The organism is Kineococcus sp. NBC_00420 (assembly GCF_036021035.1).
Classification (GTDB): Bacteria; Actinomycetota; Actinomycetes; order Actinomycetales; family Kineococcaceae; genus Kineococcus.
This window is the reverse complement of sequence record NZ_CP107930.1, coordinates 3,094,646-3,325,331: the sequence shown is the minus strand read 5'-3', so window position 1 is coordinate 3,325,331 and position 230,686 is coordinate 3,094,646. Positions and strand designations below refer to the sequence as shown.

Genomic DNA, 230,686 nt, shown 5'->3' with positions numbered 1-230,686 from the left:
GTCGCGACGCACGTCGACGGAGGGCTCTACGGGTGCTCGTTCGTCGAGCAAGCCGTGCGGGCTCGGGTACTGGAGGTAGATCAGCCGGGAGGCCTCGTCCGAAGCGTGCCGGACGGCCTCGAGGATGACGCCGACCGCGGTGACGACGACGGCGATCATCATGAGCGCCGATGCGAGGATGGCCGTCGGGAACTTGGGGACGAGCCCGATCCGGAAGAACTCGACGACGACGGGGATGCCGAGGATCAGCGCGACGACGGCGATGAGACCGCCGAGCGTGGAGTGCACGAGCGTCGGCCGTTCGTAGCGGGCGAGGCGGACGATCCAACGGAGGATGGCCCACCCGTCGCGGTAGGTGCGGAGCTTGCTCGCCGACCCCTCGGCCCGGTCCTTGAACCCGACGGGCACCTCGGCCTGCGGGACACGCAGGTTCACCGCGTGCACCGTCAGCTCCGTCTCGACCTCGAACCCGCGCGAGATCGCCGGGAAGGACTTCACGAAGCGGCGCGACATCACCCGGTACCCGCTGAGCATGTCCGTGACCGGCTCCCCGAAGACCGTGGACACGACGCGGTTCAGGGCCCGGTTGCCGGCCGCGTGACCCCGGCGGTACGCGGTGAGGCTGCTGGCTCGCCGCGTCCCGACGACGTGGTCCAGGCCTTCGGTGATGAGCTTCTCGACGAGCTCCCCCGCCACCGCCGCGTCGTAGGTGTCGTCCCCGTCGAGCATCACGTACACGTCGGCCTCGACGTCGGCGAAGGCCCGACGGATGACGTTGCCCTTCCCCGGCCGCGGTTCGTGGCGGACCTGGGCGCCGTGGGCGCGCGCCACGGCCGCGGTGTCGTCGGTGCTGCGGTTGTCGTAGACGTAGACCGTGGCCTCGGGCAGCGCCGCCCGGACCTCGTCGATGACGTGGCCGACCGAGGCCGCCTCATTCAGGCACGGGAGGATCACCGCGACGTGCGGGTAGCTATTGCAGGGCGGTTGCACAGCGTCGAGAGTAGGCGGCAGACCGGCGGTGGCTGCGGGTGACAGGCCCGAGGAGCGGCCCGAAGTGGGGAAGCGTTGGCGTTGCCAACTAGCCCGCGGGAGCTTGGGGGTTGGGGTTGCCAAGATCCTTCTCGTCAACCTGGCCAAAAAGGCTGATTGCCCCTCCGACTGAAGCACGATCTGGTGCTGCTACCAGCTGTAGGAGTGCGGCACCTTGGGTCATTCGACGGCGACCGTGGCCGCCATGCGCGAGGAGAGCGAACAATCCCAGCTTGACCGAGGTGGATTCTTGGGTCCAGGCAACGACTAAAGCAGAAAGCCCCGAGCCAGGATGGCTCGGGGCTTTCTGCTCAGCGACCTACGCGGGTACTCCTAAGAGTAAACCCACCAATCAGTAGCTGAAGGTGCCAGTCAGACGCCCATTCGGTCCAACGGCAGAGGGAGCAGCAGCCGCCGCCACCGTCACGGTGTACGGGATGTCCGTCGTGGCGTCATCGAGCGTCGCATTGTTATCGAGCTCGTACGTGACGGTCTTCTTGTCAGCCGAGACCGCAGAAGCCGTCGCCGTCAGGCTGAAACCAGACTGGTTCGTCGGCGCAACGGAGATGCCACCCAAGTCAGTCAGGCTGGTGTACTGCAGCGCCTTCGCGTACGTGACCAGGACGGTCGTCGTGCTGCCGACACCATTATTGATGTCACCAGGGCTGACCGCCGTCAGTGTCTGACTAGCGTCCACCGACTGCGTGGTCGTGGTGGGCGCGGCCGCGCTCTGCGCAGATTCCTCGCCGCCAACGGTCTGGGTGACGAAGAACGTGTAGGCAGTCTGTGCGGTAAGTCCAGTCACATTGACCTGGAAACCGGACGTTGCCGAGTCGGCATCGACCGAAGCGCTCGTCACCTTGGTGGCGTTCGCGAACGTACCCGCCAGAGACCCCGCCACGCGGTACACGTTGATGGTGGCGCCATCAACGATGGAAGCAGGGTCGACCGTGAGAACCGCAGAGGTGTCAGCCGGGCTCGGAGTGGTGTTCAGGGTAGGCGCACCCGGGCTGAGGTTCTGAAGAACAAACGTCGAGGTGAAGGCCGGGTTCGTGGTGTACGAAGTTCCGACTGCCCCGGACGCAGCGGGCTTGAGAAGCTTGTCGCCAGCGCTGAGGACGGCCTCAAACTGAGCCAGAGTCACCTGGTTGCTCGCAGCGACCCCACCGACGTAGAAAACGTCATTCGAGTCGTAGTTGTAGGTCGCGGTCCCCGTGACGATCTGCTTCGCGGTCTTGTCCACGGACGTGATCGGGGCGTCAGCAGCAAGGACGCCAGCCGAGGCTTCGCTGGGGTTCCAAGTGATAGCCCCACCAACACCAAAGGCTTCCGAAGGAACCTGCGGGGATGCACTAGTGGGCGCAGTCGTGAAGTCGAGCAGGCCATTGCTGTTCGCGTCGACAAAGACAACCGGGACAACCGAGGTGGCAGTCACAGAGTCCACGGACACCGCGATCTGACCGTTCTGCGGGGTCACGTTGGCCGCGGTGGTGCTACCAGCCCCAGTGGCGGCAACAACGTTCGCGACACCGTTGACCGTTTCGATCGACGTGCCCAGCGAGCCCGCCAACGCGCTGCCCGACTTGAAGGACACGGCACCAGTGGAGCCCACGACGACATTCGCGGTCGGAACGAGCGCCACCGAGTACGTCTTGGCGTTGTCCAGGCCAGTCGCCGTGTAGGTGCGAGCTCCACGGTTGGTGTTCGCCGCGTCCGTCGTGGAAACGAGGTTCGTCACTGCTGCGGCAGGGCCAACCACCAGAGACTGGTTGCTGACCACGTCGCCGCCACCAGCAGTCTTCGCGGCCGCGCTCAGAGAGACGGGAACAGAGTTGGTGTCACCGAAAGCAACACCCGTCGTCAGCGTCGAAGCGTTGGCCGTCAGGTAGTTGGTGGTACCAGTCCCGAGGGAGTTGGTGCCCAGCGTCAGCAGGATCGGCGCCATGTTCTTGGCAGCCCAGGGGCCGGCCGCGAGGGCGTCGATCTTGTCACCGTTGGCGATGGTCGCCGTGGTCTTCATGTACTTGCCCTGCGCGATGCCGTAGTCCGCGATCTTCTGCGCGGTCAGCGAGCGGTCGTCACCGGCGATGGTGGTGACGGTCGCGCCGAGGGCGGTGACGGCGGTCTTCACGGCGTCGGTGATCGCGTTGCCGAGGACGACGACGTTCTTCACGCCACCGTTCTTGATGGCGTCAGCGGTCGCCTGCGGCAGCGAGGCCGCGTTCGTCAGCAGCACCGGGGTGCCGTCGTAGGACAGCGGGCTGGCGGCCAGCGCGTCCGGGGAGACCTGGCCGGCGAGGAGGTCCGCACGGGCCAAGAAGACCGTGGAGGACTTCGTGGTGCCGAGGTTGTAGATGTCGGCCGCGGTCTCGAAGCGGTCGGCACCGGCAACGACGGTGACAGTGAGGCCGGCGGCGGTCATCTGCGCGAGGGCAGTGGCGTCGACGGAGTTCGAGTCACCGAGCACGATCGCCTTGGTGGCGCCGAGCTTCTTGATGGCGTCCACGGTGTAGGTCGGGACGTTGCTCTTCTGCGTCAGCAGGATCGGCGCGTTGTTCAGACCGGCGACGTAGGCGCCGGCCTGAGCGTCGATGGCGCGGTCGCCGTTGGCGACGACGACGGTGGTGGCCGTCGTGAACGCCTTGGTGGCGATCTGCGCGGCGGTGTCGAAGCGGTCAACGCCAGAAACCTGGGTAGCGGCGGGGTTGAAACCAGCTGCGGCCTGAGCGGGCATGGCGGCGAAGCCAAGGCCGGACAGTCCAACGAGAGCCGCGACGCCGGCCCCGATACCACGCCGGCGCAACCGGGAGGTTGCTGCGGTCACGATTGCCTCCAAGGCATGTGAAAGTGAGTTCCCCCCCGTGAGGGGCCGGCCCAGTTCGGGCCTCGCCACCCCGCCCTCCCCGCTACTCAGCGGAGTGACTCGGTGACAGAACCGAACGTACACGAGAGTCACACCAGCAACACGAGGAGTAATGAAAGATCCAGAGCTGGCACGGCGTGTCGCGACCCGTGCACTGCCTGTGACCTGCGGGTTTGTGTCCGGCAAGTAAAAGTTACAGTTTGGTAACGGGCAGCATCACCCGTACCACTGGTCCCAGCAACCCATCTGGAGTAGTCACATCGGGTGGAGTCACCAGCCACGCACGGATGATCACACGCAGTGGCTCAAGTGGGTGACCCCTTCTGGGCCATCCCCTCCTGGTTCATCTGGACCGTCGTCGCAGAGTGTGACGAGAAGGATCACGCTGCGGATCCCTCCTGCAGGGGACGCACCGAAGAACTCACGAAGCGCGGTGACTGAGGGTCGCCATCCGACGGACATCTCCGGGCACGACGGGCCTACTCCAGGCCCGGTCTAGGCTCGACGTCACGCACTCGGCCCATCCAGCCGTCGCCTCGCCGTACCGAACCCCATGCATGACGTTCCTACGGCTCGCCTGGCGGGCGGCGCTCTCGACCGCCGTCCTGGCCGTCTTCGTGCCGTTGGCCTACGTCGGCGAGCGCCGGTGGGACGAGGCGGTGCAGCTCAAGCTCCTGCTGGGGCTCGCCTGCCTGGCCGTCTGCGTCGCCCTCCCCCTCGTCGTCCGGGGGGGCACACGGTCGAGCACCTCCCGGTGGGTGCTCGCGGCGTCGGTGTTCTCGGTGGGGACGATCGTCGCGGCGGCCTACCCGGCGCTGCTGATCGGCCCGTTCCCCGCGCCGCACCTGCTGCACGCGGTGTCGCTGCTGGGGATGCTGGCCCTCACCGTCCAGCAGTTGCGGGTCGCCCGGGTCGTGCGGGACGACGAGTCGCTGCTCGTGGAGGCCCTGCTGTTCGGGGCCATCACCGCGTCCGTCTCCTGGGACGTGTTCGCCCGGTGCGGGTACCGGGGCGACGGGTGGTGGAACGCGAGCGCCGCGCTCGTCATCGCGGTCGGCGCGTTCGTCGCGGCGGCGACCGCGGTCCTCGCGGTCGAGCACCCGCGGTTGCGCCTGGCCCACCTGGGCATCGCCATCGGTGCGGCCGGCACCGTCCTCACCGCGATCACCTCCACGCGCGACCCCGCGGCCGGCAACGTGGGCGCGGTCATGGGGGTCGTCGCCGCGGCCATGCTCGTCGCGTTCCAGCCGCGCGGCGGGATGGTCCGCCACGGGGGGACCGCCGCGACGCAGGCCGTGCGCCGGCTGCGACTCGCGAGCCTGCCCCTGGTGGCTCTGCTGCTGGCCGACACCGTCGCCTTCGCGGTCTCCCCCCGCGCTGACGGGGTCCAGTTCGTCTTCATCGCCGTCGTCATCGTGACGGCCGCCGTCCGTCAGGCCGCGAGCGCCCGCGCCATCGACCGCACCCACGCGCGGCTGTCGTTCCAGGCGCTGCACGACTCCCTCACCGGCCTCGGCAACCGCGCCGCCCTGGCGGAGGCGCTCACGGCCCCCGACTCCGCGCAGTCGCTGGTGATCCTCGAACTCGGCGGACTCGACGACGTCACCGACGTCCTCGGGGTGGCCGTGGGCGAAGAGGTCCTGACCGCCGCGGGGGCGAACCTGCGCGAGCACGTCACCGCCCACGGCGGCACCACGTTCCGCGTCCGCCACGACGAGTTCGCCGTGCTGCTGCCGGGCCGCCCCGAGGAGGTCCTCGCCCACCTGCCCGCCGCGCTCGCCGCGATCAGCGCCGCGCCGCTGCAGGTCACCGGCGCGGGCCGCTTCCCCGTCGAGGCCGTCGCCGGGGTCGCGTGCGTCGAAGCCGGCACGGGCGGCCAGGAGGCCGCCGCGATGGTCCCCCTCGTCCACGCCGACCTGGCCCTGCGCGCCGCGCGCGCCGAGGGTGCCCCCGGGTGGTCGGTCTACTCCGGTGAGGTCGCCAGCGCCCACGCTCGTCGCCTGCTGCTGCGCGAACGCCTCGCGCTGGCCGTCGCCGAGGGCGGGGTCGACGTCCACTACCAGCCGATCGTGAGCTTCACGACGGGTCGCGTCGAGAAGTTCGAGGCCCTCGCCCGCTGGGACGACGTGCAGCTCGGACGCATCTCACCCGTCGAGTTCATCGCCGTCGCGGAGGAGTCCAACCTCGTCGTGGCCCTCGGCGAGCACGTCCTGCGCCGGGCCGTCGCCTGCGCGCACGCCGCGGGGGTCTTCGCCTCCGGTGCGCGGCTGGCGGTCAACGTGTCCGTCGTGCAGCTGCAGGCGCCGGGCTTCGCGGACGTCGTGCGCGAGATCCTCGGGCAGTACCGGATCCCGCCGCACCTGCTGACCCTGGAGCTCACCGAGTCCGTGTTCCTGGACTCCGACTCCCCCGCCGAACGCGTCGTCACCGAACTCGCGGCGCTCGGCTGCCAGATCGCCATCGACGACTTCGGCACCGGCTACTCCGCGTTCGGCTACCTCGACCGGCTGCCCGTCCACGTCCTGAAGGTCGACCGGTCGCTGACGCAGTCGATGACCGGCGCCGGCAACGGCCTGTCCGTCGTGACCGCCGTCGTCGACCTCGCCAACCGCCTCGGGCTGACCGTCGTCGTCGAAGGCGTCGAGACCGACGAGGAGGCCGCGATCTGCCGGCAGATCTCCGCCGGGCTCGGGCAGGGCTGGCTGTACTCGGCGGCGGTCACCGCGGACAGGATCTCCGCGGAGCTGGGGCGGGAGTACCCCGTGTCGGCGGAGCCGGTGCGCTGAGGTCGTCGAGTGGAGCGTTCGGCGGCTCGGCGAGCGCCTGGAGACGCGGAACGCTCCACTCGACCCACACCGCCGAGGAGTGGAACGTTCAGCGGCCCACCGGGGCTCGGAACGACGCGGAACGTTCCACTCTCGAGCCCCCCGGGGACGGGGCTGCGGCACCGGCCGCAGCACCCTCCCGACGCCGGACGGTCAGCGACCCTCGGAGACGAACCCGCGGTCGATGCCGTAGTCGGTCAGCACGTCGCGCAGCGCGACGATCTGACGGCCCTCGAGGTCGTCGACGGCGCTGAGCAGGATCTCGGTGATCTCGCGGCGGTACTGGTCCATCGGCAGCACCCCGCCACTGCGGGGGGCGGAGGTCCGGGGCCGCTCCGAGGAGGCGGCCGGGGCGCGACCGGTGCTGGCACCGGCGGTGCGCGACGGGGACTGCAGGCGCACCTGGGTCGCCTTCAGGCCGCGGTCGCCCTCGGTGAGGGTGAAGTCCACCCAGACGCCCTCGGACAGGTCCTCGTTCTCGGCGCCCGCGACGTCCTTGATGTGGAAGAACACGTCGTCGGGAGCGTCCGAGCTCTTGATGAAGCCGAACCCCCGCTCGTCGTCGAACGACCGGATCTTGCCCTTGGCCACGCCACCCACCACTTCCACTGCTGCCTCGACTCACCCGCCGCTGCGCGACGGGCCGGCCCCCATGGTCTCGCACTCCGGGACGTCGGACCGACCTTCTAGAACCCCGTACCGTCAAGTCCGAAGATCAACAGTCCGAGACCACGAGCATGGCCGCACCTCTCGCTCCGACGCGCCCCACCGCGGGCCGCGTCGTCGGTGGCCTCGCGTTGCTGGCGCTGGCCGCGGTCCTCGCCCACCTGACGACCGTGGTCCCCGGGACGCCGCGCACAGCGGTCGTCGTCGTCGGGGTCGCGTCCATCGCCGCGACGGCGGTCTCGTTGATCGTGCTGCACCGCGGGCGCAACTCCGCCAAGTACCTCGCGGCCGGGGTCCTGTGGGGTCTGGGTGCGGTCGTCGCCGGGCTCCTCCCGGACCTCGACCTAGGCCCGTTCCCGTTGTCCCACGTCGTGTTCGCCCTCGGTGAGCTCGGTGCGCTGGCCGTCCTCCTGCAGCTCCTCGTCCGGGCCCGCGCGGGCAGCGACGACCCGCCCCTCGTCGTCGACGCGCTGATGCTCGGCAGCGCCCTGATCACCCTCGGCTGGGACGCGTTCGCCCGCACCGGGCACAGCGGGACGGGCGGCGAGAACGCCGCGACGCTGCTCGTCGTCGTCGCGGCCTCCCTCGTCGCGGGTTCCGCCGTCGCGCTCGGCGTCGAACAGCCCCGCCTGCGGGTCTCGGCCACCGGCCTCACCGTCAACGGGGTCGCCACCGCGGTGGTCGCCGTCTGCCTCCCGCACGAGCCCGTGGTCGCCGGCGTCGCCGCCGCCCTCGCGATGGCCGGCGGGATCGTCGGGCTGCTGACGCTGCCGCGCGACGGGGTCGTCCGCCACGGCGGGGCCGACGCCGAACGCGCCGCCCGCCGCCTCGAAGTCGCCTCGCTGATCCCCGGCCCGATCCTGCTCGTCGACATCCTGCTGCTCGTCGTGTTCCCGCGCGCCGACCCCGTGCTGTTCGCGACGTTCATCACCGTGCTCGTCACGTTCACCATCCGGCACGCCGCGACGGCGCGCTCGATCGACCGCACCACCGCGCACCTGAAGTTCCTGGCCCTGCACGACGCCCTCACCGGCCTCAGCAACCGCACCCTGCTGGAGCGCGCCCTCACCGGACCCGACCACGACCAGTCGCTCGTGCTGCTGGAACTCCTCGGGCTCGACGACGTCAACGACGTCCTCGGCGTCAGCGCCGGCGACGCCCTCATCCGGGCCGCCGCCGAGGAGGTCCTGCTCGTCGTCGGAGGCCTCGAGGGCAGCGCCTACCGCACCGGCGGTGACCAGATCGCCGTCGTCCTGCGCGGAGACCCCGCGCACTGCCTGCGCCACGCCGAGAGCCTCATCGCCGCGATCACCACCGCACCGGCGAAGGTCGCCGGGGCCGGACGCTTCCCGCTGACCGCGGTCGCCGGCATCGCCGGCCGCGCGCCCGACGGCACCGACCCCGACGCGGTCGGCGACGTGATGGCGTCCTTCGTCCAGGCCGACATCGCCCTGCGCGACGCCAAGCACCTCGGCGGCGGCGCCGTGTCGGTGTACTCCGGGACGGTCGCGGTCGAGCACGCCCGCCGCAGCCTCATGCGCGAACGCCTCGCCCTGGCCGTCGCCGAGGGCGGCGTCGACGTCCACTACCAACCGGTGGTGTCGTTCACGACCGGGCGCGTCGACAAGTTCGAGGCGCTCGCCCGCTGGGAGGACCCGGTGCTGGGCCGGATCTCCCCCGTGGAGTTCATCGCGATCGCCGAGGAGTCCAACCTCGTCGTCGCGCTCGGCGAGCACGTCCTGCGCCACGCCGTGCAGTGGGCCTACGAGGCCGGGGTGTTCTCCGTCGGCGTCGGCCTGGCCGTCAACGTCTCCGTCGTGCAGCTGCAGTCCCCGGGTTTCGCCGACATCGTCCGCGAGATCCTCGACCAGTACCGGATCGCCCCGCACCTGCTGACCCTGGAACTCACCGAGTCGGTGTTCCTGGACGAGGACTCCCCCGCCGAACGCGTCGTCACCGAACTCGCGGGCCTGGGCTGCCAGATCGCGATCGACGACTTCGGCACCGGGTACTCCGCCTTCGGCTACCTCGGCCGGCTGCCCGTCCACGTGCTCAAGATCGACCGCTCGCTGACGCAGTCCCTCACCGACGACGTCAACGGCCAGTCCGTCGTGACGTGCGTCGTCGACCTCGCGAACCGCCTCGGGCTGAGCGTCGTCGTCGAGGGTGTCGAGACCCAGCAGCAGGCCGACATCTGCCGCTTCATCTCCGCGCCGCTCGGGCAGGGGTGGTTGTACTCCCCCGCCGTGCCGCGGGAACTGCTCGGGGAACAGCTCGCCCACGTCTACCCCGTGCCCGGCGTGCTGGGTCTCGAGGACGAGACCCGCGTCTGAGCGACGCCCCCCGGGGCTCGCGGAGTTCTCACCCGGTCGGAGTCTGCGGATGCGTCCCGAAACCGCCGAAGAAACCCTCATGACGGTCCTCCCCGATCCGCGGACGCACGCGGGCACGACCGTCGTCGACCCCCCGGTACCAGCGGTCGACGACGTGCGCTGGGACGCCGAACTCCGCCGGGTCCTGGCGCGGCCGGAACTCCTGACCCTGCACCCGCAGCCGATCGCCGAACTGAGCACCGGGCAGATCGCCGGGTTCGAGGTCCTGTCCCGCTTCGACGCATCACGGATCGTCGCCCCGCCGGACGTCTGGTTCGCCGCCGCCGACCACTTCGGCCACAACGCCGAACTGCAGTCCCGGGTCCTCGCGACGGCCGTCGACATGCGGGACGTACTGCCGCCCAACACCTTCCTCACCGTGAACATCGAACCCCACCTGCTGCTGGACGACCGGGTCAACGGGACGCTCTTCGAGCACGCCGACCTCTCCCGCCTCGTCGTGGAACTCACCGAGCACACCCGTGCCGGGGATCCGCGCGCCCTGAGGCGCGTGCTGGACCGACTCCGCGAACGCGGCGGCCTCGTCGCCATGGACGACGCCGGAACGGGGTACGCGGGCCTCAGCCAGCTGCTGCACCTGACCCCGGACATCGTCAAGATCGACCGGGAACTCGTCCACGGCATCGACACCGACCCCGTGAAGCGTTCGCTCATGGAGGTCCTCGGTGACCTCGTGGGCCGGATGGACGGCTGGCTCCTCGCGGAGGGCATCGAGACCCCCGAGGAGCTCGACACCGTGGTCGGCCTCGGGGTGGCCCTGGGGCAGGGTTTCGCCCTCGCCCGGCCTGCGGTCGGCCTCCTGCCCCAGCTCACCGACGACGTCGTCCAGCGCATCCGCACCGTGGCCGGCCGGACGCAGTTCGACGAGCACGTGCTGAGCATCGTGCGCAGCGCGCGGGTCGGGACCGACCCCGCCACGTGCGACGTCCTGCTCGACGCCGACGCCCGGATCCGCGCGGTCCGGACGGGCGGCACGACGGACGACCTCCCCCTCCGGTGGGTCCGCCCGCTGCTCGTCGCCCCGTCGGCGAGCCTCGCGGAGGTCGCCCGGCGGGCCGCGAACCGCCATCCGGCGGACCTGGGAGCTCCCCTGGTCTGCACGGACGGCCAGGGTCGGGTGGTGGGCATCGTCCTGCACTCCGACCTGCTCCTGGCGCTCGCGCGCTGAGTCACCCCGGTGCGGACCCGCACCGGTTCCTCGAGGAACAAGGAGTTCCTGGTGAAGAAGTTCCGCTGCGGTGACGTCGTCCCCGGTTGCACCCACGCGTTCGAGGGCTCCCTCGACGAGATCCTCGTCGCCGTGTCCGCCCACGCCCGCACCGACCACGGCCTCGTCGACGTTCCCGTCGAACTCGTCGCCCAGGTCCGTCGAGCCGTCGTGGACGCCTGAACGGGTGCATCTAGAATACGCCCGGCCGCTCCAGGTGCCGATGCCTGGACGGTGACCCTCCGGCCCCTCCCGCGGGTCGACGTGCCCGCGTCGGCCCGGAGCGTCTGCTTCGCCGCCCTGTTCCTCGGCGCCGTCTACCTCGGGCGGCTCACCGTCATGGACGGGACCAGCCTGAGCGTCGTGTGGCCCGCCGCCGGCGTCGCCGCCGCGTGGCTGAGCGTTCAGCACGGAGCCGGGACGCGCTGGCTCGACCTCGGCCTCCTCACCGCGGTCACCGTCGCCGTGAACGCGGCGACCGGCGCCGGGCCCGTCCTCCTCGCGGGTTTCGTCGTGACCAACGTGGTGCAGGCGGAACTGTTCGCGGTGCTGCGTCGACGCTTCTTCTCCCCCGCCGCGACCTCCTTCGGCAGCCGCCAGCTCGCGGTGCTGCTCGCCGTGGCCACCGCCGCCTGCGCCGTGGGGACCCTCGGCGGGATCGTGACGATGCTGCTGAACGGGTCACCCGTGACCTGGATCCGGATCGCCGTCTGGTTCACCCGGAACTGGGCCGGGATCCTCCTGGTCACCCCGGTGCTGCTGCGCGCGATCCACCGCGTCCCGCTCCACCGCCCGCGCGGCGCCGGTGGCGGCGCGGAACTCGTCGGCGCCCTGGGCCTGTCCCTGCTGGCCTACGTCGGGGTGTTCTGGGGCGTCGCGGGACTGCCCCTGTCGTTCCTGCCGCTGGCCACGACGATCTGGCTGGCCCTGCGCTTCGACACCACGATCGTCGTCGTCACCGACCTGGTGATGGCGGCGATCACCATCGTCGGGACCCTCACCGGCCACGGCCCGTTCGCCGCCATCGACGACGCCCTCACCCAGGTCCTGGTCGTCCAGGTCCACGTCGCCTTCCTGTCCGTGCTGGGCCTCGCCCTGGCGATCGGACGCGACGAACGCACCTCGCTGATGGGCCGGCTCTCCGCCGCGACCACCGAAGCCGTCGAGGCCCGCGCCGCGGCCGAGCGCCACGGCCGCTTCACCGACGCCGTCCTGGCCGGCGCCGGCTCCGGCATCGTCGTCTCCGACCGGGACGGGCGGCTGCTGCTCTTCAACGACACCGCGCGCGCCTGGCACGGTCTCGACGCCGACGACAGCCTCGACCCCGCCGAGCACGCCGAGCGCTACCACCTCTACGGCCCCGACGGCTCGACCCCGCTGGCCCCCGCCGACGTCCCGTTGCTGCGGACGCTCGCGGAGGGCACGGTGAGCAACGCCGAGATCGTCATCGCCCGCCCGGACGGCCCCCCGGTCCCCGTGGTCTGCAGCGGGCGCACCGTCGTCGGCGTCGACGGCGAGGTCCTCGGAGCCGTCGTCGCCATGCACGACCTCAGCGACCTCCGGGCCCGCGAGACCGCCCTCGCGGAGGCGAACGCCCGGCTGGCGACGCACGCCACCAAGGTCGAGCAGCTGGCCGCGGCGTCCCGGACGGTGCTGAGGGCCGAGGACCCGCGCCAGGCCGTCTGCGCCGCCGCCGCCGAGATCGCCGGTGCCGACGCCGCCTACCTCATGCAGCCCGACGGGCAGGGGCGGCTGGTGACGACGTCGACCGTCGGCCTGCCCGAGGACCTGGTGCTGAGCGTCGACGTCCGCCACGACGTCAGCCTGGTCCTGACCAGCTACCTGTTCTGCGAACCGGTGTTCGTGGCCGACGTCGAGACCCACCCGCACGCCAGCCCGGCCCTCACGGAGGCCTGCGGCACGGTGTCGGGCGCCTGGCAGCCCGTCGTCGACGCCGACGGACGTGTCGTGGGGGTCCTCGGGATCATCTGGCGCCACCGGGTCGCGGTGCTGGACCCGACGACCACCGCCGTCCTCGAAGGCCTGGCCGCGGAGGCCGCGCACGCCTTCGCCCGCGCCGACCTGCACACCCAGCTCGCCCGCGCCGCCCAGCACGACGCCCTCACCGGCCTGGTCAACCGCCGCCGCTGGGACGACGTGGCCCGCCAGGAGATCGCCCGCGCGACCCGGCAGCGCGCACCGCTGACGTTCGCGCTGCTCGACCTCGACCACTTCAAGCGCTACAACGACACCCGTGGCCACCTCGCGGGCGACGAGCTGCTGCGGGCCTTCGCCGCGGCGGCGGGCGAGCAGCTGCGCGAGCTGGACACGCTCTCGCGCTGGGGCGGGGAGGAGTTCGCCGTGCTGCTGCCCGGCTGCGCCGCCGCCGACGCCGTCGACGTGCTGGACCGCATCCGCGCCGCCGTGCCCGACGGCCAGACCTGCACGGTCGGGGTCTGCGAGTGGCTGCCGGGGATGGACGCCGAGGAGGTCATGGCCGGCGCGGACCGGGCGCTGTACCGGGGCAAGGACACCCGCAACGTCACCGTCGTCGGGTCCTGCGCCGACGTCACCACCAGGAGCCCGGCGAGGTGAACGCGGCGGCAGCACCGCCGAGGTCTCGCCAGGGAGTGGAACGTTCGGCGGCCGTTCTCGCCTGAGGAGCCGCCGAAGGTTCCACTCCTCCGCCCGGTCGGACGATTCGACCGTCGGAGAGTCGCGCGAACCACCCGGCGCCGGCGAGCCCGAGCCGCTGAGCCTCGTGGAGGCGGTGGACGGTGCGGGGTCGGCGGATGGTGACGTCGGGCTCGAAGAAGCGCAACACCCGTAGCCCGACGATCTCGAGACGCGCCTCCCGCAGGTGGTCCTCGCGGGCCCGCCGCTCGTGCCACGTCCGACCGTCGTACTCGGCGACGAGACCAGTCACGGGGTCGAGCAGGTCGACCACACCCAGCCGGTGCCCGTCGGCGGTGAACACCTCGACGTTGGCCAGGGGGCGGAGAAGACCCGCGTCGCACTGCCACACCAGTCGCAGCCGGGTCTCCCCCGGGGACCACGAGTGCTCGCTCAGCAGCTCGAGGAGCTTGCGCAGTGACGGCAGCCCCCGCATCCCCGGGTGAGCCGTCGCGAAGGCCCGGACGTCCGCGACGGAGACCAGCGGCGTCGCCAGCAGGCACTCCGCGGCCGCGATCCCCTCCCTCGGGTCCTGCGCCCACCGGATGAGGTCGACGACCGTCTGCTCGGGGCTGGTCACGGGCAGATCGGCGCCGTCACGGACGTCCTCGACGCCCGAGCGCAGGTAGCGGATGCCCGGCCTCGGGCGCAGCTTCGACGTCCTGGGCAGGTGGATGAGGACGTCCTGGGGCCCGTCGGGGCCGGTGCCGTCGAGGTGTCGCGCGCCGAGGAGCCTGGCCGCGGCCCAGCCACCCAGCACGTCGCCGGGGCGCATCAACCGGGAGGCGGCCTGGATGCGCAGGTCCGGGGAGTCGGGAACGTCCGCGGCGACGTGGATCCCACGGTGCACCCGACGGAACCGGCGCCCGGCGAGGACGTCCTTGCTGATCCCTGCCGCGGTGAGGTCGGCGGTGCGCTCGGGGAGGTCCATCCACCGAGGGTGGACATCCGGTCGAGCCCACGGTCCGGACCGTCCACAGGCACCGGTCCAGAGCACCCCTGTGCACGGCGGGACGCGACGGGAGGGGGACGTTCGGCGGCTTCCGCCGTCCGGGAAGCCGCCGAACGTTCCTCATCTCGTCAGGCGCTCAGCGGGACCGCGCTCCAGGTGCTGGTGAAGGCGAGGCCGCTGCGCTGGAAGAGCTGGGTGACGGGGCAGCGGCGCTCGGTCTCGGCCTGCAGCCGCGCGAACTGCTCGGGGGTCGCGTCGGTCTCGAGGGTCACCTCGACGGTGACGGCGTCGAAGTTGGCGTTGCCCTCGGCGCCGGTGGAGATGACCGACGGGTCGAGGTCGCCCTGGGCCCGCAACTGCCAGCGGCCGAGGGTGAGCCCGAGGCTCTTGGCGACGAGGCTGCCGGTGACCTGGTGGCAGGAGGTCAGGGCCCCGAGGGCGTAGCTGAGCGGGCTGGGTTCGGCGTCGGCGCCGCCGAAGGCGGGCAGGGTGTCGGCCCGGAACTGGTGCGGGTCGTCACCGAGGGCGGTGAGGGTCTGGGCGACCCCGGTCCCCTCGGCCTCGACGACGAACGGGACGGTCTGCTTGGCCACGGGTTCCTCCTGCGCTGCGCCCGGCGGTCGGGAACGCACGACGAAACCTACGGTCGCCGGGGGGAAGCGCCAACGGAGATCAGCCGGGACGGCTCGGGCGCGCGGCTCATCAGCCGCTCCCGCAGGAAGGTCTGGAGGTTCGCGCCGAGCGGGTCGCCGGGTTGGGCCTTCTCGGGATCGTCCAGGCCCCGTTCGCGGCGGGAGACCCGAGGGCCGGTGGCGCGCAGCGACAGGAGGAGGCGACGGGAGTACGTCCCCGCGAGCAGACAGTGCCCGGCCTCGGCGCGGAGAGTCAGGTCGAGCCCGTCCAACCAGTCGTCGAAGGAGGCGATCACGCGGTCAGTGTGCACCCCGGTCGTCCACCTCCGGATCACCCGACAGGACCCACCTCGGACGGTCACCACACGATCTCCCTACGTCACCAGGGTGGGGTCACGCGCCACGAGACGGGCCGTCCCGCACACCGGTTCCGGCCTGCAGCTCATCCATTCGACCGATCTATCTGGTCATCACCCGCGTCGATGACCAGGATGGCGGACGGGAGGGGCCACGAGCACCGAGGGGGCAGTCATGGGAGACACGGTCGCCACCGCGGTCGCGCTCGTCCGCACGACGGTCATCGCCGCCTCGTTCGCGGCCCTGACCTTCCGGGTGCGCCGCCCCGCCGGCGAGGGGTCGGTGTGGCGCTCCTACCAGTTCGGCATCGGGACGCTGCTCCTCGGCTCCGCGCTCGACACCGTCGTCCGGGCCGGCGGGATCCGGTCCCCCGTCACGGGCGTCGCGTTCGTCGCCTGCGCGCAGACGACGTGCTTCTTCCTCTACCGCGCCCTGCTGCACTGGAACCGCCAGCGCACCTCGACGTCGGGCACCGGCCGGGCGGACTGGCTGCTCGGCGTCGGGAGCACGGCCGCGTTCACCGGGATCCTGCTGACGGCGGTCGCGTCCACCGGCCACCGGGCGGGCACCTTCGTGACGCAGCTGCACGCCTTCCACCTCGGCGCCCTGCTGGTGCTCCTGGCCTCCTACCTCGTCGTGATGATCTCGGCCCAGGCCGTGCGCAACGCCCGCTGCTGGGTGGTCGTGGTGAGCGTCGCCGTGGTGCTGGTGGGACAGGCGCACCTCGCGGTGCACCCCTCGGAGACGGCTCAGGTCCTGGCCTCGCTGTCCTGGGCCGGGCTCGCCGCCACCCTCGGCGGGTGCGCGCTGCTGCGCCCCTCGCGCGGGGCCCCCTCGGTGCCGTCACCGCTCTCGCTGGCGCTCAGCGCGTTCGGGGCGCTCGGGCTGGGTCTGGTGACGGCGTTCGCCGCCCTCAGCGTCCCCGGGGCCCGCGCCGCGCTGGTCTGGGCGGGGCTCGCGATGCTGCTGGCCTGCGTGCGGTTGTTCCGCTTCGTCGGCGAGATCACCGCGCAGGACCGCGACCGCCGCGACGCCCGCACCGACGAGCTGACCGGGCTGGGCAACCGCCGGGCCTTCACCGCGGCCGTCGAGGAGGCCTGCGCGGGAGAGACTCCGGTCGCCGTCGCCCTGCTCGACCTGGACCGCTTCAAGGAGGTCAACGACCACCACGGTCACAGCGTCGGGGACCGGCTGCTGCAGGTCGCGGCCGTCCGGCTGCAGGAACTCACCCCGCCGCGGGGACGGCTGACGCGGCTCGGCGGCGACGAGTTCGCCGTCGTCCTCACCGGCGCCGACGCGGCCGCCGCACTGCGCACCGCGCGGACCTTCGCCGCGGCGATCGGCGGCGGCCTGATCGTCGAGGGCCGCTCCTTCGACGTCGGCGCCAGCGTCGGCGTCGCCACCTCCACCGGTCTCGACGACCTCGACGGGCTGGAGCTGCTGCGCCGGGCGGACGCCGCGATGTACGTGGCGAAGGGCGGCGGGGGCGGCGTCACGCTGCACGACGACGAGATCGACCGGCTCTGGCGGGGGCGCGCCGACCTGACCGAGGACCTGCACGCCGCCTTCGAGTGCCCGCAGGCCCTGCCGTTCGAGGTGCACTACCAACCCCAGCTCTGCCTGCGCAGCGGCGAGGTCGTCGGCGTCGAGGCCCTGGTGCGCTGGCAGCACCCCCGGCACGGGCTGCTCGCCCCCGCCGCGTTCCTCTCGATCGTCGAGGAGCGCGGGCTGATGCCGGCCCTCACCTCCCACGTCGCCCGGACCGCGGGCGCCGACCTGGCCCGGTGGCGCGCGGCGGGGCTCGACCTGCGGTTGTCGATCAACACCTCCACGACGTACCTGTCGGACCCGCAGCTGCTGGAAGTCCTCGACGAGGTCGTCCGCAGCGGCACGGCCCCCTCCCGCCTGGTCGTCGAGGTCACCGAGACCACCCTGATGCGGGACCCGGAGCGGGCGCTGGCGATGTGCCACGAGATCACCGCGCGCGGTTGCGCGCTGAGCATCGACGACTTCGGGACGGGGTACTCCTCGTTGGCCTACCTGGCGAACCTGCCGGCCACGGAGCTGAAGATCGACCGCTCGTTCACGATGCGTGCGCTGAGCGACGAGCGGATCGCGGCGATCGTCGCGGGGACGGTGGAGCTGGCCCACCACCTGGGTCTGCGGACCGTGGCGGAGGGGGTCGAGGACGAGGCGACGCTGGAGCTGCTGCGGCGCACGGGGTGCGACGAGTCGCAGGGGTACCTGCACTCGCGTCCCGTCCCGGCGGCGGAGCTGCTGCACTGGGTCCTGGAGCGGCGTCGCGCCGCGGCGGTCGCCGTGGTGTGAGGGGACGGTCACCGGGCCCCACGCGCCAGGCTCGCGCCACCCCGGAGTGGGGCTTAACCTCATTCCGATGGACGGGACGAACTCGACGGCGTTCGCCGGGACCGCCGCGCAGTTGCCTCAGGTCCTGCACGGCCAGCCCGGTGCGGTGCTGCTGGTGCGGGTGGCCGACGGCGTGGTCCTGTTCGCCAACCCCCTCGCCGACCAGCTCGCCCCCGGGGTGTCGCTGCCCTGCGCGGTGGACGACTGGTCGCGGGCGGCGGGTCTGCAGGCTGCCGACGGCATCGACATCTCGGACCCGGCGACGGGTTCGTCGCCGTTGTCGCGCATCGCCCGTGGTGAGCCCGTGCACGGCGAACGCGTCACCGCGGCCCGTTCCTCGGACATGTCGGGCGCCCGTGAGGCGTTGTGGGTCATCGGCCTTCCGCTGTCGGACGCGCCCGTCGACGAGCTCAGCGGGCTGGCCCTGGTGGCGTTGCTGCCGCTGCGCGAGGAAGAGCTGGTCCGCGACGCGAAGGAGTCCGCGGAGCGCCTGCACAGCCGCGCGGTCCTGGCCAGCGACCTGTCGTTCACGATCTCCGACCCGACGCAGCCGGACAACCCGCTGGTGTGGGTGAACCCCGCCTTCGAGCGGGTGACCGGGTACGGCCGGGAGGTGCTGGGGACGAACTGCCGGTTCCTGCAGGGACCGGAGACCGACCACGACGCGGTCCAACGGATCCGGAGCGCCCTGGCGACGGGCGAGACGATCACGGAACTGCTGCTGAACTACCGCAAGGACGGCACGGCGTTCTGGAACGAGGTGGTGATCTCACCCGTCCGCAACGCCGAGGGTCGGGTCACCCACTTCGTCGGCGTGCAGTCCGACGTGACGTTGCGGGTGCAGGCCGAACGCGAACGCGACGCGGCACTGGCCTACGCCCGCGACGCCCGGCACCGGCTGGAGTTCCTCTCCGCGGTGACCGAGCAGTTGTCGGAGGTCCTGGATCCCGATGCCGCGCAGGACCTCCTGCCCTCGCTGGTCGTCCCGGAGTTCGCCGAGTGGGCGTTCGCGACCCTCCTCGACGGCAGCGGCCGGACGCGCCACGTGCGCGCGTCGCACGCGAACCCGGTGATGACCGCCGAGACCGACCGGTTCCAGGAGCTGCACGACGGTCTGGGCGACGGCTCGATCTCGATGCGGGTGCTGCACGGGGAGCTCGGGCCGACGCTGGTGACCGTCACCGACGACCTCGTCGACGCCGTCGCGACGACCGAGACCGCGCAGGTCCTGCGCCGCCTCGGGCTGGGCAGCGCGATCGTCGTCCCGTTGCGCGCACGGGGTCTGGTGACGGGGTCGCTGACGCTGCTCTCCGGTCCCGACCGGGCCGCCTTCACCGAGGACGACCTGGCGACGGCGAGCGACCTGGGGGCCCGGGCCGGGGTGGCGCTGGAGAACGCCCGGCTCTACGCCCAGCAGCGGACGTCATCGGAGACGTTGCAGCGCAGCATGTTGAGCCCGCCGACCCAGTCGGCCGGGCTGTGCATCGCCACCCGTTACCACCCGGCGGCGGAGGCGGCGCAGGTCGGTGGGGACTGGTACGACGCGTTCACCCAGCCCGACGGACGGACCGTCGTCGTCATCGGTGACGTCATGGGTCACGACGTGTCGGCGGCGGCCGCGATGGGCCAGCTGCGGACCCTGGTGCGGGCGCTGGCCTACGACCGCTGCGCGCAGCCCGACGAGGTGCTGCGGCGTCTGGACGAGGTGCTCGCCGGCCTCGGCCTGACGACGCTGGCCACGGCCGTCGTCCTGCAGCTCGACCCCGAGTCCGCCGACGGCAGTCGGGTGATCCGCTGGTGCACGGCCGGTCACCTGCCCCCGGTGGTCGCCGACCCGGACGGGTCGGTGCGCTTCCTGGCCGGGGAGGGGATCGTCCTGGGCCTCGGCGCCGGTCAGCAGCGCGTGCAGCAGGAGGCTCGCCTCGAGCGGGGGTCGACGCTGCTGCTCTACACCGACGGTCTGGTGGAACGGCGCGACCGTCCGATGGACGTCCGTCTGGGTGAACTGCGCGACGTCGTGCACGCCGTGGCCGGGGTGGAGGGGGCGGACGTGGAGACGCTCTGCGACCAGCTGCTGCTGCGGATGCTGCCCGACGGCAGCGACGACGACGTGGCGATCGTCGCGGTCCGCGTCACCGGAACCTGACCCACACATCTTCTAGACTCTTCTAGACGCTCGGGCCCACAAGATCGGCCACTCTGCGTCATGATGTGTGACGGGGAGCATTCGACGCCGCCCCTTCGAGGGGAGACGACGGGTGACGGAACAGACCGGCGAGGACGCCCGCATCGCCGCGACCGAGCGCCTGCTGGGTGCCGCCCCGCTCGGCGCCCTCGACATCGTGACGTCGTTGGCGGCGCAGATGCTGCACACCACCTCCGCCGAGGTCTCGCTGGTCACCGACGTGCGCCACACCGTCACCGCGGCCGGCGAGACGGCGCAGAACGCCGGCTCGAGCACCTCCCGCATCGACTCCTTCTGCGCCATCGTCGTGGAGGAGGGGCAGGCCCTCGTCGTCGCCGACGCCGTCCACGACGTCCGGGTGCGCGACCGCCGGCCCGTGGTGACGGGGTTCCTCGGGTCCTACCTCGGGGTCCCGATGGTCGCCGACGACGGCCACGTCGTGGGGTCGCTCTGCGTGCACCAGCACGAACCCCGCGGCTGGACGGCCCACGACCAGGAGATCCTCACCGAGCTCGCGAACGCCGCCACCGGGCACCTCGAGATCTCCGCCCTCACCGACGACTACCGGGGGCGGCAGCGGGCCGCGGAACTCGGAACGGCCGCCACGGCGGCGGGGATCGGCACCTGGGAGTGGAACTTCGCCGACGATTCCCTCGTCTGGGACGACGTCCTGCTGGAGTTGTTCGGGCTCACCCCGGAGACGTTCGGCGGTCGCATCGACAGCTTCAACGCCGCCGTCCACCCCGACGACCTCCCCGAGGTCACCCGCGCGCTGACCGAGGCCATCGCCTCCAGCGGGATCTACGAGGCGCAGTTCCGGATCCTGCGCCCCGACGGCGGACTGCGCTGGATCGCCGCCCGCGGGAAACCCGCCCCCGGCCCGGACGGCCGGATAGACCGGTTCGTGGGTGCGGTGACCGACCTGACGGCGTTGCGCCGGGGGGAGGCGCGCCTCGGGACCGTCCTCGACACCATGGCCGTCGGGTACGTCGCCCTCGACCGGGACGGACGCTTCTCCTACGCCAACACCGAGGCCGAACGGGTCCTCGCCACCCCCCGGGCGGAGTTCCTCGGCAGCACGGCCCACGAGGCGTTCCCGGGGATCGAGGACTCGCCGGTGCTCCAGGAGTACCGCCGCGTCGCGGACGGCGGCGCGAACGTCTCCTTCGACGCCTACTACCCACCTCCTCTCGACGCGTGGTTCGAGGTCCGGGTCGTACCCGTCGACGACGGGGTCGGGATCTACTTCCTGGACATCAGCGGACGACGTGCGGCGCAACAGGAAGCGGAACGCAACGCGGAACGGGCCGCCGCCCTGGCCGAGGTCGCCGGCGCCTTCGCCGAGACCCTCGACGCCGAACAGGCCCTGCTGGACGCCGTCCGTGCGCTGGTGCCGCGGTTCGCCGACTGGACCATCGTGTCCACCCTCGACGGGGGCACGGCGCCCTGGAGGAAACGCCTCCGCGACGTGGGGGCCTGGCACCACGACCCCCTGCTGCGGGGGGTCCTCGAGGAGTACCGCGGACTGCGGGTCGAGGCGTTCGCCGACGACTCCCCGGTCCGCGACGCGCTGACCCACGGGACCCTCGTCCTGGAGAACTCGGCGGCCCTGCCCCCCGGTCACCTCCTGGAGCCCGGGCGCGCGCACGAACTCCTGCTCGACCTGGCTCCCGCCACCACCGTCGTCCTGCCGTTGCGCGGGCGGGGCCGGACCCGGGGACTGCTGACCGTGGCCCGTACCGGGGACCGCGAACCGTTCTCCGCCGAGGACACCGCCACGCTGGAGGAGGTCAGCCGTCAGATCGGACTCGGCCTGGACAACGCGCAACTCTCCGCCGCGCAGCGCGGTCTGGCCGAGGAACTGCAGTTGAGCCTCCTCACGGAACTCCCCCGCTTCGACGACCTGCAACTCGTCGCGCGCTACGTCGCCGCCGCCGACGGCGCCCAGATCGGTGGTGACTGGTACGACGGCTTCACCGTCGCCGACGGCAGCACCTTCCTGGTGATCGGCGACGTCACCGGCCACGACCGGGGTGCGGCCGTCGCGATGGCGCAGGTGCGCAACGTCCTGCGCGGGGTGGCCCACGCCCTCCGCGACTCCCCCGCCCGCATCCTCGAGGCCCTGGAACGGGCGATGCGCGACCTCGCCGTCGACACCCTCGGGACGGCCGTCCTGGCCCGGGTCGAACAGGGCCCCACCGACGCCACGCGCGTGCTGCGCTGGTCCAGCGCGGGCCACCTCCCCCCGTTGGTGGTGCACGCCGACGGGGGGGCAGAACTCCTGGACCGCCCGCACGACCTGCTGCTGGGTCTCGACTCCGGCCTGCCACGGCACGACCACACCGTCGCCCTGCTCGAGGGCGATACGCTGCTGCTCTACACCGACGGGCTGGTGGAACGCCGCGATGAGGACCTCGACGAGGGGCTCGACCGGTTGCGGCGCAACGCCGTCGAGCTCGCCGGACTGCCCGCGGACCGGTTCTGCGACACGCTGCTGGAGCGGATGTCACCGGGCAGTGAGGACGACATCGCGCTCCTTCTGCTCCGCGTGCACCCCACGCCCTGACCCGGCGGGGTCAGGCGGAGAGGTCGCACCAGACGGTCTTGCCGCCCACCTCGGGGCGCACACCCCAGGCGGAGCTCAGGACGGCGACGAGCCCGACCCCGCGTCCGGACTCGGCGTCGGCGCCGGGGGTGGACAGCTGCGGCGTGGCCTCGCTGCCGTCGCTGACCTCGAGGTGCAGGACCCCCGAGCGGCAGTCCACGCAGGCGCGGACGGGGGGCTGACCGTGCTCGACGGCGTTGACGATCAGCTCGGAGATGACCAGCAGAGCCCGGTCCAGGACGTCGCCTGCGTGGTCCGGGCACATGCGCGAGCGCACGAACACTCGGGCCCGACGGGCCGCGGACAGGTCCGCCGGCAGGTCGAGCTCGGCTTCGGGCATCGCCTCGCACACAGGACCATGGTGCTGCCGGTACGGGTGGGCCGCGTCTGGTAGAAGGTGCAACTACCTGAGCTGCGCCTCCGCCGGTGTCGGGATACCGTCGGCCACGGCGCAACGACGCGTGTCCGAACCCCCCGGCAACAAGCACTGGAGAAGTCGTGCCCACCACAGTCAAGGCGTACGCCGCCACGTCCGCGACCGAGCCCCTGACGCCGTTCGAGGTCGAACGCCGCGACGTCGGCCCCAAGGACGTCGCGATCGACATCAAGTTCGCCGGCATCTGCCACTCCGACATCCACACCGCCCGCAGCGAGTGGGGCCCCGCGAACTACCCGGTCGTCGTCGGCCACGAGATCGCCGGGATCGTCACCGAGGTCGGCTCCGAGGTCACCAAGTTCTCCGTCGGCGACCGCGTCGGCGTCGGCTGCATGGTCGACTCCTGCGGGGAGTGCAAGAACTGCACCGCCGGCAACGAGCAGTTCTGCCTCAAGGGCAACATCGGCACCTACAACAGCGTCGGCAAGGACGGCCAGCCCACCCAGGGCGGCTACTCCCAGGCCATCGTCGTGACCGAGGCCTTCGTCCTGAACATCCCCGACGGCATCGAGCTCGACGAGGCCGCGCCGCTGCTGTGCGCGGGGATCACCACCTACTCCCCGCTGCGCCACTGGGGCGCCGGCCCCGGCAAGAAGGTCGCCGTCGTCGGCCTCGGTGGGCTCGGGCACATGGCCGTCAAGATCGCCGCCGCCATGGGCGCGGAGGTCACCGTCCTGTCGCAGTCGCTGAAGAAGCAGGAGGACGGGCTGCGCCTGGGCGCCGCGCACTACTACGCGACCTCCGACGAGTCGACCTTCGAGGACCTCAAGGGCTCCTTCGACATCATCGTCAACACCGTCAGCGCGCAGCTGGACTTCGACAAGTTCCTCTCGCTGCTCGAGGTCAACGGCGCGATGGTCAACGTCGGCCTGCCCGAGAAGCCGATCTCGCTGCACATGTTCTCCGTCGTCATGGGCAACCGCAGCTTCGCCGGCTCCAACATCGGCGGGATCCGCGAGACCCAGGAGATGCTCGACTTCTGCGCCGAGCACCACCTCGGGTCCGAGATCGAGACGATCCCGGCCGAGAAGATCAACGAGGCCTACGAACGCGTGCTCGCCTCCGACGTGCGCTACCGCTTCGTGATCGACACCGCCACCCTCTGACCCGCTGCGTCCCGGCGCGCGACCTCGCGCGCCGGGACGTCCCCGGCCCTCGACCCCCGGGGGAGCGCACCGGCGGGGGGCGACCTACGGTGCGGACATGGACATCGGCATCATCGGCGCCGGCAACATCGGCGGAAACCTCGCACGCTCCTTCACCGGTCTCGGTCACCGGGTCCGGATCGCCAACTCCCGCGGACCGGAGACGCTCGCGGACCTCGCGGAAGAGACCGGCGCGGTCGCCGTGCCGGCGGGCGAGGCGGCGCAGGGCGCTGACCTCGTGGTCGTGACCGTGCCGCAGAAGAAGGTGCCGGACCTGCCCGCGGGCCTGCTCGACGCCCTCCCCGACGGCACCGTCGTGATCGACACCGGCAACTACTACCCCCGTGAACGTGACGGCCTGATCGCCGAGATCGAGGCCGGCACCCCGGAGACCGTGTGGGCCGCGCAGCACCTCGACCCGGCCGGGCGGCTGCGGTGGGTGAAGGCGTTCAACGGCATCCAGGCCGAGCACCTGCTGAGCGCGACCCGTCCCGTGGGCGACATGGAACGCCGGGCCCTGCCCGTCGCCGCCGACGACGAGGAGGCCAAGGCCACCGTCATCGCCCTGCTGGACGAGATGGGCTTCGACGGCGTCGACGGCGGATCGCTGGCCGACTCCTGGCGCCAACAGCCCGGCACCCCCGTCTACGGGGCCGAGGGCAGCGCCGAGACGATCACGGCGGCCCTCGCCGCCGCGCCGCGCGAGCGGCCCACGGACTTCCGCGCCTGACCTTCCCGGAGGTCGAGGAGGCCCACCCCCGCTGTCGTGGGGGTGGGCCTCTCCTACGTCCCGGGGCCATCCGGGTGGTTGAACGTCAAACCACCCTTCCGGCACCCGTTCAGCGCCGAAGGTGGCGTTGTGAAGACGATTCCTCGACGCAGGGTGACCGGGCTGGCGCTGCTGTGTGCCCTCGGCGCAGCCGGGCTCGCGTCGCCGTCGGCCAGGGCCGGCTACGTCGTGCTCCTCGTCCTGCTGCTCCTGGCCCTCGTCGTCCGTCCCCTCGTCCGGGCGGAGAGCCGGTGGGTCTGGGCCGGTTTCGCGGCCGGTGCCGCGCTGCTCGCCGTGACCCACCTGGTCCTCCTGCTGTCCTCGCACGGCGCGAGCGACGTCACCGCGGCGGCCCTGACCGAGCACCAGGTCCTCGCCTCGCTCGCACTGCTGGCCTACCCCGTCTTCTACAGCGCCCAGATGGGCCTGCTGCGCCGGCGCGTGCAGGACCTCCTCCCGAGCGCCTGGCTGGACGGCGCGCTCACCATGATCGCCCTCGCGGCGTTCGCCTCGGCGGTGCTCGTCGAGCCCGTCGCCGAGGCGACCGGGGTCGGTCACCTCGCGGCCCTCGCCCTCGTCGGCCGACCCGCGTTCGACCTGCTGCTGTTCTCCGTGGCCCTGGCGACCTGCGCCATCCTGCGCCGACGGACCGAGCGCGGAACGGTGCTGCTGGTCGTGGCGTTCGGGGTGCTCACGCTGTCCGACGTCGCCGGCGTGTTCCGCCTGTGCGGCACGTTCGCCGGGCCCGCCCTGAGCCCGGCGGTCGACGCCGGCCGTCTCGTGGCGCTCGCCCTGGTCTGCCTGGCCTCCTGGGCGCGCGGCACCGAGCACGTGGCGGAGCGGGTCGTCGCCGGGTGGTCGACCATGCTCACCCCGCTCGTCGTGCTGGTCATCAGCTGCTCGCTGCTGGCCGTCGACCACGTCGACCGGCTGCCCGCCCCCACCGCCCAGCTCGCCCTGCTGGGCCTGGTCGGAGTGGGGTTCAAGGGTGCGGTCGTCTTCCGCGAGGTGCTCCGCCTCGCCGACAGCCGACGACTCGCCCTCACCGACGACCTCACCGGTCTGCCCAACCGCCGAGCCCTGGCGGCGGCGCTGCGGCGGACCCAGGAGGACGACACCCCCGTCGCTCTGCTGCTGCTCGACCTCGACGGGTTCAAGGAGGTCAACGACACCCACGGGCACGCCCAGGGAGACCTCCTGCTGCAGCTGACGGCCCAGCGGGTCCGCGGCGTCGTCCCCGTCGGCGGCCTGCTGACCCGGGTCGGCGGTGACGAGTTCGCCGTCCTGCTGCCCGGACGCGGCGCGGCGGAGGCGAGCGCGGTCGCCGTCCGGATCGGGGAGGTCCTCGGTGACCCCGTCCTCGTGGGCTCGCGCTGGACCTCCCTCGCCTCGAGCACCGGCATCGCGTCGTGGCCCCTGAGCGGTCACGGACCCGTCGCCGACCCCGCGGGGGAACTGCTGCGCCGCGCGGACGCGTCGATGTACGTCGCCAAACGCGCCGGCGGAGGGTTCGCGGTCTACGACGACGAGGCCGACCGGGCCGCGCGGGCGCAACGGTTCCTGGCCGAGGAACTCGCGCACGGGATGACGGCCGGCCAGCTCGTGCCGTACTACCAGCCCCAGGTGGACGTGCGGACCGGCCGGACCGTGGGCATGGAGGCCCTCGTCCGCTGGCAGCACCCGCGGTTGGGGACCCTCGCCCCGGCCGCCTTCCTGGACCTCGCCGAGAGCCACGGGCTGATGGCCGAGATCACGGCGACCGTCCTGCGTCAGGCCGCGGCCGACGCCACCACCTGGGCCCGGCACGGCCGTCCGTTGCGCATCTCGGTGAACCTGGCGACGAGCTGCCTGCTGAACCCCGCGCTGCCCGACCTGGTCGCGACGGTGCTCCAGGAGTCCGGCCTCGACCCCGCCGCGCTGGTCCTCGAGATCACCGAGACGACGTTGATGGACGACCCCGAGCGCAGCCGGGAGACGATCGAGGACCTCCTGCTGCTCGGCACCTCGGTGAGCATCGACGACTACGGGACGGGGTACTCCTCCCTCGCCTACCTGCAGGACCTGCCCGCCGCCGAGCTCAAGCTGGACCGCGCCTTCACCGTGCGCCTGACGGGAGATCCCCGCACGGCGGCGATCATCGCGAGCACCGCCGACCTCGCGCACAGCCTCGGGCTGCGGATGCTCGTCGAAGGGGTCGAGGACGCGGAGACCCTGCGCCGCCTGGCCGAACTCGGCGTCGACGAGACGCAGGGCTACCTCCACGCACGACCGATGCCCGGCTCCGCCGTCCTCGGCTGGCTGGCCGGGCACTCCCCCGTCCCCGCCGCCGGAGGGCAGGACCGGATCGCCAGGATGGTCCGGTGACCACCACCCACGCCCTCCTCGTCGTCCCGGCCGGTTCGTCCCCGGACCTCACGCCGCTGCGGGAGCTCACCACCGTCCGCCTCGTGCGGCCGGAGGATCCCCTACTGGCCCAGGCCCTCTCGGACGCCGACGGGCTCGTCGTCTGGGACGGGTTCGACGCGCGGATCGCGCAGGCCTGGGAAGCCGCTGCACCGCAGCGGCTCCGCTGGGTGCACACGAGCAGCGCGGGTCCGGACCGGCTGCTGTTCCCCGCGTTGCGCCGGCACCCCTCGACGCTGACCTGCAGCCGCGGCGTCCTGGACACCGATATCGCGGAGTACGTGCTGGCCTGCGTCCTGGGCTTCCTCAAGGACCTCCCCGCGACGGTGCGGCTCCAGGGCGAGCACCGCTGGCAGCACCGCGAGACCCGTAGCCTCGCCGGGCGCCGCGCGCTGGTCGTCGGGGCGGGGTCGATCGGCACCGAGGTTGCCCGGTTGTTCTCCGCGCTCGGGGTCCGCGTCGACGGGATCGTGCGCAGCGCCCGGCCGGCCGTTGCTCCGTTCGGGTCGTTCTCCGGCCCGGAGACCCTGGCCGACGTGGTCGGTGATCACGATCTCGTCCTCGTCACGGCCCCCCTCTCCGAGAGCACCCGCGGTCTCCTCGGGCGGGAGGTCGTGCGGCGGATGCGGCCGGGGACGATCGTCGTCAACGTCGGCCGGGGGCCGGTCGTGGACGAAGACGCGCTGTTGGAAGCGTTGCAGGAGCGCCGGATCGGCGGTGTCGCCCTCGACGTCTGGACCCGCGAACCGCTGGCCGCCGACAGTCCCTGGTGGGACGTCCCCGGCGCCCTCGTCTCCCCGCACCTGGCCGGCGACACGGTGGGGTTCACCGCGCGGCTCGAACTGCTGCTGCGGGACCAGGTCGCCCGCTTCGTCGCCGGTGAACCGCTGCGCCACGTCGTCGACAAGGAGCACGGGTACGTCACAGCCCCTACGGTGGCGTCGTGAGTGAACCACTGCGTCGTGTCGTCGTCGTCCTGAACCCGAACAGCACCGGTGACGGCCCCGACAACGCCCGTGGCCTGCGCGACGAACTCGCCGCGACGGCGCCGGAGCTGCCCGTTGAACTCGTCGAGACGGAGCGCGCCGGCCACGCGGAGGAACTCGCCCGGGACGCGGTCCGGGCCGAGGCGGGAACCCTCGTCGTGTCCGCCAGCGGGGACGGTGGCTACCACGAGGTCGTCAACGGTGTGATCACCGCGGGCCGGGGCGCCGCCGCCGTGCTGCCGTCCGGCAACGCCAACGACCACGCCACCGCGACCCAGGAACGGCCTCTCGCCGAAGCGATCCGGGACGCCGCCACCGCCGGGGTGAACACGAGGATCGACCTGCTCGAGGTCTCCGGTTCCGGGCGGACCCGGGTGGCGCACTCCTACGTCGGCGTCGGGATCACCCCGGTCGCGGCCGCGGCGCTCAACGAGCACGACCTCGACGCCGTCAAGGAGTCGCTCCTGGTGGCCAAGGCCTTCTGGCGCTACCGGCCCCTGACGATCACCCACGACGGCACCGACATCGACATCGACAGCCTGGTGTTCGCCAACATCGACCGGATGGGCAAGTACGCCCAGCTCTCCGAGGGCTCCGCCCCCGACGACGGCAAGTTCGAGACCCTGCTCATCCCGCACCGCGGCAAGCTCCGCCTCATCGCCGAGTTCGCCCGCGTCCTGAGCGGGCGGCACGAGTACCGGTCGCGCTCGACGCCCTACGAGTTCCGCACGCACACCCCGATGCCGTTGCAGCTCGACGGCGAGGTGTTCCACGTCGACGCCGGGTCGAGCGTCACCGTGCGGTGCCTGCCCCTGGCCCTGCAGACCGTCGTCTGACCACGGCGACCGTCTCCTGCAGGAGTTCCCGGGCGGTATCGACGCGGCAGGCGAGTTCCCCGCCGTCGGAGAACACCGACTGGGCCCGCGCGGCGAATCCCCCGGGCGCGCGCGGCAACCGGCCGGTGGCCGCGAGTGCCCCCTTCTCGTTGAGGACGTAGCGCCCCGCGTCGGCGTGCAGGGCGTGCGCGCACAGCAGCAGAACCCGGAAGAGGATCGCCGCGACGTAGGCGGCGTCCCCGCGGGGAACCGCCTTCGCGACGCCGCCCAGCAGGAACTCCGCCTCGTCGAGGCGCTGCGCGACCGCCGTCCGCAACGCCGGCGGGAAGGCGGCGACGGTCTCCTTCAACGCTGCCAGTTCCCCGGTCGGGTCGGCCAGGAGCACCCCGTGGGCGAGTTCCCCGGCGTACGTCGTGCCCGGGAACCCCAACGGGTGCCCGACCTGGAAGTGCCAGTCGTAGCGTCCCGCCACCGCATCGCGGCAACTCCGCGCGACCCGGTCGACGTCGCGGTAGATCCAGTCGACGGCCGTGCCATCGACCCGCAACCACGCCCCGCCGTCCACCCAGACACCCCAGCCACCAGGTTCCGTCACCCCCGTGGGCGTCTGCGAGAACTCGTCCGCGAGGCGCTGGAGCGCGGCGACGTCCAGGGGCGGTCGGTAGTGGACGCCGAGGTCGACGTCGGAGTCCGGGGTGTGCTCACCGCGGGCCCGCGACCCGCCCAGGGTGACGCCCACGACCCCGGTGATCCCGACGAGCCGGGCGGCGACGGGTTCCGGTTCCACGGGGTGAGCATCTCGCACCGTCCCCCCGCGGCGTCCAGTGGTTTCCCGGCGTCAGGGCGGGGTGAGGAAGGCGAGGGTGGCGGGGGTGGCGAGGGCCCGGAACTCCTCCAGGTAACCGTGCCGGGCCCCCGGGAACACCGTGAGCCGGGCGCCGGGAACGGCCCGGGCGAGGAGTTCCGCGTTGGCGACGGGCGTCATCGCGTCGTCGGCGCCGTGCAGGACCAGCGTCGGTGCGGAGATCGCCGGCAGGAGTTCGCCGCCGCCGTGGGTGGTGCTGGCCGCGTGGTGCGCGCGACGGATACGCGGGGTCCCGCGCGGGGTGAACCGCTGCGCGACGCCGGGGTTCGCGTCGATCCAGCCGGGGGTGAAGAACAGTTCCTGCAACCCCCGCAAACCCTCCGGGGTGGCCGTGTGCCGCATCGAGCGGGTGACCTCCGGGTCGCGCGGGACCTCCTGCGCACCACCGGGTCCGCTCGCCCCCAGCACGAGGCGGTCGACGCGATCGGGATGGCGCGCGGCGAGGACCGCCGCGACCCGGCCCCCCATCGAGAACCCGTACACGTGGGCATGGTCGAGGCCCAGGTGGTCGAGCACGGCGACGGCGTCGTCGGCGAAGGTCGACGTGCTCCACTCCCCCGGGGCGACCCGTCCCGCCCCCGTCCCGCGGGTGTGCACGACGACGACCCGGAGACCGGCCGCGGCGAGGTCGGAGCGCAACCCCAGGAACACCTCCGGCCCCAGCGACTGCCCGGCGAGCAGCAGGACCGGCGTCGAACCGCCGCCCACGTCGAACCCGAGGGTCCCACCGTCGACCGGGATCGTCCGCTCCTCGAACTCCACGCCGAGCAGGCTAGCTCTCGACGCGCACCGACCCCCGGCGGGCCTTCTTGACCCGGTACATCTGGGCGTCGGCGGCCGCCAGCAACGTCTCGACGAGCCCGCCGACCTCGTCGGTGCACGAGGCGGGCAGCGCGGCGGCCAACCGGAACGGGTCCTCGCGGACGGCCCCGATGCTCGCGGTCGCGGTGAGCGGGCGTCCCGCGAGGAGGAAGGGTTCCAGCAGCGCCCGGCGCAGCCGTTCGCTCACGTCGCCCGCCTCCAGACCCGGCTCGGTCACCAGGACGGCGAACTCGTCACCACCCCAGCGCGCCGCGCAGTCGCCCTCACGGACGCAACCGCGCAGGCGTTCGGCCACCCCGCGCAGCAACTCGTCCCCCGCGGCGTGGCCGAAGGTGTCGTTGACGGCCTTGAACCCGTCGAGGTCCACGAAGGCCACGACGACGGGAACCCCGGTCACCAGGGACTCCCGGACCGCCTCGCCGATCCGGTCGGAGAACCGGCGACGGTTCTCCAGTCCCGTCAGGGGGTCGACGTGGGCCATCAGGTCGAGCTGGCGGCGTTGTCGTTCGGCGGTGGCGAGCAGGACCCGGTGGTCCTGCAGGGCCAGGAACTGCCGGACCACGACGAGGACGGCGATGGTCAGCAGGAGGGCGAGGACGAACCGGTCGGTGGAACTCCACAACCTGATCGCCGCGAAGGCCGTCGCCGGGACGAGGGCGAAGTACGGGACGAGCCACCCCCAGGACCCCGCGGACGGCGGACGCCCCGGGTCCCGGGTGGTGCGCCGGTAGCGGGCGGCCAGGGTGAACAACCCGAACCCGACGATCCAGCCGACGTCGGCCGGCCCGCCCGTCTCGAAACCACCCCGCAGCAGCCCGTAGAAGTACGTCGCGTCGGCGAACGCGAAGACCCCTCCCCCCACCAGCAGGAGGACCCCGGGGAGCGTCAGACCCGCGCGGAGGATCGAGATCAGGGTCACGGTGACGAACACGACGTCGAACACCGGGTAGGCCAGGGGGACGGCGAGTTCGTGCAGGGACTGACCCGACCCGCGGACGGCCGACCCCAGCCACAGCACCCAGAGCACGGTGAGCAGCGAGAGGCCGACGAGGCTCCCGTCGATCGCCGCCCGGATCCCCGCGCGCGAACGGACGCGACCGCGCAGGTGCACCAGGGCCGAGCCCACCGAGAGCGCGGAGAAGGCCAGGAAGGGCACGTCGGCCCAGTTGGTGGTGCCGACCCGCAGGTGCAGCACGTCCTGCACCGCGAAGATCCCCTGCCCGGAGCCCCAGCAGAGGCAGGCCGCGGAGAACAGCAGACGCGGACGCCGCGTCCACCCCGCGGTCACGTTCCGGGAGACCCAGGCGTAGGTGACGCCGGCGACCAGGGCGGCGAGCGCCTCGACGAGGCCGAAGACGAGCAGGGTTCCCGTGCTCCCGCGGCCGAGCACCTGCTGGAGGACCGCCAGCGTCACCAGGAGGGCGGCGAGGACGACGGAGTCCACGCCGAGGCGGCCCGAGGCGCCCAGCGCGTCCCGTCCCCTGCTCGAGCGGTCCCGCACCTGGGGTCGATCGGTCCGGACGGGCGGCGACTGGACGCCCGTTCACCCGTCAGCCGGGTGGGGTCACCCGTCCGGCAGCACCCTGCGAACTGCGGGCGCTACTCCCCGTCGGCCGGGCGCATCAGCCGCAGCACGGGCGCCGTCGTCAGCCGCTGCCGGGTGAGGGCGGCACCGACGAGCACGACGACCAGGCCCAGGAACGCCGGCGGCCAGAAGTTCAGCGCGACCGCCAGCGCCAGCAGCACCAGCGCGACCACGAGGGGGACCGCGACGGGCATGCGGTTGTACCAGCGGGGCTGCAGCACGGCCGCGGCGTACCACCAGGCCACGGCGGCGACGCGTTCGTCGGGGTGGCGGCGGCCCTGACGGGCCAGGGCCAGGACGTCCTTGCGGTCCTCGACCGGGAGGGCCTCGAAGGCCCGGACGGCGTTGACCCGCCGCTGCGGGGGCAGTTCGGGCCCCACGACCGCGCTCATCGTCCTACCTCGTGCACGGCCCCATCGTAGGCGCGTGGCGCCGGGTCCCCGCGACGGGTGGCGCCGGTCGTGCTGGTGCGGAGGGCATGGGATTCGAACCCATGAGGAAGGGGTGGTTACCTCCCCAGCGGTTTTCAAGACCGCCGCATTCGGCCGCTCTGCCAGCCCTCCCCCGGCGCACCGTTGGCACGGTCCGCCGGACGGGGACCATCGTAGGGGCGTCGGCCTGCGGGACGGAGCCTCAGCCCCCGCCGGCGGCGCGTGGTCGGCCCAGGTGGAAACCCTGCCCGTGCAGGACCCCGAGGCCGAGGACGCAGTCGAGTTCCGCCTGGGTCTCGATCCCCTCGGCGATGAGCGTCGCCCCGGTGCGCTGGGCGAAGGTGGCCAGCGACGCGGTCAGCGCCTGCCGGGTCCCGTCACGGTCGATGCCCTGGACGAGGCTCATGTCGAGCTTCACGAACTCCGGGTCCAGGGCCAGGACGTGGCGCATGCTGGCGAAGCCGGCACCGGCGTCGTCGACGGCGATGCGGACCCCGTCGCGCCGCAGCGGGTCGAGGTGGCGCAGCAGCGTGGCGTAGTCCTCCACCTGCTCGTGCTCGGTGATCTCCAGGACGATCGCGTCGAGACGTCGTCCCTGCAGCAGCCGCGCGAGGGCCGGCGACGACGCCACCTCGGGACTCACGTTGAGGGCGAGGAAACCCGCCTCCGGCGCCTCGCGCAGCGCGGCCGTCAGCGCCGCCAGTTCCAGCTGCACACCGGCACCGACGTCGGCCGCCTGCCCGAACCAGGCCGCGGGTTCCCCCTCGGGGAACCGGCTCAGCGCCTCGACCCCGACGGGGCGCAGGGTCCGCAGGTCGACGACGGGCTGGAACACGGGTCGCGGGCCGCCGTCGCGGTGCAGCTGGTCAAGGCGGGCCAGCACCCGGCGACGTCGCCCGTTGCGCGCCTCCTCCTGGGTGAGCAGGTCGCTCATGGCTTCCGCGAGCACCTCGAGGACCCCGGCGTCGCGCTGACGCAGGTCGGGTTGGGGCCGGCTCGAGATCGCGCAGAGGGTTCCGTACAGCGACCCGTCCCGGAGGTGGACCGGGGCCGCCAGGTAGGCCCCGATGTCCAGGGCCTCGGTCAGCCCCAGCGACGCGGTCGCGGGATGGGCCCGGGCGTCGGGGATCACGGAGTCCAGGTGCCCGTCCAGCAGCCGCTGGCAGTAGGACTCCTCGCGGGGGCAGGCGAAACCTCGCGGGTCGCGCACTCCCGGTCCGGTGGCGGTGTACTGCAGCCGCCAGGCGTCGCCCTCGAGGTGGACGAGCACCGCCGCGTCCATCCCCAGCTGCCGGCGGACGGCGTCCAGCAGGTGCTCGATGCGTTCGGGCACGGTCGGGGCGTGCGGCCCGGTCGCCGCGCCGCCCACCACGCGTCCCGGCCCGGGGGAGGTCAGGTCGAGGGCGGCGGACCCCGTCGCCAGTTCAGCCGTCCCGGCCCGGGCGGCCTTGTCCGCGTACATGGCGGAATCGGCTGCGTGCCAGGCGGTGTGCAGACCCTCGGCCGCTCGACGGGTCGCCACCCCCAGGGAGGCCCGGACCTGGTCGACGCGCAGACCGGCCCGCAGCCGGGCGACCAGGTCGGCCACGGCCCCCGCGTCGACGTCGGGGAGCAGGGCCGCGAACTCGTCCCCGCCCAGGCGCACCACCAGGTCCTCCGGACGCAGCAGGTCACGCAGCGCCCGCGCGGTGCGCACCAGCAGTTCGTCACCGGCCTCGTGACCCTGGGTGTCGTTGGTCTCCTTGAGCGCGTCGAGGTCGAGGACCAGGACGGAGGCGGTGGTGCCGAGCCGCCGGGCCCGGGCCTCCTCGAGGGCCAGCGCCGCGTCCCAGGCCCGGCGGTTGCCGAGGCCGGTCAGGGCGTCGTGGTCCGCGGTGGCCTCGGCGTGCTCCGCGCGCCGGGCCTCGGCCTGCAGCCGCACCTCGTAGGCCAGCAGGGTGCCCAGCAGGCTCGCGGCGAGCTCCACCTCGCCCAGCAGCAGCCCCGGGTCGGGCTGGGTCTCGCGGGCCCCGGCGCAGAGGCTGCCGAGCACCCTGCCGTCGGGGGCGCGGAGCGGGACGGAGAGGTAGCTGATCCAGGGGAAACCGGTCGCCTCGCGGGCGTGGGCCCAGGCCGCGACCTCGTCGACCCGGTTGCTGAACCGGGGCGCGTCGCCGGCCACGCTGGAGGCGCAGAAGGTGTCGGCCCAGGCCAGGACGCTGCCGTCGGCCAGACCGACCTCGCCCCCGTCCAGCGCGGAGAGGACCACGTAGTCGTCCCCGTCGCGACGGGCGATCGCCCAGGTGTCCATCCCGACGTGGCGGTGCAGGTGCTCGAGGGTCGCGGTGGCGGCCGAGGTGAAGTCGACGACAGGCGGCCCGGACACCGTCGCGACGGGCGCGTCGGCGGGACTCTCGCGTCGCGCTCCGTTGGCCACTCACGGATCCTCCTCGCACTCCGCGTCCGGCGCAGCACGGGGAGTCACAGGTGGGTGAGCGGCCGGTGCGCGGGGCGGACTGGGGTAGCGTCGGGCGCCCGTCCGTCCCCGATCACGAGTGAGTCCACGTTGGCCGAAGCCCTGCGCTGCGTCGTCGTCCTGCCCACCTACGACGAGGCCGACAACATCACCGGGATGATCGAGCGAGTGCTCGCCTGCCCGATCGCCCCGGACGTCCTGGTCGTCGACGACTCCTCCCCCGACGGCACCGGCGCGCTCGTGGAACGGATCGCGGCCCGGCACCCGGAGGGCAGGGTGCGGTTGCTGACCCGCACCACGAAGGACGGCCTCGGTGCCGCCTACCGCGCCGGGTTCGCGCACGCCCTCGCCACCGGCGACCACGACGTCGTCGTGCAGATGGACGCCGACGGCTCCCACCCCGTCGACACCCTGCCCCGGATGCTCGCCGAGATCGCCGGCGGGGCCGACCTCGTCCTGGGCGCGCGCTACGTCCCCGGCGGTGCGCTGGACGACGCGTGGCCCTGGTACCGGAAGGCGTTGTCGCGCGGGGCGAACGTCTACGCGCGGGTGCTGCTGAGCGCACCCGTCGCCGACCTCACCGGCGGCTTCAAGGCCTGGCGCGCCGACTTCCTGCGCGGGCTGGACCTCTCGCAGCTCACCGCGGCGGGCTACGCCTTCCAGATCCAGACGACCCTCGCCGCGCTCCAGCAGGGCGCGACGGTGCGCGAGGTGCCGATCCTCTTCACCGAGCGCACCCACGGGACGTCGAAGATGTCGAAGGAGATCATCGGCGAGGCGATGCTCGCCGTCGTCCGGATGCGCCGCTTCGGTCCCACCGGCCGCCGCTGACCCTCTCCGCTCCGTGATCTCGCGGGGATTCCCGCAAGATCACGGGTCAGTCGGTGGGGAGGGTGATGTTGACGAGCCAGTTGATCCCGAACCGGTCGGTGAAGGAGCCGTACTCGTCGCCCCACACCTGCTCCTCCAGCGGGGTCGTGACGGTCCCGCCCTCGGCGAGGCCGGCGAAGAAGCCGCGCAGCTCCTCGACGTCGTCACCGAACAGGCTGATCGTGACGTTGTTCCCCACCTCGACGGGCCTCCCCGGGGGCGCGTCGGACGCCATCAGCGCGAACCCGGCGGGGCCGTCGACCATGCCGTGCATGACGCCCTCGGGGTCGACGCCCTCACCGCCGCCGAACTCGCCGAACGTCGTGGTGGTCAGCTCGCCGCCGAGCACGGAGCGGTAGAACGTCAGCGCCTCGCGGGCCGTGCCGGGGAAGGTGACGTACGGGGTCAGACGGGATGCCACGGGAACCTCCAGGGAGTGGACCGGTTCCCCGAAGCTACCGCGCCGGGTGCGTCCGCGGACCCCCTCCGACCTGCGGTTCGCCGGCGCGGCAGCACCGGGCGAACCCCGGGTGGTGACCGGGGCCGACCCGTGATTGCCTCGACCCCGCTCATCTGGGAGGGTCGAGGAGTCGGCAGTGTCACGGTGAGGCCGTACCGTCCCCGCGCGGTGCGTCCCCGACGGGACCGCGGTGCCGACTGCCCACACGCACGTCCGCGGGAGGTCGACAGGTGCAGGGGCACGTGCGGGACGACGACGCCGACGCCGTCGCCCAACTCCTGGAACTCGCCCGGGACATCTTCGGGACGCCCGCGGCCGCGCTGACCCGGGTCACCGACACCGAGCGGAACCACGTCGAGCAGACGGCGTCCACCCTGGACCCGCACGCCACGGTCCGCCTGCTCGCCGACACCGACCTCGACAGCTGCGTCCTCGCCGTCGACGTCGTGCGGCCCGACGGCGAACCCGACGGGCGCATCGTCGGGGTCGACCACGAGCCCGTGCAGGCGCTGGGCTCGCGCCAGCTCGAGGCCCTGCACGTGGTGGCCGCGCTCGTCGCCGGCGTGCTGCACCACCGCGAGCGACGCCGGGTCGCGCACGACGACCGGATGGCCTCCCTCGACGCCCTGCTGGCCGGCCAGGGCCGCCAGACCGTCGTCCAGCCGATCGTCGACCTGCGTACCGGGACGGTCGTGGGCGCCGAGGCCCTGAGCCGGTTCACCAGTTCCGAGGGGGCGGCCCGCCGACCCGAGCAGGTCTTCACGGACGCGCGCTCGTCGGGCATCGGGGTGCGGCTGGAACAGGCCGCGATCGCCTCGGCGCTGCCGCTGCTGCACGCGATGCCGTGGGGCACCTACCTCAGCGTCAACGCCTCCGCGGAGGCGCTGCTGGACGAGCGGACCCACGACCTGCTGCTCTCCGACCGGCCCGATCGTCTCGTCGTCGAGATCACCGAGCACGACCCCGTCGCCGACTACGACGCCCTCAACGACGCGACGACGTCCTTGCGCTCGCACGGGGTCCGCATCGCCGTCGACGACGCCGGGTCGGGGTTCGCGAGCCTGCAGCACGTCCTGCACCTGACCCCCGACATCGTGAAGCTCGACATCGCCTTCGTCCGCGGCATCGACGCCGATCCCGCGCGCCGCGCCGTCGCCCGCGCGCTCGTGGGTTTCGCCTCGGAGCTGGGTTCGACGATGGTCGCCGAGGGCGTCGAACGCGCCGGCGAACTCGCCGCGCTGCGCGACCTCGGGGTCGACTGCGGCCAGGGGTACCTGCTGGGACGGCCCACCCCGAACCCCACCTGGGACGTCGGGCCGGACGACACCACGGGCATCGTCCTCCTCTGACCCCCGCACAACGACTTCTGGGGATCTTCCCACCCTTCCCGAGGTCGGGAAGGGTGGAAAGACCCCCAGAAGTTGGTGCGGCGAAGCTCAGAACGTGACGATGCTGAGCCCGCCCTTGCCGTAGCGCGCCACCTCGACCACGAGGTCGAGGCGGCTGCCGGTCCGCGTGGCCCAGTCGGCCACGTCGGGGCGCAGGACCTCGCCGGGCACGTAGGACGCGTACAGCTTCAGGTGCGCGGCACCTTCGACGTTGAACAGCGACGCCATGATGTTGAGCACCTCGCGGGAGTTCACCGCGAGGTTGTCCGGCAGTTCCTTGTCCTCGATCGCAGCCTCGCTGGCCCCGGGGGGCAGCAGACCGATCGACGCCCCGGCGTGCGCGGCGAGGGCGAAGTCGAACACGACGACGGCCTTGGACTTCAGGTGGTCGTCGACGTACAGACCGACGAGCGAGCCGGGCTTCCCGCCGACCGGCAGGGGCCGGCCGTCGGAGAGCTCGACGTCACGGTTGAGCAGGTCCGAGAGCAGGTTGCGGATCGCGAGGTTCGAGGGCAACGGGTTGACCTCGAACTTCACCTCACCCTGCACGATCGAGGCCTCGGCGGCGGAACCACCGTCGCCCCCCAGCACGGGCGCCAGGGCGGCCGCGAAGGCTTCCGGGGTGAAGGGTTTGGCGATGAGGAACAGGGCACCGGCGGCGGCCGCCTTCTCCCGCATCTCCTCCGAACCCTCCGAGGTCACGAAGCCGAACGGCACGTCGATCCCGGAACCACGCAGGTTCTGCAGCATCTCGTAACCGGACGCCTCGGGCATGTTCCAGTCCGAGAGGACGATGTCGGGGTTCTCCTTGCGAACCTGGTCGAACCCCTCCTTGCCGTTCTCGGCCTGGACGACCTCGACCCAGTCGTAGCCCGCCTGCCGCAGCGTGCGGATGACGATCTGTCGCATGACGCGACTGTCGTCGACAACCAGGGCCTTCACGGGATCACCCTTCCTGAGACTGGGACTGTTCGCCGGGGCCGGCGAGCCACACCTCGAACGTCAGCCAGTGACCCTGCCAGTTCCCGTCCAGGCGCGCCGCGAGGCGACCGGAGGAACCGTGCAGGGGCTTGGCCGTCGACACGACGGGCAGACCCAGCGGACCGGCGTCGGGGACGAGCGCCTTGATGTTGCCGCCGACGATGTTCGCCAGCTCGCCGAGGGAGTCGTAGACGTCCTCGTCGGCCAGTTCGTCGTCCTCCTGCAGCAGCGCGGCCGACAACGGCACCGCGCCCGCCTTCTCCACGCTGACCGTGACGATGCCCGGACGCCCGCCGGAGATCGTCACCGAGGCGCAGAAGATGTCACCCTCGATGTCGTGCTGGTCGAACGAGGGCAGCAGGTAGTCGGTGTGGGCGAAGTACGACGCCCACATCTGGTCGACGATCTGCTCCAGGGCTTCGTCCTCGACGTAGTCCATGGACTCTTCGTTGACGTTCTCGATGGTTTCGGTCACGCCTGGCTCACCTCCGGCAGCAGCCCGAGCAGGGCCAGCTTCTCCTCCAGCGCGTCGACGGTGAAGGGTTTGATGAGGTACTCGTGCGCACCGGCGGCGAGGGCGCGGACGATCTGCCCGTGCTCGGCCTCGGTGGTCACCATCATCAACGTCAACGAGCGGTAGTCGCGGTTCGCGCGGACCTGGGTGACGAACGTGAGACCGTCCATCACCGGCATGTTCCAGTCGACCGTCGCGAGGTCGGGCAGCGGGCCGCCCTCGAGGACCTTCAGCGCCTCGGCGCCGTCGGCCGCTTCGACCGTTTCGTACCCCAGCTTGCGCAGGGCACCTCCGATGATCTTCCGCATGGCGCGGGAGTCATCCACCACAAGAGCCTTCATGCCTGACCTCCGTTCTTGGGACGGTGGACCGAGACCCGTCCGATGAGTTCCCGGTCCCAGTTGTCGTCGACGCCGAGCGTCGTCTCTGCGCCACCGAGGAACATGTATCCCCCGGGTTTGAGCGACTTGCGGACCCTGGAGAGGATGTCCCGCTTGGTCGCGAGGTCGAAGTAGATGAGCACGTTCCGCAGGAAGACCACGTCGAACTGACCGAGGGCGGCGTAGGAACTCGTCAGGTTCAGCTGCTGGAACCGGACCATCTTCTTCAGGTTGTCGTTCACCTGCCACTGGGTCCCGACCCGCGTGAAGTGACGCACCAGCAGGGGCGCCGGCAGTCCGCGGTTCATCTCCAGCTGCGAGTACCGACCCGCCTTGGCCTTCTCCAGCACCTCGCTGGAGAGGTCGGTACCGATGATCTCCGCGCGCCAGCCCTCGGCGACCAGGCTGTCCTGCAACCCCATCGCCAGGCTGTAGGCCTCCTGGCCGGTGGAGGAGGCCGCCGACCAGATGCGCAGCGAACGCGTCGCCGCGCGGGCCTGCTTGAGGGCCGGGACCACCGAGGTCGAGAACGCCTGGAACGGCGCACCGTCGCGGAACCACGACGTCTCGTTCGTGGTCAGAGCCTCGACGATGGCGGTCTGCGCGCGGCGGTCGGGGCGCAACCGGATGCCGTCGACGTAGGCCGAGACGTCGGCCGCACCCGCGGCACGTGCCAGAGGCACGAGCCGGGACTCGACGAGGTACTCCTTGCCTGCTTCGAGGACGATCGCACTTTCCTTGCGCACGAGCGTGCAGACCCAGTCGAAGGCTGTGGTCGTGAGGGCCATGTCACCACCTGCCTTGAGAGGGACGGGCCGCGGGGGCGGCGGGTCGGGACACCGGCGGTCGGGCCGGTGCGGTGCTGCTGGGGGTGAAGCGGGAGGTGCTGGTGGAACCGGCACCGGCCGCGGGGCGTGCGGGCGGGGCCGGTGGTGCTGCGGTCGTGCGGGCGGCGGAACCGAGTCGACGCTGGATCGCGTCGGCGATCCCGGACAGGGGGAGCACCTCGTCCGCGATGCCCTCCCGGGCCACGGCTCCGGGCATCCCCCAGACCACCGAGGTGGCCTCGTCCTGCGCCAGCACCTGGCCGCCGGCCGCCGCCACGTCCTTGCAGCCGAGCTTCCCGTCGGAGCCCATGCCGGTGAGGATCACGGCGAGGAGTTCCCCACCGAACGCGGCGACCGCCGAGCGGACCATGACGTCCACCGCGGGTCTGCAGAAGTTCTCGGCAGGTCCCTGGTGCAACTTGATCACCATCTGCGGACCGCGTCGGGCGACCTCCATGTGGAAGTCCCCGGGGGCCACGTAGACCGTTCCGGCCACGACGGGCTCGCCGTCGGTGGCCTCGACGACGCGCAGCGCGCTGGCCTTGTCCAGTCGCTGCGCGTAGAGGCGGGTGAACACGGGGGGCATGTGCTGGGTCACCAGCACGGGCACGCCGAGGTTCGCGGGGAGCTTGGCCAGGACGGCCGAGAGCGCCTCCGGGCCGCCGGTGGAGGACCCGATGACGAGCGCGCGGGGAGCCTTGGTGGCTCCGCTGCGGGCCCGGGTCGTGACGGGCGTCGAGGGGCTCGCGTGGCCCGCCGGGGCGGACGTCGCCGTCCGGGCCGCCGGGGCGGGCGCGGCGGTCAGACCGAGGTGCGGGACGAGCGCCTTGATCTTGGGGATGAGCTGCTGACGGACCGACTCCATCGACTCGCTGACCGAGCCGACGTTCGCGGGTTTCGTCACGTAGTCGGACGCCCCGGAGGAGAGGGCCTCCAGCGTGGCGGTGGCCCCGCGTTCGGTGAGGGTGGAGAACATGATGACCGGGAGTCTCCGGTCGATCTTGCGGATCTCCTTGATCGTCTCGAGGCCGTCCATGACGGGCATCTCGATGTCCAGGGTGACCACGTCGGGCTTCAGCTGGGCGATCTTCTCGAGCGCGATCTTGCCGTTCGCGGCGGTTCCCACGACCTCGATGGCCGGGTCGGACGCGAGCACGTCGGTGACCAGTCGGCGGACGACGACCGAGTCGTCCACGGTGAGCACCTTGATGCGTTGGCTCACGTCGCACCTTGCCTTCCTGCCGTCGGTGCGGAGGACCGCACCGTGAACACCGTCCGGGGGCGGACGACTACCTGTCCATCGGCGCTCGGCGGCCAACCCTGAACGGCGAAGCGCACGTGTCGTCACTCCGTGTACACAGCTACTGTGCGTCCCCATTCGTCACGCGTCGAGTGGTGCCGCGTCGCTCGACGGGGTAGCGGAGGTCGCCGAGACCGTTCCCGTCGTCGCGGTCGGCGAGCGCGAGCTGCGGTTCCAGGGAGTGCAGGGTCGGACGACGCTCGACCCACAGGTCGCCGACGGGCACCGGGTCGCGCCGCGGACCGCGGGTGGTGGACCGGCTCGGTCGCACCACCCGCGATCACGGGTGGAGCGCTCAGGTCCCGTCCCTCCCGGGACGGGCCGGGCTCAGGACCGCTGGCGACGCAGCAGGACGATCACGAGCGCGGCGAGGCCGAGGACGAGTCCGCCCCCCGCGAGGCCACGGGCCAGCGGGTCCGACCCGCCGGTGGTCGACGTCGTCGCACCGTTGCCCGCCGCCTCGTGCGCGGTGCTCGCGCCGCCGTGCTCGTCGTCGGTGGCCGCGGTGGTGGTGAACCCGGGCGCGGGGTTCTCGGGTTCGGCCGCGCCCGCGGCGGCCACCTCGGTCCAGTTCGACACCTCACCGTCGGCGTAGGTCTGGACGGTGGGCAGCACGACCTGCGTGCCGGCGTCGGGCAGCGGGCCGACGTTCGCCTCGAACTCCTCGAACTGCCCGACGGCGATCCCGGGCGATCCGGCCGCGGCGGTCCAGGTGATCTTCAGGGCGGCCTTGGTCACGGTCGTCCCGTCGTGCTCGACGGGGGCGGGCAGGGCGCCCTCGGTGACGACGGCGGTCCACCCCGGCAGGGGCCGCACGGCCACGTAGCTGAAGGGGTGGTCGGTCGGCAGGGACACCGCGACCGACGTCGTGGCGGCGGTGTCGGACTCGTTCGGAACCCGGAACGTCACGACGCTGTAGCCGTCGGCGGCGGTCGTGTCGGGGGTCGCGTGCACGTGGGCAGAGGCGCTGGAGGCGCCCAGGAGCACTGCGGCGCAGGCGGTCACGGAGACGGCGAGGGCGCGGGTGGGCAGGGTGGAGCTCTTCACGGTGGATCCTCGGGGTTTCGTCAGGACGATGGGGTGGCGAGAGCGGTCGCTCCCGGTGGCCCACGTCGACGAACCCGACGGGCGAGCACCGAACGCGGTCGCGGCACCGTCGTCCTCGGGAACCGCGGCAGGACTCCCACGGCCGGGCCCAGCAGGGCGAGCAGCACCCGGACCAGCGGGCGCAACCACGCCCACAACGACCACACCAGCGCCTCGCCGTGCAGCAGCAGGACCGTCGCGACGACCGTGGCCACGACGTGGGCGAGCGTCATCGCAGGGGATCCCGCGGCGGTCGCGGCGCCCGCTCCGAGCGCCGGGGCGAGGGTCTGGTGGTGTCCGTGGCCCACGACCGTGGCGGCCGGCCCGGAGCACTGCTCGAAGACCTCGTGCAGGACGACCTGCCCGGTGCCCAGCAGAGCGGTGAGGACCGGCCACGTGAAGCGGCGACCGGCCAGCAGCAGGGTCACCGCGGCGAGGACGACGACGACCGCGAGCAGCAGCGCCGGGCCGGGGAGCTCTCCCCCACCGGCGAGGTGGGCGCCCGCGGCGAGCCCCACGACGCTCGCGGCGACGGCCCCGGCGCGCAGCACCCGCAGCGACCCCCGCGACGGCCCGGCGGGGCCGGACGTCAGCGGGCTGGGCACGTCAGCACCGTACCGCCGCGCGCCGGACGCGAGAGCGCCCGGTCACCGACCGGGCCGGTGACCGGGCGCTCCCGGGTGGTCCTGGTGGCTCAGGCGCCGAAGGCCGCCTCCCACGGACGCATCAGGACCGCACGGGCGTCGGAGGACAGCAGGTCGGCGACGACCTCGGCGTGCACGACCCCGCTGACGACGTTCCACAGACCGTTCGCGCCGTCGGCGGCGTCGAGCCCACCGGCCCGGAAGGCGCGGACCGCGAGCAGCTGGGCCACCGCGGCGGTGCGGACGCGGTCGGAGAGGTGCACGGCCCAGGAGGCGTCGTGGACGGCGCCGGCCCACTCGCCCGCGCTCGGGCGGCTGGTCTCCCCCACCGCCCGCAGGCAGGCGCGGTCGGTGCCGTCGAGGCGACGCAGGGTGTCGAGGACGCGGGTCACCCCGGCCTGCGCCTCCCCGAGACCGGTCGGGTGCTCGGGCAGCGGGGCGAGGTCGCGAGCGGCCTGCAGGTAGGGGTGCGCGAGGACCCGTCGCGCGTGGTCGGGCAGCCGGTCGCCGAGGTAGGCGGAGACGGCGGCGTCGGCGAGCACGTCGGCGGCGCGACCCGCGTCCTCGGTGCGCAGCCGGGGCCCGCCCTCCAGCGGAGCCGACCAGGTCCAGTCGAAGACGTCGTGGTGGACCAGGCGGACGAGGGCGTCGGCGTCGGCGATGGTGCTGGTCTGCAGGACCCGGACGATGCCGGCCTCGACCCGGGCGCCGGACACCTCGTCGGCGAAGTCCTCGTGAGCGAGGCCGTTGGCGACCTGGTGCAGCACGTCGCCGAGCTGCGGGACGGCGTCGGTGGCGGTGCGGACCGCGTCCCAGGCCGAGGCCCGGGTCGCCGGGTCGTGACGCTCGGCCAGGACCTCGATCTCGCGGGGGCCGGAGTCGAGAGCACGCAGCAGGACCTCCGCCGCGGAGTCGCCCGCGGGCAGTCGCACGAGGTCGAAGCCCAGGACGGGAGAACTCACCAGGGAGTAGTGCACGGTCGTCGCCTCCGGTGCGTGGTGTCTCACCGCCGGGTCCGGCGGAGTGGTCCCACCCTGACACCGGGTGAACGAGGGGGCCACACGTCGTCAGCCGTCCGGCGGCACGCCGGAGGTCCGCACCCCCCGTGCGGCGCACCCACCGCGACGGCGTTGCGCCGTCCGGGGGACGTGGGAGCACGACCGCCGTAACGTCAGGTCGTGGACCACCAGCACAGCGAGCACCCGGGGACCCACCCGCTCGCCGACGAGGGACCCGACGAGTTCGACGGGGAGTCCGGCGGGGAGGCCGAGCGGGGCGGAGAGCGGGAGTCGGCTCCCGGCCGGTGGGCGTCCTGGCTGGTCGTCGCCGTCTCCGCGGTCCCACCGCTCGCGCTGGCCGTCCTCGGCCGCCGGTTCCTGGGGGGTGGGGCGGACGCCGCCTACGTCGGGACCCGCGCCGCCCCCGGCGACGGCGACGGGATCGACCTCGGCTGGTCCAACCGGTTCGGTCTGCTCTGGATGACGGTCCCCGTCCCGCAGGTGCTGCTCGCGGCCCTGTGCGGCGTGCTCGTCGTGGCCGCTCTCGTCGTGGCGGGCCGGCCGGACTGGCTGGTCCCGCGGCGCTGGGCGGCCCGGGTGGGCGCGGGGGCCGCGGCCCTCACGGCGCTCGAGAGCCTGGTCAGCCTGGTCAGCCTGGTCACGCGCGCCGGGGAACCCGAACGGGAGTCCTTCGGCGGTTCCCAGATCAGCTACTACATCCCCTCGACGGGGGAGTTCCCGGAACTCCTCGGTGTCCTCGCGCTGCTGGTCGTGACGACGGCCCTGCCGGCGCTCGCCGCCCTCGTGCTGTGGCGGGCCGTGGACCCGGCGGTGGGGCCGGTTCCCGCCGCCCCCGCGGAACCCGCCGCCCCCGCCGTGGTCGAACCCGAACCCGAACCCGAACCGGCACCCGAACCCGGGCCCGCGCCGCAGGCCGGGGTGGCCGACGTCCCGAAACCCTCCGCCGACGACCTCGACGCCTACCGCCGGCCGGTCTCCGGGGAGGGCGCGTGACGCACGAGCGGGACGGGGAGCACGAGGGGCCGGTGGGGGACGAGGAGGACGAGGCGGGGCGGCTGCCCCTGGGCTGGGTCTCCTGGCTGCTCGTCCTCGTCGCGGTCCTCCCGCCGGTGGTCCTGGCCGAGGTGTCCCGGCGGTTCCTGACGGGGAGCGCCGACGCGAGCTACTTCGGGGCCTACGTCTCGGAGGCCGACGTCCGCGCGCGCCTCGACTTCACGTTCACCGTCCGGTTCCGGTTGCTGTGGGCGAGCGTCCCGGTGCCGGACGTCCTGATCGCGGCCCTGCCGGTGGTGCTGGGGCTGGCCGCCGTCGTCGTGGCCGGGCGGCCGGAGTGGCTCGTCCCGCCGCGGTGGGGTGCCCGCGTCGTCGCGGGCGCCGCCGGGCTGAGCGCGCTCGAGAGCCTGGTGTGCCTGGTGATGCTCGTCGAACTCGCCGACGAACCCCGCAGCAGCGCCTACGGCAACCTGCAGCTGAGCTACCTGCTGCCCTCGACCGGGGACTTCCCCGAGATCGCGCCGGTCATGGCGTTGCTGGTGGTGATGACGGTCGTGCCGGCCGTGGCGGCCCTCGTGCTGTGGCAGGCCCCGGGCGCCGCCCGAGTCGCCGCGGAACCCGCCGCCGAACCCGCCGCGGAACCCGCCCCTGAACCGGTCGCGGAGCCACCTGCGGAACCCCGCCCCGAACCACCGGTCGAGGAACGACCGTCCGAGGTCCCCCGGCTCTCGGGCGCGGAACTCGACGCCTACCGCCGCCCCCGCTGAACCCGCTCGCGGGGTCCGGGAACGCAGAACGGGGTGGGACCCGGAAGGTCCCACCCCGTTCACCGTCGGGTCAGGCCGCGACGACCGCGCCGATGCCCTCGATCTCGAGGGCCTTGTCCACGTCGAGGACGAGCAGCAGCGCGTCGTCGAGCTTGTAGGCACCGCGGATGAGTTCGCGGATCGGGCCGGACAGCGTGTCCGGCGGCGGCTCGAAGGTCGAGTCGGTGACCTCGATGACGCCGCCGATGGAGTCGACCAGCAGGCTCCAGACCTCGTCGCCGGCGCGGACGACGACGTTCATCGCGACGCGCCCCTCCTCGCGGTCGGGCATGTTGAGCCGGCGGCGCAGGTCGAGCGCGGTGACGACCTGACCGCGCAGGTTGATGAGACCCGCGACGGCCCGCGGAGCCAGCGGCGCGGGTGTGCGCGGCTGCTCGGTGAGCACTTCCTGCACTCGCCGGACCTCGACACCGAAGAGGTGTCCGGCCAGGTGGAACGTGGCGTACTGCGTGGACACGTCAGACCCCCAGTCGCGTGGATGCTGCGGCGAGCTCGTTCTGAGCCTGCTCGGAGAAGAAGTTCGGGTCGGCCGCGAGGATCGCGGACCGCACGTCGAGGAGTTCGGTCACGCGGTCGCGGATGACCGCGGAACCGACCAGACCGGCGTCGTCGATGTCGCTGTGCGCGTCCTGGCCGGAGACGATGTCGACGATCTCGTCGACGACGATCGCGACCGAGCGACCGCGGGCCGAGTAGACGACACCCGGGACCGAGGCGGCCTCGCCCCCCGAGTACGACGAGCGTGAGCCGCCGCCGAGGTGGTTCGCCAGGCGGACCAGCGGCAGGATCTCGCCGCGGTAGCGGACGACCTCGCGGCGCCCGACCCGTTCGATGGAGTCGGTCTTGAACTCCTCGAGGCGGGTGACGACGTCCAGCGGGATCGCGACGCGGCGGTTCCCGCCGAGACCGACGACCAGCAGGCGCTGCCCGTCGCTGCTCGCGGCCTGTTCCGCGGCGGCCTGGTCGTTGGCGTGGTCGATGCCGTCGGAACGCATCGTGCGGCGCGCCAGCGACTGCACGTCGAGGATCAGCGAGACGCGACCGTCACCGAGGATGGTGGCGCCGGCGTAGGCGCCGATGGCCTTCAACGCCCCGGAGAGCGGCTTGACGACGATCTCCTCGGTGTCCAGGACCCGGTCGACGAGCAGGCCGAAGCGGCGCCCGTCGCACTCGAGGACGGCGATGACGAGGTTCGTCGGGAGTTCCACGTCGGTGGGGCGCTTGAGTTCCAGCGCCTCCTCGAGGCGGATCAGCGGCAGCAGCGCACCGCGCAGGCGGTACACCTTCGCGCCACCGACGTCCTCGATCGCCTTGCCCATCTTCTCGGTGTCCAGGCTCACGAGTTCGAGCAGGTTCACCTGCGGCATGGCGTAGCGCTGACCGGCGCACTCGACGGTCAGGGCCGGGACGATCGCCAGCGTCAACGGGATCCGCAGACGCCAGACGGTACCCTGCCCGGTGACGGACTCGACGTCGACGGAACCGCCGATGCGCTCGATGTTCGTCTTCACGACGTCCATCCCGACCCCACGGCCGGAGACGTTCGTGACCTTCGCCGCGGTGGAGAACCCGGGCAGGAAGAGGAACTGCAGGATGTCGTTGGGGGTCAGCGTCTCGAGCTTGGCCGCGGACACCAGGCCCTTCTCGACGGCCTTGTTCCCGATGATGACCGGGTCGATGCCCTTGCCGTCGTCGCGGATCTCGACGACGACCTGGCCGCCCTCGTGGGCGGCGCGCAGCTTGAGAGTTCCGACCTCGTTCTTGCCGGCGGCGAGGCGGACGTCCGGGGACTCGATGCCGTGGTCGACCGCGTTGCGGACGATGTGGGTCAAGGGGTCCTTGACGGCCTCGAGGAGGGTGCGGTCGAGTTCGGTGTCGCCGCCCTCCATCTCCAGCTTGATCTTGCGGTTGAGCATGTTCCCGAGGTCGCGGACGACGCGGGGAAGCTTCGACCACAGGTGGTCGATGGCCTGCATGCGGGTGCGCATGACCGATTCCTGCATCTCGCTCGCGACGAGGTTCAGGCGGTGGCAGGCGCGGGTGAGGTCCTCGTCGCGCAGGGCTCCAGCCCGCTGCAGGATCTGGTTGCGGGCGAGGACGAGCTCACCGGCCTGGCGGACGAGGGACTCGAGGAGTTCCACGTCGACGCGGATGGTCGACTCGGCCGCGGAGGCCTTCTCGGGGGGAGCACCGCCCCCACCGGCCGGGGCCGCGGCGGGGGCCGCGGCGGCGGGGGCGGGAGCGGGGACCTCGGCGACGGGTTCCGGGGTGGGTTCCGGGGTGGGTTCGGGTTCCGGCGCGACCTCGACGGGGGTCTCGGCGACGGGCGCCTCGACGACGGGCTCGGGTTCGGGAGCGGGCGCGGCGACCGGTGCGGCAACCGGTGCGGCAACCGGTGCGGAGACGACCTCGACCCCGGCGCCGTCGGCGGCCGGCAGGACGGGTTCCTCACCGTCGAGCACCGCGCGGATGGCGGCGACGACGGCGGCGACCTCGACACCGTCCTCGGTGTGGTTCGCCTCGATCTTCGAGAGCAGTTCACGGATGGTGTCGACCATCCGCAGCAGGACGTCGGTGGTGACCGGCGTCATGACGATCTGGCCGTCACGCAGACGGGCCAGCAGGTTCTCACCGACGTGGGCCACGGCCTCCAGGCGAGAGAACGCCAGGAACCCGGAGGTGCCCTTGATCGTGTGGATGGTGCGGAAGACGCTCGCGAGCAGCTCGCGGGAGCCTGGCTGCTGCTCCAGCGCCACGAGGTCGGAGTCCAGCTGGTCCAGGTTCTCGTAGCTCTCGACGAGGAACTCCTGGACGATCTCGTCCATGTCGTCCACGTGGACTCCCACTTCTCGCGGCGGTGTGATCCCGGGCGGGACCACGGTGTGTCACTTGCTCGTTCACGTGCTCTGTCTGCTCATCGGCATTCGAGTGCCGGAGCTGAAACCCCGCGGCGACGGGGTCGCCGTGGGCGTCCGGACGTCACAGCCGGAAGCCCGCCACGGCGTCCTGGAGGTCGCTCGCGACCCGGGAGACCTCGTCGGCGGAGTCCCGGGTGCTCTCGGCGGCGTCGCGGGTGCGCGAGGACGCCGCGGCGATCCCCTGCATGTTCGTGGAGATCTCCTGCGACCCCGTCGAGACCTCGGTGACGTTGCGGACCATCTCCGCGGTCGTGGCGGACTGCTCCTCGACGGCCGCGGCGATGGTCGTCTGCAGGCTGTCGATGTTGCCGATGACCAGGCCGATCTGGGCGATGGCCGCCGACGCGGCGGCCGCGTCGCCCTGGGTGGCGAGGACGCGCTGGGTGATCTGCTCGGTGGCGCGGGCCGTCTGCTGCGCGAGCTCCTTGACCTCGCCCGCGACGACGGCGAAACCCTTGCCCATCTCCCCCGCCCGGGCGGCCTCGATGGTCGCGTTGAGGGCCAGCAGGTTCGTCTGCTCGGCGATGGAGGTGATGAGCTTGACGACGTCGCCGATCTCCTGGCTGGAGGAGGACAGCCGCTCGATGGTCTCGCTGGCCTCGCCGGCCGAACGGACGGCGTCGGCGGCCACGGTGGAGGCGTCGGCGGTGGAGGAGGCGATCTCGCGGATGGCCGCGGTCATCTCCTCGCTGGCGCCGGCGACGGTCCCGATGCTGGCGGAGATGTCGGCGGCGGCGAGCGAGACGACGTCGGCCTGGCTCGCGGAGTCGTGCGCGCCGGCCGTCAGCTGCCGGGACACCTCACCGAGGCGCCCGGAGGAGTTCTGCAACCCGTCGACCCCGCCCCGGATGCGACGCACCGTGACCGCGAGGGTGTCGAGGGCCGAGTCGAGGGCCTGCGCGGTCGCGCCGACCTCGTCGCGGCTGTAGGTCCCGACGCGGACGTCGAGCCGTCCCTCGCTGAGCGCGGTGGCGACCTCACGGGTGCGCTTCAGCGGCACCGAGATGCTGCGGGTGGTGACGACGGTGAGGGCGACGGCGGCCGCGATCGCGGCGAGCGCCGTGCCGAGCAGCGCCCACCGGGCGTGACCGTAGGCGACGGTGCCCTCGCGGGTGCTCACGACGGCGTTCTCGGTGATGGTCGCCTGGACGACCTTCAGGGCGTCGTTGGTCTTGCCGTGGCCGATGCCGCCGGCGGCGACCGCGATGCTGTCGTCGCCGCGGGTCGCGACGAAGGCGGCCTGGTCACCCGTCAGGGCGATGCCCAGCAGGACGCGAGCGCCGGAGAGGTAGTCCGCCAGCGCGGAGTCGACGGCGCTGAGCTGGTCGGCGGGGACGCCGGGGCCGGCGGCCTTGAACGCGTCCCAGGCGTCGCTCACGTCGGTCTGGTCGGTGACGACGGCCGACTGGGTGTCCTCGGAGGGGGTCAGCGCGACGGCCAGGAGGTCCTTCGACATCCGGTTGTAGATGGTGCGGACCTCGGCGAGCTTCTGCTGCGCGGCGACGTTCTGCCCGCTCATGACCTCGAGCCGGTGCTGGGCGGCGGAGAGCTGGGCCAGGCCGACGGCGGCGAGGACCGCGAGCAGGACGGTCATCACGGCGAAGCCCGCGGCGATGCGCGGCCCGACGCCGAGGTTGCGGATGGTGCGGGTCACGGACGACTCCTCAGCTGGGGCGGGGTCCTCGGTGGCGGGGACCCCTCGTTCCCGCCATCGGCAGCCGGGCCGGGGTTCCTTGAGCGGGGCCGGGTCCGGGGCCGGGGACCCGGGAACGCAGAACGCCGGCCCCCCGAGGGGGACCGGCGTCGCGGGCGGGTGGGTCAGGCCCCGGCGTTGAGGCGCGCGAGCGCCGTCTGCACGAGCGTGATGAGGCTGTGCTTGGTCGCGGCCTTGGAGCGGGCGTCGGTGTAGACGAGCGGGACGTGCTCGGGGACGCCGAGCGCTTCCCGGACCGAGTCGAGGTCGTGCTGGGCGACACCGTCGAAGCAGTTGACGGCGACGACGAACGGGATCCCGCGGGACTCGAAGTAGTCGACGGCCGGGAAGCACTGGTCGAGACGGTCGGTGTCGACGAGCACGACGGCGCCGATGGCGCCCTTGACCAGGTCGTCCCACATGAAGAGGAAGCGGTCCTGGCCCGGGGTGCCGAACAGGTAGAGCCAGAGGTTTCCCGGCAGCGCGATGCGGCCGAAGTCCATGGCGACGGTGGTGGAGGTCTTGCGGTCGGAGTTGAGACCCGCGTCGTCGATGCCGACCGAGTGCTCGGTCATGGCGGCTTCGGTGCGCAGCGGCTCGATGTCGGAGATCGAGCCGATGAAGGTCGTCTTGCCGACGGCGAACCCGCCGGCCACGACGATCTTGACGACGGTGGGCGGGGCCTGAGGTGCGGTTCCCGCGGGCGCTCCGGCTCCGGCGGGGCTCACGTCAGAGCGAGGAAATGCCATTGAGAACACTCTCCAGGACGCTGATGGTTGTCGCGGGTTGGGGGGCGGAGGTCATCGTGAGGCCGTGGATGCGGACCTTCCCGGCTTGGGACAGGTCGCTCACCACGACACGGACGACTCCGACCGGCAGGTGGACGTGTGCGGACAGTTCCGCGATCGACAGGTAGGACTTCTTGGTGAGTTCGAGGATCTTGCGCCGTTCCGGCGTCATCCCGACCTCCGGTTCGGCGAGGGCCTCCACGAGCGCCTCGACCGGGAGGTCGGCGTTGCTCGGTCGGGTCCGGCCACCGGTGACGGTGTACGGGCGGACGGTGAACTCCTCGAGGTCCTGGTCGTCGTCGTCGGACCAGAGGTCCGCGCTACCAGGTGCTGTCACGTCGCGTCACCACCGGGAGGCGACCGGCGCGGAGGTGGGCAGGTTCGCCCGCATCTCCGACACCAGCTGCGGGGTCAGGACGGTCTCGGCGCGCTGGACCAGCATGGCCATCTCGTAGCCGATGAGCCCGACGTCGCAGCCGGCCTCCGCGGAGACGGCCAGGACGGAACCGTCGGAGATGTTGACCAGGAAGAAGAACGAGTCGTCCATCTCGATGATGGCCTGACGGACCTCCCCGGACTGCAGCTGGTGGGCGGCGCCGCGAGCCAGGCTCGAGACGCCCGAGACGATCGCGGCGAGGGTGTCGCCGGACTCGCGGTCGAGCTTGTCCGACATCGCCATCAGCAGGCCGTCGGCGGAGACGACGACGGTGTGGGCGACACCGGGGACGCTCTTGACGAAGTTGTCGAGGAGCCAGCTGAAGTCGGCGGCCTCGGAGCTGAGCACGGTCACAGTGGGATTCCTCTTCTTTCGCAGTTCTGTCGGGTCGACTGCTGGTCGTGGTGGAGCGGGAGGTGTTCTCCGCGGGACCGTGGGGTCCGGGAGCGTGGGGCCCGGGAGGTCCGGGGGGGCGGGTCAGGCGTCACCATCGCCACCGCTCTCGGTGGTGGGGGTGTCGCCCTCGGTGCGGCCGCGGGACACGCCGGCCTGGAAGCCGGAGAGCATCGAGCGGACGTCGGCGGGGGCACGGCGCTGGCGGTTGGCCGCGGAGGTGCGGGCCGGGACCGGCTTGGCCGCGGCCGCGGTGGCCCCGGCCTGACGGCGGACCAGCGGGGCGGAACCGCTGCCCCGGGAGGGGGTGAAGTTCTGCCCGTCGGTGAGGGCGGTGAGGGCGTCGGCGGCCAGCGCGCTGCGCTGGCGGAGGGCCTCCCCGACCGTGCGGGTCTGCGCGGGGATCGCGACCGGGGCCGCGGCCACGGGGGCCACGGGGGTCTCGACGACGGGCGCCTCGACGACCGCAGCGACGGGAGCCTCGACCACCGGGGTCTCGACCACCGGGGCCTCGACGACCACCGGGGTCTCGACCACCGGGGCCTCGACCACCGGGGACTCGACCACCGGGGACTCGACGACCACCGGGGTCTCGAGCACGGGGGCCTCGACGACCACCGGGGTCTCGACCACGGCAGCGACGGGGGTCTCGACGACCGGCGCCTCGACGACCGCAGCGACGGGGGCCTCGACGTGCGGGGCCTCCTCGGCCTGCTGCGCGGCGCGGTCGGCCTCGAGGGCGTCCAGTGCGGACGCCTCGGCGGTCGTCGCCTCGCTGCGCTTGCGGGAGGTCCAGAACGCCTCGGCGGCGGTCTTCGGCGGGGCCACGGTCTCGCGGACCTTGCGGGCCTTCTTGCCTGCGGTGGGCAGGATGTCCTGCGCCGCAGCCAGAGCCGTGGGGGCCTCGGCCTTGCGTTCACGCTTCGGCATCGCCGAGGTGGTGGGGGCCGACGCGGTGACCGGCTTCCAGTCCTCCTCCGGCGCCACCACCGGGACGGTGGGGGCGACGGGGGTGGTGGGAGCGACGGGGGCGGGTGACGCCTCTACCTTGGCCTGCGCCTGAGCGGTGCGGCGGCGGGTCGGCAGCTGCCGGCCCTCGACCTTCGACGTGGGCGCGGAGGCGTTGACCTCGGAGCTCGAGGCCGCCTCGGCCGCGGACTTCTGCAGCGTCGCGGACAGCGCGTCGCCCAGGCCCTCGGCCGCCAGCGGGTTGCTGACGATCGTGTTCGGGCCACCGGTGGGTGCGGCCGGGGTGCGGGTGGGCAGACCACCCGGTCCCGCGGGGAGCGCGGACGGGGCCTCCGGCAGGGCCGAGGCACCGCCGTCGGGCAGGGCCGAGACGCCACCCTCGAGCGAGGGGAGGCCGCTGTCGAGGGCCGCGAGCTCCGGCTCCCCGGCCTTGACCGAGCCCGGGGTGAAGAGCGCCGCGGGCAGGACGAGGGTGACGGTGGTGCCGTTGCCCTCGGAGGTCACGAACTCGACCTCGACGTCCAGGCGGCCGGCGAGGCGACCGACGACGTAGAACCCGAGGCGCTGGGCCCCGACGAACTCCGAGGCGCGACCACCGGAGATGCGCTGGTGGGCGGTCTCGACCTCCTCGGCGTTCATGCCGAGGCCGCTGTCCTTGATCGTGATCTCGACGCCGCGGTCGGTCTCGGCGGTGCCGACGACGACGCGGGTGCCGGGGTCGGAGAAGTTCGTCGCGTTCTCGAGCAGCTCGGCGATCATGTGCGAGGCCGACAGCGCGAGGTGACCGACGACCGGCGGGTCGACCTGCAGGGCGAGGTCCACGCGGTCGTAGTGCTCGATCTCGCCGGCCGCGGTGCGGACGACGTCCGACAGCGGCAGCGGACGGCGCAGGCGACGCCCGGTGTTGATGCCGGCGAGGACGAGCAGGGACTCGGCGTTGCGCCGCATCCGGGTCGCGAGGTGGTCGAGGGTGAAGAGGTCCTCGAGGGTGTCGGGGTTCTCCTCGGTGCGCTCCAGCTGGTCCAGGAAGGCCAGCTGGCGGGCGAGCAGCGTCTGGTCGCGACGGGCGACGTTGACGAACATCTCGGCGATCGAGGCGCGCAGCGCGGCCTGCTCCCCGGCGATGCGGAAGGTGGTCTCGTTGAGGTCGTTGATGACGTGGGCGACGTCACCGATCTCGTCGGTGCTCGTGACCTCCAGCGGGGTGAACTCCACGCCGGGACCCTCGCCCGGGGTCTGCATGCGCTCGACCATGCGGGGCAGTTCGTCGCGGACCGTGATGGCCGCGTCGGACAGGGCGCGCAGGCGGCGGCCGATGTCGCGGGCGACGCGCAGGCCGAAGAGGGCGACGGCGGCGAAGACGAGCAGGGCGCCGATCAGCAGGACCACCGTGCCGGTGAGGGCGCGGGTCGACGCGGCGTCGGCGCGGTCGGCGACGGTGGTCGCGATCTCGTTGGTGGCGGCGCGGTAGGCGGTGATGACCTCGCTGGAGGTCTCCTCCCAGCCCTTCTCGGGCAGGGAGGGGGTGCCGGTAGCAGCGGCGAAGATGTTGCGGTCCTGGTTCAGGAACGCCAGCGACTGGGTGACCTGGCTGCTGTTCAGGGTGGCGTCGAGGGCCGCCGCACCGTCGGCGTGCAGTCGGTAGCGGGCCTGCGCCTCGAAGTAGTTGCCCTGTTCGATGGCGTTGCCGCGCAGGACGTCCAGCGCGACGTTGGTGTCGCCCTGGACGATGAGGTCACCGGCGGACTGCTCGACCGACAGCGCGTCGACGCGCTTGAGGAGGTACCCGAACGCGGCGATGTCGTCGGCCAGGTCGCGGTCCTGGGCCTGCTCGGCGACGGTGACGGTGAGGTCGGTGGCGGCGGAGGCGACGGCGCTGTAGCTGTTCAGCGCGGCGAGCGGGGTGGTGGTGCCGTTGTCGACGGCGGCGCGGGTCTGCGGGAGGGTCTCCGCGAGGGCCTTCTGCACGCTGGCGTAGACCACGGCGCTGGACCCGGCGGTCAGGTCCAGGCCGCTGTCCTGGATGGCCCGGGACACCCCGGCGGTGGCGGCGTCGGTGGCGGCGCGGTCGGTGGCGACCTGCGCCTTGAGGTCGTCGGCCGGCGCGGCCAGGTACTCCAGCGTGCTCCGTCGCTCCGTCTGCAGGGCGGTGAAGAAGCCGTTGATCGTCTGCGCCGACTTCGCGTAGGCGGCCAGGTGGCGGCGTTCCGTCGTGGACGTCACGTTCTGGGCTGCCGTCGCGACGACGGCGACGAGCAGCAACACGAGAGGTACCACCAGGAGGACCGCGAGCTTGGCTCGGATGCTCAGGTTCCGCAGCATGTCAACCTTCCGTACGCGATGGTGGGCGGGCGAAACTGCCCACCGTTGGCCGAGCAGACTCAGTGGTGATCGGGACGTGGACCCACGAGGTGAACTCCACGGGCCCGACAACCCTCGTTCGGCTCATCGGCAGCTCGGCGTGGTTGCTTGACCCTTCCGCTCGAACGTGCCACCAGGAGGTCCGGTGCAGGGTGTCGTCGTCGTGGTCGTGGCGGGCGGTGGGAGCACCCGCTGGGCCGCCCGCACGGGACCGGGGGCGGACAAGCTCGCCGCACCCCTGGGTCCCGGGACGGTCCTGCAGCACCTGCTGCGCGAGTTGGCCGGTCACGACGTGGTCATCGTCGGACCGGGCGGGGTTCTGGAGCGCCCGACCGGGGGAGGTCCGCTCGCCGGGTTCGCCGCGGGCCTCGCCGCGAGCACCGCGCCCGTGCTGGTGCTGCTGGGCGGGGACCAGCCCTTCGCCGCGAGCGCCGTGCCCCGTCTCCTCGCCGCCCTCGCCGCGGACCCGGACCTGGACGCCGTCGTCGGGGTCGACGAGGACGGCCGGCGTCAGCCGCTGCTCTCCGCGCACCGGCGCACCGGCGCCCAGCGGGTCCTCGACGGGTTGCCGGCGATCGCGGGCCAGCCGTTGCGGGAACTGTTCCGCGGCCGGGTCGGGGAGGTCGCGGTCAGCGGGCGGGAGGCGCTGGACGTCGACGTGCCGCAGGACCTCGACCGGGCCCGGAGCCTGCTGGCGGACGGGAACGGGGACGGGGATCCGGAGGCGGGTGAGCCGGGCCCGACGTAGTGTCGCGACGTGCGAGCCGTGATCGTCGAACGTCCCGGGGGACCCGAGGTCCTCGTCCCCACCGAGCTGCCGGACCCGGTGGCGGGACCGGGCGAGGTCGTGGTCCGCGTCGCCGCCGCGGGGGTCAACCGGGCCGACGTCGCGCAACGCCTCGGCCACTACCCCTCGCCCCCCGGTGCACCCGAGAACCCGGGCCTGGAGGTCTCCGGCTGGATCGAGTCGACCGGGCCCGACGTCGGGTGGTCGGTGGGTGAACCCGTCTGCGCGCTGCTGGGTGGCGGTGGCTACGCCGAACGCGTCCTCGTCCCCGTCGGGCAGTTGCTGCCCGTCCCCCAGGGCGTCGGCGTGGTCGAGGCCGCGGCGCTGCCCGAGGTCACCTGCACGGTCTGGTCGAACGTCTTCACCCTCGCCGGGCTGCGTCCCGGCGAGCTCCTGCTCGTCCACGGCGGGTCCAGCGGGATCGGGACGATGGCCATCCAGCTGGCCCGTCAGGTCGGGGCCCGGGTGGCCGTCACCGCGGGGTCGGCGGAGAAGCTGCAGCAGTGCGCCGAACTCGGCGCGCAGGTGCTGGTGAACTACCACGACGACGACTTCGTCGAGGCGGTCCGCGCGTTCGAACCGGCCGGCGCCGACGTCGTGCTCGACCTCGTCGGCGCGCCGTACCTGGCCCGCAACCTCGACGTGCTGGCGACCAGCGGTCGCCTCGTGGTGATCGCCACCCAGGGCGGGACCCACGCCGAACTCGACCTGGGGCTCCTCATGCGCAAGCGGATCTCCCTGCACGCCACCGGACTGCGCTACCGCGACGCCGACGACAAGGCGACGATCGTGGCCAGCGTCCGCGACCACGTGTGGCCGCTGATCGCCGACGGCGGGGTGCGTCCCGTTGTGCACGAGACGTTCCCGCTGGCCGAGGCCGCGCGCGCCCACGAGGTCATGGAGGGTTCCTCCCACGTCGGGAAGCTCCTGCTCACGACGGGGGCGCAGGCGCCCCGGTGACGCCCGACGAGTTCACGAAGCAGTTCCCGCCGCACGTCCTGCGCGACTACGCCGTCGTCGCCGACGGCGCCCGCGGCGCGGTCGTCGGCCCACGGGGTGACGTCGTGTGGATGTGCGCCCCGAACTGGCACGACGACGCCGTCTTCGCCGCCCTGCTCGGTGGCCGGGGCGCGTTCTCCGTCACCCCGTCGCACCCCTTCGTCTGGGGCGGTCACTACGAACCGGCGACGCTGGTGTTCCGCCACCACTGGACCTCGCGCGGCGACGGCACGATCGACTGCCGCGACGCCATGTCGATGCCCAGCGACCCCCACTGCGCGGTCCTGCTGCGCGAGGTGGTCGCCGTCGAGGGTGACGGCGAGGTCGACGTCCTCTTCGACCTGCGGGCCGAGTTCGGGTCCAAGGCGCTGCGCAACCTGCGCCGCGACGACTCCGGCCGCTGGAGCGCCCGGTCCGGCGACCTGCACGTGCGGCTGAGCGGGCTGGGTTCCGCCGACGTCGAGGACGGGATGCTGCGGGCGCACCTGCGCGTCCCGGCCGGCACCTCCCACCACCTCGTGCTGGAGGTCGGGACCCGCCTGCGCGAGGAACCCCCGGACCCGGTGCACTCCTGGACCTCCACCGAGCACACCTGGAGGTCGGCGGTGCCCGACATCCCGCACTCGGTCGCACCCGAGGAGGCCCGGCACTCCTTCGCGCTGATCCGTGGGCTGACCTCGGACTCGGGCGGGATGGTCGCCGCCGCGACGATGTCGCTGCCCGAGCACGCCGACAAGGGCCGCAGCTACGACTACCGCTACGCCTGGATCCGCGACCAGTGCTACGCGGGGCTCGCCCTCGCCGAGTGCGGGGAACCGAGCGAGCTGTACCGGACGCTCGTGGACTTCGTGGTCCGACGGGTCCTGGCCGACGGGCCGGACCTGGTGCCCGCCTACACCGTGCTGGGGGCTCCCGTCCCCGACGAACGGCACACCGGTGTCCCCGGCTACCCCGGTGGGTGGGACATCGCGGGCAACCACGTCCGCGGGCAGTTCCAGCTCGACGCGTTCGGCGAGGTGCTGCAACTGCTGGCCTCCGCCGCGCGCTTCGACGTCCTGGACACCGACGGCCGGCGCGCCGTGGGCGTCGCGGTCTCCGCGATCGAGAAGCGCTGGGAGGAACCCGACGCCGGGATCTGGGAGATCGAGGACGACTGGTGGACGCACTCCCGGCTGGAGTGCGTCGCCGGGTTGAAGTGCATCGCGGCGGTGTCCTCGCCCGGCGAGGCGGCGCGCTACGCGGCGCTCGCGGACACGATCCTCGCGCGGACCTCGCGGGACTGCCTGCACCCCGACGAGGGCCGGTGGCAGCGCAGCCCGACCCAGCCCGGGGTCGACGCGGCGTTGCTGCGTCCCGTCCTGCACGGCGCCCTGGCGGTGGAGGACCCGCGGTCGCGGGCGACGCTCGCGGCGGTGCGGCGCGACCTCGTCGAGGACCACCACGTCTACCGCTACTCCCCCGACTCGATGCCGCTGGGCACCACCGAGGGGGCGTTCCTGCTCTGCGGCTTCGTCGTCGCCGAGGCCCTGCACGCCGACGGCCAGGAGGTCGACGCGTTCCGCTTCTTCGAGCGCAACCGGGCCGCGTGCGGTCCGGCGGCGTTGCTGAGCGAGGAGTGGGACGTGCGCGAACGCCAGCTGCGCGGGAACTTCCCCCAGGCGTTCGTGCACGCCGCACTGCTCTCGAGTTCCCTCCGACTGGCGCGCTGACGGTGGTGGTCGTCAGCGCGCGTCGGCTCAGACGGTGGTGATCTCGATCCGGGTCGGCTGCGCGGTGGTGTGCGCCCCGGCGACGCGGACGGTCAGGACACCCGCGTCGTAGCTCGCGCTGATCGACTCCGCGGTGACGGAGGCCGGCAGCGTGAAGCTGCGGCGGAAGGTGCCGTAGCGGATCTCGGTGCGGCGGCGCGCGGATTCCTCGCGGGGGTCCTTGCGTTCACCGCGGACGACGAGCTCGCCCTTCTCGACCTCGACGGTGACGTCCTCCAGGAGGTTCTCCTCGGCGATGCCGGGGAGTTCCAGCTTCACGACGGCGTCGTCCCCGTCGCGGCCGACCTCGACGGCCGGGACGAACCCGGTGGGGGTCCCGAAGCTGTTGCGGACCAGCGCGTCGAACTGGGCCTGGGTCTCGAAGGGGCTGCGGCGCCACACGGACAGCGTGTTCATGAGTGTCCTCCTCGGACGTTCCCGACGCTCGGGGTGAGCGCCTTCGAGGGACACAACCTGAGTCCCCTCGACTCACTTCCCCCGTTCGCCGACGGTGGAAGGGCCCCGACCACCCCACCCCGAACCCCCGACCCGTGATCTCGCGGGAAACCCAGCGGGATCACGGATCGGGGGTGCCGGATCAGCTCGTGGCGATCGCCCCCGCCTTCTGCAGCGCGTCCTGGTACTCGGTGCGCATCTTGTCCCCCACCGAGTTCTTCCACGTCGAGACCAGGGTCTTGAGGTCGGCGAACGGACGACGCTCCTGGACGACGTCGTTGACGCCGTCGGTGAAGGTCTTGTCGGCCGTGGCGTTGTCGGTCGAGGCGGCGTTGGAGTACAGCCCGATCACCGGGTTGGCGATGCCGGTGGGGATCTCCAGCGACTGGTACTCGTGCTGGGTGTCGGCGTCCTGGGGACGACCGGGGACGTAGATGTTGTACGGGCTGTCGGCCAGGTAGCGGATGGGCAGGACCGTGTCCTTGGTCCCGGTCGGGGTGAGCACCGGGTTTCCCCCCGGGTCCAGCGTGTGGTCGACGCCCTCCTGGCCGAAGAGGCGGTACTTGTACTCCTCCGTGCCGAACGGTGCGGCCAGCCAGTTCAGCACCCGCAGGACCGTCTTGATCTTCTCCGGGTCGTCCTGCTGCTTGAGCATGGTCATCGAGAAGTACCCGTTGCCGTAGGCCCAGTGCGCCAGTCCACTCCCGTCACGCAGGTGGACGGGCATCAACCCGAGCTTGAAGTTCGGGTTCGAGGCGTTGTCGAGCTGGTACTGGATCCACCCCGGGTAGCCGTCGGCGGCGTTGATGGCGCAAGTCCCGGCGTTGAACAACTGCTTGAACGGCTGGGCCGTGTCGAAGGAGTCCGGGTGCATCACGCCCGACTTCCACATGGCGATCAGGTCGGTGACGGTCTGGGCGTACTGGTCGGTCTCGTAGACGTGGGTGAGCTTGCCCCCCTCCTCCGCCCAGACGTTCGGCTCGCCGTTCATCCGCCCGAGCAGCTGGCGGGGCTGGTTGAAGAGGCTGAAGGCCCACCGCCGCTGCTTGGGGTCGGTCAGCGCCTTGGTCGTCTCGACGAGTTCGTCGTAGCTCTTCGGCTCGGGCGAGACCCCGGCGGCCTCGAACAGGTCCTGACGGATGAAGTGGTAGTTGCCGATGGCCCCGCGGGCGATGGGGATGCCGTAGATCCCGTTGTTGTAGACCGTCGCCTTCCAGGTGCGGGTGGGGATGTTGGCGAGGTTGGGGTACTCCTTGACCGCGTCACCGGAGAGGTGCTCACTCAGGTCGGTGAAGCGCTTCTCGAGCAGCTGCGGCAGGTTGGGCACCGGGAAGGTGCTGCCGGTGACGGGGCCGGGGATCTGGAGCATGTCCGGGAGCTCGTTGCCGGCGATGACGGTGGGGAACTTCTGCAGGTAGTCGGCGTTGCTGACCATCTGCAGCTGGAGGTCGACGCCGAGCCGGTCGTTCAGGCCCTGCCAGTAGGTGTTGTCCCCGACGCCCGGCGGGACGGCGAAGTAGATGTTGGCCATCCCGGTCACCGTCTCCCCGTGACCGGGGACCTCCTCGACCGAGGTGGGGTTCTCGGCGGGGAAGTTCCGGAAGGCGGGGTCCACGCCCTGCTCGGTGCCCGGGAGGTCCGGGGTCACCCCGGTGTAGGGCACGTAGGTCGGCAGGACGGCGGTGTTCTTCCCGCTGTCTCCCCCCGAACCACCGCTGTCGTTCCCGCTGGAGCAGGCGGACAGGCCGCCCGTCGCGAGCAGACCCGCACCACCTCCTGCCCCTGCGAGCAGACTGCGTCGACTGAAAGCGCTCTCTGACATGGATCCTCCTCGACCCGGTGGGTTGATCGTGAGTCGTGCGGCGGGCGGTTCAGCCCTTGACTGCGCCGATCAGGACGCCCTTGGCGAAGTGCCTCTGGATGAAGGGGTAGACCAGCAGGATCGGCACGATGGCCATCACCAGGATGGCCATCTGCAGCGGCAGCTGCGGGGGCAGGGCCTCGCCTGCGGCGTCGCCGCCGATCGTCGTCTGGTTGACCACGTAGGTCCGCAGCACCAGGGCCATCGGCCACTTCTCGCTGGACTGGATGTAGAGCAGGGCGTTGAAGAACGCGTTCCAGTAGGCGACCGCGTAGAAGAGCCCGATGACGGCCAGCACCGCCTTGGACAGCGGCAGCACGATGCGCAGCAGGACCGTCGCGGCTCCGACCCCGTCGATGGCGGCCGACTCGAAGAGCTCCTTGGGCAGTTCCTGGAAGAACGCGCGCATGACGATGACGTTGAAGGCGTTGACGAGCACCGGAAGGACCAGCGACCACAGGGAGTCCAGCAGGTGGAACTCCTTGACCACCAGGTAGCTCGGGATGAGCCCCGGGGCGAAGAGGATCGCGCCCAGCACCAGCATGAGCACCGGTTTGGCGCCCAGGGCACCCGGCCGGGACAGCCAGTAGGCGAGACCCGCGGTCGCGGCCAGCGACAGGAACGTCCCGACCACGGTGACCCCGATGGAGATGAGGACCGCGCGGGTGACCACGCCCCCTTGGAGCACGGTGGTGTAGGCGTCGAAGCTGATCCCGCTCCCGGGCCACAGGACCATCCCGCCACCGGAGTCGTTGATGGTCTTCTGGTCGGCCAGGGACGTGGCGATCACCGTCCAGAAGGGGATGACGACCAGCGCCACCGAGATGGCCAGGAAGACGAACTTCAGGGCCTGGGTGGCGACGCTCGGCTTCTCCATCCACGGAGGCCGCTTGCCGTCCTTGCGGAACGACGGGACGGTGTCGTCACCGATGGTCGCGTTCTCGACGGTGGTCACTTCTCGTACACCCCTCTCTCACCGAAGAGGTGAGCCAACTTGTTCGCGCCGACGACGAGGAGGACTCCGACCAGGCCCTTGATCAGGCCTGCGGCCGCCGAGGTTCCCCACTCACCGCCGAGGATGCCGTTGTTGTAGACCCAGGTGTCCAGGACCTCACTGGCCTGCAGACCGACCGGTCCCTGCTGCAGGATGATCTGCTCGAACCCCACCGAGAGGCTGCTGCCCAGGCGGAGGATGAGCAGCAGGATGATCAGCCCCTTGAGGGCCGGCAACGTGATGTACCAGAGGCGTTGTCGTGCGTTCGCACCGTCCACCGCGGCCGCCTCGTACTGCTCCTGGTCGACGCGGGAGATCGCGGCGAGGAAGATGATGGTTCCCCAGCCGGCGTCCTTCCAGATCACCTGGCTGGTGACCAGCGCCTTGAACAACTCCGGAACCCCGATGATGTTGATGATCGGGAAGTCGTTCTGCACGAGGAAGGTGTTCAGCATGCCCGCGTTGCCCAGCATCTGCTGGAACAGCGCGACGACGATCACCCAGGACAGGAAGTGCGGCAGGTAGAGGATCGACTGCAGGATCCGCTTCAGGCGCTCCCCGGAGAGGCTGTTCAGCACCAGGGCGATCACCAGGGGGACCGGGAAGACCAGCACCGTCTGGATGATCGTGAGGACGATCGTGTTCCACAGGGCGTTGCGGAACGCAGGGTTCCCGTCCCACAGGAACGAGAAGTTCTGCCAACCGACCCAGTCCGACTCGGAGATGCTCAGGTAGGGCTGGTAGTCCTTCCAGGCGATGACGTTGCCCAGGAGGGGAAGGTACTGGAACGCCACCAGGGCGATCGCACCGGGGAGACCCAGTGCGACGAGGAGCAGCCTGTCGCGCGACCAGCGGCGCCGGGGAGCGCGCGGCGCACGGGATCCGCGCCGCGGGGGTTTCGCCGGGGCGCTGCCGACGGAGAGGTTCCCGGCCGCAGCCGCGACCGACGACTTCTCACCGGAAGAGTTCTGTCTCACCTTTGAGCTCCTGCCACGTCACCTGCACGGGGGTTGGCCGGACAGTCCGAGTTCGAGCACCGGGTTCCTGCGGGGCCGGGTCCCCCACGCCGGGAACCCGCGCCACCGCGGTAAACGCTTACCCCGATCGCCGTTCCGACGCTAGCACGGCTGGGGTCGCAACGGAAGGTTTCCCGAGGCGCGTCATGCTCTGCCGCAACGCATCCGGGGATCCTCAGGTCACGGAACGGTCACCGCGGCGAGGTGGTCCCGCGCCCACTCCCACGAGATCCGGTGGGACTCGTGGAGGGAACCCACGCTCGGGTGGTCGACCTCGATCATGTAGTCCCCGTCGTAGTCGTCGGGGAGGGCGTCGAGCACCGCCCCGAGGTCGAGCACGCCCCGTCCGGGTTCCGCCCACAACCGCCCGCTGCTCGCCTTCTCGCGGTACGTCCCACCGCCGCCGGCCCCGTCGAGGTGGTCGGGGTAGAGGTCCTTGAGGTGGATCCCGCCGGTGCGGTCGGCGTAGCGCCGGACGAGGGCGACGGGGTCGATCCCCGCCCACCGCAGGTGCCCGGTGTCCGGCCCGAAACCGATGAGGTCGGGTCCGAGGTCGTCCAGCAGGGAGGTGATCTCGTGTTCGGTCTCGAACACACCCCCGACGTGGGAGTGGTGCAGCGGCCGGACCCCCTCGGTGATCAGCACCGCGCAGACCCGGCCGGCGTTCTCGATCGCCCGGTCGAGGCGGCCCTGGTCGAACCCGGCCCCGACGGCCGGGCGCTCGAGGCGTTCGGGCAGGGACATCGACGAGAGCATCGTGCGGTCGAGACCGAGTTCCGCCTGTTCGGCGCCGAAGCGCCGGGCCTGCTCGAGCACGTCGGCCATCTCGACGGTCTCGTCCAGCGCGCTGCTGAAGAGCCCGATCGAGGGACTGAGCCCGAAACCCGCGATCCAGTCCGCGTACTCCCCCGTGCTCATCCCGGCCGGGAGGTCGGCCTTCACCGCGGTGAAACCGATCTGCTGGAAGTCGCGGAAGGCCTGCTCGAAGACCTCCCGGGTCTTCCCGGCCTGCGACCAGTACGGGATGGGGTTCGCCGCGACCCTGCGGCCGGGTCGTCCAGACGTCATCGTCGTCTCTCCTCGTTCGATCTGACGGTCAGGGGGTTCTCTGCAGGGAGGGGGCCAGCGTCACCGGACGCGACGTCCGGGCGGACTCGTAGAGGCCGGTGATCACGGCGACCGCGAGGCGGTTCTCCTCCAGGCCGACCCGCAGTTCCGCCTCACCCCGCAGGGCGGCCAGGACGTTGCGGTACTGGGCCAGGTGCGCGTCGGACATCCGGCCGGGGAGGCTGGTCACCGGCGCGGTCGCCTCCGGTCCACCGAAGCGCTCGACCTGGTTGGTGCCCGTGCCGCGGGCGCCCATGAGCGTCTCCTGCGGTGCTCCACCGGGCGGCGTCGCGTGGAAGTAGACGAGACGGTCGTCCTCGATCACGGCCGAGCCGCGGTCGCCGTGGACCTGCAACCGGGTGCTCAGGCCCGGGTACACGGCGGTGGAACCGTGCAGGGTCGCGATGGCCCCCGATTCGAAGCGCACGACACCCGTCGCGACGTCCTCGACCTCGATGCGCTCGTGGGCCCGGACGGCCGTCCAGCCGAACACCTCCACCGGCCGGCCCATCGTGGCGATCAGGAGGTCGACGGTGTGCACGCCCTGGTTCATGAGGGCCCCGCCGCCGTCCAGCGCCCACGTGCCGCGCCAGTCGCCGGAGTCGTAGTAGCTCTGCCCGCGCCACCAGTCGATCGAGGCGGTCGCGGAGGTCAGCCGGCCGAACTCCCCGCGGGCCACCGCGGCCACGACGATCTCCGCCGCCGGGTCGAAGCGGTGCTGGGAGATGACCGAGACCAGGGTGCCGGCGCGGTCGCGGGCCCGGACCATCTGCTCGATCCGCTCGGGCGAGATCTCCGCCGGCTTCTCGACCACGACGTGCTTGCCGGCCTCCAGCGCCTGCACGGTCAGCTCGCCGTGGGTACCGGTCGGGGTGCAGACGACCGCGACGTCGAAGGGCACGCCCGCCAGGGCCTGCGCCAGCGTGGCGTGGACCTGACCCCCGTGCTCCGCGGCGAAGGCCTGGGCACGTTCCGCGACCGGGTCCACCACCGCGACGAGTTCGGCCTCCTCGGCCAGCTGGCCGAGGACGGCGCCGTGCTGACGGGCGATGACGCCCGCGCCGATGACGGCGAAACGGGTTCTGCTGTGCTGGGGAAGGGGCATGCTTGGACTCCTCGTCGAGTGGCGTCACCGTGCCGGAGCGCCCCGACGAGGGTCAAGATCGATCGATCACCACGGATCGTTCGATCGCCCGTTCCTCCGCCCGCGCAGGCAGCCGAACGGGTGATCGGGCACGATCGCGTCATGGACTACGTGAAACTCGGTCACACCGGCCTCGAGGTCTCCCGGCTCGTCCTCGGGTGCATGAGCTACGGCGACCCGGCCCGGGGCAACCACGGGTGGACGCTGCCCGCGGAGGAGAGCGCCCCCTTCCTGCACCGCGCGCTCGACGCCGGCGTCAACTTCTTCGACACGGCCAACGTCTACTCCGACGGTTCCAGCGAGGAGATCCTGGGCGACGTCCTGCTCAAGGCCGCGCGCCGCGAGGACCTCGTCATCGCCACCAAGGTCCACGGCCGCATGCGCCCGGGACCCAACGGTGCGGGGCTCTCCCGGAACGCGATCCTCACCGAGATCGACAACTCGCTGCGCCGCCTCGGGACGGACTACGTCGACCTCTACCAGATCCACCGCTTCGACCCCACCGTCCCGCTCGAGGAGACGCTGCAGGCCCTGCACGACGTGGTCGCGGCCGGGAAGGTCCGCTACCTCGGCGCCAGCTCGATGTGGGCGTGGCAGTTCTCCAAGGCCCTGCACCTGCAGGACCTCAACGGCTGGACCCGGTTCTCGACGATGCAGGACCACTACAACCTCCTCTACCGCGAGGAGGAGCGGGAGATGCTGCCGCTGTGCGCCGACGAGGGCGTCGGGGTCATCCCCTGGAGCCCGCTGGCCCGCGGCAAGCTCACGCGCGACTGGGACGCCACGACGAACCGCTCCGAGAAGGACGAGTTCGGCAAGACCCTCTACCGCGACTCCGACGCCGACGTGGTCGCGGCGGTGGCGCGGGTCGCCGAGCGCCGCGGGGTCTCCCGCGCCCAGGTCGCGCTGGCCTGGGTCGCGCAGAACCCGGTCGTGGTCGCCCCCATCGTCGGCGCCACCAAGCCCCAGCACCTCGAGGACGCCCTCGCGGCGATCGAGCTGGAGCTCACCGCCGACGAGGTCGCCGAGCTCGAGGCCCCCTACGAACCCCACGAGGTCGCCGGCTTCTGAGGCCCCACCCGCCCCCCGAAACGACTTCTGGGGAGCTTCCCACCCTTCGGCAGCGCCGGAAGGGTGGAGAGCTCCCCAGGAGTCGGGACGGGGTCAGCGGGCGACGATCGCCTCGAGGGTCGCGCGGGCGCCGTGGGCGTGCAACGAGGCCAGCGTGGCGGTGTACTCCGCGACGAACGCCTCGTCGTCGACGAGGTCGCCGAAGAGGGCCCGGTCGGCGATGAAGGCCGTCGGGTCGGTGCGGTTGCGCTGGGCCGTCGCCACGAGGCGGTCCGCGATGCGGTCCGACACCTCGATCTGCTCGCCCTGCTCGTCGACCCCCTCGGCGTAGCGGGCCCAGCTGGCCACGACGGCGGCGGCGCGGAAGAACTCGCCGCCGTGCGCGATCTGGTGCCGGACGACCGGCAGCAACCACTTCGGGATGCGGTCGGAGCTCTCGTTGCACAGCCGCGCCACGGTGTCGCGGACCTCGCCGTTGGAGAACCGGCTGACGAGTTCGTGACGGTAGGCGTCCAGGTCGATCCCGGGGACGGGGGCCAGGGTCGGGGACCCTTCGCGTTCCATGTACCCGAGCAGGAACGTCGCGAACAGCGGGTCCTGGGCGACCTCGTGGACCAGCCGGTAGCCGGCGAGGTAGCCGAAGTAGCACAGCGCCTGGTGGCTGGCGTTGAGCAGCCGGAGCTTCATCAGCTCGTAGGGCTCGACGTCGTCGACGACCTGGACGCCCGCGTCCTCGTAGGGCGGTCGGCCGAGGCCGAAGTCGTCCTCCAGGACCCACTGCACGAACGGTTCGCAGACCACGGGCCAGGCGTCCTCGACGCCGAACGCCTCGCGCACCTCGGCGCGGTCGTCGTCGGTGGTGCCGGGGGTGATCCGGTCGACCATGCAGTTCGGGAACTTCACGTGCTCGTCGATCCAGGTACCGAGCTCGGCGTCCTTGGCCTTCGCGAACGCCACGAACACCTGGTGGGCGACGTGACCGTTGCCCTGGATGTTGTCGCAGGACATCACTGTGAAGGGCGGGATCCCGCGGTCGCGGCGACGGCGCAGCGCCTCGGTGACCAGACCGAACGACGTCTGCGGGACGGCGCCGTCGGCGAGGTCCGCCGCGACCTTCTCCTCGGTGAGCACGAACTCGCCGCTGACCGCGTCGATGTTGTAGCCGCCCTCGGTGACCGTGAGGGAGACGATGCGGATCCGCGGGTCGGCCATCGCCTCCACCGCCCCCTCGGTGTCCTCGGGGGCGAGGATGAAGTCGAGGATGGAACCGATGACGCGGGGTTCGCGGGAACCGTCGGGGTCCTTCAGCACCAGGGTGTACAGGCCCCCCTGGGCGTCCATGACCTCCTTCATCCGCCGGTCGTGCGGCAGCACGCCGATGCCGCGGATGCCCCAGTCCAGCGCCTTGCCCTCGTTCATCAGGCGGTCCAGGTACATCGCCTGGTGCGCACGGTGGAAACCACCGACCCCCAGGTGGACGATCCCGGGCGTCACCTGCGACCGGTCGTAGCCGGGGACGGGCACGCGCTCGCCGATGGCGGCGAGGTTCTCCGGGGTCAGCGGCAGTGCGGTGGTGGTGGAGGTCACGGAAGCGCTCCAGGGGTTGCGGTGGACGGGCGGGTCACTTCACGGCACCCATGGACAGACCCTGCACCAGCTTGTCCTGGGCGGCGAACCCGGCCACGAGGACCGGCAGCGAGATCACGGTCGCCGCGGCGCACAACTGCGCCAGGAACAGGCCCTGGCTGGTGACGAAACCGGTGAGGAACACCGGTGCCGTGCTGGCGATGGTGTTCGTCAGCGTGCGGGCCAGCAGCAGTTCGTTCCAGCTGAAGATGAAGCAGATCAGCGCGGTGGCGGCCACCCCCGGCATCGCGACCGGGCGGACGATCGACCACAGCATCCGGATCAGGCCGGCGCCGTCGATCGAGGCCGCCTCGAGCATCTCGCCGGGGACCTCGGCCAGGAACGACTGCATCATCCAGACCGCGATCGGCAGGTTCATCGAGGTGTAGAGGACGATCAGCAGCCAGATGTTGTCCAGTGTGCCCGTCTTGGTCGCGAACAGGTACAACGGCAGCAGCCCGGCGACGAGCGGCATGAACTTCGTCGACAGGAAGAAGAACATGACGTCGGTCCACTTCTGGACCGGACGGATCGAGAGCGCGAACGCCGCGGGGATCGCCAGGGCCAGGACGATCAGGGTCGAGATGACCGACGCCATCGCCGAGTTGATGAGCGGTGCGGCGGGCTGCGCGGAGAAGAAGGAGCGGTACCCGTCGAGGGTCAGCCCGGCGGCGATCGACGGCGGGTTGGTCGCCGCGTCGGTCTCGGAGTGCAGCGAGGTGAGGACCATCCACAGCACCGGCAGGACGAAGAGGATGCCGACGATCCAGGCGATGAGGCCCCAGATCGGCTTGCTGCGGTTCATCTCGCGGGAACGTTGTTCCCGCTTGGAGGTCGGGACGTGGGCGTTGGTGTTCTGCTTCAGCGTGCCACTGCTCGCGACGGTGCTCATCGACCGGCCTCCTGCTTGAACATGCTCGCGACGACCCGCAGGGCGAAGTTCGCGACGATGATGGTCCCGATGACGACGACGACACCCATGGCCGAGGCGAGGCCGTAGTCGTGGGCGGAGAACACGGTCTGGTAGATCGTGTACGGCAGGTTCGCGGTGCCCAGGCCACCGGCCGTGATGGTGAAGACGGCGTCGAAGTTCTGCACGATGTAGATGGCCCCGAGCAGACCGCCGAGTTCGAGGTACTGGCGCAGGTGCGGGAAGGTCAGGTAGCGGAAGATCTGGAACCCGGTGGCGCCGTCCATGCGAGCGGCCTCCTCGGCGTCGGCCGGCTTGGACTGCAGACCGGCGAGCAGGATCAGCATCATGAACGGGGTCCACTGCCAGATGAGGGAGACCTCGATGGCGATCTTCGGGGCGGTCGAGAGCCAGTCGACCTGGGGTGCACCGTCGGAGCCGAAGAGCTTCCAGATCGCGTTGAGCGTGCCGTTGAGCAGGCCGTAGTTCGGGTTGAACAGGGCGTGCTTCCACAGCAGCGCGGCCGCGATCGGGACGACGAGGAACGGCGCGATCATCATCGTGCGGACGGCCCCGCGGCCCATGAACTTCCGGTCCAGCAGCAGGGCGATGAGCATGCCCAGGACGAGGCTGACCGCGACGACCGTGACGGTCAGCAGGACGGTGTTCCACACCGCACCGCGGAGCTGGGAGTTTGTGAAGACCGAGACGTAGTTGGAGATGCCACCGAACCCGCGGTCCTGCGGGTAGTAGGAGTTCCAGTTCATGAACGAGATGACGATGGTCGCCAGGAACGGCAACTGCGTCACGACGATCGTGAACAGCAGCGCGGGGAGGAGGGGCGCCCGGCGGGCCCAGTCGGCGGCTCTGCGCGCCTGACCCGCGTTGCGCTGGGGCCTGTCCGGCCCCACCTTGGAGAGGTTGTCAGCCGTGGTGCTCGATGTGCTCATGGAAGGACGTCCTCTGTGCTTCCGGGGAGGGGAACCCACTGACGGGGCCGGGGCCGAACGAGGGACCGCGACCCCCGGGGAACCCGGGGGTCGCGGCGACGACTCACTTCTTGTACTTGTCGCTGACCAGCTTGGTCGCGAGGTCCTGGCCCTGGTCGAGGGCGTCCTCGACGCTCATCTGACCGGCGATGGCCGAGGACACGAGCTGGGAGACCTGGGTCGCCATGTCGGCGAACTCGGGGATGGCCACGAACTGGATGCCGGCGGCCGGACGCTTCTGCACACCCGGGTCCTCCGGGTTCGCGGCGTTGATGGCGTCCTGGGTGGCCTTGTAGAACGGGGCGGCCGACTTCTGGTAGTCGGCGTTCTCGTAGGTCGAGGTGCGCTTGCCCGCGGGCACGCTGGCCCAGCCGACCTGCTTGCCCACGAGTTCCTCGTACTCCTTGCTGGAGGCCCAGGAGACGAACTTCCAGGCGTTCTCCTGGTTCTTGGAGGCCTTCTGGATGCCCCACGCCCAGGTGTACAGCCAGCCCGAGGAGTCGGTCTGGTTGACCGGCGCGGCGACGTAGCCCATCTTGCCGGCCACCGGGGAACCGCTGGCGTCCAGCGAACCGGCGGCGGAGGTCGCGTCGTACCACATGGCGACCTGCGACTGGGTCATGCCGTTGAGGCACTCGGTGAACCCGGCCTGCGGGGCGCCGGACTCGCCGTGGGCCGTGACGAGGTCGACGTAGAACTTCGTCGCGGCCACGAACTCCGGGGCGTTGACCTGGGCGGTCCAGTCCTCGTCGAACCAGGTGCCACCGAAGGTGTTGACCACCGTCGTGAGCGGGGCGAAGACCTGGCCCCAACCGGGCTGGCCGCGCAGCGCGATGCCCTTCATGCCGGGCGTCTTGCCGTCGAGCTGGGCCGCGAAACCCGCGACCTCGTCCCAGGTCGGCTTGTCCGGCATGGTGATGCCGTTGGCCTCGAAGACGTCCTTGCGGTACATGAGGAACGAGGACTCGCCGTAGAACGGCTCGCCGTAGACCTTGCCGTCGTCGCCGGTGAGCGCGGTGGCCAGCGGCTTGAGGATGTCGTCCTGACCGAACGCGGAGTCCGCCTTGATGAAGTCGTCCATCGGGGCGAGCCAGTCGTTCTTGGAGTAGAACGGGACCTCGTAGTTGGAGATCGACGCGACGTCGTACTGACCGGCCTGGCTGGAGAACTCCTGGCTGATCTTGTCGCGGACGTCGTTCTCGGGCAGGACCGTGTACTTCACGGTGATGCCGGTGTCCTTGGTGAAGTTGTCCGCGGTGAGCTTCTGCAGGTCCACCATCTGCGGGTTGTTGACCATGATGACGTTGATCGTCTTGCTGTCGCCGCCACCACCGCCGCCGCCCGTGGTCCCGCCACCGGCGCCCGAGCAGGCGCTCAGCGCCGCGGCGGTACCGACACCGGCCGCGCCACCCAGAGCTGCCCGGCGGCTCAGTGTGGTGGCTGCGCGGCGGCTCAGTGTCGTGGCTGCGCGGCGGCTCAGCGGCGAGTTCGCCGCCGACGTGGACGCGCCCGGTGCGGCGTCCTTCTTCGACAGGCTCTGACGTCCAGCCATCGTGTCCCCTCCAGTGTCTTCGTCGACAAGGTGCTCCGGCTCGCGGCCGTTGCAACCGCTCAAATGAGCGGGCTACTCTCAGCTGTGCTGATCGTGACCCGCGTCGCACACAGCTGTCAACTCGTACTGCCCGTTCTCCACCCGACGTCAGCCCGGCCGGACACCACGGTCGGCGAAGGAGGTGCCATGGCGAAGACGCCGGCCCGCGGTACCGCCTCGCGACGGATGTCCACGAGTGCGCTCGCACTCGCGGCGGCCGCCGCCCGGCGCTTCTACGTCGAGGGCCTGACCAAGGTCGAGATCGCCAAGCAGCTCGGGGTGAGCCGGTTCAAGGTCGCCCGCCTGCTGGCGGACGCCCAGGAGGCCGGTCTCGTGCAGATCGAGGTGATCGTCCCGAGTTCCCTGGACGGAGAGCTCGCCGACGCGGTGCGCGAGCGCTTCGGCGTGCGGGCGGTCTACGTCGTGAGACCCGACGAGGACACCGTGGTGGGTCAGCGCCGGGCCGTCGCGAACTTCACCGCGGGCCTGCTGGAGGAGAGCGTCACGGCCGAGGACGTCGTCGGGCTCGCCTGGGGCCGCACGATCTCCCTGCTGGCCGCCTCCGTCGGGGCGAACATCGGCTGCCGCTTCGTCCAGCTCTCCGGTGCTCTGCCGCGCCCGGACGTGGAGGAGAGCGCCGTCGAGCTCGTCCGGCGGATGGCGGAGGCGACGGGGTCCTCCTCGACGACCTTCTACGCACCCCTCGCCGTCCCCGACGCCGCCACCGCCGACGGGCTGCGATCGCAGTCCGGCATCAGCGAGGCGCTGGCCGAACTCGACCGGCTGACGAAGGCCGTCGTGTCCGTGGGGGCCTGGCGCCCGGGTGAGTCCACGGCGCTGGACTCCCTCGGGGACGCCGATCGCGACGCGCTCTCCCAGGCCGGGGTCGTCGCCGAGATCACCGGGGTCCTGCTGGACCGCGACGGCAAGGAGGTGGACGCCCTCACCGACCGCGTCATCGGGGTGACCGGTCCGCAGCTGCGGGCGACCCCGGACGTCATCGCGATGGCCTGCGGCGACCAGCGCGGCGAGGCCACCGCGACCGCGCTGCGCAGCGGCATCGTCTCGACCCTGATCACCCACACCTCCCTGGCGCGCGCCGTCCTCGCCCAGCCCTGACCCCGCCCCGCGCGCGGACGGAGCCTCCGGTCGCCTCTCCTACGATGGGGGCATGGCAGCGAAGGTCGTCCCCGCGCGGGGCATGCGTGACATCCTCCCCGTCGACAAGGCCCGCCGGGAGCACGCGCTGCACGTGATCCGCGAGGTCTACCGCTCCTTCGGCTTCGACGAGGTCGAGACGCCGGCGCTGGAGGAACTGTCCCGGCTGGAGTCGGGGCAGGGTGGCGAGAACGAGAAGATGCTGTTCAAGGTCATGCGCCGGGGGCTCGCGGCCGAGCAGGCCCTGCTGCCCGGCGACGCCGCGGACCTGGGTCTGCGCTTCGACCTCACCGTGCCCCTCACCCGCTACGTCGCCTCGAACGCGGCGGCGCTGCGGATGCCGTTCAAGGCGCTGCAGATCGGGCCGGTCTGGCGGGCGGAGCGTCCGCAGAAGGGTCGCTACCGCCAGTTCGTGCAGTGCGACATCGACATCGTCGGCGAACCCGGCAGCCTGGCCGAGGTCGAGCTCGTGACCGCGACGCACACCGCGCTGACCCGCCTCGGCCTCACGGGCACGACGCTGCGCCTCAACGACCGGGGTGTCCTGACGGGGCTGCTCACCGGGTGCGGTTTCGCCGAGGACGCCCACGGCAGTGTGCTCATCACCGTCGACAAGGCCGACAAGGTCGGGCTCGACGGGGTCCTCGCGGAACTGCGGTCCAAGGGGTTCGACGAGGGGTCGGTCTCCGCGCTGGAGAAGTCGCTGACCGAACTGCTGCCGCTGCGCGACGTCCGCACCCCGGGCGTCCTCGAGTCCGCGCTGCCCGAGGCCGTCCCCATCAAGGTCGTCGTCCGGCTCCGCGAGATCGCCGACGCCCTCGCCCTGTCCGCCCCCGGCCTCGACGTGCAGTTCGACGTCACCCTGGTGCGCGGGATGGGGTACTACACGGGCCCGATCTTCGAGATGTCGATGCCGGGCAGCTCGTCCTCGATCGCCGGCGGCGGCCGCTACGACAACATGGTCGGCCGGTTCTCCGGCCGCGACCTGCCGGCCGCGGGGTTCTCGATCGGTTTCGAGCGCATCGTGGACGAACTGTCCTCCGGTGACGAGGAGACCCTCGCGATCGCCCTCGTCCACCCGGCCGGGGCGAACCCCGGGGAACTGCTGCGCAAGCAGCAGGAACTCATCGCCGCAGGCGCCCGGGTCGCCCTGGTGAAGCAGGCCAAGCGGATGCAGCCCCTCTTCGACGCGCTCGTCGCCGAGGGGTACTCCCGGGTCGTGCGGGCCCGGGTGGCCGAGGACGGGACCCTGGAGTTCGGCGACCCCAGCGACCTCACGACCTCCTGAGGCAGGTCCGGGGAACCGTCAGGCGGAGGTGAGGCGGCGGGCGGCGTGGCCCTGCCGGGTCGCGGCGACGGTCAGCTCCTGCCGCTCCTCCGTCGCGCCGTCCTGGACGAGGCGCACCTCGCGGGCGTCGACGAAACCGCGGAGGCGGCCGGGGTCGTTGGTGATGATGCCGTCGACGCGGTGGTGCAGTAGATCACTCCACAACCGGGGTTCGTCGACGGTGTAGGGGTAGGTCGCGACGCCGGCCGCGTGGTACTCGGCGACGACGTGGGGGCTGGCGACGATGCTGGCGACGTAGGGGTTGACCGCCACCACCCCCAGTTCCGCGACCGCCCGCCTGGCCTGTTCGTAGGCCACCCCGGTGAGGGTGGACAACGCGGTGAACGGGTTCTGGGCGATGTCGCGGAGGGACTGTTCCAGCTCGGCCCAACCCATCGGCGGACCGGGCTGCAGCACGAGCAGGGCCCGCCGCACGTCCGGGGCCACGTCGCGCAACGCGGCGACGCTCGACCGGTCGAAGCTCTGGACGATGCTGCGCCCGGCCACCCCGGCGAGGCGCAACGACCCCACGGCACCGGACGCCGCTGCCGGGCCCCAGGCCCCCTTGAACTCCACGAGGAGACCGGCCTGCGGGTAGCGGGCGACCACGTCGACGACCTCCCGCAGGGTCGGCACCCGCTGGCCGGCGAACGCCGGGGCGAACCACGCCCCGGCGTCGGCCGCCCGCACGCGCGCGCTGCCGAGTTCCTCCACGGAACCGCGGGTGTCCGTGGTGCGGTCCAGGGTGCCGTCGTGCACGACCACCGGCACCCCGTCGGCGTCGAGGTGGACGTCGAGCTCCAGCAGGTCGGCGCCGGCCCGCAGTGCCGCCTCGAAGGCGGCGAGCGTGTTCTCCGGTGCCACCGCGGAGTACCCGCGGTGCGCGATCACGAGCGGGCGGGCCATCGGGTCAGGCCTTCACGAGAGGCTTGACGTCGGACTCGTAGGAGCGCTCGATCTCGTCCTGGGCGGTGCCCCAGGCGTCCTTCGACGCCGTGCCCTGCAGCATGACCTTCTCCCACGCGGTGACCGTGGACTGGTCGCCGCCGGGGACGAAGACCCGGGCGTTGTCCTGCTTGCGCACGTTCTCGAGCTGGTCGACGGCGGTCTTGAACAGCGGGGTCTGCGCGTAGACCTCCTGCATGGTGGAGGAGTTCACGGCGCCCGTCGTGACGGGCATGTACCCGGTGTTCTGGGAGAAGTAGGCGGTGTTGTCGTCCTCGGCGAGGAACTTCAGCAGCGTGGCCGCCGCGAGCTGCTGCTCGGGGGACCGCTTGGCCGGGATGGCGAAGCCGGCGCCACCCGTGGGGGTGAACCGGCCCGCGGCGCCGCCGGGCAGGAAGGCGTTGCCGACCTCGAAGTTCGCGGCCTTGAGGATGCCGGACAGCGAACCCGTGGAACCGATGACGGAGGAGTACAGCCCCGCACCGAAGTCGGAGGCCTGGTCGGAGGAGGAGACGGCCGCCCAGCCCTGCGTGACGTAGTTGCGCAGGTAGTCGCTGGCCTTGAGGACCGGGTCGCTGTCGACGGTCATCTTCCAGTCGTCGCTGAGTGCGCCACCCATGCCCCAGATCATGCTCTGGTGGATCCAGCTCGCGTTCCCGGTGCCCTTGCCGAGACCGTAGGGCGCCTGCGCACCGGTACCCGCGGCGGCCAGCTTCGGCAACCACTGCTGGAACTCGTCCCAGGTGTCGGGGCCGCGGTCGGGCAGACCGGCCGCGCTCCAGTGCGCCTTGTTGTAGTAGAAGACCGGCGTCGAACGGCAGTAGGGGACCGCCCACTGCGCGTCGGCGTACTGGTAGTCCCCCAGGAGGCCCGGGTTGTAGTTCGCGACGTCCACCCCGGCGCCGGACAGGACGTCGCCGAGCGGGGTGAGCTGGCCGTTGAGGGCGTAGCGGAACCACCAGACGTCGCTGAGGAGGACGAGGTCGGGGAGGTCGTCACCGGTGAGGGCGGCCTGGAACTTCTGGGAGATCTCGTCGTAGTTCGCGCCCGCGGTCACGAAGTTCACCGTGATGTCGGGGTTCGAGGTGGCGAAGCGCTTGAGGAACTCCGCCTCGACGGCCTGCGAGGAACCGGGGTGGTTCGTCCACACCGTCACGGTGTCGGCCGGGGTCACCTTGGTCCAGTCGGTCTTCGCCGCGACGGACGCGGCGGAGTCGCCGGTGGAGGCGGTCGAGGGGCCGGAGCAGGCGGCGAGGCCGAGAGCGGCCGCACCGGCTCCGGCCAGGGCGAGGACGCCGCGTCGGGGCAGCACGTGGGACGAGGTGTTCACGGGGTTCTCCTGAGTTCTACGGGGTGGTCAGTTCGCGAGCGCGCCCGTGGCCAGACCGGCCACGAGTCGACGCTGGAAGAAGACGAAGACGAGCAGGATGGGGAGCATCACGAGCACCGTGCCGGCCATCAGCACGCCCCAGTTGGTGATGCCGTCGTTGTTCTGCAGCAGGGTCAGACCCACGGGCAGGGTCATCATGCTCCCGCTGTCGGTCACCAGCAGCGGCCAGAGGTACTGGTTCCACTCGCTGACGACGGAGACGAGCGCGACGGCGGAGACGGTCGGCGCGGACAGCGGTACGACGAACCCCCACAGCCGGCGCCAGTGGCCCGCACCGTCCAGGGTCGCGGCCTCCAGGACGGAGACCGGGAACGTCTGGAAGTGCTGGCGGAAGAGGAAGGTCCCCAGCGAACTGGCCAGGCCCGGCAGGATGATCCCCTGGTAGGTGTTCAACCAGCCGAGCTGGGCGGTGAGGGTGTAGTTCGGGATGAGCGTGACCTGCGGCGGCACCATCAGGGCCGCGAGGACCAGCAGGAAGACGAGGCGCTTCCCGGGGAACTCCACGAACACCAGGGCGTAGGCGCACATCAGTCCGAGGACGACCTTGAGCCCGGCGCCGAGGACGGTGGTGATGACGCTGTTCAGCAGGAAGTGCCCGAAGGGCACGGTCGCGAAGACGTCCAGGTAGTTCGCGAGGTCCAGGGACTCCGGCAGCCACCGGGTCGGGATCGTGTAGATCTCGTTGCGCTGCTTGAAGGACGCGAACACCATCCACAGCAACGGCACGACCATGATGAGCGCCGCCACCACGAGGCAGGCGTAGCCGACGACGTCGACCCGGCGCCGGGGTTCACCGGCGGCCGGCCGGGCGCCGCGCTGGGCGGGGATCCGCGGTGCGCCCGCGGAGGTCTTGCGGGGGACGTCGACGCTCACCGGTAGTGCACCTTCCGCTCGACGAAGACCATCTGGACCAGGGTGACGAGCAGCAACCCGACGAACAGCAGGGTCGCGATCGCGGAGGCGTACCCGGCGGAACCGTCGACGAACGCCTCCTGGTAGACCTGGTAGACCATGGTGGTCGTCCCCTCCAGGGGCCCGCCCTTGGTCATCGCCCGGATGATGTCGAACGAGCCACCGGAGTTCGACTCGATGAACACCGTGACGGTGAGGAACAACGTGGTGGGCGAGAGCAGCGGGAAGATGATCGACCAGAACGTCCGCAGCGGGGAGGCCCCGTCGATCTGGGCGGCTTCCAGGATGTCGTCCGGGACCGACTGCAGGGCGGCCAGGTAGATGATGGCGACGTAGCCGACGTACTTCCACAGGTAGACGATGCAGACCATGGCCAGCGACCACTGCGGGTCGTTGTACCAGTTCGGCGAAGTGATCCCGAGTCCCCGCAGCAACCCCGAGACGAGGCCGTACTGGGGGTCGAACACGAACAGCCAGCACATGCCGACGGCGACACCCGACAGGACGTAGGGCGCGAACACCGCGGCGCGGACGAACGTCCGTCCGTGCAGCTTCCGGTCGAGGAGGCGGGCGAGCGCGAGACCGATGGACATGCACCCGCCGACGGTGACGACCGCGAAGATCGCCGTCGTCAGCAGGACCGCGGGCGTCTTCGGGTCGTGGAAGTAGTTCAGGTAGTTCTGCAGGCCGATGAACGTCGCCGTGTCCGAACCCAGGTTCCAGTGCAGCAGCGAGTACTGCACGTTCTGGATCAGCGGCTTGTAGACGAACAGGACCAGGAGCGCGACGTTGGGCCCAGCGAGGAGCAGGAAGGTTCCCCACGAGCGCCAGGGGATGGAGCGCTGGCGCTGGGCGGGAACCTGGTGGAGGGTCGTCAAGGCGACCTCCTCCCAGGAAGGAGTGAGCTGGACGTTGGGAACACTAGTTCGCGCCGGGGGCCCGCCCCACGATTCCGGAGGGCCTCCGGGCAACGGACATCGACTGTTCACCTGACCCCGTCCCGGGGTGCCCGCACGTCACCGGCGGTTCACCGGGGCGTCAGCGCTGGCAGCTGGGGCACCACCAGGTGCGGCGCTGCTCGGGGTCCCCCGGGACCTCGGCGCGGACCGCGATCGGGGTGCCGCAGCGACGGCAGGGTGCTCCCGCCCGTCCCGAGACCCAGTGCCGGTGGCCGGGTCGGGTGTCCCCCGTCGTGACCTGCATCGCGCCGGTCGGGCTGACGGAGAACGTCAGCAGCTTCACGGCGAGGCGGACGATGCGCTCGAGGTCGACGGTCCCGGCCGGGGTCCAGGGGTCGTGACCGCGCAGGTAGCAGAGTTCGTCGGCCCAGAGGTTGCCGATCCCCGCCAGGTTGCGCTGGTCGAGCAGGGCCGCCTTGAGGCCGCGCTCCGGACGCCGGCGGAGGTTGTCGACCGCGATCCGGACCCGGTCCTCGACCGGGGTCGCGGCGTCGAGCAGGTCCGGTCCGAGGTGGCCGACGACGCTCGCCTCCTGGTCGGTGGGCAGGACCTCGACGACCGGCATCCGCAACGCCAGCGCCGTCGGACCCTCCGTGCTCAGCCGGACGCGGACGTCGGGCAGCAACCGCTGCGGCAGTCGCTTCCCGGGACCGAGCACCGACCACTCGCCGTCCATCCGGAGGTGGGTGTGCAACGTCGTCGGTCCGGTGAGCGAACTCCCGCCGACGTCGAAGCGGGTGAGCAGGTGCTTCCCCCGGGAGACGGTCCCGAGGACGACGGCACCCGTCAGGTCCAGCGTCGCGAAGCGGGGGACGCGGAGGTCGGCCGAGGTCAGCCGGTGCCCGGACAGCTGCGCGTCGAGGCGACGGGCCAGCCGGTACACGGTGTCTCCTTCGGGCACCCGACCACGGTGGGGGTCCGGCAGCGGATCCGCACGCCGACCGGATGGCCACGGCCGCCTCACGGGGAGAAGCTGGGACATGACCTCGCGCCGGCTGCCCGCTCTCGTGGGGTTCCTGGTCCTCGTCCTGGGGATCGCGGTCGTGCTGGCGGTCGGTGCCGGTGCCGGCCGACGCAACGTCCCCGCCCGGGTCTCGGTCCCCCGGGTCTTCCCCGGTTCCAGCCACCTCACCGCCGACTCCACCCGGTCCCCGCTCGGACGGGCGGTCGCCCTCTACCGGCAGGGCGCGGGCGTCGGGATCACCGGGACCCCGCAGGTCCTGGCCCAGGGCAGCGACGGCCGCAGCACCCGCACGGTGGACGTGGCCCTCGACCGCGGACGGGGAGACGTCCTCGGCGACCCGGCGCCGGCGACGCTGTCCCCCGACGGGTCGCTCGTCGTCGTCGGCGAGCGGCGCGCCACCCCCGCCGCGACGGACCTCGTGGAGATCACCACCGCCACCGGGGCCGAGCGCGTGGTCCGACTGCCGGCGGCACGGGGCGTCGTGCCCGTGGCGTGGAGCCAGGACAGCCGCTACCTCGCCTACGCCGGGGCGGACGCCACGAACGTCGTCGAGTCCGCCGTCGCGGGTCCGCTCTTCGTCCTGGACACCCGCAGCGGCCGCTCGGAACTGCTCACGGACGACGTCACCGCGGCCGCGTTCTCCCCGGACGGGTCGCGGGTCGCCGTGCAGTCCCCCGGGTCACCGCGGATCCGGGTGCTGGACCGCTCGGGGCGGACGGTGGACCAGCTCCTCGCCCCGGACCGCGCCCGGATCGCCGGGGGCGCCGCCTGGTCCCCCGACGGGTCCCTGCTCGCCGTCTTCGACGACGTGCGTGACCAGGTCGGGTTCGTCCCGGTCGCGGCGACGGCCGTGGTCCCCGCGCCGGTGCCCTCCGGCGGTCGGGTCCTGGGCTGGCTCTCCCGGACCGAACTGCTCGTCCCGGCCCCCCTGACGTCCGTCGGCGACGGCGACCAGCGGCTGCTGCGCGCGGACCTCGCCGAGGGGGACACCTCGGTGTGGGCGTCGGTGCCCACGGCGGGCGCGCGCTACGCGGTGCGGGACGTGACGTTGGCGACGGCCCTGCTGCCGCGGGCGCAGCTCGTCGCGGGTGGCGACGTCGACCGCGGGCCGTGGCCGCTGGGACTGCGGATCGGGTTCGTCGTCGCCGGGGCCGTGCTGTCGTCGTTCTCGGTGGTCGGTCTGCAGCGGCGGGCGGCGGCGGTGGGTTCGCTCGTCGCCACCCCCGCCTGGTCCACCGACTCCTCGATCGACTGAGCGTCGGCGAGGTTTCGCCCGACGTTCCCCGGGAGGTCGCCGAGGACCCCGCCCCGCAGCTCCTAGCGTGCTCGCCTGTGAAGAGAACCCTCGCGTCCGCCGTCGTCCTCGCCACCGTCTGCACCCTCGCCGCGTCCGGGGCCGCGAACGCGGGCACCACCGGGAAGGCCGCCGCCGCCACCGCCCGGTGCAGCACCGCCGTCGCGTTGACGGGTTTCGACGACCACCTCGACGAGACCACGTTCGCGGGAACGCCGGTCGCGAACCTGTCGGCCCTCGCCCCGAGGCCGGACGGCTCGCTGCTGGCCCTCTCGGACCGCTCGGAGCTGTTCACCCTCGACGCTGACCGCAACCCCACCGCTGTCGTGGCGCTCCGCGACGAGGAGGGCGCCGAACTGGACAGCGAGGGCCTGGTCGCCGACCGGGACGGAACCCTCTGGGTGTCCTCGGAGTCCGGTCCCTCGGTCCGGCACTACACGGCCGACGGGACGCTCCTGGGTGCGTTGCCGCTCCCCCCGGAACTGCAGGTCGCCCCCGCCGGGCGGGCTCAGGAGAACCTGTCCCTCGAGGGGTTGACCTTGTCGGCCGACGGGCTCACGCTCTTCGCCGACGACGAGCAGGAACTGCTGAGGGACGCCGACGGTGTGCTGCGGATCCAGACCTGGCACCGCGCCGACCTGACCGCTCCGTTCGCCCTCGCTGCGCAGTACGCCTACCAGGCCGACCCGGGTCTCGGCGTTCCCGAGCTGACCGCGACCCCCGACGGCCGGCTGGTCCTGGTCGAACGCGAGTTCATCGCCCAGGTCGGGAACACGGTCCGCCTCTACGTCGCGGACCCGGCGACCGGGACCGACGTGGGCTCCGTCCAGAGCCTGACCACCGACAGCCCCGTGCTGGCCAAGACCCTGCTGGCCGACCTGGTGACCTGCCCGACGCTCGGGGCGGTCGCGGAACAACCGCAGCTGAACCCGCTGCTGGACAACGTCGAGGGCATGGCCCTGGTGTCGAACCAGGGCGACCGCCGCCTGCACCTGCTGCTGGTCAGCGACGACAACCAGCGCCCCACCCAGACCACCCGGTTCTACGACCTCGACGTCACCCTCCCCGTCCGGACGTCCTGAACCGCCGTCACCCCACCGTGTCGCGGAAGAAGGTGAGGACGTCCTCGGCGAGCAGTCCGGGTTCCTCGCGGGCCGCGAAGTGACCGCCGCGCGGCATCCGCGTGTACCGCGTGAGGTGGTACCGGCGTTCCACCCAGCTCCGCGGCGGCGGGGCTCCGAGGTCGGCGGGGAACAGGGCGACCGCGGTCGGGACGGTGACCCGTTCCAGCGGGGGCAGGAATCCGTTGCCGCTCTCGTAGTACGGCCGGAACGAGGTGGAGATCGAGTTCGTGAACCAGTACAACGAGGCCTGGGTGAGCAGGAACTCGTCACCGAACTTCGCGGCGGGATCGCCGTCGCCGTCGCTCCAGGCACGGTACTTCTCGAGGATCCAGGCCAGCAGCCCGGACGGGGAATCGCTCAACCCCTGGGCGAGGGTGAGCGGACGGGTGCTGTGCTGGTGGCCGTAGGCCCCCTCCGCCTCCCGCCACGCGGCGAGACGGTCGAGGTAGGCCCGCTCGTCCTCGTCGAGTTCCCCGTCGGCTTCGTCGTGGCGGGAGTCCACGTCGAGGAGGTGGATGCCGACGACGGCCTCGGGGTGCGCCTGACCGAGCCGGCCGGTGACGCCGGCCCCCAGGTCGCTGCCGTGGGCGCCGTAACGCTCGAAGCCGAGTTCGTCGTGCATGAGCCGGTGCCAGAGCTCGTGCGTGGGCAGCGAGTTCTCGAGGTCCGGACGCTGTCCGGAGAACGCGAATCCCGGCAGGGACGGGACGACCACGGTGAGGGCGTCACGGGCGTCCCCGCCGAACTCCGACGGGTGCGTCAGGCGCCGGGCGAACTCCGTGTGCTCGAGGAAGGAACTCGGCCAGCCGTTGGTGAGGACGACGGGCAACGCGTCGGCGCGCTCGCCCTGGAAGACCAGGTGGTGCACGAGCGTCCCGTCGATCTCGGCGAACCGGGACGGGAGGGCGTTCAGCGCCGCCTCCTGGGCGCGCCAGTCGTACCCGTCGGCCCAGTGGGCGACGAGGCGGCGCAGTTCGCCGCCGTCGGTGCCGGCCTGCCAGGCGGGGAGCGGCCAGGCCGCGGCCCAGCGCGTCGCGCGCAGGCGCGATCGGAGGTCCTCCAGCTCGGCGTCGGGGACGGCGAGCAGCGGGCGGGCGTCCGGGGACAGCCGTGAAGTCGACACCAGTGGAGGCTATAGCCGGTGTCGCCGCGAGGCAACACCGGTGACGCCGTAAGCTGGTGTCGTGAACGCACCGGTCGTGGACCTCGAGGTCGTGGAGCAGTTCCTCAACACCCTCGACGAACGGACGTTCAGCCGGCACGGCGAACAGCACCTCCGTCGGGACGCACTCACCTCGCCCGAGGACCTGTCGGCCTGGCTGGACGACCGCGACCTCGCCGGGGACCCGGTCCGCCCGGCCGACGTGACCACGGCCAGGGCGCTGCGCTCAGCGTTGCGCGAGGCCCTGCTGGGGAGCGAACCCGCGTTGGACCGCTTCCCGCTGCGCCTGGTCGCGGACCCGTCGGGGAGTCTGCGGGTGGCGGCGCAGACCGGCGTCGACGGTCTCGACACCCTCGTCGAGACGGTGGCCGTCAGCGTCGCCTCGGGCCGCTGGAGCCGGCTGAAGCTCTGCGCGTCCGAGGACTGCCGCTGGGCGTTCTACGACACCTCCCGCAACGGTGGCGGACGGTGGTGCTCGATGGAGGTCTGTGGCAACCGCCACAAGACGCGGACCTACCGCCGGGCCCGGGGGTGACCACCGGGGTCCGGGAGCGCTCAGGCCAGGCCGAAGCGGAACTCGGTGACGGTGCGGAACTCCTCGCCGGGCTGCAGGACGGTCGTCGGGAACTCGGGGTGGTTCGGGGCGTCGGGGAAACCCTGGGCTTCCAGGGCGAACCCGGCCCGGGGCCCGTAGGTCTGCCCCGCCTTGCCCACGAGCGTCCCGGCCAGTGAGCCCCCGGTGAAGAACTGCACCCCGGGCTGGTCGGTCCAGACCTCGAGGGTCCGCCCGGAGACGGGTTCCTCGACCTTGGCCGCGAACGTCACGTCACGGCGCCCGCCGGGGACGTCGGCCAGGACGAAGCAGTGGTCGAAACCCTTACCGCGGGCCAGCTGCTCGTCCTCGAGGTCGACGCGGTAGCCGACCGGAACGGGTTCGCGGAGGTCGAACGGGGTGCCCTCGACGGGACGGAACTCACCCGTCGGCAGTCCGCTGTCGTCGACGGGGAGGAAGCGGTCGGCGGCGACCTGCACGAGCTGCGCGTCGACCGTCCCCGCTCCGTCGCCCGCGAGGTTCCAGTAGGCGTGGTTCGTGAGGTTCACGACGGTCGTCGAATCGGTGGTCGCGCTCGCGAGGACGGTGAGGACACCACCGCGCAGGACGTAGCTGACGTGCACCGACAGGTTTCCGGGGAACCCGTTGTCGCCGTCGGGGCTGAGCAGCGAGAACCGGACCCCGCAGGCCCCCTCGACGGGGTGGGCGCTCCAGCGCCGTTCCGAGAACGGGTGCGGTCCGCCGTGGATCGCGTTGCCGCGGTCGGTCGGCGGGACGGCGAAGCTGATCCCGTCGAGGGTGAACGTCCCGCCCCGGATGCGGTTGGCGAACCGCCCGATCGTCGCCCCGAAGGAGCGTCCCTTGGCGGTGTAGGGCGCAAGGTCGGAGAACCCGAGGACGACGTCGACGAGGTTCCCGTCCCGGTCGGGGACGAGCACCGACTGGATCCTCGCGCCGTGCTCGACGAGACCGACCCGCACCCTCCCGTCGTCCAGGACCCAGCGCGCGATCGGGGTTCCGTCCTCGAACGTTCCCCAGGCCTGCTCGACGGTCACGGTTCCCACCGGGTTCTCCACGCGCCCGAGGTTACCGGGGCGGGTCGTCCTCGGCCCGGGGAGCCGCCCGCGCGGTACCCAGGGCCCCCACCGCCGCGGTCGTGACGACCGCGACGCCGGTGAGCAGGAGAACTCCGGCGGCGTACCACTTCCAGTCCCAGCTGCGGTCGAGGACCTCGTGCGCCGCGACGGCCGCCGCGAGGGCCACCAGGACGAGACCACCGAGGACGGCCCCGACGTCGGGGCCCCGCGGGTTCACCGGTCCTCCAGGAGGGTCGAACCGGCGGCGGCGAGGCGGACCTCACCGGTCCAGGCGACGGCCTGCAGTTCCGGGGTCCCCGCGGGGACGGTCCAGTCGACGGGGTCGTCACCGCGGACCACCACGGTGTCGGCGAGGGCGGCCGCGTCGGGACCGACGGCGAAGACCTGCCTGAGGTCGGCGCCGTCGACGGAGCGCTGCGCGGCCGTGCCGTCGAGCGCCACGACGTCGACGTCCTGCCACCGGACCGAGCCGGCGAGGACGCGCACCTCGACGAGCACCGTCGCGTCGTCGGGGACGAGGACGTCGAGGCGCCCCGCGGGGATGGTGGCCCGGGCCGGTCCCCCGTCGAGGCGGGACGGGTCGACGCTGAGCTGCCCCACCGCGGAACTCAGCGCGGTCGCGCCGGTGGGGCTCCAGGTCTTCTGCACCTGCCAGGTCCAGCCCGTCGCGGGCGGGAGGAGGGAGGTGGCGACGGCGCAGAACGCCGCGGGCCAGGCCAGCCCGACCAGGGCCGTGCGCCGGCCCCGGACCCCGGCGAGGACGGCCCCGAACCCCATCACGGCGACGGCGGCGCAGCAGGCCAGCGGCACGGTCCGACCGGGGAGGTCGACCAGCAGGCCGACGACGACCACGGCCCCGGCGGCGAGCAGCGCGAGACCGAGGACGGCGGTGGTGAGCAGGGGCGATCCGGGGCGACGGCGGGCCTTGGCCGCGGCCGCCCGTTCCCGCGCGCGCTCCTGGACGAGGCGGTGCTTCTCCGCCCGGGCGGCGGCGCTGCGTTCGGTCGCGGACCCGAACCCGGCGACGGGTTCACGGACGGGTCCCGGTTCGACGGCGGGCGGGGGCTCGGGCTGGTCCCGGTGGGCCGACGACGGCGGGGCCTTCGGGGTCTTCGCCAGCGAGAGGCGGGGGCGCGGGGGCGCGAACTGCGTGAAGCGCTGGTCGCGCAAAACCCACCAGCCGAGCAGCGCGACGAGGGTGGTGATGAGGAAACCCCAGCCGGGCCCGGCCCGGCCGGTGGTGAGGATCCCCACCAGGGCCCGCGGCACGAACAGGTCGAGGACGACGAGGGCACCGGCCAGCCAGGCCGCCCCCGAGACGTCGCCCCGGGTCACCGCCTCGGCCTCGATGCGCCCGGACTTCCGTGCGTCGGGCAGCAGCAACCAGGCGAGTCCGTAGCAGGCCAGACCGAGACCGCCGACGGCGGTGAGGGCGGCGACGGTCCCCCGCACCAGCAGGGGGTCGTACCCGGTGCGGGCCGCGACGGCGCCGCAGACCCCGGCGAACCAGCGGTCCTCGCCACGGACGACCCCGAGCTCGCGCACGGAGCGGAAGAACGTCGCCCGGCAGTCCCGGACCGGCCCGGGGGGGGCGGGTCCTTCCGGCGGGGCGGTGGTGCTGGTCACGGGTCGACTCTCCCGGTAGGCAGCGGGACGGGGGAAGGGGGGTCTCAGAAGATCCAGCCGAGGCCGAGCAGGCCCTGGCCGAGGATCAGGTCGAGGACGACGAGCCCGACCGCGAGGGCCAGGGCGCCGGAGACGTCGCCGCGCTGGGCCGCCTGGGCCTCGATGCGCCCGGCCGCCGCCGAGGCGTCGGGCAGCAGGGCCCAGGCGAGGCCGTAGAGGCCGAACCCGAGTCCCCCGAAGAGGCTCAGCACGATGAAGGCGATCCGCACGACGAGGGGGTCGATGCCGAGGCGTCCGGCGATGCCGCCGGCGACCCCGGCGACCCAGCGGTCCTGGCTGCGGACGAGGCCGGAGCGGCGGATCGCCGCGAAGAAGCGGTCGGCGGAGTTCTGCGCGGCCGGGACCTGCAGGGTCTCGGGGCGGGGGTCGGTCTGCTGGGTGTTCTCGCTCGTGGTCATGGTTCGAGACTGCTCGCCGGGACACCCCGGGCACATCCGGGGTTTCCCTGAGTCGACCCTGGTTCCGGCGCTCGGGGGATCCCCGGGGTGGGGGTCGCGTGCCACGATCGGCGGGTGAGCACGCAGACGACGGCACCCCCCGCGACGGGGCCCGCACCGCGACCGGCCCTGGTCCGCGCGGTCGAGCACCGCCGGGTCGCCGGCGTGGCCGCGGGCGTCGCCGCCCACACCGGGATCCCGTCGTCACGCGTGCGGACGGTGTTCGTCGCGGGGGCGTTCCTCGGGGGTTTCGGCGTCGCGCTCTACGCGGCGCTGTGGTTGCTGCTGCCCGACGAGAACCAGCTCGCGCTGCCTCCGGAGCAGCGTTCCGACGCCGCCGCGTGGGTCGTGGCGCACCGCAACGCCCTGGCCGGGATCGCCCTGGTCGTCTGCTTCGGGTTGCTGCCGGCGATGAACCTGCTCAAGGGGTCCTCGCGGTTCGCGGCCCCGCTGCTCGTGGCCGGCGCGGGCGTGGTGCTGGCGTGGGGCCAGCTCGACACGACCCGTCGACGTCGGCTGGTGGCGGACTCCACGGACGGGCGGCGGGCCGCGCTGCGGGTGGCGGTGGGCGCCGCACTCGTCGTCCTCGCCCTGATGTTCCTGTTCGTCGTGGGCGACCCGACCCAGTTCTGGCGCTCCACGGTCGCCGGGTTGGGGATCCTCGCGGGGGTGACCGTCGTGCTGGCGCCCTGGGTGGTGCGGCTGTGGCAGGACCTCGGGGAGGAACGGGCGGCCCTGGCGCGTGAGCAGGAACGGGCCGAGTTGGCCGCCCACGTGCACGACTCGGTGCTGCAGACCCTCACCCTCATCCAGAAGCGGTCGTCGGACGCCGGCGAGGTCGCCCGGTTGGCGCGACGGCAGGAACGCGAACTGCGGCAGTGGTTGTACGGCGACCACGGGCAGAGCGCCGGCACGCTCGGGGCTGCGCTGCGGGCCGCGGCGACGGAGGTCGAGGACGTGTCGGGGGCCGTCGTCGAGGTCGTCGTCGTGGGCGACCTGGACAACCGGGTCCTCGACAAGCCGCTGACGTCGCTGGCCCAGGCGGCCCGGGAGGCACTGCTGAACGCCGGCCGGCACGCGGGTGGGACCGTGTCGGTGTACGCGGAAGCCGTCGGTGCAGGTGTGGAGGTGTTCGTGCGCGACCGGGGTCCCGGTTTCGAGGTGGACGACGTCCCCGACGACCGGCTGGGGGTGCGCGAGTCCATCATCGGCCGGATGCGCCGGGCCGGCGGTCGGGCGACCGTGCGGCGGCCCGCCGACGGCGGCACCGAGGTGGCGCTCGTACTGCCGGGAGGCACGTCGTGATCCGGGTCCTCGTCGTCGACGACCACCGCATGGTCCGCTCCGGCGTCCGCGCGGAGCTCTCCTCCGCCGACGACCTCGAGGTCGTCGGCGAGGCGGCCGACGTGAGCGGTGCGGTGGCGGCGGTGCAGCGCCTGCGGCCCGACGTCGTGCTGCTCGACGTGCACCTGCCGTCGGGGCCGGACGAGAACCCCGCGCCCGGAGCGGGGTCCGGTGGGGCGCAGGTGCTCGCGCAGTGCGCGTCGCTGCTCACGGCCGACCCTCCGGTGCGGTTCCTGGCCCTGTCGGTCTCCGACGCCGCCGACGACGTCATCGCCGTGATCCGCCGCGGCGCACGGGGTTACGTCACCAAGGCCATCAGCGGCGAAGAACTCGCCGCGGCGGTGCGCCGGGTCGCCGACGGAGACGCCGTGTTCTCGCCGCGACTGGCGGGTTTCGTCCTCGACGCGTTCGGTTCCGGCGCCGGCGAGGTCGCCGCGGTCGACGACGAGCTCGACCGGTTGTCGGCGCGCGAGCGTGAGGTGATGCGGCTCATCGCCCGCGGCTACGCCTACAAGGAGGTCGCGAAGGAGCTCTTCATCTCGGTGAAGACCGTCGAGACCCACGTGTCCGCGGTGCTGCGCAAGCTGCAGCTGTCCAACCGCAACGAGCTGACCCGCTGGGCCGCCGCCCGCCGCCTCCTCTGACCCTCCCCCTACCTCCCCCCGTCCCGCGGAAACAACACTTTCCGCCCTTCCCGCGGGGCTCCGGGGGCGGAAAGGGTTGTTTCCGCCCCCGGGACGGGCGGTGTGGGGCGGAGGGTGTCGTTTCCGCGGGGAGGGGCGGCGTTGACCGGGAGTGGAGGCTTCCTTAGCATTGGACCGGTCCACCAACGGACTCACGCCCCTCTCGGAAGGACACCGATGTCCCAGCCCCTGCGCTTCGCGCTGATCGGCACCGGCCGCATCGGCCAGGTCCACGCCGCGAGCATCCACCGCAGCGGGGACGCCGTGCTGCAGGTCGCCTGCGACGCCCTCATCGCGGGGGCCGAACGGACCGCGGCGGCGTTCGGCGGGCGGGCGACGTCGGACCCGCTGGCGGCGATCCGCGCCGACGACATCGACGCCGTGATCATCGCCTCCCCCACCCCGACCCACGTCGACCTGCTCGAGGCCTGCCTCGACGCGGGGCTACCCGCCCTGTGCGAGAAGCCCATCGACCTCGACCTCGCGCGCGTCGACGCGATCCGCTCGCGCGCCCGGCAGGCCGAGGCCCCGGTGGTCCTCGGGTTCAACCGCCGTTTCGACCCGCACTTCGCGGAACTGCGCCGTCGCGTCCAGGCCGGCGAGATCGGTCGTCTCGAGCACCTGGCCATCACCAGCCGCGACCCGGAACCGCCGCCCGCCGACTACGTGCCCCTGTCCGGCGGGATCTTCCGCGACATGGCCATCCACGACCTGGACATGGCGCGTTCGTTCGTGCCGGACATCGTCTCGGTGACCGCGGTCGGGTTGCGGCAGTTCGACACCGGGATCGCCGGTCACGACGACTTCGACGCCGCCGTGACGACCCTCGTGGGTTCCGGGGGCGAGTCCATCGTCATCACGAACTCCCGGCACAGCGCCTACGGCTACGACCAGCGCCTCGAGGCGTTCGGTCCGGACGGGCTGCTCGAGGTCGGGAACGTGACGCCGACGATCGTGCGTTCCTCGACCGGCGCCTCCAGTTCGACGGGCGAGCCGTACCGCCGGTTCTTCCTGGAACGCTACCGGGAGGCCTACGAACGGGAACTCGCCGCGTTCATCGCCACGGTCCGCGGCGAGACCGTCGCGGGTTCCCCCGGGTTCGAGGACGGCCGCGCGGCGCTCGTGCTGGCCGACGCCTGCGAGGTGTCGGCCCGCGAGGGCCGGACGGTCTCCGTCGACCTGTCCTGACGCGCGTTCCTCGTGGGATCGTTGCCTCCCCGGTGTCGTCCAGCGACACCGGGGAGGCAACGATCCCACCCGCGGCGGCTACTCCTTGAGCACGGAGGGGGGCGAGCCGGTGCTCTGGGCGGGAACCTCGGCGTTCCGCTCGGCGGCCGCCTCGGTCTCCCCCTCGCCCATCGGGGCCGTGCTGGACAGCGGAACCTCGGGGAGGAAGAACGCGATGACGGTGCCGAGGAGGAACATCGGGACCAGCCAGAGGAAGATCGGGACGAGGGAGTCGGCGTAGGCGTTGACGATGCCGTCGGCCACGTCGGCCGGCAGCGACCGGACGAGCGCCGGGGTGAGGCTCGAGGCGCTGTCCGCGGAACCGCTCAGCGCGCCGCCGAGACGCTCGGTGAGCCGGCTGGAGAACACCGTGCCCAGGACGGCGGTGCCGACGGTGACCCCGAGTTCGCGGAACAGGTTGTTGGAACTGGTGGCGGTGCCGATCTCCTTCGGGCTGACAGCGTTCTGCACGGCCAGGACGATGATCTGCATGAACAACCCGAGCCCCGCGCCGAGGATGCCGACGTAGACGCAGACCTGCCAGAGCGGGGTGGCGACGGACATCGTCGACATGAGGAACATCGCGACGGCGGCGATGAACGTCCCGGCGATCGGGAACGCCTTGTACCGACCGGTCTTCGTGACGACCGCGCCGGACCCGATGCTGGCCACCAGCAGCGCACCGACCATCGGCAGCAGCAGCAGACCCGATTCGGTGGCGTTCACGCCGTAGGCCATCTGCAGGTAGGTGGGCAGGTAGGCCAGGGCGCCCATCATCCCGGCGCCGACGACGAGACCGAGCAGGGTGGTGACGACGAACGTCCGGTTCTTGAAGAACCGCATCGGGATGACCGGCTCGGGGACCTTGTTCTCGACCACCACGAACGCGACCGCCGCGAGGACGGTGGCGACGGCCAGACCGATGATGGTGGCCGAACCCCACGCGTACTGCGTCCCACCCCAGCTCATCGTGAGGACGAGGCCGGTGGAGGCCAGCGCCAGCAGCACCATGCCGACGTAGTCGATCGGGGCGGAGTTGTGCCGCTTCGGCAGTTTGATCGCGAGCGCCGCGACGACGAGGGCGACGATCCCCAGCGGTAGGTTGATCCAGAACACCCAGCGCCAGTCGGCGGCGTCGGTGAGCCACCCGCCCAGCAGTGGGCCGGCGACGGCGGAGACCCCGAACACCGCGCCGATGGGCGCCATGAACTTCGCGCGGTCCTTGGCGGGGACGACGTCGGCGATGATCGTCTGGGACATGATCATCAGCCCGGAGCCACCGAGGCCCTGGAGGAAGCGGAACGCGATGAACTCCGTCATGCTCTGCGAGAACCCGGCGAGCGCCGAGCCGAGCAGGAACAGCGCGATGGCCACGATGAACAGGCGTTTGCGTCCGACGAGGTCGCCGACCTTGCCGTAGATCGGCATCGCGATCGTGATGGCGAGCGTGTAGGCGGTGATGGCCCAGCTCATGTGCTGGAGACCGTCGAGTTCACCGACGATCGTGGGCAGCGCCGTCCCGACGATGGTCTGATCGAGGGAGGCGAGCAGCATGACGAGCATGAGGCTGGTGAAGATCCAGCCGATGCGAGGTTTCGCCCGGTCGGCGGCCGAGGGCGCGCTCGAGGGCACAGTGGTGGACACGGGTTTCTCCTGCGGGTGCGTGGTGGGGTCAGGACGTGAGGGAGCGCAGCGCGGACCAGGCCGCGCGGGTGGCGGTGACGGGGTCGGGCTGCAGACCGGCGAGCCAGCCCATGCCGCTGACCCGGGCCATCGTGCCCGCGATCGCGGCGAGGACCTGGGCCGTGAACTCGTCGACCCCGTCCCGGGTGACGATCGCGTCGGCGAGCGCCTTCTCCCCGGCCGCAACCCGGCCGAGGAGGCCCGGCAGGAGTTCCGGGGAACTCTCGACGAGCCGCATGACCTGGAGGCTGCGTTCGCGGTCGTGCTTCTCCGCGCTGGTCCGGGCGACGAACAGGAGTTCCAGCGCGTCGACGACGGGACCGTCGGAGGAGGTGAACGTCGCGAGGCTCTGCTCGCTCCAGGGAACGGCGTTGCTGAACAGCGCCTCGTCCTTGGTGGCGAAGTAGTTGAAGAAGGTGCGCCGAGAGATCCCTGCGCGGGCGGCGATCTCGTCGACGGTGACCGCGTCCCAGCCGTTGGCGATCGCGAGGTCGAGGGCGGCTTCCGCGATCGACGTGGTGGTCTCGGTGCGGCGGCGTTCGCGGAGGGAGGGCTGGACTGCGGTCACGTCTCTACTTTGCACTCAGTGCAAGGAGTGCGTCAAGTGCAGAAGGTTTACTTCGTGCACTGCCTTGTCCCTCTGCGTCGGTTCAGTCTTCGGAGGTCGTTCGCGGCACGTCGACGGCCAACCATCGAAAGACCCCCCGTGGCACCGTGAGGTCGCTGTAATCACGCCAGGAGGTCGTGTACCGACCGTTCAGCTGGAGGTCGTTCTCCTCGGCGTCACCGTCTCCCCACACCAACGAGCCACCCAGGGTTCGTCCCTCGTGGATGCGGAAGGCCCGGTCCCGCGTGGGCGAGGCCCCTCGGGGCTCGGACCAGAGTCCGGATGCGTTGGTCAGCAGCAGCGCGATGCCGCTGCGCTGCGGTCCGGCCCACCCCTCCAGGCGGGCGAGATCGCGCGCGAAGTGCAGTCGGAGGAGATCGTCGGCCCCGTGGGACCTGAGCGAGAACCGCTCCTGCGTCAGCGGGTCGGTGATGTCCAGGCGAGCGGTGAAGTACTTCACCTCGACGGCGGTGCTCTCACCCGTCTCCGGGTCCGACACGAGGACGTCCAGGTAGGTCGATCCGGCCCCCCGGAAGGGAACCTCGAGGCGCACGCGGAGGTCGGCCACCGAGCGTCCGACCTCGACGGCGAAAGCGTGTTGCACGTCCGCTTCCGAGTGGAAGACAGCTCGCGTCCGCTGCAGCCCGGCGATCACGTCGTCGAGCAGGACCCGCTGGGCGATCAGCACCACGTACCGACGATGCCACATCCCGACCTCAGTCGGCCTGTTCGGCGAACCACTCCGCGTAGCCCGTGTTCTTCGCCAGGTGCCGCGTCAGGTCGGGGGCGTCGTCGTCCCACCAGACGGGACCACGCTCACCCAGTCCCCGCTTCGCTGCCTCCACACGCTCGCGGGCCGCCTCCCGGGCGGCGTCGTCGCCGGACCGCATCGCCGCCCCCTTCGCCCGGCGCGCCGACATCAGCTCCTCGACGAGCTCCTGACGACGTTCCGGCGCCAACGACGGGTCGGAGCAGCGCCACAGCCGGCCCCGGACGACGACGTAGCGACCGTCGGGGGTCGTGAGGGGATCAGTCACCCCCACCACCGCCACCGCCGTCTCCCCCACCACCGTCGGAGGAACCCCCGTCGGAGTGACCGCTGCCGGAGTGGCCGCCGTCGGAACCGCCGTGGTGGCCGTGGCCGTGGTGGCCACCGTCACCGGAATACCCACCGCCGCCGTCCGTCCCGGAGTCGCCCCCGGCAGCGGACTGCAGGAGCACGGGGACGGCCGTCTCGATGTCCGCCAGGGCCTGCAGCACGTCGGCCGGCAAGGTCCGGGCGGCGGCCAGGACCGCGGCCGCCTCGCCGGGGTCCACGTCGTCCGGCAGCCCGGGGACGGCGCCGAGGCCCCCCACGCCCGCGAGCAGCGCCACCAGGCTGACGGTCGACGGGTCGACGGCGGCGGCTGCGCGTCGGACCCCGGCCGCCGTCAACGCGGCCGCGACGGACTCCTGCTGGGGTCCGAGGACCGCCTGCTCGGGCCACCAGCGCACCACCGGGAAGACCAGGAGCCGACGACGACGTTCGGTCACCAGCGCACCGGCCTTCTCCAGCTCGGCCGTCGACTCCGCCCACAGCGGGCGCTCGACGAGCCTGCGGAGTGTGGCGCGGACCGCGCCCGAGGTGAGCGTGACCGCCCCCAGCGCGGCGGCGAGACGGGGCACCGGGTCCCGGCCGGGGAGGACCCGCAGCGCCGTGACGTCGAGGTCGGCCACGACGCGACCGGCGAGGACGAGGTCGGAGAGCAGGGCCCCGGCCAGCACGGCAGCCGCCGGGCGGGCGCTCACCCGGCGGCGACCGTCGGGGTCCAGCAGGAGCAGGGCGGCCCGGTCGGCGATCAGCACGCCACGAGCCTAGGGCGCGACGACGAACGGCCGACCTCCCGAGGGGAGGTCGGCCGTTCGTGACGGGAACTGCGGCGGGAACTCAGTGCACCGGGACGCGGGGGCCGGGGACGACCGGCGGGCGCCGGATCAGCAGCGCCAGCACGAGCGCGACGAGGGAGATGATGCCGCCCCAGAAGAACGCCCCCCGGACCCCGTCGGCCGTGGCGTTCAGCACCGAGGAACCGTCCGCCAGGCTGGCGGCCGACCTCGTCGAGAGGACCGTCACGAACAGGGCGGTCCCGGCGGCGCCGGCCAGCTGCTGGACGGTCCCGACGATCGCGCTGCCGTGGCCGTAGAGCTCCGCGCGCAACGAGCCCAGCGCCGAGGTGAACAGCGGCGTGAACATGAACGCCAGCCCGGCGCTCAGCACCGTGTGGACCAGGACGACCATGCCCGCCGGGGTCCCCGGGTGCAGCGTCGTGAGCAGCCACAGGGCCCCGCTGACCAGGACCGCCCCCGGGATGACCAGCGGCCGCGGACCGAAGCGGTCGAACAACCGCCCGACGACGGTCGAGAGGACGGCCATCACGGCGCCACCGGGCAGCAGCAGCAGACCGGTCTCCAACGATCCCAGCTGCAGGACGGACTGCAGGAAGATCGGGAGCACGATGAGGGTGCCGAACAGGGCCATGAAGCTCGTCGCGAGAACGACGGTCGAGACGGTGAACGACCGGTTCGCGAACACCCGCAGGTCCATCAACGCGTTCGAGGTGCGCTGCAGGCGGAACTGCCGCGCGACGAACGTCGCCAGCGCGAGGACCCCGACCGCGACCGGGATCCAGGGCGCGACCGGGACGTGGCCGGTGGCGGACTCCCCGATGCTGGCGAGGCCGTAGATGAGGCCACCGAACCCGATCGCGGACAGCACCAGCGACAGCACGTCGAGGCGGGCGTCGCGCGGAGCGGTGACGTTGCGGACCTTCCAGGCGCCGAGCCCGAGGGCGATCAACGCGATGGGCAGCACGATGATGAACATCCACCGCCAGGACAGCGCGGAGAGGATGACGCCGGAGATCGTCGGCCCGATGGCCGGGGCGACGGAGATGACGACCGAGACCATGCCCATCGTCTTGCCGCGGCCGGCCGCGGGCACGAGGGTCATCACCGTGGTCATGAGCAGCGGCATCATGACCGCCGTCCCGCTGGCCTGGACGATGCGGCCCAGCAGCAGCACCTCGAAACCGGGCGCGACCGCCGCGATCGCCGTGCCGAGGCTGAACAGGCTCATCGCGGCGATGAAGACCTGGCGCAGCCGGAACCGGTCCATGATGAAACCGGTGGCCGGGATGACCACGGCCATGGTCAGCATGAAGCCGGTGGTGAGCCACTGACCGGTGGCGGCGGTGATGTCGAGGTCGGCCATGAGCCGCGGCAGCGCCACACCCATGATCGTCTCGTTGAGGATCACGACGAAGGCGGAGACCAGCAGCAGGGCGATGACGGTGGCGTCGCCCGGCGCGAGCCGGTCCTTCTCGATCGGCGGGGCGGACGCGTCGGTCGCGACCCCGGGCAGGGTCACGTCCTCGTTCGTGGACATGGGTGGGGACTCCTCGTGGTGGTGACAGTCACAACCCTAATGGCAGTGTCTGCCAACTCGACAGTCGTTATCCTCATTCCCGTGACCGACCTGGGGACCGTCGTCCCGGACCTGCGCGAACGCCGCCGACTGGCCACCCAGGCGGAGATCGAGCACGCCGCCCTCGACCTCTTCGCCCGCAACGGCTCCGAGGGCACCACCGTCGACGACATCGCCGCCGCCGCGGGGGTCTCACCGCGCACCTTCTTCCGCTACTTCCCCACCAAGGAGGACGCGGCGCTCGGCGCCAACCGCGCCTTCGACGACGCCCTGGCCGAACGCCTCGAGGCCCGGGTCGACGAGACGTCCTCCCTCGCCGACTTCGAGCGGGCCATCGCCGCCGTCCTCGCCGAGATGGTCGCCGAGGCCGGGTCCGTCGAGCGGATGCTGCGGGTGCGCTGCCTGGTGATGGAGGACGCCGGACTGCGCGGTGCCCTGCTGCGCCTGGACGCCGAGCAGTCACGGGCCTTCTTCCGGCGGATCGCGGACGCGACCGGCTCGGCCACCGTGGACCTGCGGACCCGGATCATCTCCGAGACCCTCGGTGCCGGGCTGCGCGCCGCCCTGGACGACTGGGCCGCGCGGCGCGAGAACGGCGAGGACGCCGACCTGGTGGAGATCTACCGCGCGAGCTGCGCCGCGCTGCGGGAGATCACCGCAGCGTGAGCATGGAGGACCTCGTCGCGGTGCACGACCCGCGCGTCGCGGACTGGATCGCCCCGCGGCTGGACGGGAACCCCGGCGCCGTGCGCCGGTTGGTCCCGGGCCGCACCACGGCTGAGCCTGCCGATGCGGGAGCACCTGCTCTTCCGCGGGCCGCGGCGAACCTCGGGGAGCAGATCACCCCCGACTGGTTCCTGCCGCAGTCGCCGAACCTGCTGTGGCCGCTGGACCGCAGCCGGTTCCTGGCCACCGAGATCGACCTGGACTCCACCCTGGTCGGCGGCCCGGCGGACCTCGTCGACACCCTGGCGTCCGCCCCGGGGCTGGAGGTCTGGCGCGTCGACGCGGACGACGACCTGTCCTCCGAGGGTGACCACCTGAACCGCTGACGGTCACCTCACGGGTGCAACCCCCGGGAGGGGCTGCTGCGTAGGTGGTGGTGAGGAGAGGGGGTGGCGGGTGCAGGAAGCCGAGGAGTCCGCGTTGGAAGCGTTCGCCGTCGACGCCATGCCGCGCCTCCGTCGACTCGCGTACGCCTGGTGCCACGACTGGCACCACAGCGACGACGTCGTGCAGGACGCCATGGAACGGATCTACGCCGCCTGGCCGCGGGTCCACCGCGACGGACGCGAGTACGCCTACGCCCGGACGACCCTGGTCAACCGGCTCGTCTCGGAGCACCGCAAGGCCTTCCGCCGACGGGAGTGGCCGGTCGACGTGGTTCCCGAGACCGCCACCGCCGAGGAACCCGACGGAGGGCGCCTCGACGCGGTGGACCTGTTGCGACGGCTACCGGTCCGCCAACGCGCCGTCGCCGTGCTGCGCTTCCTGGAGGACCTCCCCGTCAGCGAGGTCGCGCACCTGCTCACCTGCAGCGAGGGCACGGTGAAGAGCCAGGCCCACCACGCCCGGCGCTTCCTCGCCCAGCACCTCGTCCCACCCCCGGACGGAGCCCGACGATGACCGACCCCCTCACCGCCGGCCTGCGCGCGGCGCTGGAGGAGCACCCCAGCCCCCCGAGCGCGATCGACCTGACACGGATCCGGACCCGCGGCCGCCACCGGCGGTTCCGCCGTCGGGCGCTGCAGACCGCCGTCACGCTCGTCGTCGTGGGCGGGCTCGCCGTCCCCGTCACGGTCCTCGACGTGGACTGGCCGTGGGAGAACTCCGGTGGAGCCCCCGCGGTCGCGACGGCGGCCGCGCCGGACCCGGTCCTCGTCGTCCTCCCAGCGGGCGCCGAACCCCCGGGCCCGCGCGACGCGTCGACCCGCCGCGACGTCGTCGAACTGCACGACGGGTGCCTGGTCTCGGACGCGGCGGTGCTGGTCTGGCCGCAGGGTTCCGGCTGGGACGGGGACACCCAACAGGTCGTCCTGGCCGACGGCACGCGGATCGGGATCGGGGACGAGGTGCGCACCCGGGCCGACCCTGCACCCGACCCGGTGGCGGTCCTCGGTGAGACGGGGGCGGCGGCCGCCGCGCGGTGCGGCGGGGACGTCGTGGAGGTCCTCCCGTGACCCGGTGGTCGCCGGTCCCGCTCCTGGCGGTGGCGCTCCTCGGCGCGTGCTCCCTCACCGAGCAGCGCGACTGCACCGTGATGGGTGGTTCCTCCGGAGCGGGTTTCGACCTGAGCGGGCTGCCCCTCACCGACCCGACGTCGGTGCGCGCGTGCGTCGGCGAGGTCTGCACCGAGGCGCAGGTCGGGGTGGGGACCGGCTTCGTCGGCGTCGACGACGAGACGCTGACGAAGGAGGGGACGGTCGACGTCAGCCTCCGGGTCGCGGACGCCGTCGGTTCCGTCGTGTTCGACGCCACCGGCACGGCGACGCTGCACCGCGTCGACGTCAACGGGCACGGCTGCGGCCCGATCGTGTACCGGGCGGACGTGGTGGCCGCCGCCGACGGCACCCTCGGCGCCGGGTGACGCTCAGCGGGACGGAGGGCTGCCGCCGAGGGCGAGGCGGTCCACCTCCCGGCGGGACGCGCTCCAGAACTCCACGCCGGGTCGCAGGTCGTCGAAGGCCATCGCGGTCCCCCCGCCGGCGACCCGCGCAGCCGCGAACGCGCCGACCCGTGCGCCCAGCAGTTGCAGGGCCCGGTGGTCATCGACCGCCTGCCGCAGCGCGCGGTGCCGCAACGACTCCACGGGGCGGCCGTCCGCTCCGGGGTAGACGACGAACGCGTCACCCGCGGGGAACGCCCCGCCGGAACTCGGGTCCTGCCACGGGTCGACGGTCCGCGTCGACAACTGGCTGTTCCAGAAGTTGAAACCCCAGTGCAGGAAACCCGTCGCACCGGAGGCGAAGAGCTGCTGCCCGATGGCGCGGGTGCGCCAGCTCGGCTGGGCGATGAAGCGGTTCGAGACGCCCCGGTCCTGGGCGTTGCAGTGGTAGACCCAGAACTCGTCCCCGGCGGCCGCGAACGGTCCGACGGCGTCGGTCGCCACGACGGGGACGTCGACCGAGCCCGCGGTCAGGAACCGCCGGTCGCTGAGGGCGTCGACGACGCGCGCGCCGTCGAGCAGGTTCCCCACCACGGCCCGGGCCGCGGTGTAGTCCGGCAGCGCGTCCGCACCGGGTTCGTCGCTCACGTGCCAGACCGTCCGCAGCTGCGGCCACCGGATTCCCAGGTGCGCGCGCAGGCGCGGGACCAGCTGACCGAGGAACTCCCGGTAGCTCGGGTCGGTCGCGGGGACGTGCCAGCCGAAGACCTCCTGGGTTCCCGCGTCGGTCCCGGCGGTCACCGACGGGGTCGCCTTCGCGCCCCACTGGGTGAACAGGTGCGGCATCTCCAGCGTCGTGAAACCCCGCCGGATCGCCGTCGCCGCCCAGCGGTCGAGGTTCTCGAACCCGAAGGACCAGCTCCCGTCCCGGAGGGTGACGCGCACCAGCTGCGTCGACGTGCGCCGCCCGCCGGGGGCGGTGTCCAGCGGCGGGGTCCACAGCGGCGTGAGCAACGTGTTGCCCCCCATCGCCCGCAGGGACACGAGGTGGTGGTCCAGGAGTTCCCAGTGCCGTTCCCCGAAGGGCACCACCGCGTAGCGGTCGGCCAGGGCGTCGACGTGCAGCCAGTGGGCGATCGTGATGTCGACGTCCGGCAGCACCGCGGCGTGGACCCGGAGCCCGACCTCGGCGGCGAACAGCTCGACGCCGTCCTCGGTCGACACCACCACCCCGATCGTGCGCGGACCGGCCCGTTCGGGGTCCTCGACGACGACGTCGACCCACCACGCCGACCAGGTGTCGACGGCGGAGACCACGGGTTCTCCGGAACCCAACGGGTGCAAGGGGTCCGGGTAGAGCCCCGGACTCGTGCGCAGGTAGTGCTCGTCCGCCCCCTCGTAGGCCGCGAGCAGCACCGGGACGAGACCGACCCGGTGCAGGGTCACCCGGGAACCCGGCCCGGCGTCGACCCGGAGGACGAGCCGCGGCAGATCGCTGAGGTCCCGGGTGGACGGTGCCCGCCAGGCGACCTGGAACGACGCGGTCTCCCCCGCGTACACCGTCAAGGGTTCGGACGACAAGAGTTCCCGTGGTCGCTCGTCGGGGAACACCTTGGCGAGGGCGTCGACGAGCAGGAGCTCGTGCGCCGCCCGGGTCACCGGCCGTCCTGCGACACCATCGCCGTCAGCGTGTCGAGGTTGTGCTGCTGGTCGTCGCAGAACTCCTCGAGCTGCGGCCCGCCGTGCGGGGCGACGTCCTGCTCCACCACGAGCCATCCCGCGTAGTTCCTGCGCTGCAGGGCCGTCACGACGCCGGGCAGGTCCACGTCGCCCTGACCGAACACCACGTTCGCCTCCGACCACCACGACCGCAACGGGACGGGCCCCGTGGCCCGCGCCCGGCGCAGGGGCTCGAGGCGGACGTCCTTGAGGTGGACGTGGTCGACGCGGGAACCCCACGCCGTCACCGCCGCCACCGGGTCGGTGCCGGCCAGGAGGGCGTGACCGGTGTCGAGGACGACGGTGAGGTCCGTCGTCGTGAGCAGGCGCTCGACCTCCCACCCCGATTCCACGAAGGTCCCCAGGTGCGGGTGGAACGTCGTCGGCAGGCCGTGGTCGGCGCAGATCGCGGCCGCCTCGGCGAGCACCCGGACCGCTGCCGCCCAGGCGGTGTCGTCCAGCCCGGAGGGCCGGTCGGCGGGGTTCCGCGGCGCGTCGAGGCCGGGGGCGCCGTCGTCGGCGAGGACGATCGGCGCCGGGGGCGCACCGGGGACGGAACTGCGGTCCACCGTCGCGCGCAGGGTGGCGCAGGCGAGCTCGAAACCCGTCCGCGCCTCCTCGCTCCACCGTCCCGCGGCGAGTTCCAGACCGACGTAGACGCCGGCCGGGACGAGCCCGTGCGCCGCGAAGAGGTCGGCGGTCCGGTCGGGGTCCCCGAGGTAGCCCGTCGGGCCGAGTTCACTCCCCCGGTACCCGGCCGCGGCCATGGCGGCCAGCAGGTCGTTCCCGTCCCCGTCGGCCGGGCCGACGTGCGGCCCCCAGACCCCGAAGCTCACCGGGGCACTGGCGATCCACGGGGTCACGGGAGGACCGCCAGGAGCTGCTGCATCGACCGCAGGTCGGCGACCGCGCCCTCGACCCCCGCGTGCGGGTTCGGGGGCGCCCCGCCCACGGCGGCGGCGAAGGACTCGAGCTGGCGCTGGAACGCCCCGTCGGCCGGCAGCACCGGGCGACGTTCACCATGCGGGGAGACCACGGTGACGGTGGACGTCGCGTCGAGACGGTAGGGCGGCGCCACCCCGATCTCGACGTCGCCGGCGGAACCGGTGATGCGGACGGTCTCGCGGTAGTCCGGGCGGTCGGGGGTCCACGCCCAGTCCAGGACGAACCGGGCGCCGTTGTCCAACCTGCCGGTCGCGAACACCGTGGGTGGAGCACCGCCCTCCCAGGCCAACAGGTCGGCGTGGTCGAACGTCGGGAGACCGAAACCCAGGGAGCGCAGCAGCGAGAACTCGTGGACCACGGAACCGCACAGCACCGAGCGGAACAAGCGGCGGACGGCGGGCGCGGCGTCCGCCCCGACGGAGACGTCCAGCGCGCGGTTCTCGGCGGCGTCGTCGGCCGCGATGAGTTCCGCGGCACCGACGGGCAGCGGACCGGGTGGGCTGAGTCGGAGGTGGTCGATCTGGGGGCCGTCGACGGGGTGCCGCACGCTGATCTGGACGAGGCGCACGTCCCCGATCTCCGGCAGGGCCTCCACCGCCGTCGTCACGGCGCGGTCGTGCACCTTCATGTACCCGACCTGCAGCACCAACCCCGTTGCCGCCGCGACCTCCGCGGCCGCCCGGGCCTCGTCGGCGGAGAGGGCGAAGGGTTTCTCGGCGAGCACGTGCTTCCCGGCGCGCAGCGCCGTCACCGCGTGCGCGGCGTGCCGCCCGGGGGTGGCGACGAGGACCGCGTCGACGTCGTCGGCCGCGAACAACCCGGCGGCGTCGAGCGCGCGGGCCCCGTACCGGGTGGCGAGTTCCGCGCTGCGGTCCGGGTCGAGGTCGGCGAGCGCGACGAGTTCGTGCCCGGGCAGGCGAGCGATGAGCGGCAGGTGGACCGCCCGGGCGATGGTGCCGAGTCCGAGGACTCCCCAGCGCAGTGTCACGGGTCTCTCCAGCGGTTCAGAAGGGTCGGGCGAGGACGGCCGGCGGACCGGCGAACAGCGTGCGCAGCGACTCCACGGCCGCCTCGTCCCCCTCGAGGAGACCGGCGTGGTGGGCGCTCAGCGGGTCGAGGTGGCCGGCGTAGACGGAGGCGAGGTCGGCGAGGTCGAGCCGGACCCGGGGGCCCGCCGCCGCGCCCGCCGCCACCCGGGCGGAACCGTCGGCGACGTCGAGGGTCCAGACGTCGGAACCGACGTCCAGCGTCAGCCGGGTCCGCACCCCGCGCGGGTAGCCGCGACCGGCCAGCGCGGCGGGCACGTCGAGCAGACCCAGCATCCACGTCGCGTCCTCGACGGGTTCGGTCTGGCGGGGCAGGTGGTGCTCCAGCAGGCTGCCCGCCGGGAGCAGGGCGTGGACCTGGCGGGCGCTGGGTTCGTCGGCGACCAGGTCGCGCCAGAGGGCGAGTTCGGTGGCGAGGTCCACGCCCACCAGGTCGAGCACGGTGACGGTGTAGTTCCCGCGTTCGGAGGCTCGCCGTCCGAGCGCGCACCAGCCGACCACCACGTCGTCGCGGACGGCGACGTACTGCACGGCGGACCCGGTGGACGCGTCGTGCTCGAGCACACCGTTGGTGCGGCCCGCGTGCGCCGCCACGAGCGCGGCGACGGCGGGAACGTCGTCGGAGGTCGCCCGGCGGTAGGCCGGTGTGTCGGCCGGGCGGGGCAGGGTGCGCAGTTCGTGGGTATCGATGGCGTAGACCGATCGGCGACCGGCGATCCCGCAGCCGGCCTTCCGGTAGAACCCGTGGGTGGACGGGATGAGCGCCACCAGCGACGCCCCCGCGGCCCGGGCCGCGTCGAAGGTGTCGGTCAGAAGGGCGCGACCGACCCCCCGGCCCCGTGCGGTGAGGTCCACCGCGACCCCGCCCAGCGCGATGGCAGGAACCCGGCGCCCGCCCCACCACTGCCCGCAGAGCCGGGCCGTCGAGGTGGCGAGCAACCGGCCGTCGGCCGGGTCCTGCGCGACGCGACGGAGCACCTCCGCGGTTCCCGCCACCTCGGGCCCGGGTCGGGGTGGGTCGGCGGAGAACGCCGCGCCCGCCAGCGCCTCGGCCTCGTCCCGGTCCTCGGGCCGGGCGGCCCGCAGGACGGTGGCGGCCATCAGCGCACCGCGCCCTTGACCGAGTCGGCGACGAACTGCCGGGAGAAGGCGAGGAACACGACGATGAGCGGCACGATCGCCAGCAGGGCCCCGGCCATGACCACGGCGTAGTCGGTGTTCCGGGTGGCGTTCAGCTGCGACAACGCCACCTGCAGCGTCAGCATGTCCGGGTTGATGAGCACGATGAGCGGCCACACGTAGTCGTTCCAGGCCGCCACGAAGGTGTAGATGCCGAGGAACGCCAGGCCGGGTCGGATGACCGGCAGGACGATGAGGACGTACTGCCGGAAGAACCCACAGCCGTCGACGACGGCGGCGTCCAGGATCTCGTCCGGGATGGCCGTCGAGATGTACTGCCGCATCCAGAAGATGCCGAAGGCGTTGGCGGCCGCGGGGACGATGAGCGCCTGCAGGGTCCCGACCCACCCGATGTGGATCATGGTGATGTACTGCGGCACCGTCGAGAGCTGGGCCGGCACCATGAAGAACGCCAGCATCAGGCCGAAGAGGAACTTCTTGGCCGGGAAGTCGTACTTGGCGAAGGCGAACGCCGCCATCGAGTCCAGGAAGAGGACCAGCACCGTGACCGAGACGGCGACGATGGCGGTGTTGGCCATCGAGCCGAAGAAGTTGATGCTCGTCAGGACCGAGGAGACGTTCTCGAGCAGGTGCGTACCCGGAACCACCTTGGGCGGGGTGAGGTAGTAGTCCGCGTTCGTGTTCGTGGCCATGACCACGGTCCAGTAGAACGGGAAGAGCAGCAGCAGCGTCGTCAGGACCAGGGGGAGGTGAGCCCACTTCGCGGAGCTCCTGACCCCCTTGTTCCTGCGGGTGGGGGTGCCGCCGGTGTCCCGACCGCGGGAGGTGAGCGTGTTCTGCGCAACCATCTCGATCACTTCTCCGAACGGGCGGTCAGGCGCCAGTTGAGCACGGCGAACACGGCGATGACGGCGAACACCCCGTAGGCGATGGCGGCGCCGTAGCCGTAGTTGTTGTTGTTGAAGGCCTGTTGGTAGAAGTACAGGACCATGGTCAGACCCGCCTGGCCCGGTCCGCCGCTGTTGGGGTTGATCGAGGCGTTCGAGCCGAAGAGGACCTGCGGTTCGGCGAACGTCTGCATGCCCCCGATCGTCGAGACGACGACGGTGAACAGGATGATCGGGCGCAGCAACGGGACGGTGATGGACCAGAAGGTCCGCAACGCGCCGGCACCGTCGATCTTCGCCGCTTCGTAGACCTCGGTGGAGATCGCCTGCAGACCGGCGAAGTAGATGATCGCGTTGTACCCGACCCACTGCCAGGTCATGAGGGTCGCCAGCACGATCTTGATCGTCCAGTAGCCGCTGAGCCACTCGACCCCCGGGAGCCCGATGCCCTCGAGCACCTGGTTCACGACGCCGACCTGGTTGTTGAAGATCGCCTTGAAGAAGATGGTGATGGCGACGATCGAGGTGACGGAGGGCAGGAACAGGACCACCTGGTAGAAGGTCCGGAACCGCTTGACCGCGTTCAGCATGGCTGCGATGCCCAGGCTCATGACGAGCATGGGCACGGTCGCCATGATCCAGATGAGGATGGTGTTGACGACGGCCTTGCGGAACGTCGCGTCTTCCAGCAGGAAGCGGAACTGGTCGAAACCGGCGAACGTGACCGGGTTGATCCCGTCCCAGCGGTGGAACGCCAGCCACGCCGAGAACCCCAGCGGGAAGAGCCCGAACGCCGCGAAGATCAGGAAGAACGGGCTCACCGCGACGTACTGCGGCCAGAACCGCAACGGGTTCCGCTGGGCGCCGGTCTTCGCCGGCGTCTGACCCGGAGGTCGCGAGCGGCTGCGCCGGAACCCTCGGTCGAGGCTGGCGGAGCTCACTTCAGGCCCTGCCGCTGGGCGATGTCCTTCGCGGCCGAGACGGCGTCGGTCCAGGCCTGGTCGGGGTTCTTGCCGTTGGCCTCGACGTTGGTCAGCTCGTTGAGGTAGGCAGCCTGGATGGCGGAGTCGGACGCCGCGACGTACTGGGAGGGGACCTCCTTGCCCGCCGGACCGAAGATGTCGATGGTCTTCTGTCCACCGAAGAACTCGTCACCGCCGGTGAGTGCGGGCAGCTCCCACGCGGCCGGGTCGGCGGGGAAGATGCTGGCGTCGGTGAACGCCTCACCCTGGTTGTCGGTGCCCAGGATCCACTTGATGACGTCGAAGGCGGCCTGCTTGTCCTTCGTCGCCGCCGGGATCGTCAGGAACGACCCACCGAAGTTCGTCGGCTTGACCGGGTTGTTCGCCACCATCCACTTGCCACTCGTGTCCGGGGCGGCGAGCTTGATGTCCAGGGCGTGCCAGGCGGCACCGAGGTCGATGGCCACGACACCCGAAGCGGTCGACGCCTCCAGGCTCTGCGCGACGTTCGCGTTGAGGCCCAGCGTCTGCGCCTTGACCGTGGTGTCCCAGGCCTGCTTCATCTCGTCACTGTCGCCGACGAACGCGTTGTCCTCGCTGACGAAGCGCTGCGAGAGCTGACCGACGATGATCTGGAAGACGTTCGCCAGCTGCGGGACCGGGAAGCTGGCCGGGACCTTGCCGTGCAGCTCCTGGCCGAAGGCGTAGAAGTCGTCCCACGTCGAGGTGGCCGCGGCGACCGCGGTCGGGTCCGTCGGCAGGCCCGCTTGGGCCAGGATGTCGCTGCGGTAGAACATCGCGGTGGGGCCGATGTCGATCGGGAACCCCAGCTGCTTGCCGTCCTGGGTCTGCGCCTCGGCCCACTTCCAGGCCAGCTGCGAGGACGCGATGTCCTTCGCACCGAACTGGTTGAGGTCGGTGAACTTGTCCGCCACGGAGCGGAAGTAGGGCATGTCCTCGCCCTTGACCCCGGTGACCTGGGGGATGAAGGAGCCACCCGTCAGGGTGGTCTGCAGCTTCTGCTTGAAGTCGCCGCCGACCTTGTTGGGCTTGATGTCGTCCTTGGGGAACTGCGTCTTGGACGAGTCGACGACCTTGTCGCTCAGGCCACCGTTCCAGTACCAGAGGGCGAGGCCGCTGGAGGAGCCTCCACCGCCGGAGCCGCCGGCACTGGTGGAGCAGGCGGACAGGGCCCCGGCTCCCAGTGCGGCCAGACCGGAACTCAGGAGGAGGTTGCGACGGGACAGCAGCATGGCGAGACCCTTCTCGACGTCTGATCATCGTGAGCGATCGCGCAACTGCGGCGACTCTCATCGACGAGATTGCGCGAACGGTACTTGCCAAATGCGCGAACGCGCAAGGTATTCTGTCGATCGTGCAAGCGAAGGAGCGACGCGAAGCGATCGTCGAGGTCGTCCGCAACCAGGGACCGGCAACGGTGTCGGAACTGGTGGAACGCCTCGGCCTCTCCGAGGCGACGATCCGCCGGGACCTGGTCAAGCTGGACGACGCCGGCCTCCTCAAGCGCGTCCACGGCGGCGCGCGTCCGGTGGACCTGCGCGACGACGTCTACGCCGACCTCGTCGACCGGCAGGGGGACCACAAGGAGTCCATCGCCCGCGCCGCGGCGGCGCGCATCGGTGACGGCCAGTCGGTGCTGCTGGACATCGGCACGACGGTGGGCCGGGTCGCCCGCTACCTGCACGGCCGCCCGATCACCGTCATCACCCGGAACCTGGCCGTCTTCACCGAACTCGTCGACGACCCCGCCCTGGAACTCGTGCTGCTGGGGGGCGCGGTGCGCCCCGCGCACCGGTCGCTGGTGGGCTACCTGACCGAGGAGAGCCTGCGGCAGCTGCGGGCCGACGTCCTGCTGCTGGGGACGAGCGGCATCCGCCCCAGCGGCCACTCCGTGGACACCGTCACCGACGAGGTCCCCGTGAAGCGCGCGATGATCGCTGCCGCGGACGAGGTGGTCATGCTCGCCGACTCCTCGAAGTTCCCCGGCAGCGGCACGGCGACCGTCTGCGACGTCGGCGCCTACCACCACCTCATCACGGACACGGCCCCGGAACCCCGGACGGGTGGCGCCCTCAATCTCGGCGGGGTCTCCGTGGAGGTGGCCCGACAGGTCGTTCACCACTCGTAGCGCAGGTCGCGCGTCGGCCCGGTCGACGCGACGTCGCGCACCTGCCCGACCGGGTGCCCGGCCCGGAACTCCCCGGGCACCACCCCGACCGCCGCCAGCAGCAGCGGCGCCACCTCGTGGCTGCGCAACGTCGTGGCGTCGGCCACCACCGCGGGCACCGCGCCGCCGAGGCGGTGGACGAGCAGGAACGAGCGGCGGACGACCGTCTCGTCCTCACCGTGACCGCCCTCGGGTTTGTGCCCGTGGTCGGTCGTCACGGCGACGAGCCAGTCCTCACCCAGCTGCTCCACCCGTTCCGCGACGGCCTTCACGAGGAACCGGACGTGCTCGTCCACGGTGCGCAGCGCCTCGAGGTACTCCGCCCCGGCCGAGCCGTACCGGTGACCGGTCTCGTCGACGCCCTCGAAGTGCACGAACGTGGCGTCGGGTCCCTCGTGGTTCAGGACCCACGCCGCGCGGCTGCGCACCTGCCGGTCCGCGGAACGGCACCCGTCACCGAAGTCGGTGGCCGCGAACAGCTGGTGCTGGCCCCCGACGTGCTGGTCGGGCCGGGTGTGGACCACCGGCCCCGGGCCGCTCGGGTCGACCAGACCGGCCCACGTGGACGCGGCGAAGGTACGGGCCCGCGGGTCGGCGAAGAACACCCGGGAGAGCAGGTCGGGGCAGCGGGCGAGCCGGTGACCGACGAACTCGTTCCACCAGACGTTGTTCTCCTCGTGGGTCGTGCCCGTCAGCAACGACGCCCAGCCGGGACCGGAATCCGTCGGCGGGGTCATCCACACCGGGACCACCCGGCCCCCGGCGGCGAGCCGCTCCAGCGTCGGCGCGACCGGGGCGCCGGGGTTCCCGGGGGCGAGCCCCGGTGGCGGGCCGGACGCCGCGAACCGGGGGTCGCCCGGGTGGTCGGGCTCGGCGAACCCCGGGTCCGCGGCCACGACGTCCGGCAGGGCGAGGTCGACCCGGACCCCGTCGAGGCCGATGAGCAGCAGTTTCACCGCGCCCGCACGCTCCAGGACCACGCGTGCGTCCCCGCACCGATCCGGAACTGCGGCAGCGCGTTCGGACCGCACGACGCCGATCCGAGACCGCGGTGACGCACGTCGAGGGTGACGCCGGAGGCCGTCACCGTGGCGTGCACCGGCTGGTCGAAGGAGAACCGCACCCCGCCCAGGTGGAGTTCGCGGACGCCGGTGCGTCCACCGTTCTCCTGCGGGCGCACGTAGGGCACTCCGAGCCCGGCCACCGGGAGCTCGTGCCAGCCGGTCGGGGCGGTGCAGCGGTCGGGGTAGGTCTCCCACGGCCCGGTCCCGAACCAGCGGGCCACGTCGGGGACGGGGAGGGCGACCCGGACCCCGATGCGGGGCAGGTCGTCGAGGCACTCGGGGACCTCGACGGTGTCGTCGCAGCCCAGGACGTCGCCGGCCACCCGGAACCGCTGGGTGTGCACGACGTCGCCCACGGCGGTCTTCAGCCGGGAGACGACGACGGTCGCCTCCCCGTCCGCCCGGACGCTCTCCACGACGGCCCCGGTCTCCTCGAGGCCGGCGACGATCCACCGTTCGGCGTCACCGGCGATGACGTCGTTGTCGGTCGGGTCGCGCCACAGCGTGAGTTCCGGACGGGTGGGCAGACCGGGGAAGGAGACCTGTCCCTCGTCGTCCACGGACGCCGGGGACCAGACGGCCTCCTGCACCACCGCGACGTCGGCCAACCGCACGGCCGGGCGGCTCACCTCGGCCCCGGCCGGGTTCCACGGGGTGTCCACGGCCTGGCTGAGCAGCAGTTGCAGCCACCGCTCACCGCTCCCGGCCGCGACGACCTCGGCAGGGAGGGCGACGACGGCGCTGCAGCCGGGGGCGAGGTCGGGCAGGACGGCGGGAACCGTCAGCGAGGTCCCGTCCGTCGCGTCGAGGCGCCACTGCGCCCGCAGGTGACCCAGACCCGAGAAGTCGAGGGCGTTGCGGATCCGCACGTCACCGTCCACGACGGACAACCGGACGGGAGAACTCAGCTCACGGTGCTCGAACATCGCGGGTTTCGCGGTGCCGTCCGGGAACGTCATCCCGTCCAGGCAGAAGGCCCCGTCGTTGGGGGTGTCGCCGAAGTCGCCGCCGGAGGCCCAGCGGAAACCTTCGGCGGGGACGCCGTCGGCGAACGACCCCGCTCCGGCCCGACCGGCCGGGAGGCCGTCGGCGCTGCGCTGCAGGATGCCGTGGTCGGCGAACTCCCAGACGAACCCGCCTTGCAGGCCGGGCAGCGACTCGATGGCCTGCCAGTACTCCGCCAGCGACCCGTTGGAGTTGCCCATGGCGTGGGAGTACTCGCACTGGATCACGGGACGGATCGGCGGGTTCTGGGTGACGTGGTCGACCATCTGCCCGATGTGGGCGTACATGGGGCAGACGATGTCGCTCGCGGCGAACCCCGCGTTCCAGTCGTCCTTGATCGCCCCTTCGTACTGGACGGGTCGGGTCGGGTCGTCGCGACGGATCCAGGCCGCGACGGCGTCGTGGTTGGCGCCGTAGTCGCTCTCGTTCCCGAGCGACCAGATGATGACACTGGGGTGGTTCCGGTCGCGGCGCACCATGCGCGCCACGCGCTGGGTGAACGCCGGCAGGTAGGCGGGGTCGTCGCAGATCTCGTGGGCCCAGGCGTGGGACTCGATGTTCGCCTCGTCGACGACGTAGAACCCGAGCTCGTCGGTGAGGTCGTAGAACACCGGGTCGTTCGGGTAGTGCGAGGTCCGCACCGCGTTGAACCCGAAACGCTTCAGCGTCAGCAGCTCCTCGCGCACCTGCTCGCGCGTGACGACCCGGCCGGTGAGCGGATCGCGGTCGTGGCGGTTCATCCCGCGCACGAAGATCCGGCGGCCGTTCACCAGCAGGTCCGCCCCGATGACCTCGACGGTCCGGAAACCCACCCGCTGCACCACGGAGTCCACGAGGGCCCCCGTGGCGTCGCGCAGTTCGACGGTCAGCTCGTGCAGGACGGGCGTCTCCGCGGTCCACGTCGCGATCCCGGGGAAGAGTCCCGCGAAGCGGGCCCGGCCCCGGTAGAGGGAGATCCGCTCGTCGTCGAGGTCGCGGGCGTGCGCCACGGCGTCGAAGGCGAGCTCGGAGCCCGCCAGCCGGGCGGCGACCCGCCACCCTGCGAGGAGTCGCCCCTCGTCGGAACCGACCCGGACGTCGACGTCGAGGCGACCGTCGGCCCGGGCCACGGTGCGGACGTCGGACAGGTGCAGGACGGGTCGGGTGACCAACCGCACCGAGCGGGTGAGGCCGCCGTGCCACCACTGGTCCTGGTCCTCGACGAACGTGGCCGACGACCACTTCACCACGGTGAGTTCGACCTGCACGCTCGCACCGGGCGCGGCCCACGCGGTGACGTCGAACTCCGCGGCCAGGTGGGAGTCGGTGCTGCTGCCGACGTCGTGGCCGTCGACCCGGACGAGCAGGACGCTCTCGGCTGCGCCGACGTGCAGCAGCACCCGCTGCCCGGCCCACTCGGCGGGAACCTCGACGGAACGCCGGTAGACCCCCGTCGGGTTGTGCTCCGTCGGCGGGGTCGGCGGCAGGTCCGGCCACGGCATCTGGTCGTTGGTGTACCAGGGCGGGTCGGGGACCTCACCCCACAGCGAGGGTTCGGTGGTCCAGCAGCCGGGGACCTGCGCCGTCAGCCACCGCTCCCCCGCAGCGGCGTCGGGGCGCGGGCGCAGCTGGAACTCCCAGTCGCCGTCGAGGTCCACGCAGGTCGCACCGTCGTCGGGGACGGCGCGACGCAGCGTCGACAGGGGTTCCCGGCGGCGGCCGACGTGTTCGGGGTCGAGCCACACCGGGGGCTGGCCGTCGCTCACGCGCGGGCCAACCGCAGGCTGAGGACCTCGAACGGGCGCAGCGCGAAACCGACGCTCCCGTCCTCGAGCAACGAGGCGATCCCGCGTGCGGCCGCGGTCCCGTCCTGCGCGGGGTCCTCGAGGAGGTCGACGACGGTGACCTCGGCGAGGTCGAACGAGGTCCGCAGTTCCCCCTTGGCCCGGGCGCCCCACGCCTCGTAGATCCGGACGATCACGTCGCCGGAACCGTCCTCGGCGAGCTTCACGGCCTCCAGCGTGGCGCCGGACCCGGTGACGGTGACCGGTGCGGCGGGGAGTTGCGCCGGACCGTCGACGACGCGCAGCGGCAGGTTCAGGTCGTAGCCGCTGCGCACGGCGTCGGCGATCCGCGCCCCCGGGACGAGGGAGTAGGACAGGACGTGCGCGCCCTGGTCGGCCTGCGGGTCGGGCATGCGGGGGCCGCGGACGAGGGAGAGCCGCACGGTCGTGGTGGACCCCCCGTCCTCGCGGGCGGCGCGGGTCGTGTCGTGGCCGTAGGTGGCGTCGTTGGCGACGGCGACCCCGTAGCCGGGTTCGGCGACGTGGACCCAGCGGTGCATGGCCGTCTCGAACCGGGCGTAGTCCCAGCTGGTGTTGGTGTGGGTCGAGCGCTGCACGTGGCCGAACTGGATCTCCGAGGAGCTGACCGCCGCGTGCAGGTCGAGCGGGAACGCGGCCTTGAGGAACTTCTCCTGCTCGTGCCAGTCGATCTCGGTGCGCACGTCGAGGCGGTCGGACCCGGCGCTCAGCACGTACTCCTGCACGATGCGCGAGTTCCGCACGGTCCGGACGACGCGGACGCGGGCCCGCAGCGGGGAGTCCTCGACCACGCTCACCTCGTCGGCCGCGACGAGGTCGACGACCCGGTTGCGGTAGTGCTGGTCGACGTCCCACGCGTCCCAGTTGTTCGGGAAGTCGCTGTGCAGCTGCAGCAGGTTCCCGCGGGTCCCGGGGGCCAGGACCTCGCGGTCGTTGACCTCGTCGACGACGGAGGACAGCAACCCGTCGGCGTCGACGACCACCGTGAGGGTGCCGTTGGCCAGCGTCGTGACCCCGTCCTGCGCCTGCACGGTGACGGGGACCACGGCGTCCGTGCCCGCGTCGGCGAGGACCACGGCGCCGGAGGCCGGCACCCGGACGAGGGCGCCGTCGACGACGTCGGTCCGTTCGTGCGGGGCGGTGTTCAGCAGGACCCGCGAGCCGGTGCCGAGCGCGTTCACGGCCTGGGTGGTGAGCCGTTCGAGGTCGGTGCGGACCTGCCCGTAGGTCGCCTCGGCCTCGCGGTGCACCCAGGCGATGGAGGAACCGGGGAGGATGTCGTGGAACTGGTGCAGCAGGACGATCTTCCACAGCCGGTCGAGTTCGGCGTGCGGGTAGGCGTAACCGGGGACGTTCAGCGCGGCCGTCGTCGCCCACAGCTCCGCCTCGCGCAGCAGGTGCTCGCTGCGACGGTTCCCGGCCTTGGTGCGGGCCTGGCTGGTGTAGGTCGCACGGTGCAGTTCGAGGTAGAGCTCCCCCGCCCAGACCGGTGCGTCCGGGTACTCCGCGCGGGCGTCGGCGAAGAACTGGTTCGGGTCCTCGACCTTGACCTTCGGCGACCCCTCGAGGTCGGCGAACCGGCGGGCCCGCTCCAGCATCTCGCGCGTGGGGCCGCCACCGCCGTCACCGTGGCCGAACGGCGCGAGGGAACGGGTGCCGCGGCCCTTCTCGGAGTAGTTCGCGACGGCGTGCGTCAGTTCCTCGGCGGAGAAGATCGCGTTGTAGGTGTCGACGGGCGGGAAGTGGGTGAAGATCTGCGACCCGTCGATGCCCTCCCAGCGGAACGTGTGGTGCGGGAACTTGTTCGTCTGGTTCCAAGAGATCTTCTGGGTGAGGAACCACTCCATCCCGGCGAGGCGGGCGATCTGCGGGTAGGCCCCCGAGTACCCGAAGGAGTCGGGCAGCCACACACCCTTGCAGTCGACGCCGAACTCCTCGCGGAAGAAGGACTTGCCGGTGACGAACTGGCGGACGAGGGCCTCACCGCCGGGGAGGTTCCCGTCGGCCTCGACCCACATGCCCCCCACGGGGACCCACTGCCCGGCGCGGGCCGCGGCCTGCATGCGGGCGTAGACCTCGGGCGAGCGCTCCTTCACCCACGCGTACTGCTGGGCCTGGGAGCAGGCGAAGACGAACTCCGGGTACTCCTGCGCCAGGGCGGTGACGTTGGCGAACGTGCGCGACGTCTTGCGCTTCGTCTCGCGCAGCGGCCACAACCACGCCGAGTCGATGTGGGCGTGGCCGACCGAGGACAGCGTGTGGGCGCTGCGGACGGCCGGGGAGGACAGCACGTCCGCGAGCTGCGCGCGGGCCGCGGTCGCGGTGCCCGAGACGTCGTCGAGGTCGAGGGCGTCCAGCGCGCGGTCGAGGGCGCGGGCGATCTCGTAGCGGCGGGGTTCGTTCTCGGGGAGGTGGCGCATGAGGTCGTCGAGGACCTCGACGTCCACGGCCAGCATCCACACCTCCTCGTCGAGGACGACGAGGTCGGCGACCTTCATCGTGTAGAGGTGCTTATCGCCCGCGGTCGCCTTGTCCCCCAACGGGGTCGGCTTCATGTCGTCGGCCATGACGTCGGGGTTGGCGGCCATCTCGAGCAGCCAGTCGACGGTCTCCCCGCCCTGCGCGTCGCGGACGACGGGCACGACCTGGTTGTCGGGGGCGACCCCCTTGATCGGGACGCCGTCGAGGGTGTGGACCAGCGCCTCGGCCTGGTTGCCCGGCCAGTCGCCGACGAAACCCAGGTCGAAGTGGGCCTCGACCCGGCGACCGGCCCACTCCGCGGGGACCTCGGCCTGCGCCCGCACCCACGTCGTCGACCACGGCCGGCCCCACGTCGTGCCGATCGCGAACCCGCCGAACTCCCCGGCGGCCAGCGCGGCGACGGCCTCGGTGGCCGGGACCGGCTCGTCCGGCACCAGCCAGGCCGACAGGGTCATCGGCACCCGGTGGGAGTGGACGGCGGGACGGATGCGGTGGGTCAGGACGCGGTGGACGCGCCCCTCGACCAGGGATCGGTCGTCGTGCACGGGGGTTCTCCTCGGTGAGTTTCGGGGCGCGGCGGGGGGCTGGTTCAGAGCCGGATCAGGGCCGGATCAAGGCCGGATCAAGGCCGGATCAAGGCCGGATCAGGAACGGTCGAACACGGCGGCGACCTCGGGGATCCGCTCGACGTAGCCGGCGAGCAGCTTCTCGGCGACGTCGGTGGAACGGACCAGCGGGTGGGTCGCGAAGGCCAGCAACGCCTCGGAGCGGTCACCGTGGACGGCGGCGGCGATGACGTGGCGTTCGACGGCCTTCACCTGCTGCATCAACCCGAGCTGGTGCAGGTCCGGGGCCGGCGTCGCGAACGGGCGGACCCCGCTGCCGTCGACGGCCACGGGGACCTCGACGACCGCGTCGGCCGGCAGTCCGGCGATGGTCGAGCCGTTGCGCACGTTGAGGATCGCGGTCGAGGGTTCGTCGCGGCTGATGGCGGCCATGACGGCCAGCGCCACCCCGGCGTACCCCTGCTGGGACGGGTCGGTCTCCGGCGGCTCGGGGTTCTCGGGAGCGCCCTGCTCACCGCCCTTGGCCTCGGCCATGTAGCTCGCGCTGCGGTCGAGGACGGTGTCGCGCCACAGCTTCGCGGCGCCGGAACCCGCGTGCGGGAGGGCGTCGAAGAACTCGCCCTGGGTCTTGAGCAGGAACTCCCCCCGGGTCATGGCGGACTCGCGGATGCGCGCGACGGCCTCGGCGTTGCGGTACCAGTAGTAGAGGTACTCGTTGGGGACCGCGCCGAACGCCTTGAGCCACGGGGCGCCGAAGACGTGCTGCTCCTCGAGCTGGGCGAGCAGTCCGTCGTCCCCGAGCAGGTCCGGCAGCACGTCGCGGCCACCGACCTCGACCCGGCGCAGCCAGCCGAGGTGGTTCAGGCCGACGTAGTCGAGGCGGGCGTGGTCGGGGTCGTGGCCGAGGAGCAGGGCGACCCGGCGTCCGAGGCCGGACGGGGTGTCGCAGATCCCGAGCGCCTTGTCCCCGAGGACGCCCTGGAGGGCCTCGGTGATGATGCCGGCGGGGTTGGTGAAGTTGAGGAAGTAGGCGTCCGGGGCGAGTCGCTTGACCCGCTCCGCGACGTCGAGCATGAACGGGACGGTGCGCAGGGCGTAGGCGAGCCCGCCCGGACCCGTCGTCTCCTGGCCGAGCACCCCGAGGTCGAGGGCGACCCGCTCGTCGGCGCAGCGCCCTTCGAGCCCCCCGACGCGGACGGCCGCGAAGACGAAGTCGCTGCCCTCGACGGCACGGTCGAGGTCGGTCGTGGTCTGCAGGCGCGGCGGATCGGGGAAGCCCTCGGACAGCTGCTCCAGCACGGCGCGCATGCCGGCGAGGCGCGCCTCGCTGGTGTCCTGCAGCGTCACGGTCGTGATGCGCGGGAACCCCCGGTCGCGCAGCAGCGCCTGCCAGACGAACGGGGTCCGGAAGCCGCCCCCGCCCAGGATCGCCAGCTTCACTCGACAGCCCCTCGTTGCTCGTTCACGCAGGGAGGATATGACCGAACGCGCATCCTTGACTAGTCTTTCGCGAACCGACCTGCACGAACGATCAGTGAATCGAGGGGTGTCCCGTGACCGAGCTCGACCTCGTCTTCGGTGGCCGGGTGTTCTGCGACCTGGTGATGTCCGGGGTGGAGGCGCCCCTGCCCGGCGCGGAGGTGTTCGCCGACGGTTTCACCGTGACCGCCGGCGGAACGGCCACCCGTGCCGTCGCCAGCGCCCGCCTCGGGTTCGGGACCGCCCTCGTGGGCGCCGTCGGGACGGACGTCTTCGGCGGCGCGGTGCGGGCCCAGCTCGGCGCCGAACCCGGGCTCCGCCTCGACTGGCTCGCGGAACTCCCCGACGCCCACACCGCCGTCACGGTCGCGCTCACGAACGCCGCGGAACGCAGTTTCATCACCTACGAGGAACGCGCCACCTGGCTGCCGGAGTCGCTGCCCCGGGCGTTGCCGCGGGTGGCGGCCTGCCACGTCGGGATCGCCGAGGGCATCCCGGCCTGGGTCCGCGACCTGCGCGCACAGGGCACGTTCGTCGTCGGTGGCGTGGGCTGGGACGACACCGGCCGGTGGGACCCCGCGACCCTCGACCGCCTCGCCGACGTCGACGCGTTCGTCCCCAACGAGGACGAGGCGCGGCTCTACACCCGGACGGGGAACGCCGACGAGGCCCTGGAGGCCCTGGCCGCCAGGACCGGGGTCGTCGTGGTGACCCGCGGGGCCCGCGGGGCCGTCGCGCTCGACGCGGGCACCGGGGAACGGTGCGAGGTCCTCGCCCCACCCGTCGCCGCGATCGACCCCACCGGCGCCGGCGACTGCTTCGTCGCCGCCTTCTGCGGAGCGCGCACGGCGGGCTGGGACCTGCGCACCGCCGTCGCCTTCGCCGTCCTCGCCGGGTCGGTCTCGGTGCAGCGGCTCGGCGGGGCGACCAGCGCCCCGACCGCCGCGGAACTCGCGGGGCTCGTGCGCGCCGGCCTCGACCGCGACGACCTGCCGAGCGGTGCGTGGACCAGGGTCCTCGACCACCTCGACCGTGTGGTGGTCAGCTGAGTCCCTGCAGCGCAGGCGCTCCCGCGGGGTAGTAGGCCCGCATCCAGGCCGGGAACTCCTGCAGGATCCGGTCGTAGAGTTCCGCGTCGTCGACGGCGTCGAGGTCGTCGAGGGCGAAGAACCCCGTGTTGTCGTGCGCCCGGCCCTCGAGGGTGTCCAGCTTCTCGAGGATCCCGTAGTTGCTGCGTCCGATGCCGATGAACTGCCAGAACACGGGTTCGCGGTCGACGGCGCGGATCGCCTTCTCGGTGCCGCGGTTGTCGGTCACGCCCCCGTCGTGGAAGAACAGGACGAGGGTCGGGATGTCGAGGCGGTTCTTCGCGACGTAGCGGGCGACGTCCTCGATCGCGGCCTTCTCGTTGTTCCACCCCTCGGCCTCGGTGTAGCGCTTGCTGGTGTACCGCTCGATCCACTGCGGCAGGGTCGCGATGGTGATGTCCTCGAGCTGCTTCGCCCGGCCCCCCATCGCCCAGGCCTGCATCTCGGCGCCGTCGTCGACCTGCGCCGCGACGGGGGCGACCCGTTCGACCGCCCGCGAGAACACGCCCTTGCGGTACAGCGAACTGGTGCTGCCGGAGACGTCGAGCACGACGATCACCCGGCACCGCAACCCCGTCATCCGGTGCTTGGTCAGGACGAGGGCGACCTTCTCCTTGCGCAGGTTGAGGTTCTTGCGCATCTCGACCGGGAGCGCGTCCTCGCCCTTGGTGAAGGAGACCTTCGGGACCACCGGTTCCGGCGCGGGTGTCCCGGGGTCGTCGACGTCCACCCCGAAGTCGCCCGCCAACCCGGCGAGACCGTTGTCGTAGCCCTGGCCCACCGCGCGGACCTTCCAGGCACCGCCGCGCTGGTAGAACTCCGCGAGGACGACGACGGTCTCCGACCCCAGCCGCGCGGGCGTGAACTCCACCGCTTCCCCGGACCCCTCGACGCGCAGGCTCACCGTCGTCCCGGCGAAGGTGGCGCCCTCGGCGGCGGGACTGGCGACCACGACGACCTTGTCCGCCCCGGGGCGCAACGCGGTGAGGTCGAGCGCGAGCGCCGTCCCGTCGAGGCGGACGCCGGGGGCGGTGGGCTGGTTGAAGAAGACCATGTCGGCGTCGCCGGCGACCTTGCCGTCGGCGCTGACGACGAGGGCGGTGACGTCGACCGGGCCGGTGACGTGCGCGCGGACGGAGGTCGCGGTCAGCGGAGCGTTGCCGCCTTCGGTGAGCGTGGGCACCTCCTCTTCCTACCGCACGGAGGGGGCACCGCCTGGACCTGGCAGGACGGCCGAACCCCTGGGAGGGTCGGGGCATGTCCACGTGGTTCATCACCGGTTGCTCCACCGGCCTGGGGCGTTCGCTCGCCCAGGCCGTCCTCGAACGCGGTCACAACGTCGTCGTCACCGCTCGTGACGTGTCGCGGGTCGCCGACATCGCCGACGCGAAGCCCGACAACGCGCTGGCCCTCGCCCTCGACGTCACCTCCCCCGACCAGGTCGCCGCGGCCGTGCGCGCGGCCGAGGAACGCTTCGGCGCGATCGACGTCCTCGTCAACAACGCGGGCTACGGCTACCGCGCGGCCGTCGAGGAGGGTGACGACGACGACGTGCAGCGCCTCTTCGCGACGCACGTCTTCGGGGCGGCGTCGATGCTCAAGGCCGTCCTGCCGGGGATGCGGGCCCGGCGCAGCGGGACGGTGCTGAACGTCTCCTCGATCGGTGCGCACGTCGCGCCGCCCGGGTCGGGGTACTACGCGGCGGCGAAGGCGGCGCTGGAGGCGTTGTCGCGGTCGTTGCGCCAGGAGCTCGCCCCGCTGGGGATCTCGGTGACGATCGTCGCGCCGGGCGGGTTCCGCACCGACTTCGCGGGGCGTTCGCTGACGCAGTCGGCCGAGGCGATCGGCGACTACGCCGAGACGGCCGGCAAGCGCCGCAAGGAGAACGACACCGCGCACGGGACGCAGCCGGGCGACCCGGCGAAGGCGGCGGCGGCGATGATCGCGATCGCCGAGGCGGAGAACGCCCCGGCCTCGATCTTCCTGGGGACGGACGCCGTCTCCGCGATCGACGGCGTGCTCAAGGCGCGGGCGGCCGAGGTGGACGTCTGGCGCGACCTCAGCACCAGCACCGACTTCTGAGATCCGGGGGTGCCGACGCGCGTCGGCACCCCCGGGGTGGTTGCCTGGGCACCATGACGCGCATCGGAACCTCTGACCTCGACGTGAAACCGCTCAGCCTCGGTGGGAACGTCTTCGGGTGGACCGCCGACGAGGCGGAGTCGCACCGGGTGCTCGACGCCTTCGTCGAGGGCGGCGGCGACTTCGTCGACACCGCCGACGTCTACTCGGCCTGGTCGGCGGGCGGGGCCGGGATCTCCGAGACGATCATCGGCAGCTGGTTCGCGAAGTCCGGCAAGCGCGACCAGGTCGTGCTGGCCACCAAGGTCGGCAAGAAGCCCGACCGCGAGGGCCTCGCCGCGGACACGATCCGCCACGCCGTCGACGAGTCGCTGCAGCGGCTGCAGACCGACCGGATCGACCTGTACTGGGCGCACGCCGACGACCCGGACACCGCGCTGGAGGAGACCCTCGGCGCGTTCGACGAACTCGTCCGGGCGGGCAAGGTCCGCGCGATCGGGGCCTCGAACTACACCGGCCCGCGCCTGGAGGCGGCGTTGGAGACGTCGCGCCGGGAGGGTTTCGCGAGCTACGTCGCGCTGCAGAACCTGTACTCCCTCGTGGAGCGCGTGGAGTACGAGGGCGACGCGGGCAAGGTCGTGGCGGACAACGGGCTCGCCTCGATCCCCTACTCCGCGCTGGCGTCGGGCTTCCTCACCGGCAAGTACCGCCCCGGCCGGCTGGCCGAGTCCCAGCGCCAGGCGGGGGCGGCGAAGTACCTCGACGAGCCCAGGGGCGAGAAGGTCCTCGCGGCGCTGGACGCGGCGGCCGCCGCCCACGGTGTCGAGGTCGCAAGCGTCGCGCTGGCCTGGTTGCGTCAGCAGCCGACGGTGCTCGCGCCGATCGCGAGCGCCCGCACGCTCGAGCAGCTGCCGGCGTTGATGGCCGCCCTCGACCTCGTCCTGGACGCCGAGGAACTCTCGGCGCTGGACCGCGCGTCCCGCTGACCCGGCAGGACACAGGAAGCTCACCTTCCCTGCACGTCACGGGTGCGCAGCGCCGTCGCGGGTGCCGCACAGTGGAGGGGTGGTCACCTCCGCGCCTTCGCAGCAGCACAGCCCGTCCCGCACGCCCGGGGCGCGACGGACGTGGTCGTTCGTCGCGCTCGCCGGGGCGTGGGGTCAGGTCGTGGCCCTCGGGGTCCTCTACTACGTCTGCGTGCGGACGGCGACGGGTCAGCTGCACGAGAACCGCCTGCACTCCGACGCCCTCGCGACCCGGGGCGACGCGGCCGGCTGGCTCGGTCGGGCGTTCCACCTCGCGGAACGCCTGCAGCCGCAGCACCTGGTGTTCGGGTTCGTCGCCATCGGTGTCCTGGCGCTGGTCCGGGGACGTCCCGGGCGCGCCGTGCAGGGCCTGGCCGTCGCGGCGGGGACGCTGGGTCTGACCGAGCTGCTGAAGCTGGTGCTGCTGGAACGTCCGCACCTCGCGGAGAGCTACGCGGCGTCCTCGAACAGCCTGCCGAGCGGTCACACGTCGGCGGTGCTCGGGCTGGCGCTGGGGTTGCTGGTCGCGGCCCCGCGCTGGCTGCGGTTCCCCGTCGCGGTGGTGGGGGCGGCGGCCGCGGGGGCGATGGGGGCCTTCGTCATCGCCGACGGGTGGCACCGGGTCAGCGACGTGCTCGCCTCGGCGCTGGTCGGTTCGATCGTGCTCTGCCTCGTGCAGGTCCTGCCCAGCCGCGACCACCGTCGGCGTGGTCGCCTGGTGGCCCTGTCGCTGGTCGTCCCGGTGGCCTGCGCCGCAGCTCTCGTCGTGGTCTACGCCGGTGACGCCTCGTTGCGCACGTCCTACGTCGTGGCCGGGGCGGTCGTGGCGCTGACGGTGCTGAGCGCGGCCCGCAGCCTCCCGCGAGAGGTGCACCGCCGGGGCTGAGGGCAGGATGGGGTCATGTCCGACTCCACCTCCGGATTCCCCGGTTCGACCGACTCCACCTCCTTCCCGGGCGACCCGACCCCGCCCGACGCCCCCCGTGAGACCACCGACGGCCCCGAACCGCGCGTCGTGGTGGTGACCCCGCAGGGCATGGGCATCGCCGAACCGCTCGAGGACGGCGAGCCCGGACCGGCCGACATGGTGTCCCAGCCGGCGAAGGTCATGCGCATCGGCAGCATGATCAAGCAGCTCCTCGAGGAGGTGCGTTCGGCGCCGCTGGACGAGGCCGGTCGCAGCCGCCTGGCCCAGATCCACGAGCGCTCCATCAACGAGCTCGAGGACGGTCTCGCCCCGGAGCTCGTCGAGGAACTGCGCCGGATCGCGTTGCCGTTCGCGGAGGGTGAGACGCCCTCGGAGAGCGAGCTGCGCATCGCCCAGGCCCAGCTCGTCGGCTGGCTGGAGGGTCTCTTCCACGGCATCCAGACCGCGCTCGTCGCCCAGCAGATGGCCGCGCAGGCGCAGCTGCAGGAGATGCGGCGGGCGTTGCCGGCTGGGGCCCCGCACCCCGCCGGTCCCCCTCGTGGTGACGGCATGCCCCGCATCCAGCCGCCCGGGACGGGGCAGTACCTCTGAAGCTCGCGTTCTGGCGCCGGACGCCGGACCCCCTGGGGGACGGCGTCTGGCAGCGCGCCCACCACGGGGTGGAGCGGGCAGTGCGACGGGTCGAGCAGGTCGTCGACGGCACCCCGCCCGGTCCCGCCCGGAACGCGCTGGAGCAGTTCCTCCCCCGGGTGGACCTCGTGGCCCGGGCCGCCCGGGCCCGGTGCCTGCAGGCCCAGCTCGACTCCCCCAGCTCGCAGCTGCTCGTCCCCGGCGGGGCGGCCGGGGAGGTCCACCGTTCCGTCACCCGCACCGCGACCGCGTGCGCGCAGGTCGCCGAGGCGGCCGCGATGGTGCGGGTCGCGGAGACGTTCGACCCGGCGTCGATCGCGTCGGTGGAGCGGGCCGTGGTGAAGGCGGAGACCCTCGCCGGCCTGCGCTGAACCTCGCACGAGTCGCACCCATCGGTGTCACCACGTGGAGTGAGCTGTGGGTGAGACGAACTCGGTACCAGAGCACCCGGTTCGTCGCACCCACACGTCCACCGACGGCTCCCGGCGCCCTCGGTCACCGGGAGGGGTTGTGTCGGAGGGCGGTGGCACGGTGTGCTCGTCCCGGTTCGCCGGGTGATCAGGTACCGACAACAGGGGGACGTCTCGTGCACATCGACAACGCTCGTGAACTCAAGGCCCGGCTGCTCGCCGGGTCGATCCGGTCGGCTGCGGTCGCCCAGCCCCAGGGCGTGGCCAGCGTCGGGATCAGCGTCCTCGGCCGGGGGGCCGACGGACCGCGCTACGGGCTCGCCGTCCGCTACTCCGGCAGCCGCGGGGAGGCCCTGGCCGGCAGCGCGCGGGAACTCACCACGGGAGCGGCGCAGGCCGAGCTCGACATCCGCGAGATCGGCCTCGTGCAGGCCCTCACCGCCCCGACGGAGCCGGGCACGTGGGCGCCGGAGTCGTTGCAGCGCAAGGTGCGTCCACTGCACCCGGGGCTGTCGATCGCGCAGCGGGACGTCACGGCGGGAACCCTCGGCGGGTTCGTGACCATCGAGGGTTCGGACGGGTTGTACGTCTTGTCCAACAACCACGTCCTCGCGAACTCCGACCAGGCCGCCCTCGAGGACCCGGTCCTGCAGCCCGGCCCGTTCGACGGCGGGAAGGCCGGTGACCGGGTCGCGCGCCTCGCCCGCGCGGTGCACCTCGACGCCGGCGGCGGGAACACCGTCGACGCCGCGATCGCCCTGCTCGAGGACGTGACCGACGCCTCGGGCGTCGACCTCGCCTACCCCGTGGGTCGCCTCACCGGCTGGGCCGACCCCGACGACGAGGTCGACGTCGAGAAGGTGGGCCGCACGACGGGGTGGACGAAGGGCCGGATCAGCGCCATCGAACTCGACGACGTGGCGGTCCAGTACCCCGTCGGCGTCGTCAGCTTCGACGGCCAGATCGAGGTCACCGGGGCGAGCGGGGCGTTCTCGGCGGGGGGTGACTCCGGGTCGCTGGTCTACCGGCCGGACACCCGCGAGGCCGTCGGCCTGCTCTTCGCGGGTAGCGAGCGCGGCGGCGCCGACGGCGCCGGCCTCACGTTCTGCAACCCGATCGGCCTTGTGCTGAACGCGCTCGGTGCGACACTGGTGGTGTGAGCCAGTCCACTTCCCCGGACGCGAACGTGGCCCGTGCGGCCAAGGCGCAGGTCAGGAGCCTCGTCGCCGGTGACCCACGGGTCAACGGCATCGGCCTGACCCACGCCGGTGGCGACTGGGCCGTCAAGGTCAACGTCGTCGACGAGACCGACCACCCGGACCTGCCCGACACCGTCGACGGGGTTCCCGTCGTGGTCCGCGGCGTGGGCGGGATCAGCGCTCGCGCGAGCTGAGCAGGCGCTCCAGGACCTGGGCGACGCCGTCGTTCCCGCACTCGGGGGCGACGGCGTCTGCCGCGTCCAGCGCCTCGGGGTGCCCGTCGGCCATCGCGTAGGAACGGCCGGCCCAGCGCAGCATCTCGAGGTCGTTGGGCATGTCCCCGAACGCGACGACCCCCGCGGCGGTGATCCCGCGGTCGGCCGCGACCTCGGCCAGCGTCGAGGCCTTGCTGACCCCGGCGGCCATGATCTCGATGAGGGAGTCGGCCGCGTTGGAGTGGGTGACGTTCACCAGGTCGCCCAGTTCCCGGGCGGCGATCGCGACCATCTCGTCGCTGAGCGTCCCCGGGCACTTGGCCAGGATCTTGACGATCGGCGGGGCGTCGCGCAGCAGTTCCCCGAACGGGGCGACGCGCTCCTCGAGACCGCTGTCGAAGCGGGTCGCGTAGGCGTCCTCACGGCGGAACCCCTCGATGGACTCCAGGGCGAACCCGATCCCCGGCAGCGCCGGACGCAACCGGGCCGCGACCTCACGGACGACGTCGACCGGGATCGGGTGCTGACGGACGAACTCCTCGGAGTCGAGGTCGAAGACGATCGCACCGTTGGCGCAGACGACCTGGCCGCGCAGTCCCGCCTCCGCCGCCAGCGGCGTGACCCAGCGCGGCGGGCGGCCCGTCACCGGCACGACGGGGATGCCGGCGCGCTCGCAGGCGGCGAAGGCGGCCAGGGTGCGGGCGCTGACGGGGCGGTCGCGCGGGATGACCGTGCCGTCGAGGTCGGTGGCGACGAGCTTCCAGCCGCGGGCGAACTCCCGCTCCGCGTCGGTGAGGGGCGCGGCCAGGGGTTCTGAGGTCACCCGCCCATCCTGTCACCCGGGGACGGGAGTCCGGTGCGTCAACCCCGTCGGCCGGGCACCACGGCCTCGCGGGGGCGCGTCGGCGTGAACGCGTAGCGGTCGACCCCCAGCCCGCGCAGCACGGCCTGCTCCACCGGGGACGACGTCGAGGGGTCCTCGCGGTCCAGATCCATCGGTTCGCGCAGGCTCAGCGGCGGGTTCGTGATGAGGCGTTGCGCCCGCAGCACGTTCTGCGACGTCGCGTGCAGCAGGAACGGGTGCATGAGGACGACGTCCCCGAGCCGGCCCGTGAGCTCGACGAACTCCCGGCACTCGCGGATCAGCGGGGTCTGCTGCAACACCTCCGGCAGGACGCCCTCGGGGTGCTCGGCCAGGAACCGGGCCACCACCCCCACCGAGTCCGTGGCCACGAACGTGCCACCCCCGCGGGAGTGGACGTCGGTCCACAGCACGATCGTGAGCAGCCCCTGCTCCGGGGAGTCCAGGAAGTGCCGGAAGAAGTCACCGTCCTTGTGCCAGCCGCCGACCTCGGCCGAGGGCGGGTCGAAGGGCCGGTCCGCCCCGACGCCGAGGTTGGCGATGATCCCGTCCGACCAGTGCCACGGGGTCCGGACGCGGTCCTCGCCCCCGAGGAGCTGGCACGCGGCCGCGAACGCCGTCGGGGCGAACTCGGCCGCGTCGACGTGCTCGAGCGAGGGCAGGTGCACCCGCGGGCGGTCCCACGTGGCGGGATCGTCGCGGTCGACGCCGAGCCGGTCCCAGGCCCGGTCGACGATCGGGGCCGCGCTCGCGGCGTCGAAGCAGTTCTCCAGGACGACGTAGCCCGTGTCCAGGAACTGCTGGACCTGCCGGTCGTCGAGGGGGGTGGTGCTCACGGTGTTCTCCTAGCCCTTGAAGGCGCCGTCCATGATCCCGGAGACCATCTGCTTGCCGAAGAAGGCGAACAGCACCAGGAGCGGGACGGTGACGAGGAAGGAACCGGCCATGGCCAGTCCCAGGTCGATGGACATGTTGGACTGCAACGCCTTGATCGCGATCTGGGCGGTGTAGTGCTCGGGGGACTTCAGCACGATGAACGGCCAGAGGAAGTCGTTCCAGGAGTTCACGAACCCCAGCAGCCCCAGGACGGCGGCCGCGGGACGCACCACGGGGAACGCGATCCGGGTGAAGATCTGCCACGAACCGCAACCGTCCATCCGGGCGGCCTGCAGGAGTTCGTCGTTGATCGTCGCGCTGATGTGCTGGCGCATCCAGAAGATGCCGAAGGCGCTGACCAGGCCCGGGACGATGAGGGCCTGCAGGGTGTCGACCCAGCCGAGCTTGGAGATGATGAGGTACTGCGGGATGACCCCGAGCTGCGCCGGGACCGTCATCGTCAGCACCAGCAGCAGGAACAGGGCGTCGCGCCCCTTGAAGGTCATCTTCGCGAAGGCGAACCCGGCCAGGGAGCACAGGAACGCCTGCCCGACCCCGATGCACGCCGCCACGACGAAGCTGTTCAGCAGGGAGCGCAGGAACGGGATGGTGTCGAAGACGAGTTTCAGGAGGTTGAGGAAGTTGCCCCCGGGGATCACCCGGGGCGGCATCTGCGAGGCGGCCTGCGAACCGACCGAGGACACCACGAACATCCAGTAGATCGGGAACACGCAGGCCAGCGTGGCGAGGGCGAGGACGAGGTAGGTCGGCCAGCCGACCCGTCCGACCTGACGGGAGCGGGCGACCCGCGACGAGGGTTTGCGCGGGGTCAGCGTCTGGCTCATCGGGTGGCCTTCACGTCTCGGTTCCCCAGGCGGCTGGAGAGCAGGTAGTTGATGATCGCGACCACGACGATGATGATGAACAGGGCCACCCCGATCGCCGAGCCGTACCCGAACTTGAACGACCCGAACCCCTGCTCGAAGAGGAACAGCGAGAGGGTCTGGCACTGGCGCGCGGAACCGCAGGTGAGCAGACCGCCGCCCAGCAGCAGGGGTTCGGTGAAGACCTGCAGACCACCGATGGTCGAGGTGATGACCGTGAAGACGATGACGGGTCGCAGCGCCGGCAGCGTGATGTGGCGGAACTGCTTCACCGGGCCGGCGCCGTCCACGGCCGCCGCTTCGTAGAGGTCGCGGGGAACGGCCTGCAGGGACGCCAGGTAGAGCAGGGTGTTGTAGCCGAACCAGCGCCAGATGACCATGACCGAGATGAGGATGTGGCTGCTCAGCGCGGTCGACATGAAGTCGACGTGGTCGAAGCCGAGCAGGCCGATGAACCAGTTCAGCAGGCCGTAGTCGCGGTCGAAGAGCTGGGAGAACACGATCGTCGTCGCCGCCACCGAGGTGATGTAGGGCAGCAGCATCGACATGCGGAAGAGGTTCGCGAACCGCAGCCGGGCCGAGTTGAGGACCTGGGCCAGGATCAGCGCCACGAGCAGCTGCGGCACGGTGGACATCAGCCAGATGCTGAACGTGTTGCGGAAGGCGTTCCAGAACCGCGGGTCCCCGGCGAGCTGGCGGAAGTTGTCCAGCCCGACGAAGGTGTGCGCCCCGATGGGGTTCCAGTCGAAGAGCGAGACGTAGAACGTGAACAGCAGCGGCATGAGGCCGAACACGGCGAACAGCAGGTAGAACGGCGCCACGTAGCCGTAGGGCGCGATCCGTTCCCACCGGGTCTCCACGGGCCGGGTCGAGGTGGTGGGGGCGGTCGCCCCCACCTGCCCCGGCGTCAGGGTGGCGCTCATCAGGCGCCGATCGCCGTCTTGGCGTTCTTGACCGCGGTGTCCCAGGCCGCGTCGGCCGGGGCCCCGTCCTGCTCGACGCCGGTGAGGGCGTCCAGGAACGCGGTGCCGATCTCAGCGGTGTTGGGGCCGACCTTGAAGGCCTTCAGGCCGAGCACGGACTGGGTGAAGATCTGCCCGGTCGGGGCGTTGCCGAAGAACGGGTCGGTGTAGCTCGTGAGCTCGGGCTTGTCGTAGTTCGACGGCGTCGTCGGCAGCGAACCGCTGGTGAGGAAGTGCTGCAGCTGCTGGTCCGGGGCCTGCATCGTGGAGATGTACTTCCACGCCGCCTTCGGGTTCGCCGCACGGGCGGGGATGACCAGGTAGCTGCCGCCCCAGTTCCCGCTGCCGCCGGGGATGGTGGCGACGTCCCACTTGCCCTTGGAGTCCGGCGCGGCGCTGCGGATGGAGCCCAGCATCCACGACGGTGCACCCATCGCGGCGAAGTCCCCCTTGCCCAGGGCCGCCGTCCAGCCGTCGGTGAACGTGCCCAGGCGGGCGGTCACCTTGGCGGCGATGGCGGACAGGGCGAGTTCGAAGGAGTCGCGGACCTGCGGGTTGGTCTCGAAGACCGGCTTGCCGGAGGCGTCGTAGTACTGCTCGTCGCCCTGGGAGACGGCCTGCAGGAACACCGAGGTGTTCGCGTTGTCCATGAAGGGCTTGCCGGTGGCGGCGGTGTACTTCTGACCGGTGGCGATGAAGTCCTCCCAGGTCGGCCAGAGCTTGCCGACCTCGACCCGGTCGGTGGGCAGGCCGGCCGCGGCGAAGAAGTCCGTGCGGTAGGCGACGCCCATGCCGCCCACGTCGGTGGGGATCCCGATGAGGACGTCGTCCTTCGTCTTGGCCTGGGAGATGACCCAGTCCAGGTACTCACCCTCGAGGTCGTCGGCCCCGAGCGTCCCGAGGTCGACGAAGTTGCCCGCGTTCTCGACGAACTTCGGCAGTTCGGTGGCCTGGATGAGGCAGAGGTCGGGGACCTTGCCGCCGGCCAGGGCCGTGGTCAGGGCCTGCGCGGTCTCGGCGCTGCTGCCGACCTCGGTGAGCTTGACGGTCACGTCGGGGGCGAGCTTCTTGTACGCCGCGACGTCGTCCTTCTGACCGATGCCGGTGAAGGACCAGAAGTCGAAGGTGTTCGGGTCGCTGGACCCCCCGGAACCCGAGGAGCAGGCCGCGGAGGTGAGGGCGGTACCGCCGAGGACGGCGGACATCGCCAGGGCACGGCGACGGGTCATGGACAGCGGGGGCAGCGTGTTCACGGAGGTCCCCTCCTTCGGGGAGTCGTGCGGGTCTCGCAGCGACGGGTGCCACTGCGGTGGAACGGGAGTGCGGCGGAACGGGGGTGCGGTGGTGTTCAGGCCCGGGCGGCGAAGGAGACGGTGGCGAAGCTGTGCGGGGGCAGCTGAGCGCGCAGGACGCCGTCGTGCAGGGTGACGCCCTCCAGCGGGCGGACCTGGACCGGGGTCTGCTCCGCCGTGTTGTGCGCGGAGATCTCCGGCGCGGTGAGGACCCTGGCGACCGGTGTCCCGTTCGCGCCGCCGCGGACGTCGACCTCGACGTCCAGCGGGCGCTCGGCGTCGAGGTTGGTGAGCGAGACGAGGACCTGGCCGTCCTTGGTGCTGGCGGACGCCGAGAAGGTCGGGAGTTCCGTCCCGTCGACGGTCGCGGTGGGGGTGGTCCCCCGGACGGTGAACGGCAGCGACGCCGCGTCGTGGTGGCCCTTGTTCATCGCGAACACGTGGTAGCTCGGGGTCAGGACGAGCGAGTTCCCGTCGGTCAGCAGCATGGCCTGCAGGACGTTCACCGTCTGGGCGATGTTGGCCATCACCAGCCGGTCGGCGTGGCGGTGGAAGGCGTCGAAGTGCACGCTCGCGACGAGGGCGTCGCGCAGGGTGTTCTGCTGGAACAGGAACCCCGGGTTGGTCCCCGGTTCGACGTCGAACCAGGTGCCCCACTCGTCGAGGACCAGGCCGACGCGCTTGTCCGGGTCGTAGGCGTCCATGACGTTCGCGTGACCGGCGATGATCCGCTCGATCTCGGTGGCCTTCACCATCGTGCGGTAGTACTCGGCGTCGTCGAACTCCGTCGCGGAACCCTTCGCGTCCCAGGTCGGCCCGACGATCGTGTAGTGGTGGAAGGAGATCGCCTGGTAGGTGTTCTTGCCGTGACCGCTGACCTCACCGTCGCCGAGGTAGCGTCCGAGGTTCTGCATGAGGACCTCGGTCCAGCGGTAGTCCGCGTCGGCGGCACCGGCGGCGATGCGGTACAGGTGGTTGTCGCCGTGGTCGAGGCTGTAGGTCCCGTACTGGCGGGCGAGTTCGGCGTAGGCGCCGGAACCCATCCCACCGCCGCAACCCCAGGGTTCGTTGCCCAGACCCCAGAACGGGACCGCCCAGGGAGCGTCCCGCCCGTTGGCCCGGCGCAACCGGGCCATGGGCGAGTCGTCGGCGCGGGTCAGGTACTCGATCCACTCGGCGGCCTCGCGGACCGTGCCGCTGCCGACGTTGGCCGAGACGTAGGGGTCGGCCCCGAGGAGTTCGCACAGCGCCATGAACTCGTGGGTCCCGAAGGAGTTGTCCTCCACGACGTCGCCCCAGTGCGAGTTGACCATCGCGGGACGCTCCTCGCGGGGACCGATCCCGTCGCGCCAGTGGTAGGTGTCGGCGAAGCAGCCGCCCGGCCAGCGGAGGTTGGGGATGTCGAGCGCCCGCAGCGCCTCGACGACGTCCAGGCGCAGACCCCCCTCGTGCGGGAGGTCGGAGTCCTCGCCCACCCAGAACCCGCCGTAGATGCAGCGCCCGAGGTGCTCGGCGAAGTGGCCGTAGAGGTGGCGGGAGATCGCCGCGCCGGGCAGGTCGACGTCCAGCACGGCGCGGACCCGCGGGACGGTGGAGGTCGGGGTGGGATCGGGGGCCAGTCGCTCGTCGTCGAGAAGCACGGGTTCCTCGCAGGTGTCGTCGGGTGTGACCGTGCGGCGACAGCGCCGCGGTCGTCCTCGGGTCGGGAGAACCGGGGGGACACCTCCGTCGGTGTCCACCTCGTTGTGTGTATCGATATAGTGGGTGGCGGTCGCCGACCTGTCAAGCACCTCTCGGAGACGGTCGCTGTAGTTTCTGCGGGAGACCGCGGCGGTGCGGTCACGACGCGGTGCGGAGGGAGGGCGACGTGGTCACCATGCGCGACGTCGCGGCCGAGGCCGGGGTCTCGGCGATGACCGTCTCCAACGCCCTCACCGGACGGCGACCGGTCAGCGACTCCACCCGCCGGCTCGTGATGGAGACCGTCGAACGCCTCGGGTACCAGGTGAACGTCGCGGCCCGCAGCCTCCGGCAGGGCCGGACGGGAGTCGTCGGCATCGCCGTCCCCACCCTGGACAGCCACTACTACAGCCGGCTCGCCCACCACCTCGTGCTCGCCTTCGCCCAGTCCGGGATGGCGACGGTGGTCGAGGAGACGCACGCCAGTCGCGAGGGCGAGATCGCCGCGTTCCGCGACTCCCGGCTCAACGCCTACGACGGTCTGGTCATCGCCGCGCTCGGCCTGACCGAACGCGAGATCAACGCCCTCAGCCGGGAGGTGCCCGTCGTCGTCCTCGGCGAGCAGGAACTGCACCAGAGCGTCGACCACGTGAGCATGCCCAACGTCGAGGGCGCCGAGGCAGCGACACGGTTGCTGCTGGACCGGGGGTGCCGCCACCTGGCCCTGGTCGGGTTCCCGACCCTGGAGGACCTGGACGACGTCACCCTCCCCGAGGGGGCCGCGTTCGTCCTGCGCGCCCAGGGGTTCGCGCGCGTGGTGCGGGAGACCGGGATCCCGGCGAGCGCCGCCTACGCCGGGGTGACCCAGGCCGCGGGCGTGGAGTGCGCCCACGAGCTCCTGAGCCGCGGTGAGGTGCCCGACGGCATCGTCTGCGTGACCGACACCCTCGCCTTCGGCGTCGTCCGCGGGCTCGCCGACCACGGGGTGCGCGTGCCCGACGACGTGCTGGTCGTCGGCTTCGACGACGTCGAGGACGCCCGCTTCCACATCCCCTCGCTCACCTCGGTGGCGCCCGACCTGCAGGGTCTGGTCGATGAGACGGTGCGGTTGCTGGCGCGGCGCATCGCCGACCCCTCGGCGGTCCCGCAGGACGTGACGGTGTCCTACGGGATCGTCGAGCGGGAGTCGACGACGCGGGTCGGTGCAGGTCGTCCCGGTGCAGGTCGCCTCAGTGCAGGTCGTCGTTCCGCGGGACGACGGCCTCCTCGGGCAACCGGGCGCTGACGACCACGGCGAGGTCGCCGGGGAGGTCGTCCGGGAGGTCGACCTCGAAGGCCGCGTCGGTCTGGCGGACGACGACGTCGGCACGGCTGCCGAGGACCCGGACGTCGGTCAGCTCGCGCGGGACCAGCCCGGCGGCCCGGCCCCAGGACCGGACGCGCACGACGCCGTCGCCCGGTCGGGCCAGCACCGTGGCGTAGAGCCGGGTGCCGCTCTCCCCCGGGGCGTCGCGGACCGTGAACCGGACGTCCTGCGCGGTGTAGGCGCGGGCCGTGGTGTCGACGAACGACCCCGCCGGGAGGTGGGTGGGGCCCTCCCCCGGGATCGTCCAGGGCCGGGTCCCGTAGATCGCCTCCCCGTTGCGCGCGAGCCACTCCCCCAGCGACTCCAGGAGTTCCACCTCCGCCGGGTCGATCGTGCCGTCCGCCTTCGGCCCGATGTTCAGCAGCAGGACCCCGTTCTTGGCGACGACGTCGACGAGTTCCCCGACGAGTTCCGCGACGGACTTGTAGGAGTGCCCCTCGACCCAGCTCCACGCGGTGCGACCGACGGAGGTGTCGTTCTGCCAGACCCGCGGGTGGATCCCCGACAGTGCCCCGCGTTCCACGTCGTAGACGGCGCTGCCGTCGGCGAACGCCTTCCACTTGTAGTTGATGACCACCTCGCGCCCCCACTGCGCGGCGGAGTTGTAGTAGTAGGCGGCCAGCAGTCGCAGCCAGGGCTCGAAGGCGGGCTGCTCGATCCACCAGTCGAACCACAGGACCTGCGGGCGGTGGGTGTCGATGAGCTCGACGGTGCGCAACAACCAGTCCTCGAGGAACTGCTCGTTGGGCGCGGTCTCCTCGCGCATCGCCGGGCCGTAGAAGTCGGCGAAGGCGGGGTCGCGCACGTCGGAGGGGAACTCGTGGCCGCCGTTCATGAACCACCAGTGCTCGGCCCGGTGCGAGGACGCGCCCAGCACCATCCCGGACTCGCGCACGGCCGCTCCGAGTTCACCGAGCACGTCGCGCTGCGGGCCCATCTCGGCCGCGTTCCAGCGCGAGCGCTCGGTGGCATACATGGCGAAACCGTCGTGGTGCTCCGCGACGGGCACCACGAACTGCGCGCCCGCCCGGCGGAACGTCGCCGCCCAGGCCTGCGGGTCGAACCGTTCGGCCCGGAACCGCTCGATGAAGTCCTTGTACCCGAACTCGTCCTGCGGGCCGTAGGTGGCCCGGTGGTGCTCGTACTCCGGGGTTCCCTGGCGGTACATCGTGCGGGCGTACCACTCGTTGCCGAAGGCCGGGACCGAGTAGACCCCCCAGTGGATGAAGATGCCGAACTTGGCGTCCTCGTACCATCGCGGGGCCCGGTACCCCTGCAGCGAGTCCCACTCCGGCTGGTACGGCCCCGCCGTCGCCACCGAGCGGACCCGGGCGAGTTCCTCGTCGTCCCTGCCGATCACGTTCTCCACCACGATCTCCTCGTTCCGTCCGGTTCCTGACTCGTTCACCCACCGGGTTCACATCGCGCGGACTCCGACGGTGAGCACGACGTTCGCGCACAACCGCTGGTCACCGGTCACGACGACGACCGCGACACCCGCGGCCCGGGTCCGGTCGTAGAAGGCCCAGCGGTCCACGACGTCGATCGCGACGTCGGGCCCGAGGGCCCGCCGGTAGTCGTGGTGCGCCTCGACCTCGGCCCCGTCGGGGGAGGCCATGAACGTGGCCGCCTCGACGGGGACGGCGCGCAGCACGGGTTCCAGCACGTCGAGGACCCCCACGAGCCCGGGACGCAGGTTCAGGTGGACGACGTCGACCGAGCGGTCGGTCGCCGTCCGCAGCGGGAAGTTCGCGTCGGCGATCACGATGTGGTCGCCGTGGCCGGCGGCGGCCAGGGCGGCCAGCAGCGGTGGGTGCAGCAGTTCCGTCTCCAGCACGGTTCCTCCGGTTCAGTCGGTGATCGGTGCGACGGCGATGCGGCCGTCGAGGTCCCAGAGTTCCTCCCAGGACTCCGCCCCCGGCCAGAGGAACACCTGGCCCTTGATGAGGCGGTTCTCGCGGTCGGCGGCGCGCAGTTCCTCGACCTCCGCGGCGGTGAGCGGGTCCTCGACCACGGCGCGCAGGTTGGCGGTGTACTGCTCGGGTTTCACCGCGAACGGGATGGGGACCTGGCCCCGCGCGACCGCCCACTTGAGGCAGACCAGGGCGGGGTGGACGCCGTGCGCCGCGGCGATGCGCACCACGACGGGGTCCTCGACGTCGACGACGTCGTCGGGGGTCCGGTCCCGTTCCGGCCGCGAGGGCGAACCCAGCGGCGAGTACCCCACCGGCTGGACGCCGTGCGCCAGGCAGAAGTCGAACAGCTCCGGCTGCTGGAAGCAGGGGTGCAGTTCCATCTCGTTGAGCGCCGGGGCGATCCGGGCGTCGCGCAGCAGCAGTTCGAGCTTCGGGATCGTCGTGTTGGAGGTCCCCAGGTGGCGCACGAGCCCGGCGTCGACGAGGCCCTCCAGGGCCTGCCACAGCGCCAGGTAGGCGTCGTGGTCGTAGGGGCGGGCGTGCGGGTCGCGCGCCGAGGTGTCGGCCATCGGGGGGTGGTGGTTGGGGAAGGGCCAGTGCACGAAGACCGCGTCGAGGTGGTCCAGGCGCAGGTCGCGCAACGACCGGTGGACCGAGGCGACCGCGGCCTCCGGGGTGTGCGCGTCGTTCCAGACCTTGGACACGACGAACAACTCCTCCCGCGGGATCCCCTCGGAGATCGCCTCGGTCAGGACGTCGCCGATGCGGTCCTCGTTGCCGTACACGGCGGCGCAGTCGACGAGACGGTACCCGGCGCGCAGCGCACCGGCGACGGCGTTGGACACCTCCGCCGGGCCGTAGCGGTCGGAACCGAAGGTGCCCAGCCCGATCGCGGGCATGCGGGCACCGCCGCTCAGGGTGCGGAAGGGCACGTCGGCGGGGTGGACGGGGGCGTTCGGACGGCTCACGGTTCTCCTTCGATCCTGGCCTGCGGAACGATAGACGAAACGATTCGCTCCAACAAGGGGGAGCGCGACGCGGGCCCGGCTCAGAGCGGCGGCGGACCCACCGAGGGGCCGGGGCGGTGTTCCCCGGACAGCACGACCCGCCGCGGGGGCGACTGCCCACCCGCGGTCTCGCGCAGCCGGTCGCGCACCATCTCCGCTGCGGCGCGGGCGATCTCACGCACGGGCTGGACGACCACCGCCGTCCGCGGCCGGGTGAGGGCCGCGACGTCCCGGGCGTCGAACCCGACGAACGACACGTCGTCCGGGACGGTGAGCCCGGACTCGGCGAGGACGGTGAGGGCGCCGACGGTGAGTTCCTGGTTGAGGGCGAACACCGCGGTCGGCCGGGGTTCCAGCGCGAGCAGTCGCGCCATCCCCTCCCGGCCCGCCGCCACGGTCAGCGGCCCGCCGACGACGACGCCCCGCGGGACGGGCAGCCCGGCGCGACGCATCGCCCGGCGGAACCCGGCCAGCCGCTCGCGCAGGCTCCAGACCTCGTCCGGGCCGGCGAGCACGGCGATCCGGCGGTGCCCCCGGGCGACGAGGTCGGCCACGACCCCCGCGCTGACCTCCGCGTTGTCCAGGACCACCGCGTCGCACACCAGCCCGTCGACGAGGCGGTCGATCAGCACCAGCGGGACGCCGCGCGCCGCGGCCGCCGCCAGCGCGGTGGTGTCCCGCGGCGAGGGGACCGCGACGATGCCGTCGACCTGACGGTCCAGCAGGTCCGCGACCGCGTCGTCGGCCGCGCCGCCGCTCCGCGAACGGCTCGAGCGGACCAGGACCCCGACCCCGTCCGCGGCCAGCACCTCCTCAACCCCGGCGATGACGGAGAGGTGGAAGTCGTTGTCGAGTTCCGGCAGCAGCACGCCCACCGTCTGCGAGCGGCGGGTGCGCAGGCTGCGGGCCACGGCGTTCACCCGGAAGCCCAGGTCGCGCGCCGCGACGTCCAGCGCCGCGCGGTTCTCCTCGCGGACCGTACCGCCGTTGAAGTACTTGGAGATGGTGGCGAGCGAGAGGCCCGTGGCCCGCTGGAGGTCCTTGTAGGTCGCCCGCACGCCACTCCCCCACCGTCGGACCGTTGCCGCCCCGGACAGTACAGGGGGTCTCAGCCGGCGCTGGCGGCCTCCATGGCGGCGGCGAACTCCTGCGGGGTCTGGCTCAGGCCGAACAACTTCTCGATGTTGTCCAGCAGGGCGTCCGCGGCCGTCGGCGAGAGCGCCTGGTCCCAGGACTGCTGGAACGTCGCCGCCCCCGACGCCAGGTCGTAGACGAACTGCAGCCAGTCGGCGTCCTCGGAGCCCGAGAACCCGCTGTCGGAGCCCACGACGATCGGCACCCCGCCGGAGTCGATCCAGGCCTTCGTCGTCGCGTCGGTGACGAGACCGTCGGCGAGGAACTTCTTCGCCGCGGTCTTGGCCTTCTCCGAGGCCTTCGCGGACATCGCGTAGTAGCCCGAGGGGTTCCCGACGGTGGACGTGGGGTCACCCTTGCCGCCGGTCACGGTGGGGAAGGCCGACCACCCCAGGTGGCCTCCCGTCACGAAGTCCCCGCCGTCGGTCTTCATCGAGCCGAAGACCCAGGAGCCGTGCAGCATCATGGCCGCGCGGCCGGTGTACAGCAGCGCCTGGTCGGCGTTGGAGTCGGCGGTGATCGAGGCGAAGCCCTTGACGAACCCGCCGGCCTTGACGAGGTCCTGCACCTTGGTCAGGGCGTCGATCGAGTCGGGCTTCGACCAGGCCCCGGGTTCACCGTCGTAGATCGAGGTGAACAGCTCCGCGCCGCCGATGCGGTCGTAGAGGTACTCCAGCCACATCATGTTCGTCCACCGCGACTGCCCGCCCAGCGACAGCGGCGCGACGCCCGCGTCGACGAAGACGGGGACCAGGGCCATCAGCTCGTCCCAGGTCGTGGGGGGCTGGGCCCCCACCTGCTCGAACAGGGTCTTGTTGTAGAAGAACACGATCGGGGACACGACCTCGCACGGGACGGCGTAGATCTTGTCGTCGACGGTGGCCGCGGCGAACGCGCTGGTGAACAGCTTGTCCTTGAGTCCCGCGTTCTCGGCGAAGAACCCGGTGAGGTCCTCGACCTGGCCGTTGCCGACGTAGTCGCGCAGCCCCCCACCACCCCAGGTGGGGATGATCGTGGGGGCCTGGGCGGCGCCGATGGCCGTGCGGATCTTGGCCTTGTAGGCGTCGTTCTGGAACGAGGAGAGGGTGAGTTCGCCGTCCGGGTTCGCCTTGTTGAAGGCGTCCACGGCATCGGTGCGGATCCCCTCCGCCGGTTGCCCGGTGAGGATCCACATCGTGGCGCCACCGCCGGTGGCCTGACCGGGGCCCGACGAGCCGCCGCACGAGGCGAGGCCGGCGGCCAACGGGGCGGCCAGGGCGAGGGTGAGGACTGCGCGTCGGGTGGTGAACTGCTCGTTCATGGTGTCTCCGTCGACGAGCCGCGACCGTGCGGCGTCCGGGCGAGCTGGGGGCGTGCGCGCCGGACGCTGCTCTGCACCCGGTTGGCCGGAACGCTACGTCGCGGAGCCGGTGCGGGGAACGAGCTCGGGCGAACCCCGTCCCATCGTTAATTTATCGTTATACAGCCCGGATCACCGCGGGCTCCGGCGCCGAGAGGTCTCCGGACGGTTGCGTCAGAGTTATCACAAACGTAACAATTGCTGTCCAGATGGGGACTACTGTAATCATCAGTACAGCGGCACCGTCGCCCTGGCACGGTCCCCCGATCCACCCCACGGCAGGCGCACCCCCCGGGTGCAGAGACGAGCGAGGCTCTCCATGAGAAGAAGGACTGGAGTCGTCGGAGCCCTGGCGCTCACGATGGCACTCGCCCTCGGCGGGTGCGGTGCCGCCGACGACAGCGGTGACGGCGGCTCCGCCACGGGCGGTGCACCCACCAAGGGTGGTGACCTCACCATCGCGCGGTCGGCCGACATCATCTCGATGGACAAGACGACGACCTTCGACAACAACTCCATCCGCGTGATGGAGCAGATCATGGAGCCGCTGTTCCACTCCAGCGCGGACGGGAGCGAACTCGAACCCTGGCTCGCCAGCGGCTACACGATCTCCGACGACGGTCTGACGTACACGATCAAGCTCCGCACCGACGTCACGTTCTCCGACGGCACCCCGATGACCGCCAAGGACGTGAAGTTCTCCCTCGACGAGGACACCAAGACCGGTGAGTCCGGCTGGGGCTACATCAACGCGGCCATCGACTCCGTCGAGGCGACCGACGACGCGACGATCACCATCAAGCTGAAGTACGCGTGGGCGCCCCTCATCGCCGACCTGTCGCTCTTCGCCAACGGGATCATCCCCGACGGCTACGGCGGCAAGACCTCCGAGCAGTTCTACGAGGCCCCCGTCGGCACCGGACCCTTCGTCTGGGACAGCTGGAAGCAGGGGCAGTCGCTCAAGCTGACCGCCAACACCAAGTACTGGCAGAAGGACAAGCCCTACCTCTCCAGCGTGCAGTGGAACGTCGTCCCCGACGCCAACACCCGCAAGCTGCAGGTCCAGGGCGGTCAGATCGACATCGACGACACCCCGGACTGGTCCAGCCTGGCGTCGCTGAAGTCGGCGAGCGGGGTGAAGGCCGAGACGTTCCCCTCCACCCAGATCGACTACGTCGCGTTCAACCAGGCGCGGGCGCCCTTCCAGGACGTCCACGTGCGCCGGGCGATCTCCTACGCCATCGACCGCAAGGCCATGGTCAAGGCCGTCCTGTTCGGCAACGGGCAGGAGGCGAACTCGCTGCTCTCGCCCGGAACCCCGTACTACGACGAGAACGCCGGCGGGGCGTCGCTCGACGTCGCGAAGGCGAAGGCGGAACTCGCCCAGTCCTCCCAGCCGAACGGCTTCACCACGACCCTGCTGATCTCCTCGGGCAACCCGAACCAGGCCTCCGTCGCCCAGATCATGCAGTCGGAGCTCAAGGACATCGGCATCACGATGGAGATCAAGCAGCTCGACCCGACGGCGAACAAGCAGGCGCGCCTCGCCTCCGACTTCGACATGGCCATCTCGGCCTGGACGATGGACATCCCCGACCCCGACCAGTGGACGTCGTTCGCGGTCGTCCCGACCGGTGGGGCGAAGTCGGCGTTCACCTCCTACGACAACCCCGAGGTCATCGACCTGAACAACCGGGCGCAGAAGGAGACCGACAGCGCCAAGCGTCAGGAGCTCTACACCGAGCTGCAGCAGAAGACGAGCGAGGACGCGTTCCTCGCCTACCTGTACTACTCGCCCTACGTGTACGCCTCGACCGACAAGGTCCAGGGCTTCCACGTGACCCCGCTGGGCGGGTACCTGCTGCAGGACGTCTCCAAGACGAAGTAGCCGTCGCACCGGGGGCGTCCGCCGACGCGGCGGGCGCCCCCGTGAACTCCCACGAACCCTCGTGAACTCCCGCGCGAACCAGGAGGTGAGACGGTGCTGCACCGTCTGCGATTCATCCCCGGCCGCCTCGTGCAGTCGATCCCCGTCGCCTTCGGCGTCACCCTCATCGTCTTCCTCCTGGCCCACCTGCTGCCCGGCAACGCCGCCGTCGCCCTGCTCGGCGAGCGCGCCACGGCGGAGAGCGTCGCGGCCCTGACCGCCCAGCTCGGCCTCGACGAGCCGTTGTGGCGGCAGTACCTGACGTTCCTGGGACAACTCGCCCACGGGAACCTCGGCACCAGCCTCACCTACCAGACCCCCGTCGCCCAGCTGGTGCTGCAGGCGATCCCGGTGACGCTGTCCCTGCTGCTGTACGCCCTGCTCATCGCCCTGCTCATCAGCATCCCGCTGGCCGCCCTCGCCGCCTTCCGCCCGGGCGGGGCGCGCGACCTCGGGGTCCGGGGTTTCACCCTCCTGGGTCAGGGGATGCCGCAGTTCTGGGTCGGCATCATGCTCATCCTGCTGCTCGGGGTCGGGATGCGGGCCTTCCCCGTCGGCGGTTACGGCGAGGACGCCGCCGGCCACGTCTACTACCTGTTCCTGCCCGCGCTCACCCTGGCGATCGCGATGTCGCCCACCATCATCCGCAGCCTCCGCTCGTCGATGATCTCGGTGCTGGGTTCGGAGTACGTGGGCACCGCGAAGTCCAAGGGTTCCTACGGGGTGCAGTTGTTCCGGGGGCACGTGCTGCGCAACGCCGCCATCCCCACCGTCTCCATCGTCGGCGTCAACCTCGGGTACCTGGTGGGTGGCTCGCTCGTCATCGAACGCGTCTTCGCCCTGCCCGGCCTGGGCTCGCTGATGATCAACTCGATCTTCACCCGGGACTTCCCCACCATCCAGGGCGTCACCCTCTTCGTGGCGCTGTTCGTGGTCGTCGTCGGCATCCTCACCGACGTCGTCTACACGGCCCTCGACCCCCGCGTCGACCTCGGCAGGACGGCCCGCGCATGAGCACCCCCACCGCCCTCCTCGTCGAACGTGGCCAGCGACGTCGCGCCGCCCGCTCCCGGACGCTGCGGCCCTGGTACCGCAGCGGCACGCTGGTGGCCGGCATCGTCATCGTCGGGTTCCTCGTCCTGGTCGCGCTGCTGGCCCCCGTCCTCGCCCCGTACGACCCCGTGAAGCAGGACCTGCTCAACGCGCTGCAGTCGCCCTCGGGCGCACACCCGCTGGGGACCGACAAGTACGGGCGCGACGTGCTGTCGCGGTTGATCTGGGGCGCCCGCGTCGACCTGCGCGTCGGGTTCCTCGCGGTGCTGATCCCCTTCGTCGTCGGAACCGTCGTCGGCGGCATCGCCGGCTACGCCGGCGGGTGGCTGGACACGGTGCTGATGCGCATCGTCGACGTGTTCTTCGCGTTCCCGTTCTACGTCATGGTCATCGTGCTGGTCTTCGTCCTCGGTTCCGGGGAGTTCAGCATCTACCTCGCCATCGCCGCGGTGTCGTGGGTCTCCTACGCCAAGATCGTGCGTGGGGAGGTGCTGGTCGCCAAGGAGCAGGACTACGTCGTCGCGGCCCGCCTGGGCGGGATGTCGCACGCCCGCATCCTGGTCCGCCACATCGGCCCGAACGTGCTGTCGCAGGCGATCATCTACGGGATGAGCGACATCGTCATGGACATCATGGCGATCGTCACCCTCGGCTACCTCGGGCTCGGCATCGCCCCGCCCACGGCGGAGTGGGGTTCCATGATCAGCGACGGCCAGGAGTTCATCACGACCCAGTGGCAGCAGGCCACCATCCCCGGTCTCGTCGTCGTCCTCACCTCCCTCGGCCTCTCCTGGCTCGGGGACGGGGTCTCCGACCTGCTCAGCCCCGAGAGGAGGAAGTGACCGTGACCAGTCCCCCGCTCAGTCCCCTGCTCAGCGTCTCCTCGCTCAGCCTCGGCATCCGGCACCGCAACCGGCCGGACACCGTCATCGTCGACGACCTGTCGCTCGAGATCGCCCCGGGAGAACGCTTCGGCGTCGTCGGCGAGTCCGGGTCGGGGAAGTCCCTGACCCTGCGGGCGATCGCCGACCTGCTCCCCCGCGGCGTCGAGGTGCTCTCCGGCAGCATCGTCTACGACGGGCGTGAACTCGTCGGGATGCCGAGCGCCGCGCGCCGTCGCCTCATGGGACCCGAGATCGCGATGATCTTCCAGGAACCCATGACCGCGCTGAACCCCGTCGTCCGCGTCGGGGACCAGATCGCCGAGGGGCCCCGTCGCCACCTCGGTCTGTCCGCGAAGGACGCGGGGCGCCTCGCCGTGGAACTCATGGCGAAGACGGGGATCCCCGACCCGGCGCGGCGGGCCCGCGCCTACCCGCACGAACTCTCCGGCGGTCTGCGCCAGCGCATCATGATCGCGATGGCGGTCTCGTGCGGGCCCCGGCTCCTGCTCTGCGACGAACCGACCACCGCGCTGGACGTGACGGTTCAGCACCAGGTGCTGAAGGTGCTCGAGGGGCTCTGCGCCGACACCGGCACGGCCCTGACCTTCGTGACGCACGACCTGGCCGTGGTCAACCAGACGTGCACGGACATGGCGGTGATGTACTCCGGGCACATCGTGGAGTCCGGCACCGTCCGCGACGTCCTGGGCGACCCCCGCCACCCCTACACGAAGGGGTTGCTGGACTCCGCGCCGGACTTCGACCAGCCCGACCGGCGCCTCGTCCCCATCCCGGGTTTCCCGCCGAACCTGGCCGCCCGGCCCCCCGGTTGTCCCTTCGCCCCCCGGTGCACGTTCGCCGTGGACGCCTGCACCGCCGCCGTCCCCCCGCGCGAGGTCGTCGCCCCGGGGCACGACGCCGCCTGCATCGAGACCCACCGCATCTTCGAGGGAGCACCCGCGTGAGCAGTCCGACCGCGCTGCCGTTCCCGGTGCTGCGGGCCACCGGCGTCACCAAGACGTACCGGCTCCGGCCCTCGCTGGCGACCAGGTTGTCCCGCACCGAGGACGGCCGCACGAGCCTCAAGGCCCTCGACGGGATCGACCTCGAACTGCGCCGGGGGGAGATCCTGGCCCTCGTCGGGGAATCGGGATCGGGGAAGTCGACCCTCGCGAAGGTCCTCGTGGGCGGGACGACCGCGACCTCCGGCACCCTGGAGCACCAGGGCGAACCGGTGCCCCCGCGCCGGGACAAGGAGGCGAGCCGGCGGATCCAGATGGTGTTCCAGGACCCGTACTCCTCGCTCAACCCCCGCATCTCCGTCGGGTCGATGCTCCGTGAGCTCCTGCTGCTGCACCGCGTGGTGGCGCGCTCGGAGGTCCGGGCCGAGAGCGTCCGGTTGCTGAACCTCGTCGGCCTGGAGGAGGACGCCCTCGACGCCTACCCCAGCCAGTTCTCGGGGGGACAGCGCCAGCGCCTGGCCATCGCGCGGGCCATCGCGGTGCGCCCGGACGTGCTCATCGCCGACGAACCCGTCTCCGCCCTCGACGTCTCGGTGCAGGCCACGATCCTCGAACTGTTCGCGCGGCTGCAGCGCGAACTCGGCCTCAGCATCCTCTTCGTCGCCCACAACCTCGCCGTCGTGCAGCACCTCAGCCAGCGCGTCGCGGTGATGTACCTGGGGCGCATCGTGGAGGTCGCCGAGACGGCGGAACTCTTCGCCAACCCCCGCCACCCCTACACCCGGGCGCTGATCGACTCGATCCCGCGCATGACGGCCGGCAGCGTCAACGAGGAGTTCGTGCTCGAGGGCGAACCCCCCAGCCCCTTCGACGTCCCCGCGGGCTGCCGGTTCAACCCGCGCTGCCCCTACGCGGTCGACGCCTGCCGCACCGTCGACCCCGCGCTCGAACCGGTGGGCGCGGCGGGGACCGGTCACGTGTCGGCCTGCCTGCGGGCCGCGGAACTGCCCGACTTCCAGGCCCCGCCCGACCCCGCGTCGAGCATCGACCGCGTCGACGTCCGCCCTGAACTGCTCGACGAAGCACCCGTCCACGAACCGAGGAGCACCACCCGATGAAGGTCTGGATGTCACTGGACATGGAGGGGGTGGCCGGGATCGTCGACTGGGACCAGTGCCGCCCCGGCAGCCCCTCGTACGCCCTGGGCTGCGAACTCCTGCAGGCCGAGGTCAACGCCGCCATCGAGGGGGCGATCGCCGGCGGGGCGACGGAGGTCGTCCTCAACGACTCGCACAGCCGGATGGCGAACCTGGACCCCCGCGCGATCGCCGGGGAGGCCCGGTACATCTCGGGACGGCACAAACCCCTGTACATGATGCAGGGGCTCGACGAGACCGTCGACGCGATCTTCTTCGTGGGCTACCACGGGTCGATCTCCGGTGCGGCGTCGACGATGTCGCACACCTACAACCCCGAGGTGTTCTCCGGCGCCCGCCTGAACGGCCGCTACGTCGGCGAGTCCGGCATCAACGCCCTCGTCGCGGAGCACCACGGCGTGCCGATCGCCTTCGTCTCCGGCGACGAGGTGACCTGGGAGGAGACGGAACCCTTCGCCCGCGGCGCCGTGAACGTGGTCACCAAGCACTCGATCACCCGGGCCAGCGCGGAGAACCTGCACCCCACGGAGTCGTGCCGCCGCATCCGCGCCGGGGCCGAGGAGGCCGTCCGCCGGGTCGCCGCCGGGAAGGTGTCGACCCCGGGCATCGAACGTCCCGTCGCCCTCGACCTGGAGATGCAGACCGCCGACATGGCCGACGTCGCGACCTGGGCCCGCCGGGCCGAGCGCACCGGTGTGCGCGAGGTGCGCATCACCGGCGACGACCTGCTCGACGTCTTCCGTTCGTTCGTCGCCGTCAACTACATCACCCGACAGGCAGGTGGCCGCTGATGGCCGACGAGGAATCCATCGCCCGGCCGCGGGAGACGCGGCTCTGGGCCACACCGCCGTTGCGCGAGTACTCCCTGGCCCTGCACGGCGGGGCGGGTGGGCGCATCGAGGAACTCTCCACCGAGCGCCGCGAGTCCTTCGAAGCCGGCCTCCGGCGCGCCTACCTCGCCGGTCGCGTGGTGCTCGAGGACGGCGGGTCGGCGCTCGACGCCGTCTGCGCCACGGTGGAGCAGCTCGAGGACGACCCGCTGTTCAACGCCGGCCGCGGTGCCGCGCTGGCGGCGGACGGATCGGTCGAGCACGACGCCGCCGTCATGGACGACGACGGTCGCGCCGGGGCGATCGCCGTCTCGCGCCACGCCAAGAACCCCGTCCGCCTCGCCCGCGCGGTGCTGGAGAACAGTTCGCACGTGCTGCTCGTCGACCCCGCCCGCGACCTGGCGACCGGGTGGGACCTCGAGGTGCGCGAGCAGGAGTACTTCATCACCGAGGCGCGGAAGGTCCAGCTGGAACGCATCCACGCCCTGCGCCTCGCCGCCCCCCGCCACGGCACCGTGGGCGCCGTCGCCCGCGACCGTGACGGCAGGATCGCCGTGGCCACCTCGACCGGGGGGATGGCCGCCCAGAGCACCGGCCGGGTCGGGGACAGCCCCGTCATCGGCGCCGGCACCTACGCCCGCGGGGACTCCCTCGCGGTGTCCTGCACGGGCGAGGGGGAGGCGTTCATCCGCGGGGTCGTCTCCTACGACATCGCCGCCCGGATGCGCTACCTCGGAGCCACGCTGGCCGACGCCGTGCGCGACACCGTCCTCGCCGAGCTGACCGCGAAGGACGCCAGCGGCGGGCTGGTGGCCGTCGCCCCGGACGGCACCGTCGTCGTGGCGCACAACTCCCCGACCATGTTCGCCGCGTTCGAGGGTCAGGACGGGGTCGTCCTGCTGACCTGAGGGTCCGCGGCGCGCTCAGACGAGAGAGTGGACGGCATGAAGATCGACGACGAGATCTTCGCCCGCATGGGCGAGCTGACCCCGGCCGAGAAGAAGGTGGCCCGCACGTTGCTGGCCTCCTACCCCAGCGCCGGGCTGGAGAGCGCGGCCACCGTCGCGAAGGCCGCCGGCACCAGCACCCCCACGGTGCTGCGGCTGGTGACCCGGCTCGGCATGAGCGGCTACCCCGAGTTCCAGCGGCGCCTGCGCGACGAGGTCACCCACCACATGAACAGCCCGGTGCGACGCACCGAGCAGGGAGCCCGGGAACTCGCCGAGCAGCCCGTCTTCCAGACGGCCGTCACCGAACGGGTCGGGCTGCTCGAGCAGCTCGCCACCTCGGTGCCCCCCAGCGAGTTCGACCTCGCCGTGGAGGCCCTGGCCCGGCGACCGAAGCAGGTCGCCGTCATGGGCGGCTACTTCAGCCGGTTCCCGGCCCAGCTCTTCGCGGCCGAGCTCGACCAGGCGATCCCCTGCGTCGACTTCGTCCCCGAACCCCTGGGACACGACATCGGGCGGCTCCTGCGGTTGTGCTCCGGTGCCGTCGCGGTGATCTTCGACTTCCGGCGCTACGAGCTGAGCTCGAAGCAGGCCGCGGGCATCGCCAAGAGCCGCGGCGCGACGGTCGTCGTCATCACCGACCAGGGGTTGTCCCCCGCCACCGAGAGCGCCGACATCGTGCTCCCGGTGGCCGTGGCCGGGATCCCCTTCGACTCCATGGTCGGCACCGTCGTCCTGGTCGAGGCGCTCGTCGAGGCGGTCCTCCTCGCCAGCGGCAGCCGGGGCATCGACCGCATGAAGGAGTGGGAGAACACGGTCCAGATCGCCCGCGCCCACCGGGTGAGCGCGACCGCCGAACCGGAGGGGCAGGAGTGAGCGTGGGAACGCAGACCGGTCGGGTGGCCGTCGTCACCGGCACCGCCCAGGGGATCGGGCGCACCATCGCCGACCGGCTGCGGGAGGCGGGCGCGACCGTGCACGGCGTCGACCGGGACGAGGTCGACCTCGCCGACACCGCAGCGGTCGAGGAGTTCTTCACCGCCGTCGGTGCCGTCGACGTGCTCGTGAACTGCGCCGGCGGGGTCGTGGGGCAGACGCACACCCCCCTCGACGAACTCGACGACGCGGCCTGGGACGCCGTCGTCCGGGCGAACCTCACGACGATGCGCAACTGCAGCCGGGCCGCCGTCCGCGCCATGAAGCGCGCGGGGTACGGGCGCATCGTCACCATCTCCTCCGGGGCCGGGCGCAGCGTGAGCCTCACCGGCGTCCAGGCCTACACGACCGCGAAGGCGGCCCAGATCGGTCTCACCCGGCAACTGGCGCACGAACTCGGGCCGTTCGGCATCACCGCCAACTGCATCGCCCCGGGGTTCGTGCTGTCCAACCCCACCACCCAGGCGCAGTGGGACTCCTACGGCGCCGCCGGTCAGCAGGCCCTCCTGGAACGGATCGCCGTGCGGCGCACCGGGACCCCGGACGACATCGCGCGCGGCGTGCTGTTCTTCGCCGACCCCGACGCCTCCTGGGTCAGCGGCCAGACGATCTCCATCGACGGCGGGCACTCCCTCTTCTGAGGGACCCGCAGCAAGGACGGCACCACGTGAGAACGACCACCGACCCGGCTCCCGGGACGGGGCTGGCCGCGCTGCGCGAGCGGTACTTCCACCTCCAGCACACCTACGACCCCTACAACGCGACCCTGCTCGGGCTCAGCGAGTTCGACCACCTCCCGGGCGACCCGTCCCGCGCCGCGAGCGAACGCGCCGCCGCGCAGCTGCACGAGGTGGCCCGTGCGGCCGAGGCGATCGACCCCGCCGGACTCGACCGGGACGACGTGGTCGACCGCGGCGTCCTCATCGCCCTGGCCCGGGGCGCCGCGGACGACGCCGCCCACTCGCTGTGGGCGGCGAACGCCTCGGCGAAGGGGTACGTCAGCCGGCAGGGTCTCGTCTTCCAGGCGGTACCGGCCATGACGGCGACCGAACCGCCGGCCGCGCAGCGCTACCTGCGCCGCCTCGCCGGACTCCCCGGCTTCTTCACAGCCCTCGGGGAGCGCTACGCCGAGGAGGCCACCGCCGGCCGGGTCCCGACCCGCCTCGGGGTCCAGCACGCGATCGAGCAGCTGGACGGGCACCTCGCGGTCGCCCTCGACGACGACGCGCTGCTCACCCCGGCCCGCGCGTCCGGCGACCCGGACACCCTGCGCGAGGCGACGCGGCTCGTGGGAGAAGGAGTTCGCCCGGCGCTGCACGCGCTCACCGTCCGGTTGCGCACCGAACTGCTCCCCCTCGGCCGCACCGGACACGACATCGGGATCCACGCCGTGCCGGGAGGGACCGAGGGGTACGCCGCGGCGATCCGCCGGCACACGACGACGGGGCTCACCGCCCCCGAGATCCACCGGATCGGCCTCGACGTGCTCGAGGAGATGCGCGCCGAGTGGGCCGTCGTCGGCGGCCGCGCCCTCGGGGAGACCGAGTTCCCGCGGATCGCCGACCGCCTGCGCAGCGACCCCGCGCTGCGCTTCGAGACCAGCGCGGAGATCGTCGCGGTGGCCCGGGGGGCCCTGCAGCGGGCCGAGGCCGTCCGCGACGCCTGGTTCCCGGCGCTCGCGATCCCGGACTGCGCGATCGAGGAGATCAACCCGATCGACGCGGCCGGCAGCGCCCTGGGCTACTACCGCCCGCCGGCCCTCGACGGGAGCCGACCCGGGGCGTACTGCGTGCTCGCGGCCGACGCCCCGAGCCACTTCCGCTACGAGTACGAGTCGCTGTCCTTCCACGAAGCCGTCCCGGGTCACCACCTGCAGCTCGCGACGGCGCAACTGCTCGACATCCCTCGCTACCGGCGCTCGCTCGACGTCGAGGCCTGCAGCTTCAACGAGGGGTGGGGGCTCTACTCCGAGCAGCTGGCCGAGGAGATGGGGCTCTACAGCGACAACCTGTCCCGCCTCGGCATGCTGTCGTTCCGGGCGCTGCGCGCCTGCCGGCTCGTGGTCGACACCGGCATCCACCACTTCGGCTGGACCCGGGAACGGGCGGTGGAGTTCATGTACGACAACACCGCCACGACCCGCGGTCACGTCGAGAGCGAGGTCGACCGCTACACCGCCTGGCCCGGCCAGGCGCTGGCCTACATGATCGGCTGCCGGGAGATCCTGCGGCTGCGCGGAGTGGCGGAACAGCGGCTCGGGGACCGGTTCTCCGTCGTGGAGTTCCACCGCGCGGTCCTGTCCTCGGGGGCCGTTCCGCTCACCGTGCTCGGCGACGTCGTCGAGCGCCACATCGAGACCGTGCTCGCGGACGGGCACACCAGCACCGGAGGAGAACCGTGGACGTCCTGATCAACGGGGCACGCCTGAACGTCGAGGTGCTCGGCCCGGAGGACGGGCCCGTGCTCATCGCCCACCACGGCGGCGGCGGGATCGGTTCCCTCGCCGAACCGCGCTCGACGTTCGGGCCGCTCGCCGACCGGTTCCGCGTCGTCGTGTTCGACGCCCGCGGGTGCGGGCGCAGCGAGGGCGTCGGGCCCTACTCCCACGAGCAGTGGGCCGCCGACGTCGAGGGGTTGCGGCAGTGGGCCGGGGCCGAGCGGGTGAGCGTCGCCGGAGGTTCCTACGGCGGGTTCATCGCGCTGGAGTACGCCGTGCGCTACCCCCGGCACGTGCAGGCCGTGGTCCTGCGCGACACCTCCGCCGACGGGTCCAACCTGGAACTCGCGTTCCGGAACGCCCGGGAGCAGACCCGCGTCGAGATCGACTGGGAGCACTTCGACCGCTACTGGGGCGGCACCGTCCGCAGCGACGAGGAGCTGAAGGAACTGTGGCGGGAACTCATCCCGCTCTACGACGCCGACTACGACGAGGCGCGGTCCACGGCCGCGGTCGAGGCCGGGATCTACCGGCACGAGGCGCACAACGCGTGCTTCCAGGAGAACTTCCCGACCTACGACCTCAAGGCCGACCTGCCGCACGTGGCGGTGCCGGTGCTGGTCACCGTCGGCCGCCACGACTGGGTGACCCCGGTCAGCGCGTCCGAGACCATCGCCCGCCTCGTCCCCGGGGCGGAACTCGTGGTGTTCGAGAACTCGGGCCACTCGCCCCAGAACGAGGAACGGGAGGAGTTCCAGCGCGTGCTGCGGGACTTCGTCGACCGCGCCGTGCCGGAGCAGGTGCGCGCGTGAAGCTGTTCGTCATCGGCGCCGGCGCCATCGGCGGGACCCTCGGGGCCCGCGCGTTCCGCGACGGCCACGACGTGACCCTGGTGGACGCGGACGCGGCGCACGTCGCCGCGATCCGGCGCGACGGACTGCGCATCGAGGGCCCGGTCGAGGAGTTCGTCGTCCGGGTCCCGGCGATCCTGCCCGAGGAACTGCCCGACACCGTCGAGCACGCCGTCGTCGCCGTGAAGAGCCTGCACACCGCCGCCGTCGCCGACCTGCTGCGCGACCGCCTCGCCCCGGACGGCTACGTCCTGACCGTCCAGAACGGGCTGACCGCCGACGTCCTGATCGAGGCCCTCGGCCGCGAACGGGTGCTCGCGAGCTTCGTCAACATCGGGGCCGACCTGATGGCGCCCGGGGTCGTCCTCCAGGGCAACGTCGCCACCTTCCGGATCGGGGAACTGGCCGGCGGCCCGGTCACGCCGCGCGTCGCCCGGCTCGCCGAGGTCCTCCCCTACGCCGAGGCCACCGAGAACGTGCTCGGCTACCTCTGGGGGAAGGAGGTCTACGGCGCCATGATGTGGGCGGGAGCCGTGTCCGACCTCCCGATCGCGGAGACCCTCGAACGTCCCGAGTACCGCGGGGTCATGACCGCGATCTCCGAGGAGGTGCTGGCCCAGGCGCCCGTCACCGTCGAGGGGTTCGACGGTTTCGAGCCGGACGACCTCCCCGGGTCCTTCGACCGCCTCGCCGCCTTCAACCGCCGCAGCGCCAAGACGCACTCCGGCATCTACCGCGACCTGATGGTCCGCAAGCGCAAGACCGAGGTCGACGAGGTCCACAAGGACATCCAGGGACCCGTCTTCGACCGCGTGGTGGAGATGATCCACGACATCGAGGAGGGCCGCCGGACGTGCGAGGTGGCCAACCTCGACGAGCTGGCCCGCTTCGTCGCGGCCCGCACCGGCTGAGTTCCGGCCGCGGGATCAGCCCGCCGGCAGGCCCACGGCGACGAGGTCCTCGAGCACCAGCGCGAGACCGTCCTCGTCGACGTGGGCGGTGACGGCGTCGGCGGCGGCCTGGACCTCGGCCGGGGCGTTGCCCATGGCGATGCCGCGGCCGGCCCAGCGCAGCATCTCGACGTCGTTGCGGCCGTCGCCGACGGCGAGGGTCGCGGCGCGTTCGACGTCCAGCCGCACCCGGACCTCCTCCAGCGCACTGGCCTTGGTCACGCCGTCGGGGGCGAGGTCGAGCCAGGCCGTCCAGCCGACGGAGTAGGCGACGCCGTGCAGACCGACCGCCTCGACCAGTGAGGAGAACTCCGCGGAGGTGTGCTCGGGGCTGCGGACGACGACCCGCATGACCGGTTCGGTGAAGAGCTCGTCGAAGGGCACGACCTCCATCTCCCCCGTGAGTTCCCCGTCCGGGAACGGCGCGGTGAGCTTGAAACCGCGCCCCAGGACCTCGACGGCGAACAACCCCGCGGGCAGGTTCTCGCGCAGGGTCTCGGCCACCCCCGACGGGTCGAAGGTGTGCAGCGAGACGACGCGGTAGCCCTGCGGTTCGGTGGCGTCGAGCTGGACCGTGACGGCGCCGTTGGAGCACACCGCGAAACCGTCGTGCAGACCCAGGCGCTGCAGCACCGGCAGCGTCCCGTGCAGCGAGCGTCCGGTCGCGACGACGACGTGCGCCCCGGCCTCCGCCACCCGGCGCACGGCCGACCGGACCCGGTCGGACATCGCCTCGTCCAGGTCGACGACGGTTCCATCGACGTCGAGCGCCACCAGCACGCCCTCCAGGCCACCACTCACGTCCTCCAGCCTAAGGTCACCCCGGCTCGGAGCTCGCCACCACGTGGGTCACGCCTCGCCACCGCGGTCTGCCGGTGGCGCCCCTCCCGCCGTGACCCCCTGCTGGAAGTGGCGACGGACGTCGTCGGGGAGGTCGGGGACGGTCTGCGGGAGCGAGCCGGAACGGAGCGACTCCGCAGCCAGCGAACCCGCGGCCACCGCCTCCCGCGCCGCGACCGGGGAGACCACCGTCGGCGAACCGTCGGCGACGTGGGCCAGGAACTCCGCCATCGTCAGGACGTCGGCGTCCTCGTGACCGCTCTCGACGCCGGCGATGGGGTGCTCCCGGTCCCCGGCCGCGGAGAACTCGTGCCGGCGGTTCCACACCCGGACCACTCCGCCCGCGGTGTCCCCGAAGTTCTCCAACCGGCCCTCGGTGCCGATCACCGTGTAGTTGCGCCAGTAGTCCGGGGTGAAGTGGCACTGCTGGTAACTGGCCTGGACCCCGTTGTCCAACGTCATGAGGACCATGGAGAGGTCCTCGACGTCCACCACCGGGTTCAGCCCCGTCGCGGCCGCCGGCGGCCAGTTGTCCATCGAGAACCAGTCCGGCATCGTCTCCCCCGGCCGCTCCCGCCGGTCCTGGATCGCGCCGTAGACCATCAGGTCACCCATCCCCACGACCCGGCGCGTGTACCCGCCGGCCAGGTGGTGGATGACGTCGATGTCGTGGCTGGCCTTCTGGAGCAGCAGCGTGCCCGTGCGACGACGGTCGGCGTGCCAGTCCTTGAAGTAGTAGTCGCCGCCGTGCCCGACGAAGTGGCGCACCCAGACGGCCTTCACCTCGCCGATCTCCCCGCGGGCGATGACGTCCCGCATGGTCCGCACCACCTCCGCGTGCCGGAAGTTGTGCCCCACGTAGAGCGGGGTCCCCGTCTGCGTGGCCGCGAGCAGCACCCGGTCGGCATCGGCGAGCGTCGTGGCGAGCGGTTTCTCCAGGTACACCGCGATCCCGGCGCGCAGCAGGTCCTCCGCGATCGCGGCGTGGGTGTCGTCGGGGGTGGTGACGATGGCCGCGTCGACGCCACCCGCCGCGACGAGCGCCCGGTGGTCGGGGTGCAGGACGGCGCCGGGGAAGCTCGTCGCGGCGCGCTCCCGGCCGGCGGGGGTGGTGTCGGCGACCGCGACGACGCGCGCGCCGGGACGGACGACCGGCACGTGCTGACCGATCTCGGAGCGGGCCCCGGCTCCGATGAGGGCGACCCGGAGGTCCGAAGTGATCACCGCTCGACCCTCGTGAGCGAACTTGTCGCAAAGCCGGTCCAAGTGAGCATGAAGTGACACTAGCTCGCAGACCACGACAGGACCAGGGAGTGCGGACGACGAAACACTCGCAACCCGGGCGGCCCCCGGGACGAAGGGCGGGGGCGCTCAGGCCCCGGCGACGACGACCTCGACGCCGGCCGCGGCCAGCTCCGCCGCGACGTCCCCTGTCACCGGGGCGTCGGTCACCAGGACGTGGAGGCGCTCCAGCGGGCAGATCCGGGCGAAGGTCGTGCGGCCCAGCTTCGTCGCGTCGGCCGCGACGACCACCCGGCCGGCCACAGCCGCGATCTGCCGGCTCGCCTCCGCCTCCCCCTCGTGCACCGTCGTCGCCCCGGAGCGACCGGTGAGGCCGTCGACCCCGAGGACGGCGAGGTCGAGGCTGAAGTCGCGCAACGAGGACCCCACCAGCGGACCCACCAGCTCGTAGCTCTGCCGGCGCGGCACCCCGCCCGTGACCACGATCTTCACGTGCTCGCGCACCGACATCTCGTAGGCGATGTTCAGCGCGTTCGTCACGATCGTGACCCCGGGTGCACCCCCACCGGGACGGAGCCGCTCGCTCGCACCCAGGGCCCGGGCCACCTCGGTCGTCGTCGTCCCGCCGTTCAGGCCCACGGAGTCCCCCGGCTGCACCAGCTCGACCACGGCCCGGGCGATGGCCAGCTTCGCGTCCGCCTGGCGGGCGATCTTGTACTGCAGCGGGAGCTCGTACCCCGTGCCGAGCACGGCCGCACCACCGTGGGTGCGGGTGACCAGGCGCTGCTCGGCGAGGAGGTTCAGGTCCCGGCGCACGGTGGCGGTGGAGACGCCCAGCGTCTGCGCGACCTCGGCGATGGAGACGTTCCCGCGCTCGGTCACGTACTCGAGCACCTGGTTGAGGCGCTGCTGGGCGGTCATGTGCGGCTCCTCCACTGGGGCTCCCAGGATGGCACGTCGGGGATTGACGTCGGTGCACGATCCTGCTCAAGATGACCCCGCAGAGATCAACAACGATCAGCAGCGGTCTGGGACGTGACGGCGACGAGCCGGAGCCGGGCCTCGCGGGAAGAAGCCGATGCCCCCCACCCCACCACCCGCCCGCACCGCTCCCGCACCGCCGATCGGCATCGACGTCGGGGGCACCACCGTCAAGGGCCTGCGGCCGGGCGCCGACGGGACCGTCCTCGACGACCAGCGGGTCCCGACGCCGCGCCCCGACCCCACCGGCCGGGGAGTCGTCTCCGCCGTCGCCGACCTCGCCGCCCGGCTGGGCCACCGCCCCGGCGACCCCGTGGGCGTCGCCCTGCCGGGGGTGGTCGACGAGACGAGCGGGACCGGCGTCCTGTCCACCAACCTGGGCTGGACCGACGTCCCCTTCGCCGCCCTGCTCACCGCAGCGCTCGGGACGGGGGTCGTCCTCAGCCACGACGTGCGGGCCGGGGCCGTCGCCGAGGCCCGGACCGGAGCGGCCCGCGGAGCCGACGGCGTCGTCGCCTTCGTACCGGTCGGCACCGGGATCGCCGCCGCGGTCCTCGTCGACGGGGTACCGCTGGTGGCCGGCGGGTGGGCCGGCGAGATCGGCCAGCTCGTCCTCACCGAGGGCCCCTTCCGTGGGCTCAGGGTGGAGGAGGTGGCGTCGGCGGCCGCCACCGCCCGCCGCGCGGGGACCACCGGAGCCCACGAGGCCGCCGCCGCGGTGCGGGGCGGAGACGCTGCGGCGCAGCAGGTCTGGCGGGAGACGGTCGACGTCCTGGCGCACGCGCTGGCCGGGCTGGTCGCCACCGTCGCCCCGTCGGTCCTCGTCGTGGGCGGAGGGCTGGCGCTGGCCGGTGACCTGCTGCTGGACCCCCTGCGCACCGCGCTGGCCGACCGCCTCCCGGGGGTGCGTCAGCCCCGGGTCGTCGCCGCCGTGCACGGCGACACCGCCGCGGCCCGCGGTGCGGCGATGCTCGCGGAGGTGTCGCGGTGAGCGACGTGGTGGGCGACGTGGTGGGCGACGCGGTGGGCGACGCGGTCAACGACGTGGAGCTGGTCCGCTCCGCCCTGCTCGCCCCGCAGGCCCCGGCCCTCGACCTGCCCGTCCCCCGCTTCACGCGTGCCCTGGACCAGCTCCACGAGGAGGTGCTGGCGCGGTTCCGGCACCTCGGGTTGGACGCCGGCACCGCGGAGGCGACGCTGGCCGACGTCCCGCGCAAGGTCGCCGCCTACGGCGACGGGATCGACGTGCCGTGGTTGCTGGGCCTGGCCCGGGCGGACGTCGTCGCGCTGGGGCGGTTGCAGTTCGAACGCGTGGCCGGGACCGACGGGCACGCCGTGCACCTCCCCGAAGCCGGCCCGCTGAGCGACGAGGCCGTCGAGGACTCCCTCGCCCGCGCCGTGGAGGTCCTCGGCGCCCGGGAGTTCCACTGCACGTCGTGGTTGCTGGACCCGCTGCTGCCCCCGACCCTCGGGCCGGCCAGCGGGATCGTGCGCTTCGCGGAGAGGTTCGCCCTCGGACCCGTCGAGCGCGGGGAGGAGGGCGACCGCGCGGTCGCGAAGTTCGTGTTCCGCCGACCGCTGCGCGAGGTGCTCGACCTCGTCGAACCGCGGACGCGGTTGGAACGCCTGGTGGTCGGGCACCTGCGCGCAGGCGGGCACTGGTCGGAGCCGAGGGGGTCGCTCAGCGCACGGGGGTGAGGACCTCCAGGCCCAGGTACGGCTGCAGCGCGGCGGGGACCCGCACGGAACCGTCGGCCTGCTGGTGGTTCTCGAGGATCGCGACGATCCAGCGAGTGGTGGCCAGCGTGCCGTTCAGCGTCGCCACGGGACGGGTCCCGGAACCCTCCTCGAGGCGTTCGCGCACCCCGAGGCGGCGGGCCTGGAAGGTCGTGCAGTTCGAGGTGGAGCTGAGTTCGCGGTACGCGCCCTGCGACGGCACCCACGCCTCGCAGTCGAACTTCCGGGCCGCCGAGGAACCGAGGTCCCCTGCGGCCGTGTCGATCACGCGGTAGGGGACCTCGATGGCGGCCAGCATGTCCTTCTCGAAACCGAGCAGCCGCTGGTGCTCCGCGCTCGCGTCCTCCGGCCGGCAGTAGGAGAACATCTCCACCTTGTGGAACTGGTGGACGCGGATGATCCCGCGGGTGTCCTTGCCGTAGGAACCGGCCTCGCGGCGGTAGCAGGCCGACCAACCGGCGTAGCGCTTCGGGCCCGCCGACAGGTCGAGGATCTCGTCACCGTGGTAGCCGGCCAGGGCGACCTCGGAGGTCCCCGTGAGGTAGAGGTCGTCCTCCTCGAGGTGGTAGACCTCGGCCGCGTGCGCACCGAGGAACCCGGTGCCCGCCATCACCTCGGGCTTCACCAGGGTCGGGGTGATCATCGGGGTGAAACCGTTGCCGACGGCCTTCGCCACGGCCAGGTTCAGCAGCGCGAGTTCCAGCAGCGCACCGACACCGGTGAGGAAGTAGAACCGCGAACCCGCCACCTTGACGCCGCGTTCCATGTCGATGGCCCCGAGCTTCTCGCCCAGTTCGAGGTGGTCGCGCCAGGCGTCGAGCCCCTCGGGCAGTTCAGGCGGGGTCCCGATCTCCTCGAGCACGGCGTAGTCGTCCTCGCCACCGGCGGGGACACCGTCCTCGACGACGTTGGGGATCGAGCGCAGCAGCGTCTCGAACTCCTCGCCGGCCGCGCCGGACGCGGCGTCGGCCGTCTTCACGCGCTCGGAGAGCTGCTTCACCGCGGCGGCGAGCTTCTGCTTCTCCTCGCCCTTCGCGGCGGCGATCTCCTTGCCGCGCGACTTCTGCTCGGAGCGCAGTTGCTCGAACTCGGCGATGGCGGCGCGGCGACGCGCGTCGGCGTCCAGCACCCGGTCGACGACACCTTCGTCCTCGCCACGGGCACGCTGGCTCGCGCGGACGAGGTCCGGTTCGTCCCTCAGCAGTCGCAGGTCGATCACGTCTCGACACTAACGGGTCACCCCCCTGACCCCCGACCCCGTTCCGCGACCACCGACGGACACCACCACCCGGGCGGGGAGGGACCGGCGAGCAGGTAGCTTGACCGGATGACGGTGGCGGACCTCTTCGGCACCGGCGCCCTCGCCGTCCTGCTCGCCGTCGCGTTCGTCGTGACGTTCACGCTGCTGGCCCGCGAGCGCCGGTCGACGCGGGCTCTGCGCGCCCAGGTGGTCCCGGCGGTCGAGCCGCACGACGAGCCGCACGACGAGGCGCCCCGGCAGCGGCGGGCGGCGATCGTGGTGAACCCGACGAAGTTCAGCGTCCTGGACCAGCACGCGTTGCGGCGCCGGCAGGCCTACGTCGCGGCGGTGTTCCGGTCCCACGGCTGGGCCGATCCGTTGTGGTTGCCGACGACGATCGACGAACCCGGTGGTCCGCAGGCGCGGCGGGCGGTGGCCGAGGGGGTCGACATCGTGCTCGCGGCGGGGGGCGACGGGACGGTCCGCGCGGTGGCGGAGTCGCTGGCGGGGACGTCGACGCCGATGGCGTTGCTGCCGGCGGGCACCGGGAACCTGTTGGCGCGCAACCTGGACGTCCCGCACACCGACCTCGCGGCGGCGCTGGACCTGGTGTTCTCCGAGGAGGACCAGCGGATCGACGTCGGCTGGCTGGAGGTCGACCGGTCGGGTCACGACGACGAGCCCGAGCGGTACCTGTTCCTGGTGATGGCCGGGCTGGGTTTCGACGCGGCGATGATGGCCGGGGTCGAGGACCGGCTGAAGCAGCGGCTGGGCTACGGCGCGTACGTCGTCTCGGGGGCGCGGGCGTTGTGGGGTCCGCAGGCGAAGGTGCAGGTCCGCGTCGACGACGAGGAACCCCTGGCCGTGCGCACCCGCGCGGTCATCGTCGGCAACTGCGGGAAGCTCACGAAGCAACTGGTGCTGATGCCGGACGCCGAGATCGACGACGGTCACCTGGACGCCGTGGTGATCTCCCCCCGGGGCGGGATCGGCTGGGGCGAGGTGGCGTGGGCCATCGCGACGCGGGACCGGCGCGGTCAGCGTCGGGTGCGCCACCTGCGCGGGCGTCGCTTCGAGGTGATGACGGGTGAACCCCAGGAGGTCGAGCTGGACGGCGACCCGATCGGCGAGGCGCTCCGCATCACGCTGACCGTGGAGCCGGGCGCACTGCTGGTGCGCTGCCCGCCGCTGCCGTCGCAGCGCTGAGGGCGGGGCTCAGGCGGGGAAGACCCGGACCGACCGCGCGGAGGACTCGAACCGCAACTGCTCCAGCGACTCCACGACCACGTCCGCGGCGCCGAGTTCCCCGGCGTCGACGGTGCCCGCGATCCCGACCGCGGTGCACCCCGCGGCCACCGCCGAGGCGATCCCGGCGGGGGCGTCCTCCAGGACGAGGCAGCGGGACGGGTCGACCCCCAGCTCGGCCGCGGCGAGCAGGAAGGGTTCGGGGTGCGGTTTCGGGTGCCGCACCCGGTCGCGGGTGACGAACACGGAGGGCCGCACCAGCCCCGCCGCGGCCAGGCGCGCCCCGGCCACGGAGGTGGTGCCCGAGGTGACGACGGCCCACCGTCCGGTGGGGAGGCGTCCGACCAGCTCCCCGGCCCCCGGGAGGGCGATCACGCCGTCGACGTCCGCGGTCTCGAGCTCCTCGACCCGGGCGAGCGCCCGCGCCGCCTCGGCGGGGGCGAGGAACCGGGCCAGCAGCCCCTCGGCCGGGCGACCGTGGTTGCGCTGCACCGCGTCCCCGGGGATGCCGAACTCCTCCCCCAGCCGGGCCCACGCGCGCAGCACCGCCGGGGTGGAGTCGACGAGGGTGCCGTCGAGGTCGAACAGCACGGCGTCGTAGGAACGTCCGAAGACGGGGTGCCCGGGGTCGAGCGGCGTGAGCGCCCCCAGGGCCAGCGCGGCCCGCGCCTCCTGCTGGCGGGGGTCCAGCAGCACGTCGACCGCGGTGTGCGGGACGCGCGGGGGTGGCGCGACGACCTGCTCGCGGAACCCGTCGCGCAGCTGCCCCCGGGCCGCCCGGCGCCGGGCCAGCACCTCCGGGGAACCCTGCAGGTGGATCACCTCGGGGACGGCGGGGGCGAGGGCTGCGCGCAGGAGCTCCCACTCGGGCCCGCCGCGCAGTTCCGCGGTGAACGGGGCGACGAGCACGACGGAGGACCCGGCGCCCAGCACGTCGCGGGCCGTCTCGCGCAGCGCGGCGTACCGGGCCGCGCGGACGGTCCCCGCGTGCGGGCCGGTGAGCCAGTGCGGGCCGCCCAGCAGGTCCCGCAGGCCGTCGAGCAGGGGCTCGGTCAACGGGTCGAGGTCGAGGACCGCCGCGCCCAGCCGACGGGCCAGGGCCCGGCCGAGGGTGGTCTTGCCGCTCCCGGCCTCCCCGGCGACGACGACCGCGCGGGGCACGCCCGCACCACCTCGACGTTCGCCGGTCACGTCCCTCCCCCTTCGCGGCACGACGTCGGACGACGATCCCTCAGCGGCACGTGTAGCCCCCGTCGACCGGCAGGGCCGCCCCGGTGACCATCGCGGCCCCGTCGCCGAGCAGGAACACGACCGGCCCCGCGACGTCCTCCTCGGTGGCCCAGCGACCCAGCGGCACCGCGGCGAGGAAGGGGTCCCCGATCTCGGGACGACCCCAGTAGGACGCCGACATCGGGGTCATGACCACGGTCGGGTGGACGCTGTTCACCCGGATCCGGTGCGGGCCGAGTTCGAGCGCGGCGACCCGGGTGAGGCTGTCGAGCGCGGACTTCGACGCCGCGTAGGCGGCGTGCCCCGCCAGGGCCACCAGGCTGGCCTGGCTGGAGACGTTCACGATCGCCCCTCCCCGCCCGGCGGCGACCATGGCCCGGGCGACGTGCTGGGTCACCAGCAGGGCCCCGCGGGCGTTCACCGCGACGACCCGGTCGAAGTCGGCGACCCGGACGTCGAGGAGCGGCGCGACGAGCCCGCCGAACCCGGCGCAGTTCACCAGGCCGTCGAACGTCTCGCCGCGCAGGGCGTCGCGGACGGAGTCCTCCACGAGCAGGTCGAACGCCAGCGGACGGGCTCCCGTCTCCCGCACGACCGCCTGCAGGGCCTCGACGCTCCGGTCGGCCGCGACGACCTCCGCCCCCGCCCCGACGAGCCGGCGCACGATCGCGCTGCCGATGCCGCCCGCGGCACCGGTGACGAGGACCGTGCGCCCCGCGAACCCGTCCACGTCAGGCGTGGGCCGAGACCTTGCCGTTGACCGCGTCGGCGAGCTCGAGCAGTCGCGGTAGGGCGCGGTGGGTCAGCAGGTCCTCGCGGACCACCGGGTCCACCGTGAGGCTGTCCTTCCAGAGGGAACGCCCGGCCATGGCGCCGGCGGCGCCGTGGGCGACGGCGATCTCGACCTGGCCGATGAACGTCGCGTGGTCGACCCCGGCGGAGAGGACGGCCCAGGGAACCCCGCGCGCCGCGCCGGTGACGGCGTCCGCGGCCTCGGCCGAACCGGGGTAGGGCAGCTTCAGCACCTTCGCCCCGGCGTCCACCGAGAGGCGGGCGGACTCCACGATCAGCTCCGGGAACTTCACGGCGTACTCCTCCTCGGTCTCGTCGGGGAGGGCGTAGGTGAGGATCTCGACGATCAGCAGGACCCCTTCGGCCTCGCAGTCCCGCACGAGGTCGCGGATCTCCTGGACCGTGCGCGAGTCGGCCCCCTGCCGGTCGGGGCGCAGGTACCAGAGCATCTTGGCGACGTCCCCCCCCATCTCGCGGACCGTCCGCGGGGTGACGCCGGGGATGCGGCAGGTGTGCTTGAGGCCGTCGACGGTCTCGGAGCCCGAGGCGTCCAGACCGACGACCAGGGCCGTCCCCGGGGCGATGACCCCGTCGTCGACGATGGCGGGCAGCGCCGTCTCGGGGTCGAGCAGGATGGCGGGGCCGTTGTTGGCGAGGTAGGTCACGAGGTCGGCCTTGGCCGCCGCGAGCTGTTCGGTGGTGACCGACGCGGCGCCGTCGGGGGCGTCCTTCATCACCGCCTTCATGCTGTTGCGCTGGTCGGCCGCGACGATGAGCACGCGCCCCTGGTCGGTGGTGATGCGCGACAACGCACGTCGCTCGAGGGTGGTCATTTCGTTCACGGCAGGGGTCCTCTCGGAGGGGTGCGACGGTCAGTGGAACTGCGGGACGGCGTGCGGTGACGTCGTCCGGGCGGTGGGTTCCGGAGTGCGGAGCAGGCGGGCCGCGAACCCGGCCGCCCCCAGGGCGGTGTCCTCCTCGCGGCCGGAGAACCGGGGGTCGGGAAGGACCTGGGCCCGGGCGCGCACGACGCTGCGCATCCCCGCCCACCCGCCGGTGAGGACGGTGGAGGTGGCCGGGGTGACCTCACGGTCCATGGCGTCGACGAGCACGGCGAGCTCGTCGTTGCCGTGGCGCAGGACCGCGCCGAACAGTTCGGCCGGGCTCACCCCGTCGGAGTTCACCACCAGCCGGAGGACGCCGTCGTCGTTGCGCGCCCCGGCCACCTCGACCGATCCCTCCGCGAGTTCCCCCGCGAGGGGCAGGGCCATCACGGCGGTGTCGAGCGCGTCGCGCCCGGCGCGGTCGGAGATCCCGGCCAGCTGCAGCGCCCGGCGTTGCAGCAGACCGGTCTTGACCCCCGCGACCAGGACGAAGCGGCCGGGGACGACGTGGCGGACGTGGTTGATGAGGTGTTCCGCCAGACGCACCCTCGCCGCCGGCGGCAGCGGTTCGTCTAGGACCCGCAGCAGGACCTCGGCCGTCCCCAGCGAGGCGTGGTAGCGGTCCCCGGTGGTGGCCCCGCTCGCAATCGCCGAGACGAGGTGGTCGTGACCGGCCACGGTGAGTTCGGCCGCGGCGAAGGCCGGGGGCAGCCAGTCCGCGGTCGCCCGGCCGCGCGGTTCTCCCCCGTCCAGGACGGGCGGCAGGAACCGCGCGCCGACCCCGAGGTGGTCCAGGAGTTCCTCCCAGGGGCGCCCGGTGTCCTGGTCGAGCAGACCGGTGCGCGAGGTGAGGGAGGAGTCCACCCCGACCCTGCCGCCGAGTCCGTGCACGACGTGGTCGGGGAGGTTGAGCCAGCGCAGGCCCCGCAGGTCGAGTCCCTCCGCAGCCAGGTTCGCGATCTTGACGACCGAGACCTGCACGCCGAGCGGCAGTCCGGTCCGCGCCGGGAACTCCGCGCCGAAGCGTTCCCCGAGCGCGACGAGTTGTTCCGCACCGCGCGGGTCGAACCACGCGATCCCCGGCCGGACGGGGGAACCCGCAGCGTCGACCAGGAAACCCGTCTCGCCCATCCCCGAGACGGCCAGGGCGTGGACGCGGGCTCCCCGGGGGAGTTCGTCGGCGACCGCGCGGAGCAGTTCGCGCAGGGTGGCCCACAGCGTCTCGGCCGGTAGTTCCGTGCGACCGCCGACGACCTGGCGCCACGGCGTCGGCCGCTGCCGGACGACGACCGGTCGCAGGTCCTCGTCGGCGACCAGGACCTTCACCCCCGTGCTGCCCAGGTCGATCCCGGCGACCAGCCGGGGGGAGCCGGGTGCGTTCATCGGCTGCTGTACCCGCCGTCGACGGGCAGCGAGACCCCGGTGATCATGGATGCGTCGTCGCTGAGCAGGAACACGATCGGCGCGGCGATCTCGTCCTCGGTCGCCCAGCGGCCCAACGGCATCGCGTCCAGGAACGGCTTCTCGACGTCCTCGCGCCCCCAGTACCAGGCCGACATCGGGGTCATGACGACCGTCGGGTTCACGCTGTTCACGCGGATGCCGTACCGGCCCAGTTCCAGGGCCGACACCCGGGTGATGTTGTCGAGGGCCGCCTTGGACGAGCCGTAGGAGATGTGACCGCTCAACGCCACGAGCGAGGCCTGGCTGGAGACGTTGACGACGGCTCCGCCGCGACCGGCGGCGACCATCGTGCGGGAGGTGTACTTGATGACGAGCAGCGCACCGCGGGCGTTGACGCTGATGACCTTGTCGAAGACGTCGATGTCGGTGTCCATCGGGGTCGCGATCTCTCCGCCGAAACCCCCGCAGTTGACGACGCCGTAGACGTCCAGGCCCTCCAGGGCCGCGCGCACGCTGTCCTCGCTCTCGAGGTCGAACGGCAGACTGCGCGAACCCGTCTCGGCGCCCAGCGCTTCCAACGCCTCGACCGATCGGCCGGCGGCGACGACGTCGGCCCCGGCGGCGACCAGTCGGCGGACCGTGGCCGCACCGATGCCACCGCTGGCCCCCGTCACCAGGACGGGACGCCCGTTCAGATCACTCACGGAGAACCTCTCAGAACACGTGGGGCGCCCGGTGCGGGTCGGTTTCCCGGCCCGCACCGGACGCGATCGGGGGTCGTCAGCAGGACGACTTGTAGAGCGCGGCCTGGCTCTCGGCGGAGTTCAGGTTGTCGGCGGTGATGATGGTGAACCCGGTCTGGATCTTCTTCTCGGTGGCTCCGCCGTCGAGCGCCGCCAGGGCCTGCTCGACCCCGTCCTTCCCGATGGTTCCCGGCTGCTGGGCGATGAGGGCCTGGATGGTGCCGTCCTGCAGGGCCTTGACCTGGTCGGGGCCGGCGTCGAACCCGACGATCTTCACGGCCCCCTGCTTGTCGGCCTGGCGGACACCGGTTGCCGCGCCCTCGGCCCCGAACAGGTTGGTGGCGAAGACGCCGACGATGTCGGGGTCCTTCTGCAGCGCGGAGGTGACCAGCTGGGCGGCCTTCGCGACGTCGTTCTGGGCGTACTGGACGCCGAGGTTCGTGTAGGACGGGTCGGACTTCACCGCGTCGTCGAAACCCTTGGTCCGGGCGTCGGAGGTGCTGATGCCCGGCTGGTTGTCGATGACGAGGACCTTGCCGCCACCGGGGGCGAGTTCCTTGATGGCGTCGAACGCGGCCTTGCCGCCCCCGACGTTGTCGGAGGAGATCTGGGAGACGGCCTTGGAGGGATCGCTCAGGGTGGTGTCGACCAGGACGATCTTGATCCCGGCCGCCGCGGCCTGGTCCAGCGGCGCCTGCATGGCGGTGACGTCGGTCGGTGCGATGAGGATCGCGTCGGGTCCGGCCGCGATGGCCGAGGTGAGGATCGGGGTCTGCAGGGTGGGGTCGAACTTCTGCGGGCCCTGGGTGTCCAGGCTGGCCCCGGCGGCCTTGGCGGCCGCCTCGGCTGAGCACTGCATGGAGATGTAGAAGTTGTCGCCGGCCACGCCCTGGATGAACGTGATCTTCTTGGCCGAGTCACCACTGCCCCCGGACCCGGTGCTCGCGGGTTCGGCTGCCCCGCAGGCGCTCACCCCGAGGGTGAGGGCGGCGAGGAGGCTGAGGGGGAGAACGGCGCTGTTCCTGGTCACTTCAGTTTCCCTTCGAGGATCCCCGCCCGAACCGGGCGAGGGGTGAACGGCGGGCTCCCCCGGAGCGCGCCTTGGCGCGACGCTGCTGGTCGAGCCAGACGGCGGCGATGAGGACGATCCCGACCACGACCTGCTGCCAGAAGGGCTGGACGCCGACGATGACGAAACCGCTCTGCAGGGTGGTGGGGATGAACAGGCCGACGATGGTCCCGAAGACGGAGCCGTAACCGCCGAAGAGGCTGGTCCCGCCGATGACGACGCCGGCGATGACGTTGAGGTTCGTGTTGGACTGCCCGCCGATGGTGGTCGACTGGAAGAACGAGAGGTTCAGGATCCCGGCGAACCCGGCCAGGAGCCCGGCCAGCGCGTACACCCTGACGGTCTGGCGGTCGACCTTGACCCCGGTGCGGCGGCCGGCTTCGGCGTTCGACCCGACCGCGAAGGTGTGGAGACCGAACCGGGTGCGGTGCAACAGGACCGCGCCGATGACGACTACGACGGCCGCGACCACCGAGAGCACCGGGACCTGGCCGAACACGTTGCCGAAGCCCACGGTGTCCACGAGCACCTTCGGCGCGGCGCGCAGGTCGACACCGCCGGTGATGATCTGCGCGAAACCCAGGGCCGCACCGAAGGTCCCGAGGGTGACGATGAGCGGCGGCACCTTCGCCCGGGCGATGAGGACGCCGTTGACGACTCCCCAGAACAGACCGGCCGCGAGGGCGACGAGCGCCCCGAGGAACGCGACCCCCCACCCCTGACCGCCGGCCGCGACCATGACCTTGCTGGCCACCACTCCGGAGAACACCAGGACGCTGCCGACGGAGAGGTCGATCCCGCCGGTGATGATGACGAAGGTCATGCCGACGCCGAGGACGGCGAGGATCGAGGTGTTGATGACGATGCTGCGGATGTTGAAGCCGGACAGGAACGCGTGCGGGGCGAGCGTCCCGAAGGCCACGACGATGACGAGGAGGATGAGGACGATCTGCAGCGCCTGGGCCTTGAACACCCCGCGCAGCCGTCGTCCGTGGCTGTTCTCGGTCCCGGGTCCACGGGTCACGCTCGGTGTGGTGGTCACGGGGGTCGCCTCCCGGCGGGTTCCGGTGCTCACGCGGCGTCCCTCTCGTCCAGGGCGCCCGTCATGGCCCCCACGAGTTCCTCCACGCTGCTGGTCGATCCCTGGTAGGTCGCGACGCGACGGCCGTGGCGCATGACCTGGACGCGGTCGGACACCTCGAGGACGTGGGGCATCGAGTGGCTGATGAACACCACGCCGATCCCCTCGTCGCGCACGCGCCGGATCAGGTCGAGGACCCCCTTGGTCTGCACGACCCCCAGGGCGGCGGTGGGCTCGTCGAGGAAGATCACCTTGCTGGCCCAGGCTGCGGCCCGGGCCACGGCGATCGACTGCTTCTGCCCGCCGGACATGGCCCCGATCGACCCGGAGAAGTCCCGGACCGTGGAACCCAGGCTCGCGAACGTCCGCTTCCCCGCCTCGCGCATGGCCGGGGTGTCCATGAACCCCAACCTGCCGAGCAGTCCACCGCGCATGACCTCGCGGCCCAGGTAGAGGTTCTGGATCGGGTCCAGGTGCGGGGCGAGGGCCAGGTCCTGGAAGACCGTCTCGATGCCCAGGGCCCGCGCCTCGATCGGGGTCGACAGCCGGACGGGCCGTCCCTCGAACTCGATCTCGCCGCCGTCGGCCTGCTCGCTGCCGGAGAGCATCCGCACGAGGGTGGACTTGCCGGCCCCGTTGTCGCCGATGAGGGCGACCACCTCACCGGCGTCCACCTCGAAGTCCGCGCCCTGCAAGGCCTTCACCTGCCCGTACTGCTTCTCCAGACCAGTGGCCCGCAGCAGTGGTCCTGCCATCTCGCACTCCTTCGTGGTGCTGCTCGCAGTGGAAGCTTGCGAGCCATGACATCGGTGTCATCACGGCGTGCGGGAAGTTCACCAGGCCATGTCACCGGTGTCAAGCCCCTGGAACGGGGTTCACCGTCAGGCGCCGGGGGTCACCCAGAGCAAGGTGCCCGCCCCGTCGGGCCGCGAGGCGGGGAAGAGACCGCCCTCGAGGTCCACCGGGCGGCACGAGCTGCGTTCGAGCAGGCGGACCGGCAGCGTCGTGCTCACCGGCGCCCCGTCCTCCACGCCGTCCAGACGCCGGACGGCGCGCTCGGCCGCGAGACGTCCCAGGGCGTCGGGGTCCTGGTCCACGACCGTGAGAGCGGGCGAGAGCATCGACGCCATCGGGAAGTCCCCGAACCCCGCGATCGAGAGCCGGCTCCCCGCGAGCGCGGGGACCAGGAACATGCTGGTCTGCGCGTCCGAGGAGAACACCGCCGTCGGCGCGTCGGCGAGACCGACGAGGCGGGCGACGGTCGCCCACGCCCCCTCCCGGCTCGTGGCGCCGTTCACGACGAGTTCGGGACGGAACGCGATCCCCGCCTCGGCGAGGGCGGCGCGGTAACCGCTCAGGCGGTTCACGGTCGTGGAGACGTCCAGGGAGTTCCCCACGAAGGCGACCCCGTCGTGCCCGTGTTCCAGCAGGTGCCGCGTCGCGGCCCGCGCCCCGCCGAAGTCGTCCTCGATGAAGCAGTCCGCGTCCAGACCCTGCGGCGGACGGTCGACGAAGACCAGCGCCACCTTCTCCGACCACCGCCGCAGGTAACTCTGGTCCGGTGCCGTGGGCGCCATGACGAGGGCCCCCAACTGCCTGCGCAGCAAGGCTTCCACCACTTCCGGCTCCTTGCTGGGATCGGGCCCCAGACTGGACACGAGGACCGACATGTCGTACCCCGCCGCCACCGTCTCCACGGCCTTGGCCAACGAGGAGAAGAACGGGTCGGCGATGTTCGGGACGGCGACGCCGATCACCGGGGAGCGACCGTCGCGGAACGTGCGGGCCAGGGTGTTCGGCGTGTAGTTCAGCTGCGCCAGCGCCTCCTCGACCCGCTGACGGGTCTCCGGCAGGACGTGCGGGTCGTCGTTGAAGACACGCGAAACCGTCTTGACGCTCACCTGCGCCTGACGCGCGACGTCACGCATGGTGCTCATCGCACCAGTCTGGCCGAGCGTGACACCGGTGACAAACCTCCCGGAGTTCTCAGCCGGAGTTCTCGGTACGGCCTCACCCCGTGGGGGGCAGCACGTCCACGCCGGCACCGTCGTGGTCCCCGGCGACGACCGTCCGGTCGCGCCCGGTCCGCTTCGCCCAGTAGAGCGCGGCGTCGGCGCGGGCCAGGACGGCGGGCGGGACCTCGGAGCGGTCCCAGGTCGCGACGCCGATCGAGCAGGTCTGCCCGTGCGGGACGGCCTCGTGCACGGCGCGCAGCACGGCGACGGCGGCGTCGGCGTCCAGTCCGGGCAGCAGCAGCGTGAACTCCTCCCCGCCCCAGCGGGCCAGGAACACCCCCGGCAGGGCGCGCTGCCAGGCGCGGGCGACCGCGACGAGGAAGTCGTCGCCGCCCTCGTGGCCGTGGGTGTCGTTGTAGGCCTTGAAGTGGTCGAGGTCGACGATGGCCACGGTGAGGGGCAGGCGCGGGTCGCCGCCGGCGCGGGTGAAGACGTGGTCGACCTCGGCGTTCCAGGCGCGGCGGTTGGACAGGCCGGTCAGCGGGTCGGTGCCCGCCTGGCGGGCCACGACGACGGCCTGCCCGCGCAGGATCCGCAGCAGGTCCGCGACGCGGACCAGGACCAGGGCGACGACGACGAGGGTGGCCAGGCCCAGCGTGAGCCCGTGGTCCTGGTCCTTCGGCAGCAGGTGCTCGACGACGAGGGCCGCCGGCGGCAGCAGCGCGGCGACGGCCAGCAGCGGCAGCCGCACCAGCTCCGGTTCGGTGCGGCGCTCGAGCGGCGGGTGGCCCAGGACGGCCGCGGAGGGGTCGCGCCCGGCGGCGGCGACGCAGCCGTAGAACACCAGCCACAGCACTCGCACCCACCGCGGGGCGCCGTCCTGGCCCACCGCGGTGAGGACGGCGAAGGTGACGTCGGCGGCGACGCTGGCGCTCAGACCCGCGGCCAGCAGCCAGAACGCGCGGGGCCGGCTGCTGCGCCAGCCGGTGACGCGCACCAGCAGGAACACCACGGCGACGTCGCACAGCGGGTAGGCGGCGGCGACCAGGCGGGCGGCCAGGTGCCCCTGGCCGGCGAAGGCGGGCAGCACGGTGTAGACGACGAAGAGCAGGGCGGTGCTGGTCGTCACGACGACGGTGTCCAGCAGCGCCCCGCCCCGCACACCCCCGCGCGGGGCGGGCAGCAGGCCCAGCACCGAGACGAACAGCAGGACCTGGGCGAGGAGGAACAGCGCGTCGGCGCTGGTGGGGAACGCCACCCGACCGTCCCAGCGCTGGGCCACGGAGACGCTCTCCCCCAGGGCGAAGAGCAGCTGCGTCGCGACCAGCGGCCGCCACGCACGCAGCGCGGGGGAGGTCGCGACGGCGTGGAGGAGCACCAGCGCGGAGCACCAGACCAGGACGGCGTAGCCGACCAGCTCCGCCCGCCCGCCCGGCAGCAGCACGTACCCGACGACGAGGACGCCGGCGCCGGCGAGGACGGGCCCGCCGCGACGGGGGCTCACGCGGGCACCGGCGGGACGGGGACCGCAGTCCGGAGCAGCTGGCGCGCGGTGCGGGTGGCGGCCGCGACGGCGGCGTCGCGCAGGACCGGGCTGAGCTCCTGCTGCGGTTCGCGCCACACGCAGGACAGCACGTGGCTCACCCCGTCGTCGGCGACGACGGGGACGGTGAGCACCGACCCCACCCCGACCCGACGGGCCAGCTCGGCGGCGATGACGGTGCTGGTCGCCGCGTCCGGCACCCACACCGGGCGCCCGGTGGTGATCGAGCGGGCCACGGCGCTGCGCCCGTCGGCGTCGAAGCCGATCGCGCCGACCAGGGCCGGGTCGACGTCACCGCGGTGGCCCAGCAGCTCCCAGCGTCCGCCCGGGCAGACGGGGCGCACGACGAAGCTGAAGTCGGGGGCGAGCAGGTCGTGCACGGCCGCCCCGAAGCCCAGCACGAGGCGCTGCTCGTCGGAGGTGCCCTCCAGCTCGGCCATCGTCTGCAGCAGCTCGTGGACGCGGTCGAGCTGACCGGCGGCGTCGACCCCGGCGAGGTGGTCGGCGACGAGGCGCGCGAGGGCCTGCAACTGGGTGCGCTGGAGGCAGGTGAGGGGCAGCGGCCGGTCGTCGTAGGCGCAGAGGACGCCGAGGACCCGTCCGGCGGGGTCGGCGACGGGGGCGCCGACGTAGTGCTGGACCCCGGCGGCGGCGGCGGCCCCGCCCGCGGTGCGCGGGTCGGTCGAGGGGTCGAACTGGAGGACGTCGCGCTGCTGGGCCGTCCACGCGCAGGGCGTCCCGTCGCGGGGTACGACGTCCCGCTCGTGGCCGTGGGGGGCCAGCAGGTGCACGTGCTCCTCGGTGACGACGTTGAAGCTGGCGAACCTCGTTCCGCAGACGGAGGCGGCCAGCGCGGTCACGCTGCGCAGCAGACCCTGGGAACGGACCGTGGCGGCCAGGACGGCGTGCGCGAGGCGGACCCGCTCCCCCTCGTCGACCCCCCGGGGGGCCGGCACCGGCTCCCCGCCGGTCCCACCCTCCAGCGCGCTGGGCGGCGCGGGGAGCGCGGCGAAGACCTCCTCCGCCGGGACGGGGCGGGCGAAGTGGAAGCCCTGGAGGACGTCGGCGCCGAGGCCGCGGATCAGGTCGGCGGTGCGGGCGTCCTCCACGCCCTCGGCGACGACCTCCATCGACAGCCGGTGGGCGAGGTCGACCAGGGTGCGGACGATGGCGGCGTCGGCGGGGGCCTGCGGGGCGGCGGCGACGAAGGAGCGGTCGACCTTGAGCTCGTCGGCCTCGAGCTGGCGCAGCATCGTCAGCGACGTGTAGCCGGTGCCGAAGTCGTCCAGGGAGATGCGGGCGCCGGCCTCGCGCAGGGTGGCGAGCACGGTGGCGGCACCCGCGGGGTCGGCCAGCAGCGCGCTCTCGGTGACCTCCAGGGTCAGGACGCCGCGCTCCAGCCCGTGCTCGGCGATCAGCCGGCGCACGTCCTCGACCAGGGTGGGGTCGGCGAGCACGACCGGGGAGACGTTGACCGACACCCCGACGTCGCGGCCGGCGGCGCGCCAGGCGGCGCACTGGGCGACGGCGGTGCGCAGCACCCAGCGGGTGAGGCCGACGATGGCCTGGCTGCGTTCGGCGAGGGGGATGAACGCGCCCGGGCCGAGCAGCCCGCGTTCGGGGTGCTGCCAGCGCACGAGGGCCTCCACGCCGACGGTCCGGCCGGTACCGGCGGTGACCAGGCGCTGGTAGTGCACCCGCAGCTGGCCCGCTTCGACCGCGGCGGGCAGCTCGGCGTGCAGGCGCAGGGCGTCGGCGTCGAAGACGGCCTCGCCGCCGCTGACGGCGACGCGCTGCTGGTCGGCCGCGGCGCGCACGGCGGCCACGTCGGCCAGGGCGAGCAGGTCCTCGATGGCGCGGCCGTGCTCGGGGGCGCAGGCCACGCCGATCGAGACGTCGGGGCGCACCTGCAGGCCCCGGCCCGGGCCGGCTCCGGCCAGGACGACGGGGGCGAGCAGCACCTCGCTCAGGTCGCGACCCGCCTCGGCGCCCGTCGTGGCGGCAGCGCCGGGGTCGGCGGGACGCACGACGGCCAGGGAGTCCAGGTCGATGCGGGCGACGACCGCCCCGGGCAGCGCAGCGGCGCGGCGTGCGCACTCGGCCAGGACCTCCTCGGCGGCGGCGGGCCCCAGGGCCAGGCGCAGGTCGCGCAGGTCGTCGACGTGGACGACGCTCACCGTCGCCCGCCCGTCGAGGCCGTCGTCCTCCTGCAGCCGTCGGGCGCAGCTCTCGAGCAGGCCGGTGCGGTTGAGCAGGTCGGAGCCGCCGTCGTGGCGGGCGCGCCGGGCGGCCAGCCGCAGCAGCGAGCGCACGCCGAGGACGGGGACGACGGTCGTGACGGGCAGCACCAGCAGCCAGCCGAGCACCTGGCCGGGGTGCCCGGAGGCGAGGAGCGCGGTGGGCAGCAGCACGAACGGCAGCGCGGTGGCGGCGACGAGGGCCCGTCCCGAGCGCAGGAAGGGGATGTGCGAGGCGGTGGCGCAGTAGAGGGCGACGAGGACGCCGACCCCGGGCGAGCCGTCGGCGGCGTAGACGCCGACGGAGGTGCACAGGGCCGCGCCGACGATGGCGGTGCGGGGACCGGCCATCGGCCAGGCGGGCACCAGCAGCAGCCCGAGCCCGCTGAGCACCCCGAGCGCGGCGACGACGAGGACCGGACCGTCGTGCACGCCGGGCCAGACGGGCAGCAGCGCGACGGAGGCGCTGACGAGGCTGGTCAGCAGGTACCCGACGGCGACCACGCGCCGCTCGGGCCCGTCGGCGCCGAGGTCGAGGGCGCGCGCGGGCGGCTGGCTGATCACCTTCTGGACATCGGGGCGGCCCGTCGCGGACTCCATGCGCCGACCGGGTGAGCGGTGGTCCGGGACCCGCCCGTGACCGACCGGGGTGGGGGGCGCTCAGGCCCCGGCACCGGCCCGCAGTCGTTCCAGCCACCCCTGGGCCGTGGTGAAGTCCTCCTCGCTCGGACCGTCGCCGACGACGGTGCGACCCCCGTCGGAGCGCGGGTAGCTGCCGAGGAAGCGGACCTGCTCGCAGACGCGGTGCAACCCCATGAGGGCCTCCCCGACGCGGGCGTCGGTGACGTGGCCGTCGCAGTCGATGGAGAAGCAGTACCGACCGAGCGCGTCACCGGAGGGACGCGACTCGATCCGGGTGAGGTTGATCCCGCGGGTGACGAACTGCTCGAGGGCCTCGACGAGCGCACCCGGGCGTTCCTCGCGCAGGAAGACCACGAGGGACGTCTTGTCCTGGCCCGTCGGGGCGGGCAGCTCGCCCACGCCCGGGCGGGAGAGCAGGACGAAGCGGGTCTGGGCGCCGTCGCGGTCCTCGATCCGCTCGGCGAGCACGTCGAGCCCGAGGCTCTCCGCGGCGAAGGGCGCGCAGATGGCGCCCTCGAACCCGGCGGGCTCCCCGCCCGCGAGTTCGTCGGCCAGCGCCTGCGCGGACGCGGCCGTCGACGTCGCCGGGACGTAGAGGGCGTCGGGCAGGTGGGTGTGCAGCCACTTGCGCACCTGGGCGTGGGCGTGGGAGTGCGTGCTCACCCGACGGACGTCCTCGAGGCGCACCCCCGGCTTGACCGCCAGCACGAAGGAGACGGCGAGGACGACCTCCGCGACGACGACCAGCGGGTCACCGACGGCGAGGCCGTCGAGGGTGGCGGGCACGCCACCCTCGACGGAGTTCTCGATCGGCACGCAGCCGACGTCGGCGGCCCCGCTGCGGACCGCCTCGATCGTCGCGTCGACGCTGGGCATCGCGACCGCGGGGACGTCGGCGACGACGGTCCGCAGGGCCGCTTCGGAGAAGGTCCCGACGGGACCGAAGAACGCGTAGCGCAGCACGGTGCTGCACAGTAGCGTCTCGCCCCCCGGCGCTGGAGGGCTCGACGCCGCGGGGTCAGCCCGCCTTGCGCAGCTTGCGGCGCTCGGTGCGTTCGCTCCAGATCGTGTCCCGCTGGTCCTCGGTCAGGCCGCCCCAGACCCCGTAGTTCTCACGGTGGGTGAGGACGTGCTGCCGGCACTGGCGCAGGACCGGGCATTCGGCGCAGACGGCGAGCGCCGCTGCGTCGCGGTGCTGGCGGGCGGCTCCCCGCTCCAGCTCCGGGTGGAAGAAGAGCTCTGGATCAGCCTCGCGGCAGGAACCCAGGAGCTGCCACTCCCAAGCGTCGATCGTCGGCCGCAGGCCTCGACTCGTCTCGCTCACGGAATCCCCCCTAGGTGTGTGGTGCTCGACGTGACGCCACGTGCTCGTCACGTGGACGTGTCTTGCCCCAAGGGTTCGTAACCTAAACGCTATGCGACCGATCCGTCACTACCTGTGATTGACGTTCGGCGTGTCGCGCCACCAACAGCCACATCACCGGCAGTGACAGACAGGCCCACCAGAGGTCCCCGTTCTGCACGAGACGGGCCACCGGCGTCGGCACGCTGCGCGAGGCCAGCAGGTTCGCCCCCCACCACGGCCACGCGATCCACAGCAGCAGCAGACCGACCGCAGCGGCCACCGCCCGCCGCCGGACCCGGCCGTCCCCGACGACCGCGCCGAGCACGACGACCCCCCACAGCAGGTGGTGCAGCCACGACACCGGCGAGACGAGGATCGCGACCATCCCGCAGGCCGCGACCTCCCCGACCAGCGAACCGCGCCGGTGCATCGCCCGGGCCAGGGAGTACCCCGCGACCGCGGCCACCAGCGCCAGGAGACCCCACACCGCCGTGCTCGCCCCGTCGGAGAGGTAGAGGCGCAGCACGAACCCGCGCAGCGACTGGTTCGACGACCCCGCGTTCGGCCCGAGCCGGTCGGAGTTCAGCAACGCCGACGTCCAGAACTCCAACGACCCCTCGGGGGCCACGAAGAACGTCGCGACCGTCACCCCGACCGCGGCCAGCACCGCGTTGCGCAGCTCCCGCCACTGCCTCGTCACGACGAAGTGGACGAGGAAGACCCCCGGGGTCAGCTTGATCGCGACCGCGATCCCGACCAGCGCCCCGCGCGGCCAGCGGATCGTGAACCGGCCCACCCGCAGCCCGTCGGTCCCCTTCACGAGGTCGAGCAGGCACAGCGTCACCAGGATCGCGTTGACCTGACCGAAGCGGATGTTCTCCCCCACCGGGGAGATCCACACGCACAGCGCCGCGACGACCCCGTGCGCGAGCCCCGTGAAGCGACCGGCCCGCACCAGCAGCGGCCGGAACGCCATCCCCACGATCGCGTAGAGCAGCCCGAGCTGGACACCCGTCCACACCCACCCCGCCACGGCCCAGGGCAGCAGCGCCAACGGGATCGACAGCACCGCCGAGAACGTCGGGTAGGTGAACGGCAGCAGCTGCGGGACCTCGGTCTCGAAGGTGTAGACCGGACGCCCCAGCAGCAGCGACCGCCCGGCCTCCCGGTACACCTCGAGGTCGACCTGCCACTGGTCGTCGGGGTAGGCGATCAGGTAGCGGTGGACGATGGGCGCGGCCGCGACGAGCAGGACGAGCACCCCGACCCACCGCCACAGCGCAGCACCGTTCCGCGGGGTCGCCTCGCTCAGCACGCCCCGATCCTCCCCCAGCGACGCACAGGTCCCGACCACCGACGCCCCTAGCCTGTGACGGTGCCGTCCCTGATCGTCCGCCGACCACCCGCCGCCACCGCCCTGATCGGGGTCCTGGTGATCCTGGCCGGGCTGGTCGTCGGCGCGCTGCCGGCGCAGGCCGCCGAGGAGCGTGCGCCGCTGGTCGTGGTCGGGTTCTCCGGGGTCCGCTGGTCCGACGTCTCCACGAGCGCCACGCCCGCGCTGGCCTCGATGAGCTCCGGCGCGATCGGGACCGTCGCCGTGCGCAGCGTCTTCACCGCCGCCTGCCCCGTCGACGGCTGGCTCGGGCTCTCGGCCGGGCGGCGCGCGACCGGCTTCGACGGGACGTCGCAGCAGCACGCGAGCGCCGCGTGCGAGCCCGTCGCCGAGCCCACCGCGACGGGCACCACGACGGTGCAGCCCGACTTCGCCGACTACCGCCGCACCGCCGACGCCGGCACCTTCAGCGCCGTCCCCGGGACGCTCGGGCAGGCGCTCGCGGACGCCGGGACGCGGACCCTCGCGATCGGTCCGGGCGCCGGGGTCGCGCTCGCGCAGGAGGACGGGACGATCGCGAACTACGTCACGTCCAACGGGGCTGCGGTCAGCGACGGGACCCTCACCGCCGGCAAGTACGCCCCCTCAGGCGCCCAGCCGGAGGTCGTGGCGGGCTACGTCCAGAGCGCCCTCGAGGACGGAACCCAGGTCGTCGTGGTCGACGCCGGCACGGTCCGCGACGCCGCCGACCTGCCCGCCCGGGAGAGCGCCCCCGCCCTGTCCCGCGCCGACCAGGTGAAGGCCGTCGACGACGTCGTGGCCGCGGTCCAGCAGGCGGTCGCCGCCTCCACCGGCGCCGACGCCACGACCGTCCTCGCCGTCTCCCTCGGCGACGCGGGCCGGACCGCGCACCTGCAGTTCGGCGCCGCGACGGGCCCGCAGCCCGGGTCGGGGACCTACGAGGGCCTGCTCGGCTCCCGCTCGACCCGCCAGACCGCGATCGTGCAGACCACCGACCTCACCCCGACCGTCCTCTCGCTGGCCCTGGGCAGCGACCACGGCACGCCCGGGCTCGTCGGCGCCCCGGTCACCAGCACCGACGCGCAGAGGTCGGTGGCCGACCGCGAGGAGAAGGTGCGCGACCTCGACCAGGCCGCGCAGGCCGTGCAGCCGCTCGTCGGACCGTTCTTCACCGTCTGGGGGGCCGCCCAGATCGTCCTGTACGCCGTCGCCACGCTCGCCCTGCGCAAGGCCTGGGGCGGGCACCGGGGCCGGCGCCGGGTGCTCGCCTGGCTGCGGGTCCTCACCGTGGTGTTCGGCGCGGTCTGCGCCTCGACGTTCCTGGCCAACACGATCCCGTGGTGGCGCGCCGGGGACTCCACCGGCAGCCACCTGCTCGCAGTCAGCGGGGCCGTCGCCCTCTACGTCGCGGTGATCACGGCGGTGGCGCTGCTCGGGCCGTGGCGCCGGCACGCCCTCGGGCCGCTCGGCGTCGTCGGGCTGGTGACGGCGGGGGTGCTCGCGGTCGACTGCGCGACCGGTTCGCGGCTCATCACCTCCAGCCTCAACGGCCTGCAGCCCGTCGTCGCGGGCCGCTTCTACGGCCTGGGGAACCAGCAGTTCGCGTTGTTCGCGACGGGGTCGCTGCTGTTCACCGTCGCCCTCGCCGACTTCCTCGTCCGCACCGGTCGCCGTCGCTGGGCGGTCGTGGCCGTGGCGGTGCTGGGGCTGCTCACGACGTTCGTGGACGGCGTCCTCGGCAGCGACTTCGGGGGCCCGCCGGCGATCCTGCCCGCGTTCGGCTTCCTCGCCCTCGTCGTCGCCGGGGTGCGGATCACCTGGCAGCGCGTCGTGGTCATCCTGGGGGCGACCGTCGTCGTCCTCGCGGGGATCTCGATCGCGGACTGGCTGCGACCCACCGACGACCAGACCCACCTGGGCCGCTTCGTCCAGACCCTCGTCGACGGCGGCGCGTGGCAGGTGGTGGAGCGCAAGGGCGCGCAGAACCTGCGGATCCTGTACTCCAACTGGCTGCTGAGCCTCGTCCTGGCCCTCGCGGCGGTGTTCATCGCCTTCGTCCTGGTCCGGCCGAAGGTGCTGGGCGTCTCGGTCCTGCAGCGCGCCTACGACCGCCACCCGGTCCTCAAGCCCGGCCTGACCTGCCTGCTGGTCCTGCTGGTCATCGGGTTCGCGGTGAACGACTCCGGCGCCGCGGTCCCCGCGGTGGGCGCGATGCTGGCCGTCCCGCTGATCATCGCCTGCTGCACCCGGGTGCTGGCGGACGACCCGGGCGAGCCGGCCGGGCCCCTAGGACCGGAGCGCGCTCACTCGACGCCGTAGGCGGTGACGAAGTCCTCCGCGGCGCGGACCAGGGCGAGGGCGGTGGGCTCGGGGAGCCCGTCCGCCGTCAGGGCCCGCACCCGGGCGTCCTCGTCGCCGCCCGTCGCGCGGCGGGTCCAGTCGGCCTGCGCCGCGACGGCGAGGGCGGGACGGGACACGGCCGCGGCGGCCCCCAGCCGGTCCAGGACCAGGCCCGCGACCCAGTCGGGGTCGAAGCTCCCCGCGGGCGGGGCGAACACCCGTTCACCCTCGACGTAGTCCCCGGAACCGCCCCAGTGCCTCACCCGCGCACCGTACCCGCGCGGAGGTCCTGCAACTCCACGGACGTCACACCTCGACGGTCGTCGGGCGGGAGGAGCGCCGGGTCACCAGGTGCAGGACGACCCCGACGACGAGCAGCAGGCCCGCGCGCAGCCACACCCCCGCCTCCTGCCGGGTGAGCAGCACGACGCAGGACACGATGCCCAGGACGGGCAGGACGGTCGGGGTGCGGAAGTGCCGGTGCCCCGGCTCGTCCTTGCGCAGCACCAGGACGGCGAGGTTGGTCGAGGTGAAGACGATCAGCAGCAGGACGACCGTGGCGGCGAGGGTTTCGAGCTGGTGACACCGGCCGCGAGCATCGAGAAGCCCACCAGGAACGACACGACGGGCCGGCCGAAGGCGCGCTGGGTGAAGACCGCGGAACCGCCGGCCTTCGGGTACTTCGTGACGAGCTCGGCGTAGGAGGCCGCGGTCAGGGTCCCCACCAGCGCGTAGATCCCGGCCGACTCATCCTCTACAGTTACTGCGAACCGTTCCCATCGTCAGGAAGCTGTCGGATGCCCTCGCGCCGCTCGTCCCTCGTCCTCGCCGCCACCCTCACCGCATCGCTCGCCCTCGCCGCCTGCGGTGGTAGCAAGAGCACCTCCGCCGCGAGCGACGACACCGGCCTGAGCGTCGTCGCCTCCACCAACGTCTACGGCTCCATCGCCGAGTCGATCCTGGGCGACGAGGGCACCGTCACCTCGATCATCGACGACCCCAGCGCCGACCCGCACAGCTACGAGGCCAACACCCGCACCCAGCTGGAGCTGTCCAAGGCCGACGTCGTGATCGAGAACGGCGGCGGCTACGACGACTTCGTCGACACCATGCTCAAGGCCGCCGACACCAAGGCCGTCGTCCTGAACGCCGTCGACATCTCGGGCCGGACCGCCCCCGCGGGCGGGGAGCTCAACGAGCACGTCTGGTACGACGTCGAGACCGTGCGCAAGGTCGCGCAGGCCCTGGAGGCCGAGTTCGCCAAGGCCGCCCCGGACGACGCGAGCACCTTCACGACCAACCTGAAGACCTTCGAGGGCGGCCTCGACACCCTCGAGCAGAAGATCCAGGCCGACAAGGCGACCACGGACGGCCGGCCCGTCGCGATCACCGAACCCGTCCCCGGCTACCTGCTGGAGGCGCTCGGCGCGAAGAACGTCACGCCCGTGGAGTTCTCCGAGGCCATCGAGGAGGAGACCGACGTCCCGGTCGACGTGCTGCAGGAGACACTGTCCCTGTTCACGCAGCACCAGGTGCGGGCGCTGGTCTACAACGAGCAGACCACCGGCCCGCAGACCGAGCAGGTCCTGAAGGCTGCGAAGGACAACGGCATCGCTGTGGTGCCGGTCACCGAGACGCTCCCCGAGGGCAAGGACTACACGACGTGGATGACCGCGAACGTCGACGCGATCGCGACGGCCCTGACGCAGTGACGGAGCGCGCCGGTGTCCCTGCGCTGCGGCTCGCGGGCGCGTCCCTGCAGTACGGCTCGCGCCGGCTGTGGTCGGGGCTGGACCTGGAGATCGCCCCCGGCGAGTTCGTCGCCGTCCTCGGCGCCAACGGCGCCGGGAAGTCGAGCCTGCTGAAGGTCGTCCTCGGTCAGCAGGCGCTCGCGGCCGGGACCGTCGAGGTCGCCGGCCGGCCCGTCCGGCGCGGCGACCGCCGCATCGGCTACGTCCCGCAGCAGAAGGGACTCGACCCGAGCACCCCGCTGCGCGCCCGCGACTTCGTCCGCCTCGGCCTCGACGGCCACCGCTGGGGGCCCCTGCTCCCCTCCCGCCGCGCGAACGCCCGGGTCGACCGGGTCCTCGAGGCCGTCGGCGCGACCGGCTACGCCGACTCCCCCGTCGGCCGGCTCTCCGGTGGGGAGCAGCAGCGGCTGCGGGTCGCGCAGAGCATCGTCGGCGAACCGGCCCTGCTGCTCGCCGACGAACCGCTGCTCTCCCTCGACCTGCACCACGCCGGCGCCGTCAGCGCGCTGGTCGACGAGTGCCGCACCCGCACCGGCGCGGCCGTCCTCTTCGTCACCCACGACGTGAACCCCGTCCTGCCCTACGCCGACCGGGTGCTCTACCTGGCCAACGGCCGGTTCCGGATCGGGACGCCGGAGCAGGTCATGACCTCGGCGACGCTCTCCGAGCTCTACGGCTCCCCCGTGGAGGTGCTGCGCTCCAACGGCCGGCTCCTCGTCGCCGGCGGCGCCGCCCCCAGCGAGCACCCGCACTCGCACGACCACCAGGAAGCATCGTGAGCACCGCCGTCAGCAGCACCGCCAGCGCCATCGCCTGGGACAAGGTCATCGACTTCTCCGACTACGGGGAGCTGCTGGCCCTGGTCCACAACTCGTTGTGGGCGGGCGCGCTGCTCGGTCTGGTCGGCGGGCTGATCGGGATGTTCATCGTCGCGCGCGACCTGCCGTTCGCCGTGCACGGCATCGCGGAACTGAGCTTCGCCGGCGGGGCCGCCGCGCTGCTGCTCGGCGTGAACGTCGTCGCGGGCTCGCTCGTGGGGTCGGTGCTCGCGGCCGTCCTGTTCGGGGTCCTGGGGGCCCGGGCACGGGAGCACAACTCCGCCATCGGGGTCCTCATGCCCTTCGGCCTCGGGCTCGGGGTGCTGTTCCTGGCCCTCTACCAGGGGCGGGCCGCGAACAAGTTCGGCCTGCTGACGGGCCAGATCGTCGCCGTCGACAACCCGCAGCTGTTCTCGCTCGCGGTCATCGCCGCGGTCGTCGTGGTGGCCCTCGCGCTGCTGTGGCGTCCGCTGCTCTTCGCCAGCCTCGACCCGGACGTGGCGGCGGCGCGGGGAGTCCCGGTGCGGGCGCTGTCCCCGGTCTTCATGCTGGTCCTCGGCCTGTCCGTGGCGATGAGCGTGCAGATCGTCGGTGCCCTGCTGGTCCTGGCGCTGCTGGTGACGCCGGCCGCCGCGGCAATGCGGGTGAGCGCGTCCCCGTTCGTGGTACCGGTGCTGTCCACGGTGTTCGCGCTCGTCGCCATGGTCGGCGGTCTGCTGCTGGCCGTCGGGTCGTCGATCCCGATCAGCCCCTACGTGACGACGGTGTCGTTCGTCATCTACCTCGTGTGCCGGCTGGTCGCGCGGCTGCGCCGCCCGGCCGACCGGCCGGAACCTCCGCGTCCGGTCGTCGCCGAGATCGTCTGAGGTCGGACGCGGCGGCTTCGTCTGAGGTCAGACGCGGCGACGACCCGAGAACGCCGCGACGACGGCGACCGTGGCGGCGGTGAACGCCAGGACCCAGGGCAGGACACCGCCCTCGAGCACGGCTCCGGCCCAGCAGAGCAGCGCCACCACGGCGCAGAGGACGACCGAGCCGGTCGCGGGGCGTCGACCGGGGCGGGGGCGTCGGGGCACGGCCCCATCCTCCGGCACGATCCGCCCCGTTCGGGACGGCCGGAGGGAGCCTCGTGGGGCGACGGAGGTCGGACACCCGAGCGGGGGATCAGGACCGTTCGGCGAGTTCCAGCAGCACCCGTTCCGAGCGGCTGCCGGGTTCCGCGTGGTAGGTCACGATGACCTGGCCGGGCGCACTCGCGACCTGCAACGCCTCCCAGCCGACGGTGACGATCCCGCGGTCCCGCACCGCGATCCGCTTCGTCCCGGCCGCCTTCGAGCGGACCCCGTGCTGGGCCCACAGCGTCGCGAACTCGGCGCTCTTGAGCGACAGCTCCCCCACCAGCCGGGCCAGCCGCGGGTCGTCGAGGTGCTGGACGACGGCCCCGCGCAACGACCCGACGCTCTCGGCCGCGACGTCGGCCCAGTCGGGGTAGAGCTCCCGCGCATCCGGGTCGAGGAACATGTGCCGCAGGACGTTGCCCGGCATGTCCCCGTGCAGCCGACGGGCGGCACCGTTGGCGGCCAGGACGTCCATGAACCTCCCCAGCACGAACGCCGGCGCGGGGGCGCTCTCGACGAAACCTCGGATGGTCGCGCTGACCGTCTCCGGCCCGGCGGGGCGTGTCAGCGGTGGCGCCCCGGCGAGCGAGGCGAGGTAGTCGCGCGACTCGTCGTCGAGGGCGAGAACTCCCGCGAGCGCGTGCAGCACCTGGGCCGAGGGGTGCCGGTCGCGTCCCCGTTCGAGGCGGACGTAGTACTCCGCGCTGACCCCCGCGAGCATCGCGACCTCCTCGCGGCGCAACCCCGGCACGCGACGCCGGGAGTTCTCCGGCAGCCCGACCTCGCCCGGTCGCACCAGTTCGCGCCGGGCCCGCAGGAAGTCCCCGAGCAGGTTCTCGCTCACGCCGGCAACGGTAGGCCGCGACCCCGTGTCGTGGGGTGCCCCTGCGACTACCCCTCTCGACACGGTCTGGAACGCCCTCCCCCACAGCCCGAACCTCGGACCATGACACCTCACGCACAACCCCTCGCCGGTCGCGTCGCCGTCGTCACCGGAGCCTCCGGCGGGATCGGCGAGGCGACCGCCCGCCGCCTCGCCGCCGACGGCGCCCGGCTCGCGGTGCTCGGCCGACGCAAGGACGAACTCGACCGGGTGGCCGCCGAGATCGGTGGCCTCGCGGTCGTCGCCGACGTCACCGCGGGCCCTGAGCACCTCGCCGCCGTCGCCGACCAGGTCCGTTCCGCGCTCGGCGCTCCCGACCTCGTCGTCGCCAACGCGGGTCTCATGCTCGCCGCCCCCTTCGCCACCGCCGACCGCGGCGAGTGGACCGCCATGCTGGACACCAACGTCACGGGTCTCATCGACACCGCCCGAGCGTTCGTCAGCGACCTGCTCGCGACCCCGGGCCGAGCGGACCTGGTGCTCGTCGGGTCGGTCGCGGCGTCGAGCTACTTCCCGACCTACGCGGTGTACTCCGCCACCAAGGCGGCCGTGGCCGCGCTGTCCCGCGGTCTGCGCCTGGAACTCGGCCCGCGGGGCGTGCGGGTCCGCACGATCGAACCCGGCCTGACGAGTTCCGACCTCGGGTCGGGGATGCTCGACCCGGACGGTCGCGCGGGTCTCGCGCAGTTCCGCGAGAACCTCGACTCCATCCCCGCCGGCGACATCGCCGACGCGATCGCCTGGGCCAGCGCCCTCCCGGCCCGGGTGAACGTCGCGGAACTCGTCGTCCTCCCCACCGCCCAGGGATGACTCCTCCCCCGATCGGTGATCTCGCGGGGTTCACCGACGAGATCGTCGATCGGGTCGGCCGGGAAGGGGGCCACGCCACTGAGTAGCCTCCCGTCCATGCCGCACCTGTTGCACCTCGACTCCTCCGCCGACCTCGCGACGTCGCGATCGCGGGCCATCACGGCGGCGTTCGCCGACGCGTGGACGGCACGGGGCGCCGGGCACACCGTCACCCACCGCGACCTGCACCGCGACCAGCTGCCGCACTTCGCGACCAACGAGCAGCACTGGCCGGCCGCGGACCGCCTCCCCACCGCCGACGTCCCCGCCGAGCAGGACGCGCTCACCGCGACGCTGCAGGCCGAGATCCTCGCCGCGGACGTCGTGGTCGTCGGGGCGCCGCTCTACAACTACACGGTGCCCTCGACGTTGAAGGTGTGGCTGGACCACATGCACGTCCCCGGCGCCCTGGCCGGCGAGGGCTCGCAGCCGCTCGCCGGGCGTCACGCCGTCGTGGTCAGCAGCCGCGGCGGGACCTACGACGCGGGCAGCCCCACCGAGGACTGGGACCACGGCGTCCCGGTCCTGCAGATCATCCTCGGCAACTCCCTGGGGATGACCGTGCACGTCGTCCAGACCAGCGCGACGCTGGCCGATCGGCTGCCCGACCTCGCCGGGCTCAAGGACCGCAGCGTCGCCGAGCTGGAGGCCGCGACGGCCGCGGCGCAGGAGCTGGCGCGGACGCTGTAGGCCCGACGGCGGGATCGTCAGTCGAGGGGGCCGGGCCAGGGCCGGGGTTCCCCGCCGGTGACCTGGCGCTCGAACTCCACCAGCATCCAGTCCGCGAGTTCCCGCAGCTCCGCCGGGGCCGCCAGCACCGCGACGCCGGTGGCGGCGATGAGGCGGTCGAGCTCCTGCTCGTTGCGCCGCCAGCGCTCGAGGATCCCCGGGTGGTCGGGCAGGCGGGGGTAGTCGAGGTCGGCGCTGTCCTCGCCCGCGGCCAGGGCCTGCAGGACCCGGGCCTGCGCCGGGCGCAGGTGCCCCGCGTACTGCTCGGCGAGCTGGTCGCCGACCGCGTCGGCGCGGGCGGCGGTGCCGGGGTCGGTGATGGCGTGGGTGAGGCTGAGGAGTCGCAGCTCGCGCAGCACCGCCTCGCGGTGCTCGCGCAGGCGCACCCCACGGCGCAGCGGGTAGCGCAGCAGCCGGAGGCCGCCCGGGGCGCTGAGGACGGGGTCGGGGTCGGGCAACGACTCCCAGTCCGCCGCGAGCAGGGCGTCGATCTCGTCCTGCAGGGCGAGGTCGACCTCCAGCCCCACCTCGCCGTGGTCGGCGCCGGTGAGGAGCAGCTCGCACCAGACCGTCTTCCCCCGGCCGTCGGGGTGGACCTCGCCGCCGCGCGCGGTGCTGAGCGCGGTGATGAGCGGGAGCCCGCGGCCGGTGGAGGCGGTGAGGCTGCGGGGCACCCACTGCGGGACGACCGGCGACCCGTCGCCGACCTCCAGGCGCAGGACGGAGGGGGTGAGCCGGACCCGGACGGAGACGCCCGTGCCCGCGTGCAGCAGCGCGTTGGTCACCAGTTCGCTCAGGCACACCTCGGCGTCGGCGGCGACGGCCTCGGGGACGCCGACGGTGGACGGGCCGGTCAGGGTGCGCCGGAGGTGCCGGCGGGCCCGACCGGCGCTGCCGGCCTCCGCCGGGAGCTCGACCCGTGCGTCCTCGTCCACCGATCCCCGCCTTCCCGTCTCGACGAAAACTACCCTGCGTCAGCACACCAGATCGAGCAGTGACCACGACCGTCACCCTCCCGGGACGATCCTGTGCTTCAGTGCTGGCATGGGGGTCGCACCGTGGTGGTCCGCGCGCGAGAGCGCGGGCCGGGTCTCCCTCACACGACGTCTCAGCGGGGCGAGCCTGCTGGCCCTCCTCGTCCTCGTCCTGGGGGGCGGTCTCGTCGTCGTCACCGCCCAGCAGCTCGGCACCGCGCAGCAGCAGCTCACCCGGGAGACGCGGGCCCGGCAGGCGACCTCCGACCTGCAGCGGCAGTACGTCGAGCAGGAGACCGGCCTGCGCGGCTACCTCCTCACCGGTGAGGTGGAGCTCCTCGCCCCCTACGAGCTGGCCCAGCGGCAGCTGCCCGGGGTGCGGCGCGAGCTGCGCGAGGGTCTGCGGGCGGTCGGCGGTGACGCGGCGCAGCTGGAGGTCCTGGAGCAGGCCCACGCCGAGTGGGACGCCTACGCCCGGGAGCAGATCGCGGCGGTGGGGAGAGGCGAACGCACCGGCCCCAGCAGCATCGGCACGACCATGCTCGGCAAGACCCTGTTCGACGACGTCCGCAGCGCCGGCGAGACGCTGGACGCCCAGCTGGAGGGGCTCCAGGAGGCGAGCCAGCGCGAGACCCACCGGCTGCAGACCCGCCTGGTCGTGAGCACCGCGGGCGGGCTGGCCGCGCTCGCCCTGCTGCTGGGCCTCGGCTCCCTCGTCACGGTGCGCCAGGTGACGCAGCCCCTGCGGCGCCTGGCGGAGGCCACCCGCCGGGTCGCCGACGGTGACCTGTCGGCGCAGCTGCGGGCGGAGGGCGCGTCGGAGGTGCGGGAGCTGGCCGGTGACGTGGCCGCCATGCGCGACCGCCTCCTCGCCGACCTGGACCGGACCCGGCAGGCCCTCGGCGCCCTCGACCAGGAGGACCGCGCGGTGCGGGCCGTGCGGCAGGCGCTGCTGCCCTCCCCCGGCCGGGTGGAGGGCGTGCGGATCACGGCCCGCCTCGACGCGGCCGAGGGCGTCCTGGCCGGCGACTGGTACGACACCGTCCAGGTCGCGACGGGGCGCCTGGGCGTCGTCGTCGGCGACGTCGCGGGCCACGGCCCCTACAGCGCCGTCTTCGCGCTGCGCCTCAAGCACTCCCTGGCCACCGCCCTGCGCACCCACGCCCACCCGGGCGCGGCGCTGACCGCCGTCTGCGCCGAGCTGCGCGACGTCCCGGCGGAGCTGTTCGCCACGGTCTTCGTGTGCGTCGTCGACACCGGGACCGGCACCCTGGTCCACGCCAACGCCGGGCACCCCCCGGCGCTGCTGCTCCCCGCCGGGGACGAGGCGGGCACCGGGGTGCGCTTCGAGGAACTGCCCCCCACCGGACCCCTGCTGTCCTCGATCGTCGCCGGGGAGGTGTGGGAGGAGGTGGAGCACCCGTTCGGGACGGGCGACAGCCTCCTGACCTTCACCGACGGGGTCCTGGAGAGCCGCTCGCCCGACGGCGTGGAGTTCGGTCTGGACGGCCTGCTGGCGGCGATCGGGCGGACCCCGCGCCAGGACCCGGCCCGGCTCATCGACGCGGTGGCCGCGGACGCCCTGCGCCACGCCCGGAACCCGGGCCGGCGCGACGACCACACCCTCGTCCACGTCCTGCGCGAGGTCGTCGGGGGACGGGACCCCGCCGCGCTCCCGGTGCCCGTCCTGCCCGTCGCAGCCGGGGGCGGGACCCCCGGGGGGTGACCCGGCGCGTCCGCCGCCGTTCAGCGGGCGGAGCCGAACCGTTCGGTGCGGATCCGCGCCTCGTCGTGGCCGAGTTCCACGAGGAGTTCCGCGACGTGCTCGACGAACGGCGTCGGCCCGCACACCAGACACGTCGGCGACGACGCGGCGGGGACGGTGGTGGCGGCCAGGAGTTCCGCGTCGAGGCGCCCCGGTGGACGCGTCGACCCGGGCGGGACCTCCCGGGTCCACACGACGTCGAACGCGGCGAGTTCCGCGGCGTACATCGCGACGGCCGGTGAACGCACCGAGGCCAGCATCCGGAGTTCCGGGGCGTCAGGGACCCCGGCGTGCGTGCGCACGACCGAGACCAGCGGGACGACACCGGAACCCCCGCCGATGAGCTGCACCGGGGCGGGGTCGCCGGGACGCCAGACGAACCAGCCCCCCAGCGGCCCGGTGACCTCGAGGACGTCACCGGCGCGCACCTCGCCGGTGAGGAACGAGGAGACCTCCCCGTCGACCGCCAGTTCCACGCCGATCTCGACCTCGGCCGGCCCGGGGCGCCGCGCCGCCGACGCGATCGAGTACGACCGGACCGCCTGGTGCCCGTCCGGCGCCGTGAGCCGCACGTCGAGGTGCTGACCGGCGAGGTGCCCCGGCCAGGACGGGACCTGCAGCACGAGGGCCCGCGCGCTCGCACTCTCCGGGCGGACCGCGAGGACCCGCGCGGGACGCCAGCCGTTCACAGCGAGTACCGCTGCTCGCGCCACGGGTCGCCGTAGGCGTGGTAGCCGACGCGTTCCCAGAAACCCAGGTCCTCGGTGTCCGACAACGTGATCGAACGGACCCACTTCGCGGACTTCCACAGGTACAGGTGCGGGACGAGGAGTCGTGCCGGGCCGCCGTGGACGGGTTCCAGGGGTTTCCCGCCGTACCCGGTGACGATCCAGGCGCGCCCCCCGAGCAGGTCGGCGACGGGGAGGTTCGTGGTGTACCCGCCGTAGCTGGTCACGAACGCGAACCGCGCGGACGTGGTGACGTTCGCGAAGAACGCGTCGAGGGAGTACCCCGTCCAGTCCGTGCCGAACTTCGACCACCGGGTGACGCAGTGCAGGTCGGTCCGGACCGTCTCGCGCGGCAGGCGGCGCAGCCCGTTCCAGTCCCAGTGGTGGGAACTGCCGGACTCCTCGGTGAGGGTGAACCGCCAGTCCTCGGGGTCGAGGCGCGGCGTCGGCCCGGCCGAGAGGACCGGGAAGTCGTCGGTCCGGTACTGGCCGGGCGGCAGGAGTTCCGCGCGTTCGCGGGGCCGGCCGGTGAAACCCCGGGTGACGCGGGGAACCTCGAACCCGTCGTCGGGGTTCACGGCAGGATCGCGTCGACGTAGCCGCCGTCGACCCGGAGGGCCGCCCCCGTCGTGGCGGAGGCGAGCGGTGAGGCCAGGTAGCAGACCATGTTCGCGATCTCCTCGGGTTCGATGAGCCGCTGCAGCAGCGACTGGGGCCGGAACTCCGTCATGAACCGCCGTTGCGCCTCCTCCCACGGCAGGTCCCCGGGGACGAGCTCACGGACGAAGTCCTCGACGCCGCCGGTGTGGGTGGGGCCGGCGAGGACGCTGTTCACGGTCACCCCCGTGCCCGCGGCGGCCTTGGCGAAACCGCGGTGCACCGCGAGGAGAGCGGTCTTCGTCATCCCGTAGTGGATCATCTCAGCCGGGACGGCGACGGCGGAGTCGCTCGAGACGTACAGGACACGACCCCAACCGTTCGCGATCATCCCGGGCAGGTGGTGCCGGGTCAGGCGGACACCCGTGAGGACGTTGGTCTCGAAGTAGCGTCGCCACTCGTCGTCGTCGATCTGCAGCGGGTCGGCCGAGCCGAAGACGCCGAGGTTGTTGACCAGGACGTCCACCGCCGGTACGGCCTCGACGAGCGCGGCGTGGCCGACGTCGGTGGTGATGTCACCGGCCACCCAGCGGACCTCGCCGTCGATCCCGGCCGCCGCGGCCTCGAGGCGCTCGGGGTTGCGGCCGGTGAGGACGACGGAGGCCCCGCAGCCGGCCAGTCCGGTGGCGATCGCCAGGCCGATGCCCTGGCTCGACCCGGTGACCAACGCCGACTTCCCCGTGAGATCGATGCGCACGGGGACTTCCTAGCACCCGCAGGCCGCACCCCGCCCGAGCGGCGCGGTGAGCGGATCGGGGACGCCGGCGGTGACGACCCCGTCGACCTCGACCCCGAAGCCCTCGCGGGTCCAGTACTCGATCCCGCCCCACATCTCCCGGACGGCGAACCCCAGCCGCGCGAACGCCAGCGCGGCCCGGGTCGCGCCGTTGCAGCCGGGACCCCAGCAGTAGGTGACGACGACCGTGCCCGTCGGGACCAGATCCGTTGCCCGCGGGGCGATGAGGGCGGTGGGCAGGTGCAGCGCGCCGGGAACGTGCCCCTGGGCCCAGGCCTGCTCCGAGCGGCTGTCGACGACGACGAGACCGCTGGCTCCGGACTCCACGGCAGCGTGCACGTCGGAGGGGTCGGTGCCCAGCGCGAGGCGCCGTTCGAGTTCGGCGACGGCGAGGGCGGGGTCGAGGGTCGCGGTGGTGAGGGGGGTGGTGGTGAGGTCCATGGCTGCGACGCTAGGTCGCTCTCGACCCCGGGCACAGGGACGATCCACGGCGTCGGGGGCTCGCGGCCGGGGGATCCCCGGTCAGGCGTCGCGGACGACGAAGTTCTCGCTGACGGCGTGCCACCCCGAGGGCACGTCGTACCCGTCGGCCACGAGCGCGACCTCCTCGGGTCCGGGGCCCCTGGCCTCGAGCACGACCCCCCGCGTGCCGGAGGTGAGCGAGGCGCAGCCCGCGTCGGCGGCCAGGCTGCCGTCGACCACCGCGGTGGTGATCAGGCACGCGTCCCCGGTGAGGCTCACGCCGAGGTAGTAGGTGCCGAGCGGTCCCACCCCGAGGTAGCGGGTCGTCGCCGGGTCGACGCTGTAGCGCAGCTTCTCGAAGGCCACGACGTCGCGGCTCGCCTGCGGGGCGTCGAGCACGGCGAAGGCCGCCCGCGGTTCCTCCGGGGCGGGCGGCGTCGCGCGGTCCGTGGCCGCCAGGAGCACCTGCGTGGTCAACCCGACCGCGACGACGGCGATCGACCCCAGGGCGAGGAGGCGGGGGACGTGGCGACGGGTGCCCGGGCCGGTCAGGACGGCGTGGTCGATCAACGGGCGCTCCTCGGGGTCGTGCGGGTCGTGCGGTCCTGGTGGACCTGTCGACCGGTGCGAGGCGATCCTGAAGAACGGGGGTCAGGCGAGGGTCAGGGCGTACCAGTGCTGGGCGTGCGGGTTGTCGTTGTACCGCTCGACCTCGACGAACCCGACCGAGAGGTAGAGCGCCCGCGCCGCCGTCAGCGCACCGTGGGTGTCCAGCACCAGCCGGCCCGCCCCGCGCTCGCGGGCCCAGTCCGCGCACCAGCCCAGCAGCCGGCGTCCCACTCCGAGCCCGCGGGCAGCGGGGACGACGAAGAGGCGCTTCACCTCGACCTCCCCGCCCGTCAGTTCCCGCACGCCGACGCAGCCGAGGGGTTCGCCGTCGCGCACGGCGACGACGAACGCCCCGGACGGCGCGACGAGGTCGACGAGGTCGCTCGCCGGTGGGCCGTCACCCAGCGCGAGCCCCGTGACCGCCGCGGCCTCGGCCCAGAACCGCGCCCGCACCGCGTGCCCCACCGGTCCGCCCGGGGACTCGGCGCGGACCTGCAGCTCTCCAGCACCCATGCGGACATGGTGGGGCACGCTCACCCGACGTCAGCCCTGGCGGGCCTTCCAGTGCGGGTTCCGCTTGTTGAGGACGAACACCCGGCCGTGCCGGCGCACGACGATGGACCCGTCCTTCTGCTTCAACGACCTGAGCGACCTGATGACCTTCACGAGCGACTCCTCATCGATTCGATTCCGACACCCTCGGGTCTTCCCCGTTCGTCAGCGTTCCTCGCGGAAGTCGACGTGCTCGCGCAGGACGGGGTCGTACTTGCGCACGACCATCCGGTCGGGGTCGTTGCGGCGGTTCTTGCGGGTCACGTAGGTGAACCCGGTCCCCGCGGTCGACCTCAGCTCGATCACCGGACGGACGTCGGCGGACTTCGCCATCGGAGGCGCTCCCCTCGTGCTCGGACTGCACCGCCGCGGACTCGGTGCCGCAGCGGTTTCCCACGCTCCCTGGAACGTCACCACTACCGACAACCATTCCCGACAAGCAGCCGCGATCGTGCAGGGATTCCCGGCGGGATCACGAGACGAGGGTCAGCGGCAGGCGGCGTCGACCGGGGGTCTCGACGGCCTCGACGTCGTCGTCCTCCCGCACCCGCGCGAGCACCGTCCCGCCCGTCCGGGTCCCACGTCCCCGACCGCTCCACCTACCCTGCCACCGTGGACTCCCCGGCTCGTGGCGCGTGGCGGCCGGCCCGTGCGCTCGCGCTGACCGCGGTCACCGTCGTCCTCGCCGCGAGCGCGCACGCCGCCGCGGGCGGGATGCTGCCGTCGCTGTGGGCGTTGTCCGCCCTCACCGTCCCGACGGCCTGCGTCGCGGTCCTGCTGACCCGGCGACGCCTCTCCACCCCGCTCGTCCTCGGTGTCCTGGGCGCCGGCCAGTTCCTGCTGCACCAGGGTTTCGCGGTGCTCGCCACGGACGCGCACTGCTCGACGTCGGGCACCGGTCACCACCAGAGCATCGACGCCTGTTCGACTGCGGTGCACCACGACCCGACCTCGGGGATGCTCATCGCGCACGTCCTGGCGACGCTGGTCACCGGCCTGCTGCTGGCCCGCGGCGAACAGGTCCTGTGGGCGCTCGCGGACCGACTGAACCCCGTCCTGCCCGTCGTGGCCCGGCTGAACCTCCCCGTGGCCCCCCGGCTGCCGCGGCCCCCGGAACCGCTGCCGACGCGGCCCCGGATCGTCGACGTCGCCGTCCCCGTCCGGCGGGGTCCGCCGGCCCGGGTACGCGCGGCCACCTGAGAACTCCCGGTGGTCCGCGCCTGCCCGCGCCGCGACCACCCCACCGGAGACCCCGTGCCCCGAAGATTGCTCGTCCTGTCCGTTCCCGCTGCCCTCCTCGCCGTCCTCGGCGGCCTCACCCTGACCGGCTCGCTCGCCGCGACCGACCTGCTCGACCCCGGACCGCTCGTCCGCTACGCCCTCCCCCTGGCCCGCACCGTGCACGACCTCGCGGCCGCCCTCACGATCGGGTTGCTCGTCCTCACCGCGACCGCGCTGCCCGGCGGCAAGGACGTCACCGGCCCGGCCCGGACGGTCCGCACGACGGCCCTGCGCCACGCCGCGATCGCCGCGACGACGTGGTGCGCGGCGGCCGTCGCGACCCTCGTGCTCACCTACGCCGACGTGGCCGGGATCCCCCTGGGCAGCCCCGGGTTCGGCGCCCAGTTCTGGTTCTTCCTCACCGAGCTCGACCTCGGGCGCTCGCTGGCCGTCTCGGCGCTCGCGGTGGTCCTCCTCGCGATCGGGTGCTGGCTGGCCCGCAGCCTCACCACCGTCGGGATCCTCGCCGCGCTCTCCCTCGCGGCCCTGCTGCCGCTCGGCCTCGCGGGCCACGCGTCGGGGACCAACGACCACTCCCTCGCCGTCGACGGTCTCGTCCTGCACCTGCTCGGGGTGTGCGTCTGGGCGGGCGGGTTGGCCGCGCTGCTCCTGGTGCACCGCGGCCTCGGGGAGCACCTGCGGACCGTCGCCGGACGGTTCTCCGCCCTGGCGGGTGCGTGCTTCGTGGTCGTCGCCGCCTCCGGGGTCGTGAACGCGTGGTTGCGGGTCGGCAGCTGGGACGCGATCGCGACCCGCTACGGACTCCTCGTCGTCGTGAAGTCGGTCGCCCTGGTGCTGCTGGGGATCGCGGGGTGGCGCCAGCGGGCCCGGGTCCTGCCCCGCCTGGGCGACGGCTCGCGCGCCTTCGCCCGGCTGGCGGCGACGGAGGTGGTGCTGATGGCGGTGACGTTCGGCGCATCGGTGGCCCTGTCCCGCAGCGCACCGCCCGTCCCGCAGACCGCGACCGGTCCCGGTGCGCAGCTCGAGGCCCTGCTGGGTTTCCCGGCTCCGCCGGCGTTCTCCCCGGTCCGGTTGTTCACCGAGTGGCACCTGAGCCTGTTCTGGGCCCTCGTCGCGGCCTGCCTGGCGGGCTTCTACCTCGCGGGGGTCGTGCGGTTGCGCCGACGCGGCGACCGCTGGCCGGTGGGGTCCACGATCTCCTGGGTGCTGGGGTGCGCGCTGCTCGTGTACCTGACCAGCGGCGCGCCCGCGCTGTACGGGAAGCTCACCTTCTCCGCGCACATGGCCCAGCACATGGGACTGACGATGGTCGTCCCGCCGTTGCTCGTCCTCGGGGCACCGGTGACGTTGACGTTGCGGGCCGCGACGGCGCGCCGTGACGGTTCCCGCGGTCTGCGGGAGTGGGCCCTCGTCCTCACCAGGTCGCCCCTGCTGCGCCTGCTCGGGAACCCGGTCGTCGCCGGGGTGCTGTTCGCCGGGAGCCTCTACGCGTTCTACTACACCGGGTTGTTCCAGCAGGCCCTGCTCACCCACACCGGGCACATGGTGATGACGGCGCACTTCCTGCTGACGGGGTACCTGTTCTGCTGGGTCCTCATCGGCCGCGACCCGGGCCCGCACCGCCCGCCGTACCCGTTGCGGCTGGTGCTGCTGCTCGTCACGCTCTCGTTCCACGCGTTCTTCGGGGTGGCCCTGATGTCGGGTTCGGAGGTGCTCGCCCCGGCCTGGTGGCACGCGCTCGGGAACACCGACGACGCGGCCCTGCTGGCGGACCAGCACACCGGCGGCGGGGTCGCGTGGGGTGCGGGCGACATCCCCACGGCCGTGCTCGCGGTCGGGCTGGCCATCGCGTGGGCCCGTTCGGACGAGCGGGAGGCGCGACGCACCGACCGCAAGGGTGACCGGGACGGCGACGTCGACCTCGCCGCGTACAACGCCCACCTGGCCGAACTGGCCCGTCGCGACGAGTGAGCGGAGGGGCACCTACCGTCGCCGGGGCGTCGCGTGGTCAGATGGGGTCCGACGATCCTCCTCGGCATCCCGGTCCGACGGCTCGCACGAGACCGACAGCGGGGTGACACCGTGGGAAGCACGAGGACGAACAGCGCACGGCGCGGCCCGACCCGCCGGTGACGGCCGCCGACCGCGTCCGCGCGATCCTCCTGGAGCTGGGTCGTGACGGGGCGAGGCTCGCGGACATGCCGTCCGTGCTCGTCGACCTGTGCTCGCGGGCCCTGCCGGTGACCGGGGTCGGCCTGACCCTCATGACCGGCACCGACTACCCCGCCGGCCTGGTGGCGGCCTCCGACGGGGTGGCGGTGGCGCTGGACGACCTGCAGTTCACCCTGGGCGAAGGGCCCTGCGTCGAGGCCTCCCGCACCGGTCGTCCGGTGCTGGTGCCGGAGCTGGCCAGTGCCGACGCGCTGGTGGGCGGTGCCCGGTGGCCCGTGTTCAGCGCCGAGGCCCTCGCACTGGGCGCCGAGGCCGTCTTCGCGTTCCCGCTGCGGGTGGGCGCGATCCGGATCGGGGCCCTCGACCTCTACCGCGACCGCACCGGGCCGTTGGCGGACGACGACGTCGCCGAGGCCCTGGCCTTCACCGCGACGGCGACCGCCGTGCTGCTGCACCTGCAGGCCCGGCAGCCGATCGCGAGGCGCCCGGGACTCGCCGAGCAGGACGGGGACGCGCCGGTCGGTGCGTTCCCCCAGCTCGGCCCGTGGACGATGCCCCTGGCCCACGACCGGGCCGTGGTGCACCAGGCGACGGGCATGGTGAGCGTGACCGCGGGGGTCGGGATCGTCGAGGCGCTGGTGCTGCTCCGGGCCCGGGCGTGGACCGACCAGCGCACGGTCGACGAGGTGGCCCACGACGTCGTCGCGGGGCGGCTGTACTTCGGGAGACCGACGTGACTCCCGGAACGGGAGGACACTGGGACGAGCAGTCAGGGGGACGACCTGTGGAAGACGACGACGTGACCGGACAGCGCATCTCGGAGGTCTTCGTCGAACTGGCGAGCACCCTGGTCGACGACTTCGACGTGGTCGACTTCCTGCACCTCCTCACCGACCGGTGCGTGGAGCTGCTGGCGGTGAGTTCCTCGGGGATCGTGCTCTCCGACGAGAGCGGGCGGCTGCAGGTGGTGGCCAGCACGTCGCGCACCACCCACGACCTGGAACTGCTCGAACTGGAGACCCACGAAGGTCCCTGCGTCGCGACCTTCGCCACCGGCGACCCCATCGTCAACCTCGACATGGCCACTGCCGCGGTGCGCTGGCCGACGTTCGCCGCGGCCGCCGCCGAGACCGGTGTCGTGCGCGCGACGTCCCTGCCGCTGCGGTTGCGCGGACGCGTGATCGGTGCGCTGAACCTCTTCTCCGACGCCGGGGAACCGTTGGCCGACACCGCCGTCGCCCTCGGCCAGGCGCTGGCCGACGTCGCCACGATCGGGCTGATCAACGAGCGCTCGCTGCGCGAGCGGACGCTGCTGTCGGAACAGCTGCAGAACACGTTGCAGAGCCGGATCGTCATCGAGCAGGCCAAGGGCGTCCTCGCCGCGCGGGCGGGGATCGGCGTCGCGGACGCCTTCGTCCGGTTGCGTCACCGGGCCCGCCGCACCGGGGTACCGCTGACGGTGCTGGCCGATGCGGTCGTCGCGGGGGAACTGCACCTGGACGCCACCGGGGCGGCGCTCCCGATCGTGGGAGCGCCGCACTCCGAGTCGTCCTGAGGGGGAACCCGGTCACACCGGTTCCGACGCCACCTGCGCGGCCGTGACGTCGCCGCAGGTGGTGCCGTGGGCGGCCTGGACCCGCGGGTCGTCCTGCACCAGACCGGTGGCGACCGTGGTCTTCGCCCCGTTCTCGGCGATCGAGTGCTCGGCGCTCACGGTGACCTCCGTGCGTTCCACCGTCCAGGTGCCACCGGTTCCCGACGTGGCGTTCTCCCCGAACAGGTGCAACCCGTCGGCCTGCTGCTCGCAGGTCAACCCGGTCCCGTAGTCGGTGAACCCGAGGCTGAACGAGTACTGCCCACCCGTGACCCCGTTCACCGGGACGAGCGCGGAACCCTCGACGCGGTAGTCGTACAACTGCACCGACCGCCCGGTGTCGAGGAACACCACCGGTGCGCCCGAGGCGAGCACGGCGGCCGAGGCGGTGGCGGACTGCGGTGCGGCGCTGGTGAACTCCACCGACGTCGCGCCGTGCGAGGTCGTCACCACCCCGAGTTCACGCTTCCCGTCGACCTGGGCCAACCAGAGGGTGTCGGGGGCGCCGTCACCGTCGAGGTCGACCGTCGTCGCCGTCCCGGCACCCGCGGGGACGCCCGAGGATGCGGCCGGGGGTGCGTCCACCGGGGTCTCGGGGCTCATCGGGGTCATCGTCATGGGCGTCGGGGCCGTGGACGTCGGGGCCGTGGCGGTCGGCGACGCCGCAGCGGTGCTGCTGGTGCTGGTGCTGCTGGTGGCCGCGCCACTCCCCGTCGAGCAGGCGGCGAGCAGGGCGAGGGCCGCCCCACCCACCACCACGATCGCGGGGCGTCGGGCGGTCGTTGCGGAGTTCATGGTCTTCCTCTCCTGTGTCCTGTTCCGGACAACCTCTCGGACGCGCAGGAGCTTCCGGCGGTTGCGTGCCCACCTGCGCCACCTGCGCCACCTGCGCCACCTGCGCCACCTGCGACGCTGTCCGACGTGACCCTCGACCCTCGCGCGGCCCCCGAGACCCCGGAGAACCTGGAACGGGTGCGCACCGACCGGTTGACGCTGAGCCGGCCCACCGCGGACGACGTCGAGGACGTGTTCCGGTTGTGCTCCGACCCGGCCGTGTGGGAGCACTTCCCCAGCCGCCGGCACACCCACCCGGGCACGACCGCGGAACTCCTCGAGCACGTCGGGCAGAGCTGGGAGGTCATCGGGTTGGGCAGCTGGGTCGCCCGCGACGCCGAGGGCCGTCTCGTCGGTACCGGCGGGTGCGACCTCCGGCTCGGGCTGGCCTGGAACCTCGGGTACCGACTGGCCCGCGACGTCTGGGGCCGGGGTTTCGCCCAGGAGGTCATCCGCGCGGCCGTCGCTGCGGCGCACCGGGTCCGACCCGACATGGCCGTCACGGCCTACCTGCTGGAGCACAACGGGAAGTCGAGGGCCGCCGCCGAGCGCGCGGGGCTGGACCTGGTGTGGACCGGACCGGACGCGGGGAACCCCGACCGCGACGCCGTCCGCCTGCTCTACGCCGACCGGGCGCTGAGCCGGATCGTGCTGCGCGAACTCACCGCGACCTGACCTTCGGCTTGGCCCGGACGTGCATCCGCTCGCCCTGCACCCCGAACACGGCGAGGACCTCGGTCGGGCGGGTTCCGGGGTTGCTGATGCGGTGCGGCAGGCGGGTGTCGAACTCCGCCGCCTCCCCCGAGGTGATCTCGAAGTCGTCGCTGCCCAGCCGCATCCGCAACCGGCCGGACATCACGTAGACCCACTCGTACCCCTCGTGCACCCCCTGCTCCTCGCTCTCCTCGCCCGCCCCGGGGTCGAGGACGACCTTGTAGGCGCGCAACCCGCCGGGCGCGGTGGACAGCGGCAGGTACGTCACCCCCTGCCGCACGACCGCCTTCCTGCTCGCCTTCCGGGCGGGCCGGACGAGTTCGTCGAGGGTGACGTCGTGGTGGCCGGCCAACGGCAGCAGGAGTTCCAGCGTGGCCCTGCGCCCCCCGGACTCCAGCCGGGACAACGTGCTGACCGAGATCCCCGTCGCCGCGCTCACCGCCGCCAGGGTCTCGTCCCGGTCGGTGCGCAGCCGGCGCAACCGGGGCCCGACCCCGTCGATGAGCTCCCGGACGTCCACACCCCACGAGAACACGCGAGTTGCCGTTCCGGCAACACCGCTGGAGTTCCCCCCGGCCCGAGCCGACGCTGGCCCCATGACCCAGAGCGTGACCCGGAACTCCTACGACGTCGTCGTGGTCGGCGGTGGGGCCGCCGGTCTGAGCGCCGCCACCGCCCTCGGCCGCGCCCGCCGCCGCGTCCTCCTCGTCGACGCCGGCGAACCCCGCAACGCCCCGGCCCACGGCGTGCACAACTTCCTGACCCGGGACGGGATCGGCCCCCTGGAACTGCAACGCCTGGGCCGGGAGGAGGTCCGGCGCTACGGCGGGGAGTTCCTCGCGGCCCGCGCCACCGGGGCGAGCCGGCGGGACGGGCGCTTCCGGGTGGAGACCACCGCGGGCGGCGTCGACGCCGCCCGGCTCGTCGTCGCCTCGGGTCTGTCCGACGAGCTCCCACCCGTGCCGGGGTTGCGGGAGCGGTGGGGTCGCGACGTGGTGCACTGCCCCTACTGCCACGGGTTCGAGGTCGCCGACCAGGCCCTCGGGGTCGTCGCCACCAACGCCCTCTCCAGCCACGGGGCGTGGTTGTTCCGGCAGTGGAGCGACGACGTCGTGTTCTTCCAGCACACCGCTCCCGAGCTCCCCGCGGAGCGTCGTGAGGAACTCCTGGCCCGCGGGGTGCGGATCGTCGAGGGCGAGGTCGTCGAGGTCGTCAGCACCGACGACGCGATCTCCGGGGTCCGCCTCGCGGACGGGACGGTCGTGCCGCGCCGGGTCCTCGTGGTCGCCGCCCCGGTCCGGGTCGACTCCCCCGTCCTCGACGCCCTCGGCCTGGCCCGGGAACCCGTCGTGGTGGGCGACGTCGAGATCGGGGAGCACTACCCCTCCGGCCCGGGGGGCGCGACGTCGATCCCCGGTCTGCACCTGGCGGGCAACGTCACCGATCCGATGGCCCAGGTCGTCACGGCCGCGGGGGCCGGACTGGTGGCGGGGGCCGCCGTGAACGCGGGGCTGATCGCCGAGGAGACCGCCGCCGCGGTCGCCCGCTTCCGAACCACCTCCTGACCCGGCGTCGACGCGTTACGGTCGGAGGACCGGGTCCGGGCGGAGGGGGTGGGTGTGCGTCGACGGTGGTTGCTGGCCGCGGGCGGGACGACGCTCGTCCTCACCGCCGGCGTGGGGTCGATGGTCGTGCCGGAACGGACCGAGGCCGCTCCCCCGCCCCGGTTGCTGACCGAGGCGTCCTGGCACACCCCGGACCCGGAGGCCGACGCGGCCTGGCTGGCCGAGGGGGTCGTGCCGGGCGCCGACGGAACCTACGCCGAGATGGTGCGACAGGGTCTGCTGGACCTGCGCGCCCTCACCGCCGGCAGCGGGGCCGTCGCGGCCGGGCCGGCCCGGAGCTGGAACTACGCGTGGCCGCGGGACTCGGCGTTCGCGGCCGTGGCCTTCGCCCGCACGGGCCACACCGACGACGCGACCCGCGTCCTGCACTTCCTCGCCGACGTGCAACTGGACGACGGCGGGTTCGAGGCCCGCTACCTGCTGGACGGGGAGGGAACCCCCGACGGTCGGCGACGCCAGGACGACGGCGCGGGATGGACGCTGTGGGCCCTGCGCGAGGTCCTCGACGCCGACCCGTCGCCCGGTTCGGCGCGGGAGCGGGCGCAGGCGTTGCGGCCCGTCCTCGACGCGGCGACGGAGTTCGTCCTGGGTCGGACCGACGACGGGGAACGGTTGCCGGACCCCTCCTCCGACTACTGGGAACGTCGCGAGAGCCTGCTCACCCTCGGAACGGCCGCCCCGCTGGCGGCGGGTCTGCACGCCGCGGCGGCGGTGTACTCCCGGCTCGGGGAACGAACCCGCGCCCTGTCGGTCGACCGGTGCGCGAACCGGCTGGACGCCGCCGTCCGCGCGCACTTCGCACCGGCCGGCTTCGCCCGCTACGCCGAACCCGACGAACCCTCCGGCGGGGTCGACGCGGCGGTGACGTTCCTGCTGCCGCCGTTCACGGCGCGGGCCGAACGTCCTGTGCTGGCGGCGTTCGACGCCTACCAGGTGGCGGCGCTGCGTCCGGCCGGCGGGTTGGCCCCGGGGTCGGGGTGGAAGCAGGACGGGATCTCCTGGACGCCCGAGACCGCCCTCGTCGCCTACGCCGCGGCGAGCAGTGGCCGGCCGGCCCAGGCCCGCGCCTGGCTCGACTGGTTGAACTCGCACCGGACCGGCTGGGGCGCGATCCCCGAGAAGGTCCTCGCCGACGGTTCACCGGCCGGACCCGCCCCGCTCGGCTGGTCGGCGGCGTCCGTCGTGCTGGCCGTCGACGCGCTCTGACCCACGGCAGGGGGCCAGGACCGCGCAGGCGCGGGGTCGCGGGTCGCGACCGGCCGCGATCGGGTGGCGTGGAGGTCTTGCGCAGACTCGCACCTTGCGTGTTAGCTTCCCCACGGCTGCAGGTCACCGCAGCTCCTCGATCGTTTCGTACGCCCGCGGAGTGCCTGCGGGCGTCGCCCGGACCACAGGTCCGGCGTGACGTTCCCCCTCAGCCCGAGTCCCGCGGTCGTCGCGGGGCTTGATCGACCGGAACGTGTTGGAGAACAAATGGCCCAGGGCACCGTCAAGTGGTTCAACGCTGAGAAGGGCTTCGGCTTCATCGAACAGGACGGCGGCGGCCCCGACGTCTTCGTGCACTACTCCGCCATCGGTGGCAACGGCTACCGCTCGCTGGAGGAGAACGCCCGCGTGGAGTTCGAGGTGACGCAGGGCCAGAAGGGTCCGCAGGCCGAGGACGTGCGGGTTCTCTGAGACCCTCTCGACCACAAGTTCAGGGCCCTTCCACGCACGCCGTGGGAGGGCCCTGCGCCGTTCCCGGGGTGGTTCGTGGAGCGCCTCACGAACGTTCCGGCCGGAACTCCAGCCGGCGCCCCAGACCGGTCGTGACGACCACCACGGCGATCGTCTCCGCAGCGATCAGCCCCACCAGCACCAGCAACTGCACGCGGGCCGCTTCGAGCGGGCCGGCCCCGCCCAGCAGCAGCCCGACGAACGCCCCGGGCAGCGTCACCAGACCGACCGTCCGGGTCTGGTCCAGCGCGGGGGCCAGCGCCCGCGCCGCGGCCGTCCGGCCCAGCGGCGCGACGGCCTGCGCCGGGGTGGCCCCGATCGCCAGCCACCCCTCGACGCTCGCCCAGTCCGCGTCGACGTCGTCGAGCATCCGGCGTCCCGCCAGCGTCGTCGCGCTCATGGCCCCGCCGATGAGCTGCGCCGTGAAGGGCAGGACCTGCAGGACGTGCCACTGCAGGGCCCCGGTGCCCACGACGACCACCGCCGAGACCACCGCCCCCGACCCGATCGCGAGCGCCGTCACGGGCCAGACCCGGGCGGAGGCCAGCCGCCGCGCGGACGTCCAGGACGCGACGCCGAGGGCGAGCGCCAGGTAGAGCGGGGCGAGGAACGGGGTCCGCAGGACCAGTCCGAGGACGAGTCCGACGAGGACGATCTGCACGACGGCGCGGGCCACGACCACGACGACGTCGCGCCCCTGCCGGAGGCCGCCGAGGTGCCCGACCCCGACGGCGGTGCCCGCGAGCAGGACGAGGGCGAGCCCGACGGGGAGGACCTCCCCCCAGGCGATCACGAGCCGCTGACGCGGGCCAGGACCTCCGGGGCCCGGCGGTCCAGCACGGCCCCGCCCTGGGTGATGCCCAGCCACGTCCACAGCCCGCAGAGGACGATCCCGACGGGCAGCGCGATCCAGCCGGCCCAGGCCGGGCCGACGAGGGCGAGGACGGCCGGGACCAGCGCGGGCAGCGCGAGGGCGGTGGTGAGACCGGACGTCGCGAGCTGGGCGAGCACGGCGGCGGCCCCGGCGCCGCGGGGCTGCTGGAAGGGGTTCGCCCCGGGCGGCGGCGCGGGGTAGGGGGCGAGGGCGCTCGCGACGCTGGAGACGCCGAGACCGGCCCCGAGCAGCCCGAGGGTCGCGCCGAGGACGGCGGGCACGAGGTCGGCGTGGTCGCTGAGCACCGCACCGGCCACGGCGACGACGAGGGCCACCGGGACCTGCCACAGCGCCGCGGCGAGGACGCGACCGGCCCGGTCGTCGCGGCCGCGGACCCCGGCGGCGACGTGCAGGGCGAAGGCGGAGTGGTCGTAGGCGACGTCGTTGTGCAGCGACCAGCCCATCACGAAGGCGAGCGCGGGGCCGGCGACGAGCAACCAGGCGCCGAAGCCGCGGCCCTGGGAGGCGGGCAGCACGACGACGAGGAGCGGGATCACCAGCAGCGACGCGGCGCTGAGCAGGTAGCGGGGGTCGCGGCGCCAGTAGCGGCTGCAGCGCACGGCGACGGCGACGGCGGGACTGGCGGGCAGCCGGTCCAGGACGGGGTGGGTGCGGGTGTCGACGCGTGCGCCCCCGGTGTCGCCCCGACCGGTCGGCCCGGTGCCGGCGGGTCCGAGGGCGGCGGTCCAGGCCCAGAGCAGCCCGGCGAGGACGAGGAGCGCGAGCAGGAACCGCAGCAGCGCCGTGCCCCAGCGGCCGTCGGCGGCGTCGGCCGCGGCGGCGAAGGCGAAGCCGGGTGGGGTCCAGCCGGCGACCCCGGCGATGTCGCGTCCCAGCTGCACGACGTCGCCGGCGCGTTGCAGGGCGACGTTGAACCCCGGTCCGATGCCGACGGCGAGGACCCCGCCGAGCACCGCGAGCGCGTCGCGGGTGCGGCGTCCGCGCAGGACGGCGGCGGCGACGGTCGTCGTGGTGCGCGAGGCCGCGACGGCGGTGAGGACGCCCACGGCGAGGGCGACCAGGCAGAACGGGACCGCGGGGACGGACCGGGAGAAGGACACGACGACGGCCACCGCGAGCAGGGCCGTCGCCACCCCGGGGATCCCGACGAGGCCGCCGAGGAGCAACCCGGGGACGAGGGCACGGCGCGGGACCCCGAAGGTCGCGAACCGGCCGGGGTCGAGGGTCTCGTCGACGCCGAAGGCGACCAGCGGCAGGAACGCCCACCCGAGGACGGCCAGGGTTCCGCCGCCGACGACGACGGGCCCCGCGAGGTCCATCGGGCTGAACCGCAGCGCGACCAGCCCCCCGCCCAGCGACAGGACGAGCACGAGCGCCCAGACCGCCCCGAGGACGAACGCCACGAGTTGCCAGCTGCTGCGGCGGAACCCGTTGCGCAGCAGCAGGAGCTTGAGACCGACGAGGGTCCGCAGCGGTGGCGCGGTCACCGCAGCCAGTCCAGGGTCCCGGACACGTCGCGCCCGCCGCCGACGAGGTCGACGAAACGTTCCTCGAGGGTCCCTCCGCCGCGGACGGTGGACAGTTCCCCCGCGGCGAGGACCTGGCCGGCGGCGATGACGGCGACGTGGTCGCACAGTCGTTCGACGAGGTCCATGACGTGGCTGGAGAGCACGACCGTCCCGCCGCCCCCGACGTAGGCGGAGAGGATCGAGCGGATCGTCGACCCGCTCACCGGGTCGACCGCCTCGAAGGGTTCGTCGAGGACGAGCAGCCGGGGGGCGTGGACGAGCGCGCAGGCCAGGGCGACCTTCTTCGTCATCCCGGCGGAGTAGTCGACGACGAGGGTGTTCCCCGCCTCGGACAACCCCAGCGCGTCGAGGAGTTCACGCGCCCGCGACTCGACGACGTCGCGGGGCATGGCTCGCAGCAACCCGGCGTAGCGGACGAGTTCCAGGCCGGTGAGGCGGTCGAACAACCGGACGCCGTCGGGCAGCACACCGAGGAGGCGTTTGCCGCCGATCGGGTCGGCCCAGAGGTCCTGGCCGAGGACGAACGCCCGCCCGGCGTCGGGTCGCAGCAACCCGGTCGCCATCGACAGCGTCGTCGTCTTGCCGGCACCGTTGGGGCCGACGACCCCGTAGAAGGAACCCGCGGGCACGTCGAGGTCGATCCCGGCGACGGCCACCTTGGCGCCGAACCGCTTCGTGAGCCCGCGCAGGGAGAGCGCCGGCGCCCCGTGCTCCGGCGCGGTCATCGCTGCAACCGGTACCGCAGGTCGGTGCGGGCGGCGGGCCACTCCTGGTCGAGGATCGAGAACACCACGGTGTCGCGGTAGGAACCGTCGGGCCAGATGTCGTTGTTGCGCAGCACACCGTCCTGCTTCGCGCCGAGGCGGGCGATCGCGGCGCGGGACTGGTGGTTGTGCCAGTGCGTGCGGAACTCGACGGCGATGCAGCGCAGTTCCTCGAAGGCCCGGGTGAGCAGCAGCAACTTGGTCTCGGTGTTGATACCGGTGCGTTGCGCGCTCTTCGCGTAGAACGTGGACCCGATCTCGAGCTTGCGCGCCGCGGGCCGCACGGCCATGAACGTCGTGGCCCCGCACACCTCGCCGGTGTCGAGACGGCGGACGGCCCACGGCGCCATCTCGCCCCGGGCCTGCAACCCGAGCCGCCGGTCGATCTCGGCCTCGACGGCGTCGGGCGCGGGGATGTGGGTGTACCAGGTCCGGTGCAGGTCGCCCTCGGTGACGACGGCGCGCAGCCCGTCCGCGTGCTCGTGGCTCAGCGGTTCCAGCACCACGCGTGACCCGGTCAGCGTCACGGGGGTGGAGAACTCGGCGGACGGGGTCGTGGGGGACTCGCTCACCCCCCGACCCTAGCCACCCGCCCGGCCGCCGGCCCCCTCCCCGGACCCCCGTCGTGGAGGGGGACCGGGGTGAACGCGTCACTTCATGAAGCGGCGGAGCTTCTTGCGGTTGGCGGCGTCCCACGCGCTCTCGACGTCGTGGAACGCGACGGCCGAGCGGACCTCGTCGAGGGCGTGGAGGCGCCCGAGGACGAACGCGCCGGAGCCGAAGTCGTCGACGAGACCGGCGAGGAACTCGCGGGCGACGACGGTCTCGGCGTGCTCGTCGAGGACGTCGAGGAGTTCCTTGACGACGTCGACGTACTCCTCGGCCGGTTCCCCGACGTGGGGCGCGACGACGGCGGCCGCGTCGCGCGCGGCGGCGGCGGCGACCCGCAGGCGGGTGAGCGCCGCGGCGTCGTCGGCGGTGGCGTGGTCGACGTCGTGGTCGATCTCGCTGTGGTCGTCGAGGTCGACGTCGCGGTACGCGTCGCGGACCGCGCGGTGGGCCTCGGAGACCAGCGGCAGCAGGACCTTGCGGGCGTCGCGGCGGGCGGGCTTGACCGTCGGCGGGTCGGCGACGAACGCCTCGAGGGCGGCGACGAGGTCGCGGTAGCGCTGGGAGTCCAGCGCCTCGAGCACCGCGGCGTGGGCGGCGTCGGCCCGTTCGGTGAGGATGGCGCGGACGCGGTCGGCGACGACGGCGGGGTCGCCGGTGCCGGTCCCGGCGACGTGGCCCGCGGCCTCCTCGTCGAGGTCCTCGAGCAGCTGCTCGGCGAGGACCTCGAGGTCGCGGGAGGGTCGGGTGACCTCGGTGATCCAGGCGAGGTCGGCGCGCAGCGCGTCGGTGGCGTCCTCGGTGAAGAGCGGGGCGAAGGTGCTGAGCACGTTGTGCAGGCGGCGGGCGGCCACCCGCAGCGAGCGGACGGCGTCGGGGGCGTCGATGCGGGCCAGGGGGTCCTGGGTCAGCAGCCAGCCGACGTCCTGCGCGAGGCGGGCGAGGACGGCCGCGCCGGCGCTGTCGTCGACCGAGACGGCGTCGTCGCCCTCGTCGTCGTCCGGGCCGTCGAGGACGGTGCGCAGCTGCGCGGTGCGGTCGGACTCCTCGGCGCCGAGGGCCTCCCAGGCGTCGGTGATGGCGTCGAGCAGGTCGCGGCGGCCGTCGACGACCTCGACCTGCCACTCCGACCAGGTCTGCGCGGCGGCGTCCTCGGGCGCGAGCGCCCGGGCGGAGACGGCGCGCGTGGTCAGGCGGGCGACGACGAGGCCGTCGGCGTCGAGCAGGTCGCGCTGGTTCGCGCTGGTGGTCAGCGCCAGGACGGGACCGAGGGCACGTCCACGGGCCGCGGCCCAGGTGAGACGTTGCAGCGCAGCGGGTGCGGTGCGGACGGCCCGACCCAGGGCGTGGCGGACCTCGTGGGTGCGGGGGCCCCGGCCGGGCACCTCGAGGACCCAGCCGCGGGGCGCGGGGCTGGTGCGCTCGGCCGTCTGGCGCCGCACCGAGACGCCGGCCGCGGCCAGCGCGAGGTCGGCCGTGTCGTAGTGCGTCTCCTCGCTGACGACGTCGACGAGGGGGCCGACGTCGGCGACGCCGGGCAGCTCACCGGCGCCGGGAGCCTGCTCGGAGTTCGGCGCGAGGTAGGTGCGGGTGAGGGCCAGGCGCGGGGACGGCATGGGCCAAGAATTACCACGCCAGGGTGAACGGACCCGCATTCCCGCAGGTCAGCTGCGGTCCAGGCGCAGGACACCGTCGGCTCCGACGAAGGTACTGCCGTCCTCGAACGTGATCCTCCGTTCGGTCGTCTCCTCCCGCCCGACGCGCCACTCCCCCGCCGGCGCGAGCCGTTCGCGCAGTTCCGCGGGCGAGGGCAGGTCGATGACGACGCCGTCGTCGCGCCAGCGCTCGAGCTGGGCCGGCGGGACGGTGTGGTGACCGAGGACGAGCAGCGAACCCCCCGGCGCCACCGCCTGCGCCGCGCGGCGCAGCACGTCGATCCGGTCGAGGAAGGCGAAGGAGTGCAGGAAGGACGCCGTCACCAGGTCGAACTCCCCCGCGGGGAAGGTCTGGCCGAGGTCGTGGCGTTCGAAGTGCGCCTCGACCCCTGCCTGCGCGGCGTGCGCGCGGGCCCGCTCGATCGCGGTGTCGGAGACGTCGACGCCGGTGACCCGCCAGCCGAGGCGGGCCAGGTGCAGGACGTCACCGCCCTCCCCGCAGCCGAGGTCCAGGGCCGTGCCCGGGGTGAGGTCGGCGACGGCGTCGACGAGCGCGGCGTTGGGTTCTCCGCTCCAGACGTGCCCGTGGCCGGAGGAGTACATGCCCTCCCAGAGTTCACGGGCGTCGCGGGCGGTGAGGTCGAAGTGGGGCATGGACCGATCGTCCGCGGTCGGGCTGCCGCGGTCGAGCCTCCTTGCCGTTCCGGCAAGGAGGCGTCCGGTGACCGCATCGTGGTCATGGGCATGGGCATGGTGAGCGTCACCTCGACGGGGTCGCCGATCACGCGTACACTAACGATTCATGCACGAAGTATCGTCGCCGGACCCGACGCGGACCCCACGTTCCCTGCAGCGCCCCCGGTCCCGGAACCGCCTCTTCGACCTCTTCCTCGACGCGGTCTTCAACTTCACCGGCCCGGCCCAGGTGTCGCAGGAGGAGGGGCCGCAGCGCGGGCCGCGCACCCCGGAGGAGGCCAGCGCCGGCTTCGACGGCTGGGAGCGCGTGACCCGCGGCGGCCACACCTACCTCGTCGAGCGCAACAACTCCACCAGCTGAACGAACCGCCCACCGATCGACGCCCCGTCGATGGCCCCGGGCAGGATCCGCACCTCGAGGACGTCGGGGCCCGGACGCACGCCCAGCACCCGCGTCAGGTTCACGTCGCTGAACTTGCTCACGCCCGTGGCGGCCGCGGCGGTGCGCAGCGAACCCCAGTCCGGCCAGTCCCGTCGGACGAGTTCCACGAGTTCCACGGGCAGCGGCGCGAGCCGGGTGCAGCGCGGGTTCGTCGCGAACAGTCCCCGGAGTTCCTCGCGACGTTCCCCGAACGTCGACACGACGTGCCGGAACCGCCCGACGTCCCGGAACGGTCCGGCGTCGAGGTTCACGTGGACGGCCGCCTCGGCCGGAACGGTGAACCCCAGGTCGCGGGCGGGTTCCAGCAGTTCCTCGAGTCGCCGGGCGTGGTCGTCCACCCACGGCGGGGTCACGACCTCGCAGGGACGTTCCCGCTCCCCCGGCAGCGGCGCCGCCAGCGCGATCGTCGCCCCCGCGGAGTCGTCGAGCCTGCGCACGACCCCGGCGTCCCGGACCCGGACGCCGAACAGTTCCGCGACGGGGTCCAGCACCGATCCGATCCCCTCCGCCGGGTCGGCGTGACGTTCCACGAGGCGCAGCAGCCGCGGGTCGTCGCTGAGGATCCGGTACCACCCGGGTTTCGAGGGTGCCCGGGCGTCGAGGTCGGCGACGATCGTCGTGTCGTCGACGAGGGAGCACACCGCCCCGCCCCCGGCGTCGAGGACGTCGAAGGCGGGGGTCAGGTGCCAGAACGTCGACACCCCCGGCGCCGACGACGCCTCGGTGTCGACGTGGAACCGGCGACGCACCGATCCGCCTGCGCGGGAAGCCATCTCCTGCGCGAGGTCGAGCCGGCTCACCCCGACGGGGGCGAGCAGCTCGACCTCGAAACCGGCGCGCGGCAGGCTCGTGCTCACGTCAGGGTGCGACCGGCAGGGTCTCGCCCGCGAGCAGCTTCCCGCCGCCGGTGACCTTCGCCTCCCAGGGGTCCACGTTCCAGACGGTACCGAGGGCAACGGCGTCGTCGTAGGTGTACCCGGCCGCGAAGAACGCGTCGACGGCCGCGGACTCGTCGTCACCGACCCCGGTCCCGGGGTCGCTCGGAGCCGTCGGGGAACTGCCGGGGGCGATCGGCAGGGCCTCACCGGCGGTGAGCTTCTCGCCGCCGGTGACCTTCGCCTCCCACGGGTCCTGCGACCACTGCGCACCGAGGACGACGGCGTCGTCGTAGGTGTAGCCCGCCGCGAAGAACACCTCGCGCGAGGCCTGGTCGGGGTCGGTGCTCGGCGCGGGGACGGGGTCGACGTGGGTGACGGGGACCGCGGGAGCCGCTGCGGGGGCGGCCGGGGCCTGCTCGGGGTCCGCGTTGGCGTAGGCGGTCCCGCCGGCGAGGGCGATGCCGCCCGCGACGATGGTCGCCGTGACGATCCGCGCTGCGCGCCGGTTCGCCGGGGTCCGGGTGATCCGGGTGTCGTTGTCGCTCATGCCCTGGAAGACGCCTCACGCACTCGTCGCGTTGCCTCGGATCAGCGGGAGATCGGAAGGGCCTGACCGTTCTGCAGGGCCTGCCCACCGAGGGCCTTGGCCTGCCAGTCGTCGGTGTTCCACAACCCCCCGAGTTCCACCGCGTCGTCGTAGGTGTAGCCGGCGCCGAAGAACACGTCACGGGCAGCGTCCTCACCCATCGTCAGGACGGGTGGCACCGTCGCCACCACGAGCGGCGTCGGGGCGGCCGTGATCGGGCTGCTCGCCGGGGCCACCGGCTGGGGCGCGGCCTGGCGGCCCGCCCACACCGCACCCCCCGCCACGACGACCGCCGCGGGCAACGTCACCAGCGCGCGCCGGCGCCGCACCCGTCGCCGACCCCCTTCTCGCGTCCGCACGACGAGGTCGTCACCCGTCCGGACGTCGCGGACCGACGCGTCGAGCTCGCGCCGCAGCCGGTCCTCCCAGCCGCTCAGCCCTTCGTCCACCGTGCGCCCACCTCCTCGTTCCTCTCCTGCATGCGTTGACGCAGTGCGGCCAGTCCCTTGGAGGCCTGGCTCTTGACCGTCCCGCGCGAGACGTCGAGCTGGTCGGCGATCTGCTCCTCCGACCAGTCCTCGAAGTAGCGCAGGACGATGACGGCGCGCTGCCGCGGCGGCAGGTTCCGCAGCGCCTCGACGACCCGGGACCGTTCGGCCCGTTCCGCGGCACCGTCGGCCACGGGGTCGTCGTGGTGGTCCTCGAAGACGACCTCGCGCGGTCGACGGGCCCGCGCCCGCCACCGGTCGGTGACCTTGCGGGCCAGCGCCGTGCGGGCGTAGGCGTGCGGGTCGTCGATGCGGCGCCAGCGCACGTACATCCGCTCGAGCACGTCCTGCAGGAGGTCCTCCGCGTGGCCGCGGTCGCCGGTCAGGAGCAGCGCGAAGCCGAGCAGCCGGTCGCTGCCGGTGCTCACGAACTCCTCGAACGAACCCCCCACACCTCTCCAGACGACGCAGCGCCCCGCGAGGTTGCCTCCAGCGGGCCCCCTCGGTCAGACGCGCGCGGCGGCGTCACCGCTGGGTCCGAGCGGGGGCGCACCCTCGCGCGGGACGGGGGCGGGTTCCTTGAGCTCCACGAAGAGGCAGTGCGTCTCGGTGTCCCCGGTGTTCTCCCCGGAATGGCCCTGGGCGCCCAGCCACCGGACGGCCCCGCTCGGGAGCTCGACGTCGACCTGGCGGTCCCCGGCGATCAGGCGGCGCCGGAACGAGCTGAGGGTGACCATGACGCTGTCGGGGTGCTCGTGGGGCACGGAGCGGTGACCCGGGACGTCGCGGTACTCCAGGACGCGGACGCGGTCGTTCTCGAAGACGACGGCGTAGGAACCAGGGTTGGTGTCGACCGGGTCCGTGCTGCCCATGGCGTGACGCTACGCCGACGCGCCGGGCGCGACCAGGGCTCCCGGGGTGCGCTTCGACGGCGGACGCGGGACGCTCGACGGATGCGCCTGGGAACCAGCATCTTCCTCCTCGCGGTCGGAGCGATCCTCGCCTTCGCCGTGACCGTCTCCTTCAGCGGAGTCGACCTCAAGACGGTCGGGGTGATCCTCATGGTGGTCGGTGTCCTCGGGATCGTCCTCGAGTTCGCGCTGTTCCGGCCCCGGACCCAGCGGACGACGAGCGTGACGAGCACCGACCCCACCCGCAACGCCACGACGCGCCGCACCGAGACCCGCGACCTCTGAGCGGGCAGCCGTTCGACGCGAGCGGGACGAGCGACCGTGGTGGAGCGCCCGTGAGCACCTACGCCGTCCTCCACGTCACGCCGGACGGAACGCTGGCCCCCTCGACCCGACCGCTGGTCGACCCGGCCCCCGGGCACGTCCGCCTGAGGGTCCAGGCGTGCGGCATCTGCCACACCGACGTGTTCACCGTGCAGCCGCACGCACCGCACGAACCCTCCCGCGTTCCGGGTCACGAGGTGGTCGGCGTCGTCGACGCCCTGGGTGACGGCGTCTCCGGCTGGTCCCTGGGCCAGCGGGTCGGCGTGGGGTACCTCGGTGGGCACTGCGGGGTGTGCGACGCCTGCCGCCGCGGGAACTTCGTCGCCTGCGCCGACCAGCCCCTCACCGGCTCGAGCGTCGACGGCGGCTACGCCGAGGTGGCCTACGCGCGGGCCAGCGGCCTGGTGGCGGTTCCCGACGAGCTGACCTCCGCCGAGGCCGCGCCCCTGCTGTGCGCCGGGTTCACCGTCTACAACGCGCTGCTCAAGGCCGGGGTGCGGGCCGGGGACCTCGTGGCGGTCCAGGGGATCGGCGGGCTCGGGCACCTGGGCCTCCAGTACGCCGCGCGCATGGGGTTGCGGGTCGTCGCGATCGCCAGGGGCAGGGCCAAGGAGGAGCAGGCGCGGTCGTTCGGGGCGCGGTACTACCTCGACGCGGTGGCCGACGACGTGGCGGCCGGGCTCCAGCGGCTGGGCGGGGCCCGGGTCATCGTCGCCACCGCCGCGGCCGGCGACTCGACCTCGGCCCTGCTGGGAGGCCTGGCCCACGGCGGCCACCTGATGGTCGTCGGCGCCGGCAGCCAGCCCATCGCGGTCCCCGCGCTGAGTCTGATCTTCGGTGACGCCGTCCTCGAGGGTTCCCTCACCGGCCGCGCCATCGAGAACGAGGACAACCTCCGCTTCGCCGTCGACCAGGGGATCCGCGGCCTGGTCGAGGAGCGTCCGCTCGCCGGGGCAGCCGAGGCCTTCGACCGGATGCACTCCGGTCAGGCCCGCTTCCGGATGGTCCTCACCACCGGTTGATCCCGACCCGGGCGGCGACTCACGCGGTGAAACCCTCGGCCCGGACCCGGTTCTGCACCAGGAACTCCCGGTCCACCTCGACGCCCAGCCCCGGGAGGGCGGAGACCGCCACGATCCCGCCGACGGCGGTGATGGGCGTCGTCACGTCGCGGGCGTAGTACTTCTCCGACGCCGACACGTCGGAGGGCATCGTGAAACCCGAGAGGCTGGAGAGCGCGACGTTCGCGGCGCGCCCCACCCCGAACTCGTGCATCCCCCCGACCCAGGCCGGCCAGCCGAACTCGACGGCGAGGTCGTGCGCCGCCAGCGCGGTGCTCAGACCGCCCATCCGCGACACCTTGACGTTCAGCACCCGGCCCGACCCCAGGGCCTGCGCGGTCCGCAGGTCGTCGACGGTGTCGATCGACTCGTCCAGGCAGACGGGCGTCCGGACCGAACGCTGGAACTCCGCCGACGTCGTGAACGCCCGCGGCGCGAACGGCTGCTCGATCATCGTCAGCCCGAACCCGTCGAGGGCCCGCAACGCCGTCAGGTGTTCCGGGGAGTCGGAGTAGGCGCCGTTGGCGTCGACGTGCAGCAGCAGGTCGTCGCCGAACGCGGCGCGCACGGCGTGGACCGGTTCGACGTCCCACCCGGGCTGGATCTTCAGCTTGACCCGCGGGTACCCGGACCCGACGTGGTGGTGGTGCACCTGCTCGAGCAGGTCGTCGATGGTCTTCTCGATGCCGAGCGAAACCCCTGCGACGACCGAGGACCGCGTGCCCCCGAGCGCCGCGGACAGCGGAACCCCCTGGCGGGCCGACCACAACGACCACGCCGCGACGTCCACCCCGGCCTTCGCGAACTGGTGTCCGCGCACCTTGGCGTAGGCGCCCGAGACCTCCGGGGCGGAGGAGACGGAACGTCCGACGACGGCGGGCAGCAGGTAGGTCGTCGCCACGTGCCAGCTCGTCGCGACGGTGTCGGGGGCGAAGAACGGGTCGCTGGGGCAGGCGATCTCACCCCACCCGGTGCGGCCGTCCTCGTCGGTCAGTTCCACCAGCAGGTGTTCGAGGAAGCCCTTGCGGTGCGAGCTGGTCTGGAACTCGTGGACCAGCGGCAGGCGCACCTGGTGCAGGTCGGCACGGACGATCTTCACGCTCGCTCCTCGGTGGTTCTCGTCAGGCAGGTGGTTCTCGTCAGGCAGGTGGTTCTTCTCAGGCAGGTGGTTCTCATCGGGGACGCCCGAAACCGTAGACCGATCCGCCGTGCTCGGCCCGGCCGCAGCTGACGGCCACGTACCCGGCGTCCAGCAGCGCGCGGAAACCCCGCCGCAGGTCGGTCCGGACCGCGGCCGTCACGGGACCGGAGGGGAGGTGCAGTTCCTCGACGACGGGCGCGGGACGGGGCGGGCCGCGCAGGTCCCACTCGACGACCACCCGGTCCGTGCCGGGGCGGAAGTAGAAGTCGTCGACGAACCAGCGCGCCCGCGCGCCGAGGACGTCGAGGTTGAAGTGGGCGTTGCGGCCCAGCACCGGGTCGTAGGCCCAGCGCATCGTCGTCACCCCGCCCGTCCGGACGACGTCGGCCTGGGCCTGCTTGAGCCGCCGGCCGAGCCCCAGACCCTGGTGGTCGGGGGCGACGGCGGCGCTCTGGGAGTAGTGGTAGTCGCCGTCCGCGTCGTGGGCGTGCACGCCGTAGGCGAACGCGACCAGGCGCTCCCCCTCGACCAGGCCCACGGCGGAACCCCCGTTGCGCACCAGCGCCGAGAGCAGCCGCGGGTTGAGTTCCATCCCGGGTTCACCGTGGCCCAGCACGTCGCGGTAGAGCGCGCACGCCTGGTCCTGCAGGTCCGCGGTGTCGAGCACCGCACTCCTCAGCACGGCCGGGATCCGTGGCGCATCCCTGCACGATCGCGGCGGCCGCGGGCGGACGTCAAGACGGGGCGGGTGTGATCCGGTCCACCCGCTCCCGGCGGTCAGCGTTCGTAGACGTCCGGGATGCCGTTCCCGTCGGCGTCGACACCCTCCTCGATCTCGATCCGGCGGTACACGCGGTTGCGGGTGGAGAGCACGACGGCCGCGAGGACCGCCGAGGCGGCCGACCCGACGAGTACCCCGAGCGTCACGTGCTCACCGGCTGCGGTGCCCTCCCCGAAGGCGAGCGACCCGATGAGCAGCGAGACCGTGAACCCCATCCCGGCCAGCATCGCCATGCCCAGGACGTCGATCCAGCGCAGGTTCTCGTCGAGCTCGGCCTTCGTCACCTTCGAGACGATCCAGGTGGTGGCGACGATGCCGATCGGTTTGCCCAGCACGAGGCCGGCGATCACGCCGAGGGCCACGGAGTCCTTCATCGCGGCGGCGAAACCCGAGGCGCCGCCGATGGCGACCCCGGCGGAGAACAGGGCGAAGACCGGCACCGCGAACCCCGTCGACAGGGGTCGCCAGACGTGCTCGAAGTGCTCGGAGAGACCCGGCCCGGCGTCCGGGCCACCGTTCTTCTCGCTGCGCAGCACCGGGACCACGAGCCCCAGCAGGACCCCCGCGACCGTGGCGTGGATCCCCGAGGCGTGGACCAGGCCCCAGGTCGCGAGGGCGAGGGGGACGAGCAGCCACCACGCCCGGACCCGGAGCTGCACCGCGACGGTGAAGGCCACGAGCGTCACCAGGGCCAGCAGCAGCGGCAGCCAGTTCACCTGCTCGGTGTAGAAGATCGCGATGACGGTGATGCCCAGCAGGTCGTCCACGACCGCGAGGGTCAGCAGGAACGTCCGCAACCCCGACGGCAGGTGCGAACCGACGACGGCCAGGATCCCGAGCGCGAACGCGATGTCGGTGGCGGTCGGGGTGGCCCAGCCGACCAGTGCCCCTTCGGGGGCGTCGGGGTGCAGCACGTTGACGAGCACGAACAGCAGGGCGGGCACGGCCATCCCGCCGAGCGCCGCCGCGATCGGCAGGGCCGCCGCGCGGGGGCTGCGCAGGTCGCCGGCGACGAACTCCTTCTTGAGTTCGAGGCCGGTGACGAAGAAGAAGATCGCCAGCAGGCCGTCGGCGGCCCAGTGCTCGATCGAGAGGTTCAGGTGCAGGGCCGCGGGCCCGAGGTGGAACTGCCGCACGTCCTCGTAGCTGCCGCCGGGGAGGTTCGCCCAGACCAGCGCGACGACGGTCAGCACCAGCAGCAGGACCCCGCCGGTGGTCTCCTTGCGCAGCACGTCGGTGAGGCGGGTGCGTTCCTCCCACGAACCGCGGGGGAAGAGGAGACGGCGAGCGGTGGGGGGCGGGGTGGGCACGGAGCGACCTGCTTCCGGGATCGATGAGGGGCGAGATCCCTGACGGGACCGCCGACCAGACTTCCCGGCACACCTGGGGTCGAGGTTACAGGAGGACGGCCAGTCCCCACCCGAAGGCGGCCGCGACGACGGTGGTCGCCAGGGTCCCGACGAGGTTCAGCGTCGCCGAGCGCACCGCCCCCCGCTGCGCCAGCCGGACGGTGTCGACCATCGCGGTGCTGAACGTCGTGAAGCCGCCGCAGAACCCGACGCCGAGGACGAGGTGCCACCGCTCGTCCGCGCCGTCGAGGACGAGACCGGTGAGGAACCCGAGCAGGAGCGAACCCAGCACGTTGACGAGCAGGATCGGCCACGGGAACTCCGAGGGACGCCGGGCGCGCAGTTCCCCGTCGAGGGCGAACCGCGCCGCGGCGCCGAGACCGCCGGCCAGGGCGAGGAGCAGGATCACCGGGTCCGCACCGCGCAGGCGATGCCGAGCACGACGGCGACCAGGCCGCCGAGCAGGCTGACGGCGGCGTAGCCGAGGGCGGTCGCCGGGTGCCCCCCGCTGACCAGGCGGTCCAGTTCGACGGCGAAGCTGGAGCACGTCGTGAACCCGCCGCAGAACCCCGTCCCGAGCCCGAGGCGCCGGCGACGCAGCGCGGCGGTCTCCGGTCCCCGTCGCAGCAGGGACTCCAGCAGCAGGCCCAGCGCGAAGGACCCGAGGAGGTTCACCGTGAGCGTCGCGAGCGGCCACCCGGACACGACGGGAACGCCGGCCGAGACGGCCCAGCGGGCCACGGTCCCCACCGCGCCGCCGGCGCCGACGAGCACGAGGAGCCGCGGATCACGGTGCGGCGGCGCCTCGGGCGTGCTCACGGACGGCAGCCTCGCACGTCGCGCAGGGCCGTCGTCCGCCGCCGCTGGAGGGGCAACGGGTGCTGGACCGCGCAGAGGTCGGCGGTCTCCCCGGCCAGCAGGTGCTGGCGCAGGAACGTCTGGACGCTGGCGCTCAGCGGATCGCCCGGGGCGGCGGTGTGCGGGTCGTCGAGCCCGTGCCGGGTGGCGGTGGCGGGGGCCAGCACCCGCCGCAGCGACGTCAGCAGCTTGCGGGAGTAGGCGCCCGTCCGGAGGCAGAAGAAGGCCTCATCGGTGTCCTCGACGTCGAGCCCTTCGAACCAGTCGTTGAGCACGGTCCCGGTGTCGCGCGTGGGGGTCACGGCGGGAGTGTGCCTGGGAGATCACGTCGGGGCAAACACCGGGTGCCCGCGCCGGGTCCGTGTGGGTGGGCCCGTGCGGTGGGCCCGTGCGGTGGGACCGCGCCGTGGGACCGTGCGCTGGACGACGAACGCCGCACCCCCGTCGAGGGGGTGCGGCGTCGGGGGCGGAGTCGTTCAGTCGCGGGGGTAGTCCGCGAGCGGCCAGCCACCGGCGGCCAGGTGCGAGGACACCCGGGCGACGTCGGCGGTCGCCGGTTCGTCGAGGGTGGCCTCGTTGATGAGGCGCTCCACGTCGGAGACGGTGATGACCTCGCCCTGCCGGGCGAGACCGACGATCTCGGCGGCGATGGAGTGGACCTCCTCGTCGGTGAGCTTGCGGCGCAGCAGGCCGAGCAGGGCCACGTAGTCCTGGCGCGGGACGCCGCCCGGGTACCCGGCGCGCAGCCAGTCGACGACGCGGGTCGCGAGGTTGGTGGAGCTGGAGGTCATGGCTGTCCCGTCACTTGTCGACGATGGTCGGGAAGACGTGCTCGAAGCTGAGCGCCTTGCCGAACCCGCTGGCCACGATGAACGTGATGCCGAGCGCGACGGCCAGGATCACGATCGCGAAGCAGACGACCGCGAGGACCTTCCCGATCGGGTGTCCGGGTGCGTGGCTGGTCTCGGCCGAGCCACCCGCCCCGTAGGCCAGCGAGCGCACACCGGCGGAGAAGAGCACCGGCAGGCCGGCGCCCAGGACGAGGGCGACGAGGAGGATCTTCCACAGCGCGTCGCCGACGAGGGTCAGGTTCTGGACCATGTCGTTGTTCCCCTCAGACCGCGGCGGGGGTGCGGTCGGCACCCTCGCTCGCTTCCCACTCGTCGTTGACGTTGCCGGCGTGCACCGGGTTCTTGCGCGAGTGGCGCATCACGACGAGCGTGAAGGCGACCAGGATCGCGGTGATGACGATCGCGCCGACGGCGCCGCCGCCCAGCGCGTGGCCGATCCACCACATGAGGGCCCCGACGATCCCGGCGGCCGGGATGGTCGTCACCCAGGCGATGACCATGCGGCCGGCGACCCGCCAGCGCACGACGGCACCGGGCTTGCCGACGCCGGCGCCGAGCACCGAGCCGGTCGTCACGTGGGTCGTGGAGAGCGCGAAGCCCAGGTGGCTGGAGATCAGGATGACCGCGCCGGACGCGGTCTCGGCAGCCATGCCCTGCGGCGGGGTGATCTCGATGAGGCCCTTGCCCAGGGTGCGGATGATCCGCCAGCCGCCGAGGTAGGTCCCGGAGGCGATGGCGAGGGCGCAGGCGACCTTGACCCAGAACGGGATGGACTCGGTGCTGGACCAGTGGCCGGAGGCGATCAGCCCGAGGGTGATGACCCCCATCGTCTTCTGCGCGTCGTTCGTGCCGTGCGCCAGCGACACCAGCGAGGCGGAGCCGATCTGGCCCCAGCGGAACCCCTGGTCGGTGAAGCGCTGAGCGACGCCCGAGATGACCTTGTGGACGACGAAGGTGCCGACGGTCGCGACGATCGCGGCCAGGATCGGCGACGCGACCGCGGGGATGATGACCTTGCCCACGACGCCGTCGATCTTGGTGCCGTCGCCGTTCCAGTTCACGCCCGCCCAGCCGAGGCCGGCGACGGTCGCGCCGATCAGGCCGCCGAAGAGGGCGTGCGAGGAGCTGGACGGCAGACCGATCAGCCAGGTCAGCAGGTTCCAGGCGATCGCGCCGACGAGGCCGGCGAGGACGATCAGCAGGAGCGCCGAGCCCCCGCCGTCGAGCAGTTCGGGTTTGGGGGCACCGCTCTTGTCCTGGATCTTGACGACCGCGTTCGAGACGGTGAGGGCGACCTCGACGGACAGGAACGCCCCGACGAGGTTGAGGATGCCGGAGAGGCCCACAGCCACCTTGGGTGGCAGAGCTCCGGTGGCGATGGACGTGGCCATCGCGTTGGCCGTGTCGTGGAAGCCGTTGGTGAAGTCGAAGGTGAGCGCCACCACGACGACCAGCACGAGGATGAGCGTTGCTGTCTCCACGAGGGGAAAGGCTGCCCCTCCGCAGGACCCGCGAGAAGCCACTTCGGCCCTCCGGCGGGAGAGTTCACGCGGCGTTCATCCCGCGTCGGGAACCCGGCCTTCCAGCAGGACGGACGGTCACGGCGACGCACCCGCGGTGGTCGTGGCGACCCCCGTGAGCGCGACTCCGTGCACCGGTCCGGTGGCTTCAGGCGGCGGGGCGGCGGTCCGTCTCGAGGATCGTCCGCGCGTGCACGACGAGCAGCGGGTCCGGCACGCCGACGACCTCGGCGTCCTTGTCGTCGTAGTCGAACATCGCCAGCACGTGGCGCATGGCGGCGAGCCGGGCGCGCTTCTTGTCGTTGGTCTTCACCACCGTCCACGGGGCGAAGTCGGTGTCCGTGGTGGAGAACATCGCCTCCTTGGCCGCGGTGTAGTCGTCCCAGCGGTCCAGGCTCGCGAGGTCCATCGGCGACAGCTTCCACTGGCGGACCGGGTCGATCTGGCGGATGAGGAAGCGGGTGCGCTGCTCGGCCCGGGTCACCGAGAACCAGAACTTCACCAGGTGGATCCCGTCGTCGACGAGCATCCGCTCGAACAGCGGGGCCTGGGTCACGAACCGGTCGTACTCCGCGGCCGAGGCGAACCCCATGACCCGCTCGACCCCGGCGCGGTTGTACCAGGAGCGGTCGAACAGGACGAACTCCCCGGCGGCCGGCAGGTGCTGGACGTAGCGCTGGAAGTACCACTGGGTGGACTCGCGCTCGCTCGGCTTCTCGAGCGCCACGACGCGGGCCCCGCGCGGGTTGAGGTGCTCCATGAAGCGCTTGATGGTGCCGCCCTTGCCCGCCGCGTCACGTCCCTCGCAGAGCACGACGATGCGCTCGCCGGACTCCTTGAGCCAGCGCTGGAGCTTGAGCAGCTCGATCTGGAGCAACCGCTTCTCGGCGTCGTACTCGGGGCGGCCGAGGCGCTCGTCGTAGGGGTAGTCCTCGCGCCAGGTGTCCACGACGCTGCCGTCGGGCGTCAGCAGTTCGGGCTCGTCCTCGTCGTCACGAACGGTCATGCCGAGGTCAGGGGTCAGGTGCACGCCGGCATGCAACCCCGGGCCGCCCCGCGTCGGTCGACGGCCCGGTGATCGGGCGGTGAACTCACGGCGAACAGGTCGCGTCGGACGTCCCGGGTAGCCTCCCGGCGCTCCGTTGCAGGACGTCACCCGTTCGCCGGCACCCCACCGGCGCAGCCAGTGCTCTCAAGCCCGGCCCGATGTCCAGAGGGAGCGACGAACCACCCCTCACCCCCCGGAGGATCCCCCGTGTCTCAGCCCGCCACCACCCCCACCCCCCGCCGCCCCCGCCGTCCCCGCGCCCTGCTGGCCACCGCCGCCGTCCTGGCCGCGCTGGCCGCGGGCGCCGGTGTCGCGCCGGCCGCCCAGGCCTCCGTCGCGCCCGTGATGAACTACGACGGCACCACCGTCAACAACGCCCGCATCCCGGCCACGGACGTCGAGATCGAGCTCGTCACCCCCGTGGCCTTCGACCGCGGCACCTACGTCGTCGGCACCACCCCGGTCGGGACCCTCGGCGCCGGCACGGCGGCCGGTGGCACCTACCGGGCCCGCACCACCGTGGACCTCGGCGGCCGCAGCGGCTCGGTCACGCTCGTCGCGAAGCTCTACAAGGGCAAGTACCTCGCCCAGACCGTGTTCAAGGTCCTGCGCGTGGTGCCGGCGACGCGGACGGCCATCCCGGCCGGCTGGCCCAACGCCGACTCCACCGGCGTCCCCGCCGGCACCACCCTCACCCGCACCGGAGACGTGGTGGTCACCGAGCCCGGCACGGTCCTCAGCGGCCTCGACATGGGCTGCCTCACCGTCCGCGCCGCCGACGTCGTGGTGCGCCGGTCCCGCGTCACCTGCACCGACGGCCGCCAGCTGGCGGTGGCGCTGACCGACGCCGAGGGCTTCGTCATGGAGGACTCCGAGATCGACGGCGGCGACGGCGGCACCGAGAACGCCATCGGCTGGAGCGACTACACCCTGCGCCGCGTCGAGGTGCGCGGCACCCAGGACGGTCCGCGCCTGGGCTACGACGTGACCGTGGTCGACAGCTGGATCCACGCCCTGGTGCGCCACGACGGCGTCCACACCGACGCCCTGCAGTCCACCAGCGGTGAGCGGATCCTGGTGCGTCACAACACCCTGGACCCGCGGACCGCGGGCGACGACGACTTCCTGAACTCCGCGGTGCAGCTGGGCACCGAGACGGGGACCAAGCGGCTGCGCGACGTCGTGTTCGAGAAGAACTACCTCGACGGCGGCACGTTCTCCGTGAACGTGAAGTGCAGCGCGAACATCGACTCCAGCGTCGTCTTCCGCGACAACCGCTTCGGTCACGGCAGCAAGTACGGCGGCGTCATCGCCCCCGGCCGGCTGCGCGTCAGCGGCAACACCTACGTCGACACCGGCGCCCGGGTGGCGGTCGAACCGGCCTGCTGACAGCGGTGGCGGGGCCGTGCGCGGCCCCGCCACCGCGCCCTCGGGTCAGAACGGATGGAGACCGAGCGCGTGAACTTCCGCACGAGGAAGTGTGCTCACGGCCTCGGGCGGGTCAGAGACCGAAACCGATTCCGGTGAGCTCCTCGGACGCCGACCACAACCGGCTCGCCAGGACGGGGTCCTTCGACTGCCGGGACCGTCCGATCAGCATCGCGCCGCCACGCATGTGCGCGAACCGCTCGGGACCGGTGAAGGCGGCCGGAGGAACGTCTCCCGTCGCGGCGAGGAGCACGGGCAGGGCGCCCTGGTCCGGGTCCTGGGCCAGGAGGCGCACCAGGAGCCTCGTCACCGCGCCGCCGCTCCCGGTGGTCATGCTCGTCGTCACCAGGCCCGGGTGCGCGGCGGCGGCGAGGACGGGAGATCCGGCCGCGGTCAACCGGCGCTGCAGTTCGGTGACGAAGAGCAGGTTCGCGAGCTTCGACGCCGCGTAGACCCGGGACTCCACGTACTTCGTCCGCTCGAGGCCCAGGTCGTCGAGGTCGATCCTCCCCATCCGTTCGGCCTGGGAGGAGAGGGCGACCACCCGGCCGGAGACGTGGCGCAGCAACAGGTTCGTCAGGGCGAACGGGCCCAGGTGGTTGGTGCCGAACTGCAGTTCGAAACCGTCGGCGGTGCGCCGGAGGTCGGGGACGGACACCCCGGCGTTGTTGACGAGCAGGTCGATCGGCCCGTCCCAGCCGGCGGCGAAGGAGCGGATCGAGGCCAGGTCCGCCAGGTCGAGGTCCCGGACCTCGACCTGCCCGGGCATGGTCCGGGCGGCCCGCTCCCCCTTCTCGCGGTTCCGGACGGCGAGCACGACGCGGGCGCCCCGGGCGGCGAGGGCTCGGGCCGTGGCCGCGCCGATCCCGCTGCCGCCTCCGGTCACGATCGCGGTGCGGCCGGTGAGGTCGGGGAGCGGTGTCGCCGCAGATGTAGGCATAGACAAGATACTAGGCAGCGTCTAGTCAAATAGTCAACGTCTACTTCACCGCTACCCTGGTTGCGTGACGCGCCAGCCCTTCCACCACGGGAACCTCCGCGCGGTCCTGCTGGACCAGGCGGAACGGACCCTGCGCGAGGGCAGCGTCGAGGACCTCTCCCTGCGCGAGCTGGCCCGGCAGGCCGGCGTCAGTCACGGCGCACCGCGCAGTCACTTCATCGACCGTCAGGCCCTGCTGGTCGCTCTCGCCGAACGCGGCTTCGTGCGACTGACCCACGACGTCGCCACGGCGGGCGCCGCCCACCCCGTCGACCTGGTCAACCGTCTGCGCAGCGTGGCGGCGGCCTACGTCGGCTTCGCCGTCACCGACGCCGGACTGCTCGAGCTGATGTTCTCCACCAAGGGCGCAGACGCCGCGGAGAGCGTCCGGGAAGCCGCCGCGGCGTTCTTCTCGACCTTCGACGCGTTGTTCGACGCCGACCTGCGGGCCGGCCGCTTCCGCGGACCCGACCGGCAGCGGACGAAGCTCCTCTTCGTCGCGACCCTGCAGGGCGTCGCCTCCCTGATCGCCTCCCACCGGATCCCCCAGGAGCTCGGCGACGCCCTCGTCGACGACGCGATCCAGCTCCTCCTCGTCGACGGAACAGCCCACTAAGCTGTCTTCATGTCAGGACATGACGGGGAAGAGATCATCTTCCGGACGCGCAAGTGGGTCCGCCCCGAGGACCTCAACGCCAACGGCACCCTCTTCGGCGGCAGCCTGCTCCGCTGGATCGACGAGGAGGCCGCGATCTACGCGATCCTCCAGCTCGGCAACGGCAGCGTCGTCACGAAGTACATCTCCGAGATCAACTTCGTCTCCTCCGCGCAGCAGGGCGACCTCGTGGAGATGGGTCTGCGCGCGACGGCCTTCGGTCGCACCTCGCTGACGATGCGCGCCGAGGTCCGCAACATGATCACCCGGCAGAGCATCCTGACCATCGAGAAGATCGTGTTCGTGAACCTCGGCGCCGACGGACTGCCTGCGCCGCACGGCTACTCGACGATCACCTACGACCGGGACCGGATCCCCAGCAGCATGCAGCCCGACTGAGGACGCTCACCGCCGCTCACAGCGCGGGCGGTGCCGTCGAACTCTCGACGATCGAGAAACCCCGCCCGCGCAACCGGCGCCGCTCCTGCGCCAGGTGGGCGAGCAACCGCTCCGCCGTCCCCCGGCTGTGGGCGCGGAGCAGTTCCGCGGCCCGGTCGGCGTCGCGGGCCTCGACGGCGTCGAGGATCCCCCGGTGCTCGGCCCGGGCCTGTTCGCGCGACGCCGCGGTCCGCACCTCCAGCCAGCGGGTGCGGGCCAGCCGGGTCAGCGTCCCGTTGAGGGCTTCCACCAGGAAGGGGTTGCGGGACAACCGCACCAGCGCGAGGTGGAAGTCGCTGCCGCCCCGCAGGCCGCTCTCCTCGTCGTCGGCCACGGGTTCCGCCTCGAGGAGCGCCCGCACCGCGGCGAGTTCAGCGGGCGTGGCGCGTTCGACGGCGAGGGCCAGCGCCCCGGTCTCGACGACCTCGCGGTGCTCGGTGACGGCCCGGACCTCGGCGAGGTCGATGGGTGCGACCCGCCAGCCGCGGCCCACCCGCCCGGTCAGGCCCTCGTTCTCGAGCCGGACCAGGGCGGCGCGGATCGGGGTGCGGGACGCGCCGAGGAACTCCTCGAGACCGCGTTCGCTGAGCTTCTCGCCGGGCACGAACTCGAACCCCAGGACGGCGGCCCGCAGGGTCTCGTAGGGACCGTCCGACACGTCGCCTCCTCGTGGGATACCGTTTTGGTATGCCACAAACGTACACCGCAGCGCCCCGCGTTCCCGCGGCCGCGTGGCGGATGCTCACCCTCGGGATCGCGGCGCAGGCGGCCGGGACCCTCCTCGTGAGCACGCCGGTGTACCTGATCCCCCTCCTCCACCTGCAGCGCGGGTTGCCGCTGACGCAGGCCGGGACCCTGGCCGCCGCGCCGACCCTGGGCATGGTCCTGACCCTGGTCGCGTGGGGCGCCCTGGCCGACCGGGTCGGGGAACGCTGGGTCATCGCCGGCGGCCTGGCCCTCACGGCGGTGTGTGCCGCGGTCGCGGCGAGCACGTCCGGTCTCCTCCCCCTCGGGCTCGCCCTGGGGTTCGGCGGAGCCGCCGCGGCCAGCACGAACGCCGCCAGCGGACGCGTCGTCGTCGGCTGGTTCCCGCGCGAACGTCGCGGCCTCGCGATGGGTCTGCGACAGATGTCCCAGCCCCTGGGGATGGCCGTGGCGGCGCTCGTCGTGCCGCCGCTGGCGGGTTCCGCGGGGATCGGCGCCCCGCTGCTGCTCGGTGCCGGGGTCCTGGCCGTGCTGGCGGTCGTGTGCGCGGCGGGGATCCGCAACCCGCCGCGCGCACCGATGACCGACGCCGCCGCCTCGCAGAACCCTTACCGCCGCAACCACTTCCTGCTGCGGATCCACCTGGTGTCCGTCCTGCTCGTCCTGCCGCAGTTCACCCTGTCGACCTTCGGCCTGGTGTGGCTCACCGTCGGGCTCGACTGGGACCAGACGCTCGCCGGGGTCGTGGTCGGCGGAGCGCAGTTCGTCGGCGCACTGGGCCGGATCGTCGTCGGGGTCCTCAGCGACCGGGTCGGCAGCCGGGTCCGCGTCCTGCGCTGGGTCGCGGTGTCCGGGGTCGTCGTCCTGGCCCTGCTGGCCGCCGTCGGGTACGCGCACTGGCCGGTGGCGATCGCCGCGGTGCTCGTGGTGGCCTCGACGGTCAGCGTCGCGGACAACGGTCTCGCGTTCACCTCCGTCGCCGAGGCCGCCGGACCGCGCTGGTCCGGCAAGGCCCTCGGGCTGCAGAACACCGGGCAGTTCCTCGCCGCCTCCGCCGTCGGGCCGGGGGTCGGCGCGCTGGTCACCGCCGTCGGGTACCCCTCGACGATGGCGCTCGTCGCCCTCGCCCCGCTGGCGGCGTTGCCCCTCGTCCCGCGCCACGACGAGCACCGGTAGCGGACCGCGGACGGCGCCGTGCGCGAGGATGGTGGGGTGAGCATCGAACCGATCGGCGACGCGATCCTGCACGGCGGAGACCGCGCCACCCTGCGCCTGGCCCGTGACTACGACCACCCGGTCGCCGCGCTGTGGACCGCCCTGACCGTCCCGGCCCTGACCCGGCTGTGGTGGGCCGACCTGCGGACCGACCTGCAGGTCGGTGGTGAGTTCTCGCTGGAGTGGCTGACGGGCCCTCCCGGTGAGCTCGAGTGGTGGCCGGGCGAGATCGTCGACATGGACGCCCCGAACCTGCTGGAGCACACGAACTCCGAGCACGGCCGGCTGCGGTGGGAACTGGAACCCCTCGACGTCGGTGCCCTCCGGGCCCGCACCCGGTTGCGCCTGACGAACATCGTCGAGGGCGACGACGAGTGGGTGCCGATGTCGCTGGCCGCCTGGCACCTGCACCTCGACCAGCTCGCGATCGCGCTCGACGGCGGGAGCGTCGACTGGGCCGCCTGGGGCACCGCGAACGACCTGCGCCTGCGCGAACTGCGGGCCGCCTACGCCGCCCACCTCCCGCACCTCGACTGAACCCGCCTCGGCTGACGACCGGCAGGGGTCAGTGCAGGAGTTTCAGGCCGATCACGCAGCCGACGATGCCCAGCAGCAGCGCCACCTTCGCCAGCGACGCGGCCTCGGCCCCGGTCGCCATCGCGTAGCCGACGGTCAGCGCGGCGCCGATCCCGACCCAGACGGCGTAGGCCGTCCCGGTGGGGATGGAGCGCATCGCGAACGCCAGACCGGCCGTGCTGGCGAGCAGCGCGACGGCGAACACGAGGGTCGGCGCGAGGCGGGAGAACCCGGCCGAGCGGCCCAGGGCGGTGGCCCAGACCGCTTCCAGCACACCGGAGACGACGAGCACGATCCAGGACACGAGAACCTCACGTCCGCCGTCTTGTCGCGTGACCGGGTACGGCGGGCTCGTCCGGGCGCCCGGGTGACGGGCGCTCCTCCGAGGTTCTCCCACCCGCTCTCCGGGGTCAAGTCCGCGCGCTGCGGCAGCATGGCGGGGTGAGCGTCCTCCACCTGCGGCTGATCTGCCCGCCGGCCACCACGTCCGCGGCCCTCGAGGTCCTGCGCGCCGACGCGGGGGTGACCAACGTCGTCCGGCACGTCGGCGCCTGCCTGCTCCCACCCGGTGACCTGCTGGAGGCCGACGTCGCCCGCGAGGCGGTGGACGCCGTGGTCGACGGTTTGCAGGCGCTGGGCCTGGAGGAGTCCGGGTCGATCGTGCTCGAGACCGTCGACACGGCCCTCGGCCGCCGCATCCAGGAGGCCGAGGAGGCGGCGCCCGGCGCGGGTGACGACGCGCTGATCTGGGAGCAGGTCGAGAACGCCGCCGACGGCGGGGCCACCGGCTCCGCCTCGTACTACGCGTTCCTGGTGCTCGCCACGCTGATCGCCGCGGTCGGCCTGCTGACCGATTCGCAGGTGCTCATCGTCGGGGCGATGGTCCTCGGTCCGGAGTTCGGCCCGCTCGCGGCCCTGGCCGTGGCGATCGTGCGGCGCCGTCGCGACCTCGTCGCCGGACCGGTGCGGGCCCTCGCGCTGGGTTTCCCGCTGGCCGTGGTGGTCACGGCGGCCGCGGTGTTCGTGCTCGGACTCGTCGGGCTGGTGCCGCAGGAGTTCCTCGACGGGCGCCGGCCGCTCACGTCGTTCGTCGCCTCCCCGGACGCGTTCAGCGTCATCGTCGCCGTGCTGGCGGGGATCGCGGGAACCCTGTCCCTGACGTCGGCGAAGGCGGGACCGCTGGTGGGGGTGTTCATCAGCGTGACGACGGTTCCCGCGGCGGCCGACTTCGCCGCGGGCGTCGTGACCGGTCAGTACGGGACGGCGCTCGGCGCGCTGGGGCAACTCGTGCTGAACCTCGTCTGCATCCTGCTGGCCGCGGTGGTGACGCTGCGGGTGCAGCACCACCTGTGGCTGCGGGTCCGTCGGGGGGTCACCGGGCGAACTGCTGCGTCCCGATGACCTGCAGCAGGTCGAGCTTCTCCTGCGCCTCCGTACCGGGGACGCCGGTGAACACCAGCAGGGCCTGCGCGCGGTTCTCGGTCCACAGGCTCTGGCAGTCGACCTCGAGGACCCCCAGCTGCGGGTGGACGAGACGTTTCCGGGTTCCCGTCTTCTCCTCCACCTCGTGGCGTTCCCAGACCTCGCGGAACTCCGCGCTGCGCCGCAGGAGGTCCTCGAGGACCTCGCGCGCCCGGGCGTCCGACGACAGGGACAACGCCGCCCTCAACCCGGCGGCCTGCAGCCGGGTCTGCCGTTCGTGGTCGTCCTCCGGGTAGTGCGTGCGTTCCTCCGGATCCGTGAACCACCGGTGGAACTGGCTGCGCGCCGGTCCCGCGTGGTGGCGCTGGTCGCCGAGGAGGGCGATCGCGAGCCGGTTCTGCACCAGGGTCTCGGCCAGGTCGGAGACGATCATCGCCGGGGTGTCGTCGAGGCGGTCCAGCACCCGCATCAACCCGGGGGCGATGTGCTCCTCGCGGCGCAACCGCACGGGCGGCCGGTGCCCGGCGAGGCGGAACAGGTGGTCGCGCTCGTCGAGGTCGAAGCGCAGCGCCCGGGCGATCGCGGCCACCACCTGGTCCGAGGGCTGCGGGCCGCGCTGCTGCTCGATGCGGGCGTAGTAGTCGGTGGACATGCCCGCCAACGCGGCGACCTCCTCCCGCCGCAACCCCGGCGCGCGACGACGGACACCGGGCGGCAGCCCGACCTCGCCGGGTCGCAGCGCCTCGCGGCGGCGGCGCAGGAAGTCGGCGAGTCCGGGTCGGTCCACACCACCATCCTCGCTCCGCGGCCGCGGCGCAGCCAGGGACCGCCGATCCCTGGATGACCGGTCCTCTCCCGCAACGGGATCCGCGGGCGCAGGGTGGGGACATGAAGATCACCGGACGCACCGTCCTCATCACCGGCGGCACCGCGGGCATCGGCCTGGGCCTCGCCCAGCGCCTGCAGGGCGAGGGCAACACCGTCGTCGTCGCGGGTCGCCGCACAGCCCTCCTCGACCAGATCGTCCAGGACCACCCGGGCCTGGCCGCCGTCGAGCTAGACGTCGCCGACCCCGACTCGGTCCGGGCCGCCTTCGACGACGTGACCACCCGCTTCCCCGACGTCGACGTCCTCGTCAACAACGCCGGCATCGCGCTCTACGAGGACCTCCGCACGGGCGAGAGCCTCGACGCGGCGATCGACGTCATCACCACGAACCTCATCGGTCCCCTGCGGATGTCGTCGCTGTTCGTGCCGTTCTTCGCGACCCGGGGCGGGGGCACGGTGGTCAACGTGGGCTCCGGGCTGGGTTTCGTCCCGCTCCCGGCCTCCCCCACCTACAGCGCCACCAAGGCCGCGATCCACTCCTACTCCGAGACGCAGCGCGTGCAGCTCGCGGGCAGCGGGATCGACGTCGTCGAGATCGTCCCGCCGGCCGTCCGGACGGAGTTCGGCGGCCAGCAGGACGACGACCGGGCGATGCCGTTGCCGGCCTTCCTCGACGGGGTCATGGCGATCCTGCGCGAGGATCCCGACGTCGAGCAGGTCGTCGTGGACGAGGCGAAGCCGTTCCGCTTCGCCGAGGCGCAGGGGACCTACGGGCGGTTCCTGCAGGTGCTCGCCGGTTTCCCGGTGCACTGAGTCAGCGGATGCTCCGGGCCAGCTGCACGAGGGAGTCCGGGGCGTCGTCGCGCGGCAGGACCAGCTCGACGAACGCCGCGTGGTCGGGATCGGCGCGGACCTTGTCGAGCGTCTCCACGAGGTCGGCGGGGGTGGCGACCCGGTGCGTCGGGGTTCCCGGCGAGCCCAGCGCGGCGGGCAGCCTGGTCCAGTCCCACGCGACGACCTCCTGGTAGGCGGCCTCGGGGCTGCGGATCGCCCGTTCGACGGTGTACCCGGAGTTGTTGACGAGCAGGATCGTGGGGGTGAGCCCCTCGGCGAGGATCCGGCCGAGTTCCTGGATCGTCAGCTGCGCCGAACCGTCACCGATGACCAGGACGGTCTCGCGTCCCGGCTGGGCGAGCATCGCGCCGAGGGTCGCGGGCAGCGTGTACCCGATGGAGGACCAGACCGGCTGCCCCAGCAGGTCGCAGCTGTCGGGGGTCGTGAGCTCCAGCGCCCCGTAGAACGACGTCCCCGCCTCGGCGACGAGCAGCGTCCCCGGGTTCAGCCACTGCTGCAGCAGGGGCCACAGGTCGGCGTGGGTCAGCGGCCCGTCGGGTTCGGCGGGGACGTGCGGCTCGAGCACCGGAACCTGCTGTCGGGGAAGGGGCTCCGGGCGCGGCGACCGCGCGTCGAGCACCTCCTCGAGGATGCGCAGCGACTCCTCGAGGTACACCCCGTAGAACGCCGTCCCGGCGATGCGGGCGTGGTCGAGCTGCAGGTCGACCGCCGCGTCGGGGTCGAAGCCGTGGCTGAAGGAGCCGGTGAGGAAGTCCGTCATCACCACCCCGGCGAGGACCAGCGGGTGCGCCGTGTCGACGAAGCGGCGGGTGTCGGCGGACCGGGTGAACTTCCCGGCGTAGACCCCGAGGTTCGCGGGGTGGGACTCGTCGAGCAGCGCCTTCGACGCCGACTGCGTCGCGACCCGGACCCCGTTCTGCGCGGCGATCCCCCGGACCAGCTCCTCGAGGCGACGGCGGTGCAACCGCGGTCCCGCCAGCACGGTCACCTCCGGGGAGTCCCCGAGGAACTCGCCGATCGCGGCGCGGAACTCCTCGACCGCCCCGGCGTCGCTGCGCAGCACCCGCAACGGCCGCGACAGCGGAGCGGCCGAGACCTGCTGCACGGCGACGTCGGCGGGGATCCCGAGGTAGACGGGTTTGGAGGTGCCGACCGCGGTGAGCAGGGCCTGGTCGATGGCGGTGGCCGCCCCCTGCGAGCGCACGACGACGGCGGACGCCGTCACCTCCGCGGCGATGCGCACGAAGTGCCCGAAGTCCCCGTCCGCGAGGGAGTGGTGCAGCAGCGCACCGTCACTCATCGCCCTCGTCGGGGGCAGGCCCACGACGTGCACGACGGGGACGTCCTCGGCGTAGCTCCCGGCGAGGGCGTTGACGGCGGACAGCTCCCCGACCCCGAACGTCGTGACCATCGCCGACGGCCCGCGTCGCAACCGTGCGTAACCGTCGGCGGTGTAGCCGGCGTTCAGCTCGTTGGCCGACCCGACCCAGCGCAACCCGCCCGCGGCCAGCAGTTCGTCGAGCAGGGCGAGGTTGAAGTCACCGGGCAGCCCGAAGAGGTGTCCGATGCCGAGCTGCTCGAGCCGGCGGGCGAGGTAGCCGCCCACGCTGATCGTCGTGGTCATGTCCGCATGACACGCCAACCGGGCGGATCGTGCAACCGACTCCCGCGCCACTGGTCGTTCCGACCAGTCCCGGGCGGCTACCTCCCCCTAGACTGGTCGACGTGACCACCCTGGACGACACGGACCGACGCATCCTCGTCGCCCTCGACACCGATCCCCGCGCCACCGTGGCCCAGCTCGCCATGACCCTCGGCCTCGCGCGGGGCACCGTGCACAGCCGGCTCGAGCGGCTCGCGGCGGACGGCAGCCTGCGGCGCAACTCCACACGGCTGGACCCCGCGCGACTGGGGTTGCCGATGCGGGCGCTGGTCACAGCGGGTGTCGACCAGGACGAGTTCGAGGGGATGGTCGAGGACATGTCCGGCATCCCCGAGGTCGTCGAGTGCCTCGGGATCTCGGGCGACTCCGACCTGATGATCCAGATCGCCGCGCGCGACGCGGACCACGTCTACGACATCACCCAGCGCATCATGCGCTGCCGCGGGATCCGCCGGACCTCGACCTCGATCGTGCTGCGGGAACTGCTGGGGTTCCGGATGGACCACCTGCTGGGCTGAGGGCGCTCAGCGCACCATCGCCAGGACGTCGCGGACCACGCGCCGGGCGTACTCGTGGTCGACCTCCAGCGCGAAGACGACGCGGTAGTAGAGCGGCGCGATGACGTGGTCCAGGACCTGGGCCACCGTCGGTGCCGTCTCACCCCGCTCCACGGCGCGGCGCACGACCTCCGCGGCCTGCTCGCGCCGCCGGTCGGTGACCGGGCAGTCCACGACGACGTCCTGACGGGAGGCCACCATCGCCCGCAGGTAGCGGGCGCGGTGGGGCCGGGTGATGTCGTCGGCGATGACGATCGCCCACTCCAGGAGGTCGCCCTCGAGGGTTCCGGTGTCGGGCGTCGACTCGCCCTCGCGCGTCAGTGCGGCGACCGCGACCTCTTCGAGGAGCGCGCCGACGTCGTCCCAGCGCCGGTACAGCGTCGTCGGGTTGACCCCGGCCCGTTCGGCGATGACGGGAAAGGTGACCTTCTCGGCGCCCTCGCCCACGAGTTCCCCGACCGCCGCGTAGATCGCGGCCAGCACGCGGGCGTTGCGACCACCGGGGCGGCTCAGAGCTGTCTGACTGGACACGTCCCCGTTGTAGCAGAGAAGTTTGCTTTGCGTCGGGCCGGGGGCTACGGTCGCTAAAACAACGATCTTTGCTTTGCGATGGAGGCCTCGTGTTCAGCCGTCCTGTCTCGTTCGTCGTCGCCGGTGCCGCCGGCGCCGCGACCCTGACGGCTGCCTCGGCGCCGTCCCCGCTGTACCCCGTCTACCAACGTCTCTGGGGACTCTCGGCGTTCACCCTGACGACCGTCTTCGCCGTCTACGTCTTCGCGCTGCTGGTCTCGTTGCTGACCGTCGGTTCGCTCTCCGACCGGGTGGGTCGCCGGCCGGTGGCCTCCACGGCGCTCGTCCTGCTCGCGGTCGGCACGTTCCTGTTCACGGTCGCCGACGGTCCGGGCGGACTGGTGGCCGCACGGATCGTGCAGGGTCTCGCCGTCGGCGCGGCCACCGGCACGACGACGGCACTCGTCATGGATTCCGCGCCGGGTCCCCGCACCGGTTCGATCGTCAGCAGCGCCGTCCCCACCTTCGGGATCGCGCTCGGCGCCGCCCTCGCCGGAGCTCTCGTCGAGTTCGCGCCGCACCCCCGCGAACTCGTGTTCTGGGTCCTCGCCGTCGTCTACCTGCTGCTGGCCGCACTCGTGTGGTGGGTTCCCGAGCGCGCCCGGACCACGACGTCGCCGGAGCCGCTCTGGCGCTCACTGCTCCCCAGCGCCGGGGTCCCCGCGACGACCCGGCCGGTCTTCTTCGGCCTGCTCCCCTCCATCGCCGCGACGTGGGCCCTCGGCGGGTTGTACCTCTCGCTCGGATCCTCGGTGATCGGTTCCGTCCTCGGTGTGCACGACCACTTCGTCGTGGGCCTCGTGCTCGCGGTGTTCTTCACCGCCGGAACGTGCGGGACCGCCCTCTCGGCCCTGCTGCCCCCGCGAGCGCGTCAGGGTTTCGGCCTGGGCACGCTCGCCCTCGGCGTCCTGACGACGATCGAGGCGATGTCGTCGAGTTCCCTGCCACTCTACGTGACGGGATCGGTCATCGCGGGACTCGGCTTCGGCGCCACGTTCCGGTTCGCCGTGGACGCGCTCGGGAAGGCGGCACCGCCCGCCCAGCGCGGACAGGTGTTCGCGACCATGTACATCGTCAGCTACCTCGCGTTCAGCGTCCCGGCCCTCGCGGCCGGGCTCGCCGTCGCCCGGTTCGGACTCGAACCCACGGTGGTCGCCTACGGGGTGTTCGACGTCGCCCTCGTCGCGGTCGCAGGCGTCACCGCCTTCGTCCGGACGCGGCGCACCACCACCGAGGAAGCCGCCGAACGCCAGGCGAGCAACCGACCGTGAGACAGACGTCCCGGACTCACAGCACCCCCGGCACACGACGCACTACCTGGACCACGGGCCCACCGACGGGCCACTCATGGTGTTCCTGCACGGCTGGCCGGGCTCCGGCCTGGTGTGGCGAGCGCAGCTGGATTCCTTCGCCGCCGACGGATGGCACTGCATCGCACCCGATCTTCGTGGTTTCGGCCGGTCCTCGATCCCCGCGGTGGACACTTGCACGACCGAGGAGGTCGTGCCCGACCTGGTGGAACTGCACGACCACCTCGGGGGCGAACCCGCGATCTGGATCGGTCACGACTGGGCAGCGCCGTCGCCGGTGCCCTGGCCGCGCACGAACCCC

The 230,686-nt window shown here is 72.6% G+C and carries 224 protein-coding genes, 1 tRNA gene, 2 pseudogenes and 1 riboswitch (2 of these 228 cut by a window edge); of the genes and pseudogenes, 87 read left to right on the top strand and 140 right to left on the bottom strand.

The genetic code is table 11. The annotated features are described in order from the left end of the window. Window positions 1–990, bottom strand: the 5' portion of a protein-coding gene (locus OG218_RS16360) for a glycosyltransferase (RefSeq protein ID WP_328294296.1). Its footprint begins 18 nt before the window's first position; only the first 990 of its 1,008 coding nucleotides appear in the window; it begins with the start codon at window positions 988–990; its stop codon lies beyond the left edge, outside the window. A gap of 391 nt (window positions 991–1,381) precedes the next feature. Then, the gene (locus OG218_RS16355; RefSeq protein WP_328294295.1) at window positions 1,382–3,853 is read right to left on the bottom strand and encodes a cell wall-binding repeat-containing protein; all 2,472 of its coding nucleotides are present in this window, start codon (window positions 3,851–3,853) and stop codon (window positions 1,382–1,384) included. A gap of 596 nt (window positions 3,854–4,449) precedes the next feature. Between OG218_RS16355 and OG218_RS16350 the strand changes: the two genes are divergently transcribed. Then, window positions 4,450–6,678 carry an EAL domain-containing protein gene (locus OG218_RS16350; RefSeq protein ID WP_328294294.1) on the top strand — a complete coding sequence of 743 codons (2,229 nt, stop codon included), beginning with the start codon at window positions 4,450–4,452 and terminating at the stop codon, window positions 6,676–6,678. Window positions 6,679–6,870: 192 nt separating this feature from the next. On the opposite strand, the gene OG218_RS16345 is transcribed toward OG218_RS16350, so the two are convergent. Then, the gene (locus OG218_RS16345) at window positions 6,871–7,308 is read right to left on the bottom strand and encodes a cold-shock protein (protein WP_328294293.1); all 438 of its coding nucleotides are present in this window, start codon (window positions 7,306–7,308) and stop codon (window positions 6,871–6,873) included. A 146-nt stretch (window positions 7,309–7,454) separates the two neighbouring features. Between OG218_RS16345 and OG218_RS16340 the strand changes: the two genes are divergently transcribed. The 4 genes from OG218_RS16340 to OG218_RS16325 are packed head-to-tail and all read left to right on the top strand — an operon-like array spanning window position 7,455 to window position 13,578. After that, window positions 7,455–9,716, top strand: coding sequence for a putative bifunctional diguanylate cyclase/phosphodiesterase (locus OG218_RS16340; protein ID WP_328294292.1), 2,262 nt, complete (start codon window positions 7,455–7,457; stop codon window positions 9,714–9,716). Between the two features lie 49 nt (window positions 9,717–9,765). After that, complete coding sequence (locus tag OG218_RS16335) at window positions 9,766–10,944, top strand: EAL domain-containing protein (protein ID WP_328294291.1); 1,179 nt, start codon at window positions 9,766–9,768, stop codon at window positions 10,942–10,944. Window positions 10,945–10,953: 9 nt separating this feature from the next. Then, window positions 10,954–11,166 (top strand): DUF1059 domain-containing protein, encoded by a 213-nt coding sequence (locus OG218_RS16330; protein ID WP_328294290.1) that lies wholly within the window; start codon window positions 10,954–10,956, stop codon window positions 11,164–11,166. A gap of 51 nt (window positions 11,167–11,217) precedes the next feature. Beyond that, window positions 11,218–13,578: a diguanylate cyclase domain-containing protein gene (locus OG218_RS16325; RefSeq protein WP_328294289.1), complete on the top strand. Its 2,361-nt coding sequence runs from the start codon at window positions 11,218–11,220 to the stop codon at window positions 13,576–13,578. On the opposite strand, the gene OG218_RS16320 is transcribed toward OG218_RS16325, so the two are convergent. From OG218_RS16320 to OG218_RS16310, 3 genes are all read right to left on the bottom strand, one after another. Continuing rightward, complete coding sequence (locus tag OG218_RS16320; RefSeq protein ID WP_328294288.1) at window positions 13,553–14,587, bottom strand: DUF559 domain-containing protein; 1,035 nt, start codon at window positions 14,585–14,587, stop codon at window positions 13,553–13,555. The genes OG218_RS16325 and OG218_RS16320 overlap by 26 nt on opposite strands. Before the next feature lie 149 nt (window positions 14,588–14,736). Then, entirely contained in the window at window positions 14,737–15,201 is a 465-nt protein-coding gene (locus tag OG218_RS16315; RefSeq protein WP_328294287.1) for an OsmC family protein, read from the bottom strand. A gap of 47 nt (window positions 15,202–15,248) precedes the next feature. Then, window positions 15,249–15,536: a hypothetical protein gene (locus OG218_RS16310; protein ID WP_328294286.1), complete on the bottom strand. Its 288-nt coding sequence runs from the start codon at window positions 15,534–15,536 to the stop codon at window positions 15,249–15,251. 235 nt (window positions 15,537–15,771) lie between these two features. Here OG218_RS16310 and OG218_RS16305 point away from each other — a divergent pair, with 235 nt between their 5' ends. The 3 genes from OG218_RS16305 (at window position 15,772) to OG218_RS16295 (ending at window position 22,715) form a co-directional block, all read left to right on the top strand. Next, complete coding sequence (locus OG218_RS16305) at window positions 15,772–17,925, top strand: putative bifunctional diguanylate cyclase/phosphodiesterase (RefSeq protein ID WP_328294285.1); 2,154 nt, start codon at window positions 15,772–15,774, stop codon at window positions 17,923–17,925. A gap of 67 nt (window positions 17,926–17,992) precedes the next feature. Beyond that, window positions 17,993–20,110: a SpoIIE family protein phosphatase gene (locus OG218_RS16300; RefSeq protein ID WP_328294284.1), complete on the top strand. Its 2,118-nt coding sequence runs from the start codon at window positions 17,993–17,995 to the stop codon at window positions 20,108–20,110. 112 nt (window positions 20,111–20,222) lie between these two features. Then, on the top strand, window positions 20,223–22,715 hold the full coding sequence (locus OG218_RS16295) for a SpoIIE family protein phosphatase (RefSeq protein ID WP_328294283.1): 2,493 nt from the start codon (window positions 20,223–20,225) through the stop codon (window positions 22,713–22,715). A 10-nt stretch (window positions 22,716–22,725) separates the two neighbouring features. Here OG218_RS16295 and OG218_RS16290 read toward each other — a convergent pair whose 3' ends face one another. Next, entirely contained in the window at window positions 22,726–23,106 is a 381-nt protein-coding gene (locus tag OG218_RS16290; RefSeq protein ID WP_328294282.1) for an ATP-binding protein, read from the bottom strand. A 146-nt stretch (window positions 23,107–23,252) separates the two neighbouring features. Between OG218_RS16290 and OG218_RS16285 the strand changes: the two genes are divergently transcribed. The 5 genes from OG218_RS16285 (at window position 23,253) to OG218_RS16265 (ending at window position 29,329) form a co-directional block, all read left to right on the top strand. Next, window positions 23,253–24,296, top strand: a complete 1,044-nt coding sequence (locus OG218_RS16285; RefSeq protein ID WP_328294281.1) for an NAD(P)-dependent alcohol dehydrogenase — start codon at window positions 23,253–23,255, stop codon at window positions 24,294–24,296. 97 nt (window positions 24,297–24,393) lie between these two features. Then, window positions 24,394–25,065, top strand: coding sequence for an NADPH-dependent F420 reductase (locus OG218_RS16280; protein ID WP_328294280.1), 672 nt, complete (start codon window positions 24,394–24,396; stop codon window positions 25,063–25,065). 129 nt (window positions 25,066–25,194) lie between these two features. After that, complete coding sequence (locus OG218_RS16275; protein ID WP_328294279.1) at window positions 25,195–27,468, top strand: putative bifunctional diguanylate cyclase/phosphodiesterase; 2,274 nt, start codon at window positions 25,195–25,197, stop codon at window positions 27,466–27,468. Continuing rightward, a complete protein-coding gene (locus tag OG218_RS16270; protein WP_328294278.1) occupies window positions 27,465–28,454 on the top strand; it encodes a D-2-hydroxyacid dehydrogenase in 990 nt (329 codons plus the stop codon). The genes OG218_RS16275 and OG218_RS16270 overlap by 4 nt, the downstream gene beginning before the upstream one ends. Then, on the top strand, window positions 28,451–29,329 hold the full coding sequence (locus OG218_RS16265; RefSeq protein WP_328294277.1) for a diacylglycerol/lipid kinase family protein: 879 nt from the start codon (window positions 28,451–28,453) through the stop codon (window positions 29,327–29,329). Before OG218_RS16270 ends, OG218_RS16265 begins: the two co-directional genes overlap by 4 nt. On the opposite strand, the gene OG218_RS16260 is transcribed toward OG218_RS16265, so the two are convergent. The 6 genes from OG218_RS16260 to OG218_RS16235 all read right to left on the bottom strand — a co-directional run bounded on the left by OG218_RS16260 (window position 29,286) and on the right by OG218_RS16235 (window position 35,448). Beyond that, complete coding sequence (locus OG218_RS16260) at window positions 29,286–30,116, bottom strand: nucleotidyltransferase domain-containing protein (RefSeq protein ID WP_328294276.1); 831 nt, start codon at window positions 30,114–30,116, stop codon at window positions 29,286–29,288. The genes OG218_RS16265 and OG218_RS16260 overlap by 44 nt on opposite strands. A gap of 51 nt (window positions 30,117–30,167) precedes the next feature. Then, window positions 30,168–30,956 carry an alpha/beta fold hydrolase gene (locus OG218_RS16255; RefSeq protein WP_328294275.1) on the bottom strand — a complete coding sequence of 263 codons (789 nt, stop codon included), beginning with the start codon at window positions 30,954–30,956 and terminating at the stop codon, window positions 30,168–30,170. 10 nt (window positions 30,957–30,966) lie between these two features. Next, window positions 30,967–32,517 carry a GGDEF domain-containing protein gene (locus OG218_RS16250; RefSeq protein ID WP_328294274.1) on the bottom strand — a complete coding sequence of 517 codons (1,551 nt, stop codon included), beginning with the start codon at window positions 32,515–32,517 and terminating at the stop codon, window positions 30,967–30,969. 98 nt (window positions 32,518–32,615) lie between these two features. Then, window positions 32,616–32,993, bottom strand: a complete 378-nt coding sequence (locus OG218_RS16245) for a hypothetical protein (protein ID WP_328294273.1) — start codon at window positions 32,991–32,993, stop codon at window positions 32,616–32,618. 78 nt (window positions 32,994–33,071) lie between these two features. Continuing rightward, a tRNA-Ser gene (locus OG218_RS16240) sits at window positions 33,072–33,164 on the bottom strand. A gap of 70 nt (window positions 33,165–33,234) precedes the next feature. Continuing rightward, window positions 33,235–35,448, bottom strand: coding sequence for an EAL domain-containing protein (locus OG218_RS16235; RefSeq protein ID WP_328294272.1), 2,214 nt, complete (start codon window positions 35,446–35,448; stop codon window positions 33,235–33,237). 129 nt (window positions 35,449–35,577) lie between these two features. Between OG218_RS16235 and OG218_RS16230 the strand changes: the two genes are divergently transcribed. Beyond that, window positions 35,578–36,318 (top strand): polyprenol monophosphomannose synthase, encoded by a 741-nt coding sequence (locus OG218_RS16230; protein WP_328294271.1) that lies wholly within the window; start codon window positions 35,578–35,580, stop codon window positions 36,316–36,318. A 46-nt stretch (window positions 36,319–36,364) separates the two neighbouring features. Here the strand turns inward: OG218_RS16230 and OG218_RS16225 are convergent, their stop codons facing one another. Then, complete coding sequence (locus tag OG218_RS16225) at window positions 36,365–36,778, bottom strand: VOC family protein (protein ID WP_328294270.1); 414 nt, start codon at window positions 36,776–36,778, stop codon at window positions 36,365–36,367. A 281-nt stretch (window positions 36,779–37,059) separates the two neighbouring features. Between OG218_RS16225 and OG218_RS16220 the strand changes: the two genes are divergently transcribed. Beyond that, window positions 37,060–38,166, top strand: a complete 1,107-nt coding sequence (locus tag OG218_RS16220; protein WP_328294269.1) for an EAL domain-containing protein — start codon at window positions 37,060–37,062, stop codon at window positions 38,164–38,166. Between the two features lie 87 nt (window positions 38,167–38,253). Here the strand turns inward: OG218_RS16220 and OG218_RS16215 are convergent, their stop codons facing one another. From OG218_RS16215 to OG218_RS16175, 9 genes are all read right to left on the bottom strand, one after another. Then, on the bottom strand, window positions 38,254–39,147 hold the full coding sequence (locus tag OG218_RS16215) for a response regulator (protein WP_328294268.1): 894 nt from the start codon (window positions 39,145–39,147) through the stop codon (window positions 38,254–38,256). 4 nt (window positions 39,148–39,151) lie between these two features. Further along, a complete protein-coding gene (locus OG218_RS16210) occupies window positions 39,152–39,661 on the bottom strand; it encodes a chemotaxis protein CheX (RefSeq protein WP_328294267.1) in 510 nt (169 codons plus the stop codon). Further along, a complete protein-coding gene (locus tag OG218_RS16205; protein WP_380159010.1) occupies window positions 39,658–40,041 on the bottom strand; it encodes a response regulator in 384 nt (127 codons plus the stop codon). The genes OG218_RS16210 and OG218_RS16205 overlap by 4 nt, the downstream gene beginning before the upstream one ends. Continuing rightward, on the bottom strand, window positions 40,038–40,868 hold the full coding sequence (locus tag OG218_RS16200) for a CheR family methyltransferase (RefSeq protein ID WP_328294265.1): 831 nt from the start codon (window positions 40,866–40,868) through the stop codon (window positions 40,038–40,040). The genes OG218_RS16205 and OG218_RS16200 overlap by 4 nt, the downstream gene beginning before the upstream one ends. A gap of 1 nt (window position 40,869) precedes the next feature. Further along, window positions 40,870–42,129 (bottom strand): protein-glutamate methylesterase/protein-glutamine glutaminase, encoded by a 1,260-nt coding sequence (locus tag OG218_RS16195; protein WP_328294264.1) that lies wholly within the window; start codon window positions 42,127–42,129, stop codon window positions 40,870–40,872. A gap of 139 nt (window positions 42,130–42,268) precedes the next feature. Continuing rightward, entirely contained in the window at window positions 42,269–42,481 is a 213-nt protein-coding gene (locus OG218_RS16190) for a hypothetical protein (RefSeq protein ID WP_328294263.1), read from the bottom strand. A 53-nt stretch (window positions 42,482–42,534) separates the two neighbouring features. Then, a complete protein-coding gene (locus OG218_RS16185; protein ID WP_328294262.1) occupies window positions 42,535–43,254 on the bottom strand; it encodes a YcnI family copper-binding membrane protein in 720 nt (239 codons plus the stop codon). A 20-nt stretch (window positions 43,255–43,274) separates the two neighbouring features. Next, window positions 43,275–43,898, bottom strand: coding sequence for a hypothetical protein (locus OG218_RS16180; RefSeq protein ID WP_328294261.1), 624 nt, complete (start codon window positions 43,896–43,898; stop codon window positions 43,275–43,277). Window positions 43,899–43,987: 89 nt separating this feature from the next. Beyond that, on the bottom strand, window positions 43,988–44,914 hold the full coding sequence (locus OG218_RS16175; protein WP_328294260.1) for a hypothetical protein: 927 nt from the start codon (window positions 44,912–44,914) through the stop codon (window positions 43,988–43,990). 201 nt (window positions 44,915–45,115) lie between these two features. Here OG218_RS16175 and OG218_RS16170 point away from each other — a divergent pair, with 201 nt between their 5' ends. Together OG218_RS16170 and OG218_RS16165 are read left to right on the top strand one after the other, a co-directional pair. Next, window positions 45,116–45,949 (top strand): hypothetical protein, encoded by an 834-nt coding sequence (locus tag OG218_RS16170; protein WP_328294259.1) that lies wholly within the window; start codon window positions 45,116–45,118, stop codon window positions 45,947–45,949. Beyond that, a complete protein-coding gene (locus tag OG218_RS16165) occupies window positions 45,946–46,716 on the top strand; it encodes a hypothetical protein (RefSeq protein WP_328294258.1) in 771 nt (256 codons plus the stop codon). The genes OG218_RS16170 and OG218_RS16165 overlap by 4 nt, the downstream gene beginning before the upstream one ends. A 70-nt stretch (window positions 46,717–46,786) precedes the next feature. Here OG218_RS16165 and OG218_RS16160 read toward each other — a convergent pair whose 3' ends face one another. From OG218_RS16160 to OG218_RS16130, 7 genes are all read right to left on the bottom strand, one after another. After that, on the bottom strand, window positions 46,787–47,233 hold the full coding sequence (locus OG218_RS16160) for a chemotaxis protein CheW (protein ID WP_328294257.1): 447 nt from the start codon (window positions 47,231–47,233) through the stop codon (window positions 46,787–46,789). Window position 47,234: 1 nt separating this feature from the next. Continuing rightward, on the bottom strand, window positions 47,235–49,610 hold the full coding sequence (locus tag OG218_RS16155) for a chemotaxis protein CheA (protein ID WP_442906394.1): 2,376 nt from the start codon (window positions 49,608–49,610) through the stop codon (window positions 47,235–47,237). Between the two features lie 145 nt (window positions 49,611–49,755). Beyond that, complete coding sequence (locus tag OG218_RS16150; RefSeq protein ID WP_328294256.1) at window positions 49,756–51,348, bottom strand: methyl-accepting chemotaxis protein; 1,593 nt, start codon at window positions 51,346–51,348, stop codon at window positions 49,756–49,758. A 164-nt stretch (window positions 51,349–51,512) separates the two neighbouring features. Then, the gene (locus OG218_RS16145; protein ID WP_380159027.1) at window positions 51,513–52,136 is read right to left on the bottom strand and encodes a GTP-binding protein; all 624 of its coding nucleotides are present in this window, start codon (window positions 52,134–52,136) and stop codon (window positions 51,513–51,515) included. Beyond that, a complete protein-coding gene (locus OG218_RS16140) occupies window positions 52,117–52,512 on the bottom strand; it encodes a DUF742 domain-containing protein (protein WP_328294254.1) in 396 nt (131 codons plus the stop codon). The genes OG218_RS16145 and OG218_RS16140 overlap by 20 nt, the downstream gene beginning before the upstream one ends. Before the next feature lie 6 nt (window positions 52,513–52,518). Next, complete coding sequence (locus OG218_RS16135) at window positions 52,519–52,965, bottom strand: roadblock/LC7 domain-containing protein (RefSeq protein WP_328294253.1); 447 nt, start codon at window positions 52,963–52,965, stop codon at window positions 52,519–52,521. A 123-nt stretch (window positions 52,966–53,088) separates the two neighbouring features. Next, the gene (locus tag OG218_RS16130) at window positions 53,089–56,295 is read right to left on the bottom strand and encodes a sensor histidine kinase (protein ID WP_328294252.1); all 3,207 of its coding nucleotides are present in this window, start codon (window positions 56,293–56,295) and stop codon (window positions 53,089–53,091) included. A 184-nt stretch (window positions 56,296–56,479) separates the two neighbouring features. Here OG218_RS16130 and mobA point away from each other — a divergent pair, with 184 nt between their 5' ends. The 3 genes from mobA to OG218_RS16115 are packed head-to-tail and all read left to right on the top strand — an operon-like array spanning window position 56,480 to window position 59,829. Next, window positions 56,480–57,082, top strand: a complete 603-nt coding sequence (gene mobA / locus OG218_RS16125; RefSeq protein ID WP_328294251.1) for a molybdenum cofactor guanylyltransferase — start codon at window positions 56,480–56,482, stop codon at window positions 57,080–57,082. Between the two features lie 9 nt (window positions 57,083–57,091). Then, entirely contained in the window at window positions 57,092–58,081 is a 990-nt protein-coding gene (locus tag OG218_RS16120) for an NAD(P)H-quinone oxidoreductase (RefSeq protein WP_328294250.1), read from the top strand. After that, window positions 58,078–59,829 (top strand): glycoside hydrolase family 15 protein, encoded by a 1,752-nt coding sequence (locus tag OG218_RS16115; RefSeq protein ID WP_328294249.1) that lies wholly within the window; start codon window positions 58,078–58,080, stop codon window positions 59,827–59,829. Before OG218_RS16120 ends, OG218_RS16115 begins: the two co-directional genes overlap by 4 nt. A 27-nt stretch (window positions 59,830–59,856) precedes the next feature. On the opposite strand, the gene OG218_RS16110 is transcribed toward OG218_RS16115, so the two are convergent. The 6 genes from OG218_RS16110 to OG218_RS16085 form a co-directional block, all read right to left on the bottom strand. Next, window positions 59,857–60,285, bottom strand: coding sequence for an Hsp20/alpha crystallin family protein (locus OG218_RS16110; protein WP_328294248.1), 429 nt, complete (start codon window positions 60,283–60,285; stop codon window positions 59,857–59,859). Between the two features lie 181 nt (window positions 60,286–60,466). Beyond that, window positions 60,467–62,146, bottom strand: a complete 1,680-nt coding sequence (locus OG218_RS16105; RefSeq protein ID WP_328294247.1) for a hypothetical protein — start codon at window positions 62,144–62,146, stop codon at window positions 60,467–60,469. 49 nt (window positions 62,147–62,195) lie between these two features. Continuing rightward, window positions 62,196–63,062 carry a carbohydrate ABC transporter permease gene (locus OG218_RS16100; protein WP_380258431.1) on the bottom strand — a complete coding sequence of 289 codons (867 nt, stop codon included), beginning with the start codon at window positions 63,060–63,062 and terminating at the stop codon, window positions 62,196–62,198. Window positions 63,063–63,136: 74 nt separating this feature from the next. Beyond that, window positions 63,137–64,156, bottom strand: coding sequence for an ABC transporter permease subunit (locus tag OG218_RS16095; RefSeq protein ID WP_328294245.1), 1,020 nt, complete (start codon window positions 64,154–64,156; stop codon window positions 63,137–63,139). Window positions 64,157–64,375: 219 nt separating this feature from the next. Next, on the bottom strand, window positions 64,376–65,263 hold the full coding sequence (locus tag OG218_RS16090; protein WP_328294244.1) for a sugar phosphate isomerase/epimerase family protein: 888 nt from the start codon (window positions 65,261–65,263) through the stop codon (window positions 64,376–64,378). Between the two features lie 28 nt (window positions 65,264–65,291). Further along, entirely contained in the window at window positions 65,292–66,407 is a 1,116-nt protein-coding gene (locus tag OG218_RS16085; RefSeq protein ID WP_328294243.1) for a Gfo/Idh/MocA family protein, read from the bottom strand. A gap of 141 nt (window positions 66,408–66,548) precedes the next feature. Between OG218_RS16085 and OG218_RS16080 the strand changes: the two genes are divergently transcribed. Next, window positions 66,549–67,517 carry an aldo/keto reductase gene (locus OG218_RS16080; protein ID WP_328294242.1) on the top strand — a complete coding sequence of 323 codons (969 nt, stop codon included), beginning with the start codon at window positions 66,549–66,551 and terminating at the stop codon, window positions 67,515–67,517. A gap of 93 nt (window positions 67,518–67,610) precedes the next feature. On the opposite strand, the gene OG218_RS16075 is transcribed toward OG218_RS16080, so the two are convergent. The 4 genes from OG218_RS16075 to OG218_RS16060 form a co-directional block, all read right to left on the bottom strand. Further along, entirely contained in the window at window positions 67,611–69,104 is a 1,494-nt protein-coding gene (locus OG218_RS16075) for a mannitol dehydrogenase family protein (RefSeq protein ID WP_328294241.1), read from the bottom strand. 34 nt (window positions 69,105–69,138) lie between these two features. Next, window positions 69,139–69,948 carry a carbohydrate ABC transporter permease gene (locus OG218_RS16070; RefSeq protein WP_442906516.1) on the bottom strand — a complete coding sequence of 270 codons (810 nt, stop codon included), beginning with the start codon at window positions 69,946–69,948 and terminating at the stop codon, window positions 69,139–69,141. 83 nt (window positions 69,949–70,031) lie between these two features. After that, window positions 70,032–71,003, bottom strand: a complete 972-nt coding sequence (locus tag OG218_RS16065) for a carbohydrate ABC transporter permease (protein WP_328294239.1) — start codon at window positions 71,001–71,003, stop codon at window positions 70,032–70,034. A 103-nt stretch (window positions 71,004–71,106) separates the two neighbouring features. Then, window positions 71,107–72,594, bottom strand: coding sequence for an ABC transporter substrate-binding protein (locus OG218_RS16060; RefSeq protein ID WP_328294238.1), 1,488 nt, complete (start codon window positions 72,592–72,594; stop codon window positions 71,107–71,109). Window positions 72,595–72,780: 186 nt separating this feature from the next. Between OG218_RS16060 and OG218_RS16055 the strand changes: the two genes are divergently transcribed. Together OG218_RS16055 and hisS are read left to right on the top strand one after the other, a co-directional pair. After that, the gene (locus tag OG218_RS16055; RefSeq protein WP_328294237.1) at window positions 72,781–73,752 is read left to right on the top strand and encodes a sugar-binding transcriptional regulator; all 972 of its coding nucleotides are present in this window, start codon (window positions 72,781–72,783) and stop codon (window positions 73,750–73,752) included. A 52-nt stretch (window positions 73,753–73,804) separates the two neighbouring features. Beyond that, window positions 73,805–75,079 (top strand): histidine--tRNA ligase, encoded by a 1,275-nt coding sequence (gene hisS, locus OG218_RS16050; RefSeq protein ID WP_328294236.1) that lies wholly within the window; start codon window positions 73,805–73,807, stop codon window positions 75,077–75,079. A gap of 18 nt (window positions 75,080–75,097) precedes the next feature. Here the strand turns inward: hisS and OG218_RS16045 are convergent, their stop codons facing one another. The 5 genes from OG218_RS16045 to OG218_RS16025 all read right to left on the bottom strand — a co-directional run bounded on the left by OG218_RS16045 (window position 75,098) and on the right by OG218_RS16025 (window position 80,225). After that, complete coding sequence (locus tag OG218_RS16045) at window positions 75,098–76,024, bottom strand: glycerophosphodiester phosphodiesterase (RefSeq protein ID WP_328294235.1); 927 nt, start codon at window positions 76,022–76,024, stop codon at window positions 75,098–75,100. A 4-nt stretch (window positions 76,025–76,028) separates the two neighbouring features. Beyond that, entirely contained in the window at window positions 76,029–77,393 is a 1,365-nt protein-coding gene (locus OG218_RS16040; protein ID WP_328294234.1) for an ABC transporter substrate-binding protein, read from the bottom strand. A 27-nt stretch (window positions 77,394–77,420) separates the two neighbouring features. Further along, window positions 77,421–78,326: a carbohydrate ABC transporter permease gene (locus tag OG218_RS16035; protein WP_328294233.1), complete on the bottom strand. Its 906-nt coding sequence runs from the start codon at window positions 78,324–78,326 to the stop codon at window positions 77,421–77,423. Continuing rightward, a complete protein-coding gene (locus tag OG218_RS16030) occupies window positions 78,323–79,243 on the bottom strand; it encodes a carbohydrate ABC transporter permease (protein ID WP_328294232.1) in 921 nt (306 codons plus the stop codon). The genes OG218_RS16035 and OG218_RS16030 overlap by 4 nt, the downstream gene beginning before the upstream one ends. A gap of 160 nt (window positions 79,244–79,403) precedes the next feature. Continuing rightward, a complete protein-coding gene (locus OG218_RS16025; RefSeq protein ID WP_328294231.1) occupies window positions 79,404–80,225 on the bottom strand; it encodes a DNA-formamidopyrimidine glycosylase family protein in 822 nt (273 codons plus the stop codon). 79 nt (window positions 80,226–80,304) lie between these two features. On the opposite strand from OG218_RS16025, the gene OG218_RS16020 reads away from it, so the two are divergent. Next, the gene (locus OG218_RS16020; RefSeq protein ID WP_328294230.1) at window positions 80,305–81,543 is read left to right on the top strand and encodes a WD40 repeat domain-containing protein; all 1,239 of its coding nucleotides are present in this window, start codon (window positions 80,305–80,307) and stop codon (window positions 81,541–81,543) included. A 77-nt stretch (window positions 81,544–81,620) separates the two neighbouring features. Next, window positions 81,621–82,664, top strand: a complete 1,044-nt coding sequence (locus tag OG218_RS16015; RefSeq protein ID WP_328294229.1) for an esterase-like activity of phytase family protein — start codon at window positions 81,621–81,623, stop codon at window positions 82,662–82,664. 7 nt (window positions 82,665–82,671) lie between these two features. On the opposite strand, the gene OG218_RS16010 is transcribed toward OG218_RS16015, so the two are convergent. Further along, window positions 82,672–83,829, bottom strand: coding sequence for an epoxide hydrolase family protein (locus OG218_RS16010; RefSeq protein ID WP_328294228.1), 1,158 nt, complete (start codon window positions 83,827–83,829; stop codon window positions 82,672–82,674). Between the two features lie 61 nt (window positions 83,830–83,890). On the opposite strand from OG218_RS16010, the gene OG218_RS16005 reads away from it, so the two are divergent. After that, window positions 83,891–84,403, top strand: a complete 513-nt coding sequence (locus OG218_RS16005) for a CGNR zinc finger domain-containing protein (protein ID WP_328294227.1) — start codon at window positions 83,891–83,893, stop codon at window positions 84,401–84,403. 20 nt (window positions 84,404–84,423) lie between these two features. Here the strand turns inward: OG218_RS16005 and OG218_RS16000 are convergent, their stop codons facing one another. Genes OG218_RS16000 through OG218_RS15985 form a run of 4 tightly spaced genes read right to left on the bottom strand, consistent with a single transcriptional unit; the run spans window position 84,424 to window position 87,602 of the window. Continuing rightward, on the bottom strand, window positions 84,424–85,497 hold the full coding sequence (locus OG218_RS16000; RefSeq protein WP_328294226.1) for an aldose epimerase family protein: 1,074 nt from the start codon (window positions 85,495–85,497) through the stop codon (window positions 84,424–84,426). 10 nt (window positions 85,498–85,507) lie between these two features. Then, on the bottom strand, window positions 85,508–85,735 hold the full coding sequence (locus tag OG218_RS15995; protein ID WP_328294225.1) for a hypothetical protein: 228 nt from the start codon (window positions 85,733–85,735) through the stop codon (window positions 85,508–85,510). Next, window positions 85,732–87,144 carry a PspC domain-containing protein gene (locus OG218_RS15990; protein WP_328294224.1) on the bottom strand — a complete coding sequence of 471 codons (1,413 nt, stop codon included), beginning with the start codon at window positions 87,142–87,144 and terminating at the stop codon, window positions 85,732–85,734. Before OG218_RS15990 ends, OG218_RS15995 begins: the two co-directional genes overlap by 4 nt. Before the next feature lie 44 nt (window positions 87,145–87,188). Next, window positions 87,189–87,602: a PspC domain-containing protein gene (locus OG218_RS15985; protein ID WP_328294223.1), complete on the bottom strand. Its 414-nt coding sequence runs from the start codon at window positions 87,600–87,602 to the stop codon at window positions 87,189–87,191. Window positions 87,603–87,716: 114 nt separating this feature from the next. On the opposite strand from OG218_RS15985, the gene OG218_RS15980 reads away from it, so the two are divergent. The 3 genes from OG218_RS15980 to OG218_RS15970 all read left to right on the top strand — a co-directional run bounded on the left by OG218_RS15980 (window position 87,717) and on the right by OG218_RS15970 (window position 90,856). Continuing rightward, window positions 87,717–88,946, top strand: a complete 1,230-nt coding sequence (locus tag OG218_RS15980) for a sensor histidine kinase (RefSeq protein WP_328294222.1) — start codon at window positions 87,717–87,719, stop codon at window positions 88,944–88,946. A 29-nt stretch (window positions 88,947–88,975) separates the two neighbouring features. Continuing rightward, complete coding sequence (locus OG218_RS15975; protein WP_442906515.1) at window positions 88,976–89,629, top strand: LuxR C-terminal-related transcriptional regulator; 654 nt, start codon at window positions 88,976–88,978, stop codon at window positions 89,627–89,629. A gap of 216 nt (window positions 89,630–89,845) precedes the next feature. Then, complete coding sequence (locus OG218_RS15970; RefSeq protein ID WP_328294220.1) at window positions 89,846–90,856, top strand: Gfo/Idh/MocA family oxidoreductase; 1,011 nt, start codon at window positions 89,846–89,848, stop codon at window positions 90,854–90,856. Window positions 90,857–90,934: 78 nt separating this feature from the next. Here the strand turns inward: OG218_RS15970 and OG218_RS15965 are convergent, their stop codons facing one another. From OG218_RS15965 to OG218_RS15940, 6 genes are all read right to left on the bottom strand, one after another. Continuing rightward, window positions 90,935–92,539, bottom strand: coding sequence for an MDR family MFS transporter (locus tag OG218_RS15965; protein ID WP_328294219.1), 1,605 nt, complete (start codon window positions 92,537–92,539; stop codon window positions 90,935–90,937). Between the two features lie 28 nt (window positions 92,540–92,567). After that, window positions 92,568–93,146, bottom strand: coding sequence for a TetR/AcrR family transcriptional regulator (locus OG218_RS15960; RefSeq protein ID WP_328294218.1), 579 nt, complete (start codon window positions 93,144–93,146; stop codon window positions 92,568–92,570). An 82-nt stretch (window positions 93,147–93,228) separates the two neighbouring features. Further along, window positions 93,229–93,876 carry a hypothetical protein gene (locus OG218_RS15955; RefSeq protein ID WP_328294217.1) on the bottom strand — a complete coding sequence of 216 codons (648 nt, stop codon included), beginning with the start codon at window positions 93,874–93,876 and terminating at the stop codon, window positions 93,229–93,231. Window positions 93,877–93,901: 25 nt separating this feature from the next. Beyond that, the gene (locus OG218_RS15950; protein ID WP_328294216.1) at window positions 93,902–94,222 is read right to left on the bottom strand and encodes a hypothetical protein; all 321 of its coding nucleotides are present in this window, start codon (window positions 94,220–94,222) and stop codon (window positions 93,902–93,904) included. Further along, window positions 94,215–95,030: a GPP34 family phosphoprotein gene (locus tag OG218_RS15945; protein WP_328294215.1), complete on the bottom strand. Its 816-nt coding sequence runs from the start codon at window positions 95,028–95,030 to the stop codon at window positions 94,215–94,217. The genes OG218_RS15950 and OG218_RS15945 overlap by 8 nt, the downstream gene beginning before the upstream one ends. Window positions 95,031–95,112: 82 nt before the next feature. Next, window positions 95,113–96,609 (bottom strand): MDR family MFS transporter, encoded by a 1,497-nt coding sequence (locus OG218_RS15940; protein WP_328294214.1) that lies wholly within the window; start codon window positions 96,607–96,609, stop codon window positions 95,113–95,115. Window positions 96,610–96,690: 81 nt separating this feature from the next. Here OG218_RS15940 and OG218_RS15935 point away from each other — a divergent pair, with 81 nt between their 5' ends. From OG218_RS15935 to OG218_RS15915, 5 genes are all read left to right on the top strand, one after another. Then, window positions 96,691–97,314: a TetR family transcriptional regulator gene (locus OG218_RS15935; RefSeq protein ID WP_328294213.1), complete on the top strand. Its 624-nt coding sequence runs from the start codon at window positions 96,691–96,693 to the stop codon at window positions 97,312–97,314. After that, complete coding sequence (locus OG218_RS15930; protein WP_328294212.1) at window positions 97,311–97,700, top strand: hypothetical protein; 390 nt, start codon at window positions 97,311–97,313, stop codon at window positions 97,698–97,700. The genes OG218_RS15935 and OG218_RS15930 overlap by 4 nt, the downstream gene beginning before the upstream one ends. A 70-nt stretch (window positions 97,701–97,770) precedes the next feature. Beyond that, a complete protein-coding gene (locus OG218_RS15925) occupies window positions 97,771–98,274 on the top strand; it encodes an RNA polymerase sigma factor (RefSeq protein WP_328294211.1) in 504 nt (167 codons plus the stop codon). Continuing rightward, window positions 98,271–98,828, top strand: coding sequence for a hypothetical protein (locus OG218_RS15920; protein ID WP_328294210.1), 558 nt, complete (start codon window positions 98,271–98,273; stop codon window positions 98,826–98,828). Before OG218_RS15925 ends, OG218_RS15920 begins: the two co-directional genes overlap by 4 nt. Further along, window positions 98,825–99,235, top strand: a complete 411-nt coding sequence (locus OG218_RS15915; RefSeq protein ID WP_328294209.1) for a hypothetical protein — start codon at window positions 98,825–98,827, stop codon at window positions 99,233–99,235. The genes OG218_RS15920 and OG218_RS15915 overlap by 4 nt, the downstream gene beginning before the upstream one ends. Window positions 99,236–99,238: 3 nt before the next feature. Here the strand turns inward: OG218_RS15915 and OG218_RS15910 are convergent, their stop codons facing one another. Genes OG218_RS15910 through OG218_RS15880 form a run of 7 tightly spaced genes read right to left on the bottom strand, consistent with a single transcriptional unit; the run spans window position 99,239 to window position 107,205 of the window. Continuing rightward, the gene (locus OG218_RS15910; RefSeq protein ID WP_328294208.1) at window positions 99,239–100,912 is read right to left on the bottom strand and encodes a glycoside hydrolase domain-containing protein; all 1,674 of its coding nucleotides are present in this window, start codon (window positions 100,910–100,912) and stop codon (window positions 99,239–99,241) included. Then, window positions 100,909–101,835, bottom strand: coding sequence for a TIM barrel protein (locus OG218_RS15905; protein ID WP_328294207.1), 927 nt, complete (start codon window positions 101,833–101,835; stop codon window positions 100,909–100,911). The genes OG218_RS15910 and OG218_RS15905 overlap by 4 nt, the downstream gene beginning before the upstream one ends. Continuing rightward, window positions 101,832–102,905: a Gfo/Idh/MocA family protein gene (locus OG218_RS15900; RefSeq protein ID WP_328294206.1), complete on the bottom strand. Its 1,074-nt coding sequence runs from the start codon at window positions 102,903–102,905 to the stop codon at window positions 101,832–101,834. The genes OG218_RS15905 and OG218_RS15900 overlap by 4 nt, the downstream gene beginning before the upstream one ends. A 16-nt stretch (window positions 102,906–102,921) precedes the next feature. Continuing rightward, complete coding sequence (locus OG218_RS15895) at window positions 102,922–104,064, bottom strand: GNAT family N-acetyltransferase (protein WP_328294205.1); 1,143 nt, start codon at window positions 104,062–104,064, stop codon at window positions 102,922–102,924. Then, window positions 104,064–104,951: a carbohydrate ABC transporter permease gene (locus tag OG218_RS15890; RefSeq protein WP_328294204.1), complete on the bottom strand. Its 888-nt coding sequence runs from the start codon at window positions 104,949–104,951 to the stop codon at window positions 104,064–104,066. The genes OG218_RS15895 and OG218_RS15890 overlap by 1 nt, the downstream gene beginning before the upstream one ends. A 5-nt stretch (window positions 104,952–104,956) precedes the next feature. Beyond that, complete coding sequence (locus OG218_RS15885) at window positions 104,957–105,931, bottom strand: carbohydrate ABC transporter permease (protein ID WP_328294203.1); 975 nt, start codon at window positions 105,929–105,931, stop codon at window positions 104,957–104,959. Next, window positions 105,928–107,205, bottom strand: a complete 1,278-nt coding sequence (locus tag OG218_RS15880) for a hypothetical protein (RefSeq protein WP_328294202.1) — start codon at window positions 107,203–107,205, stop codon at window positions 105,928–105,930. Before OG218_RS15880 ends, OG218_RS15885 begins: the two co-directional genes overlap by 4 nt. A gap of 122 nt (window positions 107,206–107,327) precedes the next feature. On the opposite strand from OG218_RS15880, the gene OG218_RS15875 reads away from it, so the two are divergent. Next, a complete protein-coding gene (locus OG218_RS15875) occupies window positions 107,328–108,101 on the top strand; it encodes a DeoR/GlpR family DNA-binding transcription regulator (RefSeq protein WP_328294201.1) in 774 nt (257 codons plus the stop codon). Here the strand turns inward: OG218_RS15875 and OG218_RS15870 are convergent. The 4 genes from OG218_RS15870 to OG218_RS15855 form a co-directional block, all read right to left on the bottom strand. Then, window positions 108,089–109,096, bottom strand: coding sequence for an alkaline phosphatase family protein (locus OG218_RS15870; RefSeq protein WP_442906514.1), 1,008 nt, complete (start codon window positions 109,094–109,096; stop codon window positions 108,089–108,091). The genes OG218_RS15875 and OG218_RS15870 overlap by 13 nt on opposite strands. Next, on the bottom strand, window positions 109,093–111,954 hold the full coding sequence (locus tag OG218_RS15865) for a glycoside hydrolase family 2 TIM barrel-domain containing protein (protein ID WP_328294199.1): 2,862 nt from the start codon (window positions 111,952–111,954) through the stop codon (window positions 109,093–109,095). The genes OG218_RS15870 and OG218_RS15865 overlap by 4 nt, the downstream gene beginning before the upstream one ends. Continuing rightward, window positions 111,951–115,037 (bottom strand): alpha-mannosidase, encoded by a 3,087-nt coding sequence (locus OG218_RS15860; protein WP_328294198.1) that lies wholly within the window; start codon window positions 115,035–115,037, stop codon window positions 111,951–111,953. The genes OG218_RS15865 and OG218_RS15860 overlap by 4 nt, the downstream gene beginning before the upstream one ends. A 99-nt stretch (window positions 115,038–115,136) precedes the next feature. Beyond that, a complete protein-coding gene (locus tag OG218_RS15855; RefSeq protein WP_328294197.1) occupies window positions 115,137–116,498 on the bottom strand; it encodes a 6-phospho-beta-glucosidase in 1,362 nt (453 codons plus the stop codon). Between the two features lie 113 nt (window positions 116,499–116,611). Here OG218_RS15855 and OG218_RS15850 point away from each other — a divergent pair, with 113 nt between their 5' ends. Continuing rightward, window positions 116,612–117,586 (top strand): carbohydrate kinase family protein, encoded by a 975-nt coding sequence (locus OG218_RS15850; protein WP_328294196.1) that lies wholly within the window; start codon window positions 116,612–116,614, stop codon window positions 117,584–117,586. Here OG218_RS15850 and OG218_RS15845 read toward each other — a convergent pair. Continuing rightward, entirely contained in the window at window positions 117,579–118,808 is a 1,230-nt protein-coding gene (locus tag OG218_RS15845; RefSeq protein ID WP_328294195.1) for a VWA domain-containing protein, read from the bottom strand. The two genes, OG218_RS15850 and OG218_RS15845, sit on opposite strands and share 8 nt — an antisense overlap. 74 nt (window positions 118,809–118,882) lie before the next feature. Between OG218_RS15845 and OG218_RS15840 the strand changes: the two genes are divergently transcribed. The 7 genes from OG218_RS15840 to OG218_RS15810 all read left to right on the top strand — a co-directional run bounded on the left by OG218_RS15840 (window position 118,883) and on the right by OG218_RS15810 (window position 124,093). Next, the gene (locus OG218_RS15840) at window positions 118,883–119,707 is read left to right on the top strand and encodes an oxidoreductase (protein ID WP_328294194.1); all 825 of its coding nucleotides are present in this window, start codon (window positions 118,883–118,885) and stop codon (window positions 119,705–119,707) included. Window positions 119,708–119,760: 53 nt separating this feature from the next. Beyond that, entirely contained in the window at window positions 119,761–120,693 is a 933-nt protein-coding gene (locus OG218_RS15835; RefSeq protein ID WP_328294193.1) for an aldo/keto reductase, read from the top strand. A 79-nt stretch (window positions 120,694–120,772) separates the two neighbouring features. Then, on the top strand, window positions 120,773–121,618 hold the full coding sequence (locus OG218_RS15830; protein WP_328294192.1) for a phosphatase PAP2 family protein: 846 nt from the start codon (window positions 120,773–120,775) through the stop codon (window positions 121,616–121,618). A 15-nt stretch (window positions 121,619–121,633) separates the two neighbouring features. Then, window positions 121,634–122,251, top strand: coding sequence for a bacterial proteasome activator family protein (locus OG218_RS15825; RefSeq protein ID WP_328294191.1), 618 nt, complete (start codon window positions 121,634–121,636; stop codon window positions 122,249–122,251). Between the two features lie 80 nt (window positions 122,252–122,331). Then, the gene (locus OG218_RS15820; protein ID WP_328294190.1) at window positions 122,332–122,661 is read left to right on the top strand and encodes a hypothetical protein; all 330 of its coding nucleotides are present in this window, start codon (window positions 122,332–122,334) and stop codon (window positions 122,659–122,661) included. Between the two features lie 215 nt (window positions 122,662–122,876). Next, window positions 122,877–123,860: a hypothetical protein gene (locus tag OG218_RS15815; protein ID WP_328294189.1), complete on the top strand. Its 984-nt coding sequence runs from the start codon at window positions 122,877–122,879 to the stop codon at window positions 123,858–123,860. After that, entirely contained in the window at window positions 123,857–124,093 is a 237-nt protein-coding gene (locus OG218_RS15810; protein ID WP_328294188.1) for a hypothetical protein, read from the top strand. Before OG218_RS15815 ends, OG218_RS15810 begins: the two co-directional genes overlap by 4 nt. On the opposite strand, the gene OG218_RS15805 is transcribed toward OG218_RS15810, so the two are convergent. The 6 genes from OG218_RS15805 to OG218_RS15780 form a co-directional block, all read right to left on the bottom strand. After that, on the bottom strand, window positions 124,074–124,937 hold the full coding sequence (locus tag OG218_RS15805) for an HAD family hydrolase (protein ID WP_328294187.1): 864 nt from the start codon (window positions 124,935–124,937) through the stop codon (window positions 124,074–124,076). The genes OG218_RS15810 and OG218_RS15805 overlap by 20 nt on opposite strands. A gap of 38 nt (window positions 124,938–124,975) precedes the next feature. Beyond that, on the bottom strand, window positions 124,976–125,812 hold the full coding sequence (locus OG218_RS15800) for a hypothetical protein (RefSeq protein WP_328294186.1): 837 nt from the start codon (window positions 125,810–125,812) through the stop codon (window positions 124,976–124,978). Window positions 125,813–125,821: 9 nt separating this feature from the next. Next, complete coding sequence (locus OG218_RS15795) at window positions 125,822–126,697, bottom strand: carbohydrate ABC transporter permease (RefSeq protein ID WP_328294185.1); 876 nt, start codon at window positions 126,695–126,697, stop codon at window positions 125,822–125,824. Further along, window positions 126,694–127,659 carry a carbohydrate ABC transporter permease gene (locus tag OG218_RS15790; RefSeq protein WP_328294184.1) on the bottom strand — a complete coding sequence of 322 codons (966 nt, stop codon included), beginning with the start codon at window positions 127,657–127,659 and terminating at the stop codon, window positions 126,694–126,696. The genes OG218_RS15795 and OG218_RS15790 overlap by 4 nt, the downstream gene beginning before the upstream one ends. Continuing rightward, window positions 127,659–128,951: an ABC transporter substrate-binding protein gene (locus OG218_RS15785; RefSeq protein WP_328294183.1), complete on the bottom strand. Its 1,293-nt coding sequence runs from the start codon at window positions 128,949–128,951 to the stop codon at window positions 127,659–127,661. Before OG218_RS15785 ends, OG218_RS15790 begins: the two co-directional genes overlap by 1 nt. A 95-nt stretch (window positions 128,952–129,046) precedes the next feature. Further along, window positions 129,047–130,630, bottom strand: coding sequence for an alpha-N-arabinofuranosidase (locus OG218_RS15780; RefSeq protein WP_328294182.1), 1,584 nt, complete (start codon window positions 130,628–130,630; stop codon window positions 129,047–129,049). A gap of 236 nt (window positions 130,631–130,866) precedes the next feature. On the opposite strand from OG218_RS15780, the gene OG218_RS15775 reads away from it, so the two are divergent. Beyond that, on the top strand, window positions 130,867–131,955 hold the full coding sequence (locus tag OG218_RS15775) for a LacI family DNA-binding transcriptional regulator (RefSeq protein WP_328296249.1): 1,089 nt from the start codon (window positions 130,867–130,869) through the stop codon (window positions 131,953–131,955). Here the strand turns inward: OG218_RS15775 and OG218_RS15770 are convergent. The 5 genes from OG218_RS15770 to OG218_RS15750 form a co-directional block, all read right to left on the bottom strand. Beyond that, entirely contained in the window at window positions 131,900–133,396 is a 1,497-nt protein-coding gene (locus tag OG218_RS15770) for an alpha-L-fucosidase (protein WP_442906513.1), read from the bottom strand. The two genes, OG218_RS15775 and OG218_RS15770, sit on opposite strands and share 56 nt — an antisense overlap. A gap of 57 nt (window positions 133,397–133,453) precedes the next feature. Then, window positions 133,454–133,873, bottom strand: a complete 420-nt coding sequence (locus tag OG218_RS15765; RefSeq protein ID WP_328294180.1) for an RbsD/FucU domain-containing protein — start codon at window positions 133,871–133,873, stop codon at window positions 133,454–133,456. A 12-nt stretch (window positions 133,874–133,885) separates the two neighbouring features. Further along, window positions 133,886–134,851, bottom strand: coding sequence for an aldo/keto reductase (locus OG218_RS15760; RefSeq protein ID WP_442906512.1), 966 nt, complete (start codon window positions 134,849–134,851; stop codon window positions 133,886–133,888). A 149-nt stretch (window positions 134,852–135,000) separates the two neighbouring features. Beyond that, complete coding sequence (locus OG218_RS15755; protein WP_328294178.1) at window positions 135,001–136,017, bottom strand: LacI family DNA-binding transcriptional regulator; 1,017 nt, start codon at window positions 136,015–136,017, stop codon at window positions 135,001–135,003. A gap of 50 nt (window positions 136,018–136,067) precedes the next feature. Further along, window positions 136,068–137,393, bottom strand: coding sequence for an extracellular solute-binding protein (locus OG218_RS15750; RefSeq protein ID WP_328294177.1), 1,326 nt, complete (start codon window positions 137,391–137,393; stop codon window positions 136,068–136,070). 358 nt (window positions 137,394–137,751) lie between these two features. Between OG218_RS15750 and OG218_RS15745 the strand changes: the two genes are divergently transcribed. The 12 genes from OG218_RS15745 (at window position 137,752) to OG218_RS15690 (ending at window position 150,327) form a co-directional block, all read left to right on the top strand. Beyond that, window positions 137,752–139,320: an ABC transporter substrate-binding protein gene (locus tag OG218_RS15745; protein WP_328294176.1), complete on the top strand. Its 1,569-nt coding sequence runs from the start codon at window positions 137,752–137,754 to the stop codon at window positions 139,318–139,320. A 93-nt stretch (window positions 139,321–139,413) separates the two neighbouring features. Beyond that, window positions 139,414–140,373, top strand: a complete 960-nt coding sequence (locus OG218_RS15740) for an ABC transporter permease (protein WP_328294175.1) — start codon at window positions 139,414–139,416, stop codon at window positions 140,371–140,373. Next, window positions 140,370–141,254, top strand: coding sequence for an ABC transporter permease (locus OG218_RS15735; RefSeq protein ID WP_328294174.1), 885 nt, complete (start codon window positions 140,370–140,372; stop codon window positions 141,252–141,254). Before OG218_RS15740 ends, OG218_RS15735 begins: the two co-directional genes overlap by 4 nt. A gap of 2 nt (window positions 141,255–141,256) precedes the next feature. Further along, window positions 141,257–142,261, top strand: coding sequence for an ABC transporter ATP-binding protein (locus OG218_RS15730; protein ID WP_328294173.1), 1,005 nt, complete (start codon window positions 141,257–141,259; stop codon window positions 142,259–142,261). Further along, the gene (locus tag OG218_RS15725) at window positions 142,258–143,376 is read left to right on the top strand and encodes an ABC transporter ATP-binding protein (RefSeq protein ID WP_328294172.1); all 1,119 of its coding nucleotides are present in this window, start codon (window positions 142,258–142,260) and stop codon (window positions 143,374–143,376) included. Before OG218_RS15730 ends, OG218_RS15725 begins: the two co-directional genes overlap by 4 nt. After that, window positions 143,373–144,206: a M55 family metallopeptidase gene (locus OG218_RS15720; protein WP_328294171.1), complete on the top strand. Its 834-nt coding sequence runs from the start codon at window positions 143,373–143,375 to the stop codon at window positions 144,204–144,206. The genes OG218_RS15725 and OG218_RS15720 overlap by 4 nt, the downstream gene beginning before the upstream one ends. Next, entirely contained in the window at window positions 144,206–145,153 is a 948-nt protein-coding gene (locus tag OG218_RS15715; protein WP_328294170.1) for an isoaspartyl peptidase/L-asparaginase family protein, read from the top strand. Before OG218_RS15720 ends, OG218_RS15715 begins: the two co-directional genes overlap by 1 nt. Window positions 145,154–145,189: 36 nt before the next feature. After that, window positions 145,190–146,068 (top strand): MurR/RpiR family transcriptional regulator, encoded by an 879-nt coding sequence (locus OG218_RS15710; RefSeq protein ID WP_328294169.1) that lies wholly within the window; start codon window positions 145,190–145,192, stop codon window positions 146,066–146,068. A gap of 2 nt (window positions 146,069–146,070) precedes the next feature. Further along, window positions 146,071–146,769 carry an SDR family NAD(P)-dependent oxidoreductase gene (locus OG218_RS15705; RefSeq protein ID WP_328294168.1) on the top strand — a complete coding sequence of 233 codons (699 nt, stop codon included), beginning with the start codon at window positions 146,071–146,073 and terminating at the stop codon, window positions 146,767–146,769. 26 nt (window positions 146,770–146,795) lie between these two features. Beyond that, window positions 146,796–148,538, top strand: coding sequence for a DUF885 domain-containing protein (locus OG218_RS15700; RefSeq protein WP_328294167.1), 1,743 nt, complete (start codon window positions 146,796–146,798; stop codon window positions 148,536–148,538). Continuing rightward, entirely contained in the window at window positions 148,526–149,377 is an 852-nt protein-coding gene (locus tag OG218_RS15695) for an alpha/beta fold hydrolase (RefSeq protein ID WP_328294166.1), read from the top strand. The genes OG218_RS15700 and OG218_RS15695 overlap by 13 nt, the downstream gene beginning before the upstream one ends. Then, window positions 149,374–150,327, top strand: a complete 954-nt coding sequence (locus OG218_RS15690) for a ketopantoate reductase family protein (RefSeq protein ID WP_328294165.1) — start codon at window positions 149,374–149,376, stop codon at window positions 150,325–150,327. Before OG218_RS15695 ends, OG218_RS15690 begins: the two co-directional genes overlap by 4 nt. A gap of 15 nt (window positions 150,328–150,342) precedes the next feature. Here OG218_RS15690 and OG218_RS15685 read toward each other — a convergent pair whose 3' ends face one another. The 3 genes from OG218_RS15685 to OG218_RS15675 form a co-directional block, all read right to left on the bottom strand. After that, on the bottom strand, window positions 150,343–151,167 hold the full coding sequence (locus tag OG218_RS15685) for an HAD family hydrolase (protein WP_328294164.1): 825 nt from the start codon (window positions 151,165–151,167) through the stop codon (window positions 150,343–150,345). Between the two features lie 48 nt (window positions 151,168–151,215). Beyond that, a complete protein-coding gene (locus OG218_RS15680) occupies window positions 151,216–152,430 on the bottom strand; it encodes a Gfo/Idh/MocA family protein (protein WP_328294163.1) in 1,215 nt (404 codons plus the stop codon). A gap of 147 nt (window positions 152,431–152,577) precedes the next feature. Then, window positions 152,578–153,369: a DeoR/GlpR family DNA-binding transcription regulator gene (locus OG218_RS15675; protein ID WP_328294162.1), complete on the bottom strand. Its 792-nt coding sequence runs from the start codon at window positions 153,367–153,369 to the stop codon at window positions 152,578–152,580. Window positions 153,370–153,526: 157 nt separating this feature from the next. Here OG218_RS15675 and OG218_RS15670 point away from each other — a divergent pair, with 157 nt between their 5' ends. Together OG218_RS15670 and OG218_RS15665 are read left to right on the top strand one after the other, a co-directional pair. Then, window positions 153,527–154,420 carry an ROK family protein gene (locus OG218_RS15670; protein WP_328294161.1) on the top strand — a complete coding sequence of 298 codons (894 nt, stop codon included), beginning with the start codon at window positions 153,527–153,529 and terminating at the stop codon, window positions 154,418–154,420. Further along, the gene (locus OG218_RS15665; RefSeq protein ID WP_328294160.1) at window positions 154,417–155,127 is read left to right on the top strand and encodes a hypothetical protein; all 711 of its coding nucleotides are present in this window, start codon (window positions 154,417–154,419) and stop codon (window positions 155,125–155,127) included. The genes OG218_RS15670 and OG218_RS15665 overlap by 4 nt, the downstream gene beginning before the upstream one ends. Here OG218_RS15665 and serS read toward each other — a convergent pair. Then, window positions 155,111–156,385 carry a serine--tRNA ligase gene (serS, locus tag OG218_RS15660; RefSeq protein ID WP_328294159.1) on the bottom strand — a complete coding sequence of 425 codons (1,275 nt, stop codon included), beginning with the start codon at window positions 156,383–156,385 and terminating at the stop codon, window positions 155,111–155,113. The genes OG218_RS15665 and serS overlap by 17 nt on opposite strands. Before the next feature lie 108 nt (window positions 156,386–156,493). Here serS and OG218_RS15655 point away from each other — a divergent pair, with 108 nt between their 5' ends. Beyond that, a complete protein-coding gene (locus OG218_RS15655; RefSeq protein ID WP_328294158.1) occupies window positions 156,494–157,612 on the top strand; it encodes a diacylglycerol/lipid kinase family protein in 1,119 nt (372 codons plus the stop codon). A gap of 9 nt (window positions 157,613–157,621) precedes the next feature. On the opposite strand, the gene OG218_RS15650 is transcribed toward OG218_RS15655, so the two are convergent. From OG218_RS15650 to OG218_RS15585, 14 genes are all read right to left on the bottom strand, one after another. Continuing rightward, the gene (locus tag OG218_RS15650) at window positions 157,622–158,812 is read right to left on the bottom strand and encodes an HAD-IA family hydrolase (RefSeq protein ID WP_328294157.1); all 1,191 of its coding nucleotides are present in this window, start codon (window positions 158,810–158,812) and stop codon (window positions 157,622–157,624) included. Window positions 158,813–158,882: 70 nt separating this feature from the next. Next, a complete protein-coding gene (locus OG218_RS15645) occupies window positions 158,883–159,611 on the bottom strand; it encodes an SDR family oxidoreductase (protein ID WP_328294156.1) in 729 nt (242 codons plus the stop codon). Between the two features lies 1 nt (window position 159,612). Then, the gene (locus OG218_RS15640; protein ID WP_328296248.1) at window positions 159,613–160,506 is read right to left on the bottom strand and encodes a hypothetical protein; all 894 of its coding nucleotides are present in this window, start codon (window positions 160,504–160,506) and stop codon (window positions 159,613–159,615) included. A 39-nt stretch (window positions 160,507–160,545) separates the two neighbouring features. Further along, window positions 160,546–161,940: an FGGY-family carbohydrate kinase gene (locus OG218_RS15635; RefSeq protein WP_328294155.1), complete on the bottom strand. Its 1,395-nt coding sequence runs from the start codon at window positions 161,938–161,940 to the stop codon at window positions 160,546–160,548. Next, entirely contained in the window at window positions 161,937–162,665 is a 729-nt protein-coding gene (locus OG218_RS15630; RefSeq protein ID WP_328294154.1) for an SDR family oxidoreductase, read from the bottom strand. Before OG218_RS15630 ends, OG218_RS15635 begins: the two co-directional genes overlap by 4 nt. Before the next feature lie 76 nt (window positions 162,666–162,741). After that, complete coding sequence (locus OG218_RS15625; protein WP_328294153.1) at window positions 162,742–163,734, bottom strand: ABC transporter substrate-binding protein; 993 nt, start codon at window positions 163,732–163,734, stop codon at window positions 162,742–162,744. A gap of 1 nt (window position 163,735) precedes the next feature. Next, window positions 163,736–164,848, bottom strand: coding sequence for an ABC transporter permease (locus tag OG218_RS15620; protein ID WP_328294152.1), 1,113 nt, complete (start codon window positions 164,846–164,848; stop codon window positions 163,736–163,738). After that, a complete protein-coding gene (locus OG218_RS15615; RefSeq protein WP_328294151.1) occupies window positions 164,845–165,609 on the bottom strand; it encodes an ATP-binding cassette domain-containing protein in 765 nt (254 codons plus the stop codon). The genes OG218_RS15620 and OG218_RS15615 overlap by 4 nt, the downstream gene beginning before the upstream one ends. A gap of 126 nt (window positions 165,610–165,735) precedes the next feature. Further along, window positions 165,736–166,791, bottom strand: a complete 1,056-nt coding sequence (locus tag OG218_RS15610) for a LacI family DNA-binding transcriptional regulator (protein WP_328294150.1) — start codon at window positions 166,789–166,791, stop codon at window positions 165,736–165,738. Window positions 166,792–166,864: 73 nt separating this feature from the next. Then, complete coding sequence (locus OG218_RS15605) at window positions 166,865–168,313, bottom strand: GGDEF domain-containing protein (RefSeq protein ID WP_328294149.1); 1,449 nt, start codon at window positions 168,311–168,313, stop codon at window positions 166,865–166,867. After that, on the bottom strand, window positions 168,310–171,189 hold the full coding sequence (locus OG218_RS15600; protein WP_328294148.1) for an EAL domain-containing protein: 2,880 nt from the start codon (window positions 171,187–171,189) through the stop codon (window positions 168,310–168,312). Before OG218_RS15600 ends, OG218_RS15605 begins: the two co-directional genes overlap by 4 nt. 60 nt (window positions 171,190–171,249) lie before the next feature. Further along, window positions 171,250–172,194: a prephenate dehydratase gene (gene pheA, locus OG218_RS15595; RefSeq protein ID WP_328294147.1), complete on the bottom strand. Its 945-nt coding sequence runs from the start codon at window positions 172,192–172,194 to the stop codon at window positions 171,250–171,252. A 55-nt stretch (window positions 172,195–172,249) separates the two neighbouring features. Next, window positions 172,250–172,555, bottom strand: coding sequence for a WhiB family transcriptional regulator (locus tag OG218_RS15590; protein WP_380159176.1), 306 nt, complete (start codon window positions 172,553–172,555; stop codon window positions 172,250–172,252). 82 nt (window positions 172,556–172,637) lie between these two features. After that, window positions 172,638–173,891: a glycosyltransferase 87 family protein gene (locus OG218_RS15585; protein ID WP_328294146.1), complete on the bottom strand. Its 1,254-nt coding sequence runs from the start codon at window positions 173,889–173,891 to the stop codon at window positions 172,638–172,640. 60 nt (window positions 173,892–173,951) lie between these two features. Here OG218_RS15585 and OG218_RS15580 point away from each other — a divergent pair, with 60 nt between their 5' ends. Beyond that, entirely contained in the window at window positions 173,952–176,249 is a 2,298-nt protein-coding gene (locus OG218_RS15580) for a hypothetical protein (RefSeq protein ID WP_328294145.1), read from the top strand. On the opposite strand, the gene OG218_RS15575 is transcribed toward OG218_RS15580, so the two are convergent. The 3 genes and pseudogenes from OG218_RS15575 to OG218_RS15565 form a co-directional block, all read right to left on the bottom strand. Next, entirely contained in the window at window positions 176,234–176,533 is a 300-nt protein-coding gene (locus OG218_RS15575) for a hypothetical protein (protein ID WP_328294144.1), read from the bottom strand. The two genes, OG218_RS15580 and OG218_RS15575, sit on opposite strands and share 16 nt — an antisense overlap. A gap of 43 nt (window positions 176,534–176,576) precedes the next feature. Then, on the bottom strand, window positions 176,577–176,777 hold the full coding sequence (locus tag OG218_RS15570) for a hypothetical protein (protein WP_328294143.1): 201 nt from the start codon (window positions 176,775–176,777) through the stop codon (window positions 176,577–176,579). A gap of 65 nt (window positions 176,778–176,842) precedes the next feature. After that, window positions 176,843–177,013: pseudogene (locus OG218_RS15565) on the bottom strand (amino acid permease); the annotation flags it as partial. A 54-nt stretch (window positions 177,014–177,067) separates the two neighbouring features. Between OG218_RS15565 and OG218_RS15560 the strand changes: the two are divergent. From OG218_RS15560 to OG218_RS15550, 3 genes are read left to right on the top strand one after another with little or no spacing between them, the layout of a single operon-like run. Further along, on the top strand, window positions 177,068–177,982 hold the full coding sequence (locus OG218_RS15560; protein ID WP_328294141.1) for a metal ABC transporter solute-binding protein, Zn/Mn family: 915 nt from the start codon (window positions 177,068–177,070) through the stop codon (window positions 177,980–177,982). After that, the gene (locus tag OG218_RS15555) at window positions 177,979–178,800 is read left to right on the top strand and encodes a metal ABC transporter ATP-binding protein (RefSeq protein WP_328294140.1); all 822 of its coding nucleotides are present in this window, start codon (window positions 177,979–177,981) and stop codon (window positions 178,798–178,800) included. Before OG218_RS15560 ends, OG218_RS15555 begins: the two co-directional genes overlap by 4 nt. After that, a complete protein-coding gene (locus tag OG218_RS15550; RefSeq protein ID WP_328294139.1) occupies window positions 178,797–179,705 on the top strand; it encodes a metal ABC transporter permease in 909 nt (302 codons plus the stop codon). Before OG218_RS15555 ends, OG218_RS15550 begins: the two co-directional genes overlap by 4 nt. A 27-nt stretch (window positions 179,706–179,732) precedes the next feature. Here OG218_RS15550 and OG218_RS15545 read toward each other — a convergent pair whose 3' ends face one another. Both OG218_RS15545 and OG218_RS15540 read right to left on the bottom strand, forming a co-directional pair. Then, window positions 179,733–179,915, bottom strand: coding sequence for a hypothetical protein (locus OG218_RS15545; protein ID WP_328294138.1), 183 nt, complete (start codon window positions 179,913–179,915; stop codon window positions 179,733–179,735). Between the two features lie 88 nt (window positions 179,916–180,003). Then, window positions 180,004–180,801, bottom strand: coding sequence for a helix-turn-helix domain-containing protein (locus OG218_RS15540; protein WP_328294137.1), 798 nt, complete (start codon window positions 180,799–180,801; stop codon window positions 180,004–180,006). Between the two features lie 102 nt (window positions 180,802–180,903). Here OG218_RS15540 and OG218_RS15535 point away from each other — a divergent pair, with 102 nt between their 5' ends. Then, window positions 180,904–181,650, top strand: coding sequence for an SDR family oxidoreductase (locus tag OG218_RS15535; RefSeq protein ID WP_328294136.1), 747 nt, complete (start codon window positions 180,904–180,906; stop codon window positions 181,648–181,650). A gap of 96 nt (window positions 181,651–181,746) precedes the next feature. Then, window positions 181,747–182,379: an FMN-dependent NADH-azoreductase gene (locus OG218_RS15530; protein WP_328294135.1), complete on the top strand. Its 633-nt coding sequence runs from the start codon at window positions 181,747–181,749 to the stop codon at window positions 182,377–182,379. A 17-nt stretch (window positions 182,380–182,396) separates the two neighbouring features. On the opposite strand, the gene OG218_RS15525 is transcribed toward OG218_RS15530, so the two are convergent. Beyond that, window positions 182,397–183,353, bottom strand: coding sequence for an ATP-binding protein (locus OG218_RS15525; RefSeq protein ID WP_328294134.1), 957 nt, complete (start codon window positions 183,351–183,353; stop codon window positions 182,397–182,399). Window positions 183,354–183,462: 109 nt separating this feature from the next. On the opposite strand from OG218_RS15525, the gene OG218_RS15520 reads away from it, so the two are divergent. After that, complete coding sequence (locus OG218_RS15520; protein ID WP_328294133.1) at window positions 183,463–185,118, top strand: PP2C family protein-serine/threonine phosphatase; 1,656 nt, start codon at window positions 183,463–183,465, stop codon at window positions 185,116–185,118. A 20-nt stretch (window positions 185,119–185,138) separates the two neighbouring features. Here OG218_RS15520 and OG218_RS15515 read toward each other — a convergent pair whose 3' ends face one another. The 8 genes from OG218_RS15515 to rpmG form a co-directional block, all read right to left on the bottom strand. Then, window positions 185,139–185,846, bottom strand: a complete 708-nt coding sequence (locus OG218_RS15515) for an FAD-binding oxidoreductase (protein ID WP_328294132.1) — start codon at window positions 185,844–185,846, stop codon at window positions 185,139–185,141. After that, complete coding sequence (locus OG218_RS15510; protein ID WP_328294131.1) at window positions 185,843–186,463, bottom strand: molybdopterin-dependent oxidoreductase; 621 nt, start codon at window positions 186,461–186,463, stop codon at window positions 185,843–185,845. The genes OG218_RS15515 and OG218_RS15510 overlap by 4 nt, the downstream gene beginning before the upstream one ends. Beyond that, on the bottom strand, window positions 186,460–187,239 hold the full coding sequence (locus tag OG218_RS15505; RefSeq protein WP_328294130.1) for an SDR family NAD(P)-dependent oxidoreductase: 780 nt from the start codon (window positions 187,237–187,239) through the stop codon (window positions 186,460–186,462). The genes OG218_RS15510 and OG218_RS15505 overlap by 4 nt, the downstream gene beginning before the upstream one ends. A 9-nt stretch (window positions 187,240–187,248) precedes the next feature. Beyond that, window positions 187,249–187,719, bottom strand: coding sequence for a rhodanese-like domain-containing protein (locus tag OG218_RS15500; protein ID WP_328294129.1), 471 nt, complete (start codon window positions 187,717–187,719; stop codon window positions 187,249–187,251). Window positions 187,720–187,800: 81 nt separating this feature from the next. Further along, entirely contained in the window at window positions 187,801–188,310 is a 510-nt protein-coding gene (locus OG218_RS15495) for a hypothetical protein (RefSeq protein ID WP_328294128.1), read from the bottom strand. A gap of 81 nt (window positions 188,311–188,391) precedes the next feature. Next, window positions 188,392–188,862, bottom strand: coding sequence for a GNAT family N-acetyltransferase (locus tag OG218_RS15490; protein WP_328294127.1), 471 nt, complete (start codon window positions 188,860–188,862; stop codon window positions 188,392–188,394). A gap of 30 nt (window positions 188,863–188,892) precedes the next feature. Next, window positions 188,893–189,015: a ribosomal protein bL36 gene (locus OG218_RS15485; RefSeq protein ID WP_328294126.1), complete on the bottom strand. Its 123-nt coding sequence runs from the start codon at window positions 189,013–189,015 to the stop codon at window positions 188,893–188,895. Window positions 189,016–189,066: 51 nt separating this feature from the next. Further along, window positions 189,067–189,234, bottom strand: a complete 168-nt coding sequence (rpmG, locus tag OG218_RS15480) for a 50S ribosomal protein L33 (protein ID WP_328294125.1) — start codon at window positions 189,232–189,234, stop codon at window positions 189,067–189,069. A gap of 279 nt (window positions 189,235–189,513) precedes the next feature. Here rpmG and OG218_RS15475 point away from each other — a divergent pair, with 279 nt between their 5' ends. The 4 genes from OG218_RS15475 (at window position 189,514) to OG218_RS15460 (ending at window position 193,870) form a co-directional block, all read left to right on the top strand. Continuing rightward, window positions 189,514–190,101: a hypothetical protein gene (locus OG218_RS15475; protein ID WP_328294124.1), complete on the top strand. Its 588-nt coding sequence runs from the start codon at window positions 189,514–189,516 to the stop codon at window positions 190,099–190,101. A gap of 54 nt (window positions 190,102–190,155) precedes the next feature. Then, window positions 190,156–192,114, top strand: coding sequence for a cytochrome c oxidase assembly protein (locus tag OG218_RS15470; protein ID WP_328294123.1), 1,959 nt, complete (start codon window positions 190,156–190,158; stop codon window positions 192,112–192,114). 227 nt (window positions 192,115–192,341) lie between these two features. Next, complete coding sequence (locus OG218_RS15465; protein ID WP_328294122.1) at window positions 192,342–193,052, top strand: GAF and ANTAR domain-containing protein; 711 nt, start codon at window positions 192,342–192,344, stop codon at window positions 193,050–193,052. A 62-nt stretch (window positions 193,053–193,114) separates the two neighbouring features. After that, entirely contained in the window at window positions 193,115–193,870 is a 756-nt protein-coding gene (locus OG218_RS15460) for a GAF and ANTAR domain-containing protein (protein ID WP_328294121.1), read from the top strand. A 12-nt stretch (window positions 193,871–193,882) separates the two neighbouring features. Here the strand turns inward: OG218_RS15460 and OG218_RS15455 are convergent, their stop codons facing one another. Then, on the bottom strand, window positions 193,883–194,704 hold the full coding sequence (locus tag OG218_RS15455) for a hypothetical protein (protein WP_328294120.1): 822 nt from the start codon (window positions 194,702–194,704) through the stop codon (window positions 193,883–193,885). A gap of 126 nt (window positions 194,705–194,830) precedes the next feature. Here OG218_RS15455 and OG218_RS15450 point away from each other — a divergent pair, with 126 nt between their 5' ends. Further along, on the top strand, window positions 194,831–195,418 hold the full coding sequence (locus OG218_RS15450) for a GNAT family N-acetyltransferase (protein ID WP_328294119.1): 588 nt from the start codon (window positions 194,831–194,833) through the stop codon (window positions 195,416–195,418). Here the strand turns inward: OG218_RS15450 and OG218_RS15445 are convergent. Then, window positions 195,405–195,992, bottom strand: a complete 588-nt coding sequence (locus OG218_RS15445; RefSeq protein WP_328294118.1) for a helix-turn-helix domain-containing protein — start codon at window positions 195,990–195,992, stop codon at window positions 195,405–195,407. The two genes, OG218_RS15450 and OG218_RS15445, sit on opposite strands and share 14 nt — an antisense overlap. Window positions 195,993–196,053: 61 nt before the next feature. Here OG218_RS15445 and OG218_RS15440 point away from each other — a divergent pair, with 61 nt between their 5' ends. From OG218_RS15440 to OG218_RS15430, 3 genes are all read left to right on the top strand, one after another. Then, on the top strand, window positions 196,054–197,022 hold the full coding sequence (locus tag OG218_RS15440) for an NAD(P)/FAD-dependent oxidoreductase (RefSeq protein WP_328294117.1): 969 nt from the start codon (window positions 196,054–196,056) through the stop codon (window positions 197,020–197,022). 54 nt (window positions 197,023–197,076) lie between these two features. After that, on the top strand, window positions 197,077–198,288 hold the full coding sequence (locus OG218_RS15435) for a hypothetical protein (RefSeq protein ID WP_328294116.1): 1,212 nt from the start codon (window positions 197,077–197,079) through the stop codon (window positions 198,286–198,288). Window positions 198,289–198,555: 267 nt separating this feature from the next. Continuing rightward, window positions 198,556–198,759 carry a cold-shock protein gene (locus OG218_RS15430; RefSeq protein ID WP_328294115.1) on the top strand — a complete coding sequence of 68 codons (204 nt, stop codon included), beginning with the start codon at window positions 198,556–198,558 and terminating at the stop codon, window positions 198,757–198,759. Between the two features lie 85 nt (window positions 198,760–198,844). On the opposite strand, the gene OG218_RS15425 is transcribed toward OG218_RS15430, so the two are convergent. The 6 genes from OG218_RS15425 to OG218_RS15400 all read right to left on the bottom strand — a co-directional run bounded on the left by OG218_RS15425 (window position 198,845) and on the right by OG218_RS15400 (window position 204,904). Next, window positions 198,845–199,591 carry an ABC transporter permease gene (locus tag OG218_RS15425; protein WP_328294114.1) on the bottom strand — a complete coding sequence of 249 codons (747 nt, stop codon included), beginning with the start codon at window positions 199,589–199,591 and terminating at the stop codon, window positions 198,845–198,847. Beyond that, window positions 199,588–201,180: a hypothetical protein gene (locus tag OG218_RS15420; protein WP_328294113.1), complete on the bottom strand. Its 1,593-nt coding sequence runs from the start codon at window positions 201,178–201,180 to the stop codon at window positions 199,588–199,590. The genes OG218_RS15425 and OG218_RS15420 overlap by 4 nt, the downstream gene beginning before the upstream one ends. Further along, on the bottom strand, window positions 201,177–201,947 hold the full coding sequence (locus OG218_RS15415; protein ID WP_328294112.1) for an ABC transporter ATP-binding protein: 771 nt from the start codon (window positions 201,945–201,947) through the stop codon (window positions 201,177–201,179). Before OG218_RS15415 ends, OG218_RS15420 begins: the two co-directional genes overlap by 4 nt. Then, complete coding sequence (locus tag OG218_RS15410) at window positions 201,944–202,558, bottom strand: GNAT family N-acetyltransferase (RefSeq protein ID WP_328294111.1); 615 nt, start codon at window positions 202,556–202,558, stop codon at window positions 201,944–201,946. The genes OG218_RS15415 and OG218_RS15410 overlap by 4 nt, the downstream gene beginning before the upstream one ends. Window positions 202,559–202,636: 78 nt before the next feature. Further along, window positions 202,637–204,211, bottom strand: coding sequence for a CYTH and CHAD domain-containing protein (locus tag OG218_RS15405; protein ID WP_328294110.1), 1,575 nt, complete (start codon window positions 204,209–204,211; stop codon window positions 202,637–202,639). A gap of 48 nt (window positions 204,212–204,259) precedes the next feature. Beyond that, the gene (locus OG218_RS15400) at window positions 204,260–204,904 is read right to left on the bottom strand and encodes a class I SAM-dependent methyltransferase (RefSeq protein ID WP_328294109.1); all 645 of its coding nucleotides are present in this window, start codon (window positions 204,902–204,904) and stop codon (window positions 204,260–204,262) included. Between the two features lie 148 nt (window positions 204,905–205,052). Here OG218_RS15400 and OG218_RS15395 point away from each other — a divergent pair, with 148 nt between their 5' ends. Next, window positions 205,053–205,307: a hypothetical protein gene (locus tag OG218_RS15395; RefSeq protein WP_328294108.1), complete on the top strand. Its 255-nt coding sequence runs from the start codon at window positions 205,053–205,055 to the stop codon at window positions 205,305–205,307. Here OG218_RS15395 and OG218_RS15390 read toward each other — a convergent pair. From OG218_RS15390 to OG218_RS15370, 5 genes are read right to left on the bottom strand one after another with little or no spacing between them, the layout of a single operon-like run. After that, complete coding sequence (locus tag OG218_RS15390) at window positions 205,274–206,245, bottom strand: amidoligase family protein (protein ID WP_328294107.1); 972 nt, start codon at window positions 206,243–206,245, stop codon at window positions 205,274–205,276. The two genes, OG218_RS15395 and OG218_RS15390, sit on opposite strands and share 34 nt — an antisense overlap. 1 nt (window position 206,246) lies before the next feature. Continuing rightward, entirely contained in the window at window positions 206,247–206,813 is a 567-nt protein-coding gene (locus OG218_RS15385; protein ID WP_328294106.1) for a hypothetical protein, read from the bottom strand. Between the two features lie 41 nt (window positions 206,814–206,854). Beyond that, window positions 206,855–207,301 carry a hypothetical protein gene (locus OG218_RS15380; RefSeq protein WP_328294105.1) on the bottom strand — a complete coding sequence of 149 codons (447 nt, stop codon included), beginning with the start codon at window positions 207,299–207,301 and terminating at the stop codon, window positions 206,855–206,857. Further along, window positions 207,286–207,792: a SigE family RNA polymerase sigma factor gene (locus tag OG218_RS15375; protein ID WP_328294104.1), complete on the bottom strand. Its 507-nt coding sequence runs from the start codon at window positions 207,790–207,792 to the stop codon at window positions 207,286–207,288. The genes OG218_RS15380 and OG218_RS15375 overlap by 16 nt, the downstream gene beginning before the upstream one ends. A 54-nt stretch (window positions 207,793–207,846) precedes the next feature. After that, entirely contained in the window at window positions 207,847–208,212 is a 366-nt protein-coding gene (locus OG218_RS15370; protein WP_328294103.1) for a hypothetical protein, read from the bottom strand. Between the two features lie 81 nt (window positions 208,213–208,293). Between OG218_RS15370 and OG218_RS15365 the strand changes: the two genes are divergently transcribed. After that, on the top strand, window positions 208,294–208,536 hold the full coding sequence (locus OG218_RS15365) for a DUF6458 family protein (RefSeq protein ID WP_328294102.1): 243 nt from the start codon (window positions 208,294–208,296) through the stop codon (window positions 208,534–208,536). Between the two features lie 50 nt (window positions 208,537–208,586). Beyond that, the gene (locus OG218_RS15360) at window positions 208,587–209,597 is read left to right on the top strand and encodes an alcohol dehydrogenase catalytic domain-containing protein (protein WP_328294101.1); all 1,011 of its coding nucleotides are present in this window, start codon (window positions 208,587–208,589) and stop codon (window positions 209,595–209,597) included. 19 nt (window positions 209,598–209,616) lie between these two features. On the opposite strand, the gene menC is transcribed toward OG218_RS15360, so the two are convergent. The 10 genes from menC to ppk2 form a co-directional block, all read right to left on the bottom strand. Then, window positions 209,617–210,735 carry an o-succinylbenzoate synthase gene (gene menC / locus OG218_RS15355; RefSeq protein ID WP_328294100.1) on the bottom strand — a complete coding sequence of 373 codons (1,119 nt, stop codon included), beginning with the start codon at window positions 210,733–210,735 and terminating at the stop codon, window positions 209,617–209,619. Window positions 210,736–210,808: 73 nt separating this feature from the next. Beyond that, the gene (locus tag OG218_RS15350) at window positions 210,809–211,444 is read right to left on the bottom strand and encodes a GNAT family N-acetyltransferase (RefSeq protein ID WP_328294099.1); all 636 of its coding nucleotides are present in this window, start codon (window positions 211,442–211,444) and stop codon (window positions 210,809–210,811) included. A gap of 110 nt (window positions 211,445–211,554) precedes the next feature. Continuing rightward, the gene (gene nhaA, locus OG218_RS15345; protein ID WP_328294098.1) at window positions 211,555–212,868 is read right to left on the bottom strand and encodes a Na+/H+ antiporter NhaA; all 1,314 of its coding nucleotides are present in this window, start codon (window positions 212,866–212,868) and stop codon (window positions 211,555–211,557) included. An 85-nt stretch (window positions 212,869–212,953) separates the two neighbouring features. Next, entirely contained in the window at window positions 212,954–213,316 is a 363-nt protein-coding gene (gene crcB / locus OG218_RS15340) for a fluoride efflux transporter CrcB (RefSeq protein WP_328294097.1), read from the bottom strand. Continuing rightward, entirely contained in the window at window positions 213,313–213,726 is a 414-nt protein-coding gene (locus OG218_RS15335) for a fluoride efflux transporter FluC (protein WP_328294096.1), read from the bottom strand. The genes crcB and OG218_RS15335 overlap by 4 nt, the downstream gene beginning before the upstream one ends. Continuing rightward, a complete protein-coding gene (locus OG218_RS15330) occupies window positions 213,723–214,067 on the bottom strand; it encodes a hypothetical protein (protein ID WP_328294095.1) in 345 nt (114 codons plus the stop codon). The genes OG218_RS15335 and OG218_RS15330 overlap by 4 nt, the downstream gene beginning before the upstream one ends. Window positions 214,068–214,241: 174 nt before the next feature. After that, entirely contained in the window at window positions 214,242–214,556 is a 315-nt protein-coding gene (locus OG218_RS15325; protein WP_328294094.1) for a DUF3349 domain-containing protein, read from the bottom strand. Window positions 214,557–214,566: 10 nt separating this feature from the next. Further along, a complete protein-coding gene (locus tag OG218_RS15320) occupies window positions 214,567–214,866 on the bottom strand; it encodes a hypothetical protein (RefSeq protein ID WP_328294093.1) in 300 nt (99 codons plus the stop codon). Window positions 214,867–214,879: 13 nt separating this feature from the next. After that, on the bottom strand, window positions 214,880–216,097 hold the full coding sequence (locus tag OG218_RS15315; RefSeq protein WP_328294092.1) for an inorganic phosphate transporter: 1,218 nt from the start codon (window positions 216,095–216,097) through the stop codon (window positions 214,880–214,882). Between the two features lie 187 nt (window positions 216,098–216,284). Further along, window positions 216,285–217,142 carry a polyphosphate kinase 2 gene (gene ppk2, locus OG218_RS15310; RefSeq protein WP_442906511.1) on the bottom strand — a complete coding sequence of 286 codons (858 nt, stop codon included), beginning with the start codon at window positions 217,140–217,142 and terminating at the stop codon, window positions 216,285–216,287. A gap of 249 nt (window positions 217,143–217,391) precedes the next feature. On the opposite strand from ppk2, the gene OG218_RS15305 reads away from it, so the two are divergent. After that, window positions 217,392–218,573: a hypothetical protein gene (locus OG218_RS15305; protein ID WP_328294090.1), complete on the top strand. Its 1,182-nt coding sequence runs from the start codon at window positions 217,392–217,394 to the stop codon at window positions 218,571–218,573. Window positions 218,574–218,685: 112 nt separating this feature from the next. Here OG218_RS15305 and OG218_RS15300 read toward each other — a convergent pair whose 3' ends face one another. After that, window positions 218,686–219,552: an oxidoreductase gene (locus tag OG218_RS15300; protein ID WP_328294089.1), complete on the bottom strand. Its 867-nt coding sequence runs from the start codon at window positions 219,550–219,552 to the stop codon at window positions 218,686–218,688. Window positions 219,553–219,616: 64 nt separating this feature from the next. Here OG218_RS15300 and OG218_RS15295 point away from each other — a divergent pair, with 64 nt between their 5' ends. Continuing rightward, window positions 219,617–220,207, top strand: a complete 591-nt coding sequence (locus OG218_RS15295) for a TetR/AcrR family transcriptional regulator (protein ID WP_328294088.1) — start codon at window positions 219,617–219,619, stop codon at window positions 220,205–220,207. A gap of 9 nt (window positions 220,208–220,216) precedes the next feature. After that, complete coding sequence (locus OG218_RS15290; protein WP_328294087.1) at window positions 220,217–220,645, top strand: acyl-CoA thioesterase; 429 nt, start codon at window positions 220,217–220,219, stop codon at window positions 220,643–220,645. 16 nt (window positions 220,646–220,661) lie between these two features. On the opposite strand, the gene OG218_RS15285 is transcribed toward OG218_RS15290, so the two are convergent. Beyond that, entirely contained in the window at window positions 220,662–221,342 is a 681-nt protein-coding gene (locus OG218_RS15285; RefSeq protein ID WP_328294086.1) for a GntR family transcriptional regulator, read from the bottom strand. A 29-nt stretch (window positions 221,343–221,371) separates the two neighbouring features. Here OG218_RS15285 and OG218_RS15280 point away from each other — a divergent pair, with 29 nt between their 5' ends. Beyond that, entirely contained in the window at window positions 221,372–222,565 is a 1,194-nt protein-coding gene (locus OG218_RS15280) for an MFS transporter (protein ID WP_328294085.1), read from the top strand. Window positions 222,566–222,601: 36 nt separating this feature from the next. Continuing rightward, the gene (locus OG218_RS15275; RefSeq protein WP_328294084.1) at window positions 222,602–223,141 is read left to right on the top strand and encodes an SRPBCC domain-containing protein; all 540 of its coding nucleotides are present in this window, start codon (window positions 222,602–222,604) and stop codon (window positions 223,139–223,141) included. A gap of 28 nt (window positions 223,142–223,169) precedes the next feature. Here the strand turns inward: OG218_RS15275 and OG218_RS15270 are convergent, their stop codons facing one another. After that, entirely contained in the window at window positions 223,170–223,484 is a 315-nt protein-coding gene (locus tag OG218_RS15270; RefSeq protein ID WP_328294083.1) for a DMT family transporter, read from the bottom strand. Window positions 223,485–223,494: 10 nt separating this feature from the next. Next, window positions 223,495–223,561, bottom strand: a riboswitch (guanidine-III (ykkC-III) riboswitch). A gap of 60 nt (window positions 223,562–223,621) precedes the next feature. On the opposite strand from OG218_RS15270, the gene OG218_RS15265 reads away from it, so the two are divergent. After that, window positions 223,622–224,581, top strand: coding sequence for a DUF389 domain-containing protein (locus tag OG218_RS15265; protein ID WP_328294082.1), 960 nt, complete (start codon window positions 223,622–223,624; stop codon window positions 224,579–224,581). Here OG218_RS15265 and OG218_RS15260 read toward each other — a convergent pair. Then, on the bottom strand, window positions 224,553–225,389 hold the full coding sequence (locus OG218_RS15260; RefSeq protein ID WP_328294081.1) for a helix-turn-helix transcriptional regulator: 837 nt from the start codon (window positions 225,387–225,389) through the stop codon (window positions 224,553–224,555). The two genes, OG218_RS15265 and OG218_RS15260, sit on opposite strands and share 29 nt — an antisense overlap. A 101-nt stretch (window positions 225,390–225,490) precedes the next feature. Here OG218_RS15260 and OG218_RS15255 point away from each other — a divergent pair, with 101 nt between their 5' ends. After that, a complete protein-coding gene (locus OG218_RS15255; RefSeq protein ID WP_328294080.1) occupies window positions 225,491–226,243 on the top strand; it encodes an SDR family oxidoreductase in 753 nt (250 codons plus the stop codon). A gap of 1 nt (window position 226,244) precedes the next feature. Here OG218_RS15255 and OG218_RS15250 read toward each other — a convergent pair whose 3' ends face one another. After that, on the bottom strand, window positions 226,245–227,909 hold the full coding sequence (locus OG218_RS15250) for an alpha-keto acid decarboxylase family protein (protein ID WP_328294079.1): 1,665 nt from the start codon (window positions 227,907–227,909) through the stop codon (window positions 226,245–226,247). Window positions 227,910–228,010: 101 nt separating this feature from the next. Between OG218_RS15250 and OG218_RS15245 the strand changes: the two genes are divergently transcribed. Next, on the top strand, window positions 228,011–228,466 hold the full coding sequence (locus OG218_RS15245; protein WP_328294078.1) for an Lrp/AsnC family transcriptional regulator: 456 nt from the start codon (window positions 228,011–228,013) through the stop codon (window positions 228,464–228,466). A gap of 6 nt (window positions 228,467–228,472) precedes the next feature. Here OG218_RS15245 and OG218_RS15240 read toward each other — a convergent pair whose 3' ends face one another. Further along, window positions 228,473–229,036, bottom strand: a complete 564-nt coding sequence (locus OG218_RS15240) for a TetR/AcrR family transcriptional regulator (protein WP_328294077.1) — start codon at window positions 229,034–229,036, stop codon at window positions 228,473–228,475. A gap of 89 nt (window positions 229,037–229,125) precedes the next feature. Here OG218_RS15240 and OG218_RS15235 point away from each other — a divergent pair, with 89 nt between their 5' ends. Both OG218_RS15235 and OG218_RS26670 read left to right on the top strand, forming a co-directional pair. Next, complete coding sequence (locus OG218_RS15235) at window positions 229,126–230,346, top strand: MFS transporter (RefSeq protein WP_328294076.1); 1,221 nt, start codon at window positions 229,126–229,128, stop codon at window positions 230,344–230,346. Next, a pseudogene (locus OG218_RS26670) lies at window positions 230,343–230,686 on the top strand (alpha/beta hydrolase) (it continues 659 nt past the right edge of the window). The gene OG218_RS15235 and the pseudogene OG218_RS26670 overlap by 4 nt, the downstream one beginning before the upstream one ends.

What these genes read in the sequence shown, in the direction of transcription:
- OG218_RS16350 (WP_328294294.1), top strand. Translation starts at nt 4,450, where the DNA reads ATGACGTTCCTACGGCTCGCCTGGCGGGCGGCGCTCTCGACCGCCGTC.
- OG218_RS16340 (WP_328294292.1), top strand. Translation starts at nt 7,455, where the DNA reads ATGGCCGCACCTCTCGCTCCGACGCGCCCCACCGCGGGCCGCGTCGTC.
- OG218_RS16335 (WP_328294291.1), top strand. Translation starts at nt 9,766, where the DNA reads ATGCGTCCCGAAACCGCCGAAGAAACCCTCATGACGGTCCTCCCCGAT.
- OG218_RS16320 (WP_328294288.1), bottom strand. Translation starts at nt 14,587, where the DNA reads ATGGACCTCCCCGAGCGCACCGCCGACCTCACCGCGGCAGGGATCAGC.
- OG218_RS16305 (WP_328294285.1), top strand. Translation starts at nt 15,772, where the DNA reads ATGGGAGACACGGTCGCCACCGCGGTCGCGCTCGTCCGCACGACGGTC.
- OG218_RS16300 (WP_328294284.1), top strand. Translation starts at nt 17,993, where the DNA reads ATGGACGGGACGAACTCGACGGCGTTCGCCGGGACCGCCGCGCAGTTG.
- OG218_RS16280 (WP_328294280.1), top strand. Translation starts at nt 24,394, where the DNA reads ATGGACATCGGCATCATCGGCGCCGGCAACATCGGCGGAAACCTCGCA.
- OG218_RS16245 (WP_328294273.1), bottom strand. Translation starts at nt 32,993, where the DNA reads ATGAGCGCGGTCGTGGGGCCCGAACTGCCCCCGCAGCGGCGGGTCAAC.
- OG218_RS16205 (WP_380159010.1), bottom strand. Translation starts at nt 40,041, where the DNA reads ATGAAGGCTCTTGTGGTGGATGACTCCCGCGCCATGCGGAAGATCATC.
- OG218_RS16200 (WP_328294265.1), bottom strand. Translation starts at nt 40,868, where the DNA reads ATGGCCCTCACGACCACAGCCTTCGACTGGGTCTGCACGCTCGTGCGC.
- OG218_RS16145 (WP_380159027.1), bottom strand. Translation starts at nt 52,136, where the DNA reads ATGGCATTTCCTCGCTCTGACGTGAGCCCCGCCGGAGCCGGAGCGCCC.
- OG218_RS16130 (WP_328294252.1), bottom strand. Translation starts at nt 56,295, where the DNA reads ATGCTGCGGAACCTGAGCATCCGAGCCAAGCTCGCGGTCCTCCTGGTG.
- OG218_RS16110 (WP_328294248.1), bottom strand. Translation starts at nt 60,285, where the DNA reads ATGAACACGCTGTCCGTGTGGCGCCGCAGCCCCTTCGAGACCCAGGCC.
- OG218_RS16105 (WP_328294247.1), bottom strand. Translation starts at nt 62,146, where the DNA reads ATGTCAGAGAGCGCTTTCAGTCGACGCAGTCTGCTCGCAGGGGCAGGA.
- OG218_RS16100 (WP_380258431.1), bottom strand. Translation starts at nt 63,062, where the DNA reads ATGGAGAAGCCGAGCGTCGCCACCCAGGCCCTGAAGTTCGTCTTCCTG.
- OG218_RS16090 (WP_328294244.1), bottom strand. Translation starts at nt 65,263, where the DNA reads ATGACGTCTGGACGACCCGGCCGCAGGGTCGCGGCGAACCCCATCCCG.
- OG218_RS16085 (WP_328294243.1), bottom strand. Translation starts at nt 66,407, where the DNA reads ATGCCCCTTCCCCAGCACAGCAGAACCCGTTTCGCCGTCATCGGCGCG.
- OG218_RS16080 (WP_328294242.1), top strand. Translation starts at nt 66,549, where the DNA reads ATGGACTACGTGAAACTCGGTCACACCGGCCTCGAGGTCTCCCGGCTC.
- OG218_RS16070 (WP_442906516.1), bottom strand. Translation starts at nt 69,948, where the DNA reads ATGAACCGCAGCAAGCCGATCTGGGGCCTCATCGCCTGGATCGTCGGC.
- OG218_RS16065 (WP_328294239.1), bottom strand. Translation starts at nt 71,003, where the DNA reads ATGAGCACATCGAGCACCACGGCTGACAACCTCTCCAAGGTGGGGCCG.
- OG218_RS16060 (WP_328294238.1), bottom strand. Translation starts at nt 72,594, where the DNA reads ATGGCTGGACGTCAGAGCCTGTCGAAGAAGGACGCCGCACCGGGCGCG.
- OG218_RS16055 (WP_328294237.1), top strand. Translation starts at nt 72,781, where the DNA reads ATGGCGAAGACGCCGGCCCGCGGTACCGCCTCGCGACGGATGTCCACG.
- hisS (WP_328294236.1), top strand. Translation starts at nt 73,805, where the DNA reads ATGGCAGCGAAGGTCGTCCCCGCGCGGGGCATGCGTGACATCCTCCCC.
- OG218_RS16045 (WP_328294235.1), bottom strand. Translation starts at nt 76,024, where the DNA reads ATGGCCCGCCCGCTCGTGATCGCGCACCGCGGGTACTCCGCGGTGGCA.
- OG218_RS16020 (WP_328294230.1), top strand. Translation starts at nt 80,305, where the DNA reads ATGACCTCGCGCCGGCTGCCCGCTCTCGTGGGGTTCCTGGTCCTCGTC.
- OG218_RS15985 (WP_328294223.1), bottom strand. Translation starts at nt 87,602, where the DNA reads ATGACCACGAGCGAGAACACCCAGCAGACCGACCCCCGCCCCGAGACC.
- OG218_RS15975 (WP_442906515.1), top strand. Translation starts at nt 88,976, where the DNA reads ATGGTCCGCTCCGGCGTCCGCGCGGAGCTCTCCTCCGCCGACGACCTC.
- OG218_RS15970 (WP_328294220.1), top strand. Translation starts at nt 89,846, where the DNA reads ATGTCCCAGCCCCTGCGCTTCGCGCTGATCGGCACCGGCCGCATCGGC.
- OG218_RS15940 (WP_328294214.1), bottom strand. Translation starts at nt 96,609, where the DNA reads ATGTCCACGAACGAGGACGTGACCCTGCCCGGGGTCGCGACCGACGCG.
- OG218_RS15920 (WP_328294210.1), top strand. Translation starts at nt 98,271, where the DNA reads ATGACCGACCCCCTCACCGCCGGCCTGCGCGCGGCGCTGGAGGAGCAC.
- OG218_RS15895 (WP_328294205.1), bottom strand. Translation starts at nt 104,064, where the DNA reads ATGGCCGCCACCGTCCTGCGGGCCGCCCGGCCCGAGGACCGGGACGAG.
- OG218_RS15890 (WP_328294204.1), bottom strand. Translation starts at nt 104,951, where the DNA reads ATGGTTGCGCAGAACACGCTCACCTCCCGCGGTCGGGACACCGGCGGC.
- OG218_RS15880 (WP_328294202.1), bottom strand. Translation starts at nt 107,205, where the DNA reads ATGCTGCTGTCCCGTCGCAACCTCCTCCTGAGTTCCGGTCTGGCCGCA.
- OG218_RS15840 (WP_328294194.1), top strand. Translation starts at nt 118,883, where the DNA reads ATGTCCACGTGGTTCATCACCGGTTGCTCCACCGGCCTGGGGCGTTCG.
- OG218_RS15835 (WP_328294193.1), top strand. Translation starts at nt 119,761, where the DNA reads ATGACGCGCATCGGAACCTCTGACCTCGACGTGAAACCGCTCAGCCTC.
- OG218_RS15825 (WP_328294191.1), top strand. Translation starts at nt 121,634, where the DNA reads ATGTCCGACTCCACCTCCGGATTCCCCGGTTCGACCGACTCCACCTCC.
- OG218_RS15795 (WP_328294185.1), bottom strand. Translation starts at nt 126,697, where the DNA reads ATGAGCCAGACGCTGACCCCGCGCAAACCCTCGTCGCGGGTCGCCCGC.
- OG218_RS15790 (WP_328294184.1), bottom strand. Translation starts at nt 127,659, where the DNA reads ATGAGCGCCACCCTGACGCCGGGGCAGGTGGGGGCGACCGCCCCCACC.
- OG218_RS15775 (WP_328296249.1), top strand. Translation starts at nt 130,867, where the DNA reads ATGCGCGACGTCGCGGCCGAGGCCGGGGTCTCGGCGATGACCGTCTCC.
- OG218_RS15760 (WP_442906512.1), bottom strand. Translation starts at nt 134,851, where the DNA reads ATGCCCGCGATCGGGCTGGGCACCTTCGGTTCCGACCGCTACGGCCCG.
- OG218_RS15750 (WP_328294177.1), bottom strand. Translation starts at nt 137,393, where the DNA reads ATGAACGAGCAGTTCACCACCCGACGCGCAGTCCTCACCCTCGCCCTG.
- OG218_RS15745 (WP_328294176.1), top strand. Translation starts at nt 137,752, where the DNA reads ATGAGAAGAAGGACTGGAGTCGTCGGAGCCCTGGCGCTCACGATGGCA.
- OG218_RS15735 (WP_328294174.1), top strand. Translation starts at nt 140,370, where the DNA reads ATGAGCACCCCCACCGCCCTCCTCGTCGAACGTGGCCAGCGACGTCGC.
- OG218_RS15720 (WP_328294171.1), top strand. Translation starts at nt 143,373, where the DNA reads ATGAAGGTCTGGATGTCACTGGACATGGAGGGGGTGGCCGGGATCGTC.
- OG218_RS15715 (WP_328294170.1), top strand. Translation starts at nt 144,206, where the DNA reads ATGGCCGACGAGGAATCCATCGCCCGGCCGCGGGAGACGCGGCTCTGG.
- OG218_RS15710 (WP_328294169.1), top strand. Translation starts at nt 145,190, where the DNA reads ATGAAGATCGACGACGAGATCTTCGCCCGCATGGGCGAGCTGACCCCG.
- OG218_RS15675 (WP_328294162.1), bottom strand. Translation starts at nt 153,369, where the DNA reads ATGACCGCCCAGCAGCGCCTCAACCAGGTGCTCGAGTACGTGACCGAG.
- OG218_RS15670 (WP_328294161.1), top strand. Translation starts at nt 153,527, where the DNA reads ATGCCCCCCACCCCACCACCCGCCCGCACCGCTCCCGCACCGCCGATC.
- OG218_RS15655 (WP_328294158.1), top strand. Translation starts at nt 156,494, where the DNA reads ATGACGGTGGCGGACCTCTTCGGCACCGGCGCCCTCGCCGTCCTGCTC.
- OG218_RS15640 (WP_328296248.1), bottom strand. Translation starts at nt 160,506, where the DNA reads ATGACCACCCTCGAGCGACGTGCGTTGTCGCGCATCACCACCGACCAG.
- OG218_RS15635 (WP_328294155.1), bottom strand. Translation starts at nt 161,940, where the DNA reads ATGAACGCACCCGGCTCCCCCCGGCTGGTCGCCGGGATCGACCTGGGC.
- OG218_RS15615 (WP_328294151.1), bottom strand. Translation starts at nt 165,609, where the DNA reads ATGGCAGGACCACTGCTGCGGGCCACTGGTCTGGAGAAGCAGTACGGG.
- OG218_RS15610 (WP_328294150.1), bottom strand. Translation starts at nt 166,791, where the DNA reads ATGAGCACCATGCGTGACGTCGCGCGTCAGGCGCAGGTGAGCGTCAAG.
- OG218_RS15600 (WP_328294148.1), bottom strand. Translation starts at nt 171,189, where the DNA reads ATGGAGTCCGCGACGGGCCGCCCCGATGTCCAGAAGGTGATCAGCCAG.
- OG218_RS15560 (WP_328294141.1), top strand. Translation starts at nt 177,068, where the DNA reads ATGCCCTCGCGCCGCTCGTCCCTCGTCCTCGCCGCCACCCTCACCGCA.
- OG218_RS15535 (WP_328294136.1), top strand. Translation starts at nt 180,904, where the DNA reads ATGACACCTCACGCACAACCCCTCGCCGGTCGCGTCGCCGTCGTCACC.
- OG218_RS15530 (WP_328294135.1), top strand. Translation starts at nt 181,747, where the DNA reads ATGCCGCACCTGTTGCACCTCGACTCCTCCGCCGACCTCGCGACGTCG.
- OG218_RS15520 (WP_328294133.1), top strand. Translation starts at nt 183,463, where the DNA reads ATGGGGGTCGCACCGTGGTGGTCCGCGCGCGAGAGCGCGGGCCGGGTC.
- OG218_RS15500 (WP_328294129.1), bottom strand. Translation starts at nt 187,719, where the DNA reads ATGGACCTCACCACCACCCCCCTCACCACCGCGACCCTCGACCCCGCC.
- OG218_RS15490 (WP_328294127.1), bottom strand. Translation starts at nt 188,862, where the DNA reads ATGGGTGCTGGAGAGCTGCAGGTCCGCGCCGAGTCCCCGGGCGGACCG.
- rpmG (WP_328294125.1), bottom strand. Translation starts at nt 189,234, where the DNA reads ATGGCGAAGTCCGCCGACGTCCGTCCGGTGATCGAGCTGAGGTCGACC.
- OG218_RS15465 (WP_328294122.1), top strand. Translation starts at nt 192,342, where the DNA reads ATGCCGTCCGTGCTCGTCGACCTGTGCTCGCGGGCCCTGCCGGTGACC.
- OG218_RS15455 (WP_328294120.1), bottom strand. Translation starts at nt 194,704, where the DNA reads ATGAACTCCGCAACGACCGCCCGACGCCCCGCGATCGTGGTGGTGGGT.
- OG218_RS15440 (WP_328294117.1), top strand. Translation starts at nt 196,054, where the DNA reads ATGACCCAGAGCGTGACCCGGAACTCCTACGACGTCGTCGTGGTCGGC.
- OG218_RS15430 (WP_328294115.1), top strand. Translation starts at nt 198,556, where the DNA reads ATGGCCCAGGGCACCGTCAAGTGGTTCAACGCTGAGAAGGGCTTCGGC.
- OG218_RS15415 (WP_328294112.1), bottom strand. Translation starts at nt 201,947, where the DNA reads ATGACCGCGCCGGAGCACGGGGCGCCGGCGCTCTCCCTGCGCGGGCTC.
- OG218_RS15405 (WP_328294110.1), bottom strand. Translation starts at nt 204,211, where the DNA reads ATGCCGTCCCCGCGCCTGGCCCTCACCCGCACCTACCTCGCGCCGAAC.
- OG218_RS15400 (WP_328294109.1), bottom strand. Translation starts at nt 204,904, where the DNA reads ATGCCCCACTTCGACCTCACCGCCCGCGACGCCCGTGAACTCTGGGAG.
- OG218_RS15395 (WP_328294108.1), top strand. Translation starts at nt 205,053, where the DNA reads ATGCACGAAGTATCGTCGCCGGACCCGACGCGGACCCCACGTTCCCTG.
- OG218_RS15385 (WP_328294106.1), bottom strand. Translation starts at nt 206,813, where the DNA reads ATGAGCGACAACGACACCCGGATCACCCGGACCCCGGCGAACCGGCGC.
- OG218_RS15370 (WP_328294103.1), bottom strand. Translation starts at nt 208,212, where the DNA reads ATGGGCAGCACGGACCCGGTCGACACCAACCCTGGTTCCTACGCCGTC.
- OG218_RS15365 (WP_328294102.1), top strand. Translation starts at nt 208,294, where the DNA reads ATGCGCCTGGGAACCAGCATCTTCCTCCTCGCGGTCGGAGCGATCCTC.
- OG218_RS15325 (WP_328294094.1), bottom strand. Translation starts at nt 214,556, where the DNA reads ATGACCTCCAGCTCCACCAACCTCGCGACCCGCGTCGTCGACTGGCTG.
- OG218_RS15320 (WP_328294093.1), bottom strand. Translation starts at nt 214,866, where the DNA reads ATGGTCCAGAACCTGACCCTCGTCGGCGACGCGCTGTGGAAGATCCTC.
- ppk2 (WP_442906511.1), bottom strand. Translation starts at nt 217,142, where the DNA reads ATGACCGTTCGTGACGACGAGGACGAGCCCGAACTGCTGACGCCCGAC.
- OG218_RS15300 (WP_328294089.1), bottom strand. Translation starts at nt 219,552, where the DNA reads ATGCCTACATCTGCGGCGACACCGCTCCCCGACCTCACCGGCCGCACC.
- OG218_RS15290 (WP_328294087.1), top strand. Translation starts at nt 220,217, where the DNA reads ATGTCAGGACATGACGGGGAAGAGATCATCTTCCGGACGCGCAAGTGG.
- OG218_RS15280 (WP_328294085.1), top strand. Translation starts at nt 221,372, where the DNA reads ATGCCACAAACGTACACCGCAGCGCCCCGCGTTCCCGCGGCCGCGTGG.
- OG218_RS15255 (WP_328294080.1), top strand. Translation starts at nt 225,491, where the DNA reads ATGAAGATCACCGGACGCACCGTCCTCATCACCGGCGGCACCGCGGGC.
- OG218_RS15250 (WP_328294079.1), bottom strand. Translation starts at nt 227,909, where the DNA reads ATGACCACGACGATCAGCGTGGGCGGCTACCTCGCCCGCCGGCTCGAG.